Origin of the sequence: Niallia sp. FSL W8-1348, from assembly GCF_038006745.1 — a bacterium.
GTDB classification, from domain to species: Bacteria; Bacillota; Bacilli; order Bacillales; family Cytobacillaceae; genus Niallia; species Niallia alba.
Map to the genome: position 1 here is coordinate 2,573,186 of NZ_JBBOVV010000001.1, position 230,686 is coordinate 2,803,871.

Sequence of the window (230,686 nt, forward strand, 5' to 3'; positions counted from 1 at the left end):
CCGCTAAAGATAATGACTTAGTTTCAATTGGATGCAATTTTGATTTTGCTCAAGAAGATGAACTTTCTCAAGCTGAAGTAATAATAGATGATATAATTGAATTAAAAACAATATTACCTAGATTGACTAATACGAATTTTATTAATGAGTAAAAAGCACTTTTGCTAATTATGCCCCTTTCTTAAAAAATAGATAGAGTTGTGAAGATTTCACTTACCGCAACCGATGGCGGGTAGCATAAGTTGGCATAATGAAAGGAAATTAATAGATGGCTAAAGAAATGTTTGTGCAAATAAGTGGGTGTAAAATTTATACTAAATTGGTGGGAGAAAATAACGGAAAACCAACTGTCATTATGGATGCTGGATATGGAGATTTTTCCAAGGCTTGGGATTCAGTAATTAGGGATATTTCAATGCTCTCTATGTTCTAATTTATGATAGAGCAGGGCTTGGGAAAAGTGAAAAAAGTTCTAACCCCCGAACCAGCATTGAGATGGTAAAAGAATTGAAGGAACTTCTTAAAGAAGCCAGGATTAAACCTCCCTACATATTAGTAGGTCATTCATTTGGTGGAGTTAATATGCGAATATTTGCAACTGAATATCAAAATGAAGTTTGTGGACTTGTTTTGGTTGACTCTACGCCTGAAGATTACAGAGAAAGGTTTCTCCCAACAATGTCACAAGAATTTCAACAAGCATACAACAAGCAATTCGTGTATGAAGGCAATTATAATGAATTTATGGAAAGCCTAAAGCAGTTAAAAGATACTAAACTTAAATTAAATGTCCCACTTATTGTTCTTTCAGCTGGTAAAAAAACTCATTATTCAAAGGAATCACAAGAGTTATGGAATGAAATGCAGGAATCGATTCTTGGTATTTCCTCTGAAAGTGAATTGGTGATTGCTGAAAACAGTGCTCATTATATTCAAAATGATGAACCAGAAGTGGTAGTCAGTGCAATACAAAAGTTAATTGACAAGATTAGTTTGTGAAGAAATGTACTTAAACAATCGGGGGCTTTAATTGAATAAGAACAACACATTCTATAAAAAAGCTTGGGATATCCCAAGCTTTTTTTGTTGCGTTAATTGTATTGTTAATTCGCTTGCTATTTACGTTGCGAAAACGTATGTTTTTGGGGCTGTGATTTTAAGTTTTCTCCACGTTATCTGAACTACTTACGTTAAAACGGAACTCCTTTTTTACTAGCTTTGTAGTTGTTTTAATTGAAAAAATTTTCCCCTTTTGATCATTAGTTCATCATATGTACCAAATTCGATACAGCTTCCGTTCTCAATCACAGCAATTTTATTTGCGTTTTTTATGGTGGATAATCGATGAGCTACAATGAATGTTGTTTTAATTTTTCCTCAGAATGGCTGTCAGAGACATTCAAGGAATTTCACAGCTTAAAAAATTCCTTATAAACGGTAATACATTTCCTTTAAATAATCGATTGCAGGTCTAATTGCTTCCCCTTGCGTTTCTTCTAAAGTAGCATGAAGAAAAGGTCTGTTGTCCTTTAAGTATGCTAGAATTGGCTCAAAATTTAGCATTCCCTTGCCAACAGGGACAATCTCTATTTGTCCTTTATTAACGGTTAAATCCTTTAAATGAATCATTGCAATATGCTCATGTAATAAGTCTAATGCCTCATTAAGAATAAAATCGCTTTCTGATACATTATCAAGGTTTATTAAATTCGCTCCATCTAGAATAATTTTTAAATGAGGGGACTGTACCTCGTCTACTAAACGCTTCGCTAAAGCAGCAGAATAGAGAGGGTGGTTAAGTCCAGCCTCAATTCCAATAGTTACTCCAAAATGTTCAGCATACTCTACTAATTCCAGCACAGAGCTCCTTGCGATTTGATAAGCTTCTTCTGTGAAGTTTTCAGGCGTAAAGCCCTCTCCAACACTGCCAGTTTCTGTACCAACGAGGCTAGCACGAAAGTCTCGGGCAAGTTGTATATGGGTTTTAAAGCTTTCTAATGCCTCTTTGCGAACAGCAAGATCTCTGCTTGAAATATTAACATAGCAGCCTAATGTGCTAATTTTTATCCCGTTGTTAGCAAAGTAGTCGCCAAAAAAGCTTGCTATTCCTGGTGAAAGACTCTGAAGGGAAGGTACATATTTTGGAAAAGATTTTTTAATCGCAAATTGAATATTGGTAAATTGATAGTCTTTTAATTGCTTACATAATTCCGCTAGGCTTAGTTGACCTAAATCATGGGCACGAATACCAAGATTAAGTGTTAGCACTAGTATCCCTCCTGAACGATTATTTTAAGAATCTCTTTAAAGGTAGATCACTTTCTTTTAGCGCATTACTAATAAGCTGGGCTATTGCTTCTGCCCCATATTCATTAAAATGGGTATTATCTTTTATTCCATTTGGATAATTGCTAGATTCATGAGCTTCAAGGTGAAGAAAATAGTTTTTAGACAAGTCAGGGCCTAAGGATTGGAACAGTTCCATCGATTTTTTATGAATATCCAGAAGCGCTATATTGTGTGTCTTTGCAAATTGCTTCATTGCTAGTGGATATTCGCCAAGAGACATAGAATCAATGAGTTGGTCGGTGAAATGCCGGCGAGAAACAGAAGTGAGTAATACTGGTTGCGCACCATGTTTAAAGGCGGTATTTATAAATGTATGTAAGTTTTTTTGATAGTCTCCGTAAGGTTCTGTTCCGCGCACTGGATCATCTTTTTGATCGTTATGTCCAAATTGAATAAATAGATAGTCTCTAGGACGAATAGTGTGCTCAATGGCAGATAGTCGTCCCTCATTTATAAAAGATTTTGTGCTTCTGCCATTGATGGCTCTATTATCAATAACAATTTGGTCTGTGAAAAAAGCAGAAAGCTTCTCTCCCCAGCCAGTTTCCGGGCGCCTATCAGCTGTTTTTTCTGCTGCTGTAGAATCTCCTGCTATAAATATTGATATTTTGTCTGGCATTATTTTTCCTCCAGTATTCTAGTCAGTGAAATGGATTTATCATACAAAAATAGTTTTTAACCAAGCTTCGGCTAAGCTCAGCCATCGATGGACATAGGGGGAATCCTCTGCCAATGCTAATCCATGTTTTCCAGAAGGAAAAATATGATATTCAAACGGAATGCTGAACTTTGCCAAGCTTTCTGCTAACATGATGGTATTTTGAATAGGAACAGATTGATCGTCCGCTGTGTGCCATATAAAAGTTGGTGGCATATTTTTATCGACTAAATGCTCAACCGAATAGGCCTTCACTAGATGGTTAGGCGGATTTTTTCCTAAAAAATGCTCTCGACTTCCAGAATGCCCATATGGTTCTGTAAAGGTAACAACTGGATAGCATAAAACCAAAGCGTTAGCTCGATTACTAATTTTTGTGCAGGCTAGACTTGCAAGATGTCCACCAGCAGAAAAGCCTAGCACACCTATTTTATTCTCTACTAAATGCCAGTTATCTGCATTACTGTGTAGTTGCATAAATACTTCTTCCAGTTGATTGATGATACTTATAGGATTGATTATTCCAACAGGATAATAGAGGATTCCAGCATGATATCCAATCGAATGAAGCCAATTTACGATAGGTTTTGCCTCTTTTTCTGCTAAATGGTGGTACCCTCCACCTGGAAAAACCAGTATGAAGGGTCTTTTTTTATCATTCAAAAGGGAGAGACTTAATGTCATATGCTGATTTGCCTCTAGATTATGATTATGATTACCGTGGATGATTTTCAACATAAGAACGCTCAAATCCGAAGTATTGTTTAGCATTATCATAGCTAATGGCTTCTACTAGGCTACCGAGCAGGTCTTCGTCTGCTGGTGCTTCGCCACGTTCTACGATTTCTCCAATAAACTCACAGAGTACTCGGCGGAAATATTCATGTCTTGTGTAAGAAAGAAAGCTTCGCGAGTCTGTCAGCATCCCTACAAAAGAGGAAAGAAGACCAACATCACTAAGAACTGTTAACTGATGACGCATTCCAGCTCTCGTATCGTTATACCACCATCCTGATCCTAGCTGAAGCTTACCAGGTGTATTTTTTTGAAAGGATCCCATTAAAGTAGCTAAAACAAAGAAATCATTTGGATTTAGAGAATAAAGAATCGTTTTAGGTAATTTCCCGTCTTTTTCTGCTCGATTTAAAAGGCGCTGCAAAGGAATTGCAAGAGGAAGGTCGTTCACTCCGTCATATCCAGTATCAGGACCGATTTGATCAAACAGTGCTGAATTGGTATTGCGATATGCATGGATATGAAGCTGCATTGTCCAATTATGCGCATGATAAAAACCGATTAAGCGAGATAATGTCTCGGTACGATAAGCGCTGATTTCATAGGAAGATAATGCTCCATTTTTAAGTCTTTTTTGAAAAATAGCTTCAAGCGTTTTTTCATCTGCCTCCTCATACGTTAATATATCTAGTGCATGATCAGATAGTCTGCCACCCATTTGGTGGAAATAAGCTACACGAGTTTTAAGAGCGTCTATTAATCCTTGATAGGAAGTGACGGAAACTTGTGATTGTGTACTTAGCTTTTCTATCCACTCTATAAATCCATTTTGGTCAATATTTAATACTTTATCGGGACGGAAGGAAGGAAGCACCTGAAAATGCTGTTCTTCGTCCTTTAATAGTTGATGGTAGTGTAAGTCATCGATAGGATCATCGGTCGTACAAACTACTTTTACATTTGAGTTAGTGATAATATTACGACGCTTGAAGTCGTCAGTAGTTAATTTTTCATTTGCTAAGTCCCAAATAAGAGGAGCATTTTCCTCATTTAGTAATAAATCTATTCCGAAGAAGCGCTTTAATTCTAAGTGAGTCCATGTATATAATGGATTGCCAATCGTTTTTGGCACAGTGCGTGCCCATGCTAAAAATTTATCATAATCAGAAGCATTTCCAGTAATATAGGACTCTGGAACTCCATTTGCACGCATTAATCGCCACTTATAATGATCGCCAGCTAACCAGGCTTCCGTTAGGTTTTTAAAATGTTTATTTTCATAAATTTCCTTAGGGTCTAAGTGACAATGGTAATCAATAATAGGCATCTGCTTTGCATGGTCATGAAATAGTTTTTGCGCGATATCATTTTTTAATAGAAATTGATCATTTAGAAACATTAGAATCCCTCTTTCGTTATTTATGATTTATAGTTGCTTTTATTATCTCAGAGCCCGTTATGCCCAAAAGAAGATAAAAAAGGTAACAGAGAAGACACCTCAGAGCCTCCAGCTTCCAAGAAAGTACCAAATGAACTTCTTTTCAAGTACAAGCTAGCACTACGCTACATCAATCTTCTACACTTTTAGCCAAACTCCTTGATAAACTTCTAATTTACAAATCTGTTATAAAGTAACTCCTGTTTTAAATATAGCGATTTCGCGGACGCCATTTGCTTCGTTGCGCGTTTTTTCTCCGCTTGCGACAGCAATCACTTTTTCAATAAATTCTTCCAGAACTTCATTCATTTGCCGCTCTAGTAAAGGACCAGCATTAAAGTCCATCCAATGCTTTTTGTGTTCATAAATAGTTGAGTTGGTTGCTACTTTCACTGTTGGAACAAAACTGCCGAATGGGGTTCCTCTGCCTGTTGTAAATAAAACTAAGTGACAATCAGCTGCAGCGAGAGCAGAAGAGGCAACTAAATCATTGCCTGGTGCCTGCAGTAAGCTTAGCCCTTTTTTGGAGATTTTCTCTCCGTACTGCAGAACATCTACAACGGGTGCTGTGCCAGCTTTTTGGGTACAACCTAATGATTTATCTTCTAGAGTAGTAATCCCGCCAGCCTTATTTCCTGGGGAAGGATTTTCATACACAGGCTCCCCATAGGAATGAAAGTATTGTTTAAAGTCATTGATTAAGTGCACAATATCCTCAAAAACCTGTTCGTTTTCCGCTCGTGCCATAAGCATTTGTTCCGCTCCAAACATTTCAGGTACTTCTGTTAAAATGGTACTGCCGCCCTGGGAAATTAAGAAATCGGAAAATGCCCCTAATAGCGGGTTAGCTGTTATACCAGAGAAACCATCGGAACCGCCACATTTTAAGCCGATATTTAGCTCAGCTATTGGAATTGGTTCTCTATGATCATATTTAGCAGCTTCATAGATTTCTTCTAATCGTTCTAATCCTGCGTCTATTTCGTTGCCTACCTCTTGGGCAACTAAAAATTTAACTCTTGAAGCATCATAATCTCCTAGTAATTCTTTAAATTCAGCGACCACGTTATTCTCACAGCCTAATCCAAAAACAAGAACCCCTCCAGCATTTGGGTGCTTCACTGCATCTATTAATATACTCCTTGTATTTTCATGGTCTTCGCCTAATTGAGAACAGCCATATGGATGTTTTAAAATCGTAATATTATCAAATGTACCTAGGTCAGGATGAAGAGCTTCGAATTCTTTCAACATATACTCAGCCGTGCCATTTACACAACCAACAGTCGGAACAATATATAAGTCATTGCGAATTCCGACTTTTCCATTTGCTCGTCTATATCCTTGGAAGGTGAGGTTCTTTTTTGGATATTTGACTTGATGGATATCTTGCTGGTACGAATATTTTAGTTCTCCATCTAAATTTGTTTTCACATTATGAGTATGAAGCCAATCACCACGAGTAATTTCCTTTAGCGTATGTCCTATAGGATAGCCATATTTGATGACATTGGTAGATGTACGAATATTTGTTAAGGCTATTTTATGTCCTTGTGGTATATCATGGTTAGCTGTAATAGAGATGCTATCTAGGTATAATGTTTCTGAGGCTGTAATTGGTCGCAGTGCAACCGCCACATTGTCTCGTTCGTTCAACTTTAATAGGGAAGGGGGCTGTTTTTTGTTTAGCATCTTTTTTAAAACAGCTCTTGCTCCGTCTTTTCGAAGTTTATGGATATAGGTAGTAACCTCGTCAACTAGATCAGGAACCGTTGATAAATCTTTTTCCCATAGATTTTTATTGCCTAAGATAGTAAAGGCAACTGTTTCCGGATTTTTCCAAGCTTTTGAAAACACCTCTAGCACCTCTTGACTATCATTTGGTTTATACTGGCTTCCACGATAGGTCAGGAATAATGCAGCAAGGGAAGCTGTCATCAACGGTGGCAATTCTTGATTTTTTTCTTGGTATTTTATTAAAAGTGGCAATAAGCGTGCTTTATATTTTGAGACACTATTTAAAGCGATAGAGGTTAATTCATGGCGAATAAAAGGATTTTTAAATCGTTCCATAATCGATGTTGCATATGTGTTTAATTCTTCTGTTGGTAGAGGCAGTAAAGGGATAATTTCTTGGGACATTAAGTGATTTACAAAAAAAGCAAAATCTTTATCATTCATGACATCTTCCACTGTTTCTAGACCAGCAAGCAATCCAAGTGGAACCATTGCTGTGTGAGGACCGTTCAACAAATGAACCTTTCTTTCCCGATATGGTGTCATATCATTTGTAACAATTACATTTAACCCTGCTTTTTTAAGAGGAAATGTTTCTTTTAATTCTTGTGGACCTTCGATAACCCATAGTAAATAAGGCTCTGCTTTTACCATAAGGTTATCGATATAACCATGTTCCTGATTAAGTAGTTCAGCTTGATCACGTGGATAGCCTGGTACGATACGATCAACTAAGCTGCAACAAAATGTATTTTCAGCGTGAATCCAATTAATGAAGTCTTGCTCTAAATTCCATAGGCTTGCATACTGTAGGACAACTTCTTTCAGTTTTTCACCGTTACGATCAATCAATTCACAAGGGATAATCGTAAATCCTCGGTTTTTTAATTGAAAGCGCTTATATAAAAGGGCAGTAAGTTTTCCAGGAAAGCTAGTAGAAGGTTGATCAATGAGACAGTCCTTTTCATCAAATTGTATTCCTGCTTCTGTCGTATTAGAAATGATAAAAGCTAATTCTTCATCTTCTGCTAATTGTAAATATGTTTCCCATTCGTCATAAGGATTAATTAATCGATTAGCAGTCGTTATAATTTCACTCGTATGAACAATTTCCCCTTGGAAGAAACCTTCAAGGATGACAGTATAGAGATAATCTTGCTCCTCTAATGATACTTTGGAAGGATGTCTTGTAGGTTTCACAAGCACAGCACTGCCATTAAATAAATGTTGGTTATTCATTTGCTGTAGTTGCCAATTAAGAAATCCTCTCATAAAATTACCTGATCCAAATTGAATGACTTTCTCTGGAAAAAAAGATCTATTTGGCTTTAGTTGTTTTGACAGCTTCTTCACTATATTTCCTCCTTTTGCACACGTTAACATTTTATGATAAAACAAAACAGTTATGACTGTTTTGTTGGGTAACTAAGGGATTCTCTTTTAACTAAGAATGTATCAACTAAAATTTGAGTTTCCTCTAACGTTTCACTGTTCATTATTGCTATAAGCTTTTGCGTGCCAATTTCGCTAATTTTATCAATGGGCTTATGAATAGTAGTTAAGGCTGGAGTAGAATATTGGGCAAAGGTAATATCATCAAATCCAATAATCGAGATATCACTGGGTACCTGCTTATTTTTCGAAAAACAAGCCTTTAATGCACCAATTGCCATATCATCATTAGCACAAAATACGATAGTTGGTGGGGTGGGAAGTTCTAATAGTTGAGTCATTCTATCATATCCACTTTCCATGCTATAGTCACCGTCTACCAAATATGCTGATTGTATCGGCAGATGATGTTTAGATAAACTATTAATAAATCCTTGTTTTCTTTCCGCAGAGGAACGAAAAGAGCTTTTTCCGTTGATATACCCCAATTTTTCATGCCCAAGCTTAATCGCTTCATCGATTGCATTTTCGACGCCCAGCTGATCATTCGCAGAAACATTTGGAATAGATGGATCATCCAACCTGCGATTTAGCACGACCATTGGGATTCCGATTTGCTGTATATAGTAAATAAATGCGTTGTCTGTATCACTTTGACTAAGTACGATGATTCCGTCAAATCGCTTGGAAATAACTTTATCAAAATGGACGAGTGTATCTATCTCGTTGACTGCTATGCTATAATTTTCGTCTAAAACAGAATTAATTCCTTTAATGACATCAACTAGAAAACTCGAACTTGTTCCATGGCTAATGCTAGAGAAAAAAACACCAATTGTGTAAGATTTCTGGTTTACAAGACTTTTAGCATTAAAGTTTGGGACATAATGCAATTCTGCTGCGATTTTCTTAATTTTGTCTTTTGTAGCTGGTTTAATGAGGGGACTATTATTTAGCGCCCGTGACACAGTAGTGTGAGAAACGCCTGCAAGCTTTGCAATATCCTTTATGGTAACCATAGTTCCTCCTAGTAATTATGTTAACGTTCACATTTTATAATTCATCTATCTATTTGTCAATCAGACATATGATGCACACGTGAAAAAATCCTCTCGCAAAAGATAAGAAGTATATGCTATTATATGTATATTGTAATCCAAAAACTAGGAAATAATCTTTTTCCAGATATAAGAAAATGATTATTTTTTAGTAAATAAAGTTAAACTATCGAATGATTTGATAACGCTTTCAATAATAGTGTGATAAAATTAGTTCAGTCAAGGAGTGTGAGAGCTTGAAGAAATTAAGGTTGTTTTACAAATTGTTTTTTCCCTTTTTCTTATTAGGGATTAGTATTGTAGTAGGCTTTAGTGTATTTATCTATAACTCTACCTATCACTCCGTCGAAGAGGAATTTCTGAAAGATAAGCAAAACTACACAAAACAAATCCTTAACAATGTAGAGCAAAAGGTCCGAACGATTGAATATGGATATACAGCATATAGTTCTACTGCAACTTTCGAGACAATTTTTAAGCAGCCTTTGTCGGGAAAAGACTTTGATACATACCGGGATATAAAAAAGGAAATCAATTATATAGAAATGATGGGCATAGAAGGAAGTAAGCATAATCTCATTAGCATTGATCAAAATTGGGGAATTATGGAGGGTTCTCTGAAAGAATTATCTGAAGAGGAAATTGCAGAATATAAGCAAAAATATATTAATGAAGCAACCCAAAGCTTATTTTGGCGACCAACTAGTACCGGTATTGAGATGATTATGACCTTGCCCATTTATCAAAGGGATAAATTTGCCTTAGGAATATCCAATATTCCAAGAAGCAGCATTGATGAGATTGTTGATAATGAAAAAGATAATTTAGTAGAAATTTATAATAGCAAAAATGAATTATTATATTCAAGTAGGAAAAAAGCAAGGCTATTGTCTCTCGAAAATTATGAAGCAATCATGAACGAGGGAGAAGACATCAAAATGGTAGACGCAGACGGCGAAAAGTATGTGTATGCCCAATCAGACTATAATCGCTGGATTTATGTAGTGCAAATTAATCCGACGGAAATATCCAATATGATTAATAATACAAGGATTGGTCTATTAATCGTCTCGACCCTGTTGATCATTTTGGTCGGTATCATTTCTTATATGCTTGCTAACTCATTTTCTCGGCCAATCCGTAAAATTCAGGAGAAACTAGCTATACATGATGTGAGTGGCCAGAAAAGTGAACTTTCTCTTGTCGCTGATTCTGTTGATAAAATTATCGGACAGAATGAAACATTAGTGGCTAGCTTAACTATGCAAAAACCGCAGCTCGAGACTTTGTTTGTCTTAAGCTTATTTAGAAATAGAATTACAGCAAATGAAGCAAAGCATCGATTAAAGCAATTTGGTTATTTTTTTAACGAAACGAATCATTTTTACACAGGGTTAATTCAAATCGACAATATGGATAGTCAAAAAATTGTGGAGAAAGATTTATACTTATTGGCTTTAAATAATATTGTGGAGGAAATAGTCCCTGACAAGGAAAGATTAATCCCCATTGTATTAAACGATGAGATGCAAGCGACCATATTTATAACCGATGAAAATGATTATGAGTCTAGTCGAAGAATTATGAAGTATTATGAGGAGATTCAAACTGCCGCAAAGGAGTATCTGGATATCACTATCAGCGTAGGGATAAGTCCTGTTTATAAAACACTAATCAGCAGCAAAAAAGCAGTCGATTTAGCAAAGGAAGCGCTACACTATCGTGTAAATGTAGGGCCAGAGTCGATTATTTTTTATGATGATATTGCTCCTCTTTTGAATGATGCTTCCATTTCTAAATATCCTGTAGAATTGCAAAATGAGCTAGTAAATACGATTCGCTCAGGTAATGAGGAGGAAGTGAAGGAGACAGTAGACACGTTAATTGACGAAATCTTCCGGATGAATAAAAATCCAGTCAGCTTAGAAGTAACGCTTATTCGATTAATTAATGAGATTATTCAATTGGGTCAGCTGTTAGGTGCGGAAGCGAAAATTTTTGACAGTATAAAGCCGCTTTATTATGAGGCGATAAATGCCTATTATCCTGATCGAATAAAGCAAATGCTAATTGAACACCTTATTACGCCAATCATTATAAGCACACAGGATAAAACAGATAAGGAATTTCGCTCTTTATCCGATAAAATTGTTCAAATCATTCAGACAGAGTATGACCAAGAAATTTCTCTAGATATTATTGCCGACCGTCTTCATTATAATCCTAATTACTTAAGCAGTGTTTTCAAGAAAGAATATGGAGAAAACTTTGTTGACTATCTAATGGGTTTTCGGCTACAAAAGGCAAAGTCATTATTACAAGAAACAAATATACCAATCAAAGAGATTGCCGAAAAATTACAGTATCGAAATTCCCAAAACTTTATTCGTTTTTTCAAGAAAAAAGTAGGAATGACTCCAGGTGACTATCGAAAACAATATAATCATTAACAAAAAAAGCGTGTAAGATAGAAGACATCCTATACTTGCACGCTTTTTCATATTGTGGGTTAACACCGATAATTTTTATGTTAATAGGGAAGGAATAACTAACTTTTATCCTTTCACAGAACCAACCAATGCTCCTTTTACGAAATACTTTTGAACAAATGGGTAAGCAATAAGCATAGGAACTGTAGCAATAACAATTACAGCCATCTTAATCGTTTGTGCAGGAGGAATTACATCAACAGATGAGCCTTCTGCTTGCATGCCACTCGAAACAATAACAATTTGACGCAATAAAACTTGAATAGGCCATTTTGTAGAATCATTAATATAAAGGATAGCAGTCATATAAGTATTCCAGTAAGTAACAGCGTAAAATAAAGAAATTGTTGCAATAGATGGTAATGCTAATGGCAACATTATTTTCCAAAAAACACCTAAATCCGTACAACCATCCATTTTAGCCGATTCTTCTAAACTATCAGGTAGTGCTTGGAAAAAGTTTCTCATAATAATTAAGTTAAATGCGTTGATAGCTACAGGCAAAATTAATGACCAATAAGAATCGATTAATCCAAAGGCCTTCACTACTAAGAATGTCGGAATCATCCCTCCGCTAAATAACATAGAGAAAACAACAAGAAAGTTAAGAAAGCCCCTGCCATGAAGATATTTACGAGACAAGCCATAAGCCATGAGAGACGTCAGAATCATACTCACTAGTGTACCAATTCCGGTGACGCCAATCGAAACAGCTAAAGATTTAAAGAGTGTCGGAGTAGATAGGATATAACGGTATGCATCTAATGAAAAAGTTTCAGGAATCAAGATAAATCGTTTAGCCACTACTTCTTGTGTAGAAGCGAAGGAACTAGCTATAACATTTACAAAAGGTAAAAAACAAATGAAGGCGATAATAAGTAGAATTGTTCCATTAATAATGGAAAAGGCCCGTCCTCCTTTTGTTATTTTCTTATTCTTATACGTTTTTTCCATATAGATCCTCCTTCATATTTTGTCTAGCTAGTTGTTCCACAACAACTAATAATGTTTTAATTGCTGCGTATTTAGAAGTAAAGCTAACCACAAGCTTTTAAAGAAATAACCTATCCTCTTTCTATAAAGCTACTTTATCAGGAGAAGCTAATTCCGTATATAATCAGTATTTAAGAAAAAGAAAACGCTTACCAAATGAGTGGTTTATCATATTAGAGAACCAGATAATCATGTGGGCAAAGTAGTAATCATTACATTGGATTGAGTGCAGGAGACCAGTGATATAACAATTGTTGTAAGCGTTATCGAATAATGATTATATACGTAATTCTACTTTTTCAATATGCTAAGGTAAGAATCAAGCATCACATTATAAAGTGAGGGGGTACAAAATGGAAAGTGTCATTAAGCCTAATGATCAAACATTATCAGAGTTAAAAATGAAGCAGCAAAAAAAAGTCAGAAGACAAAAAACTTGGGCTAATGTGAAAAAGAATAAACTTCTTTATTTAATGATTTTCCCTGGCTTTCTCTATTTTATTATTTTTAAGTATTTACCAATGGGCGGGTTGATCATTGCTTTTCAAGATTATCAACCGTTCTTAGGAATTATGGGCAGCCCATGGGTAGGGATGAAGCATTTTATTCGCTTATTTACAGAACCGACCTTTTTCATGCTTCTAAGTAATACACTTATCTTATTTGCTTTAAATATTTTCATTTTTTTCCCCATGCCGATCATCTTAGCGCTTATGTTAAATGAAGTCAAAAACAAATATTTTAAATCTAGTATCCAAACGTTAATTTATATCCCCCATTTTATGTCCTGGGTAATTATTGTTTCCATTACATATGTATTTTTAAATGTCGATGGTGGATTAATTAATGAAATGTTGGCGGCAGTGGGCTTTAATAAAGTTAGCTTCCTAACATCACCTGATTGGACGAGAACAGTTTATATTGCACAAGTGATATGGAAAGAACTAGGGTGGTCTACGATCATTTATATTGCTGCTATTACCGCTGTAGATACGCAACTATATGAAGCGGCAGAGATGGATGGAGCAGGAAGACTGCGAAAAACATGGCATGTAACATTACCGGCAATACGACCAGTAATTATTACATTATTAATCTTAAAAATAGGCAGCACGTTAGATTTAGGATTTGAACACATGTACCTATTACTGAATTCATTAAATAGAAGTGTTGCGGAGATTTTTGATACGTATATTTATACGGCTGGTTTGAAGAACGGACAATTGAGCTTTAGTACAGCTGTTGGTTTATTTAAGGGCTTAGTAGGCTTGGTTTTAGTGATGCTTGCGAATAAGCTTGCCAAAAAGTTTGGTGAGGATGGTGTTTATTAAGGTTAGTTGAAAGCGGGGAGTTCGATGTTAAAATCGGTGGAAAAAATAAACCACATTTTTACAACGATATTAAATCTGGTGTATGTGAATTTCCTCTGGTGGCTCTTTACTTTATTAGGGGTGGGACTCTTTGGTGCCGGACCAGCAACCTATGCACTAGTTAGTATCCTGAGACAATGGATGAGAGGAAATACGAATATCCCTATTTTTTCTTCCTATTGGAAGTATTATAAAGAGTCTTTCAAGGAATCAATGATTACAAGCTGGATTTATGTACTGATTGGTTATGTATTGGTGATCGATTTACTTTATGTTACTAACTGGTATCTAAAAGTTTGCCTGATTATCATATGCTTTCTTTTTTTCCTTTCAGCTATTTTTATCTATCCACTAATGGCTCATTATAACTGGAAAGGAATATTCTTTCGAATAAAAATGTCTTTTATTTTTGGATTTTCCTGTTTACAATACACACTATTATTGTTTGTGGTAATTGGTGCAACTTATTGGACAGCAATAACGTTTTTTCCTGGGATTCTCACTTTCTTCGGTATTAGTTTTCTATTCTATGTGATTACTTGGACAGCAAATCAAGTGTTTACGAGAATAGAATTACAAAATACAGAAGAAGTAGAAGATAAAACTATTTATCCCACTCTTAACGGACAGTAAGACTCTGGACGTAAACTTATGAGGATTCGAGAAAGATAGGCGGGAGATCAGCTGTCCGTAAAGGTCCGAATGGTTCAACTAACCATCCGTGAGGGATAACGGAAAACCCCCGCTGATAGAAATTTCACTTTATCAAATTACAAAGGAGAGTACAAATGAAAAAACTATTAAAGTTAGCTAGTGTTAGTTTTGCGAGTGTGCTGTTTTTGGCAGGGTGTAGTGGTGGAAAAGAGCAATCATCTGGCACGTATGATGAAAATAGTAAGGCTGAAATTACTTGGCTGAATATTTTACATACAGCTTCCCCGCCAACTGATACGGTCTTAGATAAAATGGAAGAGAAAACAAATACAGAAATTAAATTTTCTTGGATACCAGATGCTTCAAAAGAAGAGCGGATTAATACGGCATTAGCCTCGGATTCATTAGCAGATATTGTTACATTAACAATTCTTGAAAACTCATCTGTCCGCAATGCGCTAAAGTCAGGGATGTTTTGGAATGTAGAAGACTATTTAGATGAATTCCCTAATCTAAAAGAAATCTCGGAGGATGTGCGTGTTTCTGCTTCTATTGAAGGGAAGCTTTATGGCATTCCATTTCAGAAAGATTTAGCTCGTAATGGTGTTGTTTTGCGTAAAGATTGGCTTGATAATTTAGGACTTGATGTTCCTAAGACAGTTGATGAATTAATGAAAATTTCGAAAGCGTTTACAGAAAATGACCCAGACGGTAATGGCAAAAACGATACGACTGGGTTTGTTGATCGTAACGATTTAATATATGGAGCATTTAAAACATTAAGTTCTTATTATGGCACTCCTAATATATGGGGAATGGATGAAAATGGAGACTTTATTCCAGAGTTTGAATCAGATGGATATGTCAAAACCATGGATTATATGAAGGAGCTTTATAAAAATGGTTGGATAAATAAGGACTTCGCTGTTACAGCAAAAACGGACCAACAACAAAGCTTTGCACAAGGAAAAGCAGGGATTTATATTGGAGCACTTTTCGACGCTAAAAACCTGCAAACAATGGCTACGGGTATCCAAGATAATATGGAATTAGCATTAGTGAATGATATGGTTTCTGATTCCCAACCTGAGCGTGCGATTTGGGCAGCGAATAACGGAATTGGTGGATTATTGGCATTCCCTCGTTCAGAAGTAAAGGATGAAGCGGAATTAAAGAGAATTCTCAAATTTGTAAATGATCTATTAGATTCAGAAGTATACACGTTAATGACATACGGAATGGAAGATGTTCATTATAAGTTAACAGATGATGGTGCATATGAAATTATCAATCAGGACTTATGGACACAAGAAGTGCAGCCATTCGCGGCATCTAGACCAAAAGAATCAGGCTATGGATTAAAGGATCCCAATCCTATTAAAGCATTAGCAGATGAGATGATTGCAGACAATGCTAATTATGCAGTGTTAAATCCTGCTTATTCTTTAGAATCTCCAACAAATACGTCACAAGGTTCTGAATTACAAAAGATCATTACAGATGCTACTTATCAGTATATATTAGGCGAAATTGATTTAGATGGATTTAAAAAGGCAGTAAAAACTTGGAGCGATTCTGGCGGAAATACAATTAAAGAGGAGTATAAAGCAGCATACGAACAAACGAAATAAGCCAAAAATAATTAGAGCATACTTTGACAAAAAAAAGGTGAGAGGAAAGCAGATTTCGGCTAGACGCTCACCTTGAAAAAATTTAGGTTGTTGTTGCTTATAATCAATATTTCAAACAAGACTGGAATGGAGCGTAAGACACTTAACTCTAGCGGGGAAGTAGTGGAAAGACCCTTCGCAGCTTGAGCTGAGGCCACTGAAAAAGTCTTTTTTTCGTGCGAAATGAAGAGCAAGCATATTGGAAAGTGAAAATAAGGTTGGTTTGGAGAGGCGTCCGCTCGACTCCTATGGGAGCTGCGAGAAAGTCCGAGACCCCGCAGGAATGTAGCGACGAGCCTCGGAAAACAAATCCATCATCTTATGTTTAAAAAGTGGCTATTGCCCATCATCATTAACTAGCCAGTTTTTCAGTGCCCTCGCTTGAGCTGGGGTTCTTACTACCCGTTAAGAGTGGGGAAAAAATCTAAATAAGATGGGAGAATATAAGAATGACAGAAATAAGTTGGTCAGAGAGAACAGCTCTTTCCATTATGGAAAGACTTCCACATTTATATGAGGATAGAGGTTATAACGGAAAATGGTCTTATGATTATGGAGTCGTTCTAAAAGGGTTTGAAAACCTCTGGATACGAACCGGTAATGAGAAATATTTGCAGTATATAAAAGAAAATATTGATTATTTTGTTCAACCAGATGGATCGATAAAAGAGTATGAAGTATCGGAATTTAATATTGACCATATTAACAATGGAAAACTACTGTTTCAATTATATAAAGAAACAGGCGAGGAAAAGTATCGAAAAGCAGCTGATTTATTGAAATCACAATTAGAGCAACATCCAAGAACTTCAGAAGGTGTCTTTTGGCATAAGCAAATCTATCCGTATCAAATTTGGCTAGATGGTTTATATATGGGAGCACCATTTTACGCACAATATCAAATGGAATATGCAGATGGAGAGGGGCTTGACGATATTCTGCATCAATTCAAAACTAGTTATCAACACTTATTAGATGAAAGGACAGGACTTCTTTATCATGCATGGGACGAGAAGAAAGTACAGCCTTGGGCTAATAAAGAAACAGGATTATCGGAGAATTTTTGGGGAAGAGCAATGGGCTGGTATGTGCTGGCATTAGTAGATACATTAGAAATTATTCCAGAGGATACGCCAGACCGTTCCTTTCTAGAGAAGATTCTTAAGAAAACATTAGAAACAATACTAAACTATCAAGATAAGGAAAAGGGAGTCTGGTATCAAGTAGTAGATAAGCAGGGCGAAAAAGGCAACTACTTAGAAGCATCTGCAAGCAGTATGTACGTTTGTGCAATAGCAAAGGGGATTCGCTTAGGAGTTCTTGATAAACAAGAATGGATTGGTCCATTAAAGAAGGGCTATCAAGGTCTTTTAGATGAATTTGTTCTTCTGACAAAAGAGGGTTGGGTAAACTTGAATAAAAATTGTCAGGTAGCAGGACTTGGTGGAGCTGACAAACGAGACGGGACCTATGCCTATTACATTAGCGAGCCGATTGTTTGTAATGATCAAAAAGGCTTGGGTGCATTTTTGCAAGCATTAGGGGAAGTGGAGGAAGTAATTAACGAATAAGGAGATTATAAAATGAGCGACTATATCATCACTGAATTCGGTGCAAAGAATGATGGGGATTTATGTACAGAATCTATTCAAGAGGCGATAGATAAGGCATATAAAAATGGTGGAGGCAGAATTGTCATTCCGCCAGATGAGTTTCTGACCGGGGCACTTTTATTAAAGGATAATATTGAAATCCATTTAGCAGCAGGAGCAATATTGAAATTCTCTGATCGGCAAGAGGACTATTTCGTTGTTACATCCAGATGGGAAGGTGTAGCTAGAGAGGTCTATGCTTCGTGTTTATATGCGGAAAATAGTTGTAATATTGCTATAACTGGCTTTGGAACAATCAATGGAAATGGTGAACGATGGTGGCATATTTTTCGCAATGAGCGGGAAAAGCTGCTTTATCCGAGACCAAAATTAATAAGTTTAGATGGATGTGAAAACATTTCGATTAAAGATGTGAGCTTAATAAATTCTCCGAGTTGGACGATTAACCCCATTTGCAGTAATAACATTACTATCGATAATTTAACCATCAATAATCCGAAAGATTCACCAAATACAGATGGCATCGATCCAGAATCCTGTTCCAATGTAAGAATCAGCAATTGTCATATTGATGTAGGCGATGATTGTATTGCGATTAAGGCAGGAACAGAGGATACGGCAGAGCGTGTAGCTTGTGAAAATATAACGATAACGAATTGTACGATGGTTCATGGCCATGGGGGAGTAGTACTTGGCAGTGAAATGAGTGGGGATATACGAAATGTAACGATAAGCAATTGTATCTTTCAAGATACAGATCGTGGCATTCGATTGAAGTCAAGACGAGGGCGTGGAGGTGTAGTCGAAGACATCCGTGTAGACAATATTGTAATGGAAGGTGTTATCTGTCCATTCATTTTAAACCTATATTATTTCTGTGGTCCTAAAGGGAAGGACAAATATGTATGGGATAAACATCCATACCCAGTAACAGTCGATACACCAATGTTTAGACGCATTCATTTTGCAAACATTACAGCAAGGAATGTTCATGCCTCTGCTGGGTTCATTTATGGCTTAGCAGAGCAATATGTATCAGAACTTACTTTTAACCAGATAGATATTTCGCTGGCGGAAAATGCGATTCCTGGGAAACCGGCGATGATGGCAGGGATCGAGGATATGAGTAACCGAGGCTTTTATGTTGGCTTTGCAAAGGATATTTTATTTAATCGGGTAACGATCGAAAATCATGAAGGTCCGGCCTTTTATCTCGAATATAGTGATGATATCGAATTAACCAACTGTAAGTCCAAAAATACAAAGAAGGAAGAAGCGCTTTTGAAGGAAGTGAAGGCGTAAAGTGAAGGAGAGACGAGAAAAGCTCATTGAGTTATTAGGAGATTATCCAAAGGCAAAGAATAGGACGGTCCAACTAATAAGAAAAGAAACAAAAAATAACTATATTTTAGAGAGTCTCTTGCTGCAATTAAATGAAGAGGAATCCGTTCCAGCTTATTTTGCCAAACCTTTAAAACAGGACGATCCGCTTCCTATTGTTATTTTTAATCATTCACATGGAGGGAATTTTGATCAGGGAAAAGAAGAGCTGCTAGTAAGTAGCAGCTACTTACAATCCCCTCCTTTTGTCGAGGCAATAACGAATTTGGGATATGCTGTTGGCTCCATTGATATGTGGGGATTTAATGAAAGAAAAGGCAAAGCAGAAAGTGAATTAGTCAAAGAAATGTTATTAGAGGGTCGGACACTATGGGGCATGCGGATTTTTGATAATATTGCTTTCCTGGATTATCTTGTGGAGCGAACAGATGTCGATAAGAACCGAGTTGCGGCAATTGGAATGTCAATGGGTGGCCTCATGAGCTGGTGGTTGGCTGCACTAGACAATCGGATAAGAGTAACAGTTGATATTGCTGCACAAGTGCATATAGAAACACTAAAGCAAAAGCGGGGCTTGGATCATCATGGATTTTATTACTACGTGCCAGGTTTTTTAAAAAGCTTCTCTACTTTATCCGTGCAAGCGTTAATTGCCCCAAGGCCACGGTTGAGTCTTGTTGGTAAAGACGATCGCATGTGTCCGATTGAAGGGGCCATGCTATTGGATGAGGAATTAGTAAAAATGTATAGAAAATATAATGCGGAGGATCATTGGAACAGCCGGATTGTAACAGGTGGTCATCAAGAGACAAAGGAAATGAGAAAACAATGGGAAACTTTCTTACAGAAGCATTTGTGAAGAATCAATTTCAATTTGTCATTGGAAAAAATAATAGTTGTGATTTTAAGTGTATACAAGATGGGATTGCTCATTGTTCCAATATAGAAAGTCCAGTTACATTCATCATTTTAAGTGGAGATTACGATGAAAATATCAGTCTCTATCAATCAAATAGAAAACTAATCGGTATAGGAAATGTTCGGATTATTGGAAACAAGTATGCACGTCAATTGGATGAGAGTGGCTGTGAGATAGGTACCTTTCAAACAGCGACCCTTTTTATCAATGCAGAAAATATTTGGTTAGAGAATATGGAAATAGTTAATAATGCTGGACCTGGGGAAACAGTGGGGCAGGCAGTGGCTCTCTATAATGAAGGCAATAAAGTGAAATTCAAAAATTGTTCGTTTAAAGGGTTTCAGGATACTATTTGTCTCGGACCATTGCCAGATCTTCAAAAAGATGGGACTCCTTTCTCTAAACCAGAAATAAGAAATGAATATCGAGACAATCTAATAACCTTTATTCATTGTTATATCGAGGGAACCGTTGATTATATATTTGGCGGAGGAGAAGCACAGTTTGAAGAATGTGAATTGAGATCTCTTAAGCGTCCAAAAAACCATCCAGGATATGTAACAGCAGCGAGTACAGCCAGCGGGAAAAAGGGTTTTTTATTTTCTCACTGCTATTTAACCGCAGAGGCTGGTATAGTAAATGTCTATTTAGGTCGGCCATGGAGACCTTATGCGAATGTAACTTTTTTTCAATGTAGAATAGGTGCTCATATTCACTCAGATAGATGGAATGATTGGGGAAAGAATGAGAATCGAGAAACAGTAACCTACCGGGAAATAGAAAATTGTTATGCTCAAAATAGTCCAATCAAAAAGTTAGATTGGGTTTATATGGAGACTAGTAGAAAGGGACGGGAGAAATGAAGCGAAAATGGGAAGCAATAATTGGAATGGTAGGGATTGTATTTTGTGTCATATTTCTAGGGGGATTTTCGCTAACGATGACCTCTATGGATAAAGAAACATATAAAGAAACAGTATTTCCCATTCTTCAGGATGGCGTTTCTTTAGGTGCTGTACAAGATAGCCTAGAGGCAATGAAGGTCTTATCTATCTGGTTTGGCATCACCTTATTACTCGTACTAATTTTCGTTGCGACTGCGACTGCCTTCATTTGGAGAAATTGTTATCCGAAATGGGCAGCAGTACTATACCTAGTTGCTGGGCTTTCAACCTTAATTGGTACCCAATTTATTGCTTTTCCAATCGCATTTCTCTTTTTTCTAGCAGGAGCTTTATGTTTGTTTCGAAAAGGAGCTAGTTTGAACAAGAAAGGAGATGCCTATGTTTCGAATTCCTATTAAAAATCCCATCTTACGTGGGTTTAATCCAGATCCCAATATCTTAAGGGTAGATAAAACATATTATATTGCTGTTTCATCTTTTGAATGGTTACCAGGTGTGCGTATCTATCAATCGAATGATTTAATCCAATGGGAGCATCAAACAGATGTGATTACAAATCAAGTAGATTTAAGAGGAAATCCACAGAACGGTAGTATTTGGGCTCCACAAATTAGCTATTCAGACGGGCTCTTCTACCTTATTTACACCGATGTAAAAAGTACGAAAAGGCCATTTAAGGATTGCCATAACTATTTGATTACCGCACCAAATATAAATGGACCTTGGTCCAGTCCTGTCTATTTGAACAGCAGTGGTTTTGACCCTTCCTTATTTCATGATAAAGATGGGCGCAAATGGCTGTTAAACGAAATATGGGATTACCGAATGACAACAGGAAATAAATCAGCAGGTATTGTTATGCAAGAATTTGACACAAAGAATCAAACATTAATTGGTCCAGTTTATAAAATATTTGATGGCACAGAATTAGCTAAAACGGAAGCTCCTCATTTGTATTATTATAAAGATTATTACTATTTAATAACCGCAGAAGGAGGGACTGGAAAGGGACACGCTGTTACTGTTTGTCGATCAAAAGCAATAACAGGTCCTTATGAATTAGATCCTGAATACCCTATGCTTACTGCAAGCGATAAACCCGAATCATTACTCCAATGCTTAGGACATGGAAGCATTGTGCAGACACCGTTTGGGAATTGGTATATGGTTTATTTATGCACAAGGCCATTGCAAAAAAAAGCTGCCATATTAGGAAGAGAAACGGCGATAGAAGAGGTTTATTGGACAGAGGATGGCTGGCTTCGTCTTGCCTCAGGGGAAAAAGGTCCCAGTCTTTTGACTGAAATTGTTACGAGTGAACAGGTAGTCTTCAAAAAGGCTACTGATTTCGAAGATGATTTTACAGGACCTTTAAAAAAAGAATGGAATACTTTACGCATTTTAGCGGATGATTCTTGGTGTGATTTAACAAGTAGAAACGGTTATTTACGCATGGTTTCAGGCGATTCCGTTCAGTCTTTGTTTGAGCATCATATTCTAGCCATTCGTCAAAAGGACTTTCACTTTCAGGTAGAAACAAAAGTGGAATTCCATCCTACAACTTTTAATCAAATGGCTGGACTTATGCTTTATTTAAACGATAGCAACTATCTATATGTTTACGTAACATATGAGGAAGAGAAGGGGCGTGTTCTTCGGTTCATGCGTTGTGAAAGTGGACTGTTTCAACTAGACCCAACGATAATACCTATTACTAGGAAAGAAATACAACTAAAGGTCATTGGAAATGGAGCTACAGGAAACTTTTGCTTCCGATCAGATGAAGAAGAACCTTGGCAAGAAATAGTCAGCGCTCAAGACCTCCTATTTTTAGCAGGCGGATTTACTGGAAACTTCATTGGAATAGCTGTCCACGATATGGACAAAAAAGCAGCCACCCACGCCGATTTCGCATACTTCCATTATGAGGGGCTAGATAGTTATTGATTTGCCTAATTCGTATAAGGCATCCAATTCGGACTTTAGACAAACTTCTTAAATAAGAGGTGGGTTTCAATTCAAATCAAATTGACCAATTAAGTAACTCGAATTTAAAGATTGATGTTATCCCAAATACAAATCATTCCTTAAATAGAGGAGAATTTGAAGTAACAAATTCCATTTTTATTTTATCCAAAATAATGGAAGTACTTTAAGAAACCATCACTTTAAACTGCAGTTATCAATAGCTTAATATAAATACGAGGATGGGACATAACTAAATAGATACTCTGTAAAGACGAACAATTTCTAATATAGCTAGTAAATAGCGGCTGCTTTCGCATACTTTTTACAAGAGGAAATATAATTAGTTGGAAAAACAGAGCAGCCGGAATACACGAAGACTCCTATGGGATTAGCGAGACAGTCTGAGACCCTGCAGGCCACAGGCCGAAGCGGCTCAGCGCGAGCCCCATGGAAAGCGAAGTGTATTCCGGCTGCGGGGAATCGCACCAAACTTCATGGAAACATCCTTTGAAAAACAAATAAAAGCCCGAACAATTATACGGAACATTCATTAGCATCTTCGTATAATTGTTCGGAATTATCCTTGGCTGGAATACTTATGTCCCAGCCTCTTAATATAAATACAAAAGAGGTGCTAATTTGCACCTCTTTTAAATAGTGAATTTTGTACTTTAAAACTAAACTTGTTATTTTTAAGTAACTCGTTTTTTCTTTATTTCCCTAACATCGCATTAACTAAATCTTGATTATTATCAATCCATTCCTGCGCAACTTCTTCCTCATCTGCCCCATTGTCAATCTTCACAATCATTTCTTCAATATCTTCAACAGGCATGCTCCAATTACTTAAAAATTCGTGTACTTCAGGTGCTTCTTCTTTCAAACTATTATTTGCAACGACATGAACTTCAGATGTTTTAAAGAAACCTTTTGGATCTTCTAATACCTTTAAATCATAATCAACAAACATTGGATGTGGACGCCATCCGAGGAAAAGAACGGGATCACCGCTTTTCATAAGCTTAGACGCTTGCGCTAACATACCACCTTCACTAGAAGCAACATATTCTAAGTCTAACCCATATTCTTCAATCATTTCTTTTGAAGTAATAGTCATTCCTGCCCCTTCTTCAATACCATATACTTTTCCACCGAAAAGATCCTCTTTTCCTTTCAGATCTTCAATGCTATCAATGCCTTCCACATTAGACGGAATAACCCATCCAAGCTCCCCTTCTGTATAGCTGACTGCTACATCTTCAATTTGACTTTTGTATCGATTCATATAATTTGCATGCATATCAGGTAACCAAGAATCCATAAATACATCTAAATCACCTCGAGAAAGGCCAGTATAAACGCCACCAGCATCTGCATTTTTCTCTTCCACTGTATAGCCCATATCTTCTAATAAAAGTTTAGCTACTTTTGTTGGAGGAACTGTACTAGTCCAAGGAGTCACTCCAAATGTGATCGTTTCGCTATTGTTCGTCCCATTTCCACCAGTATTTTGCGTTTGAGAAGAACATCCAACTAAAAGGGTAAATAGTAATAACAGTAAAAAGCTAAATTTCCATTTTTTCATAAAATTTATACTTCCTTTCTTTTGTAAAATAGTATCGTTTTTTTATGCTTTTTTTCCTAATCCTTGTGTAATTCGATCCAGTATAATCGCAAGGACAACAATACCTAATCCACCAGTAAGGCCTAATCCAACATTTACACTAGAAATACCGGATAAAACAGTACTTCCTAATCCAGGTGAGCCAATCATCGAGGCGATAACTGCCATTGATAATGCCAACATAATCGTTTGGTTAATTCCTGCCATAATAGTTGGAATGGCATTTGGAAGCTGAACCTTAACAAGTAACTGCCAAGAAGTAGAACCGAAAGCCTTAGCAGCTTCCACAATATCAGCAGGAACTTGTTTAATAGCTAAACTCGTCATGCGTACTGCAGGTGGAGTAGCAAAAACGAAAGTAGAGATAACTGCTGGTACTTCTCCTAGACCAAAGAGTAGAATAGCAGGGATTAAATAGACAAAGCTTGGTAATGTTTGCATGAAATCGAGAATTGGTCTAACAATATGATCCAATGTTCGATTTTTAGCTGTAAATATTCCCAATGGGATACCAACAACGATTGAGAAAAAGGTTGCTACGATAACAATAGCTAATGTTTGCATAGCACCTGTCCATAAACCTACTGAACCTAAGTAAAGTGCACCAATAATTGTAAAAATTGCGATTCCTCTTCCGGCAAGGCGCCATGCTAATAGTGCTAAGAGGATTGCGATTATTTCAGCAGGAATAAAGGTAAATAAATTAGTGACAGCATTAATAAATATGCTTAACACTCCGCTAAAGGAGTTGAAAAAGTCACCTAAGACTGGCAATAGCCAATTGTCTACAAATTGATTTGTCCAATCTTCTAGTGGAAAGAAGAAATAATTCATACGATAGCCTCCTTTTGTTCTTTTCCAAGAATAAGTCCAGACAATATAGAGACTCGAACGATGATTCCTAGCAATCTATTATTTTCTGTGACTGCAATGGGGAATTTTGATTCTGCTGCAACGCCAATTAAATCATTTAATGGTGTATCGTATGTGGTTGAATGGAAGTCATGCTCTAATACATCCTCAACCCATTTATTTTCTTTGAACGCATTAATGGCAGCATCAATGGTCAGGATACCTTTAAGTTGTTTATCCTTATCTACGACAAAGATACTTGATAGACCAGCTTCCTCCATTTTCCTTACCGCTACTCTCGGGCCATCCTTCCAAGTAGTAATTAAATCTGGTTGTTTCATAATATGACCTGCCACTAATACCTTGGAACGATCTACATCTTCAACAAAACTAGAAACATAATCATTCGCAGGCTTTTCTAGTATTTCTTCCGCTGTACCTAATTGTACAATGGAACCATTTTTCATAATTGCAATTCGATCACCTAACTTAAGTGCTTCATCTAAGTCATGGGTGATAAAGATAATCGTTTTGCCTAGCTTGTTTTGTAAACGGATGAGCTCATCCTGCATTTCTTTCCGAATAAGCGGATCTAACGCACTAAATGCTTCATCCATTAACAGGATATCGCTATCATTGGCTAATGCTCTAGCAAGACCTACGCGTTGCTGCATACCGCCACTAAGTTGATTAGGATAACTTGCTTCATACCCTTTTAAACCAACATCATGGATAGCTTTTGTAGCTTTTTTTGCCCGATCGTTCTTAGGATGACCTTGAATTTCTAAACCGTATTCCACGTTTTCTTGAACTGTTCGATTTGGAAATAATGCAAAATTCTGAAAAACCATACTAAGTTTTTTCCGTCGGATATCGATAAGCTCTTTTTTATTCATGCTGGTTATATTTTTTCCATCAATTAATACTTCACCAGAAGTTGGTTCGATTAGTCGGTTAACTAGGCGAATAAGTGTAGATTTCCCACTGCCGGATAAACCCATAATGACAAAGAATTCTCCTTGTTTTACATGAAAGGAGGCATTATCTACCCCAATTGTCATTCCTGTTTCTTTAAGTATTTTCGTTTTTTCTTCGCCAGCTTGGAGTCTTTTTAGTCCTTCCTTTGGGTTTCCTCCAAATATTTTTGTAAGATTTTTGACTTCGATTTTATACATTCATCACTTCTCCTTAAAGTTTTATCTGGGAGATTTTTTAGGATATGGATAAATAAAATGGAAATAGAAAATAAAGTTGATTATTTTTAGAGGAATAGTAGGAATTAAGCGAGTATAATGGCAATACTTAAGGTGGAACTTTGGTTAGAATGGTTTTGTAAAGTATTACTTGCTTTGTATTACTCCCAGTATGGTAATGGGATTTATCCATATCCTTCTCCTGTAGAGCTACAATAATTATATAAAACATTTCTTATAAAGGGCAAACATGATAATAAAGCATATACAGTTCATATCGTTCATAAAGTTTTTTTTGATTAAACTAAATAGGCGGTATGCTTAAAAATACTACCTAATCCACTAAATAACTCTTAATTCTATCCTTTACATAGACAAAATGAGCTTTTTCTATTTCTCGCCCACCATCTTTAAAAGTTTTCTTTATAGGATTGATAAAATTCAAAAAAAGAGGTAGTATGTAACTGAGAATGATAATCAATTTAACTAATAAATAGAATGATGTAATCATATATAGATAGTACAAAACTTTAATAATAGGAGTGAGCGGGTTAATGGATCATACAGAATTATTCGATGTGACGATAATTGGCGGCGGACCAGCAGGCTTATATTCTGCTTTTTATAGTGGGCTAAGAGAAATGAAAACAAAAATTATTGAATTTTTGCCACAGCTAGGTGGAAAGCTGCATTTATATCCAGAGAAAATGATCTGGGATGTTGGCGGCATCACTCCAATGCCAGGTGAGAAGTTAAGAGAGCAGCTTGTCCAGCAAGGTTTAACTTTTAAACCAGAAGTAGTAACAAATACGAAGATCCATTCTATTTCTAAAAATGAGGAAGGGATATTCTTATTAGAAACAGATTCAGGAGAAATCCATTATTCTAAAACAGTCATTGTTGCAGTAGGAAGTGGAATCGTTACTCCACAAAAATTAAAAATAGAAGGTGCAGAAAGATTTGAGGTATCAAACTTAAATTATACAGTAAAATCTTTAATGCACTTTAGAGATAAGGTTGTCGTTCTTTCTGGTGGTGGAAATTCAGCAGTTGACTGGGCACTCGAACTAGAGCCAATCGCAAAGAAAGTGTATTTAACATGTAGAAAAGATACCCTTGCAGGTCACGAGGCAAAAGCAAGAGAACTGTTAGAAAGTAACGTAGATTGCTTATTCCATACCTCTATCACGAAATTGATTGCCAACGAAAGCCATAATTGTATTGATTCGGTTGAATTAACGAATACAAAAATGGAGGAAATGACTACTTTGAAAGTAGATGAAGTAGTCATCAACCATGGCTATGAAATGGATTCTTCCTTATTAAAGAATAGTAAATTGAAAATTGAGATGCTTGAGGATTTTTACATAGCAGGCAATGTTAACAGTGAGACATCTGTACCTGGAATATTTGCCGCAGGAGATATTCTAAAGCATGAAGGAAAAGTTCATTTAATTGCAGGAGCTTTCCAAGATGCCGCAAATGCAGTTAATAAGGCGAAATTATTTATCCAGCCAGACGCAAGCAATAGCGCGATGGTATCATCCCATAATGAACTATTCGAAGAGAAGAACAAAGAACTAATTAAAAGTATGATCCAATGTGATGATTGTTCAGTGATGAAAGTACGGGTCTAAATTCCATTAGGTGTGTTTATAGTTTTGAATACGTAGCTTGTAGTTGGAACATCGCTCGCTCCATATGAAGAGAAAATGTATTCTCAAGTCAGTATTCTTATGAAAGAATAGTATAGAAAAAAGAGTTATTGGAGAAGAGAGAGTTACTACTTTTCCAACAACTCTTTTTTATATAGAAGTTTGGCTGCAATCCAAGTGGATTTAACCAATATTCTCAAAGTATCATGATTTTCCAGTTATGACTCATTCTGTTGAGACAGTCATCATTAAAGCATTTATCGGCACTTCTGCAGTTTCTAATGTATAGACAACATTTCCTTCTTCCCATCTCGCCGTTATCTCTACTTCCTCCGCATTTTTTGGATAGTTTACTTCCACTCGTCCATTTTCTTTAGGTACTGGGAGGGCATTCTCCTCTAAATAGTCCACCATCTTTCTTGCAATATCAACAGAATCTAATTGATCTTCAGAAATCGATTTAATTTGTAACACCCAACGTCCTTCTTTCCAAACTAAATACGAACTTCCAGCTGCTCCTTCCCTCATTCCGGTAATTTGATGCCCTAAATCTACCTTCATGTCATCCGGTACAGAGTCTAATGAAACTTCAGGGAAAAGTTCCTTTTGTTTGTTTTCATCATCGAATGTTTCAGCTTTAAAAGTCGCAATCAGATTGTCATTTGTAGCTAAAGACTCATCATTGATAGAGACAGCTTCTTGCGTCTGATAGAACGAAATAGAATATCCATCTGTTTCATTTTCATTAATTTTAGCTGCAATATATTCAGAATCTGTTATAGGAAATTTCGTCGGTAATTTATTATCTTTCATCTTAAGCATAGATCGAATTTCTTTAATCTGTTCATCGGTTGAAGGGGGTTCCTCAGTAGTCTGATCAGTTTCCGTATTAGCTTGTCCAGCAGCATTTGCTTTTTCCTCTGTCGGTGAATCAGGTTGACTGTCTGTTGAACCATTGGAACAGCCACTTGCTATAAGAGAAAAGGTGAAGAGTGAAAAGAATAGAATTTTTTTCATTCGTAGTACTCCTTTCTATGTCTTATTAGTACTGTTTATTCCCTATAATAAGAAAAAAATGAGTTATATAAAAAAATTTTTAAAAATTTGCAGATGAATTTTTTGGAAAATAAGCTTCTGGTATGTTAGAAAATATAACTTGTGCTAATAACAAATATTTCTAGATTAACGATTGATCATTGGAAACTGCTATTTTATGAAAAAATTATTTTTTATTTTGGTAAAAATTCTGACAAGTAAAAAATAATTATTTCATATTTAACAGAATTGTTAAAAAATATTCAAAATTCATTCCTTTTAGCGTCAGAAAATGTAACATTTTATTGAGGTTTGTCGGGTATTGATTATTTTTGTCTAGTTCGTTATGATTAATTTCGCAATATAAAAATGATTTGAATAGTCTGACTAGTCAAATTAATAAAATTTATTTTGTAAAACTCTTTCAACATTTAGAGTTATTTTCTTTTTATTGTCAGAATAATCAAATAAACATAAGAGGGGATTCAGTATGAAGAAAAAATTAAGTCTTTTAATAACAGCTTCTACATTAGCTGCTGGTATATTGGCTGGCTGTGGTGCCGGTGGAAATAATGCATCCAAAGAGGATGAATTTAAGATAGGAGTTAACTTGGAGCTTTCGGGAGCTGTTGCGTCTTACGGACAATCATTAGAAAGCGGCATTGATTTAGCTATTAAAGAGATTAACGCGGATGGCGGAATAGATGGCAAGAAAATAGTACCAGTTAAAGTAGATAATAAATCTGATTTAACGGAGGCAACTAATGGAGCATTGAAACTAATCGACCAAGATAAAGTTTCAGCAATTATCGGAGCAGCTACAAGTGGCGATACAGTAGCACAGGTACAAATCGCTAATGACAAGAAAACGGTCTTATTAACTCCATCAGGTACAGCTCCAAACGTTACTGTTAATGATGATGGAAAGCTAAATGAGTATGCATTCCGTACATCCTTTATTGATCCATTCCAAGGAAATGTGGCTGCTAATTTTGCTATTAATGATTTGAAAATTAAAAATGCTGCCATTTATGCTGATAGTGCAAGTGATTATGCAAAAGGATTAGCAGCAGCATTTAAAGAAACCTTTACAGCTGCTGGTGGAAAAATAGTTTCAGAAGAATCTTATGTTGCAAAGGATACAGATTTCAGCGCGACATTAACGAGAATCAAAGGGAAGAATCCAGAGTTTGTATTTATTCCTGGCTATTATGAAGAAGTTGGATTAATCATTAAGCAAGCTCGCGAAATGGGTATTACAGCTCCTTTCATGGGTGCTGACGGCTGGGATTCTCCAAAATTAATTGATTTAGCTGGAGCAGAGAGTTTAAATAATACGTTTATTACAAACCATTATTCTTCGGAAGATCCAGATGAGAAAATTCAAAAGTTTGTTTCCGCATTTAATGACGAATACGGAAAAAGCCCAGATGCATTTAATGCTTTAGGTTATGACTCTGTGTATCTATTAAAAGATGCTGTTGAAAGAGCAGGAAGTACAGATTCTGAAAAGATTAAAGAAGAGTTGGCAAAAACAAAAGACTTATCACTAATTACTGGGTTAGTTACAATCGACGAAAATCATAACCCGATCAAATCAGCAACAGTTCTAGAATATCAAGATGGAAAACAAGTGTTTAAAACAAAGGTTGATCCAGAATAAGACATTATGGATGGGGAGGGAGAGCCTCCCTATTTTCCATTGGAAGAATAAGAATAGAAAATTGGAGATATGAAAGAGTAATAGAGATAGAGAGTAAGAACACAAAATGTGCTTTATACGAGTTAAGTAGCAGTAAGCTTTGCGAAAATATTTTTCATTGATTATTGCTTAGCAAAAGGGAGTGAATAAATAGATGGAATGGATACAACAGCTAGTTAACGGCATTTCCTTGGGAAGTATTTATGCCCTTATTGCCTTAGGATATACGATGGTATATGGAATCATTAAACTTATTAACTTTGCCCATGGAGATGTATTTATGGTCGGGGCCTTTATTGGCTTTTATGCTATTACTGGCTGGGGGCTTAGTTTTTTTCCAGCATTGATTGTTTCCATGATTGCTTGTGCTATCTTTGGAATTATTATTGAAAGAATTGCATATAAACGGTTGAGAAATGCGACGAGAATTGCGGCACTAATTACAGCAATCGGGGTTTCTTTATTGATTGAATATGTATTTATTTATTTTAGAGGGGCAGGATTAGAAACCTATCCAAGTGTTTTACCAACAAAGACATTTGATGTGTTTGGTGCACAAATTACAAGCAAGTCTCTGATTATTTTAGGAACGTCAGTAGGATTAATGTTAATTTTGCAATTTATTGTCCATAAAACGAAGACCGGAAAGGCAATGCGGGCGGTTTCTCATGATATAGATGCAGCAAGATTAATGGGAATCAATGTAGACCGGACCATTTCAGCAACTTTTGCGATTGGATCTGCCTTAGCTGGAGCAGCAGGCGTAATTTTTGGTGCTTATTACACAAAAATTGAACCACTGATGGGAGTCATTCCAGGATTAAAGGCATTCGTTGCAGCTGTTTTAGGCGGAATAGGGATTATTCCAGGTGCAATGATTGGCGGACTTATTTTGGGAGTAGTAGAAACGATTGTTAGTGCTTTAGGCTTTTCTTTATGGAGAGATGCCGCGGCTTTTATTATTTTAATTTTGATTCTTATCTTTAAACCATCAGGCATACTTGGTAAGAATACAAAAGAGAAAGTGTAGGTGACTGGAAGGATGAAAAAATCAAAAGCTTTTTGGATATTCCTTATACTGTCCGCACTTATTTATGGCGTAATTCAGTTCCTAATGACTGGAGGCTGGATTGACTCTTTATATAGCAATATGATTATCTTAATGGCAATTAATATTATGCTAGCAGTTAGCTTGCATCTTGTAATAGGTATTACCGGTCAATTTTCAATTGGACATGCAGGCTTTTTGGCAGTGGGGGCATACGTGTCAGCTATTGCCACTATGAAGTTTCAATTGCCTTTTCCAATTGCTATTTTAGCTGGTGGACTTGTTGCCGCACTAGCAGGGCTATTAGTTGGAATTCCAACATTGCGATTAAGAGGAGATTATTTAGCAATTGCTACATTAGGATTTGCGGAAATTATTCGAATTTTCTTCTTAAATATTGATTATGTCGGTGGAGCAGCAGGAATGCAAGTTACCCATTTGACTACATGGACAAGTACGTTCATTTGTTTATTTATTACAATTTTGGTCATAGTGAATTTTACTAATTCAAGACATGGTCGTGCAGCAATTGCGATTAGGGAAAATGAAATTGCGGCAGATGCGATGGGAATTAACACAACTTATTATAAGGTGGCGGCTTTTGCACTAGGGTCTTTATTCGCTGGAGTTGCAGGAGCGCTTCAAGCACATAACTTCTATATTATTAATCCAACTAACTTTGGATTTTTAAAGTCCTTTGATATTTTGATTTACGTCGTCCTTGGAGGGTTAGGGAGTTTATCAGGATCTGTTATTGCCGCTAGCTTTTTGACAATCATTTCTACTTATCTTCAAGATTATCCAGAAACGCGAATGATTATATATAGCCTTGTTTTAGTAATCGTAATGCTATATCGCCCAAAGGGATTAATGGGAACGAAGGAAATTACAGATTTGTTTAAACGCAAAGGAGGTAATTCCAATGACTAAGAATGAACCTTTATTGCAAATGAAAAATGTAGGTATTTCTTTTGGTGGTTTAAAGGCAGTCTCCGCGATTGATGTAGAACTGAATCAAGGAGAGTTAATTGGCCTAATAGGTCCGAATGGTGCGGGGAAAACGACTACTTTCAACATGTTAACTGGTGTATATGCGCCAACGGAAGGGGAAATTCTCTTTGATGGAAAGAGTCTAAAGGGATTGCAGCCTTTTCAGGTAACAAGAAGAGGGATTAGCAGAACCTTTCAAAATATTCGTTTATTTGAAGAGCTATCCGTTTTAGATAATGTAAAGGTAGCCTATCATTCTTTGGCAAAGCACTCGATGCTAAGCAGTATTTTGCGGCTTCCTTCCCATTTCAAAGGGGAGAAAGAAATGGAAGAAAAATCAATAGAGTTTCTAAAGATTTTTCAACTCGATCGTTATATGAATGAAAAAGCGAAGAATCTTCCGTATGGCCAGCAACGCCGTCTAGAGATAGCAAGAGCTTTAGCGGCAGGTCCTAAACTGTTATTACTAGATGAACCAGCTGCAGGAATGAATCCTCAGGAAACACATGAACTGATGGAATTGATCGCATTTATTCGAAAAAAATTTCAGTTAACCATTTTGCTTATTGAGCATGATATGCCCCTTGTTATGGGGATCTGTGAGCGAATTTATGTTTTGGATCATGGACAATTGATTGCAGAGGGAACACCTGAAGTGATTAGAAATCATCCAAAGGTAATCGAAGCTTATTTAGGAGAGGAGGTTGCTGAATAATGCTTCATATAAAGGATCTTAATGTATACTATGGAAATATTCAGGCGTTAAAGGGAGTAACGCTTGATATCGAAGAAGGCGAAATAGTTACCCTTATCGGTGCGAATGGAGCGGGTAAAAGTACATTATTAAAGACATTATCCGGTTTAATTAAGCCTAAAAAGGGCTCTATTGAGTATTTAGGGAAGTCTATTGCAGGAAAACCAGCGCAATCAATCGTGAAAGCTGGAATGTCACATGTACCCGAAGGACGCCGAGTTTTTTCTAATATGACAGTGGAAGAAAATCTGGAATTAGGCGCTTTTTTAAGAAAAGATAAACAGGAAATTCAGAAGAATTTACAAAAAGTGTATGAGATTTTCCCGCGGTTATTTGAGAGAAAAAAACAGCTAGCTGGCACCCTATCTGGTGGGGAACAACAAATGCTGGCAATGGGAAGAGCCATAATGGCAAAACCGAAATTGCTTCTTTTAGATGAACCATCGATGGGATTAGCACCGATTATCGTTCGTACGATCTTTCAAGTCATTCAAGAAATTAATGAAGAAGGAACGACTGTTTTATTGGTGGAGCAAAATGCTCATATGGCATTATCGATTGCGCATAGAGGATATGTCATCGAAACAGGAAAAGTGGTTTTATCAGGATCTGCACAAGAACTACAGGAAAGTGATGAATTAAAGCAGGCTTATTTGGGTGGGCATTAATAAGAGGGATTGGAAAAGGCTGAGACAAAAGTATTCCAGAAAATGATAAATCCGAACAATTATACGAACATGCTAATGAAAGTTCCGTATAATTGTTTGGGTTTTTATTTGTTTTTAAAAGGTTATTTCCATGAAGTTCGGTGCGATTCCTCGCAACCGGAATGCTCTGTTTAACCAACTAATTATATTTCCTCTTGTAAAAAGTATGCAAAAGCAGCAGCTATATACTAGCTAAACTAGAGATTGTTCGTCTTTACAGAGTATCTATTTAGATATGTCCCAACCTTTTTTTCTTCTATTCCTTTAAGTAGGCCCTAATTGAACTAAAGCTCACTTATTTCTTCATTACTCTATTATAAATGGCATAATCAGGATGAGTGCCCTTTGTAAGAATATCCTTTAGTATCTTTGCAAGAGCCATGCTATAAACTAACCCATTATCTCCATAAGCCATTAAAAAGTAGCAATTAGGAAAATCCTCGTATTCGCCGATAAGCGGCAATCCGTCATGTGTTCCCCCATAAAAGGCACCGAGGTAATATTCTGCCTTTATATCTAATTTTGGAAAAAGCTTGTTACATTCTGCAATAAGTTTTTCTTTTCTATACATGATCTTAGAGTCTCTGTCCTCAGGATTAGTAGTATTATCATCCAGGCCGCCAATGATAATGCGATTATCTAAAGTTGTTCTCATATAAATATAAGGACGAGCTGTTTCCCATATTAATATTCTTTTATGCCATGAAGAAAAATCATCGATTGGGTTGGTAACAACAACATAAGAGCTTAATAATAAGCTATTCTTTTCTTTCTTAAATTCTAGATTTTCATATCCGGCTGCCATAATTACCTTTTTAGCAGTTATAGAATGCTGGTTTTCGGTATAAAAAATTGCTTGGTCGTTCGTTAGTTTTTTTCCATTAATACGTGTATTTTCATATACCCGAACCCCTTTTTGGTGAGCGTGTTGAATTAGTCCGTGATTAAATTTGTATGGATTAATCTCCCCATCGTTATTTATGTACAATGCTTTATGTTTATAAAAACCATATTTTTTAAAAATTTCATCAGAAGATAATAGAGATACTTGAAATTGATGTTTGTTTAAATAATAGTATTCCGCCTCTATTTTTTTTGTATCTTCTTCATAGCTAGCGTAATAAAGACTATCGCGGCGGACAAAATCAGATGGGATCTCAAGCTTGGTAGAAATAGCTTCTATATCACGAATTGCTTCCTCACAAAGCTTAGTATGCTTGATTGCTGTTTCCTCTCCGAAAGTATTTACTAGCTCAAATAACATTTTATCTCCTAAATACTGTATTAAGGCAGTGTTTGTCAAAGTACTGCCTTCACCTATATTTCTTTTATCAACAACAACCACATCTAATCCAGCTTCACTTAAATAGTGAGCGCATTGAGCTCCGGAACTTCCGCCTCCAATAATAAGTACGTCACAAGTAATGTCCTCTTCTAAAGTTGGATAAGAAGGAGATTAATAAGCAGATTACAACCTACACCCAAACGCAAACACAAACCAATCAGTTGATACAACAAAATTTACAATAATAATAAAAAGACAAGAGACTGGGACATAAGTATTCCAGCCAAAGTTAAAGCCAAACAATTACACGAAAATTTGTATGATAGTTTGGCTTTTTAATCGGCTTGTAAAAAAGCTGTTTCAGCTGTTATTACCCGCAGCCTGAATACACTTCGCTTTCCATGGGGCTCGCGCTGAGCCGCGGTCTGCCTTTGGCCTGCAGGGTCTCAGGCTGTCTCGCTAATCCCACAGGAGTCTACGTGTATTCAGGCTGCTCCATATTTCCTACTAATTCATTTTTTTGAAAAAACAATATTACTTTAGGAATTAGCCTTTAAAAACGGAGTGCAATGGAGCGGAGGACACTCGACTCCTGCGGGAAATAGAGCAATCTTTAGACCCCACAGGCTTTTGCCGAGGAGGCTTAGGTTGCTCCCCGGCGAATCGTGTGTCTGTAGCGCAATGGAACGAATTAATTTTCACACTTGACTATAGTTAAAAACATAAATAATCAGTATAGGAAAGTAACCTTTATTTATGAGCTAAACTAGAGATTGTTCGTCTTTACAGATTAACTATTTAGTTTTGTCCCAGCCTCGTTTTTTTTATGAAATTTCATTGGTATAATCTTTATCTCTAATAAGAAGGAAAAAGTAACTTCTAACAAAAATTTTGTTAGAATGGTCTATATATAAGAGGAGGTAAGAAGATGAGACCTTTTACAAAAAAGGTAGTTGAAATCATTGCAGATATTCCAGAAGGGAAAGTAATGACATATGGACAAATAGCTGCTATAGCTGGAAGTCCAAGGGGTGCGAGACAAGTTGTTAGGATTCTTCATACCTTATCGGAAAAATATCAACTACCATGGCAACGGGTACTTAATAGTAAAGGATGCATTGGATTACCAGGTGAACATGGACAACTTCAAAGAAGGATGTTAGAAAAAGAGGGGATTATATTTGCGGAAAATGGATTTGTTAACTTAATAGAGTACGGTTACGAGCCACTCCATCTATTGGATGAAGAAAATAGATAGAAGCCTATTATACGTTGATAGTAATAGGCTTCTATTATCTATTAATTTAAGGTAGATTCCATTGTTTGTTTAAGAACTTCAACAGAGTGATTAAATTGTTCTGTTTCTTTTTCATTTAGTTCTAGCTCAAGTACTTCACGAATTCCTTGGCGATTAATAATTGCAGGAACACCAATATAGATGTCTTTATGACCATATTCGCCATCAAGATATGCAGATACTGGTAAGATAGAGTTTTCATTTCCGAGAATCGCTTTTGTAATTCGGACAAGTGACATTCCGATTCCATAATAAGTGGCGCCTTTACGCTCAATAATATGATAAGCGGCATCTCGAACATTAATGAAAAGTTCATCTAAGTCTTTTTGAGAGTATTTGTCATTTTTAGCTAGCTTTGTTTCAATGCTTTCTAAGCCAATCGTTGTACTGCTCCATACAGGAAGCTCCGTATCTCCATGCTCTCCAATAATAGCAGCATGTATGTTGCGTGTATCTACATCGAAATACTCACCTAGCATATAGCGGAAACGTGCAGAATCTAATGTAGTCCCAGAACCGATTACTCGCTCTTTAGGAAGCCCAGATTCTTTCCAAACTACATAAGTAAGGATATCAACTGGATTTGTTGCAATTAAATAAATACCATCGAACCCACTAGCAGTTATTTCTTTTACAATGCTTTTAAAAATAGCTGTATTTTTCGCAACTAAATCTAAACGAGTCTCACCTGGTTTCTGCGGAAGACCTGCAGTGATGACAATTAAATCAGCGTCACCACAGTCAGCGTAGTCACCAGCCCATACTTTTGTCGGTGCAGGGGCAAATGGGATACCATGATTTAAATCCATTGCTTCCCCTTCTGCTCTTTCTTTATTTACATCTATCAAAACAAGTTCTTCGGTAACACCTTGGTTAATTAATGAGTAGGCATAGCTGCATCCTACAGCACCTGTACCAATTAAAACTACTCGATTAATATTTTGCTGTTTCATCTTATTGCAACTCCTTTTTCTAATTTAATAGATTAATAGTATTTAAAGCTATTTCATTACTAAATGGAGAACAAGATTCGTTAATAATTTACTTTGTTTCTACTTTTCTCCATAGTATCTTAAAATTCATTCTTTTGTAAAATGTTATTACTGTTTATATAGTGATTATATACTTAAATTATGTGAAAAACATCACATGAATATGTCGATTTTGTGAAAGTTTCTTTAAAAGTAAAGGGAAATACAGCATACATAATCAGAATTTCATTAAAGTTATTCCCCTTAAGAATAGGGGATAAACAGAATTATCAAAAAGAATATGTGAAAAATGATTGACAAAAATTATAGACTTTCGGTAATGTATTAAGTAATTGAATAGGAAAATCCACTAGGGGAGCCTTATTGGCTGAGACAAGAATACTTGGACCCTTTGAACCTGATCTAGTTCATACTAGCGTAGGAAAGTGGAGTCGGCATAGAATAGTAGTGTTATTTTATTCATATATAAGCCACTCCATTTTTGGAGTGGCTTTTTTGCATATCAAAGTTGCTCCATGTTTTCCTTTTCATGAAAAAATCTTAATGGTTGGTCATAAGGACCAAAGAAGGAGGAAATCAAATGAGTTTTTCACAAGAATTACGTAAGCAGGCAGAACCAATCTTTCAGGCAATTATGGAACATCCATTTGTTCAAGGAATTGGAAAGGGTGATTTAAAGAAAGAACAGCTTATCCATTATGTGAAACAAGACTTTGAGTATTTAAATGCGTTTATGAAAATTTATGGTTTGGCAATTTCAAAAAGTTCGAATAGAAGAGATATCGAACTTTTTAATAATCAAATATCTTTTGTGCTACATAGCGAAATACATCCACATAATAATTTTTGTGAAGTAGCAGGTGTTAAATATGAAGATCTACAAGGGTTTCCAGTAGCTCCGTCTGCACATCACTATATTCGTCACATGCTTACAGTTGCACAGCAAGGTGATATTGCCGATATTTTAGCAGTGCTTTTACCTTGCCCATGGACATATGTGGAAATCGGTAAAAAGCTTTTAGAAGAGGTTAACCCTGATAGTGCCCATCCTTTTTATGACTGGATTCACTTTTATGGAGATGGCCCAATGACTGTCACTACACCATTTTGCCAGCGACTAGACGAAATTGCTGAAACGCTTAATGAAGCGCAGAAAGAAAAGCTAATGGAATATTTTCTATTAAGCTGTCAACTAGAATACAAGTTTTGGGATATGGCTTATAACCTAGAGGAATGGCCAGTAAAAACGCTTGAGGTGTCAGTATGAACTGGAAAATCAAAGAGGTTGTCTTATTAGTAGTAATTGCGGTAGCATGTGGTGTTCTTTATATGGGGTGGTCCACTTTATGGCTCCCGATTTCAGCATTAGTTGGTCCAGTCGGTGCTAACTTTATGTTTGGAATATGGGTTATTGCAAGCCCGATTGTTGCCTATATTTTGCAAAAACCAGGCGCAGCCTTAATTGCCGAGGTAGTTGCAGCTTCTGTTGAACTTTTAATTGGCAGTCATTTTGGCTTATCAGCGTTGTTAATTGGCGTATTCCAAGGAATTGGTGCTGAAATTGCATTCGCGATATTCCGCTATAAAAAATATCATGTATCTGTTTTAATGCTTTCCGGCGCTTTAGCTGCTTGTGGAAGTATGCTATATAGCATTCTAGCAAATGGTTTTTCCTATTATACGACGACGACACTCGTTCTTACCTTTATTATTCAAGTAATCAGTGGATTGATTTTAGGGGGATTATTAGCGAAAGCGATTGTTGAGGGGCTTGGTAAAACAGGCGTTTTAAATGGTTATGCTATTTCTAGATCGAATCGAAAGAAGGAGTCTAATGATGAGTTCATTGTTAGGATGTAACCATCTATCTGTGCGCTTCTTTGAGGATAAGGAACCTATCCTCAAAGAAGTGTCACTACATATTAATCAAGGGGAAAAAGTATTGATCCTAGGTCCAAGTGGCAGCGGGAAATCTACGCTAATATCTGTTTTAGCCGGCATCATTCCTGAACATATAGAAGCAAGTGTTTCAGGAGAAGTCATTAGGAAAAAAAGAGTCGGTGTCCTTTTCCAAAATCCTGACACACAGTTTTGCATGGAACATGTAGAGGAAGAAATTGCTTTTAGCTTGGAGAATCGAAAAGTACCTAGGGCAGAAATGGATGCTATCATTTTGGAGCTTCTCCAAACCGTTGGATTAACGATTGAGCCGCATACTCCTATAGCCAATCTTTCAGGTGGCATGAAGCAGCGACTCGCTTTAGCTTGTTTATTAGCGTTAGAGCCAGAAGTACTTTTTTTGGATGAGCCAACAGCACAGTTAGATCCTTCTGGTCGAAAAGAAGTTTTTGAGGTGATAAAAAATACTGCAACTAGAACTGGGCAAACAATGGTTATGGTCGAGCATGTGTTAGATGGCTGCATAGAATGGATGGATCGTGTCATTCTTTTGGATAAAAAAGGACAGATAATTGCTGACGGCGAACCTGAACAGATTCTTAATCAGCATAAACCAGAGATGCAAGAGGCAGGTATATGGATTCCTCAAATATACCCTCATAAATGGGAGGATATCCTTCAAAATGAAGATCATCCAAAAAAAATAGCATTACTGAAAGAATATGAAATCAGAAAAGAAACGGCAGATTCTAGAAAGCTATACGATCCAGTTCTTGAAGTAAATCATTTAGAAGCTGCTTACTTTAAAGAAACTATATTAGAAAACATAAATCTTACTGTGAATAAGGGAGAATGGATTGCTGTTATTGGTAATAATGGTACGGGGAAAAGTACCTTCTTGAAAATGCTCGCTCATCTTAAAAAGAGCAAAAAGGGAGACATCCGCTTTCATGGAAAGGAACTAAAAAAGTGGCGAGATAGAGACTTATATCAGCACTTAGGTTTCGTATTCCAAAATCCAGAGCTCCAATTTATTAATCAAACGGTCTTTGGTGAAATTGCGTTTTCTGGTATTCAATATCAATGGAAGGAAACGGACATTAACAAACGCACTACAGAGCTTTTGAAGGAATTTGGTTTAGAGCCTTATCAAAATCAACATCCCTTTACCCTTAGCTTTGGACAGAAAAGAAGATTGAGTGTAGCTACGATGCTGTTATTAGATCAAGATATTCTTTTATTAGATGAACCTACCTTTGGGCAAGATGCGAAATCATCACATGATTTATTGCAAGTGCTTGAAAAGAGAAAGAGGGAAGGAACTTCTATTATTATGGTTACACATGATATGGATATTGTTGATCAATATGCAGATAAAGTTGTTGTTTTACATCAAAAGAATCAAGCTTATGCTGACCATCCATATCTTCTTTTTTCCAATCAAGAGCTTTGTAAGAAGCTAGCTATTATACCTCCTATCCACTATCAATTAATCGCTGATTTAAAGGAGGTTGAAGACAATCAAAAGCAACGAGTCTTATCTATCACATCTTAACCCAGCGATGAAACTAATGACCCATATTTTGCTAATGGTTATTTTGATGACGATTCAAAGTGCGCTTTCTACGTTAGCTATTTGGATATATGTTTTCATCCTTGGTTTAACGCTCGGAGGATGGAAGGGGAAATTTCTTGTAAAGGTTCTGCTTCCTTATTCTATCTTCTTTGTGCTTACGTTTTGGATGCTAGCCGCATTTGGGAAAGGGGAAACGGTTGTTTGGAAATGGGCTTGGTTTCAAGTAACGGAAGAAAGTATCGGAAGTGGTTTGCTTATCTCGATGAGAATGCTTGCCTTCGTTACGATTGGCTTACTTTTTACAACTACTACTAACTTGTATGAATTAATGATGAGCCTTATCCACCAATGGAAATTATCACCGAAATGGGCATATGGAATGATGGCTGGCTTTCGCTGTATTCCAATGTTCCAATCAGACCTAGCGCAACTGAAGGAAGCCCATCGGATTAGAGGATATAAACATAGTGGCACTTGGAAGGCTTTCTTTCGCTATGCAGTTCCCTTGCTAACACAAGCAATCCGTCGTTCAGAGCAAATGGCCATAGCAATGGAAGTAAGAGGATTTACAGGAGAGAAAGATAGAACGTATTATCAAAAAACATATATCACTTTATTTGATTATTTTTATTGTAGTATGATGTTACTTATTGGAATTTTCATTGCTCTATTTGTGTAAGTACTAAATTCTCAGGTCCATACAATATTCATTACAATAGCATTTTAGTGCCTTGTAATGAATAGATTGTAAGGGCCTGTTTTTTTTGTTTTAATGATGCCAATAGAGCTACTTGATGAAGGAGTGAACTTTCTCTGTTCCCTAAATAATTCTTCTTAGCCATGCAAAAATATTTATTTTTATTGTATTGACACCGCCTGTATATACAACTATAATGAAAACGTAATCAAAACTTGTATATACAGGTTTTGGGTATGCAATAGAAATTATAATTGATTGATTAATACATGAGAGTAAGGCAAAAGGGGGAAGAATGATGGGAAAATACACAGAACAAGCAAAAGAACTTCTTGAACATGTTGGTGGAAGCGGAAACATTTCCGTAGTAACACACTGTGCAACAAGAATGCGTTTTGTTTTAAATGATCCATCCAAGGCTGATATCGACAGCATTGAAAAAATGAAGCTTGTAAAAGGAACGTTTACACAAGCAGGTCAGTTCCAAGTTATTATTGGGAATGAAGTTTCATCTTTTTACAATGAGTTTATCTCGATTGCGGGAGTAAGTGATACTTCTAAAGATGAAGCTAAAAAGGCTGCAAAACAAAACATGAATTTCCTGCAAAGAATGATTGCTCATTTAGCAGATATTTTTACACCGTTGATTCCGGCAATCGTAGTTGGAGGATTAATTCTTGGTTTCCGAAATGTTATTGGCGAAATCAAATTAATGGAAGACGGAACAAAAACATTAGTAGAAGTATCCCAGTTTTGGGCCGGAACAAATAGTTTCTTGTGGTTAATAGGGGAAGCAATCTTTCACTTCTTGCCTGTCGGAATTACATGGGCAGTAGCAAGAAAAATGGGTGCGACACCAATTCTTGGAATCGTATTAGGGATTACATTAGTATCACCGCAATTATTAAATGCCTATGCAGTAGCAGGAGCAGAAGAAGTTCCATTTTGGGATTTTGGGTTTGCTCAAGTTGACATGATTGGTTATCAAGCGCAAGTGATTCCCGCTATCTTAGCAGGTTTATTATTATCATTCCTAGAGTTACGTTTGCGTAAAATTATTCCGAATGCCATTTCGATGATTGTTGTACCATTCTTCGCATTAGTACCAACCGTATTAATTGCGCATACAGTACTAGGTCCAATCGGATGGAAGATTGGTTCTGTCATTTCTGATGTAGTCTACTCTGGATTAACTTCTTCTTTAGGATGGTTATTTGCAGCAGTATTTGGTTTTGCTTATGCACCACTTGTAATTACAGGATTACACCATATGACAAATGCAATTGATTTACAATTAATGAGTGTATTTGACGGAACAAACTTATGGCCAATGATTGCCTTATCAAATATTGCACAAGGGTCAGCGGTATTAGCAATGATTTATTTAAATCGTAAAGATGAACAAGAAAAACAAGTATCAGTTCCAGCAGCAATCTCGTGTTACTTAGGTGTTACAGAGCCAGCCATGTTTGGTATTAATTTAAAATATGGTTTCCCTTTCCTAGCAGCCATGATCGGTTCGATGGTTGCAGCAGTTATCTCAGTTGGATCAGGGGTAATGGCTCATTCTATCGGGGTAGGGGGAATACCAGGATTTTTATCTATCAAAGCGGAACATATGCTTACATTTTTAATAGCAATGGTACTGGCAATTGTTATACCATTTATCCTAACAATTGTTTTTTCTAAACTTAATATGGGGAAAGTATCATTAAAAAGAGTAAGAGGATAAAACCTCACTAATTAAGAGTCAGAACTGTTCGCTTAAAGAGGGATGGTTATGGCTCTTTTCATTTGTTTTTCATGTGGAGGTAGGTGGACGTTCTCTAAGACTCTAAGCCCATTACGGTTAATTCGTATGGAAATATGGATATTTACCCAATAATAGGGTAATTTATACATTGTTGTGTTTTGATGTTACATTCTGTTATCGGTAACACAGAGAAAGCGATTGCATTGAAACGGTTTCAATTCTACAATAAGAATGTGAGATAAACAAGGAGGGAAAATTTTATGATGAGTTATAAAAAACTATTAATGTCAGGAGTAGCATTACTTACTGCATTCTCTTTAACCGCTTGTGGCGGCAATGATACGAAAGTAAGTTCAAAAGGCGGATCTTCTGACGGAAAACAAACATTAACAGTGTCAGTAGATGGCGATGGGTATAAAAAATATATTGATAGCATTAAAGGAGATTTTGAATCTGAAAATAATGCAGAAGTAAAAGTAGTAGTGATGGCAATGACAGATCAAGCAGATGCATTAGCATTAGATGGTCCTGCTGGAACTGGTCCAGATGTATTTATCGTTCCTTATGACCGCGTTGGTTCAATGGGTAGCCAAGGTCATTTAGCTGAAGTAACAACTCAACCAGAAGGAATTACTGAAACAGAAGAAAAGCTAGTAACTTTTGACGGAAAACAATATGGTACACCATTTGTAATCGAAACATTAGTTGGTTACTATAATAAAGATTTAATTAACGAAATGCCAAAAGATTTCTCAGAAGTTGAAGCATTAACAAAAGATAGCAAATATGCATTCGCATCTGAGTCTGGCAAGAACACTGCTTTCTTAGCAAAATGGACAGACTTCTATTTTAGCTATGGTTTAATTGCTGGATATGGTGGATATGCATTTGGAAGCGAAGGAACAGATCCAACTGATATTGGTTTAAATAATGCAGGTACAATTGATTCAATTAAATATGCAAAAACTTGGTATGATCAATGGCCAAAAGGTATGCAAGACGTAACTGGTTCTGGTGACTTCATTACGGAAATGTTTACTACTGGTAAAACTGCTGTAATTATTGATGGCCCTTGGATGGCATCTACATTTAAAGATGCTGGTGTTAACTATGGAGTTGGTGCAATCCCAACATTACCAAATGGTGAAAAATTCGCTGCATTCGGTGGAGGAAAAGCTTGGGTAGCTTCTTCTTATGCAAAAGATCCGGAATTAGCTGCTAAATGGTTAGAGTATGTTGGTAATGCTGATAATTCAACAAAATTCTTTGAAGCTACAAACGAAATTCCTGCAAACACTATCGCACGTGAAGCAGTTCCTGCAGATAACGAATTAGCGCAAGCTGTTATTGCAAACTTTGAAAACGCTTCGCCAATGCCTAATATTCAACAAATGGCAGAAGTTTGGGATGGCGGACAATATCTAATGTTTGATGCAGTTTCTGGCGCAAAAACACCTGAACAATCTGCAGAAGACACAGTGAAGAATATTAAAGAATCTATTGAACAAAAATATTAATAAATAATCTAAATGAAGGGAGGTATTCTACTCCCTTCAGTCGAAATTTCTAATTATCACAGTTGATAATTAGAAATTTCTTCTTTACTTAACGCAATCGTTTGCATTGAAAATGCTTTCAAAACCGAATTGGTTTATCAAAAAAAGTTGGTCGAGTGATGATTTCTTTAGGTAAATCAATAAATTACCATGAATGCAACAATTATGCAATTTATAGAAAGGGGATAGCCCGTAATGAGTCGAAATGAAACAAATCATAAAAAGAAAGCATCCCTGTTATCCATTATTCCTGGGTTAGGTCAGTTTTATAATAAACAAGCTTTTAAAGGAATAGTCTTTTTTGCTCTCTTCTTAGTTTTTGCAATAGAGATGGCGCTAACTGGATTTCAGGCTTTAGAAGGCTTAATAACATTAGGAAGTGTACCTCGTGATGATCACTCGTTATTCCTAATGATTAAAGGAACATTGCAGTTAATCTTATCCGTTATCTTTCTCTTCTTCTATATACTTAATATCCTAGATGCACGTAAAATAGGGGCTTTAAGAGATAGAGGAGAAAAAATTAATACGAAAACGCTTGAGATTTTGAAAAATCTTTGGGAACAAGGATTCCCTTATATCTTTATATTCCCATCTTATATATTAATGGCTTTTATCATTATTTTCCCGGTACTAGTTACATTATTTATTGCCTTTACAAACTATGATTTTCAACATATACCACCATTTAAACTAATTGATTGGATTGGTTTTGAGAACTTTACAAATATTTTCTTCTTAAGTTCTTACCGTGCAACATTTATGAAAATTCTCGTTTGGACATTGATTTGGACATTTGGCGCAACTACTTTACAAATCGTTCTTGGTGTCGTTGCTGCTGTTGTGCTGCATCAGAAGCATGTGAAAGGTAAAGCATTTTTCCGAATTTTATTCTTATTACCATGGGCTGTACCAGCATTTATTTCTATCATGGGCTTCTCTAATATGTTCAATGACAGTATCGGTGCTATTAACGCACAAGTAATTCCACTGATTAATCATTTGCCGCTCATTGATATACCGGCAATTTCTTGGAAAACAGATGCTACTTGGACAAAGACAGCACTTATTATGATTCAAGGATGGCTTGGGTTCCCATATATCTTCGTAATGGTAACAGGTGTATTGCAATCTATCTCAGATGATTTATATGAGGCGGCAAACCTTGATGGAGCAACTGCTTTACAGCAATTCCGTAATATTACATTACCGATGATTTTATTCGCGACAGCGCCAGTTATGATTACACAATATACATTTAACTTTAATAACTTCTCTATCATCTATCTATTTAATGAAGGTGGTCCGGGAAGTATCGGCTGGAATGCAGGATCAACAGACATTTTAATTTCTTGGATTTATAAGCTAACAACAGGTCAGGCACCACAATATGCAGTCGCAGCAGCGGTAACATTGATAATTTCTGCAATTGTTATTGCGGTATCACTCATAACGTTTAAGAAAACAAATGCTTTTGGCAATGAGGAGATGATGTAGGATGAGCATGAGATCATCGCGACTTATAAATAGAATATTAACGTATGGTTTTCTCGGAATCCTATCAATAGTAATCATTTACCCATTATTGGTAACAGCTTCAAGTGCGTTTCAAGCAACTAATATGGCGGCATTTACGTTGAAATTAGATGCAAACTGGGGACTAGATAATTTCCGAAGACTTTTCAGCGAAACCAACTATTTAAGCTGGTATAAAAATACGATTATTATCGCTATTGCGGTAATGATTGTGCAAGTAACTTTAGTAACGCTGTCTGGATATGTATTCAGTCGTTATCGCTTTGTTGGTAGAAAATATAGCTTAATTTTCTTCCTTGTTATTCAAATGGTTCCAACAATGGCAGCATTAACAGCATATTACGTATTAGCAACGGTTCTTGGAGCAATTGATTCCTATTGGCTATTATCATTAATCTACATCGGCGGTGGAATACCAATGAACGTATGGTTAATGAAAGGATACTTTGATACGATTCCACGTGAATTTGACGAAAGTGCACGTATTGACGGAGCTGGCCACTTAAGAATCTTTGTACAAATCAATTTACCATTGGTACGTCCAATGCTTGCAGTTCAGGCATTATGGGCATTTATGACACCATTTAATGATTTCTTACTATCTAAGTTCTTATTACGCTCCAACGAATTATTAACATTAGCAGTTGGGTTGCAAACGTTAATCTCTAACCCACGAGAACAAAAAGTAGCCTTGTTCGCAGCAGGAGCAGTACTAGCAGCGTTACCAATAGTTGTTTTATTCTTCTTCTTACAAAAGAACTTCGTTTCTGGTTTAACTAGCGGTGGTTCGAAAGGATAAGTAGAAAAAACATGGCTGAAAAGCAAGACCCAGGAAAAAGTGTTCTAATATAGATAAATAAATGTTATTTGAAAGTGAAATTATGCTAGTTTGAAGAGGCGACAGTTCGCCATACTGAGTCGAACTGTCACCTCGGAAAACAGATGCAATATTCGCAAACAGAGTAAAGTTATATAAAAAACCAATTAAGCATATTTAATGAAGTAAGAGAGTGGGATTACAATGAAGAAATCGGAACCATTTTTGATGCAATATTTCAAGTCTATCATTACACCGACAAATGTATTTAAGGGTAAGAATCTATTAACATGGCCAAAAATGATCTTCCTTTTTATTTTCTTAATTGCATGTATGATGATGCCGACCTCTATTCAAATGGCAAAATTAACGACTTTCCCATTTGAGTTTCTGTTTCCACGGACAGCCGAATTAATCACAGATAACTTTGTAGAAGCTTTGTCCTCTAAGCAAGTGAAAGATGGAAAGTTAGTGGGAATAGATAGTCAATATACAGAAGAAACAGATGGGAATGTCATTGCAATTGATAACGACAATAAATATCAAATGACTGGCGAAAATCAGACATTTAGTATAAAGGGATATGCCAATGCCATTGTTTTTAAAGAAGACTATGCAATAATTGCCGAAGAAAATGGATTTGGATTTCAATTGTATTACCCAAAAAATGAGGAGAAATATCCTTTCAAAATAGAAAACAAGGAAGATGTCCTGCAATATATCGGTACTTTATGGTATGTGCAGAACAAGGCATTTCTTCTACCAATCCTGTTACTATTACTAGCTGGTGTATATATAGCAATGAATGTATTGCAATTTCTCTTTATGTCACTTGTATTGTGGTTAACAAAGAAATCGAATATTACGGATATAAGAACCTTTAAAGAGGCAGCAACGATTGTCCTTAATGCAGCAGGATTACCGACCATCTTAGCGATCATTTATGGATTTATTCAATTTGATGTTGCAACTTTAATAATGATCCAAGGGCTTGGAACGGTATTAATGATTGCATTTGCATTTTTTAGAACAGGTTTTAAAGAAAAAGGATTAAAGGCAGATTCAGATAAAGCATAGGGAGAGAAGATTATGTCAAATAAGCGTCTTTTCGAAATAAACAGCTGGAAGCTAATATCAAATAAGTTGGAAAAAAAAGAGAAGCGATTGCAGGAAAGTCTAACCTCCATTGGAAACGGATATATGGGGATGCGTGGTAACTTTGAAGAAGGCTACTCTGGAGATTTCCATCAAGGTACGTATATTGCAGGTGTATGGTTTCCAGACAAAACAAGAGTTGGCTGGTGGAAAAATGGCTATCCTCAATACTTTGGTAAAGTGATTAATGCTCTTAACTTCATCGGTGTCGATATTTATATAGATGGAACGAAAGTAGATTTATATAAAGAAAATATCACTGATTTTCACCTTGAACTAGATATGAAGGAAGGAATCTTAAAACGGAGCTTTATCCTTCAAAAAGGAGGAAAACAAATTCGCTTTGAGTTTGAACGCTTCTTAAGTATTGCATCTAAGGAAATTTGTGCAATAGACATTAAGGTAACAGCATTAACGGGAACACATAAAATTGAGTTAATCCCGTATTTAGATGGTGATGTGACAAATGAAGACTCCAACTATGAGGAGAAATTCTGGGGAGAAATTGGAAGAAAAGTAGATGTTAATTCAGGTAACCTAATAATCAAAACGGTTGATAATCCTTTTGGAACACCGAGATTTGCGGTATCTGCTTCTATGGTTAATACAATTAATCACCTAGAAGTAACTTCTTATAATGAAAGGCCAATGTATGTTGCCAATGCATATAACAATAAGCTTAATCAAGGAGAAACTATCCATCTTCAGAAGTATGTCGCTATTTCCACTTCTCGTGATTGGGAAGAGGAAAGATTAGCAACTGTTTCTGATATGTTAGCAAAACAAGCGAGAGAAAAAGGATATACTGTTTTAAAAGAAGAACATATTGCCGCATGGGCAGCTCGCTGGGAAAAGGCAGATGTTCAAATTGATGGAGACGAAGAAGCACAGCAAGGAATTCGATTCAATATTTTTCAATTATTCTCTACCTATTATGGCGAGGACGCTCGTCTAAATGTAGGACCAAAAGGTTTTACAGGGGAAAAATATGGTGGTGCAACCTACTGGGATACAGAAGCATATATTGTACCCATGTATTTAGCTGTTGCAGAACCCAAAGTAACAGAACAGCTATTGCGTTATCGCCGTCAACAGCTCCCTGGTGCAGAACATAATGCAAAACAGCAAGGGCTTAAAGGGGCATTATATCCTATGGTAACTTTCACTGGTGTTGAGTGCCATAATGAATGGGAAATTACATTTGAAGAAATTCACCGTAATGGTGCCATTGCCCATGCCATTTTTAATTATTCAACGTATACAGGTGATGAAACCTATGCATTAAATGAAGGATTAGATGTGTTAGTAGGTATCAGCCGTTTTTGGGCAGATCGTGTACACTATTCGAAAAAGAATGATCAATACATGATGCATGGTGTAACAGGACCAAATGAATATGAGAATAATGTAAATAACAATTGGTACACCAATAAAATTGCTACATGGACATTAAAATACACATTAGAATTACTGGAAAAGGCAGCTCCAAAAAGAAAAACGGATTTAAACATTGGAAAAAGCGAATTAGTAAAATGGCAGGAAATCATTGATAAAATGTATTTCCCAGTTGATGACGAATTAGGAATTTTTGTACAGCATGATACATTTTTAGATAAAGATCTACGTTCTGCGGATACACTCTTAAAAGAAGAAAGACCACTTAATCAAAATTGGTCTTGGGACAAAATTTTGCGTTCTTGTTTCATTAAACAGGCTGATGTTTTACAAGGAATGTACTTCTTAAATCATGAATTTAGCTTAGAAGAGAAAAAGCGTAACTTTGATTTTTATGAACCAATGACTGTTCATGAATCAAGTCTTTCACCTTGTGTTCATTCTATTTTAGCAGCAGAAATTGGCTTAGAAGAAAAGGCTTATGAGATGTATCAGCGAACAGCAAGACTAGATCTTGATAATTATAATAACGATACAGAAGATGGACTGCATATAACTAGTATGTCAGGAAGCTGGCTAGCTATTGTGCATGGATTTGCTGGAATGCGCTCGGCAACAGGGACCCTTTCCTTTGCTCCATTTGTGCCTAAAGGCTGGAATAGTTACTCGTTTACAATAAATTATCGCAATCGATTAATTCAAGTAACAACAACTTCTGAGAATGTAAAACTAGAGCTTTTATCTGGTAAGGCGATAGAAATTGAGTTATATGGAAAAGCTGTATTACTTGAAAAAGAGTATGTTGGTAAGAAATGATGTTTCATAAAGTTTGTTGCTAAAAACCCGCAGCCTAAATACCCTTCACTTTCCATGGGGAGAGCGGTGAACTATTCCCATAGGAGCCTACGTGTATTCAGGCTGCTCCGTATTTCTATCTAATAAGATTTTATCTATCGCAAAGATAACAATCTTTTAGAATAGCCTAAGAAATAGATAGTTAGGAAGAAAGGAGCCACTGATTGATTATCATTCTAATGCTAGGGGAAAAAGCATCAGAATTATAGAAGCAGGGCTCTTTTTTACCCCACTCTTAACGGACAGTAAGACTCCCGCCTCAAGCTTATGAGAATACGAGGAAGCTAGGTGGGAGATCAACTGTCCGTAAACGTCCGATTGGTTCAACTAAACATCAGTGGGGGAGGAAGGTAAACCCCCACTGATGGAAGTTTCACTTTATCTAGGGAGGGATTAATATGTTAAAAGGAATTATTTTTGATTTAGACGGAGTTATTACAGACACAGCAGAATATCATTATTTAGCGTGGAAGAAAACTGCTGAGGCAATTGGCGTTCCTTTTGATCGCGAGTTTAATGAAGAATTAAAAGGTGTTAGTCGAATGGACTCTTTATATAAAATATTGGACCATGGCGGAATTCGCGGGCAATTTTCCGAAGCGCAAGTCGAAGAGCTGGCGCACGATAAAAATATTTACTATCAAGAACTAATTAAAGAAATAACGCCTAACGACTTATTACCTGGGATAAAAGATTTCTTGCTGGAATGCAAGGAAGCTGGGTTAAAACTTGGTCTCGCATCTGCAAGTAAAAATGGGCCTGTAATATTAGATCGATTAGAAGTAACGACTTTATTTGATACAATCGTAGATCCTGGGAAATTGAAAAAAGGGAAGCCTGATCCTGAAATCTTTGTAAAAGCAGCAGCGCAGTTGCAACTACAAGTGAATGAATGTATTGGAGTGGAAGACGCAGAGGCAGGCATACAAGCAATAAAAGGGGCAAATATGTTTGCGATAGGTGTTGGCACCCCAGACCGAATGAAGTTAGCAGATTGGCAAGTCGGAAGTACAACAGAGATTACCCTTGAACGTTTGAGAGAGAAGTTAGGGGAATAGAAGAGGAAAGGGAATGGAGTGGAAAATTTGCTTCATTCTTTTTTTATTTCAGGACTGTCTGAGTGAGGAGGGAAAGTACGTTTATATAAGAGAGGGGAAAGAGAGAAAGATGGTGTTCATAAGCTAGAGGAAAGCCGAAGTTGGAAAGGAAAGAGAGGAAGATGGTGCTCATAAGCTGGATGAAAGCCGAAGTTGAAAAGGAAAGAGAGGAAGATGGTGTTCATAAGCTGGATGAAAGCCGAAGTTGAAAAGGAAAGAGAGGAAGATGGTGTTCATAAGCTGGATGAAAGCCGAAGTTGAAGAGAAAAGAGAGTAGAGTGGCGTTCATGCATCAAATAAACGCCCGTCATCATCCAAACAGAAGAAGCAAATAGCAATTTACTTCCATAAGGTCCCATCCAATCCCAATACACCAAAAAAAGCGAGTACCTTAAGAAATAACTCAAAGTCTCGCATTCTGAATAACTTAAATATAAACACCAAAATTAATGGGAAGTCTTAAATTGCAATATGGAAAACGCACCAGGAGCTAAGGTTAATTCTTTTTCTAGACTCCAAATGATTTCTTTATCATGATACAGATCGTAAACATTTTTATTGTCGATATCCTGTACTGGAATGGTAAAAGTTTGCTCTTCATCCGTATTGTTAATCGAGAAGATAATATGCTCTTCTTTGTACGTTTTTTGGTACATAACAATATTGCTATCTGCTTCTATAAAGGTAAATGAACCTTTATTTCCAAATGCTGGATGACTCTTACGAAGAGTAATTAATTTTTGAATATGGGCAAATAAATCAAGATCCTGTTTGTCTTTATCCCACACCATACATTTTCTACAGCCTGGATCTTGTGTGCCATTCATTCCTACCTCATCCCCATAATAGATACAAGGTGTTCCAGTAAAAGATAAAAGGAATAAATATAATAGTTTTGCTTTATCTTTTCGATCATTTGCAAGCGTCAAGATACGCGGAGTATCATGACTGTCCAATAGATTAAAAGATACTTCATTAACACTATTTGGGTACATGTGAAGCACATTGGTAATCGTATGCTTAAAGGCGGTAGAAGTAATCGAATCTTTAGCAAAGAAATTGACAGCACCAGTTGTAAATGGATAATTCATTACGGCATCAAACTGGTCCCCTTGCAGCCATGGCATGGAATCATGCCATATTTCGCCGAGAATATATACATCAGGATTTAATGCTTTTACTTCTGTTCGAAAATCTCTCCAGAAATGGTGATCGACTTCATTTGCTACATCTAATCTCCAGCCATCAATACCAAATTCTCTAACCCAATAGCGACCTACCTCAAGTAAATATTCTTTTACTTCTGGGTGACTTGTGTTTAGCTTTGGCATAAAAGGGGTAAAGGCAAAAGTATCATAGTTTGGAATTGGTGCTGTTTGTATGGGAAATTCACGAATATGGAACCAATCTTTATAAATAGATTCTTCTCCCTTCTCCATGACATCTTGCCATTGAGGGAAGAAATAGCCACTATGATTAAACACAGCATCTAGCATAATCCGAATGCCATTATCATGAAGAACATCTATCATTTTTTGAAACGTCTGTTTATCTCCAAACTGGGGATCGATTTCCATATAGTCGATTGTGTCATATTTATGATTGGAGTAAGCTTTAAATATTGGTGTAAAATAAACACCATTAACTCCTAAATCCACTAGATGGTCTACATGATCAATAACACCTTGAAAATCGCCGCCAAAGAAATTTGTAGGTGTTGGCTCTGTACTACCCCATTCTTGCGTATCGGCAGGATTAAGTGCTGGGTCCCCGTTAGCAAAACGTTCCGGGAAAATTTGATACCATATCGTATCTCTCACCCAGTCGGGAGCATGAAAAGAATCTTCTTTATGCACAAAGGGTACACAAAAATAATAGGCAGTATCGTCTGTTGGAATTGCTTCATAAAATCCTTTTTCTGTATAGATAAGTGTTTCCTCTTTAGATGAGAGCTCAAATCCATAACGTAAACGTCGGTATTCAGGCTTTATTTCGATAAACCAATAATCATAAAGTTCCGTGCTTCCACTTTTTTTCATGGGAGCTTTTTTGTATTGCCATGCTTGATTTACAAAAATGTAAGGGTCACCAAAAAGGAGGTGAACAGAGTCAATATCCGCTTTTTTTGTCTGGAGGCGGATGTGTACCGTATCGTCTTTATAAATATAAGAAAAATTATTGCCAGGTCGATGATAAATCGCTTCTTTTAACATAAAATCTCCCTTTCTACGCAATCGTTTGCATTATTAAAAGTTGAGTATCTAACGAAAAACTATTATAATATAAAAAGATAAAAGGAAAACGTTTGCACCCTTCTATTATCAACCCATTTCTGTTATTTATCAAGCATATTTATAAAAAAGTTTAGAATTATGATGATGGTGAATTTTTGTTGTAGAATAAATGAAGATATTAATTAGCATGCTTTCAATAATTTAGTAATCATATGGACAGAGAAATTTAAATTTATACTGGGGGAGTTCCATTGGCAACACTTTCAGATGTGGCAAAGAAAGCAAATGTCTCAAAAATGACAGTGTCAAGAGTGTTAAATCATCCAGAGCAAGTTACAGATGAGTTAAAGCAGCTTGTATATAAAGCAATGGAGGAATTGAGTTATGTTCCTAATTATGCGGCAAGGGCATTGGTTAATAATCGAACACAAGTGATTAAGTTGTTGATCTTAGAAGAAATGGATACCGTTGAACCGTATTATATGAATTTACTAACTGGAATGAGCCGAGAGTTGGACAAGAACCATTATTCTTTGCAGTTAGTGACAAGGACATCTCTTAATATAGGTAAATGTGATGGAATTATTGTTACAGGGATGCGGGAGTCAGACTATTCATTTATTGAGAAATTAACGATTCCAGTTGTCTTATTTGGAGAGAATTTGCATGGATATGATTTCGTTGATGTAGACAACAAAAAGGGAGCATATGTAACGACTAAACATATTTTAGACTTAGGATATAAACAGCTTATTTTTATGGGGATTGATGAGGACGAGCCCTTTGGACAGCTTCGTGAGGCTGGTTACCTAGATGCGATTTCTGAAGATGATTTAGAAGGCAAAATTATAAGAGTAAAAAATAGTTCAAGAGCAGCTGAAGCTATGGTTTCTGAATTCTTATCAAAGAACGATGGCAAATTTGGATTTGTATGTGCTTCTGATCGTATTGCGACAGGCGTAATTCGTGCGATACAGAAAACAGGAAAAAGTGTGCCAGAAGATTATGTCGTAACTGGATTTGACGGCGTCTTTTTAGATAGAATTTCCTCACCTAAAATTACAACAATCAAGCAGCCACTAATGGAAATGGGGGAGGCGTGTGCACGCATGCTCCTGAAGAAAATTAATGAAAGAAATAAAAATCAAGGAAAACATATTTTTGAGCCGAAGTTGATTATTCGAGAATCGACTATATTAGATACCTAGATGAAAATAAGAAAGACTACAAAATGAGCTGTAGTCTTTCTTATTTTCATCTATGGGGGATAAGGTATAAAGTTTTGCCTTTTCTATAAAAATGCCAATTACCAACGTGAAAAATAAGTTATCATTCCATATTGCTATGCCGCTTAAAGGCTTCCTCGAATCCAATCTCATTTAATTCTGCAAAGTTAAGACAAATGGTATCAAATACAAGATGAGCACATTGATCAAATAAGGAGCCCAAGGGTTGTATAGATTTCATCTCAGTTGCCTTACGATATTTTGTGCTTGCGGGAATACAGATTGTATGAGTTGCTGCTTGCACAAGTGGAGAGTTAAGGTCGGTAGTTAGAGCTAAAACACTGCAACCTAGTTTATTGGCTGTTTCAGCTGTCCATATAACAGATTTTGTCTTACCAGAACCAGAGATAGCGACTAAGATATCCTCATGAGAAATGGAAGGTGTAATGGTCTCTCCAACTACATAAACAGTTGCTCCCAAATGCATCAATCTCATTGCAAAGGATTTGGCCATTAGGCCGGATCTTCCTTCTCCAACCACAAAAATTCTTTGTTTTTCTCTAATTAGTGCTGCTGTATCGACTAATAGGTGTTCATCAACCTGAGCTAACACAGCTTGGATTTCTCGTTGAATAGTAGTAAGCTTACTCATTGATAAAAGCGCCTCCTTTTGCTAGTTTTCTAAACTGTTTTGCTACATTCGATGGATTATCAGCTTTCGTGATGGCCGAGCCAATAATGGCTATATCGATTCCGCTAGCTAGAAGCTGTGGCAAAGAATCTAGTGTTATTCCTCCTGCTGCGGCAATTGTGTGCTTAGCTGTTAAATAGCCCGCTGCAGTTTGATTGTTTTTCCATGCCCTTTCTCCCATCAATTCTTGTTCATCCTTGCTTATATGCAGGCAAAAAATAGCCCCCTCTATCGCAAGAAGAGATTCCTGCTGCTCCCTAGAAGTGTTTAAGAAATCAATCATTACTCTCTTTTTATATTTTCTAGCCATTTCCATACAAGTTTCAATGGTTATTAATGGAGCCGTTCCCATGACGGTAATAATATCTGCACCAGCAGTGAAACTAATCTCTGCTTCATATTTCGCATTATCGATTGTTTTCGTGTCAGCAAGGATTGTTTTATGAGGAAATGCATTTTTCATTTCTCGAACACTATCCATTCCAAACTCTTTGATGAGAGAGGTTCCAACTTCAATCCAATCAATATCAGACTCTACTGAACGTGTTAATCGTATTGCTTCAGGAATAGTTAATCGATCTAAAGCTAATTGAATGTTCATTTGTATTCACAGCCTTTTCTTTTATTACTAAACCGGTTTATTAAAAATCAAAAAAATAATAAAGCGAGGATTGTCTAAGAAGCGTTGTTCTATTCTAGAAGGAACGCTTCACCAATTCCCGAAGATCTTTAAAGCTTCTTTATCGAGGATTGTCTAACAATCAATTCACATGGATAAATAATTTTTTTTGCTTCATAATGATCCTTATTAATTTGCTTTAAAAGTATCTCCGTAGCCTTTCTTCCCATTTCAAAAGCAGGCTGTGCAATCATAGTCATTGGGGGATTGGAAAGGTGAGCAAAAGGAAAATTATCAAAAACAATCAGAGAAACATCTTCAGGAACGCGAAGTTGATTTTCCTGTAAAAAGGCTAATGTCTCTAAAAACACTAAATCATTCCCTGCTAAAATAGCCGTCGGTGGATTCTCTTTCTCAAAAAGTTGGCTTAATTCTGTCTTCACATTTGCTATTTCAGAACTAATGATATAGTCATTACATATGTCTATCGAGAATGCTTGCAACGCTTTCTTATATCCTTCAATTCTTTCTTTTCTTGTTGAAATGGTTAATGGCTGTGTCAAAATAGCAATATTTGTGTGTCCATTTTCCAAAAACAATTTGACAGCTTGAAAGCTAGATTCGACATTCGTTGAAAGGATAAAAGGAGCGTCTATTTCAGGAATCTCTCTATCCATAAATACAACTGGATAGTCTTCCTCGATCATTTTTGCGTAAACATCAATGTTTTGCCCTGTTGGAAAAATAATAAGCCCATCTACCTGCTTCGCACGTAACGTTTCTATATATGTTTTTTCCTTCGTAGGATTATTATCAGCATTACAGATAATCGCTTGATAGTCATGCTCAAAGCAATAATCTTCAATGGAACGGCAAATTTCCGTAGAAAAACGGTGTACAATATCTGCAACAATAATTCCAATCATGGATGTTTTCTTTTGTTTAAGGCTGCGAGCAATATAATTTGGATGGTAGCCTAGTTCTTCTATTGCACCCTTAATTTTTTTCCTTGTGTCTTCACCCATGTACTCATATCGTTTATTGATATATTGGGAAACGGTGCTTTTGGAAACACCAGCATATTTTGCCACATCTGCCATGGTTACTTTCGCCATTTGTTTTCCTCTCTCACACTTTAATAGATTCTTTTCTAGTATAAAACAATCTATCCTTACATGGAAAGGGAAAGAGGAAAACGCTTAAAATTAGTCGTGTAGTGGTCGATGTGTTAATTTAGATTTATTTTTAATCATAGGCTTTTCATTTTTCGTCGCAATGATAGTTAAAATAGCCGACAATAATAAGGAGATTGCCATGAAATTATAGGAAGCTCCAAAACCACCTGTTAAATCATTTAAATAACCAACAATGTAAGCTCCGGCAAAAGAACCTAATGCTCCCATACTGTTTATCAATGCCATTGCACCACCAGAGACATTTCTAGGAAGTATTTCAGGAATAATAGCAAAGAACGGACCATATGGTGCATACATTGCTCCCCCTGCGATAGAAAGGAGAATAAAGGATAACCAGAAATTACTTGTTCCAATTAAATAAGAACCATAGAAGCAAATTGCTCCAATTAAAAGAAACGGATAGACGAATAGTTTACGATTTTGATATTTATCAGAGAAGTAAGAAATCGTTAACATAAGAATACAGGCTAATAGATAAGGAATAGATGCCAGCCAGCCAGTTGTTACAATGCTTGCATTTGGCGCTGAGTTAATAATCGTTGGCAGCCACATCACAAAGCCATAGACACCTATGCTCCAAAGGGCATATTGAAGACTAAGCAGGATAACAGTCTTAGATTTAAAAGCTTCTTTATAATCTTTAACAGGCTTAAGTTCCTTTTGTTCTTCTAATAATGCTTTGTTAAGTGCTGCTTTTTCCTCTTTGTTCAGCCATTTTGCATCTTTTGGATGATCATTCACTAGTTTCCACCATAAAAATGCCCAGATAACGGCAGGTAAACCTTCTAAAATAAACATCCATCTCCAACCGAGCGATTCCAAAATATAGCCTGAAACGATACTCATCCATAAAACCGTTGCTGGATTTCCGAGTATTAAGAATGTATTCGCGCGCGAACGTTCTGCTTTTGTGAACCAATGACTTAAAAATACTAGCATGGCCGGCATAACAGCGCTTTCTACTACACCGAGGCTAAAACGTATAACGAATAAAATTTTTACGTTTGAAATAAGTCCTGTTGCTGTTGCTAATAAGCCCCAAAGAATTAAGGACCAAAAAATTAATTTTTTAGCACTTTTATTTTCTGCATAATGGGCGCCTGGAATTTGAAAGAAGAAATATCCTAGGAAAAATAGCGCTCCTAGTAGAGAAGAGGTAGCGGCAGTAATATTTAGATCCTCAGCTAAGCCACCTGCAGCACCGAAGCTATAATTTGCTCTGTCTAAATAAGCTAAGCTATAGGTAATAAAAACAATCGGGATAAGGCGAATCCATCTTTTTTTAGAAAGGGTATTCATATGTTTACACTCCTTTGAGATTGATTGTTTATATAATGAAGCAGTTCATGCTTTTCTGGATATCCGGTATTGTCACCAAGAGATTGAACAGCTAACGCTCCAATAGCATTTCCTCGTTGTACAGACTTCTCGATAGAATGGCCTTCTAATAAACCACTAAGAACACCTACTGCAAATCCGTCACCTGCTCCAACTGTATCGATCACCTTTTCGACATGGTAGCCATTTATTGTTCCCTCTTCGTTAGGTGATTTAAAATAGGCACCTTGTTTGCCAAGTTTGATGATTACTAATTCCACACCAGCATCTAAATAGTAGGAGGCAATATCACTAGGTGTTTTATAACCGGTTAGTGTTATGCCTTCCTCTAATCCAGGTAAAACGTAGTTAGCTTGTTTAGCGAAGGAGTTAATAGTATCAACCATTGCCTTTTCTGAATTCCAGAGCTTCGGTCTTAGATTTGGGTCAAAAGAGACTTTTTTAGCATGGCGTCTAAAATAGGATAAAGCATGTTGTGCAAAATCTCTAGTGTCGGAGGATAGGGCTAATGGGATGCCTGTCATATGCAAATGCTTAGCTTTTTGAAAGTATTGCTCATCAAAATCTGCAATACTTAAATGACTAGCGGCAGAACCCTTTCGAAAATATTGAACTTCTGGGTCTCCTTGCGTTACACGAGATTTTAATTGAAATCCTGTTGGGAAATGGTTATCTGTTATGATCTGGTCGACATGAACATGATTTTTTTGAAGTCTTTCGATAATAAATTTCCCAAAGGCATCAGCACCTACCTTACTTACAAAGCTTGCATCGAACCCTAATTTAGCTAAACCAATTGCTACATTTGTTTCTGCCCCCGCCAATTCCATTGTAAAATGCTGTATCTCATGTAATGGACCACAAGAATCGGCTATAAACATGGCCATTGCCTCACCGAACGTAATAACATCAATTGATTGCATGCGAATTTTCCCTCCCTTGATTGGATTGAACAATATCTATATATTTATTAATTTCCTCCATCGATTTCTCGAGGGAAAACTCCAGTGCTCTTGGAATGGATGCTGAGATACCTTGATCTATCCTTCGCCAATCAGCAGTTTGTTCAGGTGGTAAGGGCACAGTAAAAAAAAGATTATCCTGCTTAACTACATGCTTTAAATGGAAATAGAAAATATAAGGATGGAAAATTTGAAAAGCTTCATAAGCATCTTCTTGTTGGAAAGCCCAATTACCAATATCAAACGTCATCCGTATTTTTAACCCTAGGATAGAAGCGTTTTCAAAAAAAGATGCTAGTGGCTGTATTTTTCCACCTTCCACTGTTTGGTCGTTTTCTACTAATAAAGAGACGTTAGGGTATTTCTTTAGAATTTTCCCTAATGCTTGTAGATCTGATTTCTTCTTATCATAATGCCCAAGTGGAAGCTTCACCCATTGGGCAGAGAGAAAGTTGCTTTCTTCCAAAACAGTATGAAGTGCCTGTTCGTTTACAGTGCCTAAGTTATTCCATACGGGAATGGGGGCGGAGTAAACGGTATATAAGTCAGCTTTGTGAAGAATAGGTTGGATATTTTGCAGGACAGGTAGCAAATCTTCTTCCTTTATTAATTCCCTTCTAATTTCTATTCCTGTTGCCTTTGATTTTCCAACGATCGAAATAGCTTGAAGCAAATCTTTCATGGATATTTTTTTATCAAAAAAGGAATTTAAAGGGATATATATAGCAGACATTTCACTATCACCTCTCATAAAACGATTTAGTAAACCGGTTTAGTTGTATTGTAAGTTGTATGAAAGCGCTTTTCAATACTTAATTTAAATTTTTCAATAATTAGGAGAAAAGTTGGGGAAGGTTAATTTGCGAAAACTATTGGTTTATTCGCGAAAAGAGGAAAGATATTCGCGAAAACATTTAAGAAATTCGCGAAAAAGAAGAAAATATTCGCGAAAAGCACAATTTATCAGCCAAACCAAAAAAGGTCTATGTAAAAGACTCTTTTACATAGACCTTATAAAAAATTTCTTTATGCATGACTCTTCATGGAACGATTAACTTTCACTCGCTCCCAAGGCTTTGATTTCCAACGTCTAAAGGCAAATATGCCTCTAAACCATTCGTCTAGTCCTTGAGCAAGCCAAATACCGAGTAGACCTAATCCTAATGTAATCCCTAGTGCATAGCTCAATGTAACTGCGATTCCCCACATAGAAATAATACCGATTATTACAGGGAAACGGACATCTCCAGAAGACTTTAAGGAACTCATTAAGACAATGTTCATTGCTCTTCCTGGTTCTGTAAAGACAACTGCCCACAAAATAGGTAATCCAATAGCGATAATTTCGTAGTTGTTCGTGAATAGCTCTAAAATTGGCTGACCGATAAATGCCATCACCAGTGCGGCAATTAAGGAGACTATCATGGCAAGTCTAAGTGTTTTAATGCCACGTTTTAGCGCACGATCAAACTGCTTTCCACCAATATAGCGGGCAACAAGGAGTTGGGTCCCTTCAGCAATTGCTAAAGTAAATAAGTAACAGATCATCGAAATATTACTAATATAAACCCTTGCTGCTAAGGAAGCATCTCCAAGAGAAGCAACGATGGCAGTAATCATCAATTGAGAAAATTGATACGACAAATTCTCCCCAGCAGAAGGAATACCGATATATAACATATCCCGTATATCCTGTTTATTCACTTTGATAAAATCTTTTACTTTAAAAGTTAAAGCGATTCGCTTGTAAACTAGATAAAGCAAAACGAGCACGGCAAATGATCTGGCAATAACAATCGTCCAAGAAACGCCGACAACACCTGTAATAGGTAAGCCAAAAATTCCGAGAATACTAATGGCATAACCCAATACGCTGATTACATTCATCAAAACACTAACAATCATGGATTCTTTTGTAAAACCGTGGCTTCTTAATACAGCGCTAAGTGCAAGTGAGAGAGATTCTAAGAAGAGGGACGCACCACATATACGAACAAATATTAATCCGTATTCTAATACTTCACCGCGGATATCAAATAGTTGTAATAAATGTTCACCGAAGACAACAACGAGGGCTGCTATTATCATTCCAAACCAGAAGTTTAGACCAACTGCCGAACGGGCAAACCTTCTAGCTTTATGAAGCTCATTAGCTCCTAGTTTTTGTCCAATCAATATCATAGCAGCGATAGAGGTAACATTAAAGACAAGGATAAAAATTCCAAGAAGTTGATTGGCAACCCCGACTCCTGCAGCAGCGCCATCTGAATAATGGCTGAGCATTAAAGTAGCTGTTACTCCCATTCCCATGTGTAAAGCAAGTTCAATAAACAATGGCCAAGATATATTAAAAAGAGACTGATTTTGTATTTTAGTTGTTGAAACGCTCAACAGTTAAGCTCCCCTTTACATTTAAAAATAACAAACATAAGAACCATTTTATGCTTATTTAAAAGAAAGTAAAGAGAAAAACAATATATTTTTTAGGAAACTTTTCAAAAATCTTGAATATAGTAATAGTTGCGCTTTTTTCGTTATTTTTCTTGGGATTTTTTAGAGGTAATATTCATAACTTCCCATAATTAGACTTCGAAATATCGATGTTCCATTGATTGTTCATTTTGTTACTGTTTTTCTCGATAATAAAAAACATTTAAAAAACAGTTAAAATGTAATGATTAGTGTCATGACAAGTGTTATTATAGTAGATAGTTTTCATAAATATATGATCAGTGGGAAACATAAGGAAAAAATGGGAGGATAGCAATGAAAAAAGAAATATCACAAAGAAAGATTCTTGGCATAGCAGGACTAGGATGGATGTTCGATGCGATGGATGTTGGAATGCTTTCATTTATTATTACTGCTCTTCAAGTTGATTGGGGATTAACTGGAAAAGAAATGGGCTGGATTGGCAGCATGAATTCGATAGGAATGGCTGTTGGAGCGCTTGTCTTTGGAGTAATGGCAGATAGAATCGGAAGAAAACATGTGTTTATGATTACGTTATTATTATTTTCTATTGGTAGTGGGCTGTCTGCTTTTACCACTTCGTTAACTATCTTTTTAATCCTGCGTTTCTTTATTGGAATGGGACTTGGTGGAGAATTGCCAGTAGCATCCACACTTGTTTCTGAAAGTGTGCCAAAGGAAAAACGTGGGAGAGTAGTTGTATTACTTGAAAGTTTTTGGGCTTTTGGGTGGTTATTAGCAGCTGTTATTTCCTATTTTGTGATTCCAAAGTATGGCTGGCAAGCAGCACTTTTAATTAGTGTACTCCCAGCTTTTTATGCGATTTATTTGCGGTTGCATTTACCTGATTCGCCGAAATTTTTAAAAGTGGAAAAAGAGAAGAAGTTAACAATAAAGGAAAGTATGCAAGCGGTATGGTCAAAAGAAAACCGGAAGCAAACAGCGACATTGTGGATTCTATGGTTCTGTGTCGTATTTTCCTACTATGGAATGTTTTTATGGCTTCCAAGTGTAATGGTTTCGCAAGGTTTTAGTATGATTAAGAGCTTTGAATATGTATTAATCATGACATTAGCACAATTACCAGGTTATGCAGTGGCAGCCTATCTAATTGAAAAAGCCGGAAGAAAGTTTGTACTCGTTTTATTTTTAGCTGGGACAGCCGGAAGTGCATTTATGTTTGGGGTAGCGGACAGTACAGCAATGCTGCTTACAGCAGGAATCCTTTTATCCTTCTTTAATTTAGGCGCATGGGGTGCTCTTTATGCTTATACACCAGAACAGTATTCTACAAAGGTTCGTGGAACAGGTGCTGGGATGGCAGCAGCAGTTGGAAGAGTTGGAGGAATCTTAGGACCGCTATTAGTTCCTTACTTAACAGCTCAAAATGTATCAATACCTACTATTTTTACTATTTTTTGTATTGCTGTATTAATTGGTGCTGCAGTAGTTCTCTTTTTTGGAAAAGAAACAAAGAATATAGAAATCATTTAAGAGTGGTTCGCCACTCTTTTTGTTAAATATTCTGACAAAACTTCAATTATTAAAAGAATATCTATTCTTTCCTTCAAATTGATTTTATTTCACCTAAATAATAATCATTTCCCTCAAAAAAAGAAAAAAAACCTTTCATTATGCTATTTATGATAGCGTTTTATTATATTCTGAAATAAAATAGTTATTTACATTTTCAGAATATTGGTGATATTATAACTAAACAATAATTAACCGTTTAGGAGGAGCATATCATGAAAATCAAAGCAAATACATTACTAATTATTATACTCATATTATGCTCTTAGGATTAAATAATCCCTTTTTATCATAACGGGAATTGTTTAGTCCAGTTTTTGTTTATTAAAACAAGGCACTAAACAGTTTGTAAGGTTTGACGGTGCCTATCCAAATATTGGACAGGTTTTTTTGTTTTTATTGATAGGATGATTATTTTTTAAATAGAGGAGAAGACAACGATGAAGAATAAAGAATATTTCATGGAACAAATGTATAAAGCCTCAGCAGGAATGTCTAATGCCGTACTTGTAACATTAGGAATGGGATTGCTATTAGAATCGATCGGAAAAGCATTTGGCTGGGATGTATTAATCCAGATTGGTGGAGTAGCAAAGGTGTTGCTTGCACCTGCATTTGGAGCAGGGATTGCCTACCAGTTAGGTGGGAACACATTAGTGATTTTTAGTGCAATGGTCTGTAGTACGATTGGGGGAAATGCTTTACATGCAACAGATGCAGGGATGGTATTAGTTTCTGGACAGCCAATTAGTGCTGTGCTAGCTGCAATCGTCGCAACATATGTTGGTAAATGGGTTAATGGAAAAACTATTTTAGACATGGTAGCAATTCCAGCGGCAGCCATTTTTGTTGGAGGAATCGCAGGAGTAGGATTAGCAGCAGTAACAACGCCAATGCTGGAATGGATTAGCGCACAAATTACATCTTCTGTTCAAGGCTATCCACTAGTGGCACCAATGGTTATTTCACTAGTATGGAGCATTCTTTTAATGACTCCGGCATCATCAGCTGCTTTAGCAATTGCATTACAAATGGATCCTGTTTCAAGTGCAGCGGCGTTAATCGGTTGTACCGTACAATTTGTCGGATTTACAGCAATGTCTCTTCGTCAAAATGATCTAGGAGGATTTCTTGCACAATCAATTATTACACCAAAAGTGCAGTTCCCGAATTTAGTGAAAAATCCATTATTAATCATTCCGCCTTTTGTGGCAGCAATCATTTGTGCACCAATTGCTACACTAGGATTTGGATTTACTGCAACTTACGAATTAGCGGGATTAGGATTAAATTCCTTAATTGCACCGATTAGCGTTCTAGCAACACAAGGACTGCACGGATTTTTAATCTATGTTGCTGTAGGCATGGTACTTCCAATTGTGATTACGTTACCTCTTTATTATGTTATTCTTCGTGTAGGTTGGGCTAAAACGGGAGATTTGGCTATGAGGGTACAATAAAGTTAGTTATAAATCGAGTAGGGAAGGCTAGGTGCCTTCCCCCTGCTCGATTTATTTATTAGGGATGAATTTAATCTTTTCTAATTGGTACATCTTATCCTTAAAAGTATATGTAATATGAAAATCACCTACGTATCCACCTGCTGGCGAAATAGTCGCTCCTATAATAGCAGTCAATTTATTATCCAAAATTTCGATTTTACTTATATTACTAATTGATATATCTGGAAATAAGTCTTTCGAATTAATCCCTATTTTATCTATTTTTAAAACAGTTTTTTTAGTTCCTATATTAATAATTGCTTCTGTTTTTGTTAATTTTGTTTTGACATTTTTTAAAATAATCGCCATTGGATTATCCACAAGTATTTCTTTATAAGAGTTACCAAGATTGGTTTTAATTTGATGAAATACATGAACATTTTGTTTTACAATATCATTTCCATACCCTGTTGTTAAAACAAAAATTAGTTCCTTTTTTCCATCTTGATTAATGTCTTTATAGAAAGTATTTGGCCAATAAGTCTGATTTGATACATTAAACCAAAACGGGAGATACTTGTCACCACTTAATAAGTGTAACCTAAAATTTTCTAACATCCCTTCTCTTTCAGTAGCATACAAATTAATTCCTGCTTCAGGTAGACTCTCGACAAGTATTTCTTCTGTTTTATGTTGATTTGTAACAATTTTAGAAATTCTCTTTTCAACTGCATAAGTTTCTAATGGAATTAACATAAATAATATTACAAAAAGCACCGTGAATTTTGTTAGTAACCTCATATTTATTTCTCGCTTATTTTTTATAATATTATTCCAAACAATTTATCCTTTATCCATTAAGGGCTTTGATTTTGGAATAAATTCCCTCGTTTTTTCTTGTGAATTTGATCACAAAATAGTTGCATTAAGAAATATTCGATGTATAATAAAGGTGTGAACGAAATGTGAATTGCGTCACAATATATGTGATTTTTTTCACTAATTAAGTGAAGTGTTTCACATTCAATCTATTACAAAGGAGTTTTTAAACGATGAAAGTAGTTGTAATTGGATGTACACATGCTGGAACAGCAGCAGTAAAGACGTTAGCAAATTTAAATAAAAATATAGATATAACAGTTTATGAAAAAAATAATAATGTTTCCTTTTTATCTTGTGGTATTGCTTTATATGTTGGTGGCGTGGCGAAAGATGCGAGTCAATTATTCTATTCTTCACCAGAAGAGCTAAAATCCCTTGGTGCAACTATGCATATGGAGCATGAAGTATTGGATATTGATACAGTAAACAAACAAGTACGTGTGAAAGACTTAAATACAGGAGAAGAAAAGATTGATCAATATGATAAATTGGTGATGACAACAGGATCTTGGCCAATTATTCCACCAATTGATGGCATTAATTTAGATAATATTTTGCTTTCTAAAAACTATAACCAAGCAAATGAAATTATTGAGCGATCCAAAAATGTAAAGAATGTCACTGTAATTGGTGCTGGATATATTGGTGTCGAGTTAGTGGAAGCATTTGCGTTAAATGGAAAAAACGTGACGTTAATTGATAGTGAAGATCGAATCTTAAATAAGTATTTAGATAAAGAATTTACTGATGTCGTAGAGGCTGAATTTGCAGAGCGTAATATTCATTTAGCTTTACAACAGACGGTAACAAAATTTGAAGGAAATGAACAAGGAAAAGTAACGAAGGTTTATACAACGAAAGGCGAATATGAAACGGATTTAGTTATCTTATGTGTGGGATTCAGACCGAATACCCATCTGTTAAAAGGAAAAGTAGATTTACTGCCAAATGGTGCGATAAAAATTAATGAATATATGCAATCAAGCAATTCTGATATTTATGCGGCAGGTGATAGCTGTGCAGTTAATTACAACCCTACAGGAGAAAAGGTATATATTCCCCTTGCAACAAATGCTGTTCGAATGGGTACATTGGTAGGACATAACATAGCTGGGCAGCCATTAAAGTATATGGGAACACAAGGAACTTCTGGATTGCATATTTTTGGATTAAATATGGCATCTACTGGCTTAACAGAATTGACTGCTAAGTTTAATGATATTCCTTATGAAGTAGTAGAAGTAATTGATAATGATCGTCCAGAATTTATGCCGACATTCCATGAAATTCGCTTAAAAGTACTTTTCCATAAAGAGACAAGACAAATTTTAGGAGCACAATTAATTTCAAAAGCGGATGTTACGCAAATGATGAATACTTTATCTGTATGTATTCAAACAAAAATGACCATTGACGAATTAGGCTTTATCGATTTCTTCTTCCAACCACATTTTAATAAACCGTGGAATACGTTGAATCAGGCAGGATTAGCCGCTTTAGCTAAGCCGAAGGAACTTGTTGAGCAATAGAAGTTAGGTATAAGAATCATCTCTTCATAAAGGGATGATTCTTTCTTTTTTGGGGGAAAGAAACGTATACTAAAAGAAATATATGAGGAGAGAGACTATGATCGATTATATAAATCCATCAACAGAGGAAATAGCAAGACAACTTTTAGGGAAATTACTTATTCACCAAACACCAACACATACATATAGTGGCTATATTGTTGAGACAGAGGCTTATCTTGGTGTGGAAGATATGGCTTGTCATAGCTATGCTGGAAGACGAACACCTAGATTAGAATCGATGTATAACATAGGTGGGACAGTCTATGTCTACACCATGCATACGCACCATATGTTGAATATTGTAACAAAGGAAGCAGGGAATCCACAGGCTGTGCTTATTCGAGCAATTGAACCCCTTCAAGGAACAGTTCAGATGGGAAAAAATCGAAAGGCAACAGGCATAACAGTCTGTAATGGTCCAGGTAAATTAACGAAAGCAATGGAAATTACAAAGGCTTTAGATGGCGTATTATTAAATGAAGGATCCTTATGTATTACAGAGGGAAAGGAGCCATCGATAATTGGCATATCTCCGAGAGTGGGAATTCCAAATAAGGAGGATTGGACAGCTAAGCCTCTTCGATATTATGTAAAAGGACATCCTTTTGTTTCTGGAATGAAAAAAAGAGATATCCTGCACGAGAATGAATATTGGCTTTAAGAATAAGTAGCAATCTTTAATGTGGAAACCGCTTTCTAATAATAGACTGATAAGATATGATGGAAATATCATTAAAGTGGGATTAAAAGAAAAGGGATCGAAAGGAAATGGTTAAAAAGGAGTGAGTTTAATTGTTACCTATGAGACAACAAAAGATATTACATCAGCTTATGCAGTCAAAAGCACCTTTATCCAGTGATTACTTAGCAAATAGCCTGAATGTAACGACTAGAACAATAAGAAGTGACACAAAAGCATTAACCGATGTATTAAAAAATAATGGAGCGCAAGTTGTATTAGTAAGAAAGAAGGGCTATGAACTAGTTATTGAAAATTATCATTATTTTAAACCGTTTTTAACGAAAATAATGAACGAAAATCAATTAAGTACTTCCATTCCTATAGAACCAGAGGAAAGAGTGGACTATGTTCTCAAACGCCTTTTATTAGCAGAGGGATACCTGAAAGTTGAACAATTTGTAGAGGAGCTGTTTGTGAGTGAATCCTCTATTAAAAATGATTTGAAGGAAGTAAGAAGATTATTGCAGGCATTTAACTTAGATTTGGACAAGAAGCCAAACTATGGCTTGAAAATAAAAGGAGAAGAGGCTAAGCTTCGATATTGTCTTGCCGCATATGTATTTGATCAAGAAGAAACAAAGTCTATTCTTCCTAATAAAAACATAGAAGAAATCCAAAAGATTATTGTGGAGCAAGCAAAGCGATCTGGTATTTTTCTTTCAGATATTGGAGTGAATAATTTAGCGACACATATTGCGATTGCTTGTATTCGAATTCAACATAACAATTATGTTTCTATGCCTTTAAAAGAAATGCAACCTCTAAAAGAAAAGAAAGAATTTCAAGTGGCGACACAGATTGTTCAGTTTTTAGAAAACGAGTTGCAAGTTGCTTTTCCTGAGTCAGAGATTGCCTATATAACGATTCATCTATTAGGTGCGAAAATGGTAGTTTACCAATCTGATAGCAGGGAGAATATACTCGATATGATAGAGGAGGATATTTTAGCTTTAACGAAAGCGATGCTACAGGAAGTGGAGCAACAATTAGAATTAGACATTTCTTATGATGAAGAATTAATTTATGGTTTATGTTTGCATTTAAGGCCAGCGATTAATAGATATAAATACGATTTAACAATAAAAAATCCATTGCTTGCAGAAATAAAGAAAAATTACCAAATGTCCTTCGATGCAGCGGTTATTATGGGGGATTTCTTAAGTAGATATCGGAACATGAACATTAATGAGGATGAAATAGGTTATTTGGCCTTGCATATTGGAGCAGCGCTAGAGAGGAAGAAGGCAAAGGGAAGTGTTAAAAGATGTCTAATTGTATGCGCTACCGGTGTGGCAAGCGCTCAATTACTGTATCATAAACTTCAATCTACCTTTGGGAATAGACTGGATATTGTAGGAACAGCTAATATGTTTTCCATCGATAACTATGATCTTAGCACAATAGATTTTATTGTCAGCACCATTCCTATTAAAAGGGAATTAACTATACCAGTTATTGATGTACATACGATTTTAAGAGAAGAAGACATTAGCAAATTAGAACATATTGTTGTTGATAGAGTCGAAAATACATTGCAATATTTTCATCCAAGTCTCAGTTTTTTTCAACAAGATTTTCAAACGAAAGAAGACGTACTAGCATTTTTAGCAAGTGAGATTATTCAGGCCGGAATGGCTCCGGACCATTTCTTTGAGTTAATCATGGAAAGAGAAGAGATTGCTCCAACCAGCTATGGAAATTTAGTTGCTATTCCTCATCCAATAAAACCAATCACCGAAAGCACTTTTCTATCCATTTGCACACTGGAAAAGCCAATTCAATGGGGAGATAATAAGGTGCAATTTATTTTCTTATTAAGTGTACAAAAGAAATATAAAAAAGATATTCAAAAATTATATCAGTTATTAGTTAAAATATCAGGAAATGCCTATTTAGTGAATCAACTATTAAAAGTAAAGTCATTTGCTGAATTTAAAGCATGTATCGTCAATATGGTTCAATAGTAACCTAATATAATTTGAATTTTTAGTAAAGGAATTTTTGAAAAGTTTAAAGGAATTTTTATACGTTGCTTGGAGTGGAAGGGGTGAGACTCCTGTGGGATTAGCGAGACAGCTTAGACCCTGCTGGCCAAAGGCCGAAGCGGCTCAGCGCGAGCCCCACGGAAAGCGAACCCCTGGAGCGGAAAGTAACCTCCCTATTCAAAGGGATCAATAAATATATTATATACAAACTTTTATTTCTACAATTTAGGAGTTTGTTTACAGTCTGAAGGAACTCGTGTTTATGAGTTCCTTTTTTGAGTCAGCGATTTCCGGTTTAACGTGGAAAATAAGTGCATGTAAATGAAAGCGTTTTTCAAATAGAATGAAATCAAGAAATGATGGTCATGCATGATTCCTATCATTTTCATTTAAATAAGAAACGGAGGTTAATCGATGAGTTTTAAAGATAAAGCTACAGAGACCCTTGGTAATGTTGCTTACAAAATTACAAATCAAAAATATATTATGGCCATTAAAAAAGCATTTGTTACTTTAATGCCTGTCATTATAACTGGGGCGTTTGCCGTTTTGATCGCCAATATGGTTATGGGAACAGAGAGCGGATTAGCTCATTTTAAGGCATTTGCCTTTTTAGCTGATTATCAGCCAATTATGAAAGCAATTCAATATGCTACGTTAAACTTTCTTACTATTGGAGCTGTTTTTCTCATTGGTATTGAACTCGGGCGGATAAATGGTCATCAATCGTTATTCCCTGGAATATTAGCGATGATGTCCTATATATCTGTAATTCCAACAACGCTTGAATTACTTGTCAATGAAAAAAGCCAATTGGTAGTTGATGTTTTAGCTAGACAGTTTTCTGATCCAAAAAGTTTATTTCTTGGAATGATTATCGCGATTATATCGGTAGAGATTTACTGCAAATTGTCTAAAGTAGATAAGTTGAAAATCAAGATGCCAGATAGTGTCCCATCAAATGTAGCAACTTCGTTCTCAGCACTAATTCCTTCTATTTTAACTGTAACGATTGTTGCGACTTTTGGATTTCTTTTTTACAAAATTACAGGGATTTATTTATATGAAGCAGTATATAACATTGTACAAAGACCTTTAGAAAGTGTAATGCAAGGACTGCCAGGAATTCTTATTCTCATGTTCGTTGCCCAATTTTTCTGGGTGATTGGTATTCATGGAAATCAAATGGTAAAACCGATAAGGGAGCCGTTATTACTTGCCTCCATTACCGTAAATATGACTGCCTTCCAAGAAGGAAAAGAGATACCAAATATTATTACGATGCCATTTTGGGATGTATACATGAGCATTGGTGGCTCAGGTGTAACAATTGGTTTATTAATCGCCATCTTTATCGTATCGAAACGAGAAGAAATGAGAAGTATTGCTAAATTATCCATTGGACCAGGTGTTTTTAATATTAATGAGCCAGTAATATTCGGATTGCCAGTTATGTTGAACCCAGTTATGGCAATACCATTTATTATTACACCGCTAATTACAGGGACAATTGGCTATATTGCAACACTTACTGGTTTTGCTGGTAAGGCTGTCGTGATGGTTCCTTGGACAACGCCGCCAATTATTAATGCGTATTTATCAACAGCAGGAAGTGTTGGTGCCGTTATTACACAAATCATTTGTATTGTTGTTTCGGTTCTTATTTACTTGCCATTTGTATTGATTGCAAATAAAGCCCCTACTGTTCCAGAAAACGAATAATCAAAAGAGGAATGGAACAGGTAAGCTAGGTTATGATTTATGGTCGAGCCTTAGGAAGCATGTATTTAACAGGCATTTGCAAGGCGCTTTAAAAGAGTAAGGAGGAGTAATGATGGAACAAATAAAACAAGCTATTCCAGAAGATTTTATATTAGGAGCAGCAGCATCTGCATGGCAGACAGAAGGGTGGACAGGAAAAAAAGACTCACAGGATTCCTATATGGATCTTTGGTATAAAAACAATAAAAATGTTTGGCATAATGGCTATGGACCAGGCATCGCCACAGACTTTTATAATCGATACAAAGAAGATATTAATATAATGAACGAAATTGGGTTAACGCATTTTCGGACATCCATCAATTGGTCTCGTTTTCTGCTTGATTATGAAAATGCAGTGGTAGATGAGGAATATGCAGCTTACATCGACAATGTCATTGATGAGCTAATAGAAAAAGGCGTAGAACCGATGATTTGTTTAGAGCATTATGAATTGCCAGCTATTCTTTTCGAAAAATATGATGGATGGAATGACAGACATATTGTTGATCTATTCGTTAAATATGCAGAAAAAGTATTGGAGCGATATGGAAATAAAGTAAAGCACTGGTTTACTTTCAATGAGCCTATTGTTGTACAAACTCGTGTTTATTTAGATGCCATTCGTTATCCATTTGAGCAAAATACAAGAAAATGGATGCAATGGAATTACCATAAGGCCCTCGCTACTGCTAAAGTAGTGGAATTATTTAAACAAAAACAGCTACGTGATCATGGCGCAAAAATCGGCGTGATTTTGAATCCAGAAGTTACGTATGCAAGGTCTTCTGCTACTCATGATCAAGATGCGGCCCGCATCTATGACCTATTTTTTAATCGTGTGTTTCTAGATCCATCAATTAAAGGAACATACCCGGAAGAGTTAATAACACTATTGAAAAAACACGATATTCTATTTGAACATACAGAGGAAGATTTGGCTGCCATAAAAAACAATACGGTTGACTATGTAGGCATTAATTTATATTATCCACATCGGGTCAAAGCAAGAACAACGGCATGGAACGAAAATACTCCTTTTCATCCATCCTATTATTACGAAATGTTTGATATGCCGGGGAAAAAAATGAACCCATTCCGGGGCTGGGAAATTTATCCGCAAATTATGTTTGATATGGCTATCCGTTTGAAGGAAGATTACGGCAATATAGAATGGTTTGTTGCAGAAAATGGAATGGGTGTGGAAAATGAATTTAAATACAAGAATGACCGTGGAGTAATCCAAGATGATTATCGGATAGAATTTATTAGTGAACATCTTAAATGGTTATTAAAAGCAATCGAACAAGGAGCAAACTGTAAAGGTTATATGCTTTGGGCTTTCACGGATAATGTGTCCCCCATGAATGCCTTCAAAAACAGATATGGGCTTGTAGAGATTAACTTAGAGGAAAACCGCAATCGAGAAATGAAAAAGTCAGCTTATTGGTATAAGCAAATCATTGAAACGAGAGAAATAACAGTTAAAAATGATGATTTTATTAAATAACAGGGGGAATCAATCATGAAAAGAATTATATTAGCTTGTGCAGCGGGGATGTCTACTTCGATTGTGGTATCAAAAATGAAGACAGCTATTAAGGCAAGAGGAGAAGAAATAGATGTTTATGCTATTCCAGAAGGGGCAATTGCCGATGAATTAGCAACTTCAAGTGAGGGTGTAATGGCGATCCTTTTAGGACCACAAGTACGCTTTATGAAACAAGCTGCTGAAAATGCGGCGAAACCATACGGGATTCCAGTTGATGTTATTGATACAAAGCTATACGGTACAGCAAATGGAGAGAAAATATTAGACCACGCGTTATCATTAGCAAAAAATTAATGGGTCAGTAGAGGTGGCGGAATGAATACTTTAGAAGAAATGCAAACAGCAGCTTTTCAAATTATTACGTATGCAGGAGAAGCGCGCAGTAATTATGTAGAAGCAATCCGTATAGCAAGAGCGGGAGAAATAGAAGAAGCTCGTCAAAAGATAACAGAAGGTGAAACTAGCTATAATCAAATCCATAAAGTCCATGCCTCTCTTATACAAAGAGAAGCATCTGGAGAGCAATTGCCTTTTTCCCTGATTCTTATGCATGCAGAAGATCAAATGCTAACAACCGAAACATTAAAGATTATGGCAAGTGAAATGGTTGAAATGTGTGGAATGATTTTAAATAAGACATCATAAAGGAAAGTAAGAGACTGGGACAAAACAAAATATAAATAGATAAAGACGAACAATTTCTCATTTAGTAGCGAAGCCAATTCGTTCCATCCTTTTTTTAAAAGAAATATAATGAGTAGGAAATACAAAGCAGCCTGAATACACGTAGACTCCTATGGGAGGCTTGGCGCTCGGCCCATGGAAAGCGAAGTGTATGCAGGCTGCGGGTGATCACCACAAACCTTCTTTCTTAAAATGAATAAACCCCAAACAATTATACAAACTTTTCTTAGCATGTACGTATAATCGTTCGGGGTTATTTGGTTGAAAAGGCTTATGTCCCAGCTCCTTATTTTTTGGAACTATTTCATGAAATTTTCCCTTCCTTTATTTTTTCATTTCTAACTAATGGTTTTTCATACACTAGTTTAATGAAATAGCCATATAAAGCCGCTAAGATTTGTTGAAATAGCATCCCGATCACAACGGGAACAGCTACTGCTGGAGGAAAGAAGCCTACAGCAAGTACGGCTCCAGCACTAATGTTTCTCATACCCCCCGAATAAATCATCGCAATGATTTCCTCCTTGCTACGCTTCGTTATTACCCCTAATATCCATGCAAAAAAGTAACCAGATAATGCAATGATAAAAACAGTAAGAGATACTTGAAGAAATTTTTTATCAATATTTCGTAAGTAAGGAGCAACAACGGAACTGTTAATACTAACAACAAGCGCTAATCCAATTTTGGAAAAAGGCGAAAGTGTCTGGTTCCATGCTTTGGCTTTTTCCAATGCAAACTGATTCACAAGCATACCAGCAATCGAAGGTAGAACAATCATTCCAAGGAGACCTTTCATCATCCCCCACACCTCTAATTGTACAGCTTCTCCAACAAGCAAACTCATACTCAATGGAACTAGGAATGGAGAAAGCAATGTATCGAGCAATATAATCGCGAGTGTGAGCGCGATGTTTCCTTTATATAGGCTAACCCAAATAACACTCGTAATCCCAGTAGGAATAACAACGGCTAAAGTAAGACCTGTAATTGTATAAGGATCATTTTGAAAAAATAGATGCCCGATCATAAAAGCCCATAAAGGAGTGATGAGATGAAGAATAGCTAGTGTTAAGAGTAAAGAAAGTGGGTGAGTAATCGTATATTTCACTGATTTTAAGTTAGATGTCAAGCTACCTATAAAAGTCATGACAGCAAAAATCCATGGTACTAAGAAAGCGGCATGATGCAGCACGCCCGATAGTAATACACCAATTACTACACTAATAGGGGTTAAAAGCGGCATCCACTTCCCAAGAAAAGCATTCATTTTTTGTAACATGCACAGGACTCCAGTCTAAATTTATCTATTTATCATTTAATAATAAAGTGGGTTGTGGGAAAATTCTTATATGATGTGAAAAAACACAAAAGTAGTGATTAGGTGCAATTTACATTATTCGTATATTCAAAGAGGTAAGAATAAGCTAATATTAACACATGAAAGCGTTAGCAAATTTATGATCTGAAAATTTAAATAAAATAATTAGGAGGTTTTAAGTAATGATGCAAAAAGTTCAGCGTTTTGGTGGCGCATTATATGTACCGGTTCTGCTTTTTCCGTTTGCTGGTGTAGTAATTGGGTTAACAATTCTTTTTAAAAGTCCATTAATAATGGGTTCCCTAGCAGATCCCGAAAGTCTTTGGTACCAATGTTGGTTTATTATTGGTGAAGGTGCTTGGGCTGTATTAAGACAAATGCCATTGTTATTTGCAATAGGAATTCCCATTGCATTAGCCAAAAAAGCTCACGCACGAGCCTGTATGGAAGCACTTATTACGTAATGTATCACGCTCTTCGGTTCTACGATTGGCTCAAAAGATGGGTTTTAGCGGATATAGTGAATTTCGTGTGTTTCTAAAGTGGGAAGACGAAGAGGAAGAAATCAGTCAAAGTTATATCGGAACCTTAACACATGATCTAGAAGCAACATTAAAACATTTGCAGGATAAAAATTTTGATGAGATATGTGAAGTAATCGATAAATCGGACAGAATTTTTGTATATGGAACAGGTTCTGCCCAATTAAATGCGGCACATGAGCTACAACGTGCATTTATCGTCCAACATCGCTATTTAACCATTATCCATGATGAGACAAAATTTGAAGTTATTTTACCTGATCTTCGTCCAACCGATTTAATGATTATTATTTCTTTATCTGGGGATACACCAACATTAATACCGAAAATTCAAAAACTTGTTGCGAAGGGAATTCCTTTTATCTCGATTACGAATATGAAAAATAATAATTTGGCACGGATGACTCCTCATAATCTCTATGCTACTACTACTTCTGTACCAACTAACAGTGGGATTAATTATACATCATTAGCTTCTTTTTTTATCGTTGGAGAAGTACTAGCAAGTCAATATCTCGAATATAAGGAGCACAAAAGAAAAAAATAGCGAGGTGCTTACATGTTTGTAAAATTTGCGGATAAAGGAATAAATAATCAAAAGAGTGTATTTCCGATAAGGAAGGCAGCTATTCTAAATACTGCAAAATATATTTGCTACGCGATACCCGTTTTATTTCTTGCCTATATTTATCTGGCGGCTATACAGACTAACGTGCCATTTTTACAATATATAGAACAAAATCCATTTATAACAATATTATTTGTTATTGCGATGATCCAACCATTTGTTAGCTTGGCTATTGGATTGGGAATGAGATCGTTCGTTAAGCATTCACCTTTTGTTCTTTGGTCATATATTATATTGGCAGCTGCAGAATTGTTAATGGGAAATATTCTTGTATGTGTACTAATTATCTGGGGGTTAATCTCTTTTAGAAAACAAAGTTCAAATAGGAAGAACAGAGTAGATGAAATATCACGAAGTAATTCGATATATTTGTTTTTCAGTTTATCCGCATTCCTTTTCTTTTTGTCCATTATCTGTATTTGGGCGTTCCTACGAATTAGTGGAATATAAAATGCTGTGACTAGAAGGGGTGTCTTATTAAAAGACACTTTTTTGCTATGCAGTAAGATATGGTCTTCAGTGGTGCTTTTCCTCAATAAACCCTCAAGCAAAGATCCTCTCATTATGTATCTGTATTAAAGATAAATAAGAAAAAACCTTTTTAGAGATTAACTCTTTTTTTTATAATAATTATCCGATTCGCCTATTTTTACATATAGTATAGCAAGAAGCGAGTTTAGAAGTGTGGGACGTTCATTGAAAGCTTAGAAATTTCTTTATAAAAATAATCGAAAACAATGAACATTTCAGAATGGAGGGCTGCAATTGTATAAATTAGAGGTTATGAATAGTAGTAAGGTTTTTCGAAAAAATGGAAAGGAGTTTTTCGCATTAAAGGATACAAATTTGCAGATTCCGGAAGGGAAATTTATCAGCATTATTGGTCCAAGTGGATGTGGAAAATCTACCCTATTCAATATTATTGCGGGGTTAATAAAGCCATCTACAGGCAATGTCTTGTTAGACGGAAAAGATATCGTCGGAAAAAGTGGGCAGGTTGGCTATATGCTTCAAAAAGATTTGCTCCTCCCGTGGCGAAATATTCTCCATAATGTGATTTTGGGATTAGAAGTAAAGGGTGTTCCAAAAAAGGAAGCAATTCAAAGAGCACTACCTTTACTAGAGAGATATGGATTAGAAGGATTTGAAAAACATTTTCCCGACGAGCTTTCTGGTGGAATGAGGCAACGAGCTGCCTTGCTGCGAACATTGCTTTATGACCAAGATGTTATTTTGCTTGATGAGCCTTTTGGTGCTCTCGATGCACAAACGCGATTGCTTATGCAGGAATGGCTCTTACAAATATGGGGAGATTTTAAGAAAACGATTCTGTTTATTACTCATGATATAGACGAAGCCATTTTTTTGTCAGATGAAATATATATTCTCACACCTAGACCAGGCACGATTAAAGAAAAGGTATCGATTCATTTACCAAGACCTAGAAACGAACAAACACTACTAGACTCTGAATTTATTCAATTAAAAGAATATGTACTACAAGCACTAAAATCAAATGAAGAAACAGAATGAGGAGGGAGGAATGGAGAAATGGAATCAAAGGAAAATACTACAGTTCTTTATATAGAGGATGAAGAAGCAATTGCTAAGAGAAGAAAGAATTTTACTCGCATCGGACAATGGAGCTTTGGGGTTATTTTTCTTCTTGCCTGGGAGCTGCTTTCCAAATGGAAAATTATTGACTCCTATTATTGGAGCAGTCCTTCTACCATATGGAAGACAGGTTATATAGCTTGGACGGAAGGTTCTTTATGGAGTGATTTATTATACACATCAGGGGCAACTATTTTTGGTTTTGGTTTAGGAACTTTCTTTGGAGCCTTGTTGGGGCTTTCCTTCTGGTGGTCCTACTATTATTCTCGTATTTCAGAGCCTTATCTAATTGCATTTAATGCAGTACCAAAACTAGCCCTAGCACCTGTACTTGTTATTTTATTTGGCATAGGCTTTAGCTCCAAAGTAGTTCTTGCTTTTATGATGACCATTATTACGACAGCTCTTGCTGCATATAGTGGAGTGAAGGCAGTTGATAAGGACTTAGAAAAATTAATGTATTCACTTGGAGCAAAGAGATGGCATGTTTTCACAAAAGTTGTTGTCCCAACGACAATGCCTTGGATTGTGAGCAGCCTGAAAATAAACATAGCTTTAGCTTTAGCAGGTACTATTGTTGGTGAATTTATTAGCTCAAGACAGGGAATTGGTAGAATGATCCTATATGCAGGGCAAATTATGAATATTAATCTTGTCTGGGTTGGAGTAGCTGTGTTATCCATCCTATCCATTGTGATGTATTTTGCTACTGTATGGCTAGAAAGGATACTTTTGAGAGGAAGAAATATCGATTAAATATTTTCCCCCTTGAATAGAACATAAAGAGAAAAAAGGTTCCATATATATGAAATAGAATATTTATTTCCATTATCCACATTACACTTCTGGTTAATCTTCATTTTCCTACCTACTAACAAACTTTCCATTCTATTTATATGTGAAAAAGGGGGCATTACTTTGAAAAAGTGCAGGCTTTTTCTACTTGCTTGTCTTAGTATCGTCTTAGTCCTTGCTGGATGTGCTTCAAATAAGGGTACAAAGGAAACGAAGGATGGCTTACGAAAGCTTGTCATTTCTGAACCAGTTCACTTAATTGGATACCTTCCATTATATGTCGCGATCGAGGAAGGGTATTTTGAAGAAGAGGGACTGGAGGTAGAGGTTATTACGGCAACAGGGGGAGCACATGTTACGTCTGTTGTCAGTGGCGATGCATGGGGAGTCATGGGTGGACCGGATTCAGTGCAAATGGCCAATCTAGGTAGTTCTGATCCTATTCAGTCAGTAGTAAATGTTGTAAACCGCGCTAATGTTTACTTGATGGGAAATTCAGAGGTTACGATTGATAGTACAAACAAAGAAGAACTAGCAAATTATCTAAAAGGAAAAACAATTGCTGCTGGTCGTTATGGTGGAAGTCCTAATCTTTTAACTAGATGGTTGTTAATGGACTTAGGGCTAGACCCAGAAAAAGACGTTAAATTAGAAGAACCAGCTGATGCAAGTGCTGTTGTTTCCCTTGTTGAATCTGGAAATGCAGATATTGCAAATGGAGGAGAACCGCAAATCACGGAAGGAATTAAAAAAGGTGCTTGGAAAGAGCCGTTTTACAGTTTCGCAAGTTTAGGAGATTATCCTTATTCCGTTGTTAGTGTAAAGAAATCCACCATTGAGAAAGAACCAGAAGTGGTGGAAAGCTTTGTAAGAGCAGTATTAAAGGGATTAAAGAAAGTAGAGGAAGACCCAGAACTTTCGATGAAAGTGTTAAAGGCAGAGTTTCCTTCCACTTTAGAGGAAAGCTTACAAGCATCTTTAGATAGAGCCTATGCGGATGAATTATGGAGTAAAGATGGCTTTATTTCAGAAGAAGCAGTAGCAAAGCCAATGGATGTTGTGGAAAAAACAGGTGTATATACAGAAGGGTATAAATACGATGAATTAATTGACATGCAATTTGTAGAGAAACTGTCAAAGGAATAAAGGAAACAGGTGCTAAAACAGATTCCATAAGTGCAGCTAACCACTAGTGGGGAGGAGGAAAAATCCCACTGATGGAAGTATTTTTATAGAGAAAATAGTTCTTTTCGCCGTAACGAAAATAGGGTAAAATGAGGGCATAAGCATATATGGACTACTAGGGGTGCCAGTAGATGGCTGAGAGAAAAACGTTTCGTTTTTTAACCCTAAAGACCTGATCTGGATTATACCAGCGTAGGGAAGTAGTGGATTCACTCTATTTCTTTTTGACTTTATCAGTCAGGTCTGTTTAGATCTGGCTTTTTTGTATTTGTTAAAAGTCAGTGTATGAATAGCCCTCTGACATTCTTTCCTGTCTACTAGTCAGTTGAGATAAGGTTCGCTTAGTCTCTTGCTTAAATTTGTTTGAGTGGAGGAAAAATACGATGAAAAGAATTAAATTATTGGTTATAATGGCTATGTTTACGGCGATTGGGACATATGGATCAACTCTGTTATGGTTTCCAGCGGGTATTGCCAAAGCATATCCAGTCCAACATGCATTAAACGTAATAGCAGGAGTAATACTTGGGCCGATTCCAGCAGTTATCATTGCTTTTGCTACTTCCTTATTAAGAAACTTATTGGGAACGGGATCTTTATTAGCATTTCCAGGGAGTATGATTGGCGCACTTCTAGCAGGCTATCTATTTCATAAAACATCTAAACCAATCTTTGCAGCTTTAGGGGAATTTGTCGGAACAGGCATTATCGCTTCATTAGTGGCAGTACCATATGCCTCTATCCTATTAGGCACAAAAACAGGCGCACTATTTTATATGCCATCCTTCGCTGTCAGTAGTTTTGCAGGATCGATAATCGGGTTAATTTTAGTAAGTAGATTGGTAAAAATAAAGTCATTTCAACTGTTAAATCAAAATTAGGAGAATAAAGAGAGAACCGATTAGACTTAGCGTAAATTGGCTTTGGATGATTGGTTCTTTTTGTGGATAAGTAGAGTTTTTCTGTGGATGAATCGTGGATAATAGAGTGGATTAGAAGTGTTTTCGGGAAAATAATTCAAATAAGGCAGGAGATTTGGTGGGATGTGGATTTGTTGTGGAAAAATAGCTATGATGAAGGATTGAAAGCCAGTATAGGGGATTTTCTGTGGATAAAGATGGTTGTTTATTAGAAGCATGAAGGCCTTTTAGTAGGATAGCAAAAAGGTGTTCAAAAAGAGGATGCCCCCTCTAAAGGAAAAACATAAATAAAAATATCAACAACCAAATCTCCGCACAAATCAAAATCCTGCTTACTTCTTCATAATAACAATTTAATATCTCAAGTGAATATTTGTAATAACAAATATTCACTTGTTATCCCTAACTAGTAATTCCGCTCGATGACAAAATGTGCTCTATCTCCACGGAAAATAGTCTTTGAGTATTCTATGGCAGTTTCATCTTCTGCATAAGCAAATGTTTCTAGTAAAAAGCACGGAGAACCAGTAGGAATCTCAAGCTTTTTAGAAATCGTATCATCCGCTAAAATCAATTCTAAGTGCTCTACTGTTTTTCTAATCTTTATGTCGTATTTTGTTTCAAGCATCTTATATAAAGATTTTTCACAGGCTGCGCTGTCTAGTCCGGGCACCTTGTACCAGGGTAGATAGGATATCTCATACTGAAGAGGAGTATCATTTACATAACGCATACGTTCTAGGCAATTGACGGGATCACCTATATTTTGTTTAAACTGTTTTGCAAGAAAGTCTGTGGCTTCAATGACTTTAAGTTGTAATACCTTAATGGATGGATCTTTCCCTTGCATCGTAATTTGTTCGGAAAACTGTTCCACTGTACTAGTTAAAGATTGTTTTACTTTATTTTCAGCCACAAAGGTACCTTTCCCTTGTACTCTATAGACATATCCTTCAATTGTTAACTGTTGGAGTGCTGTACGGATAGTTGTCCTACTCACTCCAAATGTCTCACAAAATTCAGCCTCGGTTGGCAACTTAGTATTTGGTTGATATTCGCCACTTTTAATCATGTTGATAATAGATTCTTTTACAATTGAGTGTAATGCAGCTTCTTTGTTTATTTCTTCCACAATCGTTTCCCTCCATAATGTCCCTATGAATAGAATATCTTTTCTTTTCTTAATACGCAAACAATTAATAAAACTTGTAATAACAAATTTAAAATATATTGAAATATTTTAAATTTGTTATTACAATATAGATGTAAGGTAAAAGTATTTCTTAATCTCTCTTAGGGAAGGGTGGCCTGAAAAGAATCGTATGAAAGATGTAAGAAGGTGTGACTCTTGTTTTATGACTAAAAATCAGAATAATCTATCATTTTAAAGGGGATGAATTAGTGAATATTCTATTATGTTGTTCGGCTGGAATGTCTACAAGTTTACTAGTTTCAAAAATGGAACAAAGTGCAAAAAATCAAGGAATAGATTGCAAAATTTGGGCGATAGCAGCATCAGAAGTGAACAATGAGATAGAGAACGCTGACGTCGTTTTATTAGGTCCACAAGTACGTTTTCTTTTGCCTCAAGTGAAAAAAGCAGGCGATCAACAGGGGATCCCGGTCGCAACCATTAATCCACAGGACTACGGACTATGTAATGGTGAAAAAGTGCTGGCACAAGCCACTACATTAATTAAGGGGGAATAAGAGATGATGGGATTTATTGAAAAATTTATAATGCCTTTTGCATTAAAGTTAGGTAATCAAAGGCATCTACTTGCGATTAGGGATACACTAATTGGAATGATTGCTATTACCATTGTAGGATCATTTGCTGTCTTATTTAATAATCTAGGCCAGATTATTCCCCCATATGGAAGAATGATGGAGTCAATATTTGGTCCTAACTGGTCAACTTTGGGAGGAGATATTTGGTTTGGAACCTTTGCATTTCTTTCCGTTTTTGCGGTATTTGGAATTTCCTATAAATTAGCTAGATCATATGGTGATGAAGGTTTTGAAGCAATGCTTATTTCCGCAGCGTGTTTTTTCTTATTATTGCCCCAAACAGCAAATGTGACCTTACCTATAGATGAAGCGGCGTCTGAAACGGTTGCAGGTGGAGTCTGGGGATTAGTATCCGTTAACTATTTTAATGCAACAGCCCTTTTTACAGCCATTATCGTAGCATTGGTAGCTACAGAAATATTCCTGCGATTAGCGAAAATCAAAGCGTTAGTAATAAAAATGCCCGATGGAGTGCCTCCTGCTGTTGCTAAGTCGTTTGCAAAATTAGTGCCAGGTATGGGGACTATTTTTCTAGTAGGGCTATTTGGAGTAGTTTTTAGAATGATAACAGATGGAAAGGTTTTAAATGATTGGTTAAATACGGTTATTGTGTCTCCATTAACAAGTGCTGTTGACTCTCTTCCATTTGCAATATTAATAGTTTTATTGGTGCACTTGTTCTGGATGGTTGGTCTACATGGACCCAATGTATTAGGTGGAATTACGACACCGTTATTTGAAAAAACAGGAGCTGAAAATATTGATTTAGCTCAAGCTGGAGTTCAGGCATTGGGAGAATATCATATTCTTGCTGGATCATTTCTAGATGCTTTTGTGTATTTGGGAGGGTCAGGGGCAACCTTAGGGCTAATTATCGCGATGATTATTGCAGGAAGGAAACGATATAAACAAATGATTGGTCTTGGCGGAGCGCCAGGTATTTTCCAAATCAATGAACCTATCCTTTTTGGTTTGCCAATTGTTTTAAATCCAATTTGGTTTATTCCGTTTGTAATTGGACCTGTTATTACAACGATTATTTCTTATCTTGCAGTCTATTACGGCATCGTTCCACCGATAACCGCTAAAATTCCTTGGGTAACACCACCGATAGTCGGCGGTTACTTAGCAACAGGAGGAAGTTTTTTAGGAGCTGGCTTAGCAGCCTTAAACTTAATCATATCAACAGTTATCTATCTACCGTTTGTTTATGCTCAAGTCAAAATTGATTCGAAAAATAAAACAGAGCTTACAAAAGATTCCGATTCTGTAAGTGTCTAAAAGAAAGTAGGAAAATAAGGTGAATACGGAAGAATTATACCAGCTCTCTTTTCAGCTGATTTTACATAGTGGAAATGCGAGAAGCTTTGCGATGGAAGCAATCCAAGACGCGAAAAAAAAGGATTTTCATGCTGCCAAAAAGAAGATAACAGAGTCGGATACAGAACTATCAGAGGCTCATAAAATTCAGACAAAATTACTCCATCTTGAGGCGGGCGGGGACAAATTTACAATTCCAGTTATTCTTATTCATGCACAAGATCACTTAATGACAGCAATAACATTAAAGGAACTTGCTCTTGAAATCATTGAATTGCGTGAAGAATTTTTGCAAGGGACACCAAGAGAGGGGATGGCAGAATGAGTCAGGGCTTAAAAATAGTAACAATAGGTGGTGGCTCAAGCTACACGCCTGAACTAATTGAGGGTTTCATTAAGTATCATGAAGAACTGCCTGTAAAGGAAATATGGCTTTTTGATATTGAAGAAGGGAAAGAAAAGTTAGAAATAGTCGGAGAGTTAGCGCGTAGAATGGTAGCGAAGGCGGGAGTTCCCATCGATATTTTTCTAACATTAGATCGGAAAAAGGCACTGGTGGACGCTGACTTTGTGACAACACAATTACGTGTAGGACAGCTCGCTGCAAGAGCACTTGATGAAAAAATTCCATTGAAGCATGGCGTTATTGGCCAAGAGACAAATGGACCTGGTGGACTATTTAAAGCTTTTCGTACGATTCCCGTTATTTTGGAAATAGCAAAAGAAATGGAAGCATTGTGTCCCAATGCATGGTTAATCAATTTTACTAATCCTGCTGGGATGGTAACAGAAGCAGTACTTCGCTACAGCAACATTTCAAAAGTAGTTGGTCTATGTAATGTGCCGATTGGAATGGAACGTGGTGTTGCAGATTTATTGAGTGTTGACCCTGCAAGAGTAAGAATAGATTTCGCTGGATTGAATCATATGGTTTATGGGCTTGATGTTTATGTGGACGGCAAAAGTGTGAAGCGTGAGGTCATTGAATTAATAACAGATCCTAATAAAGCAATTACGATGCAAAATATTCATGCTATGGGATGGGAGCCTGCATTTTTAAGAGGATTAAATTTATTTCCTTGCCCTTACCACAATTATTATTATAAAACAGGCGATGTGCTTGCACAGGAACTAAAGGAAGCAGAAAAAGGGGAAACTCGAGCTGAAGTTGTGCAAAAATTAGAAGAGGGATTATTTGAATTATATAAGGACCCAGAATTGGCTATAAAACCTCCTCAGTTAGAAAAACGTGGAGGCGCTTACTATAGTGATGCTGCTGTACGTTTGATCCGCTCCATGTATATGGACAAATGTGATATTCAGGCAGTCAACACAGTGAATCATGGAGCTATAACAGGACTTCCGTATGAATCTGCAGTGGAAATAAGTTGTATCATTACGAAAGACGGACCGAAGCCAATAGCTGTTGGCGAACTTCCAGTAGCAGTACAGGGGCTAGTAGCGCAAATTAAATCGTTTGAAAGAGTGGCTATTGAAGCAGCTATTTCTGGGGATTATGAAAAAGCCTTACTTGCTATGACTATTAATCCACTTGTACCAAGTGATCGAGTTGCAAAGCTAATTCTAGATGAAATGCTAGAGGCCCATAAAGCATATGTCCCACAGTTTTTTGCGAAAAAAGAAAGTGTTCGTATATAATAAGCTTGCTATGTAGCAGTAAAACATGGCTGTAAAGCTTTAAAAGGAGACGAATCCATGACAAAAGTGATTATTAATGCAGATGATTTCGGTCTAAGTCGAGGAGTCAACTATGGAATTATCGATACCCATCTCAAGGGGATTGTTACTTCCGCAACCATGATGATGAATGCAAAGGCAACAAAGCATGCCATTTCGTTAGCAAAAGATACACCGTCTTTAAAGGTAGGTGTCCATCTTGTATTAACATGGGGAAAGCCGCTGTTAGACGATGTCCCAAGTCTTGTTGATGAAACAGGGAAATTTAAAAAACAGATAGTTGTTTATAGCAATCCATTTTCTATAATTTTAGATGACTTAGAAAGAGAATGGACGGCGCAAATTGAAAAATGCCTAGATGCAGACCTTACACCGTCCCATTTAGATAGTCATCATCATGTACATGGAATAAAGGAGTTCTATCCCGTCATAAAAAAGCTTTCTGATAAATACAGGTTACCTGTAAGAAATGCAGGTGCTCATTTTACCGATATTCAAACATTAACAGACATCTTTCTCGACGATTTCTATGATGATGGCGTTGTAGAAAGCTATTTTGAAAGATTGCGTGAACGAGTGGAGGATGGGAAAAGTATAGAAGTAATGACCCATCCTGCTTATTTAGATGAAACGTTGAAGCAGGAATCTTCTTATACTATGCAAAGAATAAAGGAAACAAAAATTTTAATGGAAGCAAAGTTTGTTAAACAGAATATATAGTAACAACAAGGAGTTTGGCACAAAACAAAATATATAATGGATAAAGACGAACAATTGCGCTATAGACAGACGCACGCGTTCTACGGGGAGGAAGCTGAGCCTCATCGTTGCACTGTGGGGTCTAAAGCTTCTCTATTTCCCGCAGGAGTCGAGTGTCCTCCGCTCCATTCCACTTCGTTTTTAGAGGTTATTTAGTTTCTTATTTTTTCAAAAAAATTAATTATTAGGAAAAATAGAGCAGACTGAATACACGTAGACTCCTATGGGAGTTGCGAGAAAGTCCAAGACCCCGCAGGAACGCAGTGACGAGGAGGCTTGGCGCTCGCCCCATGGAAAGCGAAGTGTATTCAGTCTGCGGGTGATTACCACAAACCTTCTTTGTTAAAATTAATAAAAAACCCGAGTTATTATACGAAACTTGATAAGCATCTTCATATAATAGTTTGGATTCAACCTTGGCTGGAATACTTATGTCCAGCCTCTTTTTTGTATTTTGATAAGGTGTCCCATTCCCTCATAAAATTAATCCACTTCAACAAATATAGAAATCGCCTATTGACTGAATAAAATAAATCATATATGGTTATATACATAACTATATAACCATATAACAGTAAAGTTAGAAAGGCGGTAATCCTGCATTGAACACATCATTTAATGACAGCAAGCCAATCTTTTTGCAAATAAAGGAGCTAATAGAAGATCAAATTGTTAAAGACCAGTTAAAGGAAAATGAGCAAATTCCTTCGACTACACAGCTTGTTAACTTTTATAAAATTAATCATTTAACGATTTCTAAAGGAATCAATCTGCTTGTCGAGAATGGGATTATTTATAAAAAAAGAGGTGTAGGGATGTTTGTGGCAGAGGGGGCAAAAGAAAAACTATTAACGCAGAGAAAAGAGCAATTTCTTGATCAATATTTACTTCCCATGATCCAAGAGGCAAAAAAATTAGGTATCTCCGAGGAAGACATTTCAAATATGATAAATCAATTAAAAGGAAGTGAATAAAAATGGGCTTTGATATAAAACTTAATCAAATTTCTGTGAAATTTGGAAAATATCAAGCGTTAAAAGATATTAGTTTGCATCTAGAAGAGAATAAAATATACGGACTTATTGGCAGAAATGGGTCTGGGAAGTCTACTTTATTATCTTTGCTAGCGTCTTTTACTCAGCCAACAGCTGGATCTATAAAAATTGCAAACCGAGATTCGTTCGAAAATGCTGCGATTATGTCGGAGGTAAGCTTTGTTTACGAAACAGATTATAGTGCAGAAACAGAAAAGGTGAAAGGATTAATCGAAACGGTAGAAAGATATCGCCCTAATTTCGATCGCCAATATGCATTGGATTTAGTGAAATTATTTAACTTGCCCTTAGATAATTATGTATCAAAATTATCTAAGGGAATGCAATCTGCCCTCAATGTCACTTTAGGATTAGCTAGTAGATCGAAAATTACCATTTTTGATGAGGCGTATAACGGCATGGATGCTCCAACAAGGGAAAAGTTCTATAAAGAAGTACTGGCGGATTACGAACGATTTCCTCGGACGATTATTCTTTCGACGCATTTAGTATCCGAAATGGATTATTTATTTGAAGAAGTGGTGATTCTTCAAAATGGTGAAGTAATTATAAAGGAGCCAATCGATCTTCTACTGGAAAAGGGGGCTTCTTTTTTAACGGAGTAGAATTTCCGGTAGTACTCTCCTTTATAGGAACAATTTTGCTAATTCTGATGGTGCTTTGGATGAATCGAGTAACTTTAAAAAAGGTAGCTGTCAAAATGAAGTAATATTTATCCCATCTTAACGGACAGTAAGACTCCGGCCGTAAGCTTATGAGAATTCGAGGAAGATAGGTGGGAGACCAACTGTCCGTAAAGGTTAGAATGGTTCAATTAACTCGAAGTTGGAGATGAGGGAAAACCCAATGGAGGAAAGTTTTACTTTAAAGGAAATTAGTTTATAAAGGAGAATTTTAGATGGTATTTTTCGAAAAAGTATTTAATTGGCTTCTTGTCATTGGGTTGTTATTAATGGTCGGTAGATTATTAACATTGATGTTTATGTTTTTAGACATTCCGTTTACAACATTCTTTAAGGATTATAGTCTTGCATCCATTATTTTGCTAATTATAGGATTAATTGGTTCCCAGGCGATAAAGGAAAAGAAAAAATAGTTCTTGTATTTTTTCTAAGATTCTTATTGTTGAAAGCTTTCCAAACGCGATAAAATAAAAAGAGATACAAGTTGTGAACGATTATAAATAGCGTTTTGGAGAGGAGTAGATGGATGACAAGTGAGCCGCGCAATCCGTTTAGAAGGGATATGTATGATTCCCTTGAAAGCTTTGCAGATCATGTTAGTGAACTATTAGGATGTCCCATTACATTGGAGGACCCCCATCATCGTGTATTAGTGTACAGCAGTCATGACGAAGAAACGGATATGGTAAGAATTTCTACCATCATTAGTCGCAGGGTTCCAGAGAAAGTGATTAATCGTTTATGGAAGGATGGAGTAATTCCTCAGCTTCTTCAAAGTAAAAAGCCAATTCGGATTAAAGAGAAGAAAGAAATTGGGCTAGGAAATCGCGTGGCAGTTTCGATTTGGAGAGGTGAAGAGGTAATTGGATACATTTGGGCAATTGAATTGGGTACTACTATTACAGAAGAGAAAATGGGGCTTTTAGAAAATGCGGCAACTGTAGCGCGTCATCTTTTAGCACGCTTTGCTACAAATAAAACCCCTACTTTACAGGATAACCAAGAATTCTTTTGGAGAATGTTAACAGGTTATGTGACAAAGGCAGATGTAGATGAGAAGCTAAAAGAAATCGGCATTTCTTCTTTAGGTTCCTTTACGGTGATGATTTTTCCTTTTTCTAAAATGATTACAAAGGAAATAGAAAAACATATTCTCTATTTATTGAAAGTATCACAAGACGTAAAAATTTCTTTCTCGACAATTGATGATAATGAATTAGTTATATTGGCATCTCCTCTAGGGGATAGCCGGAACTCCATTGCTTGTTTTAAAAAATTCATTAGTAATTTTCAGCAAAACCTAGAAGAAAGGTTTTCTATTAAACAGGTTAAAGGCTCATTTGGTGGAATCTACAAACAGTATGGCGATGTACCAAAAAGCTTTAGAGAAGCTAGAACTGTTCTGGAGGTTCGAGAGAGATTTCCCCAGGAAGCAGGTACGTTTTTTCATTATCAAGAATTAGGTATTTATCAGTTTCTAGATATTCTATTGGAAAAAAGAAGGCAGGATGGATCGGAGAATGTTGCTATACGGAATCTAAAAGAATATGATCAAACACATAATACGGAGTTATTGGCAACTCTTGAGATTTATTTAGATGAAGGTGAAAGTATGCAAAAAACAGCTGCACGATTGCATATTCATCCTAATACGCTTGCTTATCGTTTAAAACGGATGATCGAAATTATGGAAGTTGATTTATCAGTGCCTAGTCAAAAGTTTATGATTTATTTAGATTTAAAATTAATGTATTGGCAGAAGGAGTAGTATCCCCAACCCTTCCTCTTTTTCTATTTGTGTCTTTTCACAAATGAACAGTTTTTGTTTCATTAATTTTAACAAAGATAATTTTCAGAATTCGTCCTATTATAATAATAAGATATCTAACAGTTAATGTTAGAATTTATAACAAGGGGGAATTCTCATGATTATTGGTATCCCAAAGGAAATTAAAAACAATGAAAATAGGGTCGCAATTACTCCTTCCGGTGTTTCTTATTTAAAAAGTGGCGGCCACGAAGTGTTAGTGGAACAAAACGCAGGAGTCGGCAGTGGTTTTACAGATGAAGAATATGTGGTAGCAGGTGCGAAGATTATCGAATCCGCAGCTCAAGTATGGAATACAGCAGAAATGATTATAAAAGTAAAAGAACCACTAGCTTCTGAATACCAATACTTCCGCAAAGGACTCATCCTATTTACGTATTTACATTTAGCGGCAGAGCAAGAACTAGCAAAGGCTTTGACAGAAAACGGTGTAATTGGAATAGCCTATGAAACGATTGAAGTAAATGGGAAATTACCATTATTGACACCAATGAGTGAGGTTGCTGGAAGAATGGCTGTCCAAATTGGTGCACAATTTTTAGAAAAACCGCATGGTGGCAAAGGAATCTTATTAGCTGGTGTTCCTGGCGTGAAGAAAGGCAATGTAACGATTATTGGCGGTGGCATTGTTGGTGCCAATGCAGCGAAAATCGCAATTGGGTTAGGGGCAAATGTAACGTTATTAGATTTAAATCCTGAAAGATTAAGAGAATTAGACAATCAATTTGGTGCAAGCCTAAGCACTGTTATTTCTAACCCGGCGAATATTGAAGAAGCGGTTATAAATGCAGACTTAGTAATTGGGGCTGTGCTAATTCCAGGTGCAAAAGCTCCTAAATTAGTAACAGAAGACATGGTAAAGAAAATGGCTCCAGGTTCTGTTATCGTCGATGTGGCGATTGATCAAGGAGGAATTTTTGAAACAGTTGATCATATTACGACCCATGATAATCCTACCTACGTTAAGCATGGAGTTGTACATTATGCTGTAGCGAATATGCCTGGTGCTGTGCCGCGAACGTCTACTATTGCATTAACAAATGTAACAATGCCATATGCACTGCAGATTGCAAATCAAGGAGCAGTGGCTGCTATTGAAAGTAATTACGCCATTAAACAAGGAGTCAATACTTTCGCAGGAAAAATCACATATGCTCCCGTGGCAAAAGATCTAGGCTACGACTACAAGCCAGTCCAAGAACTTATCAATAATTTATCAACAACCACAGTTTGAACATAAATATTCTATAAGCATATCCACAACCGTTCCTCTTGAATAAATCAAGGAAGAACGGTTTTTTGTATTTTTAAATATAATTGAAACTTTTCCCAGGGAAAAACGTATTAGTAAAAGAAAAGGGAATTAATACATCTTGTGGGTGAGCGGTACTACTTTAAAGCAATCATATGAAGGGAGAATAAAATGAGCTTAAATGCATTAGAAGTTACAAATCTCACTAAGAGAATCAAAGGAAGAAATATTGTTGATAATGTTAGTTTTTCTGTGGAAAAAGGCGAGATATTCGGGTTGTTAGGACCTAACGGAGCGGGGAAAACAACCATTATCCGCATGATTGTTAATCTAATAAATAGAACAAACGGAAAAGTTGTGATAGATATGTGGATAACGATTTTTCAAAAGCGATGAGCAGCTTAGGGGCTATTGTAGAAAATCCTGAGTTTTATAAATATATGAGTGGATATAAGAATCTAAAGCATTATGCTCGTATGGCAAAGGAACCTATTACAGAAGAACGCTTTAATGAAGTTATTAAACTAGTAGGATTGGAAAATGCTATCCATCAAAAAGTAAAAACGTATTCACTTGGTATGAGACAGCGTCTTGGGGTTGCTCAGGCGTTATTACATAATCCCACTCTTCTGATTTTAGATGAACCAACAAATGGCTTAGATCCTCAAGGAATTCGTGAATTTAGAGATTATTTACATTTGTTAGCTAGCCAAGGGATTTCTGTTTTAGTTTCCTCCCATCTTTTATCAGAGATGCAATTAATGTGCCATCGGTTTGCAATTATTGAAAAAGGAAAATTAATTCATATTTCGAAAATGGACGAGACGGTTTCTGAAGAAGAAGAAGTAAGTGTAAGAGAAGTGACGTTTGAATTAGAGTCACCAGAAAAAGCTGTGGATATCCTTCGTAATAGTGACATTAAGGTAGAGGAAATATCGATAAAAGAGAGAGAATTGGTGGTAAAGCTAGCTAAAGAAACCATTCCTCTTGTCAATAAACTTTTTGTTGAAAATGATGTTGCTGTATATGGCATTTATGTTGTAAAAGCTACATTAGAAGATCGTTTCTTAGAAATAACCAATCAGAAGAGAGAGGAGGAAACAAAATGATTGGGTTAGTACAAAATGAACTAATAAAGATTTGGGAAAAGAAAAACAGCTGGATTTTCCCTATTATACTAATACTTGCCCTTATTGGCGGAAGTATTCTAGAGATGAAAATGACTCCGCAATATAAAGGGGATGACTGGCGTGCGTCTGTCCAGTCAGAAATAACAAAATTGGAAAAGAAGCTGCCTACAGCGAAGACAGAAGAAGAATTAATGAACAGTGAAGAAGATTTTGATTGGGAAGATACAAAAGAATCGATTGAAATGAACATTCAAGATTATAAAACTAATTTAGAAAATGATGTTAGTCCTTATACCACTTCTTGGTCAAACATGAATGGAATGGTTATCGGGATGAAATCATTAATTACTTTATTTGCAGTAATCGTTTGTGCTGGAAGTGTTTCTTCTGAATTCTCTGATGGAACAATCAAGCAATTGCTAATTAGACCACATAAGCGATGGGCGATTCTTCTATCGAAATATATTGCTGTTTTAATTTATACTGCCATATTAATTATCTTATTAGTTGGTTTTGGTTATTTAATAAGCATAGCGTTTTTTGGTGTAGGAAGTATGGGAGATAAAGTACTTATTAATGGAGTTAGTGGTCAAATTATTGAAGTTGGCGCAGCTTTATTCTTTAAAATGCTTCTTTATTACTTGCCTGGATTATTGCTTGTTGTAAGCTTAGCCTTTATGCTGTCGACATTGTTTAAAAACCAAGCGATAGCCGTTGGAGTTGGGGTATTTGTATTATTCGTTTCCTCTACAATTGGCCAGGTTATTCAGATGCTAGCTACAGATTATGCTTGGCTAAAATTATTGGTATTTCCTCATTTGGATCAAACGATATTCTTAATGCAGGATAAAATAATGAATACAGTAACGATGCCGATGTCCTTAGGTATCTTGTTTGTCTATTATGCTCTATTTATGACGATCACCTTTTGGTTCTTCCAGAAGAAGGATGTAAGTATTTAATAAATAAAATAATGACCATCTATCAGTTCCTGTTTTATATGGGAAACCTGGCAGATGGTCTATTTTTGTTAGAGTATTAAAAAAATTTAGATATCACTTGCGGTAATTGCTAGATTCTTATAGAATGATGTTAGAATTATTGACAATGAAGATAAAAAAATATTACCTAAGAAGGGCTTGTTGAGGTGCATGGGGACATTTTAATGCGAATGTACGATGAAATAATTTCAAATAAAAGTGGGTAATGCCATAATCACTTATTGACTGGGCATTACCATATATAAAGAACATGAATTGTAAAGGGTATACAGTATTGTTTAGTTATTTTGAACAATTCGAAGAAGTTCATGGGCATGTTCACCGGCAACTTCTGCAAGGTGCTCCCAAATCTCGTCTCTCAAAAGATCCAGTTCCACGATCTTTTTAGCTAAATCGACTGCTTCTTTGGTTATCATGTAAGAAGGCTCCTCTCCATTTACATAAATAATACGTAATACCTATTCCTTGATGAGAACTACAAGGAATGGTTTATACATTTAGCATTTTAACGGAAAATAAATAAAAAATCATTAAAACTGTAAGGAAATCTTACCTATTTTTTGATTTTTATGTTAGAAAATATAACAAAAGACGTTCTGTTTTATCTGAAAAGTATTATAATTAAAACAAATGAGAATACTATTTAACTTCATGAGGTGAGATGTAATGGATCATGAGCCATCCTATAAGAAAAGAAAGGTAATAACCATTGGTGTTGTAAGTGAACTAACTGGTTTAACGGAAAGACAAATTCGATATTATGAACAACGAAAACTAATCTTTCCGGAAAGACCAGAAAGAGGAAATCGCAAATATTCATTTTCTGATGTAGAAAGACTCATTGAGATTGCTAATAAACGAGAAGAAGGCGTTCGTACACATGAAATCAGACAAGAGATTATGAAGAAGAATAAGGAAGAAGAAGAACGCAAAATAAAAAAACAAATGCTCCGAGGCCAAATCAACGCGAGATTTGGAATTCAAAACGATTAATAAAACAATTATATGTCTTTTCGTTAAGTCCATTGAATGCATAATGGACTTTTTATTTTGGAAATAATTTTTTTCTTTTTCCAATATCCCTCATAAAAAATTCCGTCTATTTTATTTTTTGCTCAAATATTGATAAACTACCCATATTTCATATAAACTGTAATTTATTGATTAGAATAAAATCGAGAACGAAGGTCTATATTAGACTCAGTTAAATTTAATGAAATTGCTTTGCGCCAATTATATAGAAATTTAAACAAAAAAGAATATCTACTAAAAGGTGCATATGCTTTTCTACAATGGAGAGATGATATGTGACATATATATCGGTGGAAAAAACATATGACATAATGGAGATTTGTATATTAGCGGGTAGTATCATGCTGCAGAACGGGGCTGAAACGCACCGCGTAGAGGATACGATGACAAGGATTGCCACTGCTTATGGTGTAACCGATTCTGATTGCTTTGTAACGCCAACTGGCATCATTTTATCATTAGAAGGATTAGAGCCAACAAAGACAAAATTAAACCGTATAATTGAGCGAACAACTAACTTAGAAAAGGTAGTTCGTGTAAATGATATATCTAGGAGAATAAGTACGGGGACAGTAGGGATGAACGAAGCGTATTATTTATTAAAAGATGTGGAAACAGAGAAACGCAACTATTCTGATACTTTTCAAGTAATAGCGGCGGCTATTGCTAGTGGTTGTTTTCTTATCATGTTTAATGGTGTTTGGAGAGATTTTATTCCTGCTTTTTTTGCTGGAGGATTAGGATTTTTATGCTCTTTATATTTTCATAAAGTTCTCCAAATAAAGTTTTTTGCTGAATTATCTGCAGCCTTTGTTATCGGATTAATTGCCTTTTTGTCTGTTTCTATTGGTTTTGGCTCTGAAGTGGATAAGATTATTATCGGTTCCGTTATGCCGCTCGTTCCTGGTCTGTTAATTACGAATGCTGTGCGAGATTTAATGGCAGGACACTTAGTATCTGGTATCTCAAAAGGGGCAGAGGCATTTTTAACAGCAACGGCAATTGGCTCTGGAATCGCTGTTGCATTTTTGGTTTTTTAAGAAAGGGATAGAAGCGATGAATGAATTTTTAGCACAGGCAATAACTAGTTTTGTTGCGACATTTGGCTTCGGAATTATTTTTCATATTCCGCGGAAGCTTTTAATCCAATGTGGATTTGTAGGAATGGTTGGTTGGATGGCTTATTGGACAATTGTTCATTTTCATCATAATGAAGTAATTGCCGCCTTGTCTGGATCTTTTCTTGTCGCCGTAATAAGTCAAGTATTCGCCCGAATATATAAATCACCAGTTATTATATTTAGTGTCGCTGGTATTATTCCATTAGTTCCAGGGGGAGCTGCTTATAATGCGATGCGTAATTTTGTGGAGAATAATTATTATGTAGCGGTAAGCTTAGCAGCAAAAGTCTGCTTAATTTCAGGTTCTATTGCGATGGGGTTAATGTTTTCTGAAGTAATTAATCAATTGATTTTCCGGGCTCATGCTCGGAAAAAGGTGCTTGATAAAGAGTGAATAACCTTTATCAAGCGCCTTTTTTCATATTATAGAAACAAGGTGTTTTGCTTTTGGAACACGTTCCATTATGTGTGAAAAAATCCTAAACCCCTCCATTCTATTTACTTGATCACTATTAGACGGTAACGTTATATACGAAGAAATACTTGCTGGCCTTTTGAATTATTAATTTTGTAAGGGGTTGCAAAAATAAAAGAAAGAAGGCGATCGGATATGGAAAAAGGAATTAAAATTGTTACCATTGGCGGTGGGTCAAGCTACACACCAGAATTAGTAGAGGGGTTTATTAAGAGATATGATTCATTACCTGTGCGCGAGCTTTGGCTAGTAGATATTCCAGAAGGTGAAGAAAAGCTTAATATTGTTGGGAATTTAGCAAAACGCATGGTAAAAAAAGCAGGTCTACCTATTGAAGTTCATTTAACACTAGATCGAAGGGAAGCGCTTAAGGATGCAGATTTTGTTACAACGCAATTTCGTGTTGGATTACTAGCTGCTCGAGCAAAGGATGAAAGAATTCCCCTAAAATATAATGTGATTGGACAAGAAACAAACGGTCCAGGTGGATTGTTTAAAGGGTTAAGAACCATCCCTATCATTTTGGATATTGTAAAGGATTTGGAAGAGCTTTGTCCAAACGCTTGGCTAATTAACTTTACCAATCCTGCAGGAATGGTAACAGAAGCTGTTCTTCGTCATAGTAACTGGAAAAGGATTGTTGGGCTGTGTAATGTGCCAATTTCTATCCAAATGGGTATCGCCAAGCTATTGGAGGTAGAAGCAAGCCGTGTACATGTAGATTTTGCCGGCTTGAATCATATGGTATTCGGTTTAAATGTATACTTAGACGGCAAAAATATCACACCAGACTTTTTGGAGAAAATGACGAAGCATAAAAGCGATACAATGAAAAATATTGCTGCTATCGACTGGGAACCAGATTTTATCAAAGCATTAGGAGCTATTCCTTGTGGATACCATCGCTATTATTACAAACAAGCAGAAATGCTGCAAAATGAGCTAGAAGAAGCAGCTGAACAAGGTACACGCGCTGAAGTCGTTCAACAATTAGAAAAAGAGCTATTTGAACTATATAAAGATGAGCATTTAGATATCAAGCCACCACAGTTAGAAAAACGAGGTGGAGCATATTATAGTGATGCAGCTTGTAGCTTGATTGACTCGATGTATAATGACAGAAGAGATATCCAGCCTGTCAATACAATAAATAATGGAGCTATTGCTAGTATCCCAGATGAATCTGCTGTAGAAATTAGCAGTATTATTACTAAAGAGGGTCCTAAGCCAATTGCGATTGGCGATTTACCTGTCGCTGTTCGCGGGCTTGTACAACAAATTAAGTCCTTTGAAAGAGTGGCAGCTGAAGCAGCAGTTACAGGGAATTATCATACAGCATTATTAGCTATGACGATTAACCCATTACTGCCTTCTGATAAAGTGGCAAAACAAATTTTGGATGAAATGCTAGAAGCACATAAAGAACATCTACCACAGTTCTTCAAAGAAGAAGTATTATCTTAATATGATTAAATGGCTATGTATTCGGGAATCCCGTATGACATAGCCATTTTTTCTTTGGCTGTTTTCGAAAGGATTATTGTTTTTTTTCAATAGGAAAAAAGAATTAGTTGGAAAAATGGAGCAGCCGGAATACACGAAGACTCCTGTGGGATTAGCGAGACAGTCTGAGACACCGGAGGCAAAGCTGAGGAGGCTCAAGCGTTGTCCGCGGAAAGCGAAGTGTATTCCGGCTGCGGGTAATCGCAACAAACTTTACGAAAACAACCTTTTCTTTTAATTCCCCATTATCGGATAGCATTTTGGAAGAATAAGAATTCCTTCCACGTAAAAACTAAAAGAAAGAGACATGACTAAAAGAAAGAGGGGAAAGACAAGATGATCAATATGCTTGATTGCATTATTATAGGCGGAGGCATAGCGGGATTGCAGGCAGCAATTCAATTAGGTAGATATAAGCATAGAGTGCTAATTATCGATGCAGAAGACGGTCGGTCTACTTTATGTAAAAGCTATCATAATATATTAGGATACCCAGATGGAATAAGTGGTTCTGAATTACGAAGTTTAGGAAGAAAACATGCTGAAAGTCTTGGGGTTACATTCTTAAAAAGTACGGTTATTTCTTTAAAAAAAGAGGATGACTATTTTACCGTTCAAACAGACACAGATACTTTTCAGTCTCGAAAAACCTTACTCGCAACTGGCGTAATGGACAATATCCCTCCATTCCCTGAAATTTATCCTTGTCTTGGAATTAGTGTTTATTTATGCCCAGATTGTGATGGCTACGAAGTGAAAGATAAGAAAACAATCGTAATAGGTAATGGGAAAGTCGGGGCCAATATGGCACTAACGTTATTGTATTGGACAAAGGATATTACGTATATCAATCACGGTGGAGAGGTTTTAGAAGAAAGTGTAATAAAGCAACTACACGATAGTAATATTGCAGTATTCACAGGGAAAATAAAACAAGTATTAGCGGATGATTCCCAAATCAAAGGGTATATACTAGAAAATGGGACAACATTCGAGACAAATCATAGTTTTATAGCATTTGGTGGTAATAAAGTAAAGTCAGATTTAGCCGTGCCTTTAGGAGTCGAAATAATGGAAAATAATCATATTATCGTAAATCCACGCACAAAAATGACCAATATAGATGGAGTGTGGGCTGCAGGTGATGTTGTGGCCCATTCTGAACAGGTTACGATTGCAATGGGAGAAGGCTCACAAGCAGCTATATGGATTCATAAAGCTTTATTAAAAGACAGTTAAACAAATAAAGAGGTCCCCTAGAATGGTTATCTTAGAGAACCTCTTTATTTTTTACAAACTTGCTCTGTATACGCGATAGCCGATGATATTCCCATACGTATAGAGAATATAAGAATGGTCCATTAACTTTCCTTCCAATTGCATATTCGCTGGCACAGTTATATCTATTGCCTCTTCTTCTGTTTCCATTCCCGTCATCATATGAGAAAAAACAGAGTGGCCAAGTTTTATTTCTACTTTTGGAAAGCCTGCTTCTTTCATTAAATGAACCCATTCTTTTTCTGTATACACCTTCTCAATTCCATATACCTCACACATATTCTGATGTTCCATTGTATTGAGACTTCTTTCGGCAGTCATTTCTAACAATAGTAGGGTGCCGCCTGGTTTAAGCACTCTTTTAATTTCGGCAAGCGAGTTTTTGCAATTAGTGAAAATTAGGACAGATTCTACTAAAACGATGTCAAAGCTGTTGGAAGGGAAGGGCATTTTTTCTAAGCTTCCTTGAACTAATTGGATAGAGAGATTTTCCTTTTCAAATCGTTTTTTTGCTCTTTTAACCATTGTAGGATGGTAGTCAATACTTGTTACAGAACAAGGATAGTTCTTTTTTATATAGGCTGATGTTTGGCCGGTTCCACAGCCGCCATCAAGTAATGTTGTTTGGTCCGTAATTTGTTCTTGCTCCAATAAAAATTTTGTTAAAGTTAATCCACCTGGATGTGCACCGCTTACCCCGAAATAAGCAAGGGCATCTTGATAGGTCGGTTTCATTTTTTTCCTCCCAACAAGTCAATTTCTACTTTCCATACTATATGAGAAATAAGGAGCTTTGGTTCAATAATATTTAACATTCATTTTTCTGATGATATGATTTAATAAGACAATGATTTACAACGAATTGGGAAAGGAAGCGTATAATGATGGCCATTACTAAAACAAATGCAATGCGAATCTTGGATGCCGAAAAGATTCCATATAGTGTGCATACCTATGAAAATAAAGATGGGAAAATTGATGGTATTTCCGTTGCAGGCAAGATTGGCAAAGAAATCGAAGTAGTGTATAAAACACTTGTGGTCAAAGATGCTGGCTCCGGAATTTATGTATTTGTTATCCCAGTTGAAGCTGAGCTTGACTTAAAAAAGGCAGCGAAAGTAGTAAACGCAAAAAAATTAGAAATGATTGCCGTGAAGGATATTCAAAAAATGACCGGCTATATTCGAGGTGGCTGTTCCCCAATCGGCATGAAGAAAAAGTATGAGACAATCTTGGATGCAAGTGTGAACAAGCAATCCTCTATTATTATCAGTGGAGGAAAAATCGGTGTTCAAATCGAAATGGCAGTTGAATACTTAATTCAAGTTACGAATGCGAAAGTAGAAGAGGTTATTCATTAAGGATAATTTGAAAAGATCACTAAAAAAGGAACGGTCCGAATACACTTTTCATCGTCGTTTAAGGGCTGTTCCTTATCTACATAGTCTTTTCTGCTAATTTTCTTTCAGGGCTTTTTCGTTTAAGAGAAAGTAAAAGAATGGTGGTTAAAATGAAGAAGGCTCCAATCCATTCATAAACACTAAAAGGGACTTTTAACCAGATAACGGCAAGGAATGCTGCGGATAACGGCTCTGCACAAGATAATAAGCTAGTCTCAGCGGCTTCCAAATGTTTTAAGCTTTCTAAATAACAAAAGAAAGCAACTAAGGTACCAATTAAAATGACAAAAACGATCGCTAGAATGGAAGAAAACGAAAACACCCCGTCGCCCGTCTCCCAAGGTGGAGAGACAAAGGACATCCCGAGACCTCCAATAATCATTCCCCATGCAACAACTATTGTGGAACCAAACTCTTTCAACAGCTGTGCGGGCTGTAATGTATAAAGAGCAAGGAAAAAGGCAGAGCTTAACCCCCAGGCTAAAGCTTCTGGTCTGATTGAAATCGTAGAAAAATGCCCTGCAGAAACAAGAAAATAGGTCCCCAATAAAGCAGTGATAATCCCAATTACATGCTGAAAGGGAGGAATAGTTCTCCTTTTCAAGGCGATATAGAGAATAATAAGTACAGGTGCTAAGTACTGAAGTAATGTTGCTGTTGCGGCATTACTTGTTTCAATCGCAGCAAAATAAGTAAATTGAACACCAGCCATTCCTAGCAGACCAAAAATGAGTATGTTCCCCACACTCGCTCTTCTTTTCCAAATATTCCAAATGTCCTTATTCTTCGTTAATCCTAAATAACTGAGCAAAATTACTCCGCTCGTAAGAAGGCGAATACTGACGAGCCAACCTGTGCTAAAGTGTTTCTCGGTAAACAAGTATTGTGCTACTGATCCAGAGACTCCCCAGGAAATTGCAGCAGTTAAGACAAGGAATATCCCAATAGACTTTCGTTTCATATATATTTCCTCTTTTATCAGAATTTATTTTGTATTTATTATATACAAAATAAAGAAGTTTGAATATACAGAAAATAAGGTTGTGGGCACCTTTTTTTCCTCCTTGCATATGTTATCAAAGATAATTGCCTAGAGAAGGAGGGAATGGAATGTATCCAGAATATCCTTATTACGGTCATAAAAAAGAAACGAAGGATGTACCAATTGCATTTCCACCCCAGCATCAAGATAGAATGCCTGGGTTTGAATATGTCATGAATCCACGCCCTATTTCTGAAAATCCACATTATAAAGGGAGCGATAAACTTAAAGGAAAGGTAGCTATCGTTACCGGCGGAGATAGTGGAATTGGAAGAGCGGCTTCTTATGCTTTTGTAAAAGAAGGTGCAAAGGTAGTCATCGTTTATTTAAACGAACACCGTGACGCAGAGGAAACGGAACAAAGGATTAGAGAGTTAGGTGGAGAATGTTTACTAATTCCTGCTGATTTGACGATAGAAACAAATTCTACTTTAGTTGTTCGTAAAACATTGGAACGTTTTGGTAAAATTGATGTCCTTGTCAATAATCATGCTGTGCAATATGTAAAAAAGAGTATATTAGATATCTCCAATGAACAATTAGAACATACATTCAAAACAAATGTTTTTTCCTATTTTTACTTAATTAAAGCGGTGCTGCCTTATCTAAAGGCAGGAAGCTCGATTATTAATACAGCTTCGATTACCGCATATAATGGCTTTAAAGAACTAATTGATTATTCTTCTACGAAAGGTGCTGTAGTTACATTAACTAGATCCTTAGCTCTTTCCTTAGTGGAGAAGAAAATAAGAGTAAATGCGATTGCTCCAGGCTCTTTCTGGACACCGTTAATTACTGGAAGCTTCTCCGAAAAGAAAGTGATGAAATTCGGTACCGACTCACCAGCCAAAAGAGCAGGGCAGCCATTTGAGCTTGCCCCAGCATATGTGTATTTAGCATCAGACGACTCTATGTATGCAACGGGGGAAGTTATTCATGTAAATGGAGGACAGATGGTAACAACTTAATGATATTACGATTGTAGGTCATCTGAAAGGGATAGAGAGCGTTTGTTGAAGTGAGAGAGAAATTGATGGGGGATTTCAAAGCCCTTTTGCAGGAATCCAAGAGTAAAAAGGTAACAGAGAGGAAGTCTCAAAGCCCTTTTGCAGGAATTCAAGAGTAAAAAGGTAACAGAGAGGAAGTCTCAAAGCCCTTTTGCAGGAATTCAAGAGTAAAAAGGTAACAGAGAGAAAGTCTCAGAGCCCTTTTGCAGGAATCCAAGAGTAAAAAGGTAATAGAGAGAAAGTCTCAGAGCCCTTTTGCAGGAATCCAAGATTGAAAAGGTAACAGAGAGGAAGCCGCAAAGCCCTTTTGCAAGAATCAAAGAGCGAAAAGGTAACGGAAAAGCAAGCCAAAACCAATAATATAGATAAAAGGCAATCTTCATAACGAAGATCGCCTTTTATCCATCAGTATTCTGGATGATCTAAAGCATATAATTGCTGGTAACGGCTACTTGTTGCAAGCAGATCATGGTGAGTTCCTCTAAGCACAATTTTGCCGTGAGCCATAAAAATGATCTCATCCATCTCTTCAACGCCTACGAGATGATGGGTAATCCAGATCAATGTTTTTCCTTCTAGTGAGCTAAAGATTGTTTTAAGTAAGGCTTTTTCTGTCTTTGGATCAAGGCTGGCATTCGGTTCATCCATAAGAACGATAGGAGTTCTTTGGAGTAATATTCTAGCTAATGCTACTCTTTGTCTCTCTCCGCCAGAAAAACGTTGTCCTGTTTCCTCCATAAAAGTATCCAATCCGTTCGGTAAGGAGGCAACTAACTCTTCTAATTGAGCTAATTTAACCGCTTTTGTTATTTCTTCTTCCGTTGCTTCTTCAACGCCTAGTAGAATATTATTTCGTAATGTTGTCGCAAACAAATGAGGTGTTTGATTGAGTACAGAAATAATCGAAGAAGTATCCTCTTGAAAGGAAGCCGTTGCTTCGTCATTGTATGTGATACTTCCTTCAGTCGGTTGGATTACTCCTTGGATTAGTTTCAGTAAAGTTGACTTACCAGCACCACTTCGTCCGATTACGGCAATTTTTTTCCCTTGTGGAATGTCTAAGCATACATTGGATAGGGATAGTGCTTTTTCTCGATCATATCGGTACGAAATTTGATTAACTTGAATATCCACCTTATTTGTCTCGATTACTGGTCGTATGTTTTTGTTTTTTTGCTCAGGAGCCTCTAATTTTTTAAGTCTTGCTAACGAATCTTGGTAGGCTGGTAACTTTTCAAATGCATCCGAAACGACTAAAAAGGCGTCAAGGATTGGTAAGGAAACCAGAATAATAGCAGCAATCAATGTAACAGGGATAGCCCCGTCGATATATTGTTGACTAGACCAAAACACGAGAGAAAGGATAATTAGTGCAGCGACCGCTTGAGAAGCAAAGTTTCGCCAACGAGTAAATTGAACAAGCTTATGATTAATTTGTGCGACAATTACTTCCTCTTTTTCATACTCATCTATAAAGTTCTTCGAACGACCACTGATAACCCAGTCGCTAATTCCTAAAATGTTATCTGTTAACTTTTGATATAGTCCATTTCTTCTTTGCTTAAATTCCCTTTGTTTTTTGCGCATAAGCACGAGAGAAAGAATAGGGAAGACGAATAATAACAATCCCAAATAAAGTGCCATAAGTAAGGCAAAAGGAATATCGAGTATGCCAATAGCACAGACAACAATGATATACAGAACAGATGTTGCAAAAGTTGGGAAAATAGTTCGTAAATAAATATTTTGCAGCTTCTCAATGTCATCAGAAAGAATTCCTAGCATATCGCCAACTTTAAATCTACTTTTTAAAAACAAAGCTTGTGGTTCTAATATTCGATATAGCTTTATCCGCATCTCTGATAAAATACGGAGAACGGTATGGTGCCCGGCTAATTTCTCTAGATAGCTAAAGACTGCCCGACTAATACCAAAGGTTCTTACGCCGACAATCGGCACATAAACCATTAAAATATTCTCGACTGGAATGGCTGATTTGGAAATAAGGTAGCCAGAGGTAAAGGTGAGCATCGCAGCTGTAAGTAAAGCGAGGATGCTCAAGAAAAGAATTAAGATAATTCGACCACTATTTGCTTTTAGAAATGGAGAAATCCATTTATTTTCATTCAACTTAAGTCATCCTCCTTACTGTTGTAATAGCTTATAATAATAACCTTTAGCTGCAATTAGTTCTGCATGTGTGCCTATTTCTACAATGGAGCCTTGATTCATGACGATAATAGAATCCATCTCTTTCATCCAATGAAGCCGATGAGTCGCTAGGAATACTAGTTTTTTAGTAAATAAAGGAAGCATCGTTTCTTTTAATTCAAATTCGGTTTCAATATCTAAATGGGAGGTAGGTTCATCTAACAGCATGATTTTTCGGTTGGTTAAGAAAGCTCTTGCTAATGCAATTCTTTGTTCTTGCCCACCACTTAAATTCCTTCCTCCATCTCCTAATAGTTCATCTAAACCATTAGGGAAAGTAGTGAAAATGTCATGTAAACCAGTTGCTTTTAATGCTTGGATAATTTCTTCATCGGAAGCATTTGGATGGTAAAAGGCAATATTCTCTCTTAAAGACATGCTAAAGATATAAGGAGACTGCGGGATATAGGTAGTCAGCTGTCTCCATTCATCTGTCATAAGACTAGATAAGGGAGAGCCATTCAAAGAAATCGTTCCTCCGCAATGCTCTGAAAAACCACTTAGCAGGTCAATAAGTGTAGATTTGCCTGCACCACTTTCGCCAACAATCCCAATTTTCTTATAGCCATCAATCGTAAAGGAAAGATTTTTTAATGTTATTTCTTCTTCAGGATAATGTTGAAATGATACACGATCAAAGGATAAGCATGGATTGTTTCCTAAAGAAATAGATAGCTCATTTTCCTGTATACGGTTCGGAGTTTGAATAATTTCCTGAGTTGCTTCCCCGGCTTCCTTTCCGTCCAATGTTGCATGATAATCCGCTCCGACCATTCGGACAGGCAGGAAAAATTCTGGTGCCAAAATTAAAATCATTAAGGCAGGCAATAAAACTAAATCACCATTTATTAAGCGCAAACCTAAATTTACTGCTACAACAGCCACAGAAAGAGAGGTAAAGAAGTCTAAGGAGAAGGAAGATAAAAACGCTAATCTTAAGGTTTTCATTGTTGCCCCACGATATTGTTCGCTAACCTTTTCAATATTTCCGCTATGCTGTTTGCTTCTTCCCAAAAATTTCAGTGTTTCTAGACCTCTTAAAGAATCTAAGAAGTGATTAGATAATATTTTGTATGTGGCAAGCTGTCGATTCATTTGGCTGCTAGCTGCCATACCAACAAGAATTAAGAATCCTATTAAAATCGGCATTGTAACTGTTAGAATTACACCTGAAAGCCAATCATTCCAATATACATATAGAATAATCATGCCAGGAATAACGCCTGTAGCAAGCATTCTTGGTAAAAAAAGTTCCAAATAGGTTCTATATTGAGTTACTCCTTCGAGTACAAGTGTAGCAATGTTTCCACTTCCCTGTTTTTTAGTGAATTTAGGTCCAAGTTCAAACAGTTTTTGCATTAAGTGAAAACGAAGTTCCTTACTTGTCTTTTCCGCAAAATTAGTAGCAATGTTTTGCTGGATAGTGTGTAAAAAGTGTCGCCCTAGAAAAGCTAATAAGAACAATATGATTTTTACATACTGCTCTTGAAAGGTTGCCCCGTTATATAAAGAGGCTATTATTTCTGCAAGCCATTTGGCCTGCAGAATAATAGCAGCTCCTTCCACAATTGTTAATATTCCTATAATCGCGAGAATCGGCTTGATCCCATTAAGTTTTAAAAGATTTTTATCCATCAGTATTCTAAATGGGACTTCTCAGTAATACGTTTCCGGAAAACAATATAGCTCCAAATCTGATAGCCTAAAACAAATGGCAGAAGAGTTAGTGCTACAATTGTCATCACTTTTAAAGAGTAATGACCGGAAGCCGCGTTGTGAATGGTTAAGCTAAATGCATCATTGATGGAACTTACCATTACTCTAGGGAATAAGCCGATGAAAATGGAGGCGAAGGATAAGGCGATAACTGCACCTGTCATTCCAAAAGCCCAACCATCCATTTTTCGAGAAATAAAGAATCCGCCAACGACAAAGGCAATAACCCCTAATGAGAAAATAAAGGAAAGGATTAAGCCGCGCTCTTGGAAAATATCTGTTTTAATATAGGTTAACGCAGAAAACAGAGTTAACAAGATACCTAGTAAAGGTAGAAGTTTTTGTGCTAAATTGCGCGCTCTTTCGCGTAAATCTCCGACAGTACGTAATGTTGTAAATACTAATCCATGTACAAGACAAAGGACAAGCACTGTAAGACCACCTGTTAATGTATAGTAGTTTACAATATCGAAGAAACCGGCTTTTAATTCCATGTTTTCATCAATTGGTAGTCCCTGCATAAAGCAAGCGAAGACGACTCCAAATAATAAAGGAGGAAGGAAGCTGCCTAAGAAAATACAGACATCCCACGCCTTTTTCCATGTAGGGTGACTATCTTTTGCACGGAATTCAAATCCTGTAGCCCGAACAATTAATGCCAATAAAACAACTACAAGTGGTGTATAAAATCCACTAAACATCGTAGCGTACCAATGAGGGAATGCCGCAAACATGGCACCTCCTGCAGTAATTAACCATACTTCATTCGCATCCCAATAAGGACCGATGGAGTTAATGAGTATTCGTTTTTCTAGGTCATTTTTTGCTAAAAGCTTTGTTGACATTCCCACACCAAAATCAAAACCTTCTAAGAAGAAGAATCCAATAAACAAGACAGCGACTAAGATAAACCAAAGGACATTTAACTCAAACATGGAAACCCTCCTTCGCAAACGGGTCATTCGTTACTTTTTCGTCTTCTTTTTCCATCATATATGGCCCTTTTTTTATAACTTTTACATATAAGTAAACCATGATAGCGCCTAAGATTGCATAAATTGTACAGAATGAAATAATAGAGAATAATACTTGCCCAGCTGAAACGCTTGGGGAAATACTATCTTCTGTTTTCATTAATCCAAAAACTGTCCATGGCTGTCTGCCAATCTCTGTCATAATCCATCCAGAAGTGTTGGCGATAAAAGGTAGAGAAATACCTGCGACCATTAAACGATAGAACCATGTATTTGGTTTAGATACTAATTTCTTTTTCCAAGCTAGAAATACGCCATAAATTCCAAGGAGAATCATCGCTACTCCTGCTGCAACCATTATGCGGAAACTCCAGAAAGTAGTTTTAACGGGAGGGATATAATTGCCATCCCCATATTGTTGAACATACTCTGCTTGCAGTTCATTCATCCCTTTGACACTTCCATCTAATGTATTATAAGAAAGAATGCTTAGTAGATAAGGGATTTTCAGTTCAGCACTATTTTGTTTATTTTCTACATCGATATTGGCAAAAACGGTCCACGGTGCTGGATCTTCACTGTTTTCCCATAAACCTTCACTTGCAGCCATTTTCATTGGCTGTGTTTCTACCAAAAATTGTGCTTGGGCATGCCCTGCAACAAGTGTTAAAAAAGTAGCACTTAATGCAACAGTAATACCGATTTGAAAGGATTTTTTAAAGAAATCCACATCTTTTTTTCCTAATAATTTAATGGCACTAATCCCACAAACTAAAAATGCGCCAGTAGCTAATGCTGCAAACACTGTATGAGGGAATTCAACAAGTACTTGACCATTGGTAATAAGGGCAAAGAAATCATTCATTTCTGCTCGACCATTATTAATCTCAAATCCCACTGGACGTTGCATAAAGCTATTTGCTGCTAAAATCCAGAAAGCAGACATAGTTGTTCCAAATGCAGTTAACCAAATACAGGCTAAATGGACTTTTTTTGATAAACGGTCCCAGCCGAATATCCATAGTCCAATAAAAGTACTTTCCATAAAGAAAGCAAGCAATGCCTCAATCGCAAGTGGTGCACCAAAAACATCACCAACAAAGCGAGAATAATTAGACCAGTTCATTCCAAATTGGAATTCTTGAAGAATCCCTGTAACGATACCAATAACAAAGTTTATTAAAAATAATTTACCCCAAAACTTAGCCATTTTTTTGTATTCTTCATTGCCTGTTTTCACATAAAAAGATTCCATGATTGCGATAATAAATACTAATCCAATAGAGATAGGCACGAATAAAAAATGGAAAATGGTTGTTGAAGCAAATTGCAAACGCGATAGAAAAATCATATCCATGGATTTTTCCTCCTTTTTTTGTATTTTGAACAGATTTGTGAATCTTACTATTCATTAAAGCGATAAAAATCATTGCATAAGATGAATTTCAATTAGATTAGATTGAGATAATAGGATAAAAAAACTTGTTAAAAGTGCTTTTCCTTGATGCTCATCCTATGTAATTTATTGTTGGGAAAAGTCGATAAACATTGGTATAAAAGGATTTATCAAAAGTTATTTTTCCGATCGTCTCCTTTTGGTAAAAGATAGGTATATCATAATGAAATTTTTTCTGTTTGAGGTAAAGTTCACTCAATGTTTGAAAAATGTTCACATATTCGTTCACAGAAATGACAAAAACGAGAGAGGGTTTAGTAGATTGGAAGATCGGGGAAGAAGAACAGCGAGATTGTTGATGGAGAATTTCAGGAGTTGAATTTCCTCGTAAGCAACCAGCCTATCCCAATAAAAGTACTGTAAAACCACAGCCACCTATAAGGCCTCTTCCTTTTGCTGGTTGTTCTTTCATGTTATGATAATAAAGGAATAAGAAAGTTCGAAATGATAAAAGCTGAATAAAATATTGAGGGTGTTTAGATGATTAGATGCATAGCGATTGATATGGATGGTACGTTATTAACATCCACACAAGAAATTACTGAAGAAAACAGAGAAGCAATTAAATATGCGCAAAGCAAGGGAGTAGAAGTAGTGATTGCTACTGGCCGTGCATATGAAGAAGCAGGGGATCTTTTAAAGGATGCGGGAATTATTACCCCGATGATTTGTGCAAATGGTGCAGAAATTAGAACGAATGAGCATATCATTGTTGATACAAATCCGTTAAATAAGGAACTTGCGAGACAAATTGCTGATACTTTACATAAACATCAAGTCTATTATGAGGTATACACCAATAGAGGGACGTATACGGTTGATAAAACAGTGGCAAGATCGCTTATTATGGACATTTTTACTGTGAGTGGTCATGTTAGGGATATGGAAGAGATTAAAAAAGCGGCAGAGGAACGATTAGCGGTTATTCATCAATTAGATAGCTATGAAGAGTTATTTGAAGATGATGACCAAATTATCTACAAGTTACTAGCATTCCATTTTGATCCGATCGTATTAAGTAATGTCAGAGAAGAGTTGACTAAGCTGGAGGAAGTGGCAATAAGTGCTTCCGGGAAAGAAAACCTAGAAATTACTTCTGTACATGCCCAAAAGGGAGTTGCTTTAGATAAATTTACGAATGCTCGCGGAATCTCCCTTTCAGAAACGATGGCTGTTGGTGATAATTATAATGATGTTTCGATGTTTCAAGTGGCAGGTAGAGCAGTAGCAATGGGAAATGCGGTAGAAGATATTCAACGTCAATGCCATTTTGTAACGGGAACAAATGAAGAAAGTGGAGTAGCACAAGCGATTAGAAAAGCACTAGAGGAATAAAAATAAATAGAAACTCAACAAACGACAAACAGTGGATAAACCTCGGTAAATGGGGTTATCCACTGTTTTTTTATCCCACTCTTAACGGACAGTAAGACTCAACCGTAAGCTTATGAGAATACGAGAAAGATAGGTGGGAGATCAACTGTCCGTAAAGGTCCGATTGGTTCAACTAACCCCCACTGAGGGAAGTTTCACTTTATAATGATTGCTTATTCTCTTGGTTTTAATCCATAAAGGATAAACTGAATAGTTCGTTCAATTTCTTCTTCATCGTCCCACTTAATTTCGGGAAGAAGAAGATGACGAGCGAGAAAATAACCAAATATGGATGTGACCGTTAGGCGAACGGAGCTAAAAGGCGGAATAGGAATAATTTCTCCCTTTTCTCGATACGAGTCCATAATTTCTTGAAGGCGTCCGAAAATATTCTTAGCGATCTGATTTTTAAATGTTTCTCGAAGATCATCATGAAATGGGATTTCTTGAATTAAAATTTTAAATAGTGCATTATTTTGTTGTAAAAACTCCATTCTGTTTTTTACAATAGCTCGAAGAAAATCCTCAAAATTATTGTGAGAAACATTTAGTACTTTATCGAAATCCTTTATGACTCGTGGTGCAATCAACGTACTTAATAATGGCGAGAGAAGGGTTAACAGTAAGTCCTTTTTTGTTTTGTAATGTCGAAAGATGGTACCCTCTGCAACGCCTGCCATTTTGGCAATTTCACTAGTAGAGGTTGCGCGGTCCGGTACCGCTCCAAGCCATTGACAAACGCCATACGAGGCGATTCTATCCCTTTTAAAGTTGTCACCTCTTTAAAAGCCCTTTGTTGCCTTCAAGGCAATAGAAACGCCTTAAAGGCGCTAAATGCTTTTGGACAAATTGAAATAACCTATGTTAATTACCTAAACATTGGTTGGAAGAGGTTACGAATAGAGGCTGGGACAAAACTAGATAGCCAATCTGTAAAGACGAACAATCTCTAATTTATCACTTAAATAAAGGTTCCTTTTATACAATGGTTATTTATGTTTTTAAATATAGTCAAGTGTAAAAACTAATTCGTTCCATTGCGCTACAGAAACTCGCTTTCCGCGGGGAGCAACCTAAGCCTCCTCGGCTAAAGCCTGTGGGGTCTTAGGTTTTGCTCTACTTCCCGCAGGAGTCGAGTGTCTTCCGCTCCATTCCACTCTGTTTTTAAAGGCAATTCCCTAAAAAATATTGTTTTTTTAGAAAAAATGAATTAGTAGGAAATATGGAGCAGCCTGAATACACGTAGACTCCTATGGGAGCTGCGAGAAAGTCCGAGACCCTGCAGGCCATAGGCCGAAGCGGCTCGGCGCTCGCCCCATGGAAAGCGAAGTGTATTCAGGCTGCGGATATTAACACTAACTGTACTGAAACAGCCTTTTATAAAACTAATAAAACCCGAACAATCATTTAGGATTATTTGATAGTTGTTCGGGTTTATCTATGACTGGAATACTTATTTCCCAGCCTCTATATTTCTTTGTTACTGTGCAACAATCGCGCCCGATTTGTTTAATAGAGCAATTTGTTTACAAAGTCACAATTCATTTTTTAATAGTTACCTTGATTGAAACAGCAACAAATTCTGACCTAGGCCTCCCTAGTGTATTTCAATGGGATTAGATCACTAATTTTCGTTTTAACATTTTTACCATCAATATTTAAAATAATAAAGCAATCTGGAGCATAGTCTGAGATTAGCTCTCTACACATACCACATGGGCTTACAACCTTTAATTCTCTCTCTACTTCATCTGAATAGGGGTGCCTTACAGCCACAATTGTATCAAAATCCTTTTCTCCATCTGATATTGCTTTACCAATTGCAATTGCCTCTGCGCATACTGTGACACGTCCAATATATGCTTCAATATGTACTGCAGAAACTACATTTCCAGACTTTGTTCTCAAACTTGCACCAACATGATGTTTATCATCCTCATATAGTTGAGTAATCTTAGTTTTAGCTTCCTCAATTAATTCATAATCCTTTGGGGTTAATGGATAAGTCTTCAATTTTCCATCTCCTTTCTTTTGCATGTATATCACATTCCTTTAAGAAAAAATCCTCCGCAAAATGGCCCGTTTGCGGAATAAATCAATTCTAACTTAAAACAACAATTGTTGTAATTGACACTACTCTATATCTCATTTTGAAAACAGTTTGCTCCACCATGGCTTTTTTGTTTCTTTTTCTTCTTGTGCAGCAGCAATTTCTAATCTTCTTTCTTCCAATGATCGATTCAATTGTTGGGTTAAAATTCTATCTCTCTTTTCCACAACATCATTCATTTTGGCTTCAAATGCTTTGAACATAACTTCTCGTTCCTTTTCTATAAGCCTTTTTCAGAAAACGCATCAATGGCAGCTATCAGTATTTTTTTTGTTTATCTGTTATCGATTGTTCTTCTTTTAAAATAATTTCTAATATATTCTCGCTATTATTCATTCAGAGGAAACTCCTTTATCCATGCAATCTAATTTAATTATAAAGGATTATGGAGGAAAAATATAATATCGTCAACCACTCCTAACGAAAGTTAATAAGGCTCTTGCCAGCAACCTAAATACTACGATATTTTTTTAAAACAAAAATATTGATAATCATTAAAACAATAGAATAGCCAAAAAGGATACTAAGGGAACCTATTATTTCCATAAATCCATTGCCACGAATCATTACTTCTCTCAAGGCGTCTGCAGCATAATATAATGGGGTCAAGTAAGAGATCCAGCTAATGGCAGAAGAAATCGTATCTAAGTTAAAAAGCCCAGAAAAGAAAACTTGTGGGACAATGACAATGGGAATAAATTGAATCATTTGCAGTTCATTATGGGCAAAAGAGGATAAGAGAATCCCCAACGTAAGAGCTACTAATGCCAATAATAAAGTAATCAATAATACGTATAAAATGGAACCAGCATTTGACATCTGAAGAACATAGACCGAATAAACGACAATAATGCCTGATTGCACCATTGTAAATAATCCAAAGCCGATGATATAAGCAAGAACTAGCTCCCATCTTCTAATAGGACTGGAAAGCAATCGCTCCAGTGTTCCCGTTGTTCTTTCTCTTAAAAAGGATACACCTGCTACTAGGAAAACAAAGAAGAAGGCAAAAAAGCCAAGTAAAATAGGTCCAAATGAGTCAAATTGTTTCATATCCATGGAACCATAAAGTACGTCAATATCGATTGCAGCTTTAGAGGGAGACAACGTTTGAACGGCCTCTTGTATCTTGGCAATCGTTGTTTTGCTAATAGAAGGATCACTTCCTTCTAACATTAATTTTGTTTGACCACTTTCGACGATAAAATAAGCATCGATTTTCCCATCTTTTAATGCGTTCTCTGCCGCTACCTCGCTAGTGTAAATAGATGTTTTTAATTCTTCTTTTTCGAAGGCTTCGCTGATGGAATCAGGAGTATCAATTAAACCTATTTTTGTTTCGTAGTCATTCCCATTAAAAACTAGATTGACTAACGTTAAAATGAGAATAGGAGCTAAAATCATTAATGCGAGTGTTCTTTTGTCACGGTAGAATTGTTTCATAATACGTAATACTAAGGCGTTAATTCTCATTTGCTAAACCTCCATAATATAAGAATGCTTCCTCCATCGTCTGGGCATTACAGCTATTCATTAAGTTTTTCGGAGTATCAATAGCAATGAGCTGACCATTTCTTATCATTCCCAGACGATCGCATTTCTCTGCTTCATCCATTACATGGGTAGTGACAATGATAGAGGTGTCATTTTCTTTCAGATGGTTAAAAGTTTGCCAAATAGCTTTTCGGAGGATAGGATCAATCCCCACTGTAGGTTCATCTAAGATTAGTAGTTTTGGATTATTTAACAGCGCAATACAAATAGATAATCTTCTTTTCATTCCCCCTGAATACTGGGACACAGGCTTAGAAAGATGCTCTGATAATTCTACTAAAGAAGCAGTATCTTCTATTCTGCTTTTCTTCTCTGTTCCTTTTAATCCATATAATCTAGCGAAGAAATCGAGATTCTCTTTAGCGGTTAAATCTTGATATAGCGCATCTGCTTGTGCCATATAACCGATTTTTTCCATTGTCTTCAGGTTAGGCATTTTTTCATTCAATACGTGAATAGAACCACTATCAGGTAGATCTAATCCAATAATTTCTTTTACAAGTGTTGTTTTTCCCGCCCCAGACGGACCTAGTAATCCTAAGATCTCACCAGGATAAACTTGTAAGTCAATTTGATTTAAAATCTGTTTCTTTCCAAATGATTTGGAAAGATTCTTAACAGAAACAATGGGTGGAGCGATCATAAAAAGACCACCTTTCTGAATTAATGAGTGATTACTCACTTCTATCTTACAAAAAGGAATGTTATTTGTAAGGTGAGTAATCACTCATTTTGAAATTACTTTTAAAAACCAATTATTCAATTTGCTAGTTATTCGCTATAATAGAAATGATTAACCGAAAAAAAAATGCTGATTTCTAAAAGATTGTTGTTTTTTCAATAGGAGAAAACAATGAGTTGGAAAAATAGAGTAGTCGGAATACACGTAGGCGCCACGGGGATTAGCGAGACAGTCTGAGACCCCGGAGGCTCAACGCGAGCCCCATGGAAAGCGAAGTGTATTCTGGCTGAGGGTAATCGCAACAAACTTTACGAAAACAGCAAAAAAGAAAGATCCTATTGAGGTGGAAAAATGGCTGATTTTAATGCGAGTGTTATTATTTGTGAGCCCATTGACGAAGTTTTTGCCTATTTTGCAGATATGACAAATGCTCCAGAATATATGAGTAAAGTGGCATCAACAGAAAAACAGACAGATGAGCCGATAGGGGTCGGCACAAAATATAAAGAGATAAGAAATGTTCGTGGAAATAAAGTATATGCTGAAATAGAATACCTTACCTATGAAAAAAATGTGGGATTTATGCGGAGAAGCAGTTCAAACGGATTAATAGTTGACTATGCTTACCGTTTTTCAGAGATACCTGAAGGCACACAAGTGGAGTTTGAAGGAACAGTGCATGTTAAGGGACTTAAAATGTTACTGATGAGAAAGTTCCTCGTGAAAATGGTGAAATCAGAAGACAACGATCATGTGCAAAATGCAAAAGAAGTGTTAGAAGGAAGAGTAGAAAATTTATAGGGAAGGGGGATGATGCAAGGATGGAATTTTTTGCATCAGCTTTTTTCAATAAATAATAGTTATGTAGAGAAAGAAAATTATTATTTTAAAATGATTAGAACTTATGCTTTAATAGAGAACACCTGCGACTTCAGTCGTGGGATGAATCTCTTTTCTTTTTTGAAAAAATAAAATTGAATATAGAAAACATATGTTCTGTTTGGTAAAATAATCTTAGAGAGAGGTGCGGAATTTGAAAAATACGGAGAAACAATTCGGAGTACAAAAAGAAATATTGAAGGTAAGAACAAAAAAAGAATATTTAGCATTGCGTAAATTAAGTCAATTAAGCAAGAATATGTACAATGTTGGTTTGTATTCGGTTCGCCAACACTTTTTTGAAACAAAAAAATATTTCCCCTATAAGGAAAATTACCATGCATGTAAATCCAATGAGAACTACAAATTAATGGGTTCGGCAGCGGCGCAACAAACGCTCAAAAAAGTGGAAGAAAACTTTAAAAGTTTCTTTGGGGTGTTGAAAGTAAAAGGTCAAGGAGCAAGGATTCCACGTTATTTGGAAAAAGATGCTCATTTTGAATTAAGTTACCCACAATTTAAACTACAAAAAGATGGGACATTCTATATTCCTGTTTCTCCTGCCTTTAAAAGAGAATACGGAACGATTAATGTTCGTTTCCCTTCAAATTTAGCCCCCTCAGAAATTGCTGAAATACGCATCCTTCCTAAATATAACGCACATTATTTTGAAATCGAGTATGTCTATAAAAAACAAGTAGAACAGCAAAAATTAAACAAAGATGAAGCACTTTCTTTGGATTTAGGAATAGATAATTTCATTGCCGGTATCGATACACTAGGTAATACTTTTTTAGTTTCTGGTAAACGAGTAAAGTCCTTGAACCAATGGTACAATAAATAAATTAAACGGTTACAGTCTATGAAAGATAAACAAAATATTGCCCACCTAACCAATCGACAGGTTTGTTTGTTGAGAAAAAGAAACAATGTATTACGCGATTTTTTAAACAAAACAACACACTACGTTATCAAACATTGTTTGGCTAACGGAATCGGTAAACTAGTTGTTGGACTCAACAGGGGTTGGAAACAAAACATTAATATCGGAAAGAAAAACAACCAAAAATTTGTACAAATTCCACACAGTAAGTTCATCAAAAAAGTTGAAAATATGTGCAAAAGACACCGCATTGAACTCATCGTTCAAGAAGAAAGCTATACTTCAAAAGCTAGTTTTCTAGATAATGATGAACTCCCTGTATATAATAAAAATTCGAAAGAAAAGCCCGTTTTCTCTGGAAAACGAGCGTTTCGAGGGCTATACAAAACATCTAGGTCTATTTTGGTGAATGCTGACCTAAACGGAGCAGCAAATATTTTAAGAAAATGTAACCATACATCCGAACTGTCGGACAAGGTGGCTAGGGGGCTTTTGGCAGTCCCGATGAGAATAAAATTAGTATAACCAAAAGGTTTATTAATCAGTTCTTATAGAATCTCGGTACTTAAGTGCCGAGTAGTTCAAATGTCCAATATCGCTCTGTATATAATCTAGTTAGCACATCTGGTTCCTGATTATTTAACCCCTCTTGAAGAGTAGCTGCATATTGTTGCGTTTGAGAAAGATGGGCTGCAATTGTTGCTATTTTTTGCTCTGCAAAATTTTGAACATCGATTTCTATATCCGGCTGTCCAAGATCTTCTTCACAATTTTTCGAGAATGCTACACAATAAAGTTTGGGTCTATTAGCAGCATCTCTTTTTTCAATAGCTTTTACAACGGCTGCTCCTGTCGCGTCATGATCTGGGTGAACAGAATATCCTGGATAGAAAGTAATAACTAGAGACGGATCTAGTTCATCTAGTAATGCAGTAAATTCATCAACTAGTACTTCCTCCTTTAGGAATTCAATCGTTTTATCACGATAGCCTAACATACGGAGATCTTCTAATCCCATTGCTCTTGCAGCTTCCTGTAATTCGTTTTTGCGAATTTCTGGTAAGGATTCTCTTGTTGCAAATGGTGGGTTTCCTAAATTTCGTCCCATTTGGCCAAGTGTTAAGCAAGCATATGTGACCGGGACTCCTTCGTGTATAAATTTAGAAATGGTACCAGATACACCAAATGCTTCATCGTCGGGATGGGGGAAAATAACTAATACTTGTCTTTCATTTTCCATTTATACTCCTCCTTTCATGAAATGGTAATCATTTATTTTTTAAGAATATTTCATGCTATTTTACTTTCTCATTCAAATGGTGTTTCACTTATTTGTAAGGCAACTGCCAATTTTCCTGTGAAATCTAATCCTGCTAATAATAATCTATTTTTTTCATCCACTTCATAATGAGTAACACCTTCTGCATAAACCCAGCCAATTCCCGTTTTTAAGCCAACTCGATAGGGACCGTTTCCTGTGATCTTGCCATATTCATAGGAAAGCTGTGCATTGCGGATATAGGCGCCGGAGTTAAAGAAGGTTTCGTCATTATGTGTAGCATAGGCGCCATTAGTCGTTTCTAAGTGAATATATATTTCTTTTTCACTCAAACGCTCGATTTCTTTTTGGACTTTCTCGATTTGTACAAACTCCAAAGAATATCCCTCCTTTTTACTAGTCTATTTAAAGGGAGAAAAATGGTCAGGGCATTTTTTTCCTTTTATTCAAAGCAAAGAATGCTGTGAGACCATTTTTAACCTCTTTTACTTAATACGAAGCTTCTCTTTTTCGTTACGATATGCTCCGTGCATAGTTGGGCCAACATACTCATTTAACTTAAAGCCATTGCGAATAGCGGCAGTAATAAAGTCTTTAGCTGTTTGAACAGCATCTTTTACTGTTGCACCTTTTGCTAATTCAGCTGTAATCGCAGCAGAGTTTGTGCAGCCTGCTCCATGTGTATAGGTTGTATCAATTAGTTCACTCTCTAAAATCGTAAATTCTTTTCCATCATATAGAAGATCGATTGCTTTTTCATGTCCTAATTTGCTGCCACCTTTAATGAGAACATATTTTGGTCCAAGTGCGTGAATTTTTACTGCTGCCTCTTTTAAATCTTCTATTGTTTTAATAGGCTCATCTGTTTGTGCAAGCTGCCAAGCTTCAAATAGATTAGGAGTCACTACCGTTGCTCTTGGAACAAGCAATTCGCGAAGAGCATCAGCTGTTTCTGGGTGAAGGACTTCATCTTCTCCTTTACAGATCATGACAGGATCAATAACAACATTTTTAATATTGTTCTCATCAATTAGTTTTGCTGCTGCTTCAATAATTTCAACAGAACCAAGCATTCCGGTTTTCATTGCATCAATACCTACAGATAGAACAGTTTCCAATTGAGCGTTTACTGTGTTTATATCCTGTGGAAAAACATTATGATGCCAATGATTTTTTGGATCCATTGTTACGATTGTCGTTAAAGCGGTCATTCCATAAACGCCTAGTTCTTGAAATGTTTTTAAGTCTGCTTGAATACCTGCACCACCACTAGTGTCAGATCCTGCTAAAGTTAATACTTTCTTCATTGTTATGCCTCCTATGTAATTGCCACTTTTTAGCGAAAAGTAATTTTGTTTGATTGAATAATTGTAGACTATTTTAATTAATCATACAACTTTTGCGCCATCCTTGCCTTAGTTTGGTTCTCATGTCGTTTTTACATACCAATCGAAGGAAGTTAAAGGCGTAAGGTGATAATAAGTAAGAGAATTCTGTCTACATGTATGGTAATCTTTATATATATTTTTTACGATGGAAAAGCAAGAAGCAATATAAATGCTCAAGGAAATAGAGAATAATGCAGAGGGGATATAGCGATGAGGTTTGAAATAATAGATCAGCCGATTAATATACAAAATGTTATTGATAAAGTAATAAGAAGAAATGCGGGTGCTGTTACTACGTTTATTGGGACAGTGAGGGAAATAACAGCAGGGAAAAAAACACTATTTTTAACATATGAAGCTTATACTCCAATGGCAACAAAAAAACTTGCGCAAATAGGCGAAGAGGTTAAGCGGAAATGGGGAGATATCGATATTGCTATTACTCATCGAATTGGCAAGCTAGAAATTAGTGATGTCGCAGTAGTTATCGCTGTTTCCACTCCGCATCGAAAGGATGCTTATGAGGCAAATCAATATGCAATCGAAAGAATAAAAGAAATTGTACCTGTTTGGAAAAAAGAGCATTGGGAAAATGGAGAAGAGTGGATCGGCAATCAAAAGGGGACTAAAATGTATCCCAATGGTAAGCCAGGTGAGGAGGAATTACATTGATTACATTGCTTTTTTTTGCGGGTGTGAAAGAAACAATAGGAAGCGAGACGTTAACATTGAAAGGGAAACAACAGACAATAGCGCAAATTAAGGAGTACTTACTAAATACATATCCATCTTTATCCCTTCAAGGAGTAATGGTAGCGGTTAATGAGGAATTTGCACTGGATGAGGATATTGTGAAGGAGAACGATACAGTAGCTTTTATTCCCCCTGTTAGTGGAGGATGAGGAAGGAGTAAATGCAAATGAATCAGAAGAGATATTCACGCCAGATACTATTTTCTTCTATTGGAACAGAGGGGCAGAGAGAAATTAGGACGAAACATGTGCTAATTATTGGTGTTGGTGCGTTAGGATCGTCCATTGCAGAGATGTTATGTAGAAGTGGCATTGGGAATCTTACTATTATAGACAGAGATTATGTGGAGAAAAGCAATCTTCAGCGACAACAATTGTATACAGAACAGGATGCAAAAGAGCGGATACCAAAAGCTGCTGCTGCAGAAAGAAGATTAATGGAGATTAATAGAGAATGCAGCATTAAGAGTATTGTTGGGGAAGCAACGGTAGAGCTATTGGAGCAGTTAGCGAAGAGCGTTGATATAATAATGGATGCAACTGACAATATGGAAATAAGAATGATTGTAAATGATATAGCGGTGAAGCATGAAATACCTTGGATTTATGGAGCTTGTGTAGGGAGTTCTGGAATGAGCTACACGATTGTACCAGGAGAGACACCGTGTTTACATTGCCTAATAAAATCTATGCCGATGACCGGTATGACATGTGATACTGTAGGGATTATCGCTCCGACTGTTCAATTAGTAGTTTCCCATCAAGTGACCGAAGCGTTAAAAATATTAGTCGGAGATAAAGCTTCCTTACGAGGAACATTTTTAACCTTTGATTTATGGAAAAATGAACACCATAATATTAAAGTTAATCGCGTGAAAAGGGAGGACTGTCCAACTTGCGGAGAAAATCCGACTTATCCTTTTTTGAAAAAAGAAAACCAGACAAAGACAGCTGTTTTATGTGGAAGAGAAACGGTTCAGATTCGTCCTTCTAATCCAAAGGATATCCCATTTCAGCAACTAGAAGAAAGTCTTCAGAAGAAAGGATATACAGTGAGGCAAAATCAATTTCTCCTCAGTGTTCAATTAGAGGCGAACAGAGTAGTGTTATTTAAAGATGGCAGAGCGTTGATACATGAGACAAATGATGTAGTATATGCTAAAACTCTTTATGACCAATTATTAGGATAGTAAAAAAAGCCTCGCGCTGTTATTTCACAACGCGAGGCTTTTCTTATTGTTCAAGTGAACCAACGACAACTAATTTACCTGTATCTAAAACTTCCTCGTATTTAGCGGCTTCTGCTTCTGTTAATCCGACTGATTGCATTTTTGAACGCAATTCGTCACCTCTTTTTCGGAAAACATTACTGATGGAATCCAGTAGTCCTTGTTCCTTCATGGATACATTTCCTGTTTCCGTTGCATTTGTTAAGTCTTCTGAACGATCCTTATCGTGGGCGAAAATATAAATGTTTTCCTTTTTATACCCTTGGTTTTCTAATGCGTTAATAATGTTGCTTGCTTGTACACCATTTTCTACTATTTCTACTTTATACATAATGATAGCCTCCTATTAATGTGGAATTTATCTATGTGTGTTATATACCTCTTATAAAAAAGATGAAACTCTTTTTCCATTGGTAATATTTTCATTGTCTATCCCTTGGGAAATTATACATAGACAAATATCCCCACAATCGACAAAATTCCCTATATAATATAATTAAGAGAATCATAGAAACAGGAGGGGGCAAATGGTAAGCAAAAAAGAAAGAGAACAAATTAATCGAGAGCTAAGCGCTGGACAAAAGGAACAGGCAAGTACAACAATGGAGTTAAATAACAGAAGAGGATTTCGATTTCCTCGATTTGGTTTATATAAAGTAAAGAATCGGATAAATAGAAAAATCATGCTTTTTTTAAGTATTTTAGTAGTGGGGTTGATAGTCGGAATAGTTGGGCTTTGGAAAGTTGCTTTTCCAAAAGAACCAGTAGTAAGAACAGGTGCTTATTTAGAACAGATGAAGGATTTATCAACATTAGCCACCTCGCAGGCCTTTGTAAAAACAATCTTAGAAAAAGAAGATAACGAGATTTTTGGAAAGGGAATTGAGGCAAATATTCCAGGAACGAAACGAAAAATACTATTAGTGGTACCTGGTACACTGACAGCTGGAGTAGATTTATCGGAAATAACAGAAGAGCAAATTAAAATTAATGAAGAAGAGAAAACAATTCACATTCTATTACCAAAAGCGGGCTTTCTTCAAGATCCTTCTATTAGTTTTGATGAAGTAGAAACGTATTCTGTTTCTGGCATTTTTAGAGGAGAGGTGGAATGGGAAGAAGCTTATAGCTTAATGGATGAAGCAAAGGAAGCGATGAAGGAAGAGGCTGTGGAACAAGGACTATTGGTAAAAGCAGAGGAAAATGCCCAAAAGACATTGAAAGAATTCTATGGGAGACTAGGATATACTGTTGAAGTAAAGTTCACAGGGGAATAAAGGAGGGGGAAGCATGACCGCATCATGGCAACAATTATTAGAGCAGGAGCGCCAAAAGGATTACTTTATTCAATTAGAATCCTTCTTAGAAGTAGAGTACAGAGAATCAACTATTTATCCAAAACGCGAAGATATCTTTAATAGTTTAACGTTCACTCCCTATGACAAAGTAAAGGTAGTCATTTTAGGACAGGATCCTTATCACGGTCCCAATCAAGCACACGGATTAAGTTTTTCCGTTAAGCCGCAAGTAAAAATACCACCATCTTTAAAAAATATCTTTAAAGAGCTTCATGAAGATTTAGGGTGTCCTATCCCGAATCACGGCTATCTAAAGAGCTGGGCCAATCAAGGGATCCTTCTGTTAAATACGGTTTTAACCGTTCGTGCAGGACAAGCTAATTCTCATCGTGGAAAAGGGTGGGAAGTATTTACAGACCAAGTAATAAAAATGCTGAATGAAAGAGAGGAGCCAGTTATTTTTGTATTATGGGGCAATCCTGCCCAAAAAAAGCTTGCTCTTATCGATCAAAAAAAGCACGGTATCGTCTTATCAACACACCCAAGCCCGCTTTCAGCACATCGAGGTTTTTTAGGAAGTAGACCGTTCTCTACGATTAATCGCATGCTAGCAAATGGGGAACAGCCTCCTATCAATTGGGTATGAGTAAAATGTTTGTGGGAGAATAAATATCCTTTTTGTCTAGTTGGGGGACGAGTCCCCCAACTAGACAAAAAGGCCACCAAGCGAAAGCGCGGTAGCTGGAAAAAATTAAGTATTAAAAAAGAGAGCTTCCTTTTGTAAAGTAGAGTTTGACTAGAATACTACGAAAAGGAGAGGCTCTCATGAATCAATGTAACACAAAAATGCCATCATTAAAAGAATTGGAAAAAACTTTATTTCGAACACTACAAATGACCTTTCAAGAAATCCTTGTTCAAACATTAGAAAATTGGGATCTAGAGATTGCTCAGCAACGAGACAAAAGAAGATTTGCTTTACGAGATAAACGAGAAATACGAGTAGATACAGCGTTTGGAGCAGTGGAGCTGAAGCGTAATTATTATTTCGATCGTGTAACCAAAAAATATATTTGTCTGTTAGATCATTATTTACAGTTTCAAGGGAATAAAGGGTTTAGTCCACTATTAGAAGAATGGGGGCTAGAATTAGCGACAAATGGTTCCTCCTATCGAAAGGCGGTGGAAACGTTCGAACAATTTTTAGGCTATTCGGCGATGAGCCACGAAGCATTACGGCAACATCTTCTTCATACAAGCGTACTTCCCGCTAAGGAAAAACGTCCTTTTCAAAAGGTGTTGTTTGTCGAAGTAGATGGATTATATGTGAAGAGTCAAGAAAAGAAAAAGCGTGGATGGGAGTTGAAATTCGCCGCTGTACATGAGGGATGGAAAGAAAACGGAAAGCGAGTCAGGCTCCGAAATAAAAGGCATTTTCTCTATGAAGAAAAAGAACCCTTTTGGGAAGCTTTTGAAACATTCTTACAGAATCATTATGCGTATGATCCAACCCAAACCTTGCTTATTATTAATGGCGATGGAGCAGGCTGGATAACGGCATGTCGGGAGTATTTTCGGGAACGCGCCTTTTTCACCATGGACCGTTTTCATGTCGCTCGTTCGATGAAGCAACTAATGAAGAGCCATCCTCGATACCGCTACATGAAAAGAGCGTTAAAAAACTACCAGGTAGAAACATTACTTCTAGAGTTGAATAGCGCAGTAGGAACAATGGATACACCAGAAGAAGAAGAAAAACTAGCGCATTTCCTCGGCTTTTTAACGCATCATCAGGAAACCATAAAAGATTACCGTAGTTGGTTACAGGAGAAAGGCGTGGACACGACAGCGTATCGTCCAATGGGAAGTGCAGAAGCAATGATGAATCAATTAGCCAAACGATTAAAAAATGGAAGAGCATGGAGCAAAAAAGGCGTCATGAGCATGGCACGTTTGTGGATTGGGTTGAAGGATGATCTATCTATCCAAACGATATATGGAAAATGGGAAAAAGCCACGGAAAAATCAAAGAAAGAGCATCGACCGAAAAGAAAAATACCCACAAAATTAGTAACAGAAACCGTGCGTCAGAACATGCCATACTTAAATCAAGCGATTGGAAAACCCGTTCACTTTGCCTTACAGGGATTAAAAGGTTTTTAAAAAATGAGAGAATCAACAGTTGGAAGAACAAAACCAATTGGAAAGCGGATACAAACTTAGAGGTTTTACTTTATAAAAAAGGGAGCTAAAAAAACTCCCACAAAAACTTGACTCAATCATCAATTGGTGTATAGATGATTTTTTGGAAAAAGAATAATATAATAAAGGAAATATACATGAGCAGTGATTTCTCCAGATAGGAAAAGAAATCGCTGCTCATCGTGTGTATTTTCCTGCAAGGGATTGGAAGGGTATAGAATGGACAAGAATAAGGTAAATTGCTATAAAGTGAAACTTCCATCAGTGGGGTTTTCCTCTTCCCCCACTGATGGTTAGTTGAACCAATCGGACCTTTACGGAGAGTTGATCTCCGACCCTAGCTTCCTTGTATTCTCATAAGCTTGAGGGGGGAGTCTTACTGTCTGTTAAGAGTGGGATAAATTAAATTTTACTATGTTACATGGGATAGTCAGTTCCCTAAAGGGTGTAAAGCATTCCAATTTAAAGGAAGAGCGCTACCATCTGTCGAAGTAAAAAGAGCATCTGGACACGAATGTCTTCGCTTCCAGGCAAAGGAGGGATGAAATGAATATCTCTATACAACAATTATTAGCTAAGATAGAAGATCAGTTAGCAGAAGCTAAAACAAGCAATTCCGATGCAAGAATAAGAGAAAGAGTCTACGCGATTAAATCCTTATGTGAGTTGGTTTTAGAACAGGAAGGAATACAAGGCGTAACCTATCAGCAACCCGTTCAGCAACCAACCTTCCAAGCTGTTCAAGCGCCATTAACCATTCCAAAACAAACCATACAGACACAAACAAATAAAATAAAAATGGAAGAAGGAAATGGCGATTCCTTATTTGATTTTTAGGTTTGAAGAGAAGTCTGCTTGACTCTACGGAAAATGTGGGAAAGTCTGAGAACCTGCAGGAGTGCAACGGATCGTTAATTTAGTAGTGCTTAGTTATAGGAAGAGTCTATCTGCAGAAAGCACGAATAAGGTGCAACAATCAACACTTCATACATAGATCCATTTATATAAAAAGTTAAAAAGAAGGAGATAAAAATGAAAGCTTTTATCATTATCGGAGCAATTAATGCTCTATTATCTGTAGGTTTAGGAGCATTCGGTGCCCATGGGTTAGAAGGGAAAATACCAGAAAAATATCTTGAAACGTGGAAAACAGGTGTTACTTATCAAATGTTCCATAGTACGGGATTAATTCTAATCGGTTTACTCTTAGGGAAATTTCCAGAAAGCAGTTTGTTGAATTGGGCAGGATGGCTAATGTTAATTGGAATTATCCTATTTGCAGGAAGTTTATACATATTGGCCGTTACCCAAATCAAAATACTAGGAGCTATTACACCAATAGGTGGAGTAGCATTTTTGACAGCGTGGTTATTAATTATTATCGCTGCTTGGAAATGGATGTAATTGGATCGTATAAAAGGATAGGTAAGCAAAGGATTGATATTCTTACCTATCCTTTTTTCTTACTTTTCCAAAAGAAAAAGTACTTTGTAGTAGGAGGTTACTCTTGAAAGTTATATTTAGCAAATTTCATAAAATGAGCAAGAAAAAGAAACTCTTTTTTATTGTCGTTTTACTTTCATTTATAGGGTCTATCGTGTTTGTGCATAACAATTACTCCTTCTATGAAAAGCCAATAGCAGAAGTCGTAAAAACGGAACTAATAGATAAAACGGAAGTAAAGGATCAATTTGATAATAAGGATTATATTTTTATTCAGCAAATTATTGGGGTAGTGAAAAATGGGAAGGAAAAAGGGAAACAAATTTATCTAATGAATGAATATTCTTCTTCTAAAGCCAATAATGATGAATTCTATGTCGGAAATGAATTATTTGTTCATATTGATTCTAAGTTAGGAGAGAATGGCTATCTGAAAGGAAGCGTACAAGATGTAAAAAGAGATACATATTTGTTGATGATTGGGTGGGTTTTTATTTTTGCCTTGCTATTTGTTGGTAAAAAACAGGGCTTGTATTCTCTTATTAGCTTGATTATTAATGCCGTCATCTTATCCGTTGCATTGGACGTTTATTAAATACGTCTGAAAAGAGTCTGCTGTTAATTTGCAGTATAAGCGTGATTATCTTTACGATTATTTCCCTTATACTTGTGAGCGGGCGAAACGAAAAAACATATGCTGCGATTATAGCGACCTTACTAGGTACTTTTATTTCTCTATTTATTACTTACTTTGTTTTATGGTTAACTTCAGAAAAAGGCCTTCGCTATGAGAAATTACAATTTATTACGCGTCCTTATAAATTGGTCTTTTTGGCAGGACTATTTCTCGGATCCCTCGGCGCTGTTATGGACGTCGCCATTACCATGTCTTCTTCGATATTTGGATTGTATGAAAAGAATAATAATATATCTGTTAAAGCATTAGTAAAGTCAGGAAGGGAAATTGGAAAAGATATTATTATCACAATCCATCTATTAGTAGAAAAGAATTGTACAAAGCTGGATTAAGTATTGGAAAAGATATTCTTGGTACAAGTACGAATACGTTATTTTTTGCTTTCTTTGGTGGCTACCTCGCACTGCTGATTTGGTTTAAAGATTTGTCCTATACGTTAGGGGAAATTGTAAATTCAAAAATATTTGGGGCAGAAATGATTACGATTCTTAGTGCAGGAACAGGTGTTACACTTGTAATCCCTATTACCGCATGGATAACTGCCTATTTTTTGGTGAAAGATAAAACGTCATAACTTAATATAAGGGGGGACTTTTTGAAGTCCCTTTTTGTGCCTCTAAATCAAAGCATAAAAAAGTACACCACTATATAAGTGATGCACGGAATTTCTCTTTGTTATCTAGGTGGATATGTAGTCAAGTTTGGTGCTGCAACGCCATACGGATACTCATACTCAATCTCTTCATCAAAAGTAACATAATCGATATATAGCATAGGCAGTAAATAACGAATTCCAGTTTGCGGGTCGCTTAAAATAAGATGGTCACGCCCTGCTGCTTCAACAATGCCTTTAAAGATTTTAGCATTCCATTCTCTATTGTTTTCAAATGTTGCATATACGGTTGCGATTTTTCCTTTGTTAAGACGTAAAATATTCTCGATATAGGATGCTTCAAGTGGCAGCTGTCCTGGCAGTGTAGTAGGTGTTGGGCTTGGTGTAGGCGCTGGTGTAGGTGTAGGAGTAGGGACCCCTTGTTGTATTGGTGTTTGTGGCTGATACACTTGCTGATTTCCATAGGTAGGAATTTGCCCGGGGTAAGTCCCGTATCCTTGTGGATAACCGTAGTTTCCATAATTTGATTGACTCATTTTCATCCCTCCATAGTCTTCTATTCAATCTTCCCATACATACTTCCATCATTCAGAAGTTGACCATAAAATTTACAGATAAGAAGTAGACGGTGAATGTTGATTCCTTCTTAGGTCATCGCTCACTATTTCATCCTATGAGGAAAAAGAAAAAGTTATGACAAGGAGTTAAGAATTTATATCGAAATCAACTGGATTTATTTAGAGAAGAAGCAGTTAATCTTTAAGAGAATAGAAAAAAAGAGAATTCTCCAGTAATCTCTACTAGAGAATTCTCTCCTTCCATTTAGTTTACATGTAAAAAGTTAGTGATTGCCTCTTGTTTAAGAATGGTGCCTACAAAGAAAGAACCAAATTCACCATAGCGTGCGCTTACTTCATCAAAACGCATTTCATATACTAATTTTTTGAATTGGAGCACATCATCTGAGAATAAGGTTACGCCCCATTCGTAATCATCAAAACCAACAGATCCTGTAATAATCTGTTTTACCTTTCCAGCGTATTGGCGGCCAATCATGCCATGGCTACGCATTAAGTTTATGCGGTCTTCCATAGGAAGCATATACCAGTTGTCTTCTCCTTGGCGGCGTTTATCCATTGGATAGAAGCACACATAACTGGATTCTGGAAGGATTGGGTATAATCTAGATTTTACATATGGATTTTCATATGGATCTTGATCTGAATCAGAAGGAAGATAATTACTTAATTCTACAACAGAAACATAGGAATGAGCTGGAATAGTAAACTCAGCTAATTTTGTTTTGTTGAATTCTGTTTCTAGTTGTTGTAATTCTTCCATAGTTGGACGGAGAATCATCATCATGAAGTCCGCTTTTTGTCCAACAATTGTATATAGGGCATGGCTGCCGCTATTGTTTTCTTGAACAACATTCCATTTTTCCAATAAACCTAGAAATTCATTGATTGCCTCTTGTCTTTCATCGTTAGGTAACATTTTCCATGTAGTCCAATCTACTGTTCGGAAATCATGCAGGCAATACCAACCATCTAATGTTTTTGCTGCTTCACTCATTTATATATTCACTCCTTATTTAATAACATTTATCCCACTCTTAACGGACAGTAAGACTCCCCCCTCAAGCTTATGAGAATACGAGGAAGATAGGTGGGAGATCAACTGTCCGTAAAGGTCCGATTGGTTCAACTAACCATCAGTGGGGGATGAAGGAAAACCCCCACTGATGGAAGTTTCACTTTATACGATTTTAACTATATCATAGTTTCTCCATATATTAGTGGAATAACCCTTGAGATAATTGTGAACAAATTGTGACTTCTAGAAAAAGGAAGTTTCAGTTCGTCTAAAAAAGTATAATGAAGTTACATATAGGGAATTATCAGATTTATAACAGAACTTCCATCAATATTTCATCTTCATCTTCTTTGCATTAGTAGATGAACGCATCATGCTTTATATGGGATAAAAATAGAAGAAAGTAAGGAATATTCCTTGAAATTTTATCATGGTAGAGTATCCTATTAAGTGTACATAAAAAGGAGGAAGAAAATTAATGAGTGATTTATTTACAGGTTTAAAAGAAAAAGTAACTGGCCAAAACGTAAAGATCGTTTTCCCAGAAGCATTAGATGAGAGAATTTTAAAAGCTGCTGGTCGTTTAGCAGAAGATAAAGTGTTAATTCCTGTTTTAATTGGGGACATAGAAGAAGTTCAAGCAAAAGCAAAAAATCTAGGTGTTTCTTTAGAAAATGCAGAAATTTATGATCCAAAGAAATATGCTCAATTTGATGCATTAGTTGCTTCTTTTGTTGAAAGACGTAAAGGAAAAGTAACAGAAGAAGACGCGCGTAAAATCCTTTTAGATGAAAACTATTTTGGGACAATGCTTGTTTATGCTAACCAAGCAGATGGTCTAGTAAGTGGTGCAATTCATTCAACAGCTGACACTGTTCGTCCGGCTTTACAAATTATTAAAACAAAACAAGGTGTTAAGAAGACTTCTGGTGTATTCATCATGGTTCGTGAAGATGAAAAATATGTATTTGCAGACTGTGCAATCAATATTACTCCAGACAGCCAAGATTTGGCAGAAATTGCTGTGGAAAGTGCGAAAACAGCAAGAATGTTTGACATTGACCCACGCGTTGCAATGTTAAGCTTCTCAACTAAAGGTTCTGCAAAATCACCAGAAACAGAAAAAGTAGAAGGTGCATTAGCTGAAGCAAAACTAAGAGACCCATTATTAGTAATTGATGGTGAATTCCAATTTGATGCTGCATTTGTTCCATCTGTAGCGAAACAAAAAGCTCCAGATTCTCCAATTCAAGGAGATGCAAATGTATTTGTATTCCCAAGTCTAGAGGCTGGTAATATCGGTTATAAAATTGCACAAAGATTAGGTAACTTTGAAGCAGTCGGACCAATCCTTCAAGGCTTAAATGCTCCAGTAAACGACCTTTCTCGTGGATGTAACGAAGAAGATGTTTATAAATTAGCATTAATTACTGCAGGACAAAGCTTAGCAAAATAATTATTTTTAAAGAAGCTTGGACATAAGTATTTTCAACCAAATAACCCCGAACGATTATACGTACATGCTAAGAAAAATTCGTATAATTGTTTGGGGTTTTATTCATTTTAAGAAAGAATGAGAGATTGAGGTTCATCAAAGGTTTTGGAAAAAGTTAGGATGTATTTAGAAGGTGGAATTCGTGAAGATTTGTTAATTAAAGATGGTTGGCGTGACTCTTTACTATATAGTGTTTTAGAACATGAATGGGAAAAGTAATATAACTAGTTTTCTTTATCTAAGATGGGCTTCAACGAAAGTAGCATCGTGAAAATGTAAAGCTCAGAGTCTGAGCTATTGAATGTGTTAAATAGTATGTGTTATATGGTGTGAATTCCAATGTAATTTTCATTTCCCCATATTAATTGAACTGCTTAGCTTTAGAAAAAGCTCTTTTTTCGTTATAATAAATCATTGTGAATGAATAAAGAAAACTATATCTTTTAAAAATAGGATAGATGGTTGTTAAAACAAAAGGAGCTAAGTGATGGTCGGCAATACTAGTTTGTTAAAACAAGATAAATGGAGAATCATTGATCAGTCAACAACAGGTTTACATGTATCAGCGCTACACTCTTTCGGCATGGATGATACTTTATGTTCCTCTGTTGGAAGTGGCATGGTACCTGCTACGGCACGAACATGGGTACATGATCGGACGATTGTATTAGGAATTCAAGATACGAGATTACCTCATCTGAAAGATGCATTGGCTTTTTTAAAGGAGCAGGGATACCAATACATTGTCCGTAATTCTGGTGGACTTGCTGTTGTGTTGGATAAAGATGTGTTAAATATTTCGCTTATCCTGCCAGAACAGGAAAGAGGAATAGATATTAATAGTGGTTATGAGACGATGTGGGAATTAATTAACTATATGTTTAAAGAATATGGGAAAACGATAGAAGCAAAGGAAATTGTCGGATCGTATTGTCCAGGCAGCTATGACTTAAGTATTGATGGGAAAAAATTTGCAGGCATTTCTCAAAGACGCTTAAGAAGTGGGGTTGCGGTTCAAATTTATCTTTGCATAAATGGCAGTGGAAAGCAAAGAGCGGAAATTATCAAGCAATTTTATGCTGCAGGACTGCAAGGAGAGACAACCAAATTTGCTTATCCAGAAATAAAACCGGAAGTAATGGCTTCTTTAGCTGAACTATTAGACGTTCCACTAACAGTTGATCAAGTGATGACAAAGTTGCTTCTTGCTTTAAAAGATCACGCAGAGTTTTTATTTGCAGATCAATTACAAGGGGAAGAGCTACCACTGTTCGAGTCTTATTATGATCGTGTCGTTGATCGAAACGAGAAAATTATGCAGGCATTTCGTTAAAATCAAAAAGAGGATAAGGAAGGTGATTTTTTGAATCCCTTTCCTTATCCTCTATTTATAATCGAGAATGGTTGCCAACTCCAAAAACTTCTCTCTTTTTTGTTATGCGTTTTATAAGCCGCTAAACGGTCTTTCCGCTTTTTAAAATCAATCTAGCTAGCAAACTTCTCCCTACGATAAGTCAACATCAGATCGCTATCGCTCTCTGTGTTTCCTTTATCTCAGGAAATGCTGCTCCACCCCACACGCCGCTGAACGGTCCCTTTCCGCTTTTTAATTACTCTGCGACTTTTTCGAGGTTTCCGTTTCGGTCCATTTTAAACTTGGTTGGGCGCTCATCTTCTTCTAGTACCACAAGTTTACGGGCTCTGTTCATGATTTTCATGAGTGTTTCGTAATCTTCTTGCATCATTTCTGAGTTGTTTTCGATTTGATGTAGCTTTTCTTCTAACTCTTTGTTGCGACTTTTGATCGTGGCCATTTCTCTTTTTAATCTTTCATTCTCACTTTTTAAGATTTCCAGCTGTATTGGAGCACTTCGGAAATTTTGTAAGTAAGAGAGAACGGCATCAAAATTAAGTGTGCTAGCTTGATTGTAGCTCACTCCTGAGTAAACAGGAGTTTTCTCTACTTCAATGTTCGTTTGTGGTTCTTCTGTTTGATAGTTTGCAAGCTCATCTTCTTCTGGACTAGTAACATGTGTATCTAATGTTTCTAGTGAATCGAATGTCTCCAACTCCATTGAACCAAGTTCTAAACTAGTGGAAGCAGTAAGAGCCTCGAGATCGTCCACTGTTGGTACTGGTGGTGAGTATAATAGTTTCTTTTTACCACCTTGATCTTTTCCTAGCATCCGTTGTCGTTGTTTTCGCTGTTTCTTCGCAAGCTGCAGCGCCTTCTCATATTGATGACGAACGACTGCGTTCCAGCGGAATCCACACGCAGCTGAAGTTCTATTTAATTTATCCCCAACTTCTTCAAATGCGTTTAACTGTGTACTTCCTTCTCTGACATGTCTTAAAACTGTTTCTGCTAATAATAAATCGTTTTCTTCAGACCATGCATCTTGTCTAACCTTCATTCTTAACTCAACTCCCAACTTAATCACGATAAATAAATATTTCTAGTTCCATCTTTTCCAGAAATATGTTTGTTTATACAAAAGAAATACAAGGATAGTAGATTTTTTTATAGTTTAGAAAAAAGGGAAATTAGCGGATAAAGAGGGTTGAAAAAAAGCCGGCAACTTGGCCGACTATTTTTGATACATATACGATTAAATTTTCTATGCTCTTTTTTCTATTAAAGTTCCTTCGTTGCGGATAAAGAAGGCTGATAAAAATGCAAAAATACTTACAATAAATCCGAATAAGAAGAGATGGTGAATACCATCCATAAAGGTAGTACCACTATTTAGCAAAGATCCCATAATGGTTACACCGATTGCTGTTCCCATATTTCGGCAGAACATAAAGAAAGAAGTAGAGATCCCTTTTTCGTGATTTCCTACTAATGCTTGAGCGCCAATAACACCAACAGTACTTAGTAGTCCAAATGCTAATCCTTGAACAATCATGAGGATAAAGACGTACCAGAAGCCGTTTGATTCATTTAATAATACTAATAAAATTCCTGACAGTAATAGTAATGTATTTCCAATTATTAATAGAATGCGATAGCCATATTTTAATATCCATTTACCAGCTGGAACCGACATGGCCATCCATCCAACAGACATACCAAGGAGAGAAACACCACTCCATAGGACAGAAAGGCCAGCTTGGTTTTGCAGGAATAATGGAATATAGCTTGATGTTCCAAATAAGGCCAATGTTCCAACAAATCCATTAAGGAAAATCCAAGTAATTGTTTTATTCTTAAAAATGGATAATGGAACAATAGGAGAAGATTGTCTTTTCTCAAAGAAATAAAATGTGATTAATAGAAGGATACCGACTATAGCAAAAATAAACAGATAACTTTCTAACACGGTAACTAGTAATACACAAGTTATGCCGACTCCAAACAGGACAGCACCAATATAATCTACTTGTGCCTTTTTAGGTTGATAAACTTCTTTATATGGAATCAAAGTTAATAGTGCAATGATACATACTGGAAAATTAATGTAAAAAATCCATCTCCAACTCAAAAACTCTACAAAAAGAGAACCAAGTGTGGGAGCTAATACGGCAGATAATGCCCACATGCCAGTAAATAATGCTTGGATCTTCCCTCTTTTTTCAATAGAAAAAAGGTCTCCAGCAATGATAGCAGGAAATGGCATCATGAATCCAGCTCCCATTCCCTGTAGTGCGCGGAAAATGACTAATTGAGGCATAGTCGCTGCAATTCCACATAAGAGTGAGCCGATTAAAAAGACGATAATCCCGAAAGCAAACAGTTTCTTTCTACCAAAAAGATCAGAAAGTCTGCCGGCAATTGGTGACAGTATGGTGCTAGCTATCATATAAGCAGCAAAAGACCAAGCGTATAATGCCGTTCCGCCAAGTTCCTCTGCAATAATTGGCATGGTTGTATTCATAATAGTCGTATCAATAGAGGCGATCAACATTGCAAGCACAATGCTGCACATTACTAATAGTCTACTTTTATTCATTTAATAACCTCCCTATATTCAAGAGAAAATTATAACGCATATTGATTAATTAATATAGAGAAGGGAATTAGTTTAGAAAAAATACTGCCGTAGCAGATAGACAAAAATAGCATAGTAGGAGCGGATTTATTCCACAAATTCGTCACTGTTTTACACTCTTTTGCATCTTGCATTGCTAGTGGAGAAGGGGTAAAATACCATATAGTAATGAGTGAGAATGTTGTCGATTAGATGATTGATAACTTTAATAGAGAGCATTTAAAGAAAGGGTTGTCCCAATGGCAAACGAATTTCGTGTTTGCGACGATTGTCAGGCAGTAAATTTAAAAACGTTAATACCACGTTTAAAGCAAATAGATCCAGATGCAAAAATTGAAATAGGATGTCAATCCTATTGTGGTCCTGGTCGCAAAAAAACATTTGCTTTTGTCAATAATCGTCCACTAGCTGCATTAACAGAAGAAGAGTTAATGGATAAAATTAATACAAAGTTAAAAAAATAATAGAAACTCATCTATTATTTGAAATCTTCAAATGAAACAACAACAATGAAAAACAGAGTCTTTGTAAAACCAGAGGAGCTTCCACTAGATAGTTATTTTATGGAGAAAACCATGATTTTTTTCCTTTTTAAAATGCCTACACGGAACCCTCTTTTTCTATCTTTAGAATATGGAGCGTACTCTAAATTACTAGAATGAATAAAAAATAGCCAATAGAACGAAAGAGAGTGAGAAAGATGCCATATTCGACGGATAAGTTAAACGAAGAGAAAGTATTTAAAGATCCAGTCCACCGCTATATCCATGTTCGTGACCGAGTGATATGGGATTTGATTGGGACGAAAGAGTTTCAGCGCCTGCGAAGAATTAAGCAGCTTGGCACAACTTATCTTACTTTTCATGGTGCGGAACACAGCAGGTTTAATCACTCTCTAGGAGTATATGAAATTGTTAGAAGAATAATTGACGATGTTTTTGAAGGCAGAGAAGAATGGAATAATAACCAAAGATTGCTTTCTTTATGTGCCGCACTCTTACATGATTTAGGACATGGTCCTTTTTCTCATTCGTTTGAAAAAGTGTTTGATCTCGATCATGAAGAATTTACACGCAGAATTATCTTAGGAAAGACAGAAGTAAATAAAGTCTTAACAAGAGTAGAGAAAGACTTTCCCAAAAAAGTGGCCGAAGTAATCGCAAAAACATCAAAAGAAAAACTAGTTGTTAGTCTAATCTCCAGTCAAATTGATGCAGATCGAATGGATTATTTACTAAGAGATGCATACTTTACAGGGGTTAGCTACGGAAATTTCGATATGGAAAGAATCTTGCGTGTCATGCGTCCACGTGAAGATCAGGCTGTTATTAAGAAAAGCGGAATGCATGCTGTAGAAGATTATATTATGAGCCGTTATCAAATGTACTGGCAGGTATATTTCCATCCAGTGACAAGAAGTGCGGAAGTAATTCTTACGAAGATTCTACATAGAGCGAAACATTTACACGAACAGTTCTACTCTTTTAAATATCACCCCATTCATTTTTACTCACTTTTTGAAGAAGAGACATCCTTAGAGGACTACTTGAAATTGGATGAGGCTATTATTCTCTATTATTTTCAAATGTGGCAAGAAGAAGACGATACTATTTTGAAAGACCTTTGCCGCAGGTTTATGAACAGGAATCTTTTTAAATATGTTGAGTTTGATCCAGCGAAAGAGTATAAGAAACTCCAAGAATTATCTGGGTTATTTCAAAAAGCGGGATTAGATCCGGAATATTATTTAGTTGTAGATTCCTCGTCTGACCTACCTTATGATTTTTATCGACCTGGGGAAGAGGAAGAACGGTTGCCCATTCATCTATTGATGAAAAACGGAGAAATAAGAGAGCTTTCCAGAGAATCGGAAATAGTCGACAGTATCTCTGGAAAAAGAAGAACCGATCATAAGCTGTATTTTCCAAAGGACATTTTAAAGGATGACAGTTCTAAAGGGAAAATCAAAAAACAAATTCGTCAATTGTTGGATATTCAATAGATGTATGTCTTAGGATTAAATCGAGTAGGAGATGACCCAATTTGTTAAAAGATCATGCCAAAGTAATGAAAGCAATTGCTGCTTCGGGCGAAATTATTGGAAGAAAAAAGCTGCAAAAAATGATATATATTGCGAAAAAGCTTGATTTTCCGTTTCATGAAAAATATCAATTTCACTTTTTCGGTCCCTATTCAGAAGAGCTGACCTTGCGAATCGAAGAACTATGCAATATGGGATTTTTAAATGAGATAAAAGAAAAAAAGGGAGGCTATTTCCAATACCGTTATACCTTAACCGATAATGGGAAAGAGTTTCTGGCACTTAATGAAGTGGAGATGCCTAATTTATCGCCTTGTCTGGAAGATATGAATGGCCAGAATTCAAGATTTCTTGAACTTGTTTCAACCGTTCTATTCTTTGATACTTTACCAAAGGAAGAAGTGAAAGAAAAAGTTTTTACTTTAAAAGCAAAGCAAAAATATACAGAAGAAGAAATAGAGATAGCCTACACATATATTGAAAGCTTAAAAGAGAAAACCATTCATTAAAAAAGATCCTACCATGCAATGAAACGATTTGCTTGGTAGGATCTTTTTTAATGGCCATTATTGATCACTTAAGCGTTTGCCTGCAACAGCGTAATGGTTTGTAGGCATTTCCTCAATGAAGACAACTACTTTTTCCTTTGAGGCACCTGTTGTTTCTACAACAGCATCGGTTACTTTTTCTACTAGATTTCGCTTTTGCTCTTCTGTTCTACCTTCTAACATCTTTACAGTTACGTATGGCATCTGTTAGTCCTCCTTGGTTTTTGTTAGTAGTTTTTCATATTTTTTGAAAAAGTGCAAGTTTCTAATCATTTCTTTGTAATTAAAAGGGGGGATTTTTATTTGCTCCTTTCCTAGGAAAAGAAAATTTTCCTTTCCAATTTATAATCATGTATAATTTTAGAAGGAAACATTACTAGATAGAAAAAAACGATTTTCCGTAGAAACTGTTTATAGAGGGGAGCTAATCATTTGTTATTTTCGCAAAATTTGGCGGATTTGCCTTATATTATTATTTCCATTGTTATAGGTTTTACCTTCCATGAATTTGCACATGCATACGTAGCTTATAAATTTGGAGATCCAACAGCGCAAAAGCAGGGAAGATTAACGCTAAATCCTATCGTTCACATCGATCTCATTGGTGCAATCTTTATTTTGATTGCTGGGTTTGGATGGGCGAAGCCAGTGCCAGTTAATCGTCATTACTTTAAACGACCTAAATTAGCTGGAGTATTGGTTTCTCTAGCGGGACCTGTTAGTAATTTAATACTAGCTTTTCTTGGTTTTATTATTATTGCACTATTAATAAAGTTAAATGTTCCAGTAGGAAGTAATTTTGATTTATATCCGTTTTTTCAAATTTTTGTCTATATGAATTTATTACTTTTTGCTTTTAATTTAATTCCGCTACCACCTCTAGATGGCTACCGAATTATAGAAGATCTAGTTTCCTCTCGAGTTAGAGCAAGAATGTCTAAGTATGAGGTATATGGATCTATTTTATTTATTGTATTAATTGTTACCGGTTTATCAAGTTATACAATATTCCCTTGGATTGAGTTTGTGCGAGTCTTTTTCCTTCAACTGTTTAATCAATTATTATTTTAATTTGTTAGAATGGAAAAATTGTCTTTCTTGCACGACAAATAAGAATCGTTAAGCAGCTAGCAATCCGCGATCGCTTAGAATAAATCGCAGAAGGAGTATGAAAAATGGAAGAAAAAAAGAAAAAAACAGTAGGCTTTAATATTATTAAAAATGACCCAACAGATGGGCATAAAGGTTTTGGAATTGGCAGTCTTAGTTTAGAAAATGTATCTCCTGTTATTATTGATGTGGAAGCAGGAGAAGCAATCGTTGATATTGGGGCGATGCATGCAAGGAGTGCTGTAGAGCGTGGTATCAAGTTTTTAAAAAGTAAAGAAGAAGTGCCAAATGGCAAGGCTTATTGGCTAGTATGGGTAACGATTGACCGCAAGCCTGAAGGTCCTTACTATGCTGGGGTAACAGCTTGTGAAATGACCGTAGATCGTTCGATTCGCAGAGGCTATAAATCCTTGCCAGACCATGTGAATAAGATGGATAAAAGTATGAAAAGGCATATTATGGTTGATAATATGGATGATAAGTCTAAAAAGGTGCTTGCTGATTTCCTAAAAAATCATGATCAGCAACTCTGGGATAACTCCCTAGAACAGCTGAAAAAAGACTTGTTAGGATAATTTTTTGAAAATGTTGACAAATGTGAAGAGAAATCGATAAACTAAAAGAGAAACAAATAAGGCTACGGATAATAGCAACAAACTATCCGAAAAAAGCCTTCAATAAAAAGCCCTTTTAAAGGAGATTGTTTTATGAGTGTGAGTGTTCTTAACTAACCGTTAATTTTATACGGCCTTGAATGTTGTTAAAAAATCGGAATTCTACCGGTTTATTTAGCATGCGAATTTCAAGGAAGGTTAAGAATAAGCCTCATAGCGAGCAATAGACGATCCAAGCTATGGCATATTTGTCATAGCTTTTTTACTTTATTGCGAAGGATTTCCTTATGCCGCAAACAAGCGGATAGGTTTACCCAAAAAAGCTAGTGTGAGCGTTTGTTCATGCTGGCTTTTTTCTGTTTTCAAGGGTTTTTCAAGAAAAAATCAGGAGGTAATTAAATGAATCAACAGACATTTGAAGTATTAGGCTTCTATAAAATTTTAGAGGATATAGAAGCTTATGCGAAAACAAATTTAGCGAAAGAAACCATTCGGAAGCTGCGACCCATTCATGATAAAAGAAAAATGGAGCAGTCGATAAAGGAAATAGAAGAGGCTATAAAAATTATAGAAATATCTAGTAGTGTTCCCATTCATACGCTTGATGAAATGTCCCTATATTTAAGTCAAGCAAAAAAGGGGATTTATATTCGAGCAGATCAATTTCCATTTGTTATTTCCTTTTTAGAGCATTGCACAAAGCTTAAGCAGTTTATGCGTGATAAAGAATTTGCTGCTCCGAATGTTTCACTGTATGTTCAATCTATCCCTGATGTTAGGGAGCTTACAGAAGAAATAACAAGATGTATTAGGCATAGTAATGTCGATGATTACGCATCTAGTGATTTAGCCTATTTAAGAAGACAGTTATCTATCTTGACAGATCGGGTTAAAGAAAAGGCTAACCAACTAGTGAAATCAAAAAAATATGCAAGTTATCTTCAAGACAAAATTGTGTCCGAGCGTAATGGACATTTGACTCTCTCTGTTAAAAGAGAATACAAAACCAAAATGCCAGGAAGTGTACTTGATACTTCTGCATCTGGTGCAACGGTATTTATCGAACCAATTGAATTGGCAGATATGCAAGCGGAAATAGAAACAATGAAGCTGGCAGAAGAGTATGAGGTAGAACGAATTTTATATGAATTAACAGAAAAGCTATTAGCAGAGGAAAATGCGATAAATCTAGCTATCGAAACGATGCATTATTATGATGTTTTGTTTGCGAAAGCAAAATACAGCAGAGCAATTGATGCAAAGTCTCCCGTTTTAACAGATGACTATATGATTCATTTAAAAGAAGCTCGTCATCCAATGCTTGGGCAGAAAGCAGTCCCTTTAACCATTTTATTTGGCGAAGAGCATCGTGCCCTCGTTATTACAGGGCCAAATACAGGTGGGAAAACAGTAACATTGAAAACAATTGGTTTATTAACAATGATGGCACAATCAGGCTTGCTAATTCCTGCAAAAGCAGGGAGCAAAATAGCGATTTTTCAGCATATATTTGTGGATATCGGTGACGGACAAAGCATTGAACAAAATTTAAGTACGTTTAGTTCAAGGCTAGTGAATATTATTGATATTTTAAGAAAAACCAATGACCGTTCGCTTGTATTGCTTGATGAGCTAGGATCTGGCACAGATCCTGGAGAAGGGATGGCCCTCGCTATTGTAATTTTAGAACAGCTTTATCAAAAAGGAGCAACATTATTTGCGACGACTCATTATAGTGAGATGAAGGAATTTGCGGATCAAACAGAAGGGTTTTTAAATGGAACAATGGAATTTGATATCGTTACATTACGGCCGACATATAAGCTGTTATTGGGGCAAAGTGGGAGAAGCCAAGCGTTTGAAATTGCAAGCAAATTAGGACTGCACCCTGAGCTTATTGAAAAAGCGCATGAGATAACGTATAAAAAATATCGGAACTTCCATGATGATCAAAATGTAAATGATCCAAGCTATAAGCAACAGGTAGTTGTTAATAAATATGCCCGCAAATCAGGAATGACAAGGCCGGTTGATACGCCAAGAGCACAAGAGCCAATATTTGAGCAAGGAGATAATGTAATTCTTACAGAGACGAATGAAATGGGAATTGTTTACCAAGGACCAGATGCACAAGGGAGATATATCGTGCAGGTTCGCCAGGAAAAAAGAATAGTCAATCAAAAGCGATTGAAGCTTTATATTAAAGGAACAGAGCTTTATCCGGAAGATTATGATTTTGATATTATTTTTAAATCAAAAGAATATCGAAAAATAAGCAAGCAGCAAAAAAGAAAATATGTAGAAGACGTTTGGTTGGAGGAAGAATGAGGAGAGCGGCAAGGTAACAGAGAGAGGTTGTCTAAGCCCGTTTGGAAGAGGAAGAGAGAGAAAAGGTAACAGAGAGAGGTTGTCTAAGCCCGTTTGGAAGAGGAAGAGAGAGAAAAGGTAAAGAGAGAGGTTGTCTGAGCCCGTTTGGAAGAGGAAGAGAGAGGCAAGGTAACAGAGGAGAGGTTGTCTAAGCCCGTTTGGAAGAGGAAGAGAGAGGCAAGGTAACAGAGAGAGGTTGTCTGAGCCCGTTTGGAAGAGGAAGAGAGAGGCAAGGTAACAGAGAGAGGTTGTCTAAGCCCATTTGGAAGAGGAAGAGAGAGGCAAGGTAACAGAGGAGAGGTTGTCTAAGCCCGTTTGGAAGAGGAAGAGAGAGAAAAGGTAACGGAGAGAGGATCTCTAAGCCCTTTTCAAAACGGAACAGCCAAAAAGGTAACAGAGGCGAGGTTTTGCCTCGCCATCATCCGACCAAAACAAAAAAGCATACCCCGCCAAAAATAGGCGGCAGTATGCTTTTTCAATCTTTGCTTCTACCAAGGTAAAATTCGTTTATACCATGGTACCTTTTCATTTGTTTTTTCCTTATTTGCTGGTTTTTCACTGGAATCGTCTTTCGGTAGATCAGCACAATATTCTGTCGGTACAGTTTCCTTCGTAAAGTACATTATTCTTTTTGTGCCACACGCATTTGATGCAAGTTTACCGCTCTTAGGGTCGATATATACACCAACTGTTCCTTTTGTAGGAGTGAACCCTTTGATTGGCTCTTTATTCAAGCTTTGTTCCATAAACTGAGCCCAAACTTTCTTTGCATATGTTTTATCAGCTGTTAACGTGATGGGTTCTCCTTGATCATATCCGGTCCAAACGGCTGACACTAATTGCGGGGTATAGCCAATCATCCAGCTGTCTGATTCTGTGGAACCAGATTTACCTGCATAAATTCTTGTAATATCGTTTGCGATGGTACTTCCCGTTACAGAGGCATAGCCACTTAAATTAGGGTCAAACATTCCTGTCATCATTTGGTTCATGACAAAAGTTAAATCTGTATCTAACACTTTCTCTTTCTTTGCTTTATGTTCATAGAGAATTTGTCCATCATTTGTTTCAATTTTTGTAATGAAAACAGGAGAAACACTGTTTCCTCCATTGGCAAACATACTATAGGCATTTGCCATCTCGATTACCCGCACATTAGAGGTTCCTAGAGCAAGTGAAGGTACTTCTTGTAAATCGGTTGTAATGCCGAATCTTTTTCCTGTTTTTACTAATGTGTCCTGCCCTAAAAACAAATGGGTTTTAACAGCATATACATTATCGGAAACCGCAAGTGCCTGTGCCATTGTAATATTGCCATCTGCATATCGATTATTAAAATTATGCGGTGTATATGGATCTCTGCCATCATCAAAACGGAAGGTCGTTTTCTCGCTACTCATCATGGTCGCTGGTGTAAATCCATGTTCAAGTGCTGCGTAATACAACAAAGGTTTTATCGTCGAACCAGGCTGACGACTAGCTTGAGTTGCTCTGTTAAATGGGCTTTCTTCATAATTTCTTCCACCCACCAATGCTTTAACATAGCCTGTAGTTGGATCCATAGCTACAAAGCCTATTTGTATATTACTATCTTTGTTTATCGTGTGATTAATGGTTTCTTCTGCAATTCTTTGCTGCTCGGTATTCAAGGTAGTGTATACTCTTAATCCGCCTAATTGAATCGTTTTTTCATCCAGGTGAAGCTGGTTTTTCAAAATGTTTTTAACGCTATCTTGAAAATAGGGAGCTGTTTCCATACTTGTGTTCGGGAATTCTCCTACTAGAGATAGCTTTTCATTTAAAGCTATCTTTTTATCTTCTGCTGTTATATAGCCATTTTCAATCAAGGAATTAAGGATAATGCTTTGTCTTTTTTTTGCATTCTCCATTGATGAAAAGGGAGAATAAATACTGGGTCCCTTCGGAATACCAGCAAGCATGGTTGCTTCTGCTAGCGTTAGTTTTGATGCCTCTTTTCCAAAGTAATATTGGCTCGCTGCCTCTGCTCCATATGCTCCGTGGCCATAATAAATTGTATTTATATAGCCCTCTAGAATCTCATCCTTCGTATAAAATATTTCTAGTCGAAGTGTATAAAAAGCCTCTGCAATTTTTCGCTTCCATGTCTTTTCATGCTCTAAAAATAAGTTTCGGGCATATTGCTGCGTTATCGTACTTGCCCCTTGTACTTTTGCCATTGCTTTTATGTCTGCTAAAATAGCACCGCCAATTCGTTTATAATCAAAGCCGTGATGAGAATAAAAGTTCTTATCTTCAATGGAAACAGTAGCATCCACTAAATATGGGCTAATATCATCGATGGATACCCAATATCTTTTTTGCCCATTACTGCTTTCTCCAATGATACTACCGTTATCTGAATAATAGATAGTTGACTGAGAAACGGCTAAAGGAGGGGGGCCAAGTGTACGAGCGTATACATAAACTCCGATAAAAATGATGCTTGCGGTTATCATGAAAAGGAGTCCCAATATCACGAGTATGCGTAAATACTTTCCAGAGTTTTTTAATTTATTGACAATGACTTCCAATACATGACACCTCCTAAGTAGAAATTTCTTTGTTTTTTATCGTTATGAAACGAAACGAAAATAGATAGCACTAGTATGTGGTAAAGATTGGTGTTTTAAACATTTTTATCATGGAATATAAAAAAATTCTTTGCATTTTTACGAATATCCACTATACTTTTTTCGTGTTTGTTATTTGTTTGATTGGGAAGTATAAAAAGAAGATTGTTTTCATTAGAAATGTTTCTTTTTTGATTGCTTTAACTAATCAAATGAATGGAGGATATGAAAATGGGAATTTGGTTTACAGAAAAGCAGACTGATAATTTTGGAATTACAATGAAAATCAAACGTACATTACATACAGAACAGACACCGTTTCAAAAGTTGGAGATGGTAGAGACAGAAGAGTGGGGAAATATGCTGTTATTGGATGATATGGTGATGACTTCTACCAGAGATGAATTTGTTTATCATGAAATGGTAGCACATATTCCATTATTTACTCACCCGAAACCTGAGCATATTCTTGTAGTTGGCGGCGGTGATGGCGGAGTTATTCGGGAAGTATTAAAGCATTCAAGTGTTAAAAAGGCGACGCTTGTTGATATTGATGGTAAAGTAATTGAATATAGTAAGCAGTTTCTACCAGAGATAGCTGGAAAGCTGGATGACCCAAGAGTGGATGTGCAAGTAGGTGATGGCTTTATGCATATTGCCAAAAGTGAAAAGGTCTATGATGTAATTATGGTAGATTCCACAGAACCAGTGGGACCTGCTGTTAATCTGTTTACAAAAGGCTTCTATGCTGGGATAGCAAAAGCTTTAAAGGATGATGGACTTTTCGTTGCTCAATCGGACAACCCATGGTTTAAAGGAGAGCTTATTCGCTCCGTACAAAGAGATGTAAAAGAAATATTTCCAATAACCAGATTATATATCGCTAATATACCGACATATCCAAGCGGAATGTGGGCGTTCACAATTGGATCAAAGCAATATGATCCCTTACAAGTGCCAGAGAGCCGTTTCCATTCAATAGAAACCAAGTATTACACGAAAGACTTACACAAAGCGGCCTTTATTCTACCGAAGTTTGTTCAAGATCTTTGTGAAGGGGATAGTGAATCAATTTAGATTTAAGCTGTTTTGAATAAAAAAGGAGTGATTACCAATGCGTTTTGATGAATCATATTCAGGAAATGTATTTATAAAAAGTTTTCCAAATTATGAAGAAAGCCAAGTAGTATTGTACGGTATGCCAATGGATTGGACTGTTAGCTTCCGCCCTGGGTCCCGTTTTGGCCCTGCCCGAATTCGCGAGGTTTCGGTTGGCTTAGAAGAATACAGTCCATATTTAGATAGAGAGCTGGAAGAGGTAAAATACTTTGATGCGGGAGATATCCCGTTGCCATTTGGAAATCCACAGCGAAGCTTAGATATGATCGAAGAATTTGTGGACAAAGTATTAGGAGATAATAAATTCCCACTTGGAATGGGTGGAGAGCACTTAGTATCTTGGGGCGTATTCCAAGCAATGTATAAAAAATATCCAGATTTAGCAATCATACATATGGATGCTCATACAGATCTTCGTGATGAGTATGAGGGGGAGCCGCTATCTCATTCGACACCAATCAAAAAAGTAGCAAATTTAATTGGCCCAAAGAATGTTTATTCTTTTGGTATCCGCTCTGGAATGAAAGAGGAGTTCCAATGGGCAAAAGAAGTTGGCATGCATATTTCTAAGTTTGAAGTGCTAGAGCCTTTAAAAGAAATCTTGCCAACACTTGCAGGCAGACCTGTATATGTAACAATTGATATTGATGTATTAGACCCAGCACATGCGCCAGGTACTGGTACAGTAGATGCAGGGGGAATTACATCAAAAGAATTATTAGCGTCTATTCACGAAATTGCACGCTCCAATGTTCAAGTAGTTGGGGCAGATTTGGTAGAAGTAGCACCAATTTATGACCCATCTGAGCAAACGGCAAATACAGCTAGTAAATTAATCCGTGAAATGATCTTAGGATTCGTAAAATGATCATTTCATAGATAGTCCTAAAAAGAGGCTGGGACATAAGTATTCCAGCCAAGGATAATTCCGAACAATTATACGAAGATGCTAATGAATGTTCCGTATAATTGTTCGGGCTTTTATTTGTTTTTCAAAGGATGTTTCCATGAAGTTTGGTGCGATTCCCCGCAGCCGGAATACACTTCGCTTTCCATGGGGCTCGCGCTGAGCCGCTTCGGCCTGTGGCCTGCAGGGTCTCAGACTGTCTCGCTAATCCCATAGGAGTCTTCGTGTATTCCGGCTGCTCTGTTTTTCCAACTAATTATATTTCCTCTTGTAAAAAGTATGCGAAAGCAGCCGCTATTTACTAGCTATATTAGAAATTGTTCGTCTTTACAGAGTATCTATTTAGTTATGTCCCATCCTCTTTTTTGTGGACTCTGGTTTAATAAATAGATTCTAGAAATTCCTAGGAAAAATGCTTTGTATATATGTTAAAATATAGAAAATAATGAAAAAGCTGAGTTATGATGAAAGGGATCCATACTAGTAGCTGGCAATGGAAATATAGTTGCTTTGTAATCTGCTTTTTAAGAAACTGAAATAATCATCTGATAAACTTTATATGAACCATTTTTGCTGCAATTTTTATATGTAAAATAAGATGGAGCATGACATTTACATAGGGAGAAGGAATAAAATGAGTAAAAAGATTTTTGTCGTATTAATAGGGATCATAGTATTATTTGCAGGCTTTCATTCGGCAAATACAGTGCAAGCTGCCAGCAAAAAAACGAAATATGTTACAGCAAGTTCCCTTAATATAAGAAGTGGAGCTGGTACCTCGTTCAAAGTAGTAACGACGGTAAAGAAAAATCAGGCTGTAACAGTAACCCAAACAAAAGGGTCTTGGGATAAGGTGACAGTTGGAAAGAAAACAGGCTGGGCATCCAATAAATATTTAACAACAAAGAAGCCGGCAGCAAAAGCAGCAACAACGACGAAAACGATGTATGTCACAGCAAGTACGTTGAATGTGAGAAGTGGTGCAGGTACCACTTACAAAGTAATTACAACAGTCAAAAAGAATCAATCTTTAAAAGTATCGCAAACAAAGGGTTCTTGGAGCAAAGTAACGGTAGGCACCAAAACAGGCTGGGTTTCGAGTAAATATCTAACAACAAAAAAGCCAGCTGCACCAAAAAATTTGGCAGCAGGTCTAAAAACAGTGGGGAAAAATAAGCAATTGATTCTTGTAACATCAAATGGTTATAATACATCCTCTGCTGAAATTCGCACATTTGAAAAGAATACAAAAGGAGAATGGGTTCCAGTTCTAACTACAGCTGGACACATCGGTAAATATGGATTTACATCAAATATGAGTGAAGGCGGTAAAAAGTCACCCATTGGGAAATTTACAATAGGGACAGCTTTCGGTACAGAAAAGAACCCTGGAACAAAATTATCTTATCGAAAAATTACCAATGACGATGTATGGGTAGATGATCCAAAATCTAAGCTCTATAACACGTGGCAGTCTAAAAAGAAAACTAGCGGTCAGTGGAAGAGTGCAGAAAATATGAATGTGCCGGCATATAAATATGGTTTTGTCATTGACTACAACACAAAACGCATTCCAAACAAAGGAAGTGCAATCTTTTTCCACATTGGGAATAGTTACACCCTTGGATGTACGGCAACATCAGAAGCAAATGTAGTGAAGATTCTAAAATGGTTAGATCCTTCTAAAAACCCGGTAATTATACAAACACCAATTAAAGAGTTAAATAACTATTAAAAATGAAGGGGCTGGGACAAAAGTATTCCAGCCAAGGATAAATCCGAACAATTATACGAAGACGCTTATGAGAGTCCGTATAATTGTTTGGTTTTTTATTTGTTTTTAAAAGGATGTTTCCATGAAGTTTGGTGCGATTCCCCGCAGCCGGAATACACTTCGCTTTCCGTGGGGCTCGCGCTGAGCCTCCTCAGCTTCGCCTCCGGGGTCTCAGACTGTCTCGCTAATCCCACAGGAGTCTACGTGTATTCCGGCTGCTCTGTTTAACCAACTAATTATATTTCCTATTGTAAAAAGTATGCAAAAGCAGCAGCTATATACTAGCTAAACTAGAGATTGTTCATCTTAACAAAGTATCTATTTAGATATGTCCCATCCTCTTTATCATTCTTAAACAATGATTAAATTTATTATATGCGCATCATTTGTCGAACCATCTTGCACTTCCCCCTCAAAAAATTTATACTTATAAAGTTACACAGTAAAATGAAAAGGAAGTGTTGTCGTTGTCTCAACCATCAGCGCAACAGGTGCCTGTAAAATTACATGTTACAACACATATATATAATGGGAAAAATAAAGAAAGTATTGAGTGGATTGGGTTTGGTCAATACTTAGAAAAAGATACTAGTAAATATATAAAATATGAAGAAATCATAGAAGAAGGCACCATTAAAACAATTATTAAAGTCACGGAAAAGGAAGGATTAATCCTTCGAAGTGGAGCGGTAAAAATGCGACTCCCTTTTCTAATTAATAAACAGAAAATCGGTAGTTATGAAAGTCCATACGGTGTTTTTCAACTAATTACAGATACAAAGAGGCTAGCATTAGAAATAGAGCAGCACACAACAACAGGTTCATTAGATATTTTATATGATTTAAAGATGCAGGGTAGCAATAATGGGACCTATCATATGACTATTTCATTTAAGGAGGAGACAGAGTAAGAATGAATATTGTAGATCAAATAAAGGAAAAACTAAAGGAAGAAATTAAACAAAGTGTGATAAAAGCTGGGTTAGCAGCAGAAGAACAAATTCCAGAAGTGATATTGGAATTACCAAAGGACAAAGCACATGGTGATTATTCTACTAATATGGCGATGCAGTTAGCGAGAGTCGCGAAGAAAGCACCACGTATGATTGCAGAGGCTATTATTGACAATTTCGATCAAACGAAAGCTTCTATTAAAAAAGTAGAAATAGCAGGACCTGGCTTCATTAATTTTTATATGGATAACAGCTATCTAACTGATTTAATTCCAACTATTCTTAAAGCAGGAGAGCAATACGGACAAACAACAGTTGGAAACAATGAAAAAGTGCAAGTGGAGTTTGTTTCTGCAAACCCTACTGGAGATCTTCATTTAGGACATGCACGTGGGGCAGCAGTAGGAGATTCCCTATGCAATATTTTAGATAAAGCTGGTTATAGCGTATCAAGAGAATACTATATTAATGATGCTGGTAACCAAATTAACAACTTGGCATTATCTGTAGAAGCACGATATTTCCAAGCATTAGGAATGGAAAAAGAAATGCCGCAAGATGGCTATCATGGAGAAGACATTATCGGAATTGGGAAAGAATTAGCAGAGGAATATGGCGATAAGTATGTCCATGTTTCGGAGCAAGAACGTTTTGATTTTTTCCGTGACTACGGTTTGAAATATGAAATGGCTAAGTTAAAGCAGGATTTAGAAGATTTCCGTGTGAAATTTGATGTGTGGTTCTCCGAAACGTCTCTTTATCAAAATGGAAAGATTGATATTGCCCTAAACAAATTAAGAGAAAATGGCTATATTTTTGAGTTGGATGGAGCGACATGGCTACGTTCTACTGATTTCGAAGATGACAAAGACCGTGTTCTTATTAAAAATGATGGTTCGTTTACTTATTTATTACCAGACATTGCTTATCATAAAGATAAACTAGATAGAGGTTTTGAAAAGCTTATTAATATTTGGGGTGCAGACCATCATGGTTATATACCTCGTATGAAAGCTGCAATTCAAGCATTAGGATATGACAAAGATGCTTTAGAGGTTGAAATTATTCAGCTTGTTCATCTATATAAGAATGGTGAAAAAATGAAGATGAGTAAGCGTACTGGTAAAGCTGTTACAATGAGAGATTTAGTGGAAGAAGTAGGCTTAGATGCAACTCGTTACTTCTTTGCAATGAGAAGTGCGGATACGCATTTAGATTTTGATCTAGATCTTGCTGTATCACAATCCAATGAAAACCCAGTATATTATGCACAATACGCGCATGCCCGTATTTCCAGTATCCTTAGACAAGGGAAAGAACAAGGAATCGAGCCTGGCGATGAATTGAACGCTGCGTTAATTACTGCAGAAAAAGAATTTGACTTATTGAAAAAACTAGGAGAATTCCCACAAGCAGTAGGAGAAGCGGCATTAAAGAGAATGCCACACCGTATTACTAATTATATTTACGACTTAGCGTCTACTTTCCATAGCTTTTATAACGCAGAAAAAGTATTGGATGTAGACAATTTAGAAAGAACGAAGGCACGTCTAGCATTAATTCAAGCAACGCAAATAACGTTAAGAAACGCCTTAGCCCTAATCGGCGTATCTGCACCAGAAAAAATGTAATTAATTAAGAGAGGAGAGCATAAAGTGATGCTCTCCTCTCAGACTGTAGACAAACCCCTGAATTTTAGAAATAGAGGTTTGTATATAGTATATTTATTAGTACCTTTGAATAGGGAGGTTGCTCACCGCTCCAGGGGTTCGCTTTCCGTGGCGCTCGCCCCATGGAAAGCGAAGTATATTCAGGCTGCGGGTTATCACCACAAACCTTCCTTCTTAAAATGAATAAAACCCTAAACAATCATACGAACTCTTCTTAGCATATACGTATAATCGTTCAGGGTTATTTGGTTGAAAAGACTTATGTCCCAACTTCCTTTTTTTATAAAGAAATCATTGGATATTTCTAATCATCTTTTCGAATAATAAAAAGCATCTACTTCAGGAAAGGGAAGATGCTTGTGAAATTAGTTCTATTTGCTTTACTTACTGGGTTTTTAACTGGATTCATCTTTGGACTATTAAAGCTACCCATACCTGCTCCAGGTGCATTTTCAGGGATTGTAGGCATTTTTGGAATATATGCCGGTTACCGTGTGTTCGAATGGGTCAGTGTCTTTTTTCAAAGATAATAAGAAATGTAAATATGATGGATGCTCAACTAGATGGCCGCTTACTATTCCAGTGAGCGGCCATTTAGTTGAGCATGATTAATTGTTGTATTTAGAGTCCTTAGCATCTTTACGAAGTCCTTTTATAAAAACGGAGCAAAAAGACGGGAAACCCATTCCTTTAGTTTACTTCTCATCGTGATTGTATTTAAACCTTCAAGCGATAATTCCTTTGCTTGCTGTAAATCCATCTCTGTAATCTTGTTCATTTTGTCAATAAATATAGGGTCATAGATGCAACAATTTAACTCGTGATTTAAAAAGATACTGCGTCTATCAAAATTGGATGAACCGATAATAATAATCTCATTATCAACATTAATTAATTTGCCATGAAAAAAGCCATTCAAATATTGATAAACGCTTGCTCCATTTCCTATTAGTGAACGTAGATAGGGAAAAGAGGCCTCTTTAACAAGCATATGATCCGCTTTATCAGGAATAAGGATCGTAATGGAAACATTTCTATGTAATGCTCTCACTAACTCTTCTGTTATTCGCTTACTAGGGATAAAATAAGGAGTAGCGATAAAAAGCGATTTTTTGCTGTTTTTGACCAAGTTACAGATTATTTCTTCTAAATAAACCCCTTGTGTAGGAATTAGTTGATGTCTAGATTCTCCCTTTTGCTGCATAGGGAAATATATAGGATTTTGCAGTAGATTAACTTTAAAGGCTTTTAACCAGTCGATTAAAAACTCCCGCTGTAAGTCATCAACTCCTTCTCCAGTTAATTGAAGATGATAGTCACGCCAAGGGCTTAATTTGAAGTTGGCATGAATATAATCTTTGCCAATATTAAAGCCGCCCATAAAACCAACTTTTCCATCAATGATGGCAATTTTCCGATGGTTTCTAACTTGTAAGGAATAAAAAAGGTAAGGGAATGTTGGGAGTTGGCAAAAAGCAAACTGAACACCAGCCTTTTTTAAATTCTCCCTAATTTTTTTTCGTATTTTAATACTTCCCAACCAATCCAAAATAAGGCGTACTTCCACTCCTTCATGTGCTTTTGTTTCTAAAAGGTTAAGAAACTCCGTGGAAATACTGTCTGTCTTAATAGTATAGAAAAGGACATGAACATGGCTGTTTGCCTCTTTAATGGTCTGAAACAGGGCTGGAAACAACTCTGTTCCGTCCGAATAAATGTGAAAGTTAGTATATCTAAAAGGATAGTTTTTTCGATCTGTTTTTTTTTGCTGGGCTCTCTTTCCTAATTGGAAGTCAATAAAGAGAAGGAAAATCAGTATGGCAATAATACTTATGATTATCAAGAATGTCTTCATTCACTATGCCTCCTTAAAAGGATAGTATTCCCGATATTCTATGCCTTTCATACCTCGGTTTAAATTATATTGTTTTGTTGAATGAGAAAGAATAAGGAAAGCTGTAATAAGAGGAGCAAGGTACGAGAAGAGCGTTCATATAGAAGAGGAACACTTAAACAAGAAGGATCTAGAAACGTTCATCCACATTCATTTCAATGTGATAATAATTTTAAGGGGAAAATAAAGAAGAGACTTGCACTTTACTTGCTATAATCGTTATTCTAGAAGTAAGAATAATCAATTATTTAGGTTGGGATGGATGAAAGGTGCGGAAACTTTTGATATTAATAGGACTGCTCCTATTTTTAGGAATCTTTTATATTCTTTATAAGCATCAATTAGGCTCGATTGGTTTTTTTCTTTTATCCCTTCTGTTTTTTCGCCTAGCTAAAAATAAACAAGCAAGTCAAAAAGGAACCACCAAAAGGAAGGAAACCTTCTATTTCAAAGAAAAGTTAAATAAACCTTAACTAGAACTAGCATATTCACCTAAAATTTGTTTATAATGGAGAATATGTATTTTTACTATTTAGTAAAGGTTTCCTTTCTTAAAATGAGCCTACTAAAAGTAGACAGGTAATTAGATTGATTTGTTAAAAGATCAATAAGATGTATAAAAAATAATAAACTCCCGACACATGAAACTTCCACCTGAATTTTGGTCCAAGCTTTCAGGAAGGGGATTGAGTAGAATATGAAAGGAAGTGCGAAAGAATGAGTGTTGACAAATACACAAAAGAAGAACTAAAAGAAATGTCACTAATTGATGTAGCATATGAAATAATGAATGGTGGCAAAACACCTTATGCATTTAATGAACTAATGAACGAAGTAGCAAAGTTAGTAGGACTAAGTGAAGAAGAAGTTAACGAGAAAATAGCACAATTTTATACAGATGTTAATATTGATGGTCGCTTTTTATCACTAGGTGACAATCGTTGGGGACTTCGTTTATGGTATCCAGTAGATAAATCAGAGGAAGACGTTGTAACTGTTACAAAGCCGAAGAAGAAGAAAGCTAAAAAAGCTGTCGATGATGACTTCGATGATTTTGATAGCTTAGAGGAAGATGATGACGATTTCGATGACTTTGATGCAGATCTAGATGATGAAGAACTTCTAGATGAGGATGACGATTTGGATGAAGAGGAAGACGACGATCTATTGGATGACGATTTGTCAGAGGAAGACGAAGACTTCGACGAAGATTTAGAAGAAGAATATGAAATCGAAGATGAGGAGGAAGAGGAAGACGAAGACGACGAATTTGAAGATGATGAGGATGAAGATAAATAATTCTTCTACTCTTGACATTTACAGTCGTTGCTAGTAAAATCTTTTTTGGGCTCCTTAAAAAGAGGAACGAACTTAAATTCGCTAAATATAGCGCTCCCTTACTTGTAGAAAGTAAGTGGAGCGCTTTTTATTTTTTAGTAAGGAAGTTAATAGCAATCGTTTCATACCCCTCTAAAAAAATTAGTTAATTCGTCTTAAATAAAGAGGAATTGGAGCAAACTTAAATCAAGGGGGATTATATAATGACAAAATATATTTTTGTAACAGGTGGAGTAGTATCTTCACTAGGAAAAGGGATTACAGCAGCTTCTCTTGGTCGCTTGCTGAAAAACCGTGGTGTAAGTGTAACGATTCAAAAGTTTGACCCGTATATTAACGTGGACCCAGGTACGATGAGTCCTTATCAGCACGGAGAAGTATTTGTAACAGATGATGGTGCAGAAACAGACTTAGACTTAGGACACTATGAGCGTTTTATTGATATCAATTTAACGAAATATAATAACGTTACAACAGGAAAGATCTATTCTACTGTTTTAAGAAAAGAGCGAAGAGGAGATTATCTTGGAGGTACGGTTCAAGTAATTCCACATATTACGAATGAAATTAAAGAGCGTGTATATAGAGCTGGGCGTGAAACAAATGCAGATGTGGTTATTACGGAAATTGGCGGAACGGTTGGGGATATTGAATCATTACCATTCTTAGAAGCAATTCGCCAAATTAAAAGTGATATTGGCCGCGATAATGTTATGTATATTCATTGTACATTAGTACCTTACATTAAAGCTGCAGGGGAAATGAAAACAAAGCCAACTCAACACAGTGTAAAAGAGTTGCGTAGCTTGGGAATTCAGCCAAATGTTATTGTTGTAAGAACAGAAAAACCAATTTCTGAAGATATGAAAGACAAAATTGCGTTATTCTGTGATATAGACAATAAATCGGTTATTGAGTGTCGTGATGCCGATACACTATATACGATTCCTCTAGCATTACAAGAGCAAAACCTTGATCAAATTGTATGCGACCATTTAAAGCTAAAATGCCAAGAAGCAGATATGACAGAATGGATTGAATTAGTAGATCGTGTACGTAATCTTTCTAAAACAACAAAAATTGCACTTGTTGGTAAATATGTAGAACTACAAGATGCCTATATTTCTGTTGTAGAAGCATTAAAACATGCTGGTTATGCATTTGATGCCGATATCAATATTGATTGGATTAATGCAGAGCATGTAACGAAAGAAAATGTCCAAGAATTACTACAAGATGCAGATGGAATCCTTGTACCAGGCGGATTTGGAGATCGTGGAATTGAAGGAAAGATATTAGCAACACAATATGCACGTGAACAAAAAGTGCCTTTCTTAGGAATTTGTTTAGGAATGCAGGTTGCTTCTATCGAATTTGCACGTAACGTTTTAGGTTGGAAGGATGCTCATTCTTCTGAAATTAATGAAGCGACTACTCATCCAGTTATCGATCTTCTACCTGAACAGAAGGATGTAGAGGATTTAGGCGGAACACTTCGCTTAGGTTTATATCCATGTAAACTAAAAGAAGAAACAAGAGCTTATGAAGCCTATCAAGATGAAGTAATTTATGAGAGACATCGCCATCGTTATGAATTTAATAATCAATATCGTCAAGAAATGGAAAAGGCAGGATTTATTTTCTCTGGAACTAGCCCAGATGGCCGTTTAGTGGAAATTGTTGAGTTAAAAGACCATCCTTGGTTTGTTGCATCTCAATTCCACCCAGAATTTATTTCAAGACCAACTCGTCCACAACCGCTATTCCGTGAGTTTGTTGGTGCATCTATCCGCCTAGCGGAAAAATAATAAAGAAAACTTATACTGTCTTAACTGTTAAAAAAGAGGTTACTCCATTTGGAATAACCTCTTTTTGTGATCTTTTCTAACGCTTAGCGTTATGTTTCTTCCTATTATATAGTGTATTCCTTTAAAATTTCATCGGTTGTAAACTTAATGCCGTGATAAATAAAGAGAGCCGCAATTAAAGAGGGGTAGCCGTATCTATTTCCTTCTTCATCAGGCAATAAGCCTTTAGTGAGTTTTAAGTTGATAGTAACTTCCGCTAAGTCAACCAATGATTCTATTTCAGGGTTGGTAATCGAACAGATAGAAATAAAGGGAACTTGAGCCTCGTGTAATTGTTTGGCAAAAAGATTTACCTCTTCTTCTTCATTGGTGCGAGAAAACAGAATGAAACGATCATTAGAAGTAATAAGATCAAGTGATGCGCCTGTCCATTCTACTGCATTTGGCATTGGCTCCATTCCTTTTGTCGCCTCCTCTATCACTCCAGCCATTTCATTTGTTGCATAGAAGTAAACTTTTCCGTCACTCACGATGGCTTGGGCTAATAATCTCGAGCTGTCTTCGATTGTCTCCTCTTCTTTTTCGTGTAACCTTTTAAATAGTCCACTTAATTGAGTGGAAAACATTTTAAGCACGTGAAAAACCTCCATTATTATAAAAATTAACAGTAAATCGCTTCATATAGTAGATAATTATAATTAAATATAGGGAAAAGGTAAAATTTAAGGGAATTAGCAGGAAAAGTTGACCAAATAGTAGAAAGATAACTATGATAAAACCGAGACAATACATACATAACTCGACTGAGAAGGGAAGGTTCAATTATGAAAGGGAAAATACTAATCGTTGATGATCAATTCGGCATAAGAATCCTTTTGAATGAAGTTTTTCAAAAGGAAGGATATAAAACATTTCAAGCTGCAAATGGAAATCAGGCGTTAGAAATAGTGACAAGAGAATTACCAGATTTAGTATTACTTGATATGAAGATTCCTGGAATGGATGGAATTGAAATATTAAAACGAATGAAAAAGCTTAATCAAGATATTCGTGTCATTATCATGACTGCCTATGGAGAACTTGATATGATTCAAGAAGCGAAAGACCTTGGAGCACTCACGCATTTTGCTAAACCGTTTGATATTGATGATCTTAGAGAAGCTGTTAAGAAATACATTAATCAGTAATTGCTCAAGTATATACATATTAATTACCTAAACGATACGAAGAAGATATCTCTTATCCTTAAAATATTTGTTTTTAGTTAGGGACTAATAATTTTTTGAAAATTAATCTGTGATATTTTTTACAAAGAAATAAAACAGCCATCAATCTGGAATAGTGAGATTGATGGTATTTACAGTGTTTTTTTCTCCAGTTTCCAATGTATCTAGTTTTGAAGTGCTTTCATTCGTCAAAAATTATGCTAAATTGTGACAAAATAGAAAAAAAAGCTGGAACGATAGCATTTCTTGTTTAATTTTGGTATGATTACAATTGAGTTTAAAAGGAATGATTCGTTTTCGTTTACTTGAGGTATTATATACATATTCAACTTTCCTTTGGGAAATTTAATAAAGATTCTCTTGTAACAAAGAACGATCATTAAATAAGGAGGAAGAAATATGCCTTTAGTTTCAATGAAAGACATGTTAAACAAAGCAAAAGCAGAAGGCTATGCTGTTGGTCAATTTAACTTAAATAATCTTGAGTTCACTCAAGCAATTCTTCAAGCTGCAGAAGAAGAAAAATCTCCAGTAATTCTTGGGGTATCTGAAGGTGCAGCCCGTTATATGGCTGGTTTCAAAACAGTTGTGAAAATGGTTGAAGGTTTAATCGAAGACTATAATATCACTGTTCCAGTTGCTATTCATTTAGATCACGGTTCAAGCTTCGAAAAATGTAAAGAAGCAATTGATGCTGGTTTTACATCTGTAATGATCGATGCTTCTCATCATTCGTTTGAAGAAAACGTAGAAATTACTTCTAAAGTAGTAGAATATGCACATGCTAAAGGTGTTTCTGTTGAAGCAGAACTTGGTACTGTTGGTGGACAAGAAGACGACGTTGTAGCTGAAGGTGTAATTTATGCTGATGCTAACGAATGTGTGGAGCTTGTTAAACGTACTGGTATTGACACATTAGCTCCTGCTTTAGGTTCTGTTCACGGACCTTATAAAGGTGAGCCAAACTTAGGTTTCAAAGAAATGGAAGAAATTGGTAAATTAACTGGTTTACCATTAGTATTACACGGTGGAACTGGTATCCCAACAAAAGATATCACAAAAGCAATTTCTTTAGGAACTGCTAAAATCAACGTTAATACTGAAAACCAAATTGCTTCTGCTAAAGCAGTTCGCGAAACATTAGCTGCTAAACCAGAAGAGTATGATCCACGTAAATATTTAGGACCTGCTCGTGATGCGATTAAAGCAACAGTAATCGGCAAAATCAAAGAATTCGGTTCTTCAAATAAAGCATAATTGTTATGAAATGAAAGAGGATATCTTTTTAGGGAATACCCTTTAAAGATATCCTCTTTTTTATATATCCCAAAAAGCTTTAGAGTGGGTGGTCTAAAGTATTAGAGGGCTTTATATAGGTAATACTAAAAATGTTTGTACTTTATCTCTCTCTTAACGGATAGTAAGATCCACTTCCAGCTTATGAGTATACGCGGAAGATAGGTGGGAGATCAACTGTCTGTATAGGTCCGATTGGTTCAACTAACCAAACCCCCACTAATGGAAGTTTCACTTTATTAACAAATGAGAACGAAAGTTCATACATAGATACTTTTCCATTAAGTCTTAATATTTGGTATAATAAGTAACAGTAATTCAAACAAGATTCTACATCCAAGCCTCATCTTGATTAACTATAGCAGAATTCGTACTTTTGCATTGGCTTAGAAGGGAGCTAGAAATGGAAAAACTTATGATTGCAGGTGGATCGCCTTTAAAAGGAACGGTTAGAGTTAGTGGTGCAAAAAATAGTGCAGTTGCACTTATTCCAGCAACCATTTTAGCTGAATCTCCAGTTACAATTGAGGGGCTGCCTGACATTTCAGATGTTCAAATATTAAAAGAAATTATGGAAGAGTTAGGTGGAACGGTATCTATATCAGAGTCTGATATAACAATTGATCCCTCTTCTATGATCTCTATGCCTATGCCGAATGGAAAGGTTAAAAAATTGCGTGCTTCTTATTATTTAATGGGAGCCATGTTAGGACGTTTCAAAAAGGCAGTGATTGGATTACCTGGTGGATGCCATCTTGGACCAAGACCAATAGATCAGCATATTAAAGGGTTTGAAGCGCTCGGTGCACAGGTTACAAATGAACAAGGAGCCATTTATCTTCGGGCAGATGAGTTAAGAGGAGCAAGAATTTATTTAGATGTAGTAAGTGTCGGTGCAACAATCAATATTATGCTGGCAGCAGTACGAGCAAAAGGGAAAACCATCATTGAAAATGCAGCAAAAGAACCGGAAATCATTGATGTCGCAACACTTTTAACCAATATGGGTGCAAAAATTAAGGGAGCTGGAACCGATGTAATTCGGATTGAAGGGGTAGATCATCTACACGGTTGCCGTCATACTATTATTCCTGATCGTATTGAAGCTGGTACGTATATTATTATTGGTGCTGCAGTTGGAGACGGTGTCGTTGTGGATAATGTAATCCCTCAACATTTAGAGTCTCTTATTGCAAAATTGAGAGAAATGGGAGTTTCAATTGAATCAAGTGATGAACAAGTGTTTGTAAGTTCAAACAACTCCCTTAAACCTGTAGATATAAAAACGCTTGTATATCCTGGATTCCCAACAGATCTACAGCAGCCATTCACGTCTCTCTTGACCAAGACAAATGGTACAAGTATGGTTACAGACACAATCTATGGTGCTAGATTTAAACATATAGATGAGTTACGCCGCATGAATGCGACGATAAAAGTAGAGGGGCGATCTGCGATAATTAATGGACCTGTTCATTTACAAGGTGCGAAAGTAAAGGCAAGCGATTTGCGTGCTGGAGCATCATTAGTTATAGCAGGGCTTATGGCAGATGGAGTTACGGAGATAACTGGTCTAGAACATATAGATAGAGGATATAGTCATATAGTGGAAAAGCTCACTGGTTTAGGTGCCACAATATGGCGTGAAAAAATGACGGAAGAGGAATATCAACAAATAAATAATGGTTAATGCATAGTAATACGCAATTGCGATGCAACATTCATTTATTGTAAGGCTGTTTTCTAAAAGATTGTTGTTTCTCTAGAAATAATGAATTGGTTGGCTACAGGTAATGGCAATAAACTTTACGAAAACAGCCGTTGTAAAATATGTCTAACTTTTTTCTATTCTTGCTTTTTTAAAAGGAAAAAAGGATAATCGGGGGAGGACATTCCCCTGTTCCGTGCAAAAATATAGAAGAGAATAAAATATATAATAGATTCGGATACGTATAAAAAGGTAATAATTTCACTATAAAAGGATGTTAGGACCATCCTTTTTCATTTACGTTGATGAAAGAATCAATGTCCTCCCAAAACGGGAATATTCATTAAGCATCCTCCAATACCTTCCTTTTCGAACTATCCTAAAAAGAAGGATAATAAAGAGTCTTTATCCATATTCCACTTCCATTATGGGTTAACAAGAAGCCAGTTGAAAAATTCTTGTTGCACATTTTTCGTAGATGGAGGTAAAATAGAGATTGCTTTTAATTGATTCTCGTAGAAGCATTAGAAACATGAAGGATAAAATAAAAACTCCTCTTAAGATAAATTTATATTCGAAGCCATTCTTATGAAAAGAGCTATAAGAAAAATGAAAGTATACTATTTATCGATAGCTGGAGAAGAAGTAGGAATCTTCTTTTCCATCCTTCACTTTAATTATTTCTCGCATCAAAATTTCTCTTCACAAAAAGCGTTCGCCTCAAACAGAAGAATAACTTTCCCGCATTTCGAAATAAATGGTAGGGATAACTGAAAATATAAAAGAGTGGTGTAAAAATGGGATTAAATATATCTAGTTTAGAAAATATGAAATTAAAAGAGTTATATGAATTAGCTCGCGAATATAAAGTTGCCTATTATAGCAAGTTGACAAAAAAAGAACTGATTTTCTCCATTTTAAAAGCGAGAGCAGAGCAAGAAGGCTACTTCTTCATGGAAGGTGTTCTTGAAATTATTCAGTCAGAAGGATTCGGATTTTTAAGACCGATTAATTACTCTCCAAGTTCACAGGATATATACATTTCGGCGTCTCAAATTAGAAGATTTGATTTAAGAAATGGGGATAAAGTTTCGGGGAAAGTCCGCCCTCCGAAAGAAAACGAAAGATATTTTGGTTTACTTCAAGTAGAAGCCGTTAATGGCGATGATCCGGAGACAGCTAAAGAAAGAGTTCATTTTCCAGCCTTAACTCCCCTTTATCCAAATCGACAAATACATTTAGAAACTACACAGAGAAATGTATCTACTAGAATAATGGATGTGCTAGCACCAGTCGGTTTTGGGCAGCGTGGTCTTATTGTGGCTCCTCCAAAAGCAGGTAAAACGATGCTTATTAAGGAAATCGCAAATAGTATTACAACTAATCATCCAGAAGCGGAACTTATTGTTTTACTAATTGATGAAAGACCAGAGGAAGTTACAGATATCGAAAGATCTGTAAGTGGAGATGTAGTAAGCTCTACTTTTGATGAAGTTCCGGAAAATCATATTAAAGTCGCTGAATTAGTATTAGAAAGAGCGATGCGCCTTGTAGAGCATAAGCGTGATGTAATTATTTTGATGGATAGTATTACAAGATTAGCACGTGCTTATAACCTAGTTATTCCTCCAAGTGGTAGAACATTATCAGGGGGGATCGATCCAGGAGCATTCCACCGTCCGAAACGATTCTTCGGTGCAGCCCGTAACATAGAAGAGGGTGGTTCTTTAACTATATTAGCTACAGCCCTTGTAGATACTGGTTCTCGTATGGATGATGTTATTTATGAAGAATTTAAAGGTACAGGTAATATGGAACTTCATCTAGACCGTGCATTGGCAGAAAGAAGAATATTCCCTGCTATTGATATTAGACGTTCTGGAACGCGTAAAGAAGAGTTATTGATTCCGAAAGAGCATTTAGACAAGTTATGGGCTATTCGTAAATCGATGTCTGATTCACCAGACTTTGCTGAAAAGTTCTTAAGAAAATTAAGACAAACAAAAAGCAATGAAGACTTTTTTGCCATCCTTGGAGAACAAATGAAAGCAGGTACTGCTAAACGCTCTTAAGATAATAGAGATACAGGTAAGTTTTTAACCTTTCATTTGATAAAGAAAAACGTAAAGGTTTTTCATTATTTGGAAATTCAATGCAGTGTTAATAGTGTTGCAAAACAAGAATGTCCTTGTTATAATATAATCAATGTGTTTTAACAATTACAGTGCTTATGGCATTGTTTTATAACTCTGTTTCGAAAGTTGCAGGGCGGAAGGAGATGAAAAGGAATGAAAACAGGAATTCATCCAACTTATAACGAAATTACGGTGAAATGTGCTTGTGGTAACGAGTTCACAACTGGTTCTGTTAAAAAAGAAATCAAAGTTGAAACTTGTTCTGAATGCCATCCATTCTATACTGGACGTCAAAAATTTGCTGAAGCTGGCGGACGTGTTGATCGCTTCAACAAAAAATACGGTCTTAAGTAATATGAAATATCAAGAACAGGCAAGAAGTTACTTTTCTCCTTGCCTGTTTTTATTTTGGGCTATTATAGGATATTTAAGAATGAATGTAAGTTGATAACTTTTATTCTTAAGTATCTTATGGTATTTTTTTATCCCACTCTTAACGGACAGTAAGACTCCCCCCTTAAGCTTCTGAGAATACGAGGAAGCTAGGTGGGAGATTAACTATCTGTAAAGATCCGATTGGTTCAACTAACCATCAGTGGGGGAGAAAGGAAAACCCCCCGCTGATGCAAGTTTTACTTTATCCGTTTTTCTATCAAGATGCTGTTAAAAAATGATGATTGAGTCGAATATATTATTTCAATTAGTATCAATAGCTGTTAAAGTATGTAAGAGAGAATATTGGTAGTGATTATCCTACTTTGACTATTAAATAGAAAAAATATAAATAGAGTAAGGAAAGAGACAAGTTGTTTTTATTCTAGGAAGGAGCGGTTTCATGTATGTAATGAAACATCATGGATGGGTTGAAGTTATTTGTGGAAGTATGTTTTCAGGAAAATCAGAAGAACTCATCCGTCGTGTAAGAAGGGCACAATTTGCTAAGCAGAAGTATATAGTGTTTAAACCAAGTATTGATAACCGCTATAGTGAGGAATCAGTTGTCTCACATAATGGGACAGCAACAAATGCAATTCCTATTAGTAAATCAGCCGACATTTTTGAATATGTGACTTCCGATATAGAGATAGTTGCAATAGATGAAGTACAGTTTTTTGATGATGAAATTGTGGATGTTATTCAGCATCTGGCAAACAGTGGTCACCGGGTAATTTGTGCTGGCTTAGATCAAGACTTTAGAGGCGAGCCATTCGGGAAAATGCCAGAATTAATGGCAATTGCCGAGTTAGTAACAAAGCTTCAAGCGGTTTGTGCAGTTTGTGGCTCTCCAGCAAGCAGAACGCAAAGATTGATTAATGGAGCACCAGCTTGCTATGAAGATCCGATCATATTAGTAGGGGCATCTGAATCCTATGAACCAAGATGTCGCCACCATCATGAAGTACCTAGAAGTTCGGAGAAGGCAAATAAAGATAATACATCGAATGCATTATAAGAAAAGAGGCTCTTGTGAAGAATGAATTGGTCGTTCTTCATAAGAGCTTCTTTTTATTTGAATGTAAATATTCTTAAGAGAGAGCAGCGGTACAGGGTTATCAATTTACTACATTAGATAACAACACTAACTACAAACCATAACGTGTTACTGTACAGATATTTTTGTATGTGCTATTATAGAAATATCTTATTTTGCAGGAGGGCACTGAAAAAGTCCTCATAGGGATTTCATAGCGGGTAGATGAACGATTTGTCGTTCATCTACCCGTTTTTTTGGAATCCGTTGATTTCCGTTCCAGGCGGACGCTTTCCGCGGGCGAGGCCAATCCTCCTCGTCGCTGCGCTCCTGCGGGGTATCGGCTGTCTCGCTTTTCCCGCAGGAGTCGCCACCTTCCACTCCAATCAACTAGTGTTATTACCACGGAAAACCTATCTTTTCTCTAAAAAACGCCATTTTTCCTGTATACTAAAATAAATAAATACAGGTGGTGCTCCTCATGATTTCAAACCAAGAAACACTCAATTTAAGTCCATACATGGAGATTTATGACATCGTCGTGCCAAAAGATAACATGCTTCGTCAGATTAATGAACTGGTCGATTTTTCCTTTATTCTAGATGAGTTAAAAACAAAATACTGTTTAGATAATGGTCGAAATGCGATTCCGCCTATCCGTATGTTCAAGTATTTATTATTAAAGGCGATTCATGATGTATCGGACATTGATTTAGTAGAGCGTTCTAGATACGATATGTCCTTTAAATATTTCTTAGATATGGCGCCAGAAGATGACGTCATCGATCCAAGTTCACTGACAAAATTCCGTCGACTGCGTCTAAAAGATGTCGGTTTATTAGATATGTTAATTGGGAAAACCGTTGAAATCGCACTGGAAAAGAACATCATTAAAAGTAGCACAATTATTGTGGATGCCACGCATTCAAAAGCACGTTACAATCAAAAGTCACCAAAAGAGTTTTTACAAGAGAAATCCAAAAATGTTCGAAAAGCAATCTATAAAATTGATGAATCGATGAAAGAAAAGTTTCCTGCAAAAAATACTACTAATGATGTAAAAGATGAAGTAACTTACTGTGAAAAATTAATGGAAGTGATTGAAAAGGAACCAAAAATCGCACAAGTACCCGCTGTCAAAGAACGCTTAAATATGTTAAAGGAAGTTGTCGAGGATTACCAAGTGCACCTTTCCTATTCGTCAGATGCCGATGCACGAAAAGGTCATAAATCAGCTGACTCTTCTTTCTTTGGCTATAAAACACATATTGCGTTAAGTGATGAACGAATTATTACAGCCGCAGTCATCACGACAGGTGAAAAAAGTGATGGGAAGTACTTACAAGAATTGATCGAAAAAAGTAAACAAACAGGTATGGAAGTAAACACGGTAATTGGAGATACAGCTTATTCAGAGAAAGCGAATATTGACTATACGAAAAAAGAAAAAATTGCACTTGTTTCAAAGTTAAATCCAGCTATATCAGAAGGTAACCGAAAAGAAGAAGATACATTTGAATACAACAAAGATGCCGGACGATTTGTTTGTAAAGCAGGACATTTAGCAGTACGAAAAGCACGAACTGGTAAAAAGGGACAAACTAAAAACCAAGTAGAAACACATTATTTTGATATTGAAAAATGCAAGGTATGTCCATTACGGGATGGATGTTACAAGGAAGGTGCGAAAAGTAAAACCTATTCGGTAAGCTTAAAATCCGAAACACACGCAGAACAATTGGCCTTTCAACAAACGGATAAATTTATCCAGTTAGCGAAGGAGCGCTATAAAGTGGAAGCAAAAAATAGTGAGTTAAAAAATGGACACGGGTACGATACGGCATCGTCTACGGGTCTATTTGGCATGGAAATTCAAGGAGCCACAACAATATTCGCAGTGAACCTCAAGCGAATATTGACGCTATTAAACGAAAAAGAGTAAGAAATAGACAAAGAAAGAAGGCACTTTCTGTTCAAAATCGAACAGAAAGTGCCTTCTTTTTATTCTGAAAAACCGATACGCAATAAAAAGCGTAAGTTTTTCAGTGCCCTCTTTTGCAGAGGGGGTTTTTTCATTGGGAAGGCGTTATTGCGTATTGGCCAAGTGGCGAAATTAAGCGGATTGTCTACAAGAACAATTGATTATTATACAAGTAATAAATTGCTTCCTGTAACGCGGTCAGCTTCCAATTATCGTCTTTATTCGGAAGATGTTCTTCATACATTGGAACGAATCAAACTTTTGAAAAAACAACGAATGTCTATTGAGGAAATTCGAAAAGTCATTCAATCAACAGAAGACGAAGACATAGAACCAATTATGAATGAGGTACAGGCCGAAATTGCTTGCTTGCAAAAAAAACTGACATCATTGGAAGAAAAATTAAAAGATGCGCCGCAGGAAGAAAAAAAGAAAGTGTATCGTACACTTGAAACTAAATTATTAGACGTAATGAAATTACTGTCTTTAATGTAACTATTCCTGGAGGTGAATCCCTCAAAAGAGGGAAATAATTGGACATAATCACGATAACAAATTTATTTTTACTTGCACTATTATTAGTGCTGACGGCTTTCTTTGTTGGTTCTGAATTTGCTGTAGTTAAAATTCGTATGTCAAGAATAGAACAGTTAATTGCAGAAGGAAATAAAAAGGCAATTGTCGCCAAAAAGGTAGCTGGTGATTTAGACTATTATCTTTCGGCATGTCAACTAGGTATTACCGTTACAGCACTAGGACTCGGAGCGCTAGGAAAACCAGCAGTCGAAAAATTATTATATCCAGTGTTTGATCTGCTGAATGCTTCTCCATCAGTTGCGTCTGTTGCATCCTATGCTATCGCCTTTGCATTGGTAACTTTCCTGCATGTTGTGGTAGGAGAAATGGCTCCGAAAACACTTGCTATACAGTTCTCTGAAAAATTAACCTTAATGCTGGCACCGCCATTATATTGGTTTGGTAAAGTGATGAAACCTTTTATATGGGCATTAAATGGATCGGCGCAAGTATTGCTTCGTTTAATGGGGATAAAACCTGCTAAGCATGAACAGGCTTATTCAGAAGAAGAATTGAAAATAGTAATGACACAAAGTTATCAAGGTGGAGAAATTGACCAAACAGAGCTTGAATATATGGAAAATGTTTTCTCCTTTGATGAAAGAGTAGCAAAGGACATTATGGTTCCTAGAACTGAATTTGTTACGTTAAATAAAGATATGACCTATGACGAAATAGTAAAAGTATTGGATGAACATAATTATACACGCTATCCAGTAACAGAAGACGGAGATAAAGATCATATCGTTGGTGTCGTGAACGTAAAGAAAATGCTAACACAAATGGCTTGGGGCAGAAATCGCCAATTAGCAGAATTTGTTCGGGATCTTCCTGTCATTTTAGAAGTAACGCGCTTGCAAGATGCTTTGCTAAAAATGCAGCAAGAGAGAGTGCATATGTTGTTAGTAATCGATGAATATGGTGGTACGTCTGGTATTCTGACGATGGAAGATATTTTGGAAGAACTTGTTGGTGAAATCCGTGATGAGTTTGATGCAGATGAAGTAGCGGACATCCGCGAGTCGGGAAAGAATAAATATTTTATTAACGGCCGTGTGTTGCTAGATGAATTAGAAGAACGTTTTGGGATGCCGTTTGAAGAAAGCGAAGAACTTGATACAATTGCAGGTTGGATTCAATATCAGCTGTTAGATACCGCCAAGATTGGGGATCAAGTAGAGCAAGGAGACCGTTTATGGACGGTGACGGATATGGATAACTATCAAATTAAAGAGGTTAGTCTTACTCAAGGCGTAGTGAAAAACTAGCTAAGATGTGAAAAGCTGCTTTATCTATAAATCATGGAGGTGAACCCCTCAAGAACGAGGGAAATAATTGGACAGTATAATACTATTGAATTTGTTTTTAGTAGCAGTATTTATTATGTTAACAGCATTTTTCGTTGGTGCTGAATTCGCGATTTTAAAAGTGAGAATGTCAAGATTAGATCAACTAATTTCAGAAGGAAATAAAAAGGCAGTAATAGCAAAGAAAGTAGCGCATGACTTAGATTATTATTTATCTGCCTGTCAGCTTGGGATAACCATTACTGCATTGATTCTAGGAGCATTAGGAGAACCAACTGTAGAAAAGCTGCTTCATCCATTATTTGAAAGGTTTGATGTGCCTGGTGCTTTATCAACTGTGCTTTCTTATGCGATAGCTTTATCGGTTGTGTCCTTTTTACACGTTGTAATTGGAGAATTGGCTCCAAAGACATTAGCTATCCAATATGCAGAAAAAATGACGTTAATGCTAGCTCCTGGTTTGTATTGGTTTGGAAAAGTAACAAAGCCGATAATCCATGCATTAAATGGCTCATCGAGAGCAATTCTCGGATGGTTTGGGGTTAAACCGACTGGACATGAAACGGCTCATTCAGAAGAAGAATTAAAGTTGATTGTGACACAAAGCTATGAAAGTGGCGAAATCAACCAAACGGAATTAGCCTATTTAAAGAATATCTTTGCGTTTGACAATCGAATTCTAAAAGAAATCATGATTCCGAGGGAACAAATTGTAAATGTAGAATTAGAAATGACATTTGAAGAAGTTTTAACTGTTTTGGATAAACATGAATATACTCGATATCCTGTGACGAAAGATCGAACGAAGTTGGTGGGTTACGTAAATACTAAAGAGATGTTAACAAATGTAGTAGCAGGAAGAGAGACAAATATGGAAGAATTTATTCATGAGATGCCGATTTTTCTGCAAACATCACCAATTAAAACCGTGCTTCTTAAAATGCAGCAAGAAAGAGTGCATATGGCACTAGTGAAGAATGAAAGAGGCGTAATTGTAGGTCTTGTCACAATGGAAGATATTTTAGAAGAAATCGTTGGAGAAATTCGCGATGAATATGTAGGCGAAAAGCTACTACATTGATTTTACTAGTTTAATAGAAAGTAAAGTTTGTTGCAGTAAACCGCAACCTAAATACACTTTGCCTGTTTGGTCTATGTGTATTCAAGTTGCCTTAAAACAACAATCTTTTAGAAAAGAAAAAGAACAATATAGCTAAAACTCCGATAAATCCCATACTTTTTCAATTAGGATAGTAGGAATCCCTAAGAGAATTAGTAAGGAGAATTTATTGGAGTTTCTTTGTGAAAATGCAAATGTAAAAGAAAATTAGTTAGGATTGAGGTTTAGGTTTACTTGCTTTATCCATTGGCACTTGCTGAAAAGATAATGCTTGATTAAGCGTACTGTATGTTGGAACTTTCCCTAAACCAATTCCCAAGGTAGTAATCATTTGAGCGGTATCAGGACTTAATCCAGATAGAGTAGATTCAATACCAATGAAAGAAAGGATTTTAGTTAATTTCATTAGTTCATGTAAAACCATAGTATCGATAGAAGAAATACCAGATAAATCAATGAACAGATGTTGAATTCCTTCCTCTTTACATTTAACAGGAACTGTCTCTAAAATCAGTTTTGCTCGTAAGCTGTCGATATCTCCAATTAATGGAATGGCGCCAATAGACTCTGTAATCGGAATAACCGGAACACTTAGTTGCTGGATTAACTCTTGTTGAGAATGAAGTTTCTGTTTAGTATAAGTATGATACATGTTTGTGAATCGATTGGTCAATCGATCAAAAGTAAGGTGATATTTAGAACTCCATTGTAATACAAATTCGGTCGGGATATTATTTTGTTCAAGGATAAACTGTTCAATCGTGTTCCATATCGTTTGTCTCGTAATACTTAATGCTTCTAATACTTCATGAACAGGTGTTCCTAATTCTACTCTGCTTTTAGCAACCTCATTTGCCCATTGCTCTAGATTTTCAGCAAAAATATGCTCATCTTCTAAAAAAGCGCTTATGACGGTTTGAATCGTATATGCATGCTGTTTTTTCAGCAGCTGTTCAACAGACGGTGTGGAATTTTTTGAGTAAATAGACCCTTCTTCTCCATCTTTAATGGCAAACCACTTTTGGGTTATACTTGGGGCCTGGTCCATCACATATTGATAAATGGATTGATTGGTTAGGGACATATGGTCATACCCTCTCTTCTTATTATTAAGTCTATTATAATAGATTAATGAAAAAATGGCTCTCCTAATCATCTGCAAATACCATTTTTCATAAGAATTGGTTTTGACGGGGAAAATAGCCTATAATATAATGAATACGTTATGGATAAAAACGAGGTGAATAGTGTGTTTGATCGTCTTCAAGCTGTAGAGGATCGTTATGAAAAACTTAATGAATTATTAAGTGATCCTGAAATTGTAAATGATACAAAAAAACTGCGTGACTATTCGAAAGAACAATCGGATATTCAAGAGACAGTAGAAGTTTATCGTGAATATAAAGAAGTGAAAGAACAATATTTAGAAGCGAAAACAATGCTGGAAGAAAAGTTAGACCCAGAAATGCGCGAAATGGTTAAGGAAGAGTTAGATGAGACTGGTACACGCATTGAAGAATTAGAAGCACGCTTAAAAATTCTATTAATCCCTAAGGATCCTAATGATGATAAAAACGTTATTATGGAAATAAGAGGAGCAGCTGGTGGAGATGAAGCCGCACTATTTGCAGGTGATCTTTTCCGTATGTATAGTCGTTTCGCTGAGGCTCAAGGCTGGAAAATGGAAGTAATTGATGCAAGTTCAACAGGCGTTGGTGGCTACAAAGAAATCATTTTTATGATTAACGGAAAAGGCGCATACAGCAAATTGAAATTTGAAAATGGTGCTCATCGTGTACAACGTGTCCCAGAAACAGAATCTGGTGGTCGTATTCATACATCTACTGCAACAGTTGCATGTTTGCCTGAAGCAGAAGAGGTTGAAATTGAAATTCATGAAAAAGATATCCGCGTAGACACATTTGCTTCTAGTGGACCTGGAGGACAAAGTGTTAACACTACCATGTCTGCGGTACGCTTAACTCATATTCCAACAGGGACAGTTGTTTCCTGTCAGGATGAAAAATCACAGATTAAAAATAAAGAAAAAGCAATGAAGGTTTTAAGAGCACGTGTTTATGATAAATTCCAACAAGAAGCACAAGCAGAATATGATCAACAACGTAAATCAGCAGTAGGTACAGGGGATCGTTCGGAGCGAATTCGTACGTATAACTTCCCACAAAACCGTGTAACGGATCACCGTATTGGATTGACTATTCAAAAGCTAGATCAAATCCTTCAAGGAAAAATGGACGATATTATCGATGCACTTATTTTTGAAGAACAATCTAGTCGTTTGGAAAGTGCTTCTGATGTGTAAGGTATTCGAAGCCCTAAAATGGGCTTCTTCTTATTTAAAGGACCATAACAGAGAAGAATATGCAGCGGAGTTATTGGTAAGGCATACCTTACAAGTCAGTAGATCTGAAATGCTAATAAAATTTCGGGAAGACATGGAAGATGAACAATTCGAGAGCTTTCAAAAGCTAGTCTATTTACATGCCCAAGGACAACCAGTCCAGTATATTATTGGTCAAGAAGATTTTTATGGCAGAGCCTTTACAGTTAATAAGGAAGTGCTTATTCCTCGACCTGAAACAGAAGAGCTTGTACAATCTGCACTTGCACGGATAGACAGGCTGTTTGGAAAAAATGCAGCCTTAAAACTAGTAGATGTGGGAACAGGAAGCGGAGCAATTGCCGTGACTATGAAATTAGAAAATCCATCCTTGCAGGTAGTAGCTACTGATCTTTATGAAGTGTCCTTATCTGTAGCAAAGCAAAATGCAAAAAAACTAGGGGCCGAAGATATAGAGTTTATTCAAGGAGACCTGTTACAGCCACTTATGGAACAAGGGAGAAGTATTGACATTGTTCTTTCTAATCCTCCGTATATTCCAGAAGGGGACATCCAAACAATGTCTGACATTGTCACGGAATTTGAACCTCATAGAGCCCTCTTTGCAGGCGAAGATGGGCTAGTTCTTTATAGAAGGCTTTGTGAAGAATTACCGCTTGTTGTTAAAGAAAAAGCGATTATTGGATTTGAAGTAGGAGCAGGCCAAAGCAAGGCAGCTGCCAAGCTGTTAGAAACCGCTTTTCCGCAGGCAAAAGTAGAAGTACAATATGATATTAATGGCAAAGATCGAATGGTATTTGCAGAAGTAGGATTTTGAGCTATTTAACTTCTGTTTTTCGGTTGCTTTTAAACGAGGGTTTTATTTTTTAGAAAGATATATTCTAAACACAAGTTAAGGTGTGTGGGATATGTCTTTTTTATTGCCGATTTAGTTGGACCGTTTTTGGTAAAGGAGGGGGAGGCGCAAGTAAAGGTGCTAAACTCGCAAGTAAAGGTGCCAAACCCGCAAGTAAAAGTATGAAACTCGCAAGGAAAAGTGCCAAACCCACAAGTAAAATCGAAATCCCCAAACTAAAGCATAAAACCTTCAAGTACTAACACCAGAAAATTCACATATCTGCAAATAGTAGTTGCCTCTAGAAAACAACTCAAGAAAATGAATTTTACTAGTTTAAGATTCTATTAATCTGTCCAGACTGTGTTAGTGAAGGGGCGGTGCTAAAAGATGAAAAACAAACCGATGGCAACTATTTATTTATTTGTACTTATTCTATCTACTATTATGAGTTTATATATTCCTAAAAATGAAGTAACAGCAAATAGCGAGGTAATCATTCCAAATGATGCGATTCGTTTAAGAATATTAGCAAACAGTGATAAGGAAGAAGATCAGTCATTAAAAAGAAAAGTGAGAGACGCTGTAAATGAACAAATCACAAACTGGGTTTCAGAATTAACTTCTAAAGAGGCAGCGAAAGATTTATTGAAGGAAAAGTTACCAGAGATTCAAGAGATTGCTGAAAGAGTAGTAGAAGAAGAAAAAGCAAACCAAGCAGTTAATGTTACTTTTGACAAGGTTGATTTTCCAACCAAACTTTATGGTGAGTTTTTATATCCAGCTGGTCAATATGATGCAATTCTGATTACGTTAGGGGAAGGTGAAGGTGCGAATTGGTGGTGTGTCCTTTTCCCACCGCTATGTTTCTTAGACTTCTCTAACGGAGTAGCAGTCAGTGATGGATTTGAGGAAGAGAAGAAAGAAGAAAAAGCAGAGAAGAAAGAAGAAGAAACAACAAAGGAAAAGGCAGTAAAGGAAGAAAGGAAAGCGGAAGAGAAACAAGATCCTGTATTTGTTGAAGGGGAAAAAGAGGAGGAAGTAGAAGTGAAATTCTTCCTTGTAGAATTATGGGAAAAGATTTTTGGATGATATCTAGTACTAAATAGGTTTAAGAGAGATGCTTTTAATAAAGGCATCTTTTTTCTTTGTATAATCCTCAGACAAAAGCAATCTAAGAAATTTTACCTAATTATGCTTAAACTATTGACATTTTTCAGATAGTTAAGTGTTTTGTATACAAACATAAAAGTTTCCTTAGAGAAATAAATTGTCCATAAGGTATGTTTTTTGTGATGATGAAAAGTAGGAATACTAATGTGGAAATCCGTACTAACAGGATTGCTTATGACGTTTGTTTTTTTAACAGGATGCTCAAATGAATCAACAGAATCAATGGAAGAGATGTTGAAAGAGAGCGGTAAAACAGTTACTGAAATAAAAGATGAAACAGGAATTAGTAAATCTACGTTATATAGATATTTGGAAAGTGAAAGTTAAATATTCTGTATTAATCGCAAAATAAAAAAGCCGATGATTCCTTAGCGTAGGAAAAATCGGTTTTTCATTTCCATGAATTGTCTTAGCGTATGTTTTCCGCGTTTTGCTGGTAGGACCCCATCCGCCATCAAGCTAGCAATAACGAGTTACCCCAAAACGATAAAAACGAGTAAGATACACAAAATTTTCGTTCTGGGGTATTATGATCTCTTACCTTGATGGGCATGTGACGCTACCCCTAAATATAAAGATTATTTTACTCTCTTGTTTTTTGAACCCTTATATTCAATAAATGTGAAAGCTAATACGCCAATAAGAATACAAGAACTAACAATAGAATCTTTAGCATTACCATTATAAATTGAGAAAATTAATGGAATAATGGCAAATAAAGAAAATACTATAGTTCCTAAAATAAAATTTTTTTTCATTATTTCCCCCCATTAGTCTTCAATGTAGATATAAAATAATCTTCTAAAGTAGAATGATTTTCAGTTACCAAAGTGATTGATAGATTATCTTCTAGTATTTCCCCATTATTAATCAATATGAGCGTATCGCAAAAATGCTGGGCTACTTCTAATTGATGCGTAGATAAAAGAATGGCATTCCCGTTATTAACGTAATCCAGAAGAATTGCTTTGATTATCTTCATATTAATAGGATCAATACCTGAAATAAATTCATCCAGCAATAAAAGTGATGGATTACTTAATAAGGTTGTAAATAAAGCAATCTTTTTCTTATTCCCCAAAGATAAATCCTTCACTTTTTTGTGCAGCTCGTCATCCATATCGTAACGATAGAGGCTTTCATATGGATTTTTCTTCTTTATTTGAAACATGTCAATCATCATCTCTACATACTCAAAACCTGTTAATTCTTCATATAGCAAGGGATAGTCAGGGATAAACATAACTGGATTGGTTGACTTATAAAGTGATTTTTCATTTTCATTTATAATGATTTGACCTGATTCATGTTCTAATAGACCAACAATACAGTGATTCCAATTGCGTTTATATGTAAATACTGTGAAATACTAATGAAATCGGACATTAAAAGTGCTATAGGTAACATTAAACAAGGGATAAAAATACCTACTGTTAAGTACCTGATAAGGTTCCGTACTGCTTTTTGATCTGGATAATCTTCTAATTGTTCAATATTTAAAAAGTTGTAATGCGGACTAATCACTGATGGTAAAAATATTATGATAGTTAATAAAAAATAAAATAGTAGGTGAGATACCCCAACTATAATCGAAATATTTAAAGGAACTTGATTGATAATCATAAAAAGAATGTCACACACAATAAATAACGGAAGTGTAGTAATTAAAAATAATTGAAATTTATAAAGAAAAATTGACCAAGCATTTTTTTTAGACAAAAGATGCAAAATGATATGTTTGCCAACACTATCCATTGAGAACATTCCATTTAAGCCCCAGAACATTGTAAATACATAAAAAAATACAAAAAAGAAGAAATAAAAAGCTAGAATAAAATGATACATTTTATCGAATGGCTCAAAGACTTGAATAAAACTCGTAAATATGCCCAATTGAATCCAGAAAGACAATGGCCCTAGAAGTATAGGAAATCTATGAAAGAAATAGGTAGTACGAATATCATTTCTAATTAAAAAGGTTATATATGATTGTCTATTCACAATAGCACTTAGAGAAACAATCCACTTTTCATAAAAAGAAAATGGATAATAAATACCTTTAGATGGCTTACTTTTAGAAAAGGCAAGAAGGACTGTAAATCCAACAAATATAGTCAATATTACACTGGAAATTAGTAAGTCCTTTAAATCCAGTTCCCCCATGGCATAAGTTGCTAAGATACTATTCGGTAATAGAGAGAATGTAATTACATCTTTTATCGGTTCAAATAATTTTGCTAGAGAACTGGTGCCAAGTTGCATCCATTGGTAATATTTTTCAATATCAATTTCATTTGATGTTAGTGGGAAGTTTTTAATCCAAGGCACTAATCGATTACTCATATTTAAGGCTAGAACAAATAGAAAGCACCTTATCAGTATATTTGTAACAAGTCGTAATAAAAAATGATTTCGTTTCCTTTGTAAACACATATATTTATTATGGAAAATAGAACTTATTATTCCCAAAACTATAAAAAGCAAAAAAGTAATGAACAAAATTAAGATTATTTTTATTGGTGTTAGATTTAGTAAATACCCAAGTGATAATATGATTGGAACGTATGCCATTAGAAAAACTTTTGAATTCCAAGTTAAAGATTCTAAATAAATATAGATATTAGATTTTTGTTCGCTAGTCTTTAGATTTATCATTAACCAGTCTCTATCTACAGCCTGTAGCTGCCATTTAGATGAAGCGATTCCGGAAATTATTGCATTTATAAATATAATGAAAAAAAGTAATGACCATAATAGAAAATGATTTTCCCTTAAAGAATACAGAATTTGAAGAGCAAGGGTTGATAAGATTCCTGATGGTTGATCACTTACAGTTAATTTTTCATTTAGGATAGTTGTTTTAAAAAGTAAGTAACTACCTCCTAGAAGGGTACTAAAGCTTATCAAACTCCATAATACTACCCAAACCCAAATATTTTTTACCTGTTTTATTTTTTTAAAAAAAATGAAATTGTTCATTTGACTTTTCCATCTAATTTTTAATTTCCATTTAATCCAATTAATTAACAAAAAAAGCCCACCTTTTTCTTTGCTTGAAAAGTACTAGATATAACGTATTTTATGTAGTTATGCTTCTAACCAATTTACTAATAATAACCAACACGGCACCTATAACTAGATAAACCCACCATTCAAAATTAACCTCTGGTCCAAAGTCAGGCATTATCCTAGTTAAGAACATAATAAGTGCAAACGAACCTGCTCCAAAAAAACCGGCCTTCCAGAAGGCTCGTCTTCTTTGCTTTTTATTAACGAAAAGTGTCGAACGAATAAGTTTGAAAATAACGAACACTCCGAAAGCAGTAACAATCATAATTACAGTTAATAGCACAATACTATTACCAAGTGAAATAGTTTCATCTACTTTTGTAAACTTTAGTAAAACAAGGTTTACCATTCCATAAATTAAACTGAACCACCCTAGTAAATTGAACACTAGAGAAAACACATAAGGAATGACATTTCGTTTCTTCTCGTGCGGAAGTCCTGCTATTAGCTCATCTGCGTATTTTCGTGGGTGAGACCCAAATAAGTTAGTCGCTGTCTTTCCGTCTTCCTGTCCTTCTAAAAGATGATCAAGTAAATCCATTAGAAGTTCCTCACTTTCGTGCTCGGCTACTCGTAAATCGGTTCTGATATATAGTGAAAAATCCTCATATAATAATTCATTCTCGGCATTTAATAGCTTACGTTTTTCATTATTTTCATTGATTAATTGTTTTGTGCTTCGCATTGTTTTCACCTCTTTTTAATAAATTGCTAACTGGACTTGCAATCAGCATCCACTCTTTTGCAATCCGTTCAAGCTCCTCTGTTCCATTATCCGTTAAAAAATAGTATTTTCGGTTAGGACCTGAATCAGAAGGCCTCATTTCACTACGAATAAATCCGTTTTTCTGCAATCTCAGTAACACTGGATAAATCGTCCCATCACTTATATCAGGCAGTTCAGCTTTTTGTAGCTTTTGTGATAATTCATATCCATAAATGGCCTGCTCTTCTACGATCGCCATAACACATGCATCTAGAATTCCTTTTAACAATTGACTTCTTATCGTCAAGCTCTTCCCCCCATTACCTTGTAATACAAGATAGCGTTTTATATTTATAACTAATTTGCATTACAAGATAGCTAATTACAATATATATAGATACTCTTTTATTGTCAAACAAAACCTCTATACTTTTTTAATTTACACATTTAACATGCCAAATGAATTTTCCCTTTTAGCCCAGATAACATGCATTTTCCGTATTTTTTTGATACGACTCTTAAATGTTTTAATCAGTCTAACTGTACATTTTAAACCATAATCTTATATTTTCACACTATGGTTAGAACAACTTGTTTAGTTGTAGCTTTGAAAAAAGTTTGATCAAGAATGTCCCTTGATTCTTTTCTTTTATGGGGAAATTAGGGTCATATGCAAGACAAAATAAATTAGCTACTGCTTTACGAGAAATGGGAAGAATTGAAAAGACCATTTTTATTTTGGATTACATATCTAACGAAGCCCTACGTCGTCGCATTCAACGAGGATTAAATAAAGGTGAAGCGATGAACGCTCTTGCAAGAGCTTTATTCTTTAGGAAACGAGGATTCCAAGATCAGCTTCAACGCGCCAGTGCATTAAACATTTTAATTAACGCCATTAGCATATGGAACACTGTATATCTTACTGAAGCCGCAAAATTGCTGAAAGAAAAAGGAGCTTTACGAGAAGACTTACTAAAACATATTTCCCCATTGGGATGGGAACATATTAATTTTCTTGGGGAATACACGTTTGATATGAACAAAGTAGCAAGTTTAAATTCACTCCGTCCCCTTATCCGATAAAATAAAGGCCGATGATTCCTTAGCGTAGGAAAAATCGGCTTTATTCATGTCGAATTTTGCTTAGCGTATGTTTTCCGCGTTTTGTTGGTAGGACCCCATTAAGTAGTATATTTGGGATCTTGTCCGCATTTATTGGCTATTATATGGCTGTATGGTTAGATACTTCTATCTCTGGAGCCATGGCCTTCTCGACGGGAATCATTTTTATGATAAGTTTTCTTGGCTCGCCAAAATATGGAGTTTTAGCAAAGTACATTTCAAGAAGAAAACCTAATCAGAGAACATATAAAATCAGCTAAGAGATTGTCTTATAAGTACTCTTCTTAAAAAAGGCTAAATTATAGCCGCTTTTAAGAAGAGTACTAGTGGACAATCTTTTTTTGTTAGTTATGCGCTTCCAGTATTCTATCTAATCGAATAATAAAAATTAATCAGAAAATTATAGATTTTACAGCGAGTACTATTGTATAATCAAAGCATAAATTAAACACAAATGTACAGTGAATACATTTTAAACAAAAGTGTTCAAAAGGGGAGCCTGATAATGGAAGTTGCATTGAGAAATATGTTTCAGTCATTAGCTAAGAATAAGTCTGCAAATAAACTAGCTCGCAAATATGGTCTTCGCTTTGGAGCAAAACGCTTTGTTTCTGGAGAAACCATTGCAGAGGCAATTTCAAAAGTCACAGAATTAAACAAATCGGGTAGAGTAGTCACGCTAGATCATTTGGGGGAATTTGTCTACACCAAAGAAGAAGCTAATGAGTCCGCCATTATGTCTCTGAAAACATTGGATGAGATTCATGCATCAGGAGTTCAATCGCATCTATCGGTAAAAATGACTTCTCTTGGGTTAGATATTGATAAAGATTTATGCTTAAACAACATGCGAAAGATTGTTTCCAGAGCAAACCAATACGGAAATTTTGTCCGCATCGATATGGAAGACTATGCACATTGTCAAATAACCATCGATATATATGAAGAGCTCCGCAAAGAATTTGATAACGTTGGTTTAGTTATTCAAGCTTATTTATATCGGACAGAAGAAGATATGAAGCATTTGAATGAATTAAAGGCAAATCTGCGTTTGGTGAAAGGAGCGTATAAAGAGTCGCCAGATGTAGCCTTTCCGGAGAAAAAAGATGTAGATGAAAATTATAAAAAGATTATTGAAATGCATATGTTAAACGGAAACTACGCAGCTGTTGCAAGCCATGATGAAAAAATAATTCAATTTACAAAAGAACTTGCAGCTAAGCATGGGATTGATAAAGACAAGTTTGAATTCCAAATGTTATATGGAATATGTGAAGATTTACAAAATAAGCTAGTGAAAGAAGGCTACAAAGTAAGAGTGTATGTACCCTACGGAAAAGATTGGTTTGGCTACTTTATGAGAAGATTAGCAGAAAGACCAGCAAACGTGTGGTTTATCTTGAAAAATTTGTTTAAATAAGCCAGTAAAAGAGCTCCCCTTTTACCCTACTTATCCTACTCTTAACGGACAGTAAGATTCTCCCCTCAAGCTTAGGAGAATACGAGGGAGATAGGTGGGAGATCAACTGTCCGTTAAGGCCCGATTGGTTCAACTAACTATCAGTGGAGGAGGAAGGAACCCCCACTGATGGAAGTTTCACTTTATATAGTAAGATTAGTAGATTTAAAGAATGAAAGAAAATTTCAAATAAAAGGAGAAATAAAAATGACGAACATTACGAGTATCCCCCCTTATAAAAACGAACCATTTACTGATTTTACAAAGGTTGAAAACCAACATGCGATGGAAGCGGCTATTCAAAAAGTAAAAGGAGAATTAGGAAAAACGTTTCCCCTTGTAATTGGTAAAGATAAAATTATTACAGAAGAAAAAACAGTTTCCATCAATCCGGCAAATGTAGATGAAGTAATCGGTAAAGTTAGTAAAGGAAATAAGGAATATGCAGAAAAGGCCATGCAAGAAGCGTTACATACTTTTGAAACATGGAAGAAGGTAGAAGCCTCTGAGCGTGCTGAATATTTGTTTAAAGCAGCGCAGTTGATGAGAGAAAGAAAGCATGAATTTTCTGCTTACTTAATCTTAGAGTCAGGGAAGAATTGGGCAGAAGCAGATGCGGATACTGCTGAGGCAATTGATTTTCTTGAGTTTTATGGAAGAGAAATGCTCCGTTTAAGTGAAACATCCATCCATCAACCGCTTTATCCAACAGTTGGTGAAGTAGATAATAAAATTACCTATATTCCGCTTGGGGTAGGCATCGTTATTTCTCCATTTAACTTCCCACTTGCTATTATGGCAGGGACAACGGTTGCTGGAGTAGTTTCTGGGAATACAGTTATCTTAAAGCCATCTGATAATACACCAGTTGTAGCTGCCAAGTTTGTAGAGTTAATGGAAGAAGTAGGTTTGCCATCGGGTGTTATTAATTATCTTCCTGGAGATAGTTTGGAAGTTGGCGAATACTTAGTAGAACATCCGAAAACAAGATTTATCTCCTTCACTGGATCTCGTGCAGTAGGATGTCGCATCTATGAACGTGCATCTGTTGTGCAGCCAGGACAAATCTGGTTAAAACGTATTGTCGCTGAAATGGGCGGAAAAGATGGCATTGTCGTTGATGAGACAGCAGATCTTGACGCGGCAGCAGAAGCAATTGTTGCAGCAGCATTCGGTTTCCAAGGGCAGAAATGTTCCGCTGGATCAAGAGCAATCATTGTAGAATCTGTATACGATGAAGTAGTGGAAAAAGTAGTAGCTCGAACGAAAAATTTAACAATTGGTCTTCCGGAAACAAACGCAGCAGTAGGACCGGTTATTGACGAAAAGGCATTAAATAAAATATTAGGCTATATTGAAATTGGAAAAGACGAAGGAAAACTAGTAACAGGTGGGTCTCGTGCAAAAGGAAACGGTTATTATATGGAACCAACGATTTTTGCTGACGTTCCTGCAGACGCTCGTATTATGAAAGAAGAAATTTTTGGTCCAGTTCTAGCAATCTGTAAAGTACCTGATTGGAAAACTGGTATTAAAGTATATAATGATACGGATTATGGATTAACAGGCTCATTTTTTTCCACAAAAGAAGACCGAATCGAATACGCTTTAGAAAATCAGCATTGCGGCAATCTGTATATTAACAAAAAATGTACAGGAGCATTAGTAGGAGTACATCCATTCGGCGGCTTTAACATGTCTGGAACAGACTCAAAAGCTGGAGGATTCGACTACCTCTTACTCTTCACACAAGCAAAATTAAGCACTAGAAGAGTACTGTAATAATAAGAGATTGAGTGTTGCTTTTTATGGAAGGAATACCGACCAGGCTTAAGTGTAGTCCTATGGGAAGTAAAGTGTACTTCGCCTGCGATTTAGATTAAAACAAATCTTATCAAGCTGTTTCCATTTTGGAACACAAGAATATTACTAGAAAGAAGTAAAAACTTCTGCATATTAATTATTCAAGTGTATGCCTTTTTTGGAGACAGCTTTTTCTATAACATAAATCCCATCCATTATCCCCTTATTGGAAAAAACGCTTATTTAGTGATAAATTATCAATAATAAGGAAAGAAAGGATAAAGATATGTTTACAGATTCACAAATGAAGATAGAAACTTCATTTACCATCCTCTCAGATGATGAAAAAGTCGGTACCCTAACAGAAGTATTACAAGATTACTCCTATATCATTATAGAAAGTAAGCAGCTATTTGTGATTGGAAAAGCAGAGCGATTCCTTGTAGCAGCTGTTAGGAAGGATCAAAAGATAAAAGACTGGTTACAAATAAGCGAACTATTACCCTCAGAGTATTTTTCCATACAGGATATACAAAATGAAAAGATAAATTGGTTAAGACCAGTAATTATAAAGAAACAAAATGAATATCAAGGCATCGTGACCGCTGCTGAAAGAATTCGATCTTTGCAAAGGGAAAATAAGTATATCATGACTTATTTTGAAACACTTGCAGAAACAATGAATGATGCTGTAACAGCGGTAGATAATAATGGAACAGTATTTTACTGGAACAGTGTAGCCGAAGATACGTATCACATAAAAAAAGAAGCGATTATTGGTAAAAAAATTGGAGAGCATTTCGACTCAGAATCGATTCAATTACATCAAATTTTAAAAGTGGGAAATCCAATTAGGGGTACTTATCATCGTCCAAATGAACATACACATGTGTTAATTAACGCTTCACCTGTTCTTGTGGATAATAAAATCATAGGTGGTATTTCAACAGAACATGATATAACAAAGTTAATTCACTTAAATCAGGAATTAGATTCGAATTCAGTACTTTATGTACAAAAAGAGGCACCTTTTTCATCTGTATTATCAAGTAGCAAAGAGGTGAAAAGAGCGGTAGAAATTGCACAAAAAGTAGCCTCAGCAGAAATACCTGTTCTTATTTCTGGAGAAACAGGCACTGGAAAAGAACAGCTTGCACAAGCCATTCATTATGGGGGATCTAAAAGGAAGAATCCACTTTTATCATTGAATTGTTCCACGATTCCAAAAGATTTAATAGAAATGGAACTGTTTGGATATCAGAAAATGACCTTTGATTCTGGAGATACAGAAGAGATAGAAGGAAAGGTAGAACAGGCAGAAACAGGAACGCTATTTATTGAAGAAGTGGATAAGATGCCTTTAGCTGTTCAGGAAAAACTTCTGCACTATATGACAGAACAATCTTTTACTAGAGTTGGAGGAGAACCGCAGAAAAAACCAGCAACAAGGTTTATTTTATCTTCTACCCAGCCTCTAGGAGAGTTAGTAAGAAAAGGGGAATTTAATGAAAAGCTTTATTACCAAATAAGTGTTATCCATATTGAAATCCCTCCACTTCGCAAACGAAAAGAAGATATACCACATTTAGTTAATAATTTTATTAAAATGTATAACGAAAAATATGCTAAAAAGATAACGAAAATAAATGAACAAGCATTGCATATTTTATGTGCATATGATTGGCCAGGCAATATAAAAGAGTTAAAAAATGTGATAGAGCATAGTGTGTTAGTAAGTGAAGGCAATAATGAATTAACACTTGAATATATCCCTGCTGAAATTGTGGATAACTATAAGGTTTCTATTCAAGGGGGAAAAGGGAATAAAGAAGATAATGAAATGGAACGAATAGAAGAAGCACTCAAAAAAACATATGGAAATAAGAGCGCAGCAGCCACATTGTTAGGAATCTCAAGAGGAACTTTATATAACAAAATAAAAGAGTTTGGTTTAAAGTAAGAAATCTAGCATTTTTTCTCCACCTTTGCATAGTAATAGAATAAATACTAGAAGATGGGGTGAGGGAAAAGATGCATATCATTCGACAGGCCCAAACAGAAGATGTAGAAAAAATTAATGAGTTTTTAACAAAAGCAGAAGTAACCGTAGAAGGAATAGAAGCATGGTTGAATTATTTTTTACTGATGGAAGCAGATGAGGATAAGAATCTTATAGGAACAATTGGGATAGAACCCTTTGGAAAAATAGGTTTATTACGATCGATGGTTCTTTCGAGAGGAACGGTAGAGGATATTTTATTTTTAATTCAACAAGCCTTAAAATTAGCGAAGGATAAAGATATGGATGCTATCTACTGTAGAGTTCATAATCAACATTCTATTCAATTATTTCAATTACTAGGGTTCCAAGAGATAGAAGAAGTAGATATTCCAGAGGTGCTGAAGGAGTCGAATGTTGTAAAAAGCGTTTACACTGTTGATAAGTCACATTTTATGTATATCTCGATGAATATTGTGGACAAATAGTATAAGTTATCCACTTTTTGGGGTTATTTATTCACAATTTGTGGACAAGTCGAATTTTTGTCCCCATTTTTTGAGAGACTTGTCCTTTTCGGCAAATGGTGGTATTGTCGAAAAATGAGGAATTAGAGGCGATTTTAAGAAAGAAATATTAGAATGGAAAAAGGTGGATTTAAATGAAGACAAATTATTGGTCAGTGGATAAAAATGTGGATAAGAAAGAAAGTTATTCACAAATAGAACAAGCTGCTGATCTTTTAAAAAGAAATGAGGTCGTTGCGTTCCCGACAGAAACAGTATATGGCCTAGGTGGAAATGCAAAAGAAGATGCCGCCATCACGAAAATATTTGCTGCAAAAGGAAGACCTTCTGATAATCCGCTTATCATACATATTGCGAAACTAGAACAATTAGATGAATTAGTAGAAAAAGTGCCAACAACAGCCCGAAAATTGATGGAGGCATTTTGGCCGGGACCTCTAACAGTTATTTTTGAAAAGAAAAAGGGAGCCTTATCAGAGGTTGCCACTGCTGGTTTATCCACCGTAGGCATCCGAATGCCAAATCATCCAGTTGCTTTACAACTTATTGAACAATCAGGCTTACCAATCGCTGCGCCAAGCGCTAATCGTTCTGGAAAGCCAAGTCCTACAAAAGCGATTCATGTAAAAGAGGATCTTGATTCCCGTATTGCCGGGATTGTAGACGGGGGTCCAACAGGTGTAGGGGTAGAATCGACGGTTGTAGACTGTACGGGTGATAAGGTAGTAATTCTCCGTCCTGGGGGTATCACGAAAGAACAACTGGAAAGTGTTGTGGGAGAAGTCAAAATCGATCAAGCTCTGATTAATAAGGAAATCAAGCCAAAATCGCCAGGGATGAAGTACACCCATTATGCTCCAAATGCACCATTATTTTTAGTGGAAGGCACAAAGGAAAAAATTCAATTATTAATTGCAGAAGAAAAGCAAAAAGGACATACAGTGGGTGTTCTTACTACAGAAGAAAATAAAGCATTTTATCAAGCTGACTATGTTTATGCTTGTGGACAACGAACAGATTTATCCACAGTAGCTACAGACTTATATGATGGCTTACGAAGCTTTGATCATCATCAAGTAGATATTATTTTTGGTGAGATGTTTCCAACAGAAGGTGTTGGACAGGCAATTATGAACAGATTAATGAAAGCAGCTTCTCATCAGGTAATAAGATAGTCTTTTAAGATAAGAAAGTGAAAGTATTCTTTTAGACTGTCTTTTATAAGAATGTTGTTTTTTCAATAGGAGAAAAAATAAGTTAGAAAAATAGAGCAGCCGGAATACATGTAAACTTCTATAAGATTGGAGATCCCTCAAAGCTCGCGGTTCGCCCTGTGGAAAGCGAAATGTATTCAAGTTACGGATAACTAGCAACGAACTTTACAAAAATAGCCTCTCTTAAAATATTTGCAGATTCTTACTTCTAAATAAACTTGGACGTGCATAATCTCTAATTAGCAAGTCCAAGGGGGCCAAAAAATGTCTGCAATTGTGGGAGAACTATTTACACTTATTTTAATGGCATTTGCTTTAGGTATGGATGCATTTTCTGTTGGGCTAGGCATGGGGATGTTTCAACTAAGATTAAAGCAAATAGCAAAAATCGGCTTTGTAATCGGAATCTTTCATGTAATAATGCCTCTGCTCGGGATGATTACAGGGAAACTCCTTTCGGAAAATTTTAGTGAAATAGCCGGATATATAGGTGGAGCATTACTTGTGCTACTAGGGATTCAAATGATTTGGAATGGATTTAAAGAAGTAGAAACAAGCCGAATTACACCGGTTGGTTTTGGATTGCTTTTATTTGCGGTCAGTGTAAGTTTGGACAGCTTCTCCGTTGGCTTGAGCCTTGGGATTTATCAAGCAAGAACGGCAATTGTTCTATTAAGTTTTGGCATAAGTGCGATGGTAATGACATGGCTAGGCTTACTGATTGGCAGAAAGGTAAAAGGCTGGTTAGGTTCCTATGGAGAAATGCTAGGAGGAGGAATCCTTCTTATTTTTGGAATTAAGCTGCTTATTAGTTTATAGTTGCGTAAGTATAGGAGAAGTGGTTTTCATCAAAGGGATGGAATCCGCTTTTTAAGTTGGTTTCAGCGCTCCTAGAATGTTGGTAATAGAATCGATCATAATGAAGCAAATTAACTTAATAAATAGTTACAGATTATTAACAATACATAAACACTAAAAATGTACTAGTTTTAACCGATAATAAACCAGTATTTGCTTTGTTTTCTTTGTATGTTAAATAGAAATTTTAGGTAAATTGGTCTATAATAGAAGCATATAAAGGAGGATAAAAGATGATTCGCGTATTGTTTGTTTGTACAGGTAACACGTGCAGAAGTCCGATGGCAGAGGCTATTTTAAAGCAAAAATTTGCTTCTGAAGTGGAGGTTAAATCAGCTGGAGTCTATGCGATAAATGGTGGTGCCGCTTCTTTTCAAGCGCAGGAGGTTCTTTCTGAACAGGGAATCGAGCATAATCATTCTTCCGCTATGGTAACAAAAGAGCTAATAGACTGGGCGACTTATATATTTACCATGACAAAGGGGCATAAAAATATACTCGTATCAGCGTATCCATCCTCAATAGAGAAAACGTTTACGATAAAGGAATTTGCAGAGGATGATCCAAATGGGGATGTAAGTGATCCTTTTGGCGGATCTGTTTCTATGTATCGAGAAACCTATCAGGAATTAGAAAAATTGATAGATAAAGCAATGGGGAAAATAACAAAGAGTGAATGGTAAAGTGTCTTTTATTTACAAGGGGGATAAAAAGTGGGAACAAAGGTGCATTACAAGTTTAGCTTAAGAAAAAAATTAGCGTTATTTATTACAATTCTAGCGATTATTACCTATTCAACAAGTGCTTTTTGTATGTATATCGTTTATCCAGCTATTGAAAGTAAACTGGCTATTAATTCCGTAATTTTTAATATTGTCACCTTATTATTAGGGGTATTTTGGTCTGGGTTTTTAGCTTTTTTAGCGGCAGGTCTTATTATTAAGCCGTTAAAGCGACTGGAACAAAGCGCATTAAAAGCTGCACATGGAGATATTAGTCAAGATGTGGAAGTATCGAAATCTGATGATGAAATAAAGTCCTTAGGTCTAGCTTTTAATCATATGCTTTATAATTTACGGGAAATGGTTCAAAGTATTGAAAATAATTTTAACAAGACAAATAAAACAGTAAAAATGATTTCTAGTGAATCAGATAATGCATTAGAGCAGACCTTAGCTATTTCTAGCTCAGTAGGAGAAATTGCTGGGGGAGCGGAGGTTTCTGCACAAAGTGTACAAGCTTCTGCGGAATCTGTGGAAGAGTCAATGAATATCGCTCTTACAGTAGAAGAAAAAGCGAATATGTCAAAAATGATTTCAGAACAAATGACAGAAAAATTGGTGCAGACAAATAAAGTTGTTCATTCATTAGTAGATGGTATGAAAGACTTGGCAGTGGAGAATACGAATTCCCTAAAGTCTGTGCAGAATTTAGAAGTTCATTCAAAGGAAATCGAAGAAGTCTTAAAGCTTGTTGGAGAAATTGCGTCACAAACAAATTTATTGGCGTTAAATGCTTCCATCGAAGCAGCTCGAGCAGGAGAACATGGTGCCGGCTTTAGTGTAGTTGCGGAAGAAGTAAGAAGGTTGGCAGATGAAAGTGGAAAAGCGGTAGAAGGAATTGCCGAGATAATTCGCAATATGCAAACCGAAGTTAAAAATGTCGTCGTGCAAATTACAAAGCAAGTAGAGAATGCTCAGGAAAAAGCGAAAACTGGGGAGAAAACAAATTTAATTTTCAACGAGATGAATGAAACAACAACTAAGATGGCTTATGCAACGGCTGATATTACGGAATTAATTCATAAGCAAAAACAACAGATTTATGAAACAACACAGCAATCCCAAGAAGTAGCTGCAATTGCAGAAGAAACAGCGGCAGGGGCACAGCAGGTAACTAATATTGCTGAAAATCAAACGGCGCTTATTCGGAAGGTGGATAGCTTGGCTTTAGAATTACAAGCACATGCAGAAGAGTTACAACAGACAATTTGTCGCTTCCAAATTAAAGAATAGTTTGCTTGTACTTGCAATATCTTTGTGCAATGATGGTTATAGTAAAAGAAATGTAGGTAACTTGAAGAGGGGTGTTTTATATGAACGAGGAAACACTTAAGCTAAAGGAGCAGTTACAAACGATTCTAACCGAATATCAAGAACAGGCACAACTTAAAGAGCAGCAACTGTTTGTGATTGGCTGCAGTACAAGTGAAGTGATTGGACAAAAAATTGGGACTGCGGGAACCGTCGATGTCGCTTCGTTAATTTTCGAAGAATGTCAAAAATATCAACAGCAATCAGGAGTTTCCCTTGCTTTTCAGTGCTGTGAACATTTAAATCGTGCATTAGTAGTAGAAAGAAAAGAGCTACTTGCAAGAAACTTACAGGAAGTATCTGTTGTTCCTGTGCGTCATGCGGGCGGAGCAATGGCCACATTTGCTTTCGGAAAGATGGAAGATCCGGTTGTTGTAGAGTTTATTCAGGCGGATGGTGGAATAGATATTGGTGATACCTTTATTGGAATGCACTTGAAGCATGTTGCTGTACCAATTAGAACAACGCTGAAGCAATTGGGAAATGCCCATGTCACACTAGCGAAATCCCGCCCTAAATTAATTGGCGGACCAAGAGCTGTTTACGAAAAAACAAAAGAAAATCTTTCTTGTTAATTGAAAGCCAATGAAATTCCTTAATACTCTTTAGGAATTTCATTGGTTTTTTGTTTTTGTGCTGTCATTGGATTTGAGGATATCCTAGTGAATGATTGTTGATGAAGGAAGGGGATGAAAGCCAGAAATGAGAAGAGAGAGAGGGAAAATGGTGTTCATCAAAGGGATGAAAGCCGAAAATCCTCTCCCCTCCCTCACAATTTCTCTGGTACTATCGTTAAATAATAATTCTCTCCCAGAAAAACCATCCAACCACAATAAAAAAATATAATTTTAATGCAGGTTCATTTTATTGAAATAGTAGCAAAATAAATATTTTCGTATATTTTTAAATGAAATAACGAAAAGTGGCTGAAAAAACTTTAAAAAACCGAACGAATAACATATGGATCACTTAATAATTCGTGAATTACCCCTTTCCTTTTAAAATATATACATGATAGAATAGAGGCAGATTTACGGTGGAAAAGAGAGAATAGTCGGGAGGATATACATATGAAGCATTTAGCAGAGCAAGATGAACTTGTTTTTAAAGCAATACAGCAAGAATTAGGTCGACAAAGAGCGAAGATTGAATTGATTGCGTCAGAAAACTTTGTTAGTGAAGCGGTAATGGAAGCGCAAGGATCTGTATTGACAAATAAATATGCCGAGGGCTATCCTGCTAAACGTTATTATGGCGGATGTGAATATGTAGATATTGTGGAAGATATTGCTCGCGATCGTGCAAAAGAAATCTTCGGTGCTGAACACGTAAATGTACAGCCGCACTCAGGTGCACAAGCAAACATGGCAGTTTATTTTACTATTTTAGAGCATGGCGATACAGTGTTAGGAATGAATTTGTCTCACGGTGGTCATTTAACACACGGAAGCCCTGTTAACTTTAGTGGTGTTCAATATAATTTCGTAGAGTATGGTGTAGATAAAGAAACACATTATATTAATTACGAAGATGTTCGAGAAAAAGCAGTGGCTCATAAACCAAAATTAATCGTGGCTGGAGCAAGTGCCTATCCACGTGAAATCGATTTTGCCAAGTTCCGTGAGATTGCCGATGAAGTTGGAGCATATTTGATGGTGGATATGGCTCATATTGCTGGATTAGTTGCTGCAGGTCTACATCAAAATCCAGTTCCTTATGCTGACTTTGTCACAACAACAACACATAAAACATTGCGTGGACCTCGTGGTGGAATGATTCTTTGTAAAGAGGAATTTGCCAAGAAAATTGATAAATCAATCTTCCCTGGAATTCAAGGTGGCCCGTTAATGCATGTAATTGCGGCAAAAGCAGTGGCATTTGGAGAAGTGCTTCAAGCAGATTTCAAAGACTATGCTGGAAATATTATTGCAAATGCAAAGAGATTAGCAAGCGGTCTCCAAAAAGAAGGATTAAACTTAGTATCAAATGGAACTGATAATCATTTATTATTAGTTGACCTTCAATCATTAGGTTTATCTGGAAAAGTAGCAGAACATGTATTAGATGAAGTGGGAATCACTGTAAATAAAAATACTATTCCATACGATCCAGCAAGTCCGTTTGTTACAAGTGGAATCCGCATTGGAACAGCAGCAGTAACATCCCGTGGCTTCAGTGTAGAAGATATGGATGAAATAGCATCTATTATCGGTTTTACACTTAAAAACCATGAAGATGCTGAGAAGTTAGCGGAAGCTGCTAAAAGGGTAACGGCATTAACTAGTAAATTCGAATTGTACAAACAATTATAATGCGAAGAGGACAATCAAAGGCGTAGAGCTAATTATGATTGTCCTCTTTTTAATTCCACTCTTAACGGACAGTAAGACTCCCACCTCAAGATTACAAGTATACGAGGAAGATAGGTGGGAGATCAACACTGTCCGTAAAGGTTCGATTGGTTCAACTAACCATCAGTAGGGGAGGAAGTAAAACCGTCCACTAATGGAAGTTTTACTTTATAAGTCCGGTTTTTTTGTCGTTTTTCGGAAAAACTATCATAGAATTTTCAAATTTAGAAATGGATTTCAGTTGATTCGTTAATACTTTTTCTGTAGAATAAATAGAAGTGTGTTAACGAAGTATCCTGTCGAAAAATGAGGATATTTATACTATTAATGAAGGAACGGAGTGAATTTTGTGGCAAAAGTATATGTATTTGATCACCCATTAATTCAGCATAAACTTACATACATCAGAGAAACGCAAACAGGTACTAAAGAATTTAGAGAGTTAGTAGACGAAGTAGCAACATTAATGGCTTTTGAGATTACGCGTGATATGCCATTAGAAGAAATTGAAATTGAAACACCAGTTGCTAAGACAAAATCAAACGTGCTTTCAGGTAAAAAACTAGGTATCGTTCCTATCTTGCGTGCTGGTATCGGGATGGTTGACGGGGTTCTTAAATTAATCCCTGCCGCAAAAGTCGGACATATTGGATTATATCGTGATCCTAAAACCTTAAAACCGGTAGAATATTATGTGAAGTTACCTTCAGATGTAGAAGAAAGAGACTTTATTGTAGTCGATCCAATGCTTGCTACTGGTGGTTCTGCAATTGAAGCGATTCACTCTTTAAAAAACAGAGGCGGAAAAAACATTAAATTTATGTGCTTAATCGCAGCTCCTGAAGGGGTAGAAGCATTAAAAGAAGCACATCCAGATGTAGATATCTATATTGCAGCACTTGATGAAAAATTAAATGAAAAAGGTTATATTGTGCCAGGTCTTGGAGATGCAGGAGACAGATTGTTTGGTACGAAATAATAGTTTTTACACAATAAAATGCTCAGGGCAAATAGCCATGAGCATTTTTTAATCTATCGTCTAAAAATTAATATAGATAAATGGCAAAGATATAGTGGTTTCTTTTGTTTATGAAAAAGTGATCAATAAACATAAAATATTCACATTTGTATGTGTGATAAAAGTCACACTTGAATAATTCCAATCTCTAATGTCAAATACATAAAATAACAACTTGCGGTCAAAATAAAAAGCATAATGATTTGCAGGGGGCGATTGGTATGCTAAAAAAAATGCTTAGAATATTCCTCTTACTTCTATTGTTAGTACCTCATTCGGCCATGGCAGTATCCTTAAACATTCCAAAGCTTCCCGCACAAGATCCAAATGAGATTCAAACCGTTATAGTACATACAAAAACGAATTATACCGAACAGGAAATTGACCAACTTTTAAAGGACTTTCCTCATTTAGAAAAAAGATATATTTTTAAGGAAGTGTTTAGTGGTTTTTCTGTAGAAGGACCAGTGCGTGAACTAGAAAAAATAGAACGAAGTGAACGAGTGAGTCAAGTTTCAAAAGTTCAAACCTATATGACAGAAGCGGAAAATCCGGTTGAAATTATCGGAGCAGATGAAATAAGAAATTACTTAGGGAAATCCCTTGAACATTTAAGCGGGAAAGGAATCAAAGTAGGGGTAATAGATACTGGAATAGATTATCGACATCCTGATTTGCAAAAGAATTATAAGGGTGGCTATGATTTTGTTGATAAGGACAAGGACCCGATGGAAACGAACGGGTTAGGAAATAAGGACACTTTTCATGGTACCCATGTTGCGGGAATTATTGCAGCCGATGGAAAAATGAAAGGAGTTGCTCCGAATGCTACTGTTTATGCGTATAGAGCACTAGGTCCTGGTGGGGCTGGAACAACGGAGCAAATTTTAGCAGCGATTGATAGGGCTGTCCGAGATAAGATGGATATCATTAACTTGTCATTAGGTAGTGACGTGAATGGTCCTGATTTGCCAATTAGTCTTGCTCTAAACGAAGTGGTGAAGAAGGGGATAATTGCAGTTGCGGCGGCAGGAAACGCTGGTCCCGCAGAATGGACAGTGGGCTCTCCTGGAACAGCCACTAAGGCTATTTCCGTTGGAGCTACTACGCCAAACATAAATACTCCTTTTTTTACAATAAATGAAAAAAAAATAGCCCTAACAAATATGGAGAATAGTAAGGAATGGGCGGAAATGGGATCCATTCCATTAGTGAATGGTGGGTTAGGCAAGATGGATCAATTAACAAATGTAAAAGGGAAACTCGTGTTAATAGAAAGAGGGGAACTGACGTTTACGGAAAAAGTTCAGAATGCCTATGAAGCTGGAGCTGTTGGCGTATTAATATTCAACAATGTGGCAGGGGCATTTCAAGGGATGTTAGAAAAGGAAGTGCCGATACCAGTAGCAGGAATTACAAGGGAAGAGGGAGAATTTATAAAGGAGTCTGTTCAAAAGAAAAAAATATATTTAACAATAGAAAAAAAGTGGGAAAAAGATATACTAGCAGAGTTTAGCTCGAGAGGACCTGTTACTAGTACATGGGATATCAAACCAGATGTTCTTGCGCCTGGGGTTGTGATAAATAGCACAGTACCTGAAGGATATATGGCGTTGCAAGGAACTAGTATGGCGGCTCCTTTTGTTGCTGGAGCATGTGCTTTATTGTTAGAAGCTCATCCAGACTGGGGTCCAGATGAAGTGAAAGCAGCTTTAATGAATACGGCAAAACCAGTCAAAAATAGACAAAATGTGACATATAAAGTGTATGAACAGGGAGCTGGCCGAATTCAAGTGGATAAAGCGATAGATGCAAATATTCTAGTTATGCCAGGAAGCATTCGCTTTGGTAAATATAAATTAGTAAAAGAAGAAAACCAATATAAAGCATATATTACGATAAAAAATGTCGGTAAAACGATGGAGAAAGTATCCTTTGATTTTCCAAAAGGAAAGCGAGGGGTTAGTTGGAGATTGCCTATGCCGTTTACATTGAAACCAGGGCAAAAGAAAAATGTCCCAATTATAATGAATATTGATGATAACCTTTTCACTGATAAACTGCAAGATGGTATAATTAAGGTAAGAGCTGGTAGACATTTAATTGAGTTGCCATATTTATATGTATTGGAAGAGCCGGATTATCCACGAATTATGGGTTTTGATTTTCTAAAAAAATCTGGAGATGACAGCTATGAATATGAGACTTATTTACCGACTGGGGCAGAAGAATTTGGAATCGCTCTTTTTAGGAATGATACTTTGCAATTTGTGCGGTTTTTAGATTGGAAAAAAGAAGTAAAGAGAGGTAGATTAAAAGGTGAATTTAATATAACGAATATGGACAAAGCGGGTACCTATCGAATGAAAATTTTTGCGAAGAAAGCCGGGAAAGAGGACATGCTTGAAAAAATATTAAAAATAAAATAAGCTATAAGAAAGAGATTGTTAAATGGTGAGCAATGAATTTTTTTTTTTGTATTTAAATGCATTGACATTGACAATACCCTATTGTATGCTTACAAGGGGTATGAATAGGTTTTCACCCGCGGAGTATCAAGATTTTAACACAGATATAGTGTTAATAGTGTTAAGGGGCGGACGAAAAGAATGTTATATTTATCTTCAAAACTGGAGGGTAAATAGGAACGCAAAATGCCCGAAAATGATACAAAAGGAATGTGCTTTTTCTCTGCTTCGCTTTATTTTTCGCGGGTTTAGAGTGTTGCCCTGAAAATAAAGGAGGATAGAGAATTGGAACAATTATTTGAGATATATATGAGGGTCAAAAAATACCTTTATTTCTTTTTATCATTTTGTGCATTTGCTTGGGCGCTCACCCCCTATCAATCTGTTTTTCTTGGTTTATTCGTTGGGACAAGTGCCAGTGTATTCAATCTCACCTTACTGGTTAGAAGAGCAAAGGTATTTGATAAAGCCATTGAAGATGAAGGGAAAGTTTATGGTTTAGGAACGATTTCCCGAATGGCTACAGCAGTAATAGTTTGCTTAATTGCCGTAGAATATCCACAAAAAGTTCACTTAATAAGTGTTGTAATTGGATTGATGACAGCTTATATTGTCATTATGGCAGATTATTTAGTGCGTTATTTTATTTTACATAAGAATGGTGAGAAAAGAGGTGAGTAATATTGCATCATGAAGCACCAATTTATAAACACTTTGGACTATATTTTAACTATTCCAATGTTTTAATGATTGTTGTATCAAGTTTAATAGTTTTCTTAATTGCGTTTTTTCTCACTCGAAATCTTCAAATGAAGCCAACTGGCCGACAAAATTTGATGGAGTGGATTATGGACTTTGTCCGTAATATTATTAAAAATAACATGGATTGGAAAGATGGCGGAAGATTCCACGTATTAGGAATCACTCTTCTTATGTACATCTTTATTTCCAATATGTTAGGTTTACCTTTTGCTATTACAGTAGACCATCAGCTTTGGTGGAAATCACCAACTGCCGATCCTGCGGTAACCCTCACATTAGCAATCATGGTAGTCGGTTTAACTCATTACTACGGTGTCAAAATGCGTGGTACAAAAGGATACTTTAAGGAGTATGTTCAACCGGTAGGGTTTTTATTACCATTAAAAGTAGTGGAGGAATTTTCTAATACGCTCACACTTGGTCTTCGTTTATACGGAAACATTTTTGCGGGTGAGGTTCTACTAAACTTACTAGTAAATGGTTTAGCAAAAACAAATGTTTTAGGTACAATCGCAGCCTTCCCATTAACAATGGTATGGCAAGGATTCTCCATTTTTATTGGTAGTATCCAAGCATTTATTTTCACCTTATTAACAATGGTTTACATGGCTCATAAAGTAAGTCAAGACCATTAATATATATACCCAGTTCAGAAATTGGACAAACTTTATAATAATTACAATTTAGGGAGGATTTTAATAATGGGTTCATTAGCAGCAGCAATAGCAATTGGTTTAGCAGCACTAGGTGCAGGTTTAGGTAACGGTTTAATCGTTTCTCGTACAGTAGAAGGGATTGCTCGTCAACCAGAAGCAAGAGGTATGCTTCAATCAACAATGTTCATCGGGGTTGCATTCGTAGAGGCGATTCCTATCATGGCGGTTGTTATCGCATTTATGGTTCTTTAATAGAATAAGAATAATAATTATTCCTTAGTTATGGCGAAGATCATTCGATAAGAACCTTCGCCATTCCTTTATTTAAAACCAACAATTCACAAAAAAAGTACGCTCAAATGAGTATGTTAATAGCTAAAAATTGTTCCTATTATTTTATAAATAAGCATATTCACCTTTTTTCCATAAGCGAATAAAGGTTTCCTGTATGTTATAAAAACATTACCTGAAAGGAGTGAATCAAGCGTGTTCACAAATGGATTAGTAATAGGTGCCGCAATGAATTTCGCGGGCGGTGATGTAATCGTTCAATTAGTATCATTCTTATTATTGTTGTGGGCAATTAAAAAATTCGCATGGGGTCCTTTAATGAAAATGATGAAGGATCGTGAGGAATTTGTTGCAAATGAAATAGATAATGCAGAGAAAAGTAGACATGAAGCTGCAAAGCTATTAGAAGAACAAAGAGCGTTATTGAAAGAAGCACGTAATGACGCACAAGAGTTAATTGATAGAGCAAAACAGCAGGCTGACGCTCAACGAGAAACGATCATTGACGATGCTAGAAAAGATGCAGACCGTATTAAAAATTCTGCTCTAGTAGAAATCGAACAGCAAAAAGAAAAAGCTGTTGCTACGATTCGCGATCAGGTTTCTTCTCTTTCTGTTTTAATCGCTTCTAAAGTGATCGAAAAAGAATTAAATGAGCAAGACCAAGAAAAGTTAATTCATGATTACATTCAAGAGGTAGGCGAGAAACGATGATGGATACAGGTGTTGCAAAGCGTTATGCTTTAGCCCTTTTCCAAATCGCCAAAGAAAACGGACAGATCGATCAGTTGGATGAAGAAGTGCGAGTAGTGAGAACACTAGTAACCTCTTCACCTGAAATTCATACATTTCTCCAATCTCCTAATATTTCATTAGAAAAGAAAAAAGAAATGGTGAAAGTAGCATTTGCTTCTGCAAGCGAGTATATTCAAAACCTTTTAATGCTATTGATTGATCGCCATCGGGAAGAGATGATTACTAGTATATGTGATCAATTTATAGCACTAGTTAATGAAGCAAAAGGGATTGCAGATGCAAAAGTATATTCAATCAAACCGTTAACAGACGATGAGAAAAGAGCTATTTCAGCTACATTCGCTGCAAAAGTTGGGAAAATATCGCTAAATATTGAAAATATCATTGATTCTAACCTATTAGGTGGAATTAAGGTAAGAATCGGTAATCAAATATATGATGGTAGTCTTCAAGGGAAGCTAAACCGTCTACAACGACAATTATTAGGATAGTAATTCTTTAGATAGGGGTGAAACGCATGAGCATCAAAGCGGAAGAAATCAGTGCTCTTATAAAAAAGCAAATTGAAAGTTACCAATCGGAAGTTCAAGTAAGCGAAGTTGGTACAGTAATTAATATTGGTGATGGTATTGCTCGTGTACATGGCCTAGATAACTGTATGGCTGGAGAACTTGTTGAATTTTCTAATGGGGTAATGGGCTTAGCACAAAACCTAGAAGAAAGTAATGTAGGTATCATTATTCTTGGTCCTTACACAGATATTCGTGAAGGCGATGAAGTTCGTCGTACTGGAAGAATCATGGAAGTTCCAGTAGGGGATGCGCTAATCGGACGCGTAGTAAACCCTCTAGGTCAACCAGTAGATGGACTTGGTGCAATTAATACAACAAAAACACGTCCAATCGAATTTTTAGCACCTGGCGTTATGGATCGTAAATCCGTAAGTGAGCCACTTCAAACAGGGATTAAAGCAATTGACGCACTAGTGCCAATCGGTCGTGGTCAACGTGAATTAATTATCGGTGACCGTCAAACAGGTAAAACATCTGTTGCGATCGACACAATTCTTAACCAAGCGGACCAAGATATGGTATGTATCTATGTAGCAATCGGACAAAAAGAATCTACCGTACGTAACGCTGTTGAAACACTTCGTAAAAATGGTGCATTAGAATACACAATCGTTGTAACAGCATCTGCTTCTCAACCAGCGCCACTACTATACTTAGCTCCATATGCAGGTGTAGCAATGGGTGAAGAGTTTATGTATGAAGGCAAACACGTTTTAATCGTATATGATGATTTAACAAAACAAGCATCTGCTTATCGCGAATTGTCTCTATTACTACGTCGTCCTCCAGGTCGTGAAGCTTATCCAGGGGATGTTTTCTACTTGCATTCTCGTCTACTTGAGCGTGCTGCAAAATTAAGTGATGCAAAAGGTGGAGGATCTATTACTGCTCTTCCATTTATTGAAACGCAAGCTGGAGACGTTTCTGCTTATATTCCAACAAATGTAATTTCGATTACAGATGGACAAATTTTCTTACAATCTGATCTATTCTTCTCTGGGGTGCGTCCAGCAATAAATGCCGGTTTATCCGTTTCTCGTGTTGGTGGTTCTGCGCAAATCAAGGCAATGAAAAAGGTTGCGGGAACATTACGTCTTGACCTTGCATCATTCCGTGAGCTTGAATCATTTGCTCAATTTGGTTCTGATTTAGATAAAGCGACACAAGATAAATTAAATCGTGGTGCTCGTACAGTAGAGGTATTGAAACAAGATCTTAATAGACCGTTAAAAGTTGAAAAACAAGTTGCGATTCTATATGCACTAACACGTGGTCATTTAGATGATATTCCTGTTGTGGATATTAGACGTTTCGAAGAAGAATTCTTAAATTGGCTAGATCACAATCATACAAATGTGGTGGAACATATTGTTACGACAAAAGATCTTCCATCTGATGATGAGATGAAAGCAGCAATTAATGATTTCAAAAAAACGTTTGTAGCTTCTGAATAAGAAGGCAAACTTAAAGATTGGTGGTGAGAATCTTTGGCATCTTTACGTGATATAAAAGCTCGTATTGACTCAACAAAAAAGACTAGTCAGATTACAAAAGCCATGCAAATGGTGTATTCGGCTAAAATGAACAGAGCGGTTATTAATGTTAAAGCATTTATTCCGTATATGTCTAAAATGGAAGAAGTGACACATTCTGTCGCACTGGGAAGCTCAGGCGTTAGCCATCCAATGCTTCAATCACGTCCTGTGAAAAAAACATGTTATCTTGTTATTACTTCAGAACGTGGATTGGCGGGAGCCTACAACAGTAACGTACTTAGAAAATTGAATCAAACGATAAATGAGCGGCATCAATCTAAAGATGAGTATGCCATTATTGTTATTGGAAGAATAGGGAGAGACTTCCTATTAAAACAAGGACATAATGTCATTTTGGATGTTGTTGGTATACCAGATTTACCAGATTTCCTAGATATTAAAGATGTAACAAGCAAAGCTGTAGGCATGTTTGATGATGGTACTTTCGATGAACTTTATGTTTATTACAGTCATTATGTAAGTGCTATTCAACAGGATGTAGTAGAGAAGAAGGTTCTTCCGTTAACAGAAATGGATGCTACGAATACTACATTAACATCTTATGAGTTCGAACCATCAGCAGAAGAAATTCTCGATGTTCTATTACCACAATATGCAGAGAGTCTACTATACGGTGCTTTACTAGATAGTAAAGCAAGTGAGCATTCTGCACGTATGACAGCGATGAAAAATTCTACTGATAATGCGAAAGAATTAATAGGTAATCTAAGTTTACAATATAACCGTGCAAGACAAGCAGCTATTACACAAGAAATTACGGAAATCGTTGGTGGAGCTGCAGCCTTAGAATAATGAGATAAATAAGTTCTGCTAGACTTTAAAGTTTTAGCAGAGCCTGCTTTAAGAAAGTTTAGGAGGGAAATAAATGAGCACAGGACGAGTTCTTCAAGTTATGGGACCAGTTGTTGACGTGAAGTTCGATGGAGGAAGTCTGCCTGACATTAACAACGCATTACGAGTTGTTCAAGGTCCAAATAGCACTTCTAACGTAGAATTAACACTTGAAGTGGCCCTTCACTTAGGTGATAACACAATTCGAGCTATTGCGATGTCTTCTACAGATGGCGTTACAAGAGGCGCAGAGGTAATAGATAATGGAAAATCTATTTCTGTACCTGTCGGAGATGTGACTTTAGGTCGTGTATTTAATGTATTAGGAGAAACAATAGATTTAGATCCAGAAATCCCAGCAAGTGCTAGACGTGATTCTATTCACAGAGAAGCTCCTAAGTTCGAACAATTATCAACACAAGTGGAAATTTTAGAAACTGGTATTAAAGTAGTAGACTTATTAGCTCCATATATTAAAGGTGGTAAAATTGGTCTATTCGGTGGAGCCGGTGTAGGTAAAACGGTTTTAATTCAGGAATTAATTAATAACATCGCTCAAGAGCATGGTGGTATTTCTGTATTCGCGGGTGTTGGGGAACGTACACGTGAAGGAAATGACCTTTACCATGAAATGACGGATTCTGGCGTTATTAAGAAAACAGCAATGGTATTCGGACAAATGAATGAGCCACCAGGTGCTCGTATGCGTGTTGCCTTAACAGGATTAACAATGGCTGAATATTTCCGTGATGAACAAGGACAAGACGTTCTTTTCTTCATTGACAATATTTTCCGCTTTACGCAAGCTGGTTCTGAGGTTTCTGCATTACTTGGCCGTATGCCATCAGCGGTTGGTTACCAGCCGACATTAGCAACGGAAATGGGTAGACTACAAGAACGTATCACATCAACGAATGTAGGTTCTGTAACATCTATCCAAGCAATCTATGTACCGGCGGATGACTATACAGATCCAGCGCCAGCTACAACATTTGCTCACTTGGATGCAACAACAAACCTTGAGCGTAAATTAACAGAGATGGGTATTTATCCAGCAGTAGATCCACTTGCTTCTACTTCTCGTGCCCTTTCACCAGAAATCGTAGGGGAAGAGCATTATCAGGTAGCAAGAAACGTGCAATCTACATTACAACGTTATAGAGAACTTCAAGATATCATCAGTATCCTAGGTATGGACGAGTTAAATGATGAAGATAAATTAATCGTTCATCGTGCAAGAAGAATCCAATTCTTCCTATCTCAAAACTTCCACGTTGCTGAGCAATTTACAGGTCAAAAAGGATCTTATGTACCTGTAAAAGAAACCGTAAAAGGATTTAAAGATATTCTTGATGGCAAATATGATCACCTTCCAGAAGATGCGTTCCGTTTAGTTGGACGTATTGAGGAAGCTATAGAAAAAGCGAAATCTATGGGTGTAGAAGTATAAACTAATCAGGAGGGGTAGTAATGAAGACGATTAAAGTCAATGTAGTAACTCCTGATGGCCCGGTGCATGAATCAGATGTAGATATGGTGATCGCAAAAGCAGAAAGTGGAGAGCTTGGCATTTTAGCAGGCCATATTCCGATGGTTGCCCCACTTAAAATAGGAGCTGTTCATTTGAAAAAAGGTTCAGATTCTGAATATCTATCGGTGAATGGTGGAATTTTAGAAGTTCGCCCAGATCAGGTGACAGTACTTGCTCAATCTGCTGAATTAGCGGAAGAAATTGATTATGATCGTGCCTTACGTGCTAAGGAGCGTGCGGAACAAAGGTTACATGCCCAGAAGTCGGAGCATGTAGACTTTAGACGTGCAGAACTTGCTCTTCAACGTGCAATGAATCGTATATCCATTGTTGAGAAAAAATACTAAAAAAGTCCCTATGGGGGCTTTTTTAGTGTGATGAAATTTTTTAAAAAAAGTATGAAGGATAACTTCACTCTTAACATGCAGTAACCACTTGCTCAATCTGCAGAAAGTCAAGGCGGTTAGATTGGTTGTGTTAAACCTCCCCCGCATTGGTCCTATAACCAGCAGTGAGAGATTAACGCCGCGGGGGTTAGTCTTTGGAACCAAAGGAGACTTAAGCATAGGCGACGGTATGCGAAGTGTAGATAATATCCGGAATTGTTCTTGCTTTTAAAATTCCTCTTATCATTTTTTGATAGGGGTTATTAATATTCATTTTATAGAATGAAAAAATAATAAATTAAAGTGAAACTTTTTGATAGGTCAATACGTCAAATAAGAGTTGAAACAGAAGGCTAGATAGGAGGAAAAAATGGTAGAAGCTTTTGGACAACAAGCATTACTGAGTATTTTAATACATATCGTTTTTATTGCTCTTTCGTGGTGGGCATTACAGTCCCTAAATTTTGAGAAATTCCTTCGAAAGAACCGAGTTTTTCAAGCAAGAGTACTGTATGTATTGCTAGCAGTAATAATGGGATCAATTGTCAGTAATTTTTTACTCGACTACTTAATTTGGTCACAACAATTACCATTATTATTGAAGTAATTACCAAAACAAGAAATAATTAATTACAAAGATAGGTCTTCATACATGTTTTCATTGCTACTTTTTTTCAGTAAAATTCAATTTGTGTGCTTAAATAGTTTGTTCCTTGATCAACGTTTTATTCATGTCAAAAAGTGACGATTAATCATTAGTATGCAATTCTTCTCCTTGGAAACAATGGTAGTATGGGGGAGGAATAACAATGAAGATAAATAAAACGTTAATAATAATAACCTTTTTGATTGGTTTGGCTTGTCTTACATTTGGGAATAACATCACTATCGCGAGAACGAAATCTGATTTAATAACAATAAATGAAATTTTACAAAAACAAGAAAACGTAACAATAAATGAATGGTCTCTGCATGCAAGAGAAAGGCTGGAAAATGTTACAAGCATAAAAGATGCAAAAGCATATCAGTCAAAATTAAGCAAAGTTTTCCCAAATAGTGACTGGGTAGAAACGAAAAACCACCAAAGCTGGCAAGCAAAGATGGTGTTACAATCCAGTAGCAAAATGGAAGAAAGTATAATCTTAACGACTTCTTTAACCACTGACGCCGTTCAAACATATATTATGTATGAGGTGAGAGGGAAGAAGTTAGAGGATACAGAAATGAAAAGGTTAGATATGGAAATTAACAAAAAAATTTCTGACATATTTCGTGGGAAACCAACAATTTTCTCTTGTATTAAAGGCGAATTCAGTGATAAGATGAATGAGACTTTGCCTTATAAAGTTAACCATTTGCTAAATGCATTTCAAGCAAAAAAAGTAGAGGCGTTGGAAGAGGATGATTTTATATCCACCTCCGCTTATACGCCCTTATTTGAAGAACGAATTGATAATAGTGAAAAGGAAATGAACGTACAAATAGGATTGAGAACACAAGATATGGGAGGAAAAACTACCTTTGTAGTTGGCACACCCATCATAACGATTGAATATTAATATAGAGATATTGGACGCGGAGGGGAATAGACTTTGGATAAAATCATCGTCCGCGGCGGAAAAAGGTTAAATGGTACGGTTAAAGTAGAAGGCGCAAAAAATGCCGTTTTGCCTGTGATCGCCGCTACATTATTAGCAAGTGATGGTAAAAGTATAATTAAATCAGTTCCGACTCTTTCAGATGTATATACGATTAATGAAGTATTACGATATTTGAATGCAGACGTACATTTTGAAAATGGAGAAGTAACTGTTGACGCATCGAAAGAATTAAGTGTGGAAGCACCATTTGAATATGTTAGAAAAATGCGAGCATCTGTTTTAGTAATGGGATCTTTGTTAGCAAGAAATGGTCATGCAAGAGTAGCATTACCTGGAGGTTGTGCAATTGGTTCAAGACCAATTGATCAGCATCTAAAAGGTTTCGAAGCAATGGGAGCAAAGGTTCAGGTTGGTAATGGATTTATCGAAGCATCTGTAGATGGACGCTTAAAAGGAGCAAAAATCTATCTTGATTTCCCAAGTGTAGGTGCTACAGAAAATATTATGATGGCTGCTTCATTAGCAGTAGGTACAACTGTTATCGAAAACGTAGCAAAAGAACCAGAAATAGTGGACTTAGCTAACTTCCTAAATAAAATGGGAGCAAAAGTAAGAGGTGCAGGTACAGGAACAATTCGAATCGAAGGTGTTGATGTTCTGCATGGTACAGAACATGTTATTATTCCAGACAGAATTGAAGCTGGCACTTTCTTAATTGCTGCCGCTATTACGAATGGAAATGTACTAGTACAAGGTGCTGTTCCAGAACATTTATCTTCCTTAATTGCCAAGATGGAAGAAATGGGTGTTGTCTTTAAAGAAGAGGAAGATGGAATTCGTGTAATTAGTGCAGAAAATTTAAAAGCTGTAGACATTAAAACAATGCCTCATCCAGGTTTCCCAACAGATATGCAATCTCAAATGATGGCATTACTTCTTCGTGCAAAAGGCACAAGTATGATTACAGAAACTGTTTTTGAAAACCGCTTTATGCATGTAGAAGAATTTAGACGTATGAATGGCGACGTGAAAATTGAAGGCCGCTCTGTTGTAATGAACGGACCAACCAATCTGCAAGGTGCAGAAGTAGCTGCTACTGATTTACGCGCTGCTGCTGCTTTGATTTTATCTGGACTTGTAGCAGATGGTATTACGCGTGTTACAGAGCTAAAGCACTTAGATCGTGGTTATGTAAATTTCCATGAAAAACTAGCTGCTTTAGGCGCTGATATCGAAAGAATTACGGAAGAAAGCGAATTAACATTAACTGCAAGTTATGTTGCGGATTTAAATGCATAATACAAAGGGCAAACTTTATTTATCGATTATGTACAGATAAATAAAGTTTGTTTTTTTATGGGCAAAATTATACATATAATGAAAAATTATTTTAAAAAAATAAGTCATTACTGTTGAAAACATGAATACGTTTAGATGTTATATAATAGAGGAAATAACATGTGGTGTTTAAATAACAGGATTGCTAAAATAGTATGCACAAACGAGATATTTAGAACCATTTTTTTTGTTAAAACCTGTATATTTCAACAGAAAAATAAGGAATAAAAGCTTGTCCACCTCCATAAGAATGTTTTAGAGACAATTTTGAAGATCTTATTTCTATCTTATGGAGGCTTTAATTCATGATTAAAATCAAACCTTTCATCGTACTAGGAGCTATTCTGTTTGCCATCACTTTACTTGTTCCAACAATCCTTGTTCTGCCCTCTATTCAGGATAAAAAGGAAGAGGCAAAGATTAATACGGAATCTGCCGAAGTGTCAGAGCCTGCTATTGAAGTGGCAGTCTATCGGGAAAATAAGCAGGAAGTAGAGAAATTAGACTTAGAAGACTATGTAGTTGGGGTTGTTGCCTCAGAGATGCCAGCAAAATTTGAATTGGAAGCATTAAAAGCACAAGCCTTAACAGCAAGAACATATATTGTAAAAAGAATGACGAGTCAAGAAAAAACAGATTTACCCGATGGAGCTTTAGTAGGCGATACCATTAACTATCAAGTATATAACAATCGCGACGAGCTAAAGAAAATTTGGGAGAATGCCGGTTATGACTGGCAAAAGAATATAACGAAGATTGAAGAAGCTGTAGCGGCTACAAAGGGGCAAATTTTAACGTATGAGGGTACACCTATTGATGCCACATTCTTCTCCACAAGCAACGGATATACGGAAAACTCAGATGATGTTTGGGCTAATTCTATCTCCTATTTACAAAGTGTTGAAAGTCCATGGGATGTCAATTCACCCAAGTTTAAAGGAGAAGTTACAATGCCCGTTAAGGATTTCGAAAAAAGTTTAGGTGTTACGCTAGCATCTGGCAGTGAAGTATTAGAAGATGTTAAATACACAAAAGGAAAGCGAATTGCAAGTGCAAAAATAAACGGAAAAGAGATATCAGGAATAGATATTCGGGAGAAGTTAAATCTAAAATCAACTGATTTTACAATGGAACGTAAGGGAAATACCGTTTATATTGCCACAAAGGGTTACGGCCATGGAGTAGGAATGAGCCAATATGGTGCAAACGGAATGGCAGCCAACGGAAAAAACTATGAAGAAATCGTAAAATACTATTACAAAGGCGTAGAAGTAACAGCATCAGATGATATGCTAGCGAAATATACAGCTCAGAAATAAGGAAATCAGCCAAAATAAGAAAATATCAGCCAAAGCAGCGCGGAAATCAGCCAAAATAAGAATATATCAGCCAAAGCAGCGTGGAAATCAGCCAAAATAAGAAAATATCAGCCAAAGCAGCGCGGAAATCAGCCAAAATAAGAAAATATCAGCCAAAGCAGCGCGGAAATCGGCCAAAATAAGAAAATATCAGCCAAAGCAGCGCGGAAATCAGCCAAAATAAGAAAATATCAGCCAAAGCAGCGCGGAAATCAGCCAAAACAAAAATATATCAGCCAAACCCAAGCAAGTCTCTATTCCGAGACTTGCTTTTTAGCCATCAATAAAAAATTTCCTTTTCCATGTATAGAAAAAAGAACTTTGTCGAAAAATAAGTCTAAAAAAATTTTTTAGCAGGTAGGTATATATTTATCATTATCTGTTCAGAATGATTGCTGAGGTGATGATAAAATGAGAGAGGAAGAAAACAAACGTACTTCTCCAAAGTCAAAAGTAAAAAGCTTTTTCAAAAAGCGTTGGGCATTTCCAGCCATTTATATCGCAAGTGCAGCTATTATTCTAACAGGTGTCCTTTGGTATCAAAATAGCGCATCAGAAACAGATAAGTATAAATATGATAACGCTGATATGCCAACGAAACAAACAGATGAACCTGCAGAACCAGTAGCAAAAGAATTTGAAAATTTTGCATGGCCAGTAATAGAGGAAGATTCGTTTATTACACAAAAGGAATTTTACGACAATACGGCTAGTAAAGAAAAACAGGCCGAATCATTAGTGTTTTATAATAATCAATATCAACCAAATACAGGTATCGATTTAAAACGCGAAGACGATAGTGAATTTGAAGTGGTAGCTGCCCTTAGTGGTACTGTTACGAAAGTAGCAGAAGATTCTCTATTAGGAAATACGATTGAAATTGACCATGAAAATGGAATTAAAACATATTATCAATCTGTGAAAGATTTTCAAGTAGAAGTAGGCGATGAAGTTAAAAAAGGTCAGCCATTAGCTACTGCTGGTAAAAGTAAGTTGAATCAAGATGCAAGTGTTCATGTTCACTTTGAAGTAAGAAAAGATAATGTAGCTGTGAACCCAATTGATTATTTTGGCAAGCCATTAAGTGCTCTACAAAGTGATGATACTTCTGGTGCTACGTCAGAGGCTGGATCAGAAGTAGAAGAATCAAGCACTTCTGAAGAAGAAATGCCAACAGATAACTCATTAGAAAATGGTTCAAACTCTAATCAGGATGAAGATGCAGAAGGTTCTACATCAACTGATCCAAACGCTTAATAGAAAGCAGACTGGGTATATTCCTAGCTGTTACAGATAATAAAAGGTTGCTATTAATAGCTAATACAAAGCATGAAATAAAGTTTATGCGAAGTAATAGCTACTTGATAGCAACCTTTATTTTTTCCTCGAAAAAAGGCATTGTAAGCCTGGGAAATGTCGAAGGAAGACGAGCAGCAATTTTTAGAAAAAGAAAATTTTGAAATAAAATCGCATTCCCTTTAGTAGTAATGAAAACTAAATAAATGAAAATAGGTTATAAGTAATAGTGTAATTTATCTATTAGTAAATGGCTCATAAAAAAATAAACCCTCAGAAACAGAAAATGACAAATTTCTCGGGAAATAATTTACCCTCTATTAATCATTAATTTCCGATATATGCCTACGACTCCAACAAAAATCAATGTTCCAACTTTATTGAATAATCTTTATTAAGAAAACTTCCATCCCTGAGGATTTTCACTGTGAAATTTCTCCTTAAAAGCTTACTTTCCACCAAGAGATTTTTCCTACAACTTCGTTAACTTCATTCCAATTAGCTTACATAATAGAAAAAATAGCTATAAAACTCGTTGAAAATCAAAGGAATAATAAAAAAATTTAGACAAACCTTGTCCCTATTCATATTTTTCTGCATAAAGTCTTACCCAAGCTAATAAAATGTTACAAACCTTACAAAGAGGAAGTTTGGAGTGAGGGGTCGTTTAAAAGAAAATGGATATGTAGTTGAGGACATGTTTAATCATTATAAGAACAGAAAGCCTTTGACTTTCTGCCGCATGAAGAAAAGTATTTTGCAGGAAAGGAAACGTGCGGGATGAAGAATTTCGATGAAGCGAAGAGCGAGTCTCATTTCACACTTCTCACATCCAATTTAGGGAGGGCGAGTGGTGTGCACGATTACATCAAAGAGAGAACTATCAAGATTGGAAAGTATATCGTGGAGACGAGAAAAACGGTTCGCGTAATAGCGAAAGAGTTTGGCGTATCCAAAAGTACAGTCCATAAAGATTTAACAGAAAGACTTCCTGAAATTAACCCAGATTTAGCAAATGAAGTGAAGGAGATCCTTGATTATCATAAATCTATTAGACATCTACGCGGTGGGGAAGCAACAAAAATGAAGTATAAAAAGGAAGAGCTTGAAGGGGAAACTGTACAGTAAGAAAGAACGGGGCAAGCTTTGTCATCATTAGAGAGAAAACATGATGGGATAGTGATTTATCCAAAATTGTCCTGAAGATTTTTTTAACAGAAAGGAAAGTTCAGAAACATGGAGTTACCACAGTCTATCGATGGAGGCGACTCCATCGATAGAGAAAAAGAGTTTGTATAAAAAAGGCTTCATTAGGAATGCTAATAAAGGGTACATAATAGCTTCAAAGGACTTTGGGATCAATGTCCTTTTTCTTTTGCAAGGAAAACAGAAACAGACTGAAAAATCCTTTTTCTCCTAAAGGGTGTTTGGACAGTCTATTTTGTGAAAAAAAACGCATTTTTTTGACAAAAAGTTACTTATTTCTGCATCCGTATGATAAAATAAAAAATTAGAGTGGTTTAAATAGATAGAGAAAAAAACATACAAATTTTAACCTAAAAACATACATAATTCACTTTGCAAAAAGGGAAAAATGGTTGATTTAATATAGAGCGATAAGAAAGACATATTTAAGCGATGTAAATATTTGGTGGCGTGTTTAGAGAAAAGCGCTATAAGCTGTATGAATAGAAGACGTTCTAGACAAATGTTTTTTGTTCTACGTCATTTAATGAAACTTAAGTATGAGGATATCGTTACATATAGTGTGAAAGCCAGCTCTTTGTCTCTATAAGGAAAATGAAATGAAAAATGAAAAAAATGACAAGCTAAAGACGAAGGAGGAGCGTATATCATGTTTGCTAGAGATATTGGTATTGACTTAGGAACAGCAAATGTTCTCATTCATGTTAAAGGAAAAGGAATTGTTTTAAATGAACCTTCTGTTGTGGCATTAGATCGCAATACAGGAAGAGTATTAGCAGTTGGAGAAGAAGCGCGTCGTATGGTTGGACGTACGCCTGGAAACATTGTAGCTATCCGCCCATTGAAAGACGGCGTAATCGCTGATTTTGATGTGACAGAAGCAATGTTGAAGCATTTCATCAATAAATTAAATGTAAAAGGATTTTTATCTAAGCCGAGAATTCTTATTTGCTGTCCTACGAATATTACGAGTGTAGAACAAAAAGCAATTAAAGAAGCAGCGGAAAAAAGTGGTGGAAAGAAAATCTATTTAGAAGAAGAACCAAAAGTAGCAGCTATCGGTGCAGGAATGGATATTTTCCAGCCAAGCGGAAATATGGTTGTTGATATTGGTGGCGGTACAACAGACGTAGCAGTGCTATCAATGGGGGATATTGTTACTTCTTCCAGTATTAAAATGGCTGGAGATAAATTTGATAATGAAATTCTACAGTACATTAAACGCAGGTATAAGCTACTAATTGGGGAACGTACTGCTGAGAATATAAAAATCAATATTGGAACTGTTTTCTCTGGATCAAGAAAAGAAGAAATGGATATCCGCGGACGCGATATGGTTTCGGGCCTTCCAAGAACTATAACGGTTTATTCGGATGAAATTGAACAAGCATTGAGAGAATCAGTATCTGTTATTGTACAAGCTGCAAAAAGTGTCTTAGAAAGAACACCTCCTGAGCTGTCAGCAGATATTATCGATCGTGGGGTTATTTTAACTGGAGGCGGTGCATTACTTCACGGGATTGATTTACTATTAGCAGATGAACTAAAGGTTCCAGTGTTGGTAGCTGAAAATCCTATGGATTGTGTGGCAATCGGTACAGGGATGATGCTGGATAACATTGATCGTATCGCAAAAAGGAAATTAAGCTAAATAAAATGGGGGAGCATAAACAAGTACAAAGCTACTTGTTTATGCATAGGAAAATGAAATCTAGTTATTTCATACCCGTTCATATAAGTCTTAAACCAAAAAATCGGAACTTAAGAAAATTTTTTCTTGTTCCGATTTTTTTATGTGTTGATGAGCTGAATAGAGAGAAAGACATGTAACTCCTTCGTTCTATAGAATATCTTGAAAAAATCCCTTAAAGTTTTTTAAAATAAAAAGGGGGAGGAAGCATATTTGAAAGTAAAACATATTCAACATCTAAGATTAAAAAGTGGGTACGGTAAATGATCTTAGCTGGCCAGTTTTTCAGTGACTTCAAGAATTTCCCCTATATCTACCAGTAGATTGTTTTAAAGGAAAGCCGATATAATAAATAGTGAATATAAAACATTTTTAGACTTTTTTCAACAAAATTTAATGTAATATTTGAATATTTTTTTTATAATAGAATATATATGTTTGAATCGAAAATTTGTATAGATTGGAGACAGTTATGTTTAAAGGGTTCTATACAGCAGCTTCCGGTATGCTTGCACAGCAACGCAAAACCGAAATGCTTTCTAATAATATGGCTAATAGCACGACACCAGGTTTTAAAGCAGATCAATCATCCATGAGAGCTTTCCCTGAATTATTGCAGCAGAGTGTTAGGAAAAATGGGGTTGGCGCTGTTGAAAAAGAGCAAGTAGGCTATTTGGCAACAGGAGTCTATATGCAGGAAGCTATACCAAAGTTTACTCAGGGTGACCTTAATCAAACAGAATTAAAAACAGATTTAGCACTTTTAAATGTAAATGTTCCAGGGAATGGGACTAATGCTGGTGGCGGATTATTTTTTACCATCCAAAATGCAAATGGAGAAGCAGCTTACTCCAGAAATGGAAACTTTACTTTAGATGGACAAGGATATTTAACAACGGCTAGTGGTTTATATGTTTTGGATGAAAATAATGAGCGAATACAATTAACAAGTACGGATTTTAGCGTTACCTCTGACGGTGTAATTACAAGTGGTAATGGAGAAGCTTATCGCCTTGGGATTAGCTATACAGATACACCAGAACAGCTTGTGAAAGAAGGCGATGGTTTGTATCGAGCACAGGACGGAGCAGTTCTCCAAAGTGCTTATGCAAATAATCAAGTTAATTTCCAAGTGAGGCAAGGATTTTTAGAAAACTCAAATGTAGATACAGCGCAAACGATGACAGATATGATGACAGCCTATCGAGCATTTGAAGCAAATCAAAAAATATTACAGGCTTATGATAAGAGTATGGATCAAGCAGCAAATGAAATCGGTAAGATATAAACCCATTTCCATTAGATAAAAGTAAAGGGGGATTGCTATGAATAGAACGATGATAACCGCTAGTAATACTTTGACACAATTACAAAAGCAAATGGATCTTATCAGTAATAATATGGCTAATGTTGATACTACTGGTTATAAAAAGCAAAATGGGACGTTTACTGATATGCTTTTTCAGCAATTTAACAATCAGAAGGATGAGACTCAGGAAGTCAATCGTCTGACTCCAAATGGAATCCGACAAGGAGTAGGCGCTAAACTTGCTCAAACACAATTAGTGATGACACAAGGATCGATTCAAGCCTCTGATAGGGTATTAGATACAGCCTTGACAAAAGAAGGGCAATTATATCGAGTACTAGTGCAAGACGGCGGTATAACAGAAGTTCGTTACACAAGAGACGGAGCGATGTACTTATCTCCTGTTTCTGATAATGAGAATATGCTCGTGACAAAAGAAGGGCATGCAATCCTTGATGAGAATAATAACCCAATTTTATTAAATAATAATGTTAAGGATTATATTTTTTCATCAACTGGTACTTTAACCGTTCAGTTTAATAATGGAGGTCAGGAAACCATTAATTTAGGGATCTCGTATGCCAATAATCCACAAAGCCTTGAAAAAACAGGGGACAATTTATACCGACTTTCAGATATGGCTGACGAAAATGAAGCAATTATGGATTTAAACGGTGCGAGAAGAAGCGAGATTGCGATGAAACAGAATGCATTGGAGCAATCCAATGTGGATATAAGCAAAGAAATGGTTAATCTGATTGCTACACAGCGCTCCTATCAATTTCAGTCCAGATCCATCTCTTTAGCAGATCAGATGATGGGATTAGTGAATGGAATACGTTAAGAAGGAGAATAATGATGGCATTAAATAGCAGTAGTCAGGAAATGGTTAAGACAAGGGAAGAATTTAAAGAAGAACAAAAAGAAAAGCAGAATACAGAAGAAATGGCTTCTCCTAAGCGAAAGATTAGAGTTCGTCTGTTTCCTATCTGGCTACGCATCATTGTCATTATTTTAATAATGGCTGTCAGTGTTCTAGCTGGAGCGATTGTAGGGTATAGTGTAATGGGAGATGGAAGAGTTAACGATACCTTCAAAAATGAAACGTGGGCGCATATCAGCAATTTAATAAATGAAGAGTAAACAAGAAGGGGATTTGTAAAAATAACTACATATTCCCTTTTTTTTGTTGGGGAATAATGGAAGTGTAGATAGCATAAGCATAATCTGAAAAATTGCTCGAAAAAAAAGAAGTCTATGGAGCACTTGGTTTATGTTCTGTAAAAACATTTTAAAAGAGAAGGGATATTCCTTCCTTTTTTATAGCTTTTTTTAGTACAATGGTATATAACCACATATTAGTAGGAGGTCACAAAAATGTTAGATATTAATCAAATTAAAGAAATTATTCCTCATCGATATCCATTTTTATTAGTAGATAGAATTTTGGAAGTGGAAGAAGGCAAAAGGGCAGTCGGCATTAAAAATGTGTCTGCAAATGAAGAGTATTTTAATGGCCATTTTCCCGAGTATCCTGTTATGCCAGGTGTATTAATCGTAGAAGCATTAGCGCAGGTTGGAGCGGTTGCTATGCTGATTAAAGAAGAAAATAAAGGGAGACTCGCATTCTTTGCTGGAGTCGATAGCTGCCGTTTTAAAAAGCAAGTGTATCCTGGTGACCAACTACGTCTTGAAGTGGAAATGACAAGAGTGCGTGGAAACTTTGGCAAAGGAAAATGTGTAGCGACTGTTGATGGAGAAATTGCTTGTGAAGCAGAAATCATGTTTGCTTTAGGCGATAAAACAGAAGCATAATAATAGGAATGGAAGAAGGAAGTGCATGTTGGGATTATACAAACATTCCTTCTTTTTTTTGTTTTCTTGTTTAACAATTTTGCTTATTATTGGAATTAGCGAACAATGCGTAATAATTTTCTTTTCTTGGATAACCTAATTACTGACCAATTAATGGTCTTTATGATACTTATTTAAGAAAAGGGGTAAAACGAATGACTAAATGGATAAAGTTATTAGGTATTTCGGCGTTATCTGCCATGCTTTTAACGGCATGTGGTGACAATGACGATCAAAGTCCAGCACCGGATGATGATACGACAATCGAAGATAATGATTTAGATAATGATGACGTTGTTCCAGATACCGATTTGGATAACGACAACGCACCAGATGTACCAGATGAGAATACAGATGATGATCTAGATCCAACTACGGATGATAACGATCCTGGTGAAGATATGATCGAAGATAAAGATGATGCTAATGATAAAGACGATGTAGACGAATAAAAAAGGCTCACCATTATAGATCCCCTTTCTTATTGGAAGAAGGGGGATTTGCCTTCCTTAACGTCTGACAGCATGGGGATTCTTTCTTCATGTAAGAAGCCTTGTTGGTCATCCCATAATAACATCCTGATTTATTACGAAACGTTTGTGTTTTCCCTTATAATTTCTTCTCCAAAAACGTCTGTGGTTTGCTTTGCATCAGTTCGGTAAATTTACTGGATAAATTTTTCCCTTCATAACCTTCTTCGATTAAATATTGGAGCAGCAATTCAGCATAGTCTTTTCTATCTCTTTTTAAAGTTCCTTCTAAAAGGATACTTGCTTTGTCACCAAATTTTTGGATAGACAGAATCATTACTTCAAAGGGAGCGGGATCATTTGCCTTTTTGGTAATAACGGCTTGGACAAGCAATTCTTCCTTTTTTTGAAAAGATTCTTCAAGAAAGTCGATAGACGATAAATCTGTATAGACTTCAATTAGCCAATGATTATAATCATCTTCTTTATTTATAATCAATCCATCCATTAATGTAATTGGTATGAGCTTTTCCTTCGTTAGAATCTGTAAAGAAATTAGCTTAAAGGTTTTCACTATAATCCCTCCCCGGGCAAATTCTCCATTTTCTCTATTATACCTTAACTGTAGGAATTCATCTAAACAGGATAATTTTTTAAGTTTTTACATAAATAAGAGATCTTTCTTATCTATAGTACAAAAATGTTCACCCTAATCTGTTTTTAATATTTCAGTTGTTCTAAAAATTATATTGGTAAAAGGTTGTTCTATATTGTTCACTATTTGTTCAAACGAATTTCTCGTTAAAGCTGTAACTTTTATCCCACTCTTCACTGGCAGTAAGATCCCCAACTCAAACTGCAGAAAATTCCCCACTGATGGCAGTTTCACTTTATAGATAAAGATCTTATTACAGAGCTTTTTTTCTAATCATTACATACATAGAACCATCCTAAAAATGGAAAAAAAGCTGAATGACGTCTGCTTTTGACGAAAAAAATAGGATAATGCGATATTTACTTACTAAATTACTAGAAATAAAAGGAAGAGACAGTACTTTTATCACTTAATAAATGAAAGAATATTGTGATATTTTTATATAGTTCGATATATTCCAAAAATATAGAAGGTTCAGAGGGGAGTTTTAACGTGAAACTAAGAAAAGTATTTGTTCTAGTTATTATGCTTTTTATGCTATTTTCAAATAGTGTATTGGCAGCAACAGTACCAGATAAAGTAGTTAGTAAGAAGGGAAGGGAAAACCAGTTAAATGTCCAAACCATTAAGTTGGACGAGCTTGAGACCGCTTATAAAGCAACAGATACGGTCCGAGTTGTTGTTGAAATGAATACCGAGCCAACAGTGCAATATGCTCAAGCCCAGGCAAAGCAAGTAAAAGAATTGTCTAAATCAACAAAAGAAAAATTAAAGACGGACAAGTTGGCCGAACAAAAAAGAGTGAAAGAAAAAGTAAAAGCGAAAAAAGTAAAATTTAAAGAGCTAGAAAATTTCACAACTATTTTTAATGGCTTTAGTGGAGAGATGAAATATGGTGATATCGAAAAAATGGAAGAACTTCCTGAAGTAGCAAAAGTACATATTGCCACAGCATATGAAAGACCAGAAGAAGAAGCGGACATGATCTATAGTAAAGAACTTGTACAAGCACAAGATGCATGGCGTGATTATGGTTTTAAAGGAGAAGGAATGATTGTTGGGGTCATTGATACCGGCATCGATCCAAAACATAAAGATATGGTTCTGTCAGAAGAAACAGAACAGGAATTAACAAAAGAAGAAATTAGTAAATTTAAAGACGAAAATGGACTACAGGGTAAATTCTATAGTGAAAAGGTTCCTTATGGATATAACTATATGGATGAGAATGATATTATCCAAGATATCGCTGCAGGGGCAAGCATGCATGGGATGCACGTTGCAGGCACTGTCGGAGCAAATGGAGATGAAGATAATAACGGAATCAAAGGGGTTGCTCCTGAAGCACAGCTTTTAGCTTTAAAAGTTTTCGGAAATGACCCTAGTGTCTCTACTACTTGGGGAGATATTTATATTAAAGCAATCGATGATGCAATTGTATTAGGAGCAGATGTCCTTAATATGAGTTTAGGATCTACGGCAGGATTTGTTGCTGCTGATGCTCCAGAACAACAGGCAATTGAACGCGCAGTGGAAAATGGAATCATGATGTCCATTTCTGCTGGAAACTCTGCTCATTTTGGAAATGGTTTTGCGAATCCATCTAGCTCAAATCCAGATATCGGTGTTTCTGGATCACCTGGTGTAGCGTATGATAGTTTACAAGTGGCTTCTATTGAAAATAGTTTCATAGATATTGATGCACTTTCTTATCAATATGGTGATACGTCTGGACAAGCTGGATTCTTATCCGCAAGCAGTGTTCATCCAAATACAGTAGCAGAGAAAACATTCCAGATCGTATATGCTGGCTTAGGGACACCAGAAGAATTAGCCGCAGTTGATGTAAAAGATAATTATGCGCTAATTCAAAGAGGTGGAATTGGATTCGTTGATAAGGCTATCAATGCACAGCAAGCAGGAGCGGCTGGTGTCATTATATATAATAATACAGATGGATTTGTTAGCATGGCGACAGATGCAAGTATTAACATTCCACAGCTGTTCTTATTAAAAACAGATGGGGATAAGCTAGCGGCAGCTCTTCAAGCTGGAGAAAATATCTCGATTACATTTGGTGGCGAGAAAACGACTTCAGCAAATCCAGAGGCTGGAAAAATGAGTAGTTTCACGTCTTGGGGACTAACGCCAAACTTAGACTTTAAGCCAGAAATTACAGCACCAGGTGGACAAATTTATTCAACTCTTGAAAATAATCAATATGGTATGAAGAGTGGAACATCAATGGCAGCTCCGCATGTTTCCGGGGGTTCTGCGCTTGTGTTAGAACGTGTGGATAATGAATTTGATGTCTCAGGTTTTGAACGAGTAAACATGGCGAAAAATCTATTGATGAACACAGCAAAACCAGTAACAGATATTGGAACAGTGAACAGTGCATTTGACTGGGATGTTCCATATTCTCCACGTCGCCAAGGTGCAGGTCTTATGCAGTTACATGCAGCGTTACAATCACCAGTTATTGTAACGGAGAAGAAGACAAAAGAAGGAAAAGTTGCATTGAAAGAAGTAGGAAAGACTTTCACTTTTACGTTAGAAGCGAAAAACTATAGTGATAAAAAGGTAAAGTATGATGTTGCTGCAAATGTACAAACGGATTTTGCTGCATACGGGGAATTAGGTTATTCCGCTGATTTGTTAGAAGCACAGAAAATTTTGGATGCAAAAATTAAAGTAAATGGTAGTGATCAAACAACCATTACTATTCCGGCAAATAAAAGCAAAACAATCAAAGTTTCTGTTGATTTAAAAAATGCAAAAGTAATTGATCCTTCTCTAACAAGTAGCTGGGAAACACCTGTAGCAATTGATCGTGTATTTGAAAATGGTTACTTTGTTGAGGGATATGTAACCTTAACAGATCCAGAAGAAACAAATGCAACATTAACAGTTCCTTACGTCGGATTTAAAGGGGATTGGAACAAAGCACCGATTTTGGATGGTATGAAATATGATGAAACTTCTTTCTATGGCATGGCCGGAGCCGTGACGAAAGAAGGGGAAGACTTCCTTTACCTAGGATATGATCCTATTACAAGTAAGTTTACAAAAGAGGGAATTGCTATTTCTCCAAATAGCGATGGAGTACAGGAAGAGATTATTCCAGTTCTATCGTTTTTAAGAAACGCAAAGACGGTTCAATTTTCAATCATTGATAATAAAGGGAAAACGGTAAGAACTTTAAGAACACAAGAGGAAATTAGAAAAAATTACTATGATGGTGGTAGAGGAACAAGTTATGCCCTTGATTCGAAATGGGCATGGGATGGTAAGGTGAATGGAAAACTAGTCGAAGGTCAATATTTCTATCGCATTAGTGCTACTCTTGATTATCCAGGAGCGAAGCCGCAAGTAGTTGATATTCCAGTTATTGTTGATACAGTAAGTCCGTCTGTTGAAGTAGCTTTAGTAGAGGATAATAAAGCGTTGGAATTTGCTGCATCAGATAATAAAAATGGCTCAGGCGTTTCACATTTAGATATTTTAGTAGATGGAAAATCTATTTTAGAGACTCTATTGAGTGGAGAGACAACAGAATATACTTTACCAAATGAAGTAGAGGAAGGCACAGCTGTAACAGTCGTTGCTTATGACTATGCAGGCAATAAGCAGGAGACGAGTATCGTTGCAGAAGAAGTGAAGAAGGATAAAACCATCCCAGTAATTTCCCTAAATACCCCAGAAGCGTTAGAGGTGTATGGAGATAAAGAAATTGCATTTAGCGGAACAATTAAAGATGAATCTAGCATCAAAGCGTTTACGATTGGCGGAAAAAAAGTAGACACTGTCTACAATGAGGAAAAAGCCGAGTACACATTTACTACGTCAATTCCTTATGATAATGGCGTTCATTCCGTGGAAATAAAAGCAACAGATAATGCTGATAATACGGCAGTATTTAAACGCAGCTTTATCGTCGATGCAGAAGCTCCATCTATTTCTTTCAATGGACTTTCTGGTAATCGTATTGTTAATAGTAATGGTAAAAATCCAACTGTTCACGTTACGGTAAAGGATAATTTTGATGAAATTCAGTTAGCCTTAAATGGAAGTGAGCTGTATTATCAAACATTCAAACAGCCATATGCAATGAGAAGTTTAGAAAAAACAGTGAAAAAGGTGGAATTAGATCTAGAACCAGGCTTGAACGAATTTGAATTCACAGCAACAGATTTAGCCGGTCATCTAACAACAAAAACTGTTTATTTCTATAAGATGAGTAAAGAAGAGAAGCGAAAAGATATAAAGATTCCTGAGGATAAATAAGAAGAGGCTGGGACAAAACTAAATAGCCAATCTGTAAAGACGAACAATCTCTAATTTATCTCTTAAATAAAGGTTTCTTTTATACAATGGTTATTTATGTTTTTAAATATAGTCAAGTGTAAAAACTAATTCGTTCCATTGCGCTACAGAAACTCGCTTTCCGCGGGGAGCAACCTAAGCCTCCTCGGCTAAAGCCTGTGGGGTCTTAGGTTTTGCTCTACTTCCCGCAGGAGTCGAGTGTCTTCCGCTCCATTCCACTCCGTTTTTAAAGGCAATACCCTAAAAAATATTGTTTTTTTAGAAAAAATGAATTAGTAGGAAATATGGAGCAGCCTGAATACACGTAGACTCCTATGGGAGCTGCGAGAAAGTCCGAGACCCTGCAGGCCAGAGGCCGAAGCGGCTCGGCGCTCGCCCCATGGAAAGCGAAGTGTATTCAGGCTGCGGATATTAACACTAACTGTACTGAAACAACCTTTTATAAAACTAATAAAACCCGAACAACCATTTAGGATTCTTTGATAGTTGTTCGGGTTTATCTATGGCTGGAATACTTATGTCCCAGCCTTATTCAATGAAACCAAATCTTTTAATTCATCGGTCGTTAGCTCGGTCATCCAATTTTCATTTTGGATGATTTGATCATTTAATGATTGTTTTTTCTCAAGCATCGCATCAATTTTTTCTTCTAATGTTCCTGTACAAATAAGTTTGTGAACATGAACGAAACGAGTTTGCCCAATGCGGTATGCACGGTCTGTCGCTTGATTTTCAACAGCTGGATTCCACCAACGATCATAGTGAATGACATGGTTTGCCGCTGTTAAATTTAATCCGGTTCCCCCCGCTTTTAGGGAAAGAAGAAAAATGGGGAATTCTCCATTCTGGAATTGTTCAATTAAGCGATCCCGCTGTTGCTTGGACATACTTCCATTTAAAAATGGTACTTCAACCTTGAAGTTCTTCATCATCATTTCCTGAATCATATGCCCCATCTCAATGTATTGAGTGAAAATAAGACAGCTTTCTTTCCGCTCCATAATGGTTTCGGTCAGTTCCGCTAATTTTTCCATTTTCACTGATCGATCCAATAGGCTTGTTGGTGTCTGTTCTTTTAAGTAAAGTGCAGGGTGGTTACAAAGCTGCTTTAATTTACTTAACATTTGTAAGACAAGCCCTTTACGCTCAAATCCAGATAGCTGCTCGATTTGGACAAATGTGTCTGTTACTAGTTGTTCATATAAGGCGGCTTGCTCTGTTGTTAGCGGACAATATTCCTTTTGTTCCAATTTATCAGGGAGATTTAAGGCAACCTCTTCATCCTTTTTCGTCCTTCTTAATAAGAATGGGCGAATAAGTGTCTGCAGTTGCTGAATCTGTTTGGGTTTATTTTCTTTTTCAATCGGAATCACAAAGCGCTTTTGAAATTGTCCAAGACTTCCTAAATAGCCATGATTGGTAAAATCAAAAATAGACCAGAGCTCATTAAGACGATTTTCCATCGGTGTTCCAGAAAGCGCAATGTTGTGCTGACTCTTTAACTTTCTTACGGCTCTTGACTGCTTGGTTTGCGCATTTTTTATATTTTGCGCTTCATCAATCGCAATGGTACTCCATGTTAAGTCTTGAAAGCTTTGCAAATCAATATGTGTTAATCCATATGAAGTTAAGACAACATCTGATTCCTGTGCCTTTTGCACAAATACCTCATCTTTTAAGCGGTTCGCGCCATAATGAAGATAAACGTTTAAGTCAGGGGCAAATCGTTCTAATTCCTTTTGCCAGTTGCCAAGTACAGAAGTAGGGCAGATGATAAGTGCAGGGGCTGTCTGTTCCTTTTCAATCTCTTTTACTTTTAAAAGATAAGAGATTAGCTGGACCGTTTTTCCAAGTCCCATATCATCAGCTAATATAGCACCAAATCCATACTTTCTTAAGAAGAGGAGCCAGCTCATTCCAAGTACTTGATAGTCGCGCAAATCTCCTAAAAAGTTTTGCGGAACTGCCTCCAATGGCAGATTCCTGACTTCCTTTAATTGATGAATCATTGTTCGCCATTGTCTATTCAGTTCAATTTGGATTTTGGCAAACGTTTTTGGATTCTCTAGCTCATCATTTTGCTGTTCTTCTGCCTGCATTAATTCCTGCTCGATAATGTCGCGGACATGCAAACCTTCTTTTTCGGCTTTTTTCATTAAATCTTGTATTTGTCGAATGAAAGCAGGATCTAATTTTATCCAACGCCCTTTAATAAAGACGAGTCGCCTTTTTTCTTCTACTAAGTTATGGAATTCCTCTTCAGAAAGCGTAACACCATTCATAGAGAACCGCCAGTTATAGTCCAGCATCGCTTGAAGGCCTACATAGGATGGACGATGACTTGAACTGGACACTTTAGCCTTCACTTTCAGATTTGCTGATTTCATTGCTTGCCACCAAGAAGGAAGAAGAATATCTACGCCAAGTGCGAGGAATGTCTCACTCGCTTCTGATAAGAAAAGCCATGCTTCTTCCTCCGTTAATTGATTCGTTATTCCTTTTGTTCCTTTTAGCCATGGAAAAAGAAGGAGCCAACGCTGCTGTTCTTCCTCTATATAGGAGGCATAATTCAGCCACTTTTTCGGCATATTGCTTTCATCATAGATATCCACGACAAGGTCAGGATTTTCCTTCGATTTCAAAAATAAATCCAAATCCCAGGTTGTATCAATTTCAGTCGGTTCATCTAAACGAATTCCTAATGTAAAGGGATAGTCGTTCTCTTTTAAGCCCATCCATTCCTGCCATTTATCTTCCGTAAAATAAGCGGAAAGCTGCTCTGCTGGAATATTTGCGTTCTTTAATGTGTCCATCTGTTCGTGGAAACTTTGTTTTGTCTCTTGATGCCCATCTAAATATTGATTAAGGGACTGCTGAAACCATTGATGAATAAAGTCATTATTTGTTTGCCCTTCTAACTCTTCATGAAGCTCCATTTCCCAGAAGCTTGGATCAAATTCTTCTATTATACGATGAGGAAGAGACCATTGGAAATTCCCGATTTCCCATTGACTGAAATCTGGTATCCATTCTTTATGGGTAATGGCTTCAAGAATACTTGGTGCAGCAGCAAGACAAACCTGCGCTGTATCGTTCCAATCCCATTCGATATATCGATTAAATCCCTCGGTAGCAAGTAGAGTGACCAATTGCCACCCGCTTACTAATATTCCTTCTATCCCGTCTATTGTTACAGTATCTATAACCGTACCGTAATAGCTTTCCTGATGCTGTTGAAAAAGAAGCCTTTTCCAATAGTTTGGATAAAGATAATGATCCTCTATTTCACCTGTTAAAAAAAATCCTTTATTCTCATAATAATGAACATTTATTTTTAAATAATTAGTTTTCAACATGGATTAGCTTTCCCTTTCTACATTCTTCATGAAAGGCTCTTAATCGTTTCGTACGCTCTAAGATAACCAGTAAGAATTGCTCGAATTCGGTTTGCTTTTTCATTTTTTTGTAAAGGGTACGCAATTTCTTTAATTGCCGGACAGCGATTCGATAATGGTCCCTATTTTTCCCCTCAATATGCTCTTGAATAGAACGGTGATATAAAGAAAGCAGTAAAGAATAATCGTAATCCTGCAATAATTTTATCTGCTCTTTATGTAGATTATCTAGTCCGTATCCCATCATTGTAAATAGATCGATCCATTTATCAAACTGTTTTTTCTCAAACAAGAAATCCTCATATTTGCGATAGCTGTATGGAAGGGTATGAATATAAGCTTTTTCCAATAAATCTTCTTTATTCATTGTCATGCAAAAAGGAGAAATTGCTCGTAACGCCATTTGCGTAAATTCATAGCAATACTCATCATCCTCATCTTCAGATAAGTAAGTTTTCAATTCTTGAATAAACGCTGGAACGTATAAGTCCATTCGTTTCCATGATTTCCGACTCGACAAATAGTCAATCCAATAAAGCATATAGGTAGTAACCTGAGAATCAAGAGACTGAATCACCTTAAGTGCATCCACATCTTTTTCGAGCAGAATTTCCAAATGGATAATAGCAACATTTTCAGAAAATGTCGGATTTTCATTAGCTAATAGCTGTTCCAATTCATCTTGTCTCCAGCTCTTAATAGCAAAGAGATTTGTCCACATAAGTCGATAAAGCTGAATACATTCAAATGTTAAATTTGGTTGGATCGTGAGAATCGCACTCAGGCCGTCCTTTAAACGAACTAAAAAGTCGTCAAAAGCAAATGGCAAGGTAAAGTTCGATAGTTTATAAAGATTATCATCAATGCTGTTCATTAAATCTTGGAAAAGATGTCGATAATAACGATTAATCGTTTGTGTATTATGATCCAGATTTTTGCTAAGTGTTAATAATTGTTTAAATGTAAATACTTGAGCGATGACTAAATAAAGAAGCTTCCACTCTGTTTGCAGAGGAGTTGCTGCTTTTATTTTTCGCATATAAATATAATACGTTTCTGCGATCATATATGGTTTATTTTCATTCGTAGGCATAAGCGAATGAAAACTCTTATCAAAGGTTTCCATCCAGTCTTCGTAATTTGGTTCTTTATCCTCGGATTCCTTCAATAAGTCGCTTGCTCGCATAATGCCGAGATTCTTTAGCAGTTCCGTATTTTTAATTGGCTTTCTCCAAGCCTCTAACCAAGTTGACACCTTTCCAACTTGAGCAAGTAAATAGAAAAACAAAGCAAGCTGATGGCGACAAAAACCTTCCGCATGACAAGTACAAGAGCTGTATTGAATATAATCCAAATCCAATGTTGCCTTCACTGGCATAACATCCTGGATCATTCCAGACACTATTTCATTGGAAAATTTGACTTGATAGACAAAGCTTTGCCTATATAAAAGAAGTCCCTTTTCTACAATGTTTTTCATTCGGGGATCATTTGCATCCAATAAATTCATTAAGTTTTCTGCACAAAAATTCAATGGCTCTAAATATTTTTCTTGAAGCATAATGTATCCCTCCCAAGAACATTTATTAGTTTATTGATTCCGTATTATGCTTTTTTTGCGCTTCATAAATAACGTTGAAAAATGACGCGCGAAAAAAGTCCATTCTTTAATTATAACGCTTTTTGCGAGGAGATGGTAGAGGACATAAGAATGGAAGTAAAGAAGGAACTAGTAAATAGTTTTAAAGCTGAGAATATAGGGAATGAACAAAAATATGTCCGGATAGCTGTGACTTGGGCAGTGAAAAGAGAAAAATTAATTGTAGTAGTGCTGATATCAGCCAAAATAGAGGGGAAATCGGCCAAACTAGGAATATATCAGCCAAAGTAGAGAGGAAATCAGCCAAACTAGGAATATATCAGCCAAAGAGAAGAGGAAATCAGCCAAACGGAGAATATATCAGCCAAAGAGAAGGGGAAATCAGCCAAACTAAGAATATATCAGCCAAAGAGAAGAGGAAATCAGCCAAACGGAGAATATATCAGCCAAAGAGAAGGGGAAATCAGCCAAACTAGGAATATATCAGCCAAAGAGAAGAGGAAATCAGCCAAACGGAGAATATATCAGCGAAAGAGAAGGGGAAATCAGCCAAACTAGGAATATATCAGCCAAAGAGAAGGGGAAATCAGCCAACGCACAAATATATCAGCTAAAGTGAAGAGGAAATCAGCCAACCCAAAAAATCACCCCACAACCAGAAAAACACAAAAAGGCTGCCAAATTAGACAGCCACCATCAACCATTATCTTTTAATACAAGCGTTTAAAACTATCAAAATGCTCTTTATAATACGAGTTATCTAAGCTTGTAACACGAACGCCGCTTGAATCAGCGTGAATAAATTCATTGTTGCCAATATAAATACCTAAATGAGAGATACCTTGTTTGTAAGTATTTTTAAAATAGACAATATCCCCAACTGCTGGAATATCTACATAATAGCTGCGATCATAGTAGCCTTCAGCAGAATAACGTCCAATTGATTTACCGCTTTGGTTTAATACATAGTAAACAAATCCACTGCAGTCAAAGCCAGCAGTAGTCGAACCGCCCCAAACATATGGTAGGCCAATTAGACTTTTTGAAGCAGAAACTACCTTAGAAGCATAGGATTGTCCATTATTTCCCGTGGAAATAGGGGTTGCTGTACTAGATGAGGAATTATTATTCCCTGTATTCGTTACCTTTTCAGAAGCAGTAACCTTCAGTTTTTGCCCTGGGAAAATTAAATCAGAATTAAGATTATTTAACTGCTTCAATTGACTTACAGACATTTTATAAGTAGAAGCAATTTTGCTTAAAGTATCTCCACTTTTAATTGTATATGTGGCTGTAGATGCAGAAGTAGTTTCTTTAACCGTTGTATTGCCAGCGTTTCCAGAATTATTGGATGAATTTGACGCTGGTGTATTGGTAGCAGTTCCAGGTTTGGAAACATATAAAATATCACCAGGATAAATAAGCGATGATGAGAGATTATTCCATTGCTGTAACTCACCTAAAGAAATAGAATGCTTATTTGCTATTTTTATAAGGGAGTCCCCTGAAACAACTTTATACGTTTTTGCAGCAGTGCTTGTCTTTGTTGAAGATTGATTACTTGTAGTAGTATTGCTACTTGTAGACTTTGAGCTATCTGCAATTGATAATTTTTGATTGATTAAAATAAGGTCTGAGGAAAGATTATTAAGAGATTTTAACTCATTAACAGTAGTATTGTATTTCTGCGCAATCTGTCCTAATGTATCCCCTTTTTTTACTACATAAGTACTAGCCGAGGCGTTTGCTGCGAAAGTGGTTGACAGAATCGCAGTAGTTGTCAATACTGTGACTTTCTTCTTCATTTTTTATTACTCACTCCTAATGAATAAACTTTGGTATACCTATCTTACCATAACCTATCAGACTATTGACCTTTTATTTCGCTAAAAAAAATAGAGTTTTAGAAAAATAGGTAATTTCTCATGGTTAATTATCAATAGGGCTTAGGATATCGTGGAGAGGACTTGGTGAATCAATAAAGGTATAATTAACCAGGTATATTTGAGGGGGGAAAACAAACAAAAATGCCTTCAAATATCATCCCACACATTTAAGTGGGGAGAGAATATTTGCAAGACATCTTTCCAACTCTTAACGTTTGATAAGTGTAACTATCCATCCGTGGGGGACCTCTGTGATGGAAGCTTTCTTTATAAACGATTAGTTTTGCCAACTATTTATTTTATTTCCAATATAGTCCGTATATCGAGAGTCTTTTACTAATTGGAAAATCATGAGGGCATCTCTCATATATTGAGAAGCTAGGTCAAAATTCTTTTGTAATTCGTAGTTATATCCTATATGATAGTGAAAGTGAGCTAACAGATAAAGATTATCCTGCTGAATAGCCCAATCGATTCCTTCCTTACAGTAGTTAATCGAAGTATCGTACCGCGACTGATCTGTTAATGATTTAGCAATATTAAAGTATAACCTACTTTTAATTGTATCATCTTGTAAATATGGAAGTTGATTTACTGCTTTAAATGCTTGTTGATAAATGGTCAAGGAATCATCGATGAAACCTTCTTCATAGTAAAAGATCCCTTTGCTAATAAAGATTTCTAGCTCTCTTTCTGTGTAGACGGTATCAAAGGTAAGCTCAATTGCTTCATTTATAAGGTTTACCGCTCGATTAAAATCACGGTCGATTTCAAAGACATAAATCGCCTTATGCCAAAGTAACATTTGATAGTTTTTTTTATGGTGCGTAAATAGAGGGTTTTTTTCTTCTGCTTTTACAATTTGTTTTAATGTTTGATAGTCGGTATTTCTTCGTGCTGTTTTTAATTGTCGAAAGGTTTCTTCTACATAATCAAGTCTTGGTGTTGTGCCGATATCGAAGAAATAGTTCACATCAACGCCCAGCCGCCGAGAAATAAGATAAAGAGTAGAAGACAGTGGAAGCACTTCTCCCTTTTCTATTTTACTAATTTGCGCCTGTGTGCATATATTGTGAGCAAGTTCTTTTTGTGATAACCCCATTTGCTTGCGTAATTCCTTGATTTTTTCTCCAGCTGCTGAAAAATCCAATCGCTTCACTCCTACTTAGAAAAGCATACCTTTTTTATGAATATTCCTAAAGTTATATTTTGTAATGAATTTTGGGGGAAAACAGTGTAAAATGCCGTAAAATGGCGATATATACTTGGAAATCAAGAATTCATCTATCTTTATAATATGATTTAATTGGTTTTACCGCAATATATTAAGAATATTTTTGCTATTTTTAGAAGTGCCCACCTACGCCTTCTAATTATGAGCACAATAAACTTAATTGAGCATGTTTAATAGAAATTGAGATTTCTATTAAACCCCAATATCTGTTTTACGAGTAGTCCTTTTATCTCCAATTTTCTGCCGTTTTCTGATGGGAAAGCGGTCTTTTTTTGCTTTTTTTATTGCAAAGATGATATTTGGAAAGGTAATGGAGCAGTTCTTCAGTAATTGTTTTGACTTTGAAAAAGCAAACGGAGAGAGGATCAGAGCATTTTGAAAAAAGAGGGGCTATTACAAAAAACGCTTCTTCATCTCTTCTGTTGGAAGCATACAAGAGTCTTGTTTGCCGAACCATCTATAACGATTTCTAGCAACAAATTGATAAAGAGGATCTCTTATGGAGGAAGGAATCACTTTTAAAATAGCTAGAAGCTTCCATCCACTAGAAAGATGGCGGCAAATTTCCAAAGCCGCATCTGATTCCATATAGTACATATCTTCTTTAATAAGAACGACACTATCAACCTCGGATAAATGATGTTTTTCTAAAAGACTTTTTCCCATTTCACTTTGCAGAGAAGCAAAAAGGAATTGGTTATGAGGATCCCTTTTTATAATAAATTGCACACTTTTACTACATAAATTACAAACCCCATCAAATAACACAATCATACATGTTTCCCCCTTAGCTTGTATTTTAGCAAAAGATGCTAAAAAAGTATGTCAAAAACTATTTGTAACTTTTTCGATTGGTTTTCGTAATAGAGTTATTATTTTTTTAGGAAGATAATAATATACAGAGTGTAGGAAATAAGAGATAAAAAAATTAAATTTTGTATATAATTCTTTATCCGTTTTGAGGAAAAAATGGTACGCTAGTAGTAGTAGATTAGAAGGGGAGATAGGAATGAAAAAGAGATGGATGCTTTTACTGATATTAATTTTGATAGCAGTGGTAACAGGATGCAATAAAAATGATCCTACCCCAGATGAACGGCTATCACAATATATAAAACTTTGGAATGATCAGAAATTCAAAGATATGTATGCCTTTCTTTCAACAGAAGCAAAAGAAAATATTTCGGAAGAAGACTTTGTTGCCAGATATGAAAAGATCTACAAAGACTTAAGTATTAAAGATTTAAAGATCACATATAAGAAACCAGCAGAAGACGAGAAGTTCAATAAAGTAGAAAAAGCAGAAATTCCATTTTCGGTTAAAATGAACAGCATGGCAGGAGAAATCAGCTTTGATAATCAGGCTGCACTGGTGAAAGAAGAGAGAGAGAAAGACGAGAATTGGTATATTAATTGGGATACTACTTATATTTTTTCGGAGTTAGGTCCTGACGACAAAATTTCTGTCAACACGATTCCAGCAGAACGAGGCAGTATTGTCGATAAAAATGAAAATCCGTTAGCAATGAATGGTGTAATTTATGAAATTGGACTTGTTCCAGAACAAATGGGAGATAATCCAGATGCCGTTGTTAATGAACTAGCAAAGCTTTTAGATATTAAAAAAGATACAGTAGAGAAAGCACTCAATGCAGATTGGGTACAACCAAGCTTTTTTGTTCCGATTAAAAAAGTAGCAACAGGAGATCGTGCTTATTTAGATAAACTTTTTGCATTACCTGGTGTGCAAAAGCAAGATACAAAAGGAAGAATTTATCCATTTGGCGAAAGTGCTGCACATTTAATTGGCTATATCGGCAACATCACTGCAGAGGAGCTCGAGAAAAATCAGGAGAAAGGCTATTCAAGCACAGATGTAATTGGAAAAAGAGGCTTGGAGCAAGTACTGGAAGAACGACTAAAAGGTTCGAATGGTGAACAAATTTCAATTAAAAAGACAGACGGCAGTACGGTTACTTTGGCGAAAAAAGAAGTACAAAATGGCGAAAATATAAAGTTGACAATAGACGCTGATTTACAAAAAGAAATATATGAAAAAATGGATGGAGAGGCAGGTACAGCAGCAGCTATTAATCCACAAACAGGAGAAACACTTGCGTTGGTTAGCAGCCCTGCATTTGATCCAAACAAGATGGTTGTTGGTCTGACAACGTCTGAGAAAGAAGCATACGATAATAATAAGCTAGATCCTTTTACCAATCGTTTTAAAAATAAATATGCACCTGGTTCTGTAATGAAGCCTCTTGTAGCAGCAGCTGCATTAACAGAGGGCGTGATTACTCCTGAACAGGAAAGGAAGATTACCACAAAGCAATGGCAAAAGGATAAATCATGGGGCGGTTATTTTGTTACAAGAGTGCATAGCAGCTCAGCTCCAGTAAATCTTGCAGATGCTTTGCTTTACAGTGATAATATTTACTTTGCGCAAACAGCGCTTGATTTAGGGAAAGAAAAATTTGCAAACGAGTTAAAGAAATTTGGATTTGAAGAGCCGTTTACTTATGCTTTTCCAATTGAAACATCCACATATGGCAAATTGGATACAGAAATTTTATTAGCAGACTCAGGCTATGGTCAAGGGCATGTAGAAATGAGTGTGATTCACCTTGCGACAGCATATACTCCGTTTGTTACAGGTGGAAATCTAATGACACCTACCCTATTAGATAGTGACGAGAAGGGGAAAGTTTGGAAAGAAAAAATCATGGACGAATCGGTTGCCAATACGATTTCAGATGACTTACAGCAAGTTATTGAAAATCCAAATGGTACAGCACGTGGCGGAAAAATAAGTGGCAAAACGTTCGCAGGAAAAACAGGAACAGCTGAATTAAAAGAAAAGCAAGGCGAAAAAGGAACAGAAAACGGCTGGTATGTCACTTATGATAAAGACAAAAAAGACTTCTTGATTGCAATGATGATGGAAGCCGTGCAAGACAAAGGCAGCTCCGGACACGTCGTGAAAAAAGTGAAAGAGATAATAGAATAAAGGAAGAAGGAGTGTTCCTAGTGAATGCTCCATTTTCTTTTGAAATGAAATCTGTGAAAAGCAAAGGAGTGTAAAACAGAAAATAGTGTTCATCAGGCGAATGAAAGCCGAAAAGCAGAGGAGGAAAGCGAAAAGTGGTGTTCATCAGGCGAATGAAAGCCAAAAATCAGAGAGGGCAAGCGAAAAGTGGTGTTCATCAGGTGAATGAAAGCCGAGGATCAGAGGGGGCAGGCGAAAAGTGGTGTTCATCAGGCGAATGAAAGCCAAAAATCAGAGGGGGCAAGCGAAAAGTGGTGTTCATCAGGTGAATGAAAGCCGAGGATCAGTCAAGAGTAAAGCGCTACTCTAGGAGATCTCCCAAAAGATTAAAATCCACAAAAAGAAGTATCTCTACTCATCCCAAAAACTCTACCTATCTTATAAATAAAAACCATCGATCTATCGCAATTTCTATCCAATTTACACATGATTCACTTTTTCCCTTCATACATTAGTTTAAACGGTGAAAGGAGAGAGCGGAATGAATGAGGTAGAACAAAAGGAATTAGAATATGCCATTGACGAAATTACCGAGATTGCTTCTGGATTTGGACTAGACTTTTATCCAATGAGATATGAAATTTGTCCTGCGGATATCATTTATACATTCGG

203 protein-coding genes, 10 pseudogenes and 2 riboswitches (2 of these 215 cut by a window edge) are annotated in these 230,686 nt (G+C 36.3%); of the genes and pseudogenes, 152 read left to right on the forward strand and 61 right to left on the reverse strand.

Features of this window, described 5'->3' with window-relative positions:
• Window positions 1-152, forward strand: the final stretch of a protein-coding gene (locus NST60_RS12320; RefSeq protein WP_016201642.1) for an HAD hydrolase-like protein. 526 nt of this gene lie to the left of the window's left edge; the window shows 152 of its 678 coding nt (coding positions 527-678); its start codon lies beyond the left edge, outside the window; it ends in the stop codon at window positions 150-152.
• 116 nt (window positions 153-268) lie between these two features.
• Window positions 269-999, forward strand: a pseudogene (locus NST60_RS12325) (alpha/beta fold hydrolase).
• 429 nt (window positions 1,000-1,428) lie between these two features.
• On the opposite strand, the gene NST60_RS12330 reads toward NST60_RS12325, so the two are convergent.
• From NST60_RS12330 to NST60_RS12360, 7 genes and pseudogenes are all read right to left on the reverse strand, one after another.
• Window positions 1,429-2,268 (reverse strand): sugar phosphate isomerase/epimerase family protein, encoded by an 840-nt coding sequence (locus NST60_RS12330; protein WP_016201644.1) that lies wholly within the window; start codon window positions 2,266-2,268, stop codon window positions 1,429-1,431.
• Between the two features lie 19 nt (window positions 2,269-2,287).
• On the reverse strand, window positions 2,288-2,968 hold the full coding sequence (locus NST60_RS12335; protein WP_341098856.1) for a rhamnogalacturonan acetylesterase: 681 nt from the start codon (window positions 2,966-2,968) through the stop codon (window positions 2,288-2,290).
• A gap of 39 nt (window positions 2,969-3,007) precedes the next feature.
• Window positions 3,008-3,745, reverse strand: coding sequence for an alpha/beta hydrolase (locus tag NST60_RS12340; protein ID WP_341098857.1), 738 nt, complete (start codon window positions 3,743-3,745; stop codon window positions 3,008-3,010).
• Window positions 3,723-5,141, reverse strand: coding sequence for a glucuronate isomerase (uxaC, locus tag NST60_RS12345; RefSeq protein ID WP_101729962.1), 1,419 nt, complete (start codon window positions 5,139-5,141; stop codon window positions 3,723-3,725). The genes NST60_RS12340 and uxaC overlap by 23 nt, the downstream gene beginning before the upstream one ends.
• Before the next feature lie 225 nt (window positions 5,142-5,366).
• Window positions 5,367-6,872, reverse strand: coding sequence for a UxaA family hydrolase (locus NST60_RS12350; protein ID WP_040342743.1), 1,506 nt, complete (start codon window positions 6,870-6,872; stop codon window positions 5,367-5,369).
• Window positions 6,873-6,881: 9 nt separating this feature from the next.
• Window positions 6,882-8,300 (reverse strand): annotated as a pseudogene (locus NST60_RS12355) (tagaturonate reductase); the annotation flags it as partial.
• A gap of 20 nt (window positions 8,301-8,320) precedes the next feature.
• Window positions 8,321-9,328, reverse strand: a complete 1,008-nt coding sequence (locus NST60_RS12360) for a LacI family DNA-binding transcriptional regulator (RefSeq protein WP_101729960.1) — start codon at window positions 9,326-9,328, stop codon at window positions 8,321-8,323.
• Between the two features lie 275 nt (window positions 9,329-9,603).
• Between NST60_RS12360 and NST60_RS12365 the strand changes: the two genes are divergently transcribed.
• Window positions 9,604-11,817, forward strand: coding sequence for a helix-turn-helix transcriptional regulator (locus NST60_RS12365; protein WP_341098858.1), 2,214 nt, complete (start codon window positions 9,604-9,606; stop codon window positions 11,815-11,817).
• A 105-nt stretch (window positions 11,818-11,922) separates the two neighbouring features.
• On the opposite strand, the gene NST60_RS12370 is transcribed toward NST60_RS12365, so the two are convergent.
• A complete protein-coding gene (locus NST60_RS12370; RefSeq protein ID WP_016205228.1) occupies window positions 11,923-12,810 on the reverse strand; it encodes a carbohydrate ABC transporter permease in 888 nt (295 codons plus the stop codon).
• 440 nt (window positions 12,811-13,250) lie between these two features.
• Between NST60_RS12370 and NST60_RS12375 the strand changes: the two genes are divergently transcribed.
• The 10 genes and pseudogenes from NST60_RS12375 to NST60_RS12420 form a co-directional block, all read left to right on the forward strand.
• On the forward strand, window positions 13,251-14,180 hold the full coding sequence (locus NST60_RS12375; protein ID WP_212117944.1) for an ABC transporter permease: 930 nt from the start codon (window positions 13,251-13,253) through the stop codon (window positions 14,178-14,180).
• Window positions 14,181-14,204: 24 nt separating this feature from the next.
• Window positions 14,205-14,852 (forward strand): YesL family protein, encoded by a 648-nt coding sequence (locus NST60_RS12380; protein WP_016205226.1) that lies wholly within the window; start codon window positions 14,205-14,207, stop codon window positions 14,850-14,852.
• Window positions 14,853-15,007: 155 nt separating this feature from the next.
• Window positions 15,008-16,504 carry an extracellular solute-binding protein gene (locus NST60_RS12385; RefSeq protein WP_016205225.1) on the forward strand — a complete coding sequence of 499 codons (1,497 nt, stop codon included), beginning with the start codon at window positions 15,008-15,010 and terminating at the stop codon, window positions 16,502-16,504.
• A 488-nt stretch (window positions 16,505-16,992) separates the two neighbouring features.
• Window positions 16,993-18,114, forward strand: a complete 1,122-nt coding sequence (locus tag NST60_RS12390; protein ID WP_016205224.1) for a glycoside hydrolase family 88/105 protein — start codon at window positions 16,993-16,995, stop codon at window positions 18,112-18,114.
• A gap of 12 nt (window positions 18,115-18,126) precedes the next feature.
• The gene (locus tag NST60_RS12395) at window positions 18,127-19,458 is read left to right on the forward strand and encodes a glycoside hydrolase family 28 protein (RefSeq protein WP_224428053.1); all 1,332 of its coding nucleotides are present in this window, start codon (window positions 18,127-18,129) and stop codon (window positions 19,456-19,458) included.
• 1 nt (window position 19,459) lies between these two features.
• A complete protein-coding gene (locus tag NST60_RS12400) occupies window positions 19,460-20,356 on the forward strand; it encodes an alpha/beta hydrolase family protein (protein ID WP_101729956.1) in 897 nt (298 codons plus the stop codon).
• Complete coding sequence (locus tag NST60_RS12405; protein WP_224428052.1) at window positions 20,326-21,279, forward strand: pectinesterase family protein; 954 nt, start codon at window positions 20,326-20,328, stop codon at window positions 21,277-21,279. The genes NST60_RS12400 and NST60_RS12405 overlap by 31 nt, the downstream gene beginning before the upstream one ends.
• Window positions 21,276-21,719: a hypothetical protein gene (locus NST60_RS12410; RefSeq protein WP_224428051.1), complete on the forward strand. Its 444-nt coding sequence runs from the start codon at window positions 21,276-21,278 to the stop codon at window positions 21,717-21,719. The genes NST60_RS12405 and NST60_RS12410 overlap by 4 nt, the downstream gene beginning before the upstream one ends.
• Window positions 21,709-23,268 (forward strand): glycoside hydrolase family 43 protein, encoded by a 1,560-nt coding sequence (locus NST60_RS12415; protein ID WP_411955782.1) that lies wholly within the window; start codon window positions 21,709-21,711, stop codon window positions 23,266-23,268. Before NST60_RS12410 ends, NST60_RS12415 begins: the two co-directional genes overlap by 11 nt.
• A gap of 65 nt (window positions 23,269-23,333) precedes the next feature.
• A pseudogene (locus tag NST60_RS12420) lies at window positions 23,334-23,477 on the forward strand (alpha/beta hydrolase); the annotation flags it as partial.
• 524 nt (window positions 23,478-24,001) lie between these two features.
• Here NST60_RS12420 and NST60_RS12425 read toward each other — a convergent pair.
• The 3 genes from NST60_RS12425 to NST60_RS12435 are packed head-to-tail and all read right to left on the reverse strand — an operon-like array spanning window position 24,002 to window position 26,940.
• Window positions 24,002-24,874, reverse strand: a complete 873-nt coding sequence (locus NST60_RS12425) for a glycine betaine ABC transporter substrate-binding protein (protein WP_016205217.1) — start codon at window positions 24,872-24,874, stop codon at window positions 24,002-24,004.
• Window positions 24,875-24,916: 42 nt separating this feature from the next.
• The gene (locus tag NST60_RS12430; RefSeq protein WP_169189440.1) at window positions 24,917-25,747 is read right to left on the reverse strand and encodes an ABC transporter permease; all 831 of its coding nucleotides are present in this window, start codon (window positions 25,745-25,747) and stop codon (window positions 24,917-24,919) included.
• On the reverse strand, window positions 25,744-26,940 hold the full coding sequence (locus NST60_RS12435; RefSeq protein WP_101729954.1) for a quaternary amine ABC transporter ATP-binding protein: 1,197 nt from the start codon (window positions 26,938-26,940) through the stop codon (window positions 25,744-25,746). Before NST60_RS12435 ends, NST60_RS12430 begins: the two co-directional genes overlap by 4 nt.
• Window positions 26,941-27,512: 572 nt before the next feature.
• On the opposite strand from NST60_RS12435, the gene NST60_RS12440 reads away from it, so the two are divergent.
• A complete protein-coding gene (locus NST60_RS12440) occupies window positions 27,513-28,595 on the forward strand; it encodes an NAD(P)/FAD-dependent oxidoreductase (protein WP_169189439.1) in 1,083 nt (360 codons plus the stop codon).
• A 243-nt stretch (window positions 28,596-28,838) separates the two neighbouring features.
• Here NST60_RS12440 and NST60_RS12445 read toward each other — a convergent pair whose 3' ends face one another.
• A complete protein-coding gene (locus NST60_RS12445; protein ID WP_101729953.1) occupies window positions 28,839-29,630 on the reverse strand; it encodes a hypothetical protein in 792 nt (263 codons plus the stop codon).
• 508 nt (window positions 29,631-30,138) lie between these two features.
• Here NST60_RS12445 and NST60_RS12450 point away from each other — a divergent pair.
• The 5 genes from NST60_RS12450 to NST60_RS12470 all read left to right on the forward strand — a co-directional run bounded on the left by NST60_RS12450 (window position 30,139) and on the right by NST60_RS12470 (window position 34,810).
• Window positions 30,139-31,311, forward strand: coding sequence for an ABC transporter substrate-binding protein (locus NST60_RS12450; RefSeq protein WP_016205212.1), 1,173 nt, complete (start codon window positions 30,139-30,141; stop codon window positions 31,309-31,311).
• Window positions 31,312-31,504: 193 nt separating this feature from the next.
• Window positions 31,505-32,380 (forward strand): branched-chain amino acid ABC transporter permease, encoded by an 876-nt coding sequence (locus NST60_RS12455; protein ID WP_101729951.1) that lies wholly within the window; start codon window positions 31,505-31,507, stop codon window positions 32,378-32,380.
• A gap of 12 nt (window positions 32,381-32,392) precedes the next feature.
• Window positions 32,393-33,328, forward strand: coding sequence for a branched-chain amino acid ABC transporter permease (locus NST60_RS12460; RefSeq protein ID WP_169189438.1), 936 nt, complete (start codon window positions 32,393-32,395; stop codon window positions 33,326-33,328).
• Window positions 33,321-34,103, forward strand: a complete 783-nt coding sequence (locus tag NST60_RS12465; RefSeq protein ID WP_169189437.1) for an ABC transporter ATP-binding protein — start codon at window positions 33,321-33,323, stop codon at window positions 34,101-34,103. The genes NST60_RS12460 and NST60_RS12465 overlap by 8 nt, the downstream gene beginning before the upstream one ends.
• Complete coding sequence (locus tag NST60_RS12470) at window positions 34,103-34,810, forward strand: ABC transporter ATP-binding protein (protein WP_016205208.1); 708 nt, start codon at window positions 34,103-34,105, stop codon at window positions 34,808-34,810. The genes NST60_RS12465 and NST60_RS12470 overlap by 1 nt, the downstream gene beginning before the upstream one ends.
• A gap of 334 nt (window positions 34,811-35,144) precedes the next feature.
• Here NST60_RS12470 and NST60_RS12475 read toward each other — a convergent pair whose 3' ends face one another.
• The gene (locus NST60_RS12475) at window positions 35,145-36,275 is read right to left on the reverse strand and encodes an NAD(P)/FAD-dependent oxidoreductase (RefSeq protein WP_224428308.1); all 1,131 of its coding nucleotides are present in this window, start codon (window positions 36,273-36,275) and stop codon (window positions 35,145-35,147) included.
• Window positions 36,276-37,062: 787 nt separating this feature from the next.
• Here NST60_RS12475 and NST60_RS12480 point away from each other — a divergent pair.
• On the forward strand, window positions 37,063-37,392 hold the full coding sequence (locus tag NST60_RS12480; protein WP_101729948.1) for an MGMT family protein: 330 nt from the start codon (window positions 37,063-37,065) through the stop codon (window positions 37,390-37,392).
• Between the two features lie 41 nt (window positions 37,393-37,433).
• Here NST60_RS12480 and NST60_RS12485 read toward each other — a convergent pair whose 3' ends face one another.
• A complete protein-coding gene (locus NST60_RS12485; RefSeq protein ID WP_016202638.1) occupies window positions 37,434-38,384 on the reverse strand; it encodes an L-lactate dehydrogenase in 951 nt (316 codons plus the stop codon).
• Window positions 38,385-38,764: 380 nt separating this feature from the next.
• Window positions 38,765-38,864: riboswitch (TPP riboswitch) on the forward strand.
• Between the two features lie 139 nt (window positions 38,865-39,003).
• Here NST60_RS12485 and tenA point away from each other — a divergent pair.
• The 11 genes from tenA (at window position 39,004) to pgmB (ending at window position 52,720) form a co-directional block, all read left to right on the forward strand.
• Window positions 39,004-39,690 (forward strand): thiaminase II, encoded by a 687-nt coding sequence (gene tenA, locus NST60_RS12490; RefSeq protein WP_016202636.1) that lies wholly within the window; start codon window positions 39,004-39,006, stop codon window positions 39,688-39,690.
• Window positions 39,687-40,283 carry an ECF transporter S component gene (locus NST60_RS12495; RefSeq protein ID WP_016202635.1) on the forward strand — a complete coding sequence of 199 codons (597 nt, stop codon included), beginning with the start codon at window positions 39,687-39,689 and terminating at the stop codon, window positions 40,281-40,283. The genes tenA and NST60_RS12495 overlap by 4 nt, the downstream gene beginning before the upstream one ends.
• The gene (locus NST60_RS12500) at window positions 40,261-41,877 is read left to right on the forward strand and encodes an ABC transporter ATP-binding protein (RefSeq protein ID WP_341099841.1); all 1,617 of its coding nucleotides are present in this window, start codon (window positions 40,261-40,263) and stop codon (window positions 41,875-41,877) included. Before NST60_RS12495 ends, NST60_RS12500 begins: the two co-directional genes overlap by 23 nt.
• Window positions 41,843-42,577, forward strand: a complete 735-nt coding sequence (locus NST60_RS12505; RefSeq protein ID WP_040343132.1) for an energy-coupling factor transporter transmembrane component T family protein — start codon at window positions 41,843-41,845, stop codon at window positions 42,575-42,577. Before NST60_RS12500 ends, NST60_RS12505 begins: the two co-directional genes overlap by 35 nt.
• Window positions 42,578-42,893: 316 nt before the next feature.
• Window positions 42,894-44,327, forward strand: a complete 1,434-nt coding sequence (treP, locus tag NST60_RS12510; RefSeq protein ID WP_016202633.1) for a PTS system trehalose-specific EIIBC component — start codon at window positions 42,894-42,896, stop codon at window positions 44,325-44,327.
• Between the two features lie 281 nt (window positions 44,328-44,608).
• On the forward strand, window positions 44,609-45,865 hold the full coding sequence (locus NST60_RS12515) for an extracellular solute-binding protein (RefSeq protein ID WP_169189434.1): 1,257 nt from the start codon (window positions 44,609-44,611) through the stop codon (window positions 45,863-45,865).
• A gap of 234 nt (window positions 45,866-46,099) precedes the next feature.
• Window positions 46,100-47,401, forward strand: a complete 1,302-nt coding sequence (locus NST60_RS12520; protein WP_016202631.1) for a sugar ABC transporter permease — start codon at window positions 46,100-46,102, stop codon at window positions 47,399-47,401.
• Window position 47,402: 1 nt separating this feature from the next.
• On the forward strand, window positions 47,403-48,239 hold the full coding sequence (locus NST60_RS12525; protein WP_016202630.1) for a sugar ABC transporter permease: 837 nt from the start codon (window positions 47,403-47,405) through the stop codon (window positions 48,237-48,239).
• Window positions 48,240-48,461: 222 nt separating this feature from the next.
• Entirely contained in the window at window positions 48,462-49,334 is an 873-nt protein-coding gene (locus NST60_RS12530) for a DUF1189 family protein (protein ID WP_169189433.1), read from the forward strand.
• Window positions 49,335-49,346: 12 nt separating this feature from the next.
• The gene (locus tag NST60_RS12535; protein WP_016202628.1) at window positions 49,347-51,623 is read left to right on the forward strand and encodes a glycoside hydrolase family 65 protein; all 2,277 of its coding nucleotides are present in this window, start codon (window positions 49,347-49,349) and stop codon (window positions 51,621-51,623) included.
• Between the two features lie 437 nt (window positions 51,624-52,060).
• Complete coding sequence (gene pgmB, locus NST60_RS12540; protein WP_101729943.1) at window positions 52,061-52,720, forward strand: beta-phosphoglucomutase; 660 nt, start codon at window positions 52,061-52,063, stop codon at window positions 52,718-52,720.
• A gap of 485 nt (window positions 52,721-53,205) precedes the next feature.
• Here pgmB and NST60_RS12545 read toward each other — a convergent pair whose 3' ends face one another.
• Window positions 53,206-54,972 (reverse strand): glycoside hydrolase family 13 protein, encoded by a 1,767-nt coding sequence (locus tag NST60_RS12545; RefSeq protein ID WP_224427749.1) that lies wholly within the window; start codon window positions 54,970-54,972, stop codon window positions 53,206-53,208.
• Window positions 54,973-55,244: 272 nt separating this feature from the next.
• Here NST60_RS12545 and NST60_RS12550 point away from each other — a divergent pair, with 272 nt between their 5' ends.
• Window positions 55,245-56,201, forward strand: a complete 957-nt coding sequence (locus tag NST60_RS12550; protein ID WP_224427748.1) for a LacI family DNA-binding transcriptional regulator — start codon at window positions 55,245-55,247, stop codon at window positions 56,199-56,201.
• Between the two features lie 121 nt (window positions 56,202-56,322).
• Here the strand turns inward: NST60_RS12550 and hxlB are convergent, their stop codons facing one another.
• The 7 genes from hxlB to NST60_RS12585 form a co-directional block, all read right to left on the reverse strand.
• Window positions 56,323-56,871 (reverse strand): 6-phospho-3-hexuloisomerase, encoded by a 549-nt coding sequence (gene hxlB, locus NST60_RS12555; protein ID WP_016202624.1) that lies wholly within the window; start codon window positions 56,869-56,871, stop codon window positions 56,323-56,325.
• Window positions 56,864-57,511: a 3-hexulose-6-phosphate synthase gene (gene hxlA / locus NST60_RS12560; RefSeq protein ID WP_224427747.1), complete on the reverse strand. Its 648-nt coding sequence runs from the start codon at window positions 57,509-57,511 to the stop codon at window positions 56,864-56,866. The genes hxlB and hxlA overlap by 8 nt, the downstream gene beginning before the upstream one ends.
• Before the next feature lie 128 nt (window positions 57,512-57,639).
• Complete coding sequence (locus NST60_RS12565; RefSeq protein WP_224427746.1) at window positions 57,640-58,644, reverse strand: LacI family DNA-binding transcriptional regulator; 1,005 nt, start codon at window positions 58,642-58,644, stop codon at window positions 57,640-57,642.
• A 90-nt stretch (window positions 58,645-58,734) separates the two neighbouring features.
• Complete coding sequence (locus NST60_RS12570) at window positions 58,735-60,024, reverse strand: MFS transporter (protein WP_341098871.1); 1,290 nt, start codon at window positions 60,022-60,024, stop codon at window positions 58,735-58,737.
• Entirely contained in the window at window positions 60,021-60,986 is a 966-nt protein-coding gene (locus NST60_RS12575; protein WP_016202620.1) for a sugar kinase, read from the reverse strand. The genes NST60_RS12570 and NST60_RS12575 overlap by 4 nt, the downstream gene beginning before the upstream one ends.
• On the reverse strand, window positions 60,973-61,758 hold the full coding sequence (locus NST60_RS12580) for a sugar phosphate isomerase/epimerase family protein (RefSeq protein WP_016202619.1): 786 nt from the start codon (window positions 61,756-61,758) through the stop codon (window positions 60,973-60,975). Before NST60_RS12580 ends, NST60_RS12575 begins: the two co-directional genes overlap by 14 nt.
• Window positions 61,759-62,051: 293 nt before the next feature.
• On the reverse strand, window positions 62,052-63,416 hold the full coding sequence (locus NST60_RS12585; RefSeq protein WP_212117760.1) for an MATE family efflux transporter: 1,365 nt from the start codon (window positions 63,414-63,416) through the stop codon (window positions 62,052-62,054).
• 369 nt (window positions 63,417-63,785) lie between these two features.
• On the opposite strand from NST60_RS12585, the gene NST60_RS12590 reads away from it, so the two are divergent.
• Both NST60_RS12590 and NST60_RS12595 read left to right on the forward strand, forming a co-directional pair.
• Window positions 63,786-64,991 carry an MFS transporter gene (locus tag NST60_RS12590; protein WP_101729939.1) on the forward strand — a complete coding sequence of 402 codons (1,206 nt, stop codon included), beginning with the start codon at window positions 63,786-63,788 and terminating at the stop codon, window positions 64,989-64,991.
• A gap of 479 nt (window positions 64,992-65,470) precedes the next feature.
• Window positions 65,471-66,490, forward strand: a complete 1,020-nt coding sequence (locus NST60_RS12595) for a PTS transporter subunit IIC (RefSeq protein WP_016202616.1) — start codon at window positions 65,471-65,473, stop codon at window positions 66,488-66,490.
• Between the two features lie 51 nt (window positions 66,491-66,541).
• Here the strand turns inward: NST60_RS12595 and NST60_RS12600 are convergent, their stop codons facing one another.
• The gene (locus tag NST60_RS12600) at window positions 66,542-67,273 is read right to left on the reverse strand and encodes a hypothetical protein (protein WP_205835683.1); all 732 of its coding nucleotides are present in this window, start codon (window positions 67,271-67,273) and stop codon (window positions 66,542-66,544) included.
• Between the two features lie 251 nt (window positions 67,274-67,524).
• Between NST60_RS12600 and NST60_RS12605 the strand changes: the two genes are divergently transcribed.
• From NST60_RS12605 to NST60_RS12635, 7 genes are all read left to right on the forward strand, one after another.
• Window positions 67,525-68,883, forward strand: a complete 1,359-nt coding sequence (locus NST60_RS12605; protein ID WP_224427744.1) for an FAD-dependent oxidoreductase — start codon at window positions 67,525-67,527, stop codon at window positions 68,881-68,883.
• Between the two features lie 100 nt (window positions 68,884-68,983).
• Complete coding sequence (locus tag NST60_RS12610) at window positions 68,984-69,586, forward strand: DNA-3-methyladenine glycosylase (RefSeq protein WP_224427752.1); 603 nt, start codon at window positions 68,984-68,986, stop codon at window positions 69,584-69,586.
• Between the two features lie 140 nt (window positions 69,587-69,726).
• Complete coding sequence (locus NST60_RS12615) at window positions 69,727-71,631, forward strand: BglG family transcription antiterminator (protein WP_341099845.1); 1,905 nt, start codon at window positions 69,727-69,729, stop codon at window positions 71,629-71,631.
• Window positions 71,632-72,066: 435 nt separating this feature from the next.
• Window positions 72,067-73,374, forward strand: a complete 1,308-nt coding sequence (locus tag NST60_RS12620) for a PTS sugar transporter subunit IIC (RefSeq protein WP_169189425.1) — start codon at window positions 72,067-72,069, stop codon at window positions 73,372-73,374.
• 112 nt (window positions 73,375-73,486) lie between these two features.
• A complete protein-coding gene (locus NST60_RS12625; protein WP_341099846.1) occupies window positions 73,487-74,923 on the forward strand; it encodes a glycoside hydrolase family 1 protein in 1,437 nt (478 codons plus the stop codon).
• A gap of 15 nt (window positions 74,924-74,938) precedes the next feature.
• Window positions 74,939-75,259 (forward strand): PTS sugar transporter subunit IIB, encoded by a 321-nt coding sequence (locus NST60_RS12630; protein WP_101729921.1) that lies wholly within the window; start codon window positions 74,939-74,941, stop codon window positions 75,257-75,259.
• Window positions 75,260-75,280: 21 nt separating this feature from the next.
• Window positions 75,281-75,610 (forward strand): PTS lactose/cellobiose transporter subunit IIA, encoded by a 330-nt coding sequence (locus NST60_RS12635; protein ID WP_016202596.1) that lies wholly within the window; start codon window positions 75,281-75,283, stop codon window positions 75,608-75,610.
• 343 nt (window positions 75,611-75,953) lie between these two features.
• Here the strand turns inward: NST60_RS12635 and NST60_RS12640 are convergent, their stop codons facing one another.
• Window positions 75,954-76,931 carry a bile acid:sodium symporter family protein gene (locus tag NST60_RS12640; RefSeq protein WP_224427743.1) on the reverse strand — a complete coding sequence of 326 codons (978 nt, stop codon included), beginning with the start codon at window positions 76,929-76,931 and terminating at the stop codon, window positions 75,954-75,956.
• 221 nt (window positions 76,932-77,152) lie between these two features.
• On the opposite strand from NST60_RS12640, the pseudogene NST60_RS12645 reads away from it, so the two are divergent.
• The 8 genes and pseudogenes from NST60_RS12645 to thiW form a co-directional block, all read left to right on the forward strand.
• Window positions 77,153-77,425: pseudogene (locus NST60_RS12645) on the forward strand (PTS alpha-glucoside transporter subunit IIBC); the annotation flags it as partial.
• Window positions 77,426-77,444: 19 nt separating this feature from the next.
• Window positions 77,445-77,513: pseudogene (locus NST60_RS12650) on the forward strand (hypothetical protein); the annotation flags it as partial.
• The gene (locus NST60_RS12655; protein ID WP_318010499.1) at window positions 77,502-78,059 is read left to right on the forward strand and encodes a MurR/RpiR family transcriptional regulator; all 558 of its coding nucleotides are present in this window, start codon (window positions 77,502-77,504) and stop codon (window positions 78,057-78,059) included. The pseudogene NST60_RS12650 and the gene NST60_RS12655, both read left to right, overlap by 12 nt.
• Before the next feature lie 12 nt (window positions 78,060-78,071).
• Window positions 78,072-78,590, forward strand: a complete 519-nt coding sequence (locus NST60_RS12660) for a hypothetical protein (protein WP_224427741.1) — start codon at window positions 78,072-78,074, stop codon at window positions 78,588-78,590.
• 315 nt (window positions 78,591-78,905) lie between these two features.
• On the forward strand, window positions 78,906-79,673 hold the full coding sequence (locus NST60_RS12665; protein ID WP_212117788.1) for an ABC transporter ATP-binding protein: 768 nt from the start codon (window positions 78,906-78,908) through the stop codon (window positions 79,671-79,673).
• A gap of 18 nt (window positions 79,674-79,691) precedes the next feature.
• On the forward strand, window positions 79,692-80,510 hold the full coding sequence (locus NST60_RS12670; protein WP_016202589.1) for an ABC transporter permease: 819 nt from the start codon (window positions 79,692-79,694) through the stop codon (window positions 80,508-80,510).
• A gap of 162 nt (window positions 80,511-80,672) precedes the next feature.
• Window positions 80,673-81,695: an ABC transporter substrate-binding protein gene (locus NST60_RS12675; RefSeq protein ID WP_169189418.1), complete on the forward strand. Its 1,023-nt coding sequence runs from the start codon at window positions 80,673-80,675 to the stop codon at window positions 81,693-81,695.
• Between the two features lie 146 nt (window positions 81,696-81,841).
• A riboswitch (TPP riboswitch) is annotated at window positions 81,842-81,950 on the forward strand.
• Between the two features lie 167 nt (window positions 81,951-82,117).
• Window positions 82,118-82,615: an energy coupling factor transporter S component ThiW gene (gene thiW / locus NST60_RS12680; RefSeq protein ID WP_016202587.1), complete on the forward strand. Its 498-nt coding sequence runs from the start codon at window positions 82,118-82,120 to the stop codon at window positions 82,613-82,615.
• Between the two features lie 445 nt (window positions 82,616-83,060).
• Here thiW and NST60_RS12685 read toward each other — a convergent pair whose 3' ends face one another.
• Complete coding sequence (locus NST60_RS12685; RefSeq protein WP_016202586.1) at window positions 83,061-83,786, reverse strand: GntR family transcriptional regulator; 726 nt, start codon at window positions 83,784-83,786, stop codon at window positions 83,061-83,063.
• A 269-nt stretch (window positions 83,787-84,055) separates the two neighbouring features.
• On the opposite strand from NST60_RS12685, the gene NST60_RS12690 reads away from it, so the two are divergent.
• From NST60_RS12690 to NST60_RS12745, 12 genes and pseudogenes are all read left to right on the forward strand, one after another.
• Complete coding sequence (locus NST60_RS12690; protein ID WP_101729913.1) at window positions 84,056-84,364, forward strand: PTS sugar transporter subunit IIB; 309 nt, start codon at window positions 84,056-84,058, stop codon at window positions 84,362-84,364.
• A 3-nt stretch (window positions 84,365-84,367) separates the two neighbouring features.
• Window positions 84,368-85,726, forward strand: a complete 1,359-nt coding sequence (locus NST60_RS12695; protein ID WP_016202584.1) for a PTS sugar transporter subunit IIC — start codon at window positions 84,368-84,370, stop codon at window positions 85,724-85,726.
• Between the two features lie 19 nt (window positions 85,727-85,745).
• A complete protein-coding gene (locus NST60_RS12700) occupies window positions 85,746-86,090 on the forward strand; it encodes a PTS lactose/cellobiose transporter subunit IIA (protein ID WP_169189416.1) in 345 nt (114 codons plus the stop codon).
• Window positions 86,087-87,424 carry a 6-phospho-beta-glucosidase gene (locus NST60_RS12705; RefSeq protein ID WP_341098881.1) on the forward strand — a complete coding sequence of 446 codons (1,338 nt, stop codon included), beginning with the start codon at window positions 86,087-86,089 and terminating at the stop codon, window positions 87,422-87,424. Before NST60_RS12700 ends, NST60_RS12705 begins: the two co-directional genes overlap by 4 nt.
• Window positions 87,425-87,481: 57 nt before the next feature.
• Window positions 87,482-88,183 (forward strand): chitin disaccharide deacetylase, encoded by a 702-nt coding sequence (chbG, locus tag NST60_RS12710; protein WP_341098883.1) that lies wholly within the window; start codon window positions 87,482-87,484, stop codon window positions 88,181-88,183.
• A 641-nt stretch (window positions 88,184-88,824) separates the two neighbouring features.
• A complete protein-coding gene (locus NST60_RS12715) occupies window positions 88,825-89,196 on the forward strand; it encodes a GntR family transcriptional regulator (RefSeq protein ID WP_101729909.1) in 372 nt (123 codons plus the stop codon).
• A 2-nt stretch (window positions 89,197-89,198) separates the two neighbouring features.
• Window positions 89,199-89,882 carry an ABC transporter ATP-binding protein gene (locus tag NST60_RS12720; protein ID WP_341098885.1) on the forward strand — a complete coding sequence of 228 codons (684 nt, stop codon included), beginning with the start codon at window positions 89,199-89,201 and terminating at the stop codon, window positions 89,880-89,882.
• Between the two features lie 293 nt (window positions 89,883-90,175).
• Window positions 90,176-90,373, forward strand: a complete 198-nt coding sequence (locus NST60_RS12725) for a hypothetical protein (protein ID WP_016202577.1) — start codon at window positions 90,176-90,178, stop codon at window positions 90,371-90,373.
• 113 nt (window positions 90,374-90,486) lie between these two features.
• Entirely contained in the window at window positions 90,487-91,728 is a 1,242-nt protein-coding gene (locus NST60_RS12730) for a PucR family transcriptional regulator (protein ID WP_224428013.1), read from the forward strand.
• A gap of 157 nt (window positions 91,729-91,885) precedes the next feature.
• Window positions 91,886-93,022, forward strand: a complete 1,137-nt coding sequence (gene ald / locus NST60_RS12735) for an alanine dehydrogenase (RefSeq protein ID WP_224428012.1) — start codon at window positions 91,886-91,888, stop codon at window positions 93,020-93,022.
• Between the two features lie 189 nt (window positions 93,023-93,211).
• A pseudogene (locus NST60_RS12740) lies at window positions 93,212-94,149 on the forward strand (ABC transporter ATP-binding protein).
• On the forward strand, window positions 94,146-95,132 hold the full coding sequence (locus tag NST60_RS12745; protein WP_101729902.1) for a DUF2705 family protein: 987 nt from the start codon (window positions 94,146-94,148) through the stop codon (window positions 95,130-95,132). The pseudogene NST60_RS12740 and the gene NST60_RS12745 overlap by 4 nt, the downstream one beginning before the upstream one ends.
• 317 nt (window positions 95,133-95,449) lie before the next feature.
• On the opposite strand, the gene NST60_RS12750 is transcribed toward NST60_RS12745, so the two are convergent.
• On the reverse strand, window positions 95,450-95,587 hold the full coding sequence (locus NST60_RS12750) for a hypothetical protein (protein ID WP_016202572.1): 138 nt from the start codon (window positions 95,585-95,587) through the stop codon (window positions 95,450-95,452).
• A 250-nt stretch (window positions 95,588-95,837) separates the two neighbouring features.
• On the opposite strand from NST60_RS12750, the gene NST60_RS12755 reads away from it, so the two are divergent.
• The 5 genes from NST60_RS12755 (at window position 95,838) to NST60_RS12775 (ending at window position 100,541) form a co-directional block, all read left to right on the forward strand.
• Window positions 95,838-96,164 (forward strand): MerR family transcriptional regulator, encoded by a 327-nt coding sequence (locus tag NST60_RS12755; RefSeq protein ID WP_016202571.1) that lies wholly within the window; start codon window positions 95,838-95,840, stop codon window positions 96,162-96,164.
• 314 nt (window positions 96,165-96,478) lie between these two features.
• The gene (locus NST60_RS12760; protein WP_341098890.1) at window positions 96,479-97,243 is read left to right on the forward strand and encodes a threonine/serine exporter family protein; all 765 of its coding nucleotides are present in this window, start codon (window positions 96,479-96,481) and stop codon (window positions 97,241-97,243) included.
• Window positions 97,244-97,259: 16 nt separating this feature from the next.
• Window positions 97,260-97,718 carry a threonine/serine exporter family protein gene (locus tag NST60_RS12765; protein WP_040343122.1) on the forward strand — a complete coding sequence of 153 codons (459 nt, stop codon included), beginning with the start codon at window positions 97,260-97,262 and terminating at the stop codon, window positions 97,716-97,718.
• A gap of 216 nt (window positions 97,719-97,934) precedes the next feature.
• Window positions 97,935-99,263, forward strand: a complete 1,329-nt coding sequence (locus tag NST60_RS12770; protein ID WP_328019438.1) for a 6-phospho-beta-glucosidase — start codon at window positions 97,935-97,937, stop codon at window positions 99,261-99,263.
• A gap of 375 nt (window positions 99,264-99,638) precedes the next feature.
• Entirely contained in the window at window positions 99,639-100,541 is a 903-nt protein-coding gene (locus NST60_RS12775) for an NAD(P)/FAD-dependent oxidoreductase (protein ID WP_016202566.1), read from the forward strand.
• A 51-nt stretch (window positions 100,542-100,592) separates the two neighbouring features.
• On the opposite strand, the gene NST60_RS12780 is transcribed toward NST60_RS12775, so the two are convergent.
• On the reverse strand, window positions 100,593-101,315 hold the full coding sequence (locus NST60_RS12780; protein ID WP_016202565.1) for a class I SAM-dependent methyltransferase: 723 nt from the start codon (window positions 101,313-101,315) through the stop codon (window positions 100,593-100,595).
• A gap of 149 nt (window positions 101,316-101,464) precedes the next feature.
• Between NST60_RS12780 and ybaK the strand changes: the two genes are divergently transcribed.
• Window positions 101,465-101,941, forward strand: coding sequence for a Cys-tRNA(Pro) deacylase (ybaK, locus tag NST60_RS12785; RefSeq protein WP_016202564.1), 477 nt, complete (start codon window positions 101,465-101,467; stop codon window positions 101,939-101,941).
• Between the two features lie 76 nt (window positions 101,942-102,017).
• Here the strand turns inward: ybaK and NST60_RS12790 are convergent, their stop codons facing one another.
• Window positions 102,018-102,941 carry an EamA family transporter gene (locus tag NST60_RS12790; RefSeq protein ID WP_224428009.1) on the reverse strand — a complete coding sequence of 308 codons (924 nt, stop codon included), beginning with the start codon at window positions 102,939-102,941 and terminating at the stop codon, window positions 102,018-102,020.
• A gap of 149 nt (window positions 102,942-103,090) precedes the next feature.
• Here NST60_RS12790 and NST60_RS12795 point away from each other — a divergent pair, with 149 nt between their 5' ends.
• On the forward strand, window positions 103,091-103,990 hold the full coding sequence (locus NST60_RS12795) for an SDR family oxidoreductase (protein ID WP_016202562.1): 900 nt from the start codon (window positions 103,091-103,093) through the stop codon (window positions 103,988-103,990).
• A 444-nt stretch (window positions 103,991-104,434) separates the two neighbouring features.
• Here the strand turns inward: NST60_RS12795 and cydC are convergent, their stop codons facing one another.
• From cydC to NST60_RS12815, 4 genes are read right to left on the reverse strand one after another with little or no spacing between them, the layout of a single operon-like run.
• Entirely contained in the window at window positions 104,435-106,159 is a 1,725-nt protein-coding gene (gene cydC, locus NST60_RS12800; RefSeq protein WP_169189407.1) for a thiol reductant ABC exporter subunit CydC, read from the reverse strand.
• A 15-nt stretch (window positions 106,160-106,174) separates the two neighbouring features.
• Window positions 106,175-107,875: a thiol reductant ABC exporter subunit CydD gene (gene cydD, locus NST60_RS12805; protein WP_169189406.1), complete on the reverse strand. Its 1,701-nt coding sequence runs from the start codon at window positions 107,873-107,875 to the stop codon at window positions 106,175-106,177.
• Window positions 107,875-108,891, reverse strand: a complete 1,017-nt coding sequence (gene cydB / locus NST60_RS12810) for a cytochrome d ubiquinol oxidase subunit II (protein ID WP_016202559.1) — start codon at window positions 108,889-108,891, stop codon at window positions 107,875-107,877. The genes cydD and cydB overlap by 1 nt, the downstream gene beginning before the upstream one ends.
• Window positions 108,884-110,287: a cytochrome ubiquinol oxidase subunit I gene (locus tag NST60_RS12815; RefSeq protein ID WP_016202558.1), complete on the reverse strand. Its 1,404-nt coding sequence runs from the start codon at window positions 110,285-110,287 to the stop codon at window positions 108,884-108,886. Before NST60_RS12815 ends, cydB begins: the two co-directional genes overlap by 8 nt.
• Before the next feature lie 579 nt (window positions 110,288-110,866).
• Between NST60_RS12815 and NST60_RS12820 the strand changes: the two genes are divergently transcribed.
• On the forward strand, window positions 110,867-111,721 hold the full coding sequence (locus tag NST60_RS12820; RefSeq protein WP_016202557.1) for a Cof-type HAD-IIB family hydrolase: 855 nt from the start codon (window positions 110,867-110,869) through the stop codon (window positions 111,719-111,721).
• A gap of 212 nt (window positions 111,722-111,933) precedes the next feature.
• Here the strand turns inward: NST60_RS12820 and NST60_RS12825 are convergent, their stop codons facing one another.
• The 5 genes from NST60_RS12825 to NST60_RS12845 form a co-directional block, all read right to left on the reverse strand.
• Window positions 111,934-112,515 (reverse strand): TetR/AcrR family transcriptional regulator, encoded by a 582-nt coding sequence (locus tag NST60_RS12825; protein ID WP_224428017.1) that lies wholly within the window; start codon window positions 112,513-112,515, stop codon window positions 111,934-111,936.
• Window positions 112,516-113,347: 832 nt separating this feature from the next.
• Entirely contained in the window at window positions 113,348-113,797 is a 450-nt protein-coding gene (locus tag NST60_RS12830) for a cytidine deaminase (protein WP_016202555.1), read from the reverse strand.
• 108 nt (window positions 113,798-113,905) lie between these two features.
• Window positions 113,906-114,073 (reverse strand): hypothetical protein, encoded by a 168-nt coding sequence (locus tag NST60_RS12835; RefSeq protein ID WP_016202554.1) that lies wholly within the window; start codon window positions 114,071-114,073, stop codon window positions 113,906-113,908.
• A 247-nt stretch (window positions 114,074-114,320) separates the two neighbouring features.
• Window positions 114,321-115,343: an ABC transporter permease gene (locus NST60_RS12840; RefSeq protein ID WP_169189405.1), complete on the reverse strand. Its 1,023-nt coding sequence runs from the start codon at window positions 115,341-115,343 to the stop codon at window positions 114,321-114,323.
• Window positions 115,333-116,067 (reverse strand): ABC transporter ATP-binding protein, encoded by a 735-nt coding sequence (locus NST60_RS12845; protein ID WP_016202552.1) that lies wholly within the window; start codon window positions 116,065-116,067, stop codon window positions 115,333-115,335. The genes NST60_RS12840 and NST60_RS12845 overlap by 11 nt, the downstream gene beginning before the upstream one ends.
• A 390-nt stretch (window positions 116,068-116,457) precedes the next feature.
• Here NST60_RS12845 and NST60_RS12850 point away from each other — a divergent pair, with 390 nt between their 5' ends.
• Together NST60_RS12850 and NST60_RS12855 are read left to right on the forward strand one after the other, a co-directional pair.
• Window positions 116,458-116,907, forward strand: coding sequence for an SRPBCC family protein (locus tag NST60_RS12850; protein ID WP_016202551.1), 450 nt, complete (start codon window positions 116,458-116,460; stop codon window positions 116,905-116,907).
• A gap of 448 nt (window positions 116,908-117,355) precedes the next feature.
• Window positions 117,356-118,393: pseudogene (locus NST60_RS12855) on the forward strand (RNA-guided endonuclease InsQ/TnpB family protein).
• 40 nt (window positions 118,394-118,433) lie between these two features.
• Here NST60_RS12855 and bshB2 read toward each other — a convergent pair.
• From bshB2 to pdxK, 3 genes are all read right to left on the reverse strand, one after another.
• Window positions 118,434-119,108: a bacillithiol biosynthesis deacetylase BshB2 gene (gene bshB2, locus NST60_RS12860; RefSeq protein ID WP_169189404.1), complete on the reverse strand. Its 675-nt coding sequence runs from the start codon at window positions 119,106-119,108 to the stop codon at window positions 118,434-118,436.
• Between the two features lie 68 nt (window positions 119,109-119,176).
• Window positions 119,177-119,524: a YojF family protein gene (locus NST60_RS12865; RefSeq protein ID WP_016202548.1), complete on the reverse strand. Its 348-nt coding sequence runs from the start codon at window positions 119,522-119,524 to the stop codon at window positions 119,177-119,179.
• Window positions 119,525-119,632: 108 nt separating this feature from the next.
• Entirely contained in the window at window positions 119,633-120,460 is an 828-nt protein-coding gene (pdxK, locus tag NST60_RS12870; RefSeq protein ID WP_040343113.1) for a pyridoxine/pyridoxal/pyridoxamine kinase, read from the reverse strand.
• Between the two features lie 285 nt (window positions 120,461-120,745).
• Here pdxK and NST60_RS12875 point away from each other — a divergent pair, with 285 nt between their 5' ends.
• The 3 genes from NST60_RS12875 to NST60_RS12885 are packed head-to-tail and all read left to right on the forward strand — an operon-like array spanning window position 120,746 to window position 122,477.
• Window positions 120,746-121,207 carry a molybdenum cofactor biosynthesis protein MoaE gene (locus NST60_RS12875; protein ID WP_016202546.1) on the forward strand — a complete coding sequence of 154 codons (462 nt, stop codon included), beginning with the start codon at window positions 120,746-120,748 and terminating at the stop codon, window positions 121,205-121,207.
• The gene (gene moaD, locus NST60_RS12880) at window positions 121,204-121,437 is read left to right on the forward strand and encodes a molybdopterin converting factor subunit 1 (RefSeq protein WP_016202545.1); all 234 of its coding nucleotides are present in this window, start codon (window positions 121,204-121,206) and stop codon (window positions 121,435-121,437) included. The genes NST60_RS12875 and moaD overlap by 4 nt, the downstream gene beginning before the upstream one ends.
• Window positions 121,438-121,454: 17 nt before the next feature.
• A complete protein-coding gene (locus NST60_RS12885) occupies window positions 121,455-122,477 on the forward strand; it encodes a MoeB/ThiF family adenylyltransferase (protein ID WP_169189403.1) in 1,023 nt (340 codons plus the stop codon).
• 43 nt (window positions 122,478-122,520) lie between these two features.
• On the opposite strand, the gene NST60_RS12890 is transcribed toward NST60_RS12885, so the two are convergent.
• Window positions 122,521-122,847 carry a general stress protein gene (locus NST60_RS12890; protein ID WP_016202543.1) on the reverse strand — a complete coding sequence of 109 codons (327 nt, stop codon included), beginning with the start codon at window positions 122,845-122,847 and terminating at the stop codon, window positions 122,521-122,523.
• Window positions 122,848-123,043: 196 nt separating this feature from the next.
• Between NST60_RS12890 and NST60_RS12895 the strand changes: the two genes are divergently transcribed.
• The 8 genes and pseudogenes from NST60_RS12895 to NST60_RS26795 form a co-directional block, all read left to right on the forward strand.
• Window positions 123,044-123,793, forward strand: coding sequence for a DUF4230 domain-containing protein (locus tag NST60_RS12895; RefSeq protein WP_016202542.1), 750 nt, complete (start codon window positions 123,044-123,046; stop codon window positions 123,791-123,793).
• 13 nt (window positions 123,794-123,806) lie between these two features.
• On the forward strand, window positions 123,807-124,460 hold the full coding sequence (locus NST60_RS12900) for a uracil-DNA glycosylase (protein ID WP_341098901.1): 654 nt from the start codon (window positions 123,807-123,809) through the stop codon (window positions 124,458-124,460).
• A 179-nt stretch (window positions 124,461-124,639) separates the two neighbouring features.
• Window positions 124,640-125,977 (forward strand): ISLre2 family transposase, encoded by a 1,338-nt coding sequence (locus NST60_RS12905; protein WP_100525934.1) that lies wholly within the window; start codon window positions 124,640-124,642, stop codon window positions 125,975-125,977.
• A gap of 585 nt (window positions 125,978-126,562) precedes the next feature.
• Window positions 126,563-126,853: a YwdI family protein gene (locus NST60_RS12910; protein WP_016202540.1), complete on the forward strand. Its 291-nt coding sequence runs from the start codon at window positions 126,563-126,565 to the stop codon at window positions 126,851-126,853.
• Between the two features lie 195 nt (window positions 126,854-127,048).
• Entirely contained in the window at window positions 127,049-127,420 is a 372-nt protein-coding gene (locus tag NST60_RS12915) for a DUF423 domain-containing protein (protein ID WP_016202539.1), read from the forward strand.
• Between the two features lie 103 nt (window positions 127,421-127,523).
• Window positions 127,524-128,054 carry a hypothetical protein gene (locus NST60_RS26785; protein WP_445304396.1) on the forward strand — a complete coding sequence of 177 codons (531 nt, stop codon included), beginning with the start codon at window positions 127,524-127,526 and terminating at the stop codon, window positions 128,052-128,054.
• 41 nt (window positions 128,055-128,095) lie between these two features.
• On the forward strand, window positions 128,096-128,488 hold the full coding sequence (locus NST60_RS26790; RefSeq protein ID WP_445304397.1) for a YibE/F family protein: 393 nt from the start codon (window positions 128,096-128,098) through the stop codon (window positions 128,486-128,488).
• Window positions 128,437-128,730: pseudogene (locus NST60_RS26795) on the forward strand (YibE/F family protein); the annotation flags it as partial. The gene NST60_RS26790 and the pseudogene NST60_RS26795, both read left to right, overlap by 52 nt.
• A gap of 101 nt (window positions 128,731-128,831) precedes the next feature.
• On the opposite strand, the gene gerQ reads toward NST60_RS26795, so the two are convergent.
• Complete coding sequence (gene gerQ / locus NST60_RS12925; protein ID WP_101729883.1) at window positions 128,832-129,305, reverse strand: spore coat protein GerQ; 474 nt, start codon at window positions 129,303-129,305, stop codon at window positions 128,832-128,834.
• A 286-nt stretch (window positions 129,306-129,591) separates the two neighbouring features.
• A complete protein-coding gene (hemQ, locus tag NST60_RS12930; protein WP_016202535.1) occupies window positions 129,592-130,344 on the reverse strand; it encodes a hydrogen peroxide-dependent heme synthase in 753 nt (250 codons plus the stop codon).
• A 499-nt stretch (window positions 130,345-130,843) separates the two neighbouring features.
• Here hemQ and pta point away from each other — a divergent pair, with 499 nt between their 5' ends.
• The 3 genes and pseudogenes from pta (at window position 130,844) to NST60_RS12940 (ending at window position 133,193) form a co-directional block, all read left to right on the forward strand.
• Window positions 130,844-131,821 (forward strand): phosphate acetyltransferase, encoded by a 978-nt coding sequence (gene pta / locus NST60_RS12935; protein WP_016202534.1) that lies wholly within the window; start codon window positions 130,844-130,846, stop codon window positions 131,819-131,821.
• A 129-nt stretch (window positions 131,822-131,950) separates the two neighbouring features.
• Window positions 131,951-132,079, forward strand: a pseudogene (locus tag NST60_RS26800) (GNAT family N-acetyltransferase); the annotation flags it as partial.
• Window positions 132,080-132,347: 268 nt separating this feature from the next.
• Window positions 132,348-133,193 (forward strand): lipoate--protein ligase family protein, encoded by an 846-nt coding sequence (locus NST60_RS12940; RefSeq protein WP_016202533.1) that lies wholly within the window; start codon window positions 132,348-132,350, stop codon window positions 133,191-133,193.
• A gap of 277 nt (window positions 133,194-133,470) precedes the next feature.
• On the opposite strand, the gene NST60_RS12945 is transcribed toward NST60_RS12940, so the two are convergent.
• Together NST60_RS12945 and NST60_RS12950 are read right to left on the reverse strand one after the other, a co-directional pair.
• Window positions 133,471-134,274 (reverse strand): RsfA family transcriptional regulator, encoded by an 804-nt coding sequence (locus NST60_RS12945; protein ID WP_169189401.1) that lies wholly within the window; start codon window positions 134,272-134,274, stop codon window positions 133,471-133,473.
• A gap of 204 nt (window positions 134,275-134,478) precedes the next feature.
• A complete protein-coding gene (locus tag NST60_RS12950; RefSeq protein ID WP_016202531.1) occupies window positions 134,479-135,813 on the reverse strand; it encodes an MFS transporter in 1,335 nt (444 codons plus the stop codon).
• A gap of 278 nt (window positions 135,814-136,091) precedes the next feature.
• Between NST60_RS12950 and NST60_RS12955 the strand changes: the two genes are divergently transcribed.
• The 3 genes from NST60_RS12955 (at window position 136,092) to NST60_RS12965 (ending at window position 138,402) form a co-directional block, all read left to right on the forward strand.
• A complete protein-coding gene (locus NST60_RS12955; RefSeq protein ID WP_016202530.1) occupies window positions 136,092-136,316 on the forward strand; it encodes a DUF1450 domain-containing protein in 225 nt (74 codons plus the stop codon).
• A gap of 236 nt (window positions 136,317-136,552) precedes the next feature.
• The gene (locus NST60_RS12960) at window positions 136,553-137,854 is read left to right on the forward strand and encodes an HD domain-containing protein (RefSeq protein WP_016202529.1); all 1,302 of its coding nucleotides are present in this window, start codon (window positions 136,553-136,555) and stop codon (window positions 137,852-137,854) included.
• A 41-nt stretch (window positions 137,855-137,895) separates the two neighbouring features.
• Window positions 137,896-138,402 (forward strand): YwgA family protein, encoded by a 507-nt coding sequence (locus tag NST60_RS12965; protein ID WP_016202528.1) that lies wholly within the window; start codon window positions 137,896-137,898, stop codon window positions 138,400-138,402.
• A 57-nt stretch (window positions 138,403-138,459) separates the two neighbouring features.
• Here NST60_RS12965 and NST60_RS12970 read toward each other — a convergent pair whose 3' ends face one another.
• On the reverse strand, window positions 138,460-138,645 hold the full coding sequence (locus NST60_RS12970) for a 2-hydroxymuconate tautomerase (protein ID WP_016202527.1): 186 nt from the start codon (window positions 138,643-138,645) through the stop codon (window positions 138,460-138,462).
• Window positions 138,646-138,873: 228 nt separating this feature from the next.
• Between NST60_RS12970 and NST60_RS12975 the strand changes: the two genes are divergently transcribed.
• From NST60_RS12975 to NST60_RS12985, 3 genes are all read left to right on the forward strand, one after another.
• Window positions 138,874-139,512, forward strand: coding sequence for a site-2 protease family protein (locus NST60_RS12975; protein ID WP_016202526.1), 639 nt, complete (start codon window positions 138,874-138,876; stop codon window positions 139,510-139,512).
• Window positions 139,513-139,616: 104 nt separating this feature from the next.
• The gene (locus tag NST60_RS12980; protein ID WP_016202525.1) at window positions 139,617-140,126 is read left to right on the forward strand and encodes a YwhD family protein; all 510 of its coding nucleotides are present in this window, start codon (window positions 139,617-139,619) and stop codon (window positions 140,124-140,126) included.
• A 438-nt stretch (window positions 140,127-140,564) separates the two neighbouring features.
• The gene (locus tag NST60_RS12985) at window positions 140,565-142,493 is read left to right on the forward strand and encodes an endonuclease MutS2 (protein WP_101729879.1); all 1,929 of its coding nucleotides are present in this window, start codon (window positions 140,565-140,567) and stop codon (window positions 142,491-142,493) included.
• Between the two features lie 527 nt (window positions 142,494-143,020).
• On the opposite strand, the gene NST60_RS12990 is transcribed toward NST60_RS12985, so the two are convergent.
• Window positions 143,021-145,084, reverse strand: coding sequence for a transglycosylase domain-containing protein (locus NST60_RS12990; RefSeq protein WP_224428204.1), 2,064 nt, complete (start codon window positions 145,082-145,084; stop codon window positions 143,021-143,023).
• Between the two features lie 270 nt (window positions 145,085-145,354).
• Between NST60_RS12990 and speE the strand changes: the two genes are divergently transcribed.
• From speE to NST60_RS13020, 6 genes are all read left to right on the forward strand, one after another.
• Window positions 145,355-146,200, forward strand: coding sequence for a spermidine synthase (gene speE / locus NST60_RS12995; RefSeq protein ID WP_101729876.1), 846 nt, complete (start codon window positions 145,355-145,357; stop codon window positions 146,198-146,200).
• Between the two features lie 37 nt (window positions 146,201-146,237).
• Entirely contained in the window at window positions 146,238-147,110 is an 873-nt protein-coding gene (gene speB, locus NST60_RS13000) for an agmatinase (protein ID WP_047940781.1), read from the forward strand.
• A 673-nt stretch (window positions 147,111-147,783) separates the two neighbouring features.
• Window positions 147,784-148,884, forward strand: a complete 1,101-nt coding sequence (locus tag NST60_RS13005; protein ID WP_169189398.1) for an SH3 domain-containing protein — start codon at window positions 147,784-147,786, stop codon at window positions 148,882-148,884.
• Window positions 148,885-149,381: 497 nt separating this feature from the next.
• A complete protein-coding gene (locus NST60_RS13010; RefSeq protein WP_341098913.1) occupies window positions 149,382-149,834 on the forward strand; it encodes a DUF1934 domain-containing protein in 453 nt (150 codons plus the stop codon).
• A 2-nt stretch (window positions 149,835-149,836) separates the two neighbouring features.
• Window positions 149,837-151,507 carry an arginine--tRNA ligase gene (argS, locus tag NST60_RS13015; protein WP_341098915.1) on the forward strand — a complete coding sequence of 557 codons (1,671 nt, stop codon included), beginning with the start codon at window positions 149,837-149,839 and terminating at the stop codon, window positions 151,505-151,507.
• A 392-nt stretch (window positions 151,508-151,899) separates the two neighbouring features.
• Complete coding sequence (locus NST60_RS13020) at window positions 151,900-152,076, forward strand: XapX domain-containing protein (protein ID WP_205835682.1); 177 nt, start codon at window positions 151,900-151,902, stop codon at window positions 152,074-152,076.
• A 122-nt stretch (window positions 152,077-152,198) separates the two neighbouring features.
• Here the strand turns inward: NST60_RS13020 and cls are convergent, their stop codons facing one another.
• The gene (cls, locus tag NST60_RS13025) at window positions 152,199-153,401 is read right to left on the reverse strand and encodes a cardiolipin synthase (RefSeq protein WP_341098920.1); all 1,203 of its coding nucleotides are present in this window, start codon (window positions 153,399-153,401) and stop codon (window positions 152,199-152,201) included.
• Window positions 153,402-154,157: 756 nt separating this feature from the next.
• Between cls and rpoE the strand changes: the two genes are divergently transcribed.
• On the forward strand, window positions 154,158-154,739 hold the full coding sequence (gene rpoE / locus NST60_RS13030) for a DNA-directed RNA polymerase subunit delta (RefSeq protein WP_016202512.1): 582 nt from the start codon (window positions 154,158-154,160) through the stop codon (window positions 154,737-154,739).
• Window positions 154,740-154,981: 242 nt separating this feature from the next.
• A complete protein-coding gene (locus NST60_RS13035) occupies window positions 154,982-156,586 on the forward strand; it encodes a CTP synthase (RefSeq protein ID WP_016202511.1) in 1,605 nt (534 codons plus the stop codon).
• Between the two features lie 104 nt (window positions 156,587-156,690).
• Here the strand turns inward: NST60_RS13035 and NST60_RS13040 are convergent, their stop codons facing one another.
• Window positions 156,691-157,221, reverse strand: a complete 531-nt coding sequence (locus NST60_RS13040) for a DUF2529 domain-containing protein (protein WP_016202510.1) — start codon at window positions 157,219-157,221, stop codon at window positions 156,691-156,693.
• 186 nt (window positions 157,222-157,407) lie between these two features.
• Here NST60_RS13040 and NST60_RS13045 point away from each other — a divergent pair, with 186 nt between their 5' ends.
• From NST60_RS13045 to NST60_RS13090, 10 genes are all read left to right on the forward strand, one after another.
• Complete coding sequence (locus NST60_RS13045) at window positions 157,408-157,773, forward strand: response regulator (protein ID WP_198013185.1); 366 nt, start codon at window positions 157,408-157,410, stop codon at window positions 157,771-157,773.
• A gap of 438 nt (window positions 157,774-158,211) precedes the next feature.
• Window positions 158,212-159,069, forward strand: a complete 858-nt coding sequence (locus tag NST60_RS13050) for a class II fructose-bisphosphate aldolase (RefSeq protein WP_016202508.1) — start codon at window positions 158,212-158,214, stop codon at window positions 159,067-159,069.
• A 442-nt stretch (window positions 159,070-159,511) separates the two neighbouring features.
• Window positions 159,512-160,798: a UDP-N-acetylglucosamine 1-carboxyvinyltransferase gene (locus NST60_RS13055; protein ID WP_016202507.1), complete on the forward strand. Its 1,287-nt coding sequence runs from the start codon at window positions 159,512-159,514 to the stop codon at window positions 160,796-160,798.
• Window positions 160,799-161,613: 815 nt separating this feature from the next.
• Entirely contained in the window at window positions 161,614-162,888 is a 1,275-nt protein-coding gene (rho, locus tag NST60_RS13060) for a transcription termination factor Rho (protein ID WP_016202506.1), read from the forward strand.
• Window positions 162,889-163,104: 216 nt separating this feature from the next.
• Window positions 163,105-163,305 carry a 50S ribosomal protein L31 gene (rpmE, locus tag NST60_RS13065; RefSeq protein ID WP_016202505.1) on the forward strand — a complete coding sequence of 67 codons (201 nt, stop codon included), beginning with the start codon at window positions 163,105-163,107 and terminating at the stop codon, window positions 163,303-163,305.
• Between the two features lie 481 nt (window positions 163,306-163,786).
• Window positions 163,787-164,404, forward strand: a complete 618-nt coding sequence (locus NST60_RS13070; protein WP_016202504.1) for a thymidine kinase — start codon at window positions 163,787-163,789, stop codon at window positions 164,402-164,404.
• A 499-nt stretch (window positions 164,405-164,903) separates the two neighbouring features.
• Entirely contained in the window at window positions 164,904-166,364 is a 1,461-nt protein-coding gene (locus tag NST60_RS13075) for an IS1182 family transposase (protein ID WP_341098173.1), read from the forward strand.
• A gap of 147 nt (window positions 166,365-166,511) precedes the next feature.
• The gene (locus NST60_RS13080) at window positions 166,512-166,898 is read left to right on the forward strand and encodes a MerR family transcriptional regulator (protein WP_016202503.1); all 387 of its coding nucleotides are present in this window, start codon (window positions 166,512-166,514) and stop codon (window positions 166,896-166,898) included.
• 38 nt (window positions 166,899-166,936) lie between these two features.
• The gene (locus tag NST60_RS13085; RefSeq protein WP_016202502.1) at window positions 166,937-168,247 is read left to right on the forward strand and encodes a hemolysin family protein; all 1,311 of its coding nucleotides are present in this window, start codon (window positions 166,937-166,939) and stop codon (window positions 168,245-168,247) included.
• 67 nt (window positions 168,248-168,314) lie between these two features.
• Window positions 168,315-169,367: a hemolysin family protein gene (locus NST60_RS13090; RefSeq protein ID WP_016202501.1), complete on the forward strand. Its 1,053-nt coding sequence runs from the start codon at window positions 168,315-168,317 to the stop codon at window positions 169,365-169,367.
• Between the two features lie 250 nt (window positions 169,368-169,617).
• Here the strand turns inward: NST60_RS13090 and NST60_RS13095 are convergent, their stop codons facing one another.
• The gene (locus tag NST60_RS13095) at window positions 169,618-170,490 is read right to left on the reverse strand and encodes an STAS domain-containing protein (RefSeq protein WP_169189392.1); all 873 of its coding nucleotides are present in this window, start codon (window positions 170,488-170,490) and stop codon (window positions 169,618-169,620) included.
• Window positions 170,491-170,655: 165 nt separating this feature from the next.
• On the opposite strand from NST60_RS13095, the gene prfA reads away from it, so the two are divergent.
• The 4 genes from prfA (at window position 170,656) to NST60_RS13115 (ending at window position 174,103) form a co-directional block, all read left to right on the forward strand.
• Window positions 170,656-171,729, forward strand: a complete 1,074-nt coding sequence (gene prfA / locus NST60_RS13100) for a peptide chain release factor 1 (protein ID WP_101729865.1) — start codon at window positions 170,656-170,658, stop codon at window positions 171,727-171,729.
• Window positions 171,722-172,585, forward strand: a complete 864-nt coding sequence (gene prmC / locus NST60_RS13105) for a peptide chain release factor N(5)-glutamine methyltransferase (RefSeq protein WP_169189391.1) — start codon at window positions 171,722-171,724, stop codon at window positions 172,583-172,585. Before prfA ends, prmC begins: the two co-directional genes overlap by 8 nt.
• Window positions 172,586-172,993: 408 nt before the next feature.
• Complete coding sequence (gene spoIIR, locus NST60_RS13110) at window positions 172,994-173,695, forward strand: stage II sporulation protein R (RefSeq protein WP_224427363.1); 702 nt, start codon at window positions 172,994-172,996, stop codon at window positions 173,693-173,695.
• Between the two features lie 225 nt (window positions 173,696-173,920).
• Window positions 173,921-174,103 carry a helix-turn-helix domain-containing protein gene (locus NST60_RS13115; RefSeq protein WP_016202496.1) on the forward strand — a complete coding sequence of 61 codons (183 nt, stop codon included), beginning with the start codon at window positions 173,921-173,923 and terminating at the stop codon, window positions 174,101-174,103.
• A gap of 251 nt (window positions 174,104-174,354) precedes the next feature.
• Here the strand turns inward: NST60_RS13115 and NST60_RS13120 are convergent, their stop codons facing one another.
• From NST60_RS13120 to NST60_RS13140, 5 genes are read right to left on the reverse strand one after another with little or no spacing between them, the layout of a single operon-like run.
• Window positions 174,355-174,534, reverse strand: coding sequence for a hypothetical protein (locus NST60_RS13120; protein ID WP_341098927.1), 180 nt, complete (start codon window positions 174,532-174,534; stop codon window positions 174,355-174,357).
• Window positions 174,534-175,103, reverse strand: a complete 570-nt coding sequence (locus NST60_RS13125; RefSeq protein ID WP_341099849.1) for an AAA family ATPase — start codon at window positions 175,101-175,103, stop codon at window positions 174,534-174,536. The genes NST60_RS13120 and NST60_RS13125 overlap by 1 nt, the downstream gene beginning before the upstream one ends.
• Window positions 175,088-176,806: a hypothetical protein gene (locus NST60_RS13130; RefSeq protein WP_341098928.1), complete on the reverse strand. Its 1,719-nt coding sequence runs from the start codon at window positions 176,804-176,806 to the stop codon at window positions 175,088-175,090. Before NST60_RS13130 ends, NST60_RS13125 begins: the two co-directional genes overlap by 16 nt.
• Before the next feature lie 49 nt (window positions 176,807-176,855).
• Window positions 176,856-177,530: a DUF1129 family protein gene (locus NST60_RS13135; RefSeq protein WP_016204773.1), complete on the reverse strand. Its 675-nt coding sequence runs from the start codon at window positions 177,528-177,530 to the stop codon at window positions 176,856-176,858.
• Window positions 177,502-177,858, reverse strand: a complete 357-nt coding sequence (locus NST60_RS13140) for a PadR family transcriptional regulator (RefSeq protein ID WP_016204774.1) — start codon at window positions 177,856-177,858, stop codon at window positions 177,502-177,504. The genes NST60_RS13135 and NST60_RS13140 overlap by 29 nt, the downstream gene beginning before the upstream one ends.
• 350 nt (window positions 177,859-178,208) lie before the next feature.
• On the opposite strand from NST60_RS13140, the pseudogene NST60_RS13145 reads away from it, so the two are divergent.
• From NST60_RS13145 to NST60_RS13315, 34 genes and pseudogenes are all read left to right on the forward strand, one after another.
• Window positions 178,209-178,637, forward strand: a pseudogene (locus NST60_RS13145) (Tn3 family transposase); the annotation flags it as partial.
• Between the two features lie 544 nt (window positions 178,638-179,181).
• Window positions 179,182-180,096 carry a proline dehydrogenase family protein gene (locus tag NST60_RS13155; protein ID WP_016204776.1) on the forward strand — a complete coding sequence of 305 codons (915 nt, stop codon included), beginning with the start codon at window positions 179,182-179,184 and terminating at the stop codon, window positions 180,094-180,096.
• Window positions 180,097-180,342: 246 nt separating this feature from the next.
• A complete protein-coding gene (gene pruA / locus NST60_RS13160; RefSeq protein WP_341098929.1) occupies window positions 180,343-181,917 on the forward strand; it encodes an L-glutamate gamma-semialdehyde dehydrogenase in 1,575 nt (524 codons plus the stop codon).
• 307 nt (window positions 181,918-182,224) lie between these two features.
• Window positions 182,225-183,898: a sigma-54 interaction domain-containing protein gene (locus NST60_RS13165; RefSeq protein ID WP_341098931.1), complete on the forward strand. Its 1,674-nt coding sequence runs from the start codon at window positions 182,225-182,227 to the stop codon at window positions 183,896-183,898.
• 71 nt (window positions 183,899-183,969) lie between these two features.
• The gene (locus NST60_RS13170) at window positions 183,970-184,425 is read left to right on the forward strand and encodes a GNAT family N-acetyltransferase (protein WP_016204779.1); all 456 of its coding nucleotides are present in this window, start codon (window positions 183,970-183,972) and stop codon (window positions 184,423-184,425) included.
• Window positions 184,426-184,598: 173 nt separating this feature from the next.
• On the forward strand, window positions 184,599-185,639 hold the full coding sequence (locus tag NST60_RS13175; protein WP_016204780.1) for an L-threonylcarbamoyladenylate synthase: 1,041 nt from the start codon (window positions 184,599-184,601) through the stop codon (window positions 185,637-185,639).
• A 303-nt stretch (window positions 185,640-185,942) separates the two neighbouring features.
• Window positions 185,943-186,497 (forward strand): manganese efflux pump MntP, encoded by a 555-nt coding sequence (locus tag NST60_RS13180; RefSeq protein ID WP_016204781.1) that lies wholly within the window; start codon window positions 185,943-185,945, stop codon window positions 186,495-186,497.
• 272 nt (window positions 186,498-186,769) lie between these two features.
• Window positions 186,770-187,219, forward strand: a complete 450-nt coding sequence (locus tag NST60_RS13185) for a low molecular weight protein arginine phosphatase (RefSeq protein ID WP_016204782.1) — start codon at window positions 186,770-186,772, stop codon at window positions 187,217-187,219.
• 30 nt (window positions 187,220-187,249) lie between these two features.
• Complete coding sequence (locus tag NST60_RS13190) at window positions 187,250-188,551, forward strand: methyl-accepting chemotaxis protein (protein WP_016204783.1); 1,302 nt, start codon at window positions 187,250-187,252, stop codon at window positions 188,549-188,551.
• A gap of 80 nt (window positions 188,552-188,631) precedes the next feature.
• Window positions 188,632-189,204: a TIGR01440 family protein gene (locus NST60_RS13195; RefSeq protein ID WP_016204784.1), complete on the forward strand. Its 573-nt coding sequence runs from the start codon at window positions 188,632-188,634 to the stop codon at window positions 189,202-189,204.
• 495 nt (window positions 189,205-189,699) lie between these two features.
• The gene (gene glyA / locus NST60_RS13200) at window positions 189,700-190,941 is read left to right on the forward strand and encodes a serine hydroxymethyltransferase (protein ID WP_101729852.1); all 1,242 of its coding nucleotides are present in this window, start codon (window positions 189,700-189,702) and stop codon (window positions 190,939-190,941) included.
• A gap of 388 nt (window positions 190,942-191,329) precedes the next feature.
• Window positions 191,330-191,959 carry a uracil phosphoribosyltransferase gene (upp, locus tag NST60_RS13205; protein WP_016204787.1) on the forward strand — a complete coding sequence of 210 codons (630 nt, stop codon included), beginning with the start codon at window positions 191,330-191,332 and terminating at the stop codon, window positions 191,957-191,959.
• A gap of 260 nt (window positions 191,960-192,219) precedes the next feature.
• Complete coding sequence (locus NST60_RS13210; protein ID WP_235678878.1) at window positions 192,220-194,427, forward strand: S8 family serine peptidase; 2,208 nt, start codon at window positions 192,220-192,222, stop codon at window positions 194,425-194,427.
• A 324-nt stretch (window positions 194,428-194,751) separates the two neighbouring features.
• Window positions 194,752-195,147: an ATP synthase subunit I gene (locus NST60_RS13215; protein WP_016204789.1), complete on the forward strand. Its 396-nt coding sequence runs from the start codon at window positions 194,752-194,754 to the stop codon at window positions 195,145-195,147.
• A gap of 2 nt (window positions 195,148-195,149) precedes the next feature.
• On the forward strand, window positions 195,150-195,863 hold the full coding sequence (gene atpB / locus NST60_RS13220) for a F0F1 ATP synthase subunit A (protein WP_016204790.1): 714 nt from the start codon (window positions 195,150-195,152) through the stop codon (window positions 195,861-195,863).
• A gap of 66 nt (window positions 195,864-195,929) precedes the next feature.
• Window positions 195,930-196,136: a F0F1 ATP synthase subunit C gene (gene atpE / locus NST60_RS13225; protein WP_016204791.1), complete on the forward strand. Its 207-nt coding sequence runs from the start codon at window positions 195,930-195,932 to the stop codon at window positions 196,134-196,136.
• A gap of 234 nt (window positions 196,137-196,370) precedes the next feature.
• On the forward strand, window positions 196,371-196,889 hold the full coding sequence (locus NST60_RS13230) for a F0F1 ATP synthase subunit B (RefSeq protein ID WP_224427359.1): 519 nt from the start codon (window positions 196,371-196,373) through the stop codon (window positions 196,887-196,889).
• Window positions 196,886-197,422 carry a F0F1 ATP synthase subunit delta gene (locus NST60_RS13235; protein WP_016204793.1) on the forward strand — a complete coding sequence of 179 codons (537 nt, stop codon included), beginning with the start codon at window positions 196,886-196,888 and terminating at the stop codon, window positions 197,420-197,422. The genes NST60_RS13230 and NST60_RS13235 overlap by 4 nt, the downstream gene beginning before the upstream one ends.
• Before the next feature lie 26 nt (window positions 197,423-197,448).
• Window positions 197,449-198,957: a F0F1 ATP synthase subunit alpha gene (gene atpA, locus NST60_RS13240; RefSeq protein ID WP_016204794.1), complete on the forward strand. Its 1,509-nt coding sequence runs from the start codon at window positions 197,449-197,451 to the stop codon at window positions 198,955-198,957.
• 33 nt (window positions 198,958-198,990) lie between these two features.
• Entirely contained in the window at window positions 198,991-199,851 is an 861-nt protein-coding gene (atpG, locus tag NST60_RS13245; RefSeq protein WP_016204795.1) for an ATP synthase F1 subunit gamma, read from the forward strand.
• 73 nt (window positions 199,852-199,924) lie between these two features.
• A complete protein-coding gene (gene atpD / locus NST60_RS13250) occupies window positions 199,925-201,340 on the forward strand; it encodes a F0F1 ATP synthase subunit beta (protein WP_016204796.1) in 1,416 nt (471 codons plus the stop codon).
• 20 nt (window positions 201,341-201,360) lie between these two features.
• The gene (locus NST60_RS13255) at window positions 201,361-201,768 is read left to right on the forward strand and encodes a F0F1 ATP synthase subunit epsilon (protein WP_016204797.1); all 408 of its coding nucleotides are present in this window, start codon (window positions 201,361-201,363) and stop codon (window positions 201,766-201,768) included.
• A gap of 409 nt (window positions 201,769-202,177) precedes the next feature.
• Window positions 202,178-202,414 carry a DUF1146 family protein gene (locus tag NST60_RS13260; protein ID WP_341098942.1) on the forward strand — a complete coding sequence of 79 codons (237 nt, stop codon included), beginning with the start codon at window positions 202,178-202,180 and terminating at the stop codon, window positions 202,412-202,414.
• A gap of 202 nt (window positions 202,415-202,616) precedes the next feature.
• Window positions 202,617-203,366 carry a YwmB family TATA-box binding protein gene (locus tag NST60_RS13265; RefSeq protein WP_016204799.1) on the forward strand — a complete coding sequence of 250 codons (750 nt, stop codon included), beginning with the start codon at window positions 202,617-202,619 and terminating at the stop codon, window positions 203,364-203,366.
• A gap of 33 nt (window positions 203,367-203,399) precedes the next feature.
• Window positions 203,400-204,707 (forward strand): UDP-N-acetylglucosamine 1-carboxyvinyltransferase, encoded by a 1,308-nt coding sequence (gene murA / locus NST60_RS13270; protein WP_016204800.1) that lies wholly within the window; start codon window positions 203,400-203,402, stop codon window positions 204,705-204,707.
• A gap of 344 nt (window positions 204,708-205,051) precedes the next feature.
• Window positions 205,052-206,065: a stage II sporulation protein D gene (gene spoIID / locus NST60_RS13275; protein ID WP_212117928.1), complete on the forward strand. Its 1,014-nt coding sequence runs from the start codon at window positions 205,052-205,054 to the stop codon at window positions 206,063-206,065.
• Between the two features lie 450 nt (window positions 206,066-206,515).
• The gene (locus NST60_RS13280) at window positions 206,516-207,361 is read left to right on the forward strand and encodes a M23 family metallopeptidase (RefSeq protein ID WP_101729846.1); all 846 of its coding nucleotides are present in this window, start codon (window positions 206,516-206,518) and stop codon (window positions 207,359-207,361) included.
• Between the two features lie 894 nt (window positions 207,362-208,255).
• A complete protein-coding gene (gene spoIIID, locus NST60_RS13285) occupies window positions 208,256-208,528 on the forward strand; it encodes a sporulation transcriptional regulator SpoIIID (RefSeq protein ID WP_016204804.1) in 273 nt (90 codons plus the stop codon).
• Window positions 208,529-209,255: 727 nt separating this feature from the next.
• Entirely contained in the window at window positions 209,256-210,257 is a 1,002-nt protein-coding gene (locus NST60_RS13290; RefSeq protein WP_016204805.1) for a rod shape-determining protein, read from the forward strand.
• 511 nt (window positions 210,258-210,768) lie between these two features.
• Window positions 210,769-211,584 (forward strand): flagellar hook-basal body protein, encoded by an 816-nt coding sequence (locus tag NST60_RS13295; RefSeq protein ID WP_016204806.1) that lies wholly within the window; start codon window positions 210,769-210,771, stop codon window positions 211,582-211,584.
• Between the two features lie 37 nt (window positions 211,585-211,621).
• The gene (locus NST60_RS13300; protein ID WP_016204807.1) at window positions 211,622-212,449 is read left to right on the forward strand and encodes a flagellar hook-basal body protein; all 828 of its coding nucleotides are present in this window, start codon (window positions 211,622-211,624) and stop codon (window positions 212,447-212,449) included.
• A gap of 11 nt (window positions 212,450-212,460) precedes the next feature.
• Window positions 212,461-212,748: a DNA-directed RNA polymerase subunit beta gene (locus NST60_RS13305; protein ID WP_224427357.1), complete on the forward strand. Its 288-nt coding sequence runs from the start codon at window positions 212,461-212,463 to the stop codon at window positions 212,746-212,748.
• 234 nt (window positions 212,749-212,982) lie between these two features.
• The gene (gene fabZ, locus NST60_RS13310; protein ID WP_016204809.1) at window positions 212,983-213,420 is read left to right on the forward strand and encodes a 3-hydroxyacyl-ACP dehydratase FabZ; all 438 of its coding nucleotides are present in this window, start codon (window positions 212,983-212,985) and stop codon (window positions 213,418-213,420) included.
• 194 nt (window positions 213,421-213,614) lie between these two features.
• On the forward strand, window positions 213,615-213,911 hold the full coding sequence (locus tag NST60_RS13315; protein ID WP_016204810.1) for a hypothetical protein: 297 nt from the start codon (window positions 213,615-213,617) through the stop codon (window positions 213,909-213,911).
• A 157-nt stretch (window positions 213,912-214,068) separates the two neighbouring features.
• Here NST60_RS13315 and NST60_RS13320 read toward each other — a convergent pair whose 3' ends face one another.
• Window positions 214,069-214,503, reverse strand: coding sequence for a YwpF family protein (locus NST60_RS13320; RefSeq protein WP_016204811.1), 435 nt, complete (start codon window positions 214,501-214,503; stop codon window positions 214,069-214,071).
• Window positions 214,504-215,076: 573 nt separating this feature from the next.
• On the opposite strand from NST60_RS13320, the gene NST60_RS13325 reads away from it, so the two are divergent.
• Window positions 215,077-218,871: a S8 family serine peptidase gene (locus tag NST60_RS13325; protein WP_016204812.1), complete on the forward strand. Its 3,795-nt coding sequence runs from the start codon at window positions 215,077-215,079 to the stop codon at window positions 218,869-218,871.
• 554 nt (window positions 218,872-219,425) lie between these two features.
• On the opposite strand, the gene NST60_RS13330 is transcribed toward NST60_RS13325, so the two are convergent.
• Both NST60_RS13330 and NST60_RS13335 read right to left on the reverse strand, forming a co-directional pair.
• Entirely contained in the window at window positions 219,426-222,266 is a 2,841-nt protein-coding gene (locus NST60_RS13330) for a DEAD/DEAH box helicase (protein WP_341098944.1), read from the reverse strand.
• On the reverse strand, window positions 222,253-223,866 hold the full coding sequence (locus NST60_RS13335) for an SWIM zinc finger family protein (protein ID WP_341098946.1): 1,614 nt from the start codon (window positions 223,864-223,866) through the stop codon (window positions 222,253-222,255). The genes NST60_RS13330 and NST60_RS13335 overlap by 14 nt, the downstream gene beginning before the upstream one ends.
• Before the next feature lie 150 nt (window positions 223,867-224,016).
• Between NST60_RS13335 and NST60_RS13340 the strand changes: the two genes are divergently transcribed.
• Window positions 224,017-224,196, forward strand: a complete 180-nt coding sequence (locus NST60_RS13340; protein ID WP_101729837.1) for a hypothetical protein — start codon at window positions 224,017-224,019, stop codon at window positions 224,194-224,196.
• A gap of 419 nt (window positions 224,197-224,615) precedes the next feature.
• Here the strand turns inward: NST60_RS13340 and NST60_RS13345 are convergent, their stop codons facing one another.
• From NST60_RS13345 to NST60_RS13355, 3 genes are all read right to left on the reverse strand, one after another.
• Entirely contained in the window at window positions 224,616-225,710 is a 1,095-nt protein-coding gene (locus NST60_RS13345) for a C40 family peptidase (protein ID WP_169189377.1), read from the reverse strand.
• Between the two features lie 358 nt (window positions 225,711-226,068).
• A complete protein-coding gene (locus NST60_RS13350; RefSeq protein ID WP_341098949.1) occupies window positions 226,069-226,950 on the reverse strand; it encodes a helix-turn-helix domain-containing protein in 882 nt (293 codons plus the stop codon).
• Between the two features lie 468 nt (window positions 226,951-227,418).
• Window positions 227,419-227,799: a thiol-disulfide oxidoreductase DCC family protein gene (locus tag NST60_RS13355; protein WP_101729835.1), complete on the reverse strand. Its 381-nt coding sequence runs from the start codon at window positions 227,797-227,799 to the stop codon at window positions 227,419-227,421.
• Window positions 227,800-228,034: 235 nt separating this feature from the next.
• Here NST60_RS13355 and NST60_RS13360 point away from each other — a divergent pair, with 235 nt between their 5' ends.
• The 3 genes from NST60_RS13360 to NST60_RS13370 form a co-directional block, all read left to right on the forward strand.
• Window positions 228,035-230,035, forward strand: a complete 2,001-nt coding sequence (locus NST60_RS13360; RefSeq protein ID WP_341098950.1) for a penicillin-binding transpeptidase domain-containing protein — start codon at window positions 228,035-228,037, stop codon at window positions 230,033-230,035.
• 134 nt (window positions 230,036-230,169) lie between these two features.
• Window positions 230,170-230,295 (forward strand): hypothetical protein, encoded by a 126-nt coding sequence (locus tag NST60_RS13365; protein ID WP_263479745.1) that lies wholly within the window; start codon window positions 230,170-230,172, stop codon window positions 230,293-230,295.
• A 260-nt stretch (window positions 230,296-230,555) separates the two neighbouring features.
• Window positions 230,556-230,686 carry the 5' end (the start) of a SpoVR family protein gene (locus NST60_RS13370; RefSeq protein ID WP_101729833.1) on the forward strand. Its footprint extends 1,285 nt past the window's final position, so the window shows 131 of its 1,416 coding nt (coding positions 1-131); it begins with the start codon at window positions 230,556-230,558; its stop codon lies off the right edge, out of view.

Bases quoted from the DNA above. Each gene is read 5' to 3' on its own strand.
- speB (WP_047940781.1), top strand. From the start codon at position 146,238: ATGCGTTTTGATGAATCATATTCAGGAAATGTATTTATAAAAAGTTTT.
- NST60_RS13360 (WP_341098950.1), top strand. From the start codon at position 228,035: ATGAAAAAGAGATGGATGCTTTTACTGATATTAATTTTGATAGCAGTG.
- NST60_RS12450 (WP_016205212.1), top strand. From the start codon at position 30,139: ATGAAGAAAAAATTAAGTCTTTTAATAACAGCTTCTACATTAGCTGCT.
- NST60_RS13195 (WP_016204784.1), top strand. From the start codon at position 188,632: ATGAACGAGGAAACACTTAAGCTAAAGGAGCAGTTACAAACGATTCTA.
- NST60_RS13120 (WP_341098927.1), bottom strand. From the start codon at position 174,534: ATGAAAAAAAATTTTATTTTAGGAACTATAGTATTTTCTTTATTTGCC.
- NST60_RS12770 (WP_328019438.1), top strand. From the start codon at position 97,935: ATGGAAAAAGGAATTAAAATTGTTACCATTGGCGGTGGGTCAAGCTAC.
- NST60_RS13330 (WP_341098944.1), bottom strand. From the start codon at position 222,266: ATGTTGAAAACTAATTATTTAAAAATAAATGTTCATTATTATGAGAAT.
- NST60_RS12435 (WP_101729954.1), bottom strand. From the start codon at position 26,940: ATGTATAAAATCGAAGTCAAAAATCTTACAAAAATATTTGGAGGAAAC.
- NST60_RS13260 (WP_341098942.1), top strand. From the start codon at position 202,178: ATGGTAGAAGCTTTTGGACAACAAGCATTACTGAGTATTTTAATACAT.
- NST60_RS12670 (WP_016202589.1), top strand. From the start codon at position 79,692: ATGGAATCAAAGGAAAATACTACAGTTCTTTATATAGAGGATGAAGAA.
- NST60_RS12840 (WP_169189405.1), bottom strand. From the start codon at position 115,343: ATGAGAATTAACGCCTTAGTATTACGTATTATGAAACAATTCTACCGT.
- NST60_RS13055 (WP_016202507.1), top strand. From the start codon at position 159,512: ATGGAAAAACTTATGATTGCAGGTGGATCGCCTTTAAAAGGAACGGTT.
- atpE (WP_016204791.1), top strand. From the start codon at position 195,930: ATGGGTTCATTAGCAGCAGCAATAGCAATTGGTTTAGCAGCACTAGGT.
- NST60_RS13170 (WP_016204779.1), top strand. From the start codon at position 183,970: ATGCATATCATTCGACAGGCCCAAACAGAAGATGTAGAAAAAATTAAT.
- NST60_RS12775 (WP_016202566.1), top strand. From the start codon at position 99,639: ATGATCAATATGCTTGATTGCATTATTATAGGCGGAGGCATAGCGGGA.
- NST60_RS12635 (WP_016202596.1), top strand. From the start codon at position 75,281: ATGAATACTTTAGAAGAAATGCAAACAGCAGCTTTTCAAATTATTACG.
- NST60_RS12725 (WP_016202577.1), top strand. From the start codon at position 90,176: ATGGTATTTTTCGAAAAAGTATTTAATTGGCTTCTTGTCATTGGGTTG.
- cls (WP_341098920.1), bottom strand. From the start codon at position 153,401: ATGAAGACATTCTTGATAATCATAAGTATTATTGCCATACTGATTTTC.
- NST60_RS12890 (WP_016202543.1), bottom strand. From the start codon at position 122,847: ATGTATAAAGTAGAAATAGTAGAAAATGGTGTACAAGCAAGCAACATT.
- NST60_RS13290 (WP_016204805.1), top strand. From the start codon at position 209,256: ATGTTTGCTAGAGATATTGGTATTGACTTAGGAACAGCAAATGTTCTC.
- NST60_RS13300 (WP_016204807.1), top strand. From the start codon at position 211,622: ATGAATAGAACGATGATAACCGCTAGTAATACTTTGACACAATTACAA.
- rpoE (WP_016202512.1), top strand. From the start codon at position 154,158: ATGAGTGTTGACAAATACACAAAAGAAGAACTAAAAGAAATGTCACTA.
- NST60_RS12385 (WP_016205225.1), top strand. From the start codon at position 15,008: ATGAAAAAACTATTAAAGTTAGCTAGTGTTAGTTTTGCGAGTGTGCTG.
- NST60_RS13345 (WP_169189377.1), bottom strand. From the start codon at position 225,710: ATGAAGAAGAAAGTCACAGTATTGACAACTACTGCGATTCTGTCAACC.
- NST60_RS12430 (WP_169189440.1), bottom strand. From the start codon at position 25,747: ATGAATTATTTCTTCTTTCCACTAGAAGATTGGACAAATCAATTTGTA.
- NST60_RS12985 (WP_101729879.1), top strand. From the start codon at position 140,565: ATGAATCAACAGACATTTGAAGTATTAGGCTTCTATAAAATTTTAGAG.
- NST60_RS12605 (WP_224427744.1), top strand. From the start codon at position 67,525: ATGAAAGTAGTTGTAATTGGATGTACACATGCTGGAACAGCAGCAGTA.
- atpA (WP_016204794.1), top strand. From the start codon at position 197,449: ATGAGCATCAAAGCGGAAGAAATCAGTGCTCTTATAAAAAAGCAAATT.
- NST60_RS12595 (WP_016202616.1), top strand. From the start codon at position 65,471: ATGAAGAATAAAGAATATTTCATGGAACAAATGTATAAAGCCTCAGCA.
- NST60_RS12845 (WP_016202552.1), bottom strand. From the start codon at position 116,067: ATGATCGCTCCACCCATTGTTTCTGTTAAGAATCTTTCCAAATCATTT.
- NST60_RS13265 (WP_016204799.1), top strand. From the start codon at position 202,617: ATGAAGATAAATAAAACGTTAATAATAATAACCTTTTTGATTGGTTTG.
- NST60_RS12575 (WP_016202620.1), bottom strand. From the start codon at position 60,986: ATGCAATCAATTGATGTTATTACGTTCGGTGAGGCAATGGCCATGTTT.
- NST60_RS12705 (WP_341098881.1), top strand. From the start codon at position 86,087: ATGAGTCAGGGCTTAAAAATAGTAACAATAGGTGGTGGCTCAAGCTAC.
- NST60_RS12945 (WP_169189401.1), bottom strand. From the start codon at position 134,274: ATGAAGGTTAGACAAGATGCATGGTCTGAAGAAAACGATTTATTATTA.
- NST60_RS13020 (WP_205835682.1), top strand. From the start codon at position 151,900: ATGCTTGTGAAATTAGTTCTATTTGCTTTACTTACTGGGTTTTTAACT.
- NST60_RS12745 (WP_101729902.1), top strand. From the start codon at position 94,146: ATGATTGGGTTAGTACAAAATGAACTAATAAAGATTTGGGAAAAGAAA.
- NST60_RS13185 (WP_016204782.1), top strand. From the start codon at position 186,770: ATGATTCGCGTATTGTTTGTTTGTACAGGTAACACGTGCAGAAGTCCG.
- NST60_RS13305 (WP_224427357.1), top strand. From the start codon at position 212,461: ATGATGGCATTAAATAGCAGTAGTCAGGAAATGGTTAAGACAAGGGAA.
- NST60_RS12630 (WP_101729921.1), top strand. From the start codon at position 74,939: ATGAAAAGAATTATATTAGCTTGTGCAGCGGGGATGTCTACTTCGATT.
- NST60_RS12350 (WP_040342743.1), bottom strand. From the start codon at position 6,872: ATGCTAAACAAAAAACAGCCCCCTTCCCTATTAAAGTTGAACGAACGA.
- NST60_RS12525 (WP_016202630.1), top strand. From the start codon at position 47,403: ATGAGCATGAGATCATCGCGACTTATAAATAGAATATTAACGTATGGT.
- hemQ (WP_016202535.1), bottom strand. From the start codon at position 130,344: ATGAGTGAAGCAGCAAAAACATTAGATGGTTGGTATTGCCTGCATGAT.
- pgmB (WP_101729943.1), top strand. From the start codon at position 52,061: ATGTTAAAAGGAATTATTTTTGATTTAGACGGAGTTATTACAGACACA.
- NST60_RS12380 (WP_016205226.1), top strand. From the start codon at position 14,205: ATGTTAAAATCGGTGGAAAAAATAAACCACATTTTTACAACGATATTA.
- NST60_RS13135 (WP_016204773.1), bottom strand. From the start codon at position 177,530: ATGCGAAGCACAAAACAATTAATCAATGAAAATAATGAAAAACGTAAG.
- fabZ (WP_016204809.1), top strand. From the start codon at position 212,983: ATGTTAGATATTAATCAAATTAAAGAAATTATTCCTCATCGATATCCA.
- ald (WP_224428012.1), top strand. From the start codon at position 91,886: ATGATTATTGGTATCCCAAAGGAAATTAAAAACAATGAAAATAGGGTC.
- NST60_RS12750 (WP_016202572.1), bottom strand. From the start codon at position 95,587: ATGATAACCAAAGAAGCAGTCGATTTAGCTAAAAAGATCGTGGAACTG.
- NST60_RS12830 (WP_016202555.1), bottom strand. From the start codon at position 113,797: ATGCAAAAGAAAGGAGATGGAAAATTGAAGACTTATCCATTAACCCCA.
- NST60_RS12620 (WP_169189425.1), top strand. From the start codon at position 72,067: ATGAGTTTTAAAGATAAAGCTACAGAGACCCTTGGTAATGTTGCTTAC.
- spoIIR (WP_224427363.1), top strand. From the start codon at position 172,994: ATGAAAAACAAACCGATGGCAACTATTTATTTATTTGTACTTATTCTA.
- NST60_RS12895 (WP_016202542.1), top strand. From the start codon at position 123,044: ATGGTAAGCAAAAAAGAAAGAGAACAAATTAATCGAGAGCTAAGCGCT.
- NST60_RS12875 (WP_016202546.1), top strand. From the start codon at position 120,746: ATGAGGTTTGAAATAATAGATCAGCCGATTAATATACAAAATGTTATT.
- NST60_RS12600 (WP_205835683.1), bottom strand. From the start codon at position 67,273: ATGAGGTTACTAACAAAATTCACGGTGCTTTTTGTAATATTATTTATG.
- NST60_RS12850 (WP_016202551.1), top strand. From the start codon at position 116,458: ATGGCTGATTTTAATGCGAGTGTTATTATTTGTGAGCCCATTGACGAA.
- NST60_RS12660 (WP_224427741.1), top strand. From the start codon at position 78,072: ATGTTTGTAAAATTTGCGGATAAAGGAATAAATAATCAAAAGAGTGTA.
- NST60_RS12960 (WP_016202529.1), top strand. From the start codon at position 136,553: ATGCCATATTCGACGGATAAGTTAAACGAAGAGAAAGTATTTAAAGAT.
- NST60_RS12460 (WP_169189438.1), top strand. From the start codon at position 32,393: ATGAAAAAATCAAAAGCTTTTTGGATATTCCTTATACTGTCCGCACTT.
- NST60_RS12625 (WP_341099846.1), top strand. From the start codon at position 73,487: ATGGAACAAATAAAACAAGCTATTCCAGAAGATTTTATATTAGGAGCA.
- pta (WP_016202534.1), top strand. From the start codon at position 130,844: ATGAGTGATTTATTTACAGGTTTAAAAGAAAAAGTAACTGGCCAAAAC.
- NST60_RS13035 (WP_016202511.1), top strand. From the start codon at position 154,982: ATGACAAAATATATTTTTGTAACAGGTGGAGTAGTATCTTCACTAGGA.
- NST60_RS12835 (WP_016202554.1), bottom strand. From the start codon at position 114,073: ATGTTCAAAGCATTTGAAGCCAAAATGAATGATGTTGTGGAAAAGAGA.
- NST60_RS12390 (WP_016205224.1), top strand. From the start codon at position 16,993: ATGACAGAAATAAGTTGGTCAGAGAGAACAGCTCTTTCCATTATGGAA.
- NST60_RS12910 (WP_016202540.1), top strand. From the start codon at position 126,563: ATGAATATCTCTATACAACAATTATTAGCTAAGATAGAAGATCAGTTA.
- NST60_RS12980 (WP_016202525.1), top strand. From the start codon at position 139,617: ATGGAAGAAAAAAAGAAAAAAACAGTAGGCTTTAATATTATTAAAAAT.
- NST60_RS12820 (WP_016202557.1), top strand. From the start codon at position 110,867: ATGATTAGATGCATAGCGATTGATATGGATGGTACGTTATTAACATCC.
- NST60_RS12480 (WP_101729948.1), top strand. From the start codon at position 37,063: ATGAGACCTTTTACAAAAAAGGTAGTTGAAATCATTGCAGATATTCCA.
- rho (WP_016202506.1), top strand. From the start codon at position 161,614: ATGGGATTAAATATATCTAGTTTAGAAAATATGAAATTAAAAGAGTTA.
- NST60_RS12530 (WP_169189433.1), top strand. From the start codon at position 48,462: ATGAAGAAATCGGAACCATTTTTGATGCAATATTTCAAGTCTATCATT.
- NST60_RS12695 (WP_016202584.1), top strand. From the start codon at position 84,368: ATGATGGGATTTATTGAAAAATTTATAATGCCTTTTGCATTAAAGTTA.
- NST60_RS12425 (WP_016205217.1), bottom strand. From the start codon at position 24,874: ATGAAAAAATGGAAATTTAGCTTTTTACTGTTATTACTATTTACCCTT.
- NST60_RS12520 (WP_016202631.1), top strand. From the start codon at position 46,100: ATGAGTCGAAATGAAACAAATCATAAAAAGAAAGCATCCCTGTTATCC.
- NST60_RS12455 (WP_101729951.1), top strand. From the start codon at position 31,505: ATGGAATGGATACAACAGCTAGTTAACGGCATTTCCTTGGGAAGTATT.
- pruA (WP_341098929.1), top strand. From the start codon at position 180,343: ATGACGAACATTACGAGTATCCCCCCTTATAAAAACGAACCATTTACT.
- speE (WP_101729876.1), top strand. From the start codon at position 145,355: ATGGGAATTTGGTTTACAGAAAAGCAGACTGATAATTTTGGAATTACA.
- hxlB (WP_016202624.1), bottom strand. From the start codon at position 56,871: ATGAGTAAGCTTACTACTATTCAACGAGAAATCCAAGCTGTGTTAGCT.
- glyA (WP_101729852.1), top strand. From the start codon at position 189,700: ATGAAGCATTTAGCAGAGCAAGATGAACTTGTTTTTAAAGCAATACAG.
- NST60_RS13315 (WP_016204810.1), top strand. From the start codon at position 213,615: ATGACTAAATGGATAAAGTTATTAGGTATTTCGGCGTTATCTGCCATG.
- NST60_RS13295 (WP_016204806.1), top strand. From the start codon at position 210,769: ATGTTTAAAGGGTTCTATACAGCAGCTTCCGGTATGCTTGCACAGCAA.
- NST60_RS12440 (WP_169189439.1), top strand. From the start codon at position 27,513: ATGGATCATACAGAATTATTCGATGTGACGATAATTGGCGGCGGACCA.
- NST60_RS13335 (WP_341098946.1), bottom strand. From the start codon at position 223,866: ATGCTTCAAGAAAAATATTTAGAGCCATTGAATTTTTGTGCAGAAAAC.
- NST60_RS13165 (WP_341098931.1), top strand. From the start codon at position 182,225: ATGTTTACAGATTCACAAATGAAGATAGAAACTTCATTTACCATCCTC.
- NST60_RS12535 (WP_016202628.1), top strand. From the start codon at position 49,347: ATGTCAAATAAGCGTCTTTTCGAAATAAACAGCTGGAAGCTAATATCA.
- NST60_RS12395 (WP_224428053.1), top strand. From the start codon at position 18,127: ATGAGCGACTATATCATCACTGAATTCGGTGCAAAGAATGATGGGGAT.
- ybaK (WP_016202564.1), top strand. From the start codon at position 101,465: ATGGCCATTACTAAAACAAATGCAATGCGAATCTTGGATGCCGAAAAG.
- NST60_RS12970 (WP_016202527.1), bottom strand. From the start codon at position 138,645: ATGCCATACGTAACTGTAAAGATGTTAGAAGGTAGAACAGAAGAGCAA.
- NST60_RS13115 (WP_016202496.1), top strand. From the start codon at position 173,921: ATGTGGAAATCCGTACTAACAGGATTGCTTATGACGTTTGTTTTTTTA.
- treP (WP_016202633.1), top strand. From the start codon at position 42,894: ATGGGAAAATACACAGAACAAGCAAAAGAACTTCTTGAACATGTTGGT.
- NST60_RS12790 (WP_224428009.1), bottom strand. From the start codon at position 102,941: ATGAAACGAAAGTCTATTGGGATATTCCTTGTCTTAACTGCTGCAATT.
- NST60_RS12485 (WP_016202638.1), bottom strand. From the start codon at position 38,384: ATGAAACAGCAAAATATTAATCGAGTAGTTTTAATTGGTACAGGTGCT.
- NST60_RS12570 (WP_341098871.1), bottom strand. From the start codon at position 60,024: ATGAATACCCTTTCTAAAAAAAGATGGATTCGCCTTATCCCGATTGTT.
- NST60_RS12410 (WP_224428051.1), top strand. From the start codon at position 21,276: ATGAAGCGAAAATGGGAAGCAATAATTGGAATGGTAGGGATTGTATTT.
- NST60_RS12950 (WP_016202531.1), bottom strand. From the start codon at position 135,813: ATGAATAAAAGTAGACTATTAGTAATGTGCAGCATTGTGCTTGCAATG.
- rpmE (WP_016202505.1), top strand. From the start codon at position 163,105: ATGAAAACAGGAATTCATCCAACTTATAACGAAATTACGGTGAAATGT.
- NST60_RS13255 (WP_016204797.1), top strand. From the start codon at position 201,361: ATGAAGACGATTAAAGTCAATGTAGTAACTCCTGATGGCCCGGTGCAT.
- NST60_RS12885 (WP_169189403.1), top strand. From the start codon at position 121,455: ATGAATCAGAAGAGATATTCACGCCAGATACTATTTTCTTCTATTGGA.
- NST60_RS13005 (WP_169189398.1), top strand. From the start codon at position 147,784: ATGAGTAAAAAGATTTTTGTCGTATTAATAGGGATCATAGTATTATTT.
- NST60_RS13095 (WP_169189392.1), bottom strand. From the start codon at position 170,490: ATGTCCCTAACCAATCAATCCATTTATCAATATGTGATGGACCAGGCC.
- NST60_RS12565 (WP_224427746.1), bottom strand. From the start codon at position 58,644: ATGGCGAAAGTAACCATGGCAGATGTGGCAAAATATGCTGGTGTTTCC.
- NST60_RS13180 (WP_016204781.1), top strand. From the start codon at position 185,943: ATGTCTGCAATTGTGGGAGAACTATTTACACTTATTTTAATGGCATTT.
- tenA (WP_016202636.1), top strand. From the start codon at position 39,004: ATGAGTTTTTCACAAGAATTACGTAAGCAGGCAGAACCAATCTTTCAG.
- prmC (WP_169189391.1), top strand. From the start codon at position 171,722: ATGTGTAAGGTATTCGAAGCCCTAAAATGGGCTTCTTCTTATTTAAAG.
- NST60_RS12405 (WP_224428052.1), top strand. From the start codon at position 20,326: ATGGGAAACTTTCTTACAGAAGCATTTGTGAAGAATCAATTTCAATTT.
- NST60_RS12640 (WP_224427743.1), bottom strand. From the start codon at position 76,931: ATGTTACAAAAAATGAATGCTTTTCTTGGGAAGTGGATGCCGCTTTTA.
- NST60_RS12340 (WP_341098857.1), bottom strand. From the start codon at position 3,745: ATGTTGAAAATCATCCACGGTAATCATAATCATAATCTAGAGGCAAAT.
- cydD (WP_169189406.1), bottom strand. From the start codon at position 107,875: ATGGATAAAAATCTTTTAAAACTTAATGGGATCAAGCCGATTCTCGCG.
- NST60_RS12360 (WP_101729960.1), bottom strand. From the start codon at position 9,328: ATGGTTACCATAAAGGATATTGCAAAGCTTGCAGGCGTTTCTCACACT.
- NST60_RS12765 (WP_040343122.1), top strand. From the start codon at position 97,260: ATGAATGAATTTTTAGCACAGGCAATAACTAGTTTTGTTGCGACATTT.
- NST60_RS12495 (WP_016202635.1), top strand. From the start codon at position 39,687: ATGAACTGGAAAATCAAAGAGGTTGTCTTATTAGTAGTAATTGCGGTA.
- NST60_RS12545 (WP_224427749.1), bottom strand. From the start codon at position 54,972: ATGTTAAAAGAAGCGATTTATCATCGACCTGGCAATAATTTTTCTTAT.
- gerQ (WP_101729883.1), bottom strand. From the start codon at position 129,305: ATGAGTCAATCAAATTATGGAAACTACGGTTATCCACAAGGATACGGG.
- NST60_RS12615 (WP_341099845.1), top strand. From the start codon at position 69,727: ATGAGACAACAAAAGATATTACATCAGCTTATGCAGTCAAAAGCACCT.
- hxlA (WP_224427747.1), bottom strand. From the start codon at position 57,511: ATGAACATTCAATTAGCTTTAGATCGATTAACTATTCCTGAAGCAATA.
- NST60_RS12370 (WP_016205228.1), bottom strand. From the start codon at position 12,810: ATGGAAAAAACGTATAAGAATAAGAAAATAACAAAAGGAGGACGGGCC.
- argS (WP_341098915.1), top strand. From the start codon at position 149,837: ATGAATATTGTAGATCAAATAAAGGAAAAACTAAAGGAAGAAATTAAA.
- NST60_RS12940 (WP_016202533.1), top strand. From the start codon at position 132,348: ATGGTCGGCAATACTAGTTTGTTAAAACAAGATAAATGGAGAATCATT.
- NST60_RS13075 (WP_341098173.1), top strand. From the start codon at position 164,904: ATGATTTCAAACCAAGAAACACTCAATTTAAGTCCATACATGGAGATT.
- NST60_RS13280 (WP_101729846.1), top strand. From the start codon at position 206,516: ATGAGAGAGGAAGAAAACAAACGTACTTCTCCAAAGTCAAAAGTAAAA.
- NST60_RS13155 (WP_016204776.1), top strand. From the start codon at position 179,182: ATGGAAGTTGCATTGAGAAATATGTTTCAGTCATTAGCTAAGAATAAG.
- NST60_RS13210 (WP_235678878.1), top strand. From the start codon at position 192,220: ATGCTAAAAAAAATGCTTAGAATATTCCTCTTACTTCTATTGTTAGTA.
- NST60_RS13050 (WP_016202508.1), top strand. From the start codon at position 158,212: ATGCCTTTAGTTTCAATGAAAGACATGTTAAACAAAGCAAAAGCAGAA.
- NST60_RS12445 (WP_101729953.1), bottom strand. From the start codon at position 29,630: ATGAAAAAAATTCTATTCTTTTCACTCTTCACCTTTTCTCTTATAGCA.
- NST60_RS12515 (WP_169189434.1), top strand. From the start codon at position 44,609: ATGATGAGTTATAAAAAACTATTAATGTCAGGAGTAGCATTACTTACT.
- NST60_RS12905 (WP_100525934.1), top strand. From the start codon at position 124,640: ATGAATCAATGTAACACAAAAATGCCATCATTAAAAGAATTGGAAAAA.
- NST60_RS12580 (WP_016202619.1), bottom strand. From the start codon at position 61,758: ATGTCTGCTATATATATCCCTTTAAATTCCTTTTTTGATAAAAAAATA.
- spoIID (WP_212117928.1), top strand. From the start codon at position 205,052: ATGATTAAAATCAAACCTTTCATCGTACTAGGAGCTATTCTGTTTGCC.
- NST60_RS13355 (WP_101729835.1), bottom strand. From the start codon at position 227,799: ATGATTGTGTTATTTGATGGGGTTTGTAATTTATGTAGTAAAAGTGTG.
- NST60_RS12755 (WP_016202571.1), top strand. From the start codon at position 95,838: ATGGATCATGAGCCATCCTATAAGAAAAGAAAGGTAATAACCATTGGT.
- NST60_RS12780 (WP_016202565.1), bottom strand. From the start codon at position 101,315: ATGAAACCGACCTATCAAGATGCCCTTGCTTATTTCGGGGTAAGCGGT.
- cydB (WP_016202559.1), bottom strand. From the start codon at position 108,891: ATGTTTGAGTTAAATGTCCTTTGGTTTATCTTAGTCGCTGTCTTGTTT.
- NST60_RS13175 (WP_016204780.1), top strand. From the start codon at position 184,599: ATGAAGACAAATTATTGGTCAGTGGATAAAAATGTGGATAAGAAAGAA.
- NST60_RS12375 (WP_212117944.1), top strand. From the start codon at position 13,251: ATGAAGCAGCAAAAAAAAGTCAGAAGACAAAAAACTTGGGCTAATGTG.
- NST60_RS12955 (WP_016202530.1), top strand. From the start codon at position 136,092: ATGGCAAACGAATTTCGTGTTTGCGACGATTGTCAGGCAGTAAATTTA.
- NST60_RS12730 (WP_224428013.1), top strand. From the start codon at position 90,487: ATGACAAGTGAGCCGCGCAATCCGTTTAGAAGGGATATGTATGATTCC.
- NST60_RS13235 (WP_016204793.1), top strand. From the start codon at position 196,886: ATGATGGATACAGGTGTTGCAAAGCGTTATGCTTTAGCCCTTTTCCAA.
- NST60_RS13340 (WP_101729837.1), top strand. From the start codon at position 224,017: ATGGAAGTAAAGAAGGAACTAGTAAATAGTTTTAAAGCTGAGAATATA.
- NST60_RS12465 (WP_169189437.1), top strand. From the start codon at position 33,321: ATGACTAAGAATGAACCTTTATTGCAAATGAAAAATGTAGGTATTTCT.
- NST60_RS12500 (WP_341099841.1), top strand. From the start codon at position 40,261: ATGAGTTCATTGTTAGGATGTAACCATCTATCTGTGCGCTTCTTTGAG.
- NST60_RS12915 (WP_016202539.1), top strand. From the start codon at position 127,049: ATGAAAGCTTTTATCATTATCGGAGCAATTAATGCTCTATTATCTGTA.
- NST60_RS12795 (WP_016202562.1), top strand. From the start codon at position 103,091: ATGTATCCAGAATATCCTTATTACGGTCATAAAAAAGAAACGAAGGAT.
- NST60_RS13070 (WP_016202504.1), top strand. From the start codon at position 163,787: ATGTATGTAATGAAACATCATGGATGGGTTGAAGTTATTTGTGGAAGT.
- NST60_RS12470 (WP_016205208.1), top strand. From the start codon at position 34,103: ATGCTTCATATAAAGGATCTTAATGTATACTATGGAAATATTCAGGCG.
- NST60_RS12900 (WP_341098901.1), top strand. From the start codon at position 123,807: ATGACCGCATCATGGCAACAATTATTAGAGCAGGAGCGCCAAAAGGAT.
- NST60_RS12720 (WP_341098885.1), top strand. From the start codon at position 89,199: ATGGGCTTTGATATAAAACTTAATCAAATTTCTGTGAAATTTGGAAAA.
- NST60_RS12815 (WP_016202558.1), bottom strand. From the start codon at position 110,287: ATGGATATGATTTTTCTATCGCGTTTGCAATTTGCTTCAACAACCATT.
- chbG (WP_341098883.1), top strand. From the start codon at position 87,482: ATGACAAAAGTGATTATTAATGCAGATGATTTCGGTCTAAGTCGAGGA.
- atpD (WP_016204796.1), top strand. From the start codon at position 199,925: ATGAGCACAGGACGAGTTCTTCAAGTTATGGGACCAGTTGTTGACGTG.
- bshB2 (WP_169189404.1), bottom strand. From the start codon at position 119,108: ATGGAAAATGAAAGACAAGTATTAGTTATTTTCCCCCATCCCGACGAT.
- uxaC (WP_101729962.1), bottom strand. From the start codon at position 5,141: ATGTTTCTAAATGATCAATTTCTATTAAAAAATGATATCGCGCAAAAA.
- thiW (WP_016202587.1), top strand. From the start codon at position 82,118: ATGAAAAGAATTAAATTATTGGTTATAATGGCTATGTTTACGGCGATT.
- NST60_RS12335 (WP_341098856.1), bottom strand. From the start codon at position 2,968: ATGCCAGACAAAATATCAATATTTATAGCAGGAGATTCTACAGCAGCA.